Origin of the sequence: Zhenpiania hominis, assembly GCF_014333425.1 — a bacterium.
Classification (GTDB): Bacteria; Bacillota; Clostridia; order Peptostreptococcales; family Anaerovoracaceae; genus Hominibacterium; species Hominibacterium hominis.
In genome coordinates, this window is the sequence record NZ_JACRYT010000001.1 from 57672 (window position 1) to 288357 (window position 230686).

Below are 230686 nucleotides of genomic sequence, written 5' to 3' on the forward strand. Positions count from 1 at the left end.
CGCCAAACAAAAATGGAGAACTGACAGACAGCTCCGGAGAGTATCCACTTGAGCTGCTCCCCGGCACCTACATCCTGACGGAAACCTCGGTTCCGGATCGCTACAGGGAAAAATTAGTGCAACAGTTTACTGTTACCGGTGGACAGACCACGACGGGCGATCTGAAAAATATCACGAAAAAAGGAAATTTCAGCCTCATCAAAGTCTATGATAAGGACCTGGACGATGATTCTTCCTTAGTGTTCGACCGGGAGGAAGGGGTCGTGTTCCGCGTTTGGGACTACAGTTATTATGATAATCGTTGGGATTACGAAGATGTTCCTGATTTATTTAAAGACGAAATTACCACAAATGCCCAAGGGGAAGCGAAAACCAAAGAGCTTCCTATCGGCCATTATGTGGTCCAGCAGGTAACGAAAGATAAGAATCACTGGGCAGTGGATGACTTTGAAATTGATATTACGGATAAAGAAACCACCACTCAACCAATAGAAATTATCGGCAATGTAAAAACAGAAATTCCGGTTAAATTTGTCAAAGTGGATGCGGAAACCGGAGAGGTTGTGAAAGTAGCTGGAACTCAGTTCCAGGTCTATGATATGAAAGGAAATCTGATTGTCCAGCAGGACATCAAAGGAAACCGCGTAGATACCTTTACGACCGATGCAAAAGGGGAAGCCTGGATGGTGGGCACCTTACTTGCCGGAGACTATCAGGTGGTAGAAGTGAAAGCTCCACAGGGTTATGCTCTTGCAAAAGAACCGGTGAAATTCAGTGTGACCTCGGACACCGAAAAAGGGGAAACCATTGAGGTCAAAGTAGCGGATAAACCACAGAAAGTAGAACTGGTGCTGCATAAGCAGGCGGAAGAATTTGTAACCGGCGATAAAAGTTATTCTTATGAAAAGGTTGCAATGCCTTTCGTGAAATTTGACTTGGTTGCGGCTGCCGATATCGTAACACCGGACGGAAGTACCCGCCTGAAAGCGGGAGAGACCGCTCAGGAGGGCATGCTGACGAATGAGCAGGGAACGGTGAAAAGCGATCCGCAGTATCCTGGTGACTATAACGTGGTAGAAAAAGGACTGTACAGCAAACTTCGTACCTATACACTGAAGGAAGGTGATGTGACCAACCTTCTGACTAACTGGCAGCTTGCTCTGCAGAACGCTGGCGAATCCCTTCCGGAACAGGATGTGCAGGATGCGTTCCGGGCCGCTCTGGAAGGAACCCTGACCAGTGAGTATCAGATTGATAAAAATGGCGATACTTCGTGGAGTAAACCGGAAAGTGATACCGAGTTTGCCTTTGATGAAACGCAGGCAGAAGTACTGGAAGCTTATCTGAAGGATCTGCCTGAAAATCAGGTGGAAGAAAGCTGGAAGGAGCTACCACTTGACCGATATCGGGTCCCGGAAGATGGAATCGTTGCGTCCGTTACTCTGAAGGCAGGGGATCCGAGCCAGGAAGTCATCCAGCAGGAGCTGACGATTGTGAATGAACTGAAAAAAGGCGAGCTGGAGTTGACCAAGACGGATATCAGTAATGGGGAGCCGCTTCCGGATACCGGAATGCGGATTTATCTCGCAGATAAAGAAACGGTGATTTTCGAGGGTCGGACCGATTCGGATGGAAAAATCATGCTGAAGGATCTGGTGGAAGGCTCCTATTATTATCAGGAATTCGATGCGCTAGAAGGCTATCTGATCGATGATGGTTTGTATCCATTTGAAATCAAAGATGGCGAAATCACGAAATGCGAGATGACGAATAAATTGCAGATGGGAATCATCGAGCTGCAAAAAGGCGGTGAAACCTACAAAATTAAGAATAAGAAAAAGTATGTTTACACCAAAACCAATGCTCTTGCGAACGCCGCCTTTGAAGTAGTAGCTGCGGAGGATATTAAAAGCCCAACCGGAAAAATCTATGCGCGGAAAGATGTGACCATCGCTACCATCACCACCGATGAAACCGGAAAAGCGGTGACACCGGAGATCCATCTGGGGAGCTATATCCTAAGAGAAACAAAAGCGCCGGAAGGTTATGTGACCTGTAAGGATATTCCGGTTACGTTAACGGCGGATGGAACAACCGAAGTGGTGAAGGTAAACGTGAAAGCGGAAAATCGCCTGGCGAAGGGCACGGTGGAAATCACCAAGACGGATATCAGTAATGGGGAGCCGCTTCTGGATACCGGCATTCAGATTTATGACAAGGATAAGAACGTCATTCTGAAAGGCCGAACCGATAAAGATGGAAAGCTGACTTTCAAGAAACTGCCGGTTGGCATTTATTATTTCCAGGAATTCGACGCGCCGGAAGGATATAAAATCAAGGAAGATCTCTACCAGTTCGAGATCAAAAACGATGGAGACATTGTGAAATGTAAGATGACGAACAAAGCAAAAGACGGCACAATCGAGATTACGACGACCGATAAAAACGGCAATGTGGTGCAGACGGGGGATGAATTCCCGTTGCTTGCACTGCTTTGCCTGATGGCAGGAGCCGGAATTTTATTCTTTGTAGTGTATCGTATGAGAAAACGGGAAGGCTCAGACGAAGCGTAGGGTTTTCGAAATAAAAGAGATGGGAAGGGGCTGCTTTGGTGGCCTCTTTCCTGTCTAAAAAAGAGTTTCCCGATTAGAACCGCTACAAATGAGGTGGCTGTTTTTTTTTGGTAATTTGCGACGAGAAAGGAGGCGCGATGTTTCAAAAGCGACAAGAGAAAAAGAAGATCAAACAGGAATTCTGGGAAAGCAGAAAAATGGAAAAGGAAATTTACAAGGAAGAGAAAAGCGGAAGTCCGGCTGGGAACCGATCCTGCGAAAGAATCGCTGATCTACCGGAATCAACGGAAAGTCGAAAAGATCCTATTGGTTTTGCTGACAGGAATGTTCCTATTTTTGGCAAAACGAAAGGAGAGAAATCGTGATGTCCGATCAAACCGATAATTTGCTCTATCGCCTGGTTTACGAAATCCCAGGCTGTGAGCAAATCTGTGAACTACGGCTGCTGTATGCGAAAAAAGCTCTGCAGCTGCTGAAACGAAAAAACGATCGATATTGCACCCTATATGGAGCGGACGCGATTCAGGACGTCGCCGCCTATATAAAAGAACCACCAGACAGCCATCTGGCTGTATCTTGTGAAAAAGGAGAATCATGCAGAAAATGAAACAAATCCGAATCCTGCTCGCTGTGTGTCTGCTTGTCGTAACCACGACAACGACCGTATCCGCAGCAGAGCAGCCCCTTCAAAAAGAATATACCTTTACGTCGGAGACCGCAAATTTTTCCTATCCGGCAAAGAAGAAGCTGAAAGAAGAGGGGGAGAGCTATACCCTGAAGGGAATCCAGTATGAAATTCTGGAAGAAACGGAAGTTTATCAATCCCGAAAAGAAACCTATTCGGGACTGTCCGAGAAACAGGTTCCTTTGAAACGGAACTATCGGATCGATGGAAGAGAGGTAATCCTGCGCGCAGATGCGGAGGATGTGACCTATTCCGAGAACACCGAAACCTGGACTCAGACGCTGACTGGAAGAACAAGCCGCCCACAGTTTGCACAGACAAGAGCGGTAAGCATAGATGGAAAGACATATGAAGCAACTTTGATGGGAACCAGTCAGGAAGATGCCCCGAAACCATATACAGCAACCGTGCGGTTCTCCGGCAGCCCGGATGCGGACTTTTATCTGGACTGGGGAAAGAAACGGAAAAAACTGACCTTGAAGCAGAAACAGCAAGAGATCGGTCCTGCCTGGAATGGTTACCAGGAAGATATTGCTTCCTATCTGGATTTACCGGAAGGAAGCACCGTTGGGAGCGGCAGATGGAGCAGCGGCTGGCAGGAGGAGAACGGGAGGAGCGTACGCTATGCGACCTTTACCGGAACACGGCCTGCGGCCAATTATACGGCGATTTATCAATACACCACATATGATGCGGCCGTTACCTACCATAATGACGCAGAGCCAGGGGATCGTCTCTATCAGGTAAAAGCGATCTGCTCCTATGAAAAAGAAACCAGCTTGCTGGATACCCTGCTTCACATTGGAGCCGGCGTTCTGGTTCTGGCCCTGCTGGTTAGCGGAATTTTATTGCTTTTACGGAAAAAGCGAAGGGAAACACAAGAAGGATAAAGAGTGATGGCAGGAGCCATCGTTTGGATTAGAAGAATTGAGAGGAGAACGGAAAACATGCAGCAGTTTATGACATCATTATATAACCTGATTACCGCCTGGCAGCCATTTATTTGGATTATTGCGGTGATTGTGTTGGTTGGGGATGGGATTATGATTATGCTTCCCTTTCAGGACGTGAAAGATAAGGGAAAGCGAGCCCTACCGGGCGTCGTTATTGGGGTAGGAATTGCTCTGGGCGCCGTTGTGATTGCAAAAGAAATCAGCGGCGCGTTCGCGTTCTGATCGGAGAAAGGAGCCTTATATGAAGCAAAAGGAACAAGAGAATAAAGTCTTTATCGCAATGAACAAAGCCTTTGTAAAGGTTCATCTTCCGTCAAAGAACGGGGAGCGGACCTATAACCGGGCGATCCTGCCAAATGGAACAACCATTGACGGAACCGATCGGGGAGGGTTTGTCTTTTATCCCCTGTATGTGAATGAAGCGGCCAGTAATCCCAATCTGTACCGGATGCCATTTCTGAAAGATCGTATGGTGCAGCTGCATCGGGGCGATCAAATGGTGGAGGTCACACCGGAGGCGCTGCGGGATGCCTTAAACGCGCGGCACCAGCAATATTTAAGAGAACGTACCCAACAACAGGAAGGGAGAGAATCGGTTAAAAAAGAAGAACCAACGTTTGATTGGGAGAACAAATCTTTTTCGGAATATGTCCGGGAATTCACAATCGAAAAACTGGAAACGCTTGAGTCGGGGTCGGAAATTATGTGTTTTAATGACGAGCTTACGGAGAAGCTGATCGAATATGATCGAGCCCTGGGAAGCATCAGTTCGAATCCGGAAGAGTCCATGCAATTCATTGCGCGGCATTTTATGGAAGCGAAAAAGACCCATGACTGGCTCAAAGAGAGAGAAGAACTCCCGGTGCCGGATATCAACCCCTTTGATGATCCGGAACAATTCCACCTTGCGATGGTGGAAAAAGGCATGGAGGAACTGTTACAGGAAAGTGAATTTATGCAGTCGCATGGGGAGGAGCGGATGTGTCTGGATAAGGCGACACTGAAACGGTTAAAACAGGATCTGGAACCAAAAGGGAAGGGCCGATCGTTTGAAAAAAGAAAAGAAACGGAACAGGAGATGGAGCTGCCATGAAAGAACAACCGATACAAACGGTAGTCGTCAATGCTTTTGGAGGACCCGGGGCCGGAAAGACGACCAGCTGCTGGGAAATCGCCAGTGAATTGAAAAAAGCCGGTTACTGTGTGGAATATGTTTCCGAATACGCGAAAGAATTGGTCTGGGAGGGACAGATGGAGCTGCTGGACGGAAGTCTCGCCCACCAGCAGCAACTGTTTTGCGAACAGCAGAACCGGCAGGAGCGCCTGATGGGCAAGGTGGATCTCATTGTGACCGACGCACCCCTTCCACAGAATCTGCTTTATTGCAGAGAGCATCCACCTGCTTTTTATCAGGATATGGTGCTGAATGCTTTTCAGGCACATACCAATTTTAACTATCTGATGGAACGGGATCTTTCCCAGCCTTTTGAAGAACGGGGCCGCATCCATACGCTGGCGGAGAGCCAGCAAAAGGATACGCAGATCAAGCAGTTTTTACAGGAATCCGGGATCTATTATGGCACCTATTCCCATCAAACGGTAACCACCCTGGTACAGAATATTCAGGCCATGTTTGAGCGGGTCAATCAGATGGAATATGACTGGGAGCATCAGGATTTTGATACCTATCTCAAAACCTATGTCAAGGAGAATCTGGAGCAGCTGGAGGGTCAGACCATGAAGGCGCTGGATGTGTTTGGAAGCATCCTGCAGGAGGAACTGCGTCTGCCCAGTGTCAGCTGTAACCCGGAAGAATCCCGGCGTTTTATCCGTAAGTTTTCCAAAGAAGCGGAAGCGACGATTGCCTGGAGCAAAGAACTGTTTGAAAACCCATGGAAGGGCTGTGATCCGGAGAAACAACCGGAGCTCCTGCATTCTTTGATGCTGCAAAGAGGGGTCGATGAATTGCTAGATCAAAGCAAGACCCTTTGTGATCATTACTTTGATACCATTACCCTGGACAAACCCATGCTGCAGACCCTGCAGCGGGAAATGGGAATTACCGCACCGAACTCCATGGAGAAGGTACGGAGACGGGAACGAGATTGGGATTTGGAGGTGTAAGAAATGCGATGTGAGAATCAGAATGAAACCATGCCGCTGAACCGGTTTCTCGCAAAGGGCTGGGTGATACCGGCTCTTTTGCTTAGTCTGGATCTGGGGATTCTGCTTGGATGCAACTATATCATCAATAGCCTATACCAACTGAAAGCCTATTCCCAGGATACGGAGCATCCTTTCACTTACTTTGGGCCGCAGAACCTGTGGTTTCATCTGGATCAGGGGCAGGGGGTGCTGCCGTATCTGTATCTGGTTATATTAGGGATGCTGCTCGTTCTCGATGCCTGTCTTGCTTATCAGATTCGTGTTTCCTTTTCGGAAAAGACGATTAACCATGGACAGAAAGGAACCCGGCGCTGGACTACGATTCCGGAAATCCGGCAGCAGTATAAGGAAATTCCCATGAAAGATACGTTCTATCCGGGGAAGCCAGGGCTGCTGGTTTCCCGGTACAAGAATTTCTTATATATCGATGACATTCCCAGCAACAACCTGTATTTGGGTGTCACACGAAGCGGGAAAGGAGAAATGTACGTCATCTCTGCCATTGACATTTGCTCCCGCGCGAAACGGATCGAGGATCGTCCTTCGCTTATCATCAACGATCCGAAGCTGGAGTTATTTAAAATGAGTAAACGGACGTTAGAGAAGCGGGGCTATCTCGTTCATCTTCTCAACCTGGATGATCCCCTGCACTCTATGGGATATAACCCGATGTTTTTGGTGATTGCGCATTATAAGGCGGGGAGAAAAGAGAACGCGAAACAGGCGGCTCGTTCCTTTGCCTTTTCGGTCTTTCATACGGAGGAAAGTACAGGTGGACAAGATCCGGTCTGGAGAGACACCGCAACGGATCTGTTTACGGCCCTGATGGTAGCCGTCGCATCGGACTGCATCGAAGACGATCAGAAGCTGGATGTGGAGCGCAGAAGGGTCTTTGCGCAGAAAGTCCAGGCATATCAGAACCTTTCCAAAGAGGAGCAGGAAGTCGCGATCCGGTTCTATCAGGAGCGGAAACGGCAGTGGAAAAAACGCGTAAATCGAGATGAACTGGATCTGGAAGTAGAACCGGTACTGGACGCACAGGTTCACTGGATTCCGGATACCGAAGATTATGAACCGCTGGCCTTTTATGAGCGCCAGGCAAACTGCTATTCCTGCCTGAATTTTTTCCGGGAGCTGTGTGACCGGGCGAAAAGCAAAGCCGGTGAAAACGAAGAAGCCTTTGAAAAGGAAGCAAAGACGGCTCTGGACGAGTATTTCAATTCCCGTGGAAAGCTGGATTACGCGGCGGCGCTGTACAGTACCATTAAAAACACCGGAGATCGAACAAAAGGGAGCGTATTTATGTCCATGCAGTCGGCTCTGGGAATTTTTTCTCTGGATTCCATCGCGCAGCTTACCGCAGAAAATACGATTGATTTTCGGGAGATTGGCTATGGAGAAAAGCCAGTTGCAATCTTCATGGGAAGTGCTGCAGAAGATCGAAGCAATCACTTCCTGATTTCCACCTTTATCAGTCAGATGAATCAGTATCTGAGCCAGCTTACCAAAGAACCTGGAGCAACCGGCAGGTTGAAACGAAACGTACGGTTTCTAATTGATGAAGCCGGACAGCTTCCGAAGATCGAAAATCTGTCTGGATTTGTAACAGCCAGTCTGGGGCTGGGATTATCGTTTGATTTTTGGATTCAGAGTTATGAACAGTTCCGAGCCAAATACCAGGAAGAGGCAAAGACGATTGAGAAAAACTGTATGAACCAGATCTACATTAAAACTATGAATGATGGCAGCGCGGAAGAATACTCGGAAATGCTGGGAAAGCAAACGGTGATTGAACTGCAGCGAACCGGTGGAAAATTTGATTTAAAGAAAAGCTATATGGAAACGCCGACGGAAAAGCCGCTGATGTTTCCGGAAGAGCTGGCAATGTTAAAAGAAGGTGAAAGCGTCCTGCTCCGTGGGATTAAGCGAACCGATAACATCGGATGTTCGATTGAGGGGTATCCGATTATCAATGAGTATGCGGATCCGCCTGGAATGTTACGAAAAACCGGGTTTTTCTTTTTTGTCTTATATAAACGCCTTTTCTTGCGAGACAAATACTGGCTGCAAAAAGAAGAACGCTATGTGCGTTTCTCCGAGGAGCTTCGTCTGCAGCTGGACTGGAACCGGAGAAAGCGCGGAACGGCGCTGATGTATCGGAATCAGTATTTAAAAGATACCTTCCCAGATCCGGATACCATCCACCTGCAGGATGTGAATGACGAAAGCAGAGAACATATCCACTTTGAACGCAGGGTTTATGATCCGGAGCGGGTACTGCAGCAGCTGAAACAGTCGAAAGGAACGGTCGTTTCACAAATGCAGCAATCCCAGTATTACGCGAAAATTCATCGGATTTTGCAGCAGGAAGCCGGTATGGACTACGAGCGGCGGTACGCGCTTTCCGGAACGCAGGCGCCGGAACAGTTCCTGCGACAGGTGAAAACCATTCCGGTACTATCACCACGGGGAAGAAAAGAAATTGAACAAAAAATCACAAAAGAATTAAGGAGGAGCCAATGACCGATACACAGCTGGAAACCTTTTTTTTAAACAACAGCGATTATTTCATTTCCAACTCCATTATGGGGAATGTCGTTCGCTGGATCGGCTGGTTGATTTTAAAAGGACTGGTATGGATCGCGGATCAATGCCAGTCCTTATATGATATTTCGTTTGGACTGGTGGATTTCACATCCTGGGGAACGTTGAACTCCTATATCCGCCAGTTTCAGCCGTTGTTTGTCGTGCTGATGGTGGTGTCGCTGTTTGCGTTAGGGATTCTTCTCATCACGACCCATGAGAAAAAGCCGAAGTTTCTGATCAATCTTTGCATCGCCTGTTTATGCGTGACCAGCTCTACGGTGATCTTTCAGCAGATGAACACGATTGTGCAGGATATTAAAACCGGCATTGAATCGGTGAAAGTCAGCGGACAGCCCTTTGACGGCGTATACGATATTGTCAGCAATAACCTGATTGATTTGCTCTATATGGATCAGAAGGTGGGAATGAAAAACCTGAATTTTTCCGATCCGGATCAAAAAATCTATCATCCGCAAATTTCGGAAAAAAACTTCTGGATGATCGATTATACCGAAGTGATGAATTACAAGTCGGATTACGAGTTTCATAAAGACGGAGAAGCGAAGACCATTTTACAGAAAAAACTGGTGCCGCTCTCGGAGGAAACCGGACTGGATCAGTATCAAATCCGGAACGTGTACAACGGGTTCGGCTGGAACAGTGACGGAGATGCAGATGCCTTTAATGAGTTCTATTTCCGTTACAAGTTCGATTTCTTTCTCTCCTATTTAGAACTAGCTGCGATTATCATTTTGTACGTCGCTATGAGTTATAAATGTGTACGGGTGGTCTGGGAGCTTGCAGTTTCCCGGCTGCTTGCCACCTTATATTCCGCGGAGCTTTCCGGTGGTGAAAAGATTGGAAAAATCCTGACCTTTATTCGGGACAGTTATATTTTGCTTTTAATGACAACCCTTTGTATCCGTTTTTTCTATCTGTTCGCGGCTTTCATACAATCCAAAACGGAAAGCGCCTTTGTACAGGGCGTTTTAATTTTGTTTGTTGCCTTTTGCGTCATTGACGGGCCGAACCTGGTGGAAAAACTGCTGGGTATGGATGCAGGTCTGAAAAGTTCGACTGCTCGTATGATGGCAGCCTATACGATGGCAAAAGGTGCCGTTCATACCGCAACCGCTCCGGCTCGTATGGCAGGAAATGTTCTGATGCAGGAGCATCGCGCGTCCCGCTGGGCCCAGGCTGCACAGCAGCGTGCCCAGTCCATGGAAGAATCGCCCGATGGGGCCGGTGAATCCGTGCATCCCGGTGCGGAAGGAATGGGGGATGCGACATCCGAAGAGCGGCAGGAACACGGTATGGACGATCCGGCACAGCAGTCGGAAGGTGGAAACCTGGGCGCGGAATCCGGACAGGGGCAGCACCCGGATCCCCAATCCGATCCAGACGCGTATTCCTTTATGCAGGAAGATCGGAGTGCATCGGAAGGAGATTTGAGTTCCACGCAAACAGTGGGGGAACATCCGGCAGAAACGGCAGGAAGTTTTTCCGCAGATCCGCAGGGAGAAGAAACCGGAAGTGGGCATCCGATGCAGAATTCGACGGTTCAGACGGACCTGGAAGGCTCGCGTCCGGATCGGACAAGAACGGGAACAAGTCCAAGTCTTACTGAGAGTAAGGTTAATCACCAGGAGCTGATCCGAGATTTAAAGAACGGGGAGGATACGAATGAATGAGAAACCAAGCCGCGTGGTCAAAGAGCTGGAATCGAAGCCAACGGTGACAGGAAAACTCTGGGTGACAGACGTCTTCTTTGTCATCTTTTATATGGCCCTTGCCTTTGCGCTGATGGGTGCGGTCCATAGCATGTTAAAGCCGTTTTATCTGCTGTTTTCTCTTGGCATGTCTATTTTTTTGACTGCAAGAAGCACCGTCAATCGAAGGCGTAGGAACTATGAAAGTCTGTTCTTATTGATTAAGCGCGATACGGCCGTCTATCACAGTCTCTGCATTGAAGAAGAAAGGAGGAAGCTGCAGGAAGATGAAGCATATTTGGAAGAATAACGGAGAAAGGCAAAGGAAGAAAAAGCGACAGGAGGTCCGAAAAAACGTGCTGAATGTATTTCCGATTCGGCGCTATGATTCCGATCTGGATTGTTACGTTTTATCGGATGGAAGCTACCTGGATCTGATTGCGATTCAGAGTAAAGATCTCGTCAACGCGCCGGAGGACGACATTCAATTCGACTGTGGACAGCTGACACGGTTCCTGAATCTGTATGCGGATGATTTGAAGCTGATTTCTATGAATTTTCCGGTCAATACTTCGGTCAATCAGGCGTTTTTAAAGGCAAAAATGGAGCAGACCAATCACCCGCGGGAGCGGGCCTGGCTGCAGCTTTCCATTTCCGAATTACAGAAGCTTGACCGCCATACCAGTAAAAAAGAATTTTTTCTGATGTATTTTGCAGATTCTGCAGATACGCTGGACAACCATCGGAATACGATTATCGCAGCACTTCAGACCGGACGGGATGGACTGGTTCAGTTTCTTTCTGCAGAAAAGAAGCACCAGATTTTGTTTAAAATGAACAATATGAATACGCCGATTCGGGGGCGAAAGAACCTTTCCGAGGCGCCATCACGAAAATGGGGAAGGGGAGAGCTGCAGGCGGAAGAACAGGATCTGCAGCTGCTTTCCCGGATTCAGCCCCAGGGCGGCATCACGTTTTCCGAACTTGGTGTGATCAAGACCGGAGACGGGTATGTAAAAATCCTGCACATCTACGAGCTGCCGGATTCTCTGGGGCGATTCTGGCTGCGAAAGCTTTGTAATATAGAGGGAGCCATTACCACGATTGATATTCATACCGAGGATACCGCGGAAATGAAGCAGACCATCAACAAGTCTCTGAGCGAGCAGCTCAGCAGGCAGCGGAATTCCAAAAACTTTGCAGAAGCTTACGACGCCAGTAAACGGAGAGAAGAACTGGCCCAGCTGTACCAGGAGCTGGACAGCATGGGGGATACCATGAAACGAGTGCATTTTCGGATTATCCTATCCGATCCGGTTCTGGTTCACCTGGAGGAGCGGTATGCGAAGCTGGAAAAAGAACTGTATGCGGATTCTTACGCCGCAACCGTGATGCTCAATGAGGAAAAACGAGAGTGGCAGTCGCTATACCAGCCCTACCGGGTGCAGCATCAGCAGCCTTTTTATGTCGATGCGCACCCGTTGAATGCCTCTCTGATTGCAAAAGGCAATCCCTTTCATTTTTCCGATTTACAGGATGAGTTTGGCACGTTCCTGGGATGGACGCCCTGCAACGGGAATGTAATTTTTGATGAATTCGCTAAGAGTAACACTCGAAAACACTATAATTCCGTGGCCATTGGAGATATGTCTGCCGGAAAATCCACTTTGTTAAAGAAGCGGCTGGTCGCGCGCGCGGCGCGAAAAGATTTTGTCCGGACCTTTGATGTCAGCGGAGAATTTTCGATGATTACCGAAGATTTTGGCGGAAAGGTGATCCGATGCGATGGGAAGGAAGGGATGCTGAATCCCCTGGAGATTCTACAGGCCGGAGAGGATGAACGGATCAGTTTCACCCGGCACATTGCCAAGCTTACCACCTTTTACCGCTGTCACGTTCCAGACGCGTCGGACTCCGAATTGATTGATCTGCAGAATCTGCTGCGCCGGTTCTATCGGTCCCTCGGACTGGTGCCGGAACTGCGGGAGCGGATTACCGGACTTTCCGCCAGGGAGTATCCGATTTTTTCGGATCTGCGACGCTTTATCGAGACGGAAATCCGGGAAACGGTCGTGGAAGAATCGGAAGGGCTGAAGCAGGTTATGCTGGAAACGGAACTGAAGAGCCTGATGAAAATCCAGAAGACCATTACCAATATTACCGACAATTACGGCCATATATTCAATGGCCATACCTCGATTGACAATATCATCGACCAGCGAGTTGTGACATTTGATATCTCTACGATTAAAGATCTGGGCAGTGCCGTGTTTGACTCGCAGCTCTTTAACATGTTGTCGCTCTGTTGGGATAACTGTGTGGCAAATGGAAGCATTATGAAAGAAAAAGAAGAAACCGGAGCCATTTCCTTTGAGGATGTCGTCCGGTTTTTAATTTTGATTGATGAAAGCCATCGATGGATCAATACGAAAAAACCGCATTTGCTGGATTTAATTACCGTTTACATGCGAGAAGCGCGAAAATACTTCGGTGGAATTATGCTGGCGTCGCAATCCATCCGAGACTATGTACCGGAGGGGAAAGAATCCGAGCATATTGACAAGCTGAAAACCGTCTTTGAACTGACCCAATATAAGTTTCTGATGCATCAGAGCAGCAATGCGCTGCCTCTTTTAGACAGCGCCTTTAACAATGTGCTGACTTATTATCAGCGGGCGGAAATCCCGAAACTTGGAATGGGCGATGTCATTTTAGCCATTGAAGGAGAACGGAATTTGAAGCTGCATGTCTATCTGGACGAAGTGAATGAAAAGCCCAAATTTAAAGGGGGCGTATAATGAAAGCGCAAGTCGTAAAGGTGGCAGGCAGCCTTTTTCTTACCGCCCTCCTGGCGCTTTCTATCATTGGAGCGGTGGTTGCCTCTCTCGCGGCGGCTGCTTCCGGAAGCGGGGATTCGGTGTCGCTTGATGAGTCTCTTCTGAAAGGGCTGCCAAAACCCCTGACAAAGGAAATGGTGATCGGCGCAATCCAGTCGCAGGATCAATATGGGGTTCCCGTAGCCCTGACGCTTGCGCAAATTATTCTGGAGAGCAGCGGGAATAAACCGGGCGGCCTGTCTTCGCTTGCTTATGAGTGTAATAATCTTTTTGGAATGAAAGGAGAAGGGCCCGCCGGTTCGAAGACCTATTATACGGGTGAGCAGCACGCGGATGGCAGCTCCTATGTTGTGGCCGCGAAATTCCGGGTCTACCACAATGTGCAGGAAAGTATTGAGGATCATGCGAAACTTCTGATTACGCCCCGCTATAAAGCACATACCGCCGGAAAAACAACCAGCGATGAATGGGCGGTTGCGATCTGGAAAGCCGGATACGCAACGGATACCCAGTACCCAGAAAAACTGAAAGCGCTGATGAAGCGTTACGATCTCTATCGATTTGATCAGATGACCCTGGAAGAAGCAGAACATTTCGGAGAAGGAGACGGAAACGCAACCGGAACCCTGCAGTGGCCACTGGCCATAAAAGGGACCATTACAAGCTATTTTGGGCCGCGAAGTGCGCCAGTTCCAGGCGCCAGTACCTTTCATCAGGGGATTGACATTGCCGCTCCATCCGGAACGGCCGTGTTAGCGGCGGATGGTGGAACGGTCATTTCCGCCGAATTCAACCGCGCAATGGGAAATAACATCTATATCGATCATCACAATGGAACCAAAACCCGTTATTGTCATCTGCGACCCGGAGACGGAATGCTGGTGAAAGCAGGACAGAAAGTCAGCAAGGGGCAAAAAATCGGGAAAGTGGGAACGACTGGAACCTCAAGCGGAAATCATCTGGATTTTAAGGTGCAGTCCAAGGGAACGTACGTCGATCCCCTGAACTATGTGAAGCAACCGAAATAGAAAAGGAGCGGACATGAAAAAACAAACATGGAAGAAACAGCAGTGGCTGGGAATCAGCCTTCTGCTTGCGGCTGTCCTGGTAATCGGGATGGCCATTTATACCGGGAAGGGGCAGCAAGCCCCTTCTCAGACCGAAGGTACCACGACGGAAACCGAGCTGCCTCTTGCCAATGACGCAAGTGACGTGGATCCGAAACAGGCGGCCAAAAAAATGAACCTTCAAATTCAAATGGAGCCGGAAACCAAAAAGCGTGTCCCGGATCTGCAGGAACTGAAAGAGGAGTTAACAGACTATCTGATTCAGGAGGATTTTTATACGGATGTTACAAGAGCCATCAGTACAAATGTCGTCACGGATGACTACAACCAGCAGATTCGGATTTTCAGCTTTACTCTGAACAATCCGGATCAGACGCCGCTGGATGCGGTGTATGATCGGCAAACCGGCACCTATACCTTTACCTATTATTGAGTGAGGAAGGAGAAATCGAATGTGGAAAAATCGAAAGATGAAAGAAGTTCTGTTGCTGCAAAATAAACAAAAGCTGGAGCAGTACCAGGCCCGATTTCTGCATGTGTGCCTGTTTGTTTTAGTAGGCGGTTATTTGTTTTTCTTTTCTTCTCCATTCTGGATGCCCCCGGATTATTCGGGAGTGACGGCAAGCAGAATCGGGGAAGAACAGCAGGCGGAAAATCGGACGATCCGGCTGATGAAATGGGATTATTGTGAAACACAACAGAACATGGAGGTGATTCTGGAAATTGACAGTCAGGCGATTGATGGAATCGAACATTATACCTACCGCGTGATGGAGCGGAATCAGGGGATGGTGACCGCAACCCCTGTAATTGAGCGAGCGGATCTGGTTGTTCTGCACCTGGAAAACCTTCCGCGTAAATGGGCGGAACTATCTCTGCAGATGAGGTTGCCGGAGTCCAAGGCATCCGCGATGAATGAATCCGGAGAACTGGGGAGATTTTATACGACCAGAAAAGCTGTCCATAGAGTGAAAAAAATAGAAGAGCAGGCGCCGCGGCAATATGAACGAGAAGTGATTGAACAAACGATTCAAATTCATGTGCAGGAAATCCAAAGCTGTGAACAAAGGATTGCAGCGGAGAAACAGACGATTTCGGAAGCGGAAGAGACCATTCGGGATCTGCGAAGTGAATTAAAATTTGAAACAGAAACCGAACAACTTGAAACGCAGGAACAGATTCACAGCGTAGAAGCGGAAGAGCAGGCCGCGCGGGAACGGATCCAGGAGCAGGAACAAACGATCCGGGAGCTGCAGGAACAAAACCGACTGCTAAAAGAGAAAGAAAAGACCATTTAAAAGGGAGAAAACCGATGCAACAAATCATATTTATTGGAGAGAAAACATCCGGCTGGTTCGCGGAGGAAGTCGCAAGAGAACGGGGATACGCGTTTACTTATATCCCTGCCAGAGGAGATATCCGGGGACAGGTCAATGAAATTTTGTTTGCCGCGAAAGGAAATAAATGCGAATTTCTGATTTTTGACCTGGAACAGTACACGAATTCTGCAGAAGAAATCGCGGATGAAATGCGCAGCCTGCAGGCTGCGACCAATGCCGAAGTATTGGCTTATGTTCCGGCATTTCTTCCGGAAAGTCATATGTGCCGAACCCTGTTTGACCGGGATCTGAAAAAGTTTATTGTCGCCGGAAATCCAACGGAAATGAAGGACCAGCTGGAAAAAAACATGAACGGCTATTATGAAGGCAACCAGCGAAAGGAGGTAAAGAACCTGCTGCAGCTGCAGGAAGAAGAACAGATTCAGCTGCAGCATTTTCAAACCATAGGCGTCTGCGGTGCTTGTCACCGCATCGGAACGACCACCCAGGCTCTGCAGATTGTGCAGTATTTGAATTTGAAAGGGTATAAGGCGTGCTATATGCAGATGAACAGTATCTGCTATCCGCAGCAGGGCCAGGGTGGAAATCGCAGTGGCTATGTAGAAAAGGTTGCTTACTGGATGGATACGATCGATCGGAAGAATGAAGACCTTGGAATGATTTCCTATATGTCCGTCGACTTGTTCTATCGGCAAGATAAAATTACGGAAGTACTGAAGCAAGGATACGATTATTATGTTTACGATTATGGAGTATATACGGATCCGGATTTTAATAAAACGGCATTTGTTAAAGAGGATGTCAAATTTTTTGTTTGCGGCGCGGCGCCCACGGAACTGGATGACATGGAAGAAATCGCGAAGAATCCATTTTATGAAGATGCCCGTCTGATTTTTTCTTTTGTTCCGGAAGAAGATCAGGAAGACCTTTTGGGACTGATGGAGCAAATTCAAATCAGTGGAAGTGAGAAAGAAAACGCAAAGCGCTGTTTTTTCGCAGAGTGGACGCCAGAACCCTTTGTGTTTTCCGCGCTGAAACGATACGAAAAAATACTTCCGCTGGAGGAAAAAAAGGAACCCGACACCGGAAGGGAAAAAGCGTCCCGGAGACGTTTGTTTGGAAGAAAGAAAGGGGAAAAACGTCATGGGAAAATATGAAAAAGCCGCGAGGACCATTCGGGAAAAACAGGATTTTCAGAAAGAGCAGCAGCGGCTGCACGCAAAATATGAGGACGAATCCGCACAGGTTGTCATTAAAGAAACCAGTAATATGGCCAAATTTACGGTGAAAACCCTGTCGTCTCTGCTCCGGATTCTGACCGGTGTGCTGCTTCTTTGCCTTTCTGCCATCGGAATTTTATCTCTGGTCTATCCACAGACCAGGGAGCCACTTCTGGTGACGCTGCATGGCATTTTCCAGGAGATTTTCGGGATGCTTGAATAACTGCAGGTGGTTCTGTTCCTTTGCTCGGACAGGATACCGAACTGCGCCGCGTCATGGAAGGTTGTATCCGATCTTTTTCAGAACCTGAAAAAGGTCGAATCTCCACCTTCCATTCTGCGTCCCATTTCGGTGTTGCTCCGCTATCAAAGAAACGCACAGGCGTGTTCACAGAAAGGAGCAGAATTATGATAACCGAGTGTAAAAAGTATACGTTAATGCTGGAGGAAGAGAGGAAGATTCTTACCGAGACACCTTATTCAATTCACAATCCGAATGATCTATATCACTTTGCGGTCAAAGAGTGCAGAATGGACCGTTATCCCAATGAACATTTCCTTGTAATCGCAGTCAATACCAAAGGAGAGGTCATTGGATATCAGGTTACTTCCATCGGAAGTCTTTCCGAAGCTCCGGTATCCCCACGCAATGTATTCCAATTTGCGCTTTTATGTAATGCGGCGGGAATCTGTCTGATTCACAATCATCCAAGTGGCGATCCAACACCCAGTATCGGAGATATCAATGCCACTCTAAGACTGCGGGATGCGGGTGCTTTGCTGGACATTCCGGTTTGTGATCATGTGATCATTGGAGAAGGCACCTACAGCAGCTTGCGAGCGATCGGGGAGCTTTAATGAAGGAAAAACGCAGTCGTCTGCGTTTTTTTCTTATGAAATTCCATTTTATATGGATCGTCTTAAATAGTTAAGCGAACCTGATTTTTTGGAGATTTGTAGCAAGTTAGAAGATGCCTGCTGATGAATCAGCAGGCATCGAACAAGCAGAGAGATGTGTCGCTATCTCTCATATAAAGTATAACGGAGAAAGAAAAGAATAAAAATGAAATACTAGTAAAAAGAACAGAACCCGAAGAAATCGAAAGTAAGACTTTGACAAAATAAAAAAGCTATTGCGTGAAATGCGGATAGCTTTTTTATTTTGTCAAAATGGGAATAAAGGATCCGGGGGAGTGGTTGTAACAGGTAGCTTCAAAGACAGAGTTTTTCCATATCAGGAAAAACAAGGAGGCTTTTGCAGCGTGCAAAAGCGACCGATTTAAACAGGTGGGAAATAATGGAAAACGATAGGCGTTTTCATTCCTGAAAAATAAAATATGGTTTTTGAACTTTTTTTCTTTCTATCATTTGCAAAAGAATTAGAATCAGGAGGAAAGCAATCAGGAACGGATGGATGTCGGTAGATGTTCCATAAAAAACAGATTTCTGCTCCAGTTTTTTTTGAGGTCTGGGTTTTAGGATTGTGTTTTATTGACGCGTTCCAGCCGCCAGGAACTGATTTCGGAGGGTCCGTCAAGAGGCCCGGAGAAATCTAAAGAGAGCCTGGCGGCGGAACGTGTCCCAGGAGCCGCAGGTGAGCGGGACTGGTTCCGATTTTTGGTTCTCCTTTTTAAGGATTGCGTTACGGTTCCCACTATCCTGACGCGTTCTGGCCGTCAGGAACTGATTTCGGAGGGTCCGTCAAGAGGCCCGGAGAAATCTAAAGAGGGCCTGGCGACCGAACGCGTCCCAGGAGCCGCAGAAGGGCGGGACTGGAAGACCAGCGATGCACGTTTGAAAACGTGCATCGCTGGCGGCACAAAAAAGAGCTATTCCAAAAAGGAAGCGGAAAGAAATCATCCAAAGAAAATAAGAGAGAGCGGGGAGATAAAAAGGAGACAAAGAAGAAGCTTCATAGTTCACTTGCTATCGCATGGTACAGGGTTCAGAGCCTTCCGGGAAGGTAGTACCGGAACTTTTTGCAAAAAAGCGATCGAAAAAGTTCCGGTCTCCACCTTCCCCTACAGCTCCGCCCCCTGTCCTGCGCTGCTATCAAGTGAACAAACACTTGATACTCACAAAACCAGTAGAGCGGTAGAAACCGCAGAGAGGAGAAGAACAATGAAGTATGAAGAGTTTAAAAGTAAGGTGAAAGAGGAACTGAGGAAACAGTATCCGGATTGGATGATTCAGGAAAAGATCGTCTATAAAGTCAACATGAAAAAAGAAACCCTGATGGTTCGACCTGAAAAAGCAGAGAATCTGGCGATCCCCAATATCTATCTGGAAGATTTTTATGAAATTTTCCAACAGGATCAGGATTTTCAGAAGGCAATGCAAGCAATTTTATATCTGCTCCAGAGATACACCAGAAAAATTGTGGATCCATTCTCACAGAGCCTGAAAAAGGAGAACATCATAATAGAATTGATTTCTCAGAAGCAAAATCAGGAACTGCTTCGAAACATTCCTTATACTCCTTTTCAGGATTTAGCCTGTGTTTATCGGTATATCTTGAGACAAGATGAAAGTGGAATGGGAACCATGTTGCTGACAGACGATCTGGTGAAAGTTTTCTCTCTTGCTTCAGAAGAACTCCATGACCTTGCAATGAAGAATACAAAAGAAAAATTTTCTTTTGAGGTCATGCGGCTAAGCGAAATGCTCTATGCTGTAACAAGCGCGACAAGAGAGTGGGGAGCAACCGCTCTGATTTTTCCGGAAACGCTGGCATTTCTTGGAGAGAAAATAAAGGAAAATTTCTATATCCTTCCGACATCGATTCATGAATTTATGGCTGTTCCACAAAAGGACTGTCAAGTGGAGGAATTACTTGGAATGTTAAAAGAAGGGAATCAGACCCTGATTACGAAAAACGAATTTCTTTCAAGCAGTATTTATCATTACGATATCCGTACGAAACAATTAAAGATTGTCGCAAATTATGATGTATAATCGGTGAAGGCCCCATACCCACAAGTATGTGGGCCTTTTCTTTGCCGATACCAGGAAAAGGACCGGTTTGCGTCCGCAAACCCGCGATTGAAGTTTGAGAAACGAAGTATAAAAAGCAGCCGGCTGCAGTCCGCTCACCTGCGGCCTGCAGGAACCAGTTGGCAGCCAGGCGCTCACTAGATTCTTCCGGGCCTCTTGACGGACCCTCCAGAATCAGCGCCTGGCTACCGAACTGACTTCTGTTTCTGAAACCTTCTGGAACAAAGAGCGTCTAACCAGAGAAAAAAGGAAGCGTTTGCAGATGCAAACGTTCATAAAAAAGCAGTACAGAGTTTGGGGGCACCAAACTCTGTCAGATTCTTTGCCCGTTCACCTGAACCGGCATTGTATGTTTTCCAGTCTCTCATTTCCAGGTAGTACGAATTTTTTTTCGAAAAGAGCACTCGAAAAAAGAATTCGTCTCCACCTGGAAATGGGTTCCTTTCAAATATCCTGCGCCGCTATCAGGTAAACGAGCCGCAGGGCTCACCAAAAAGGAGGAATGGAATATGGCAAACGGAATATTTTTTAAAGGAATTGGAACGTTGGAAGATTTAAAACGGCAATACCGGACACTGGCATTGCAGAACCACCCGGACAGGGGCGGCGATGTGGAAGTCATGAAAGCAATTAATAACGAATATGACAAACTTTTCGCACAGGTTAAGGATACGCACAAGAACAAAGAAGGGGAAACCTACACGAAAGAAAATCCGGAAACAGCGGAAGAATTTAAGGACATCATCGACAAGCTGATTAAAATGCAGGGAGTCGAAATAGAAGTTATAGGCTGTTTCATTTGGCTAAGCGGCAACACAAAGGAACATAAAGAAGCCATCAAGGCTCTAGGGTTCCGGTGGCATAGCAAAAAAAAGATGTGGTACAAAGCCCCTGAAGGCTATAAGAGATGGGGCAAAAAAGAGTACAGTATGAATGAAATCCGTGGAATGTACGGGACAAGCGGGAAATTCCACGGAGAAGAAGATAAAACTTTAAAATTGGGGGCATAAAGCCCCCGGAAGGGAGAAAAGAAATGTTCCAATTAGAAGAAACTGCGTTGCTTGAAAAATTAAAGGAAGCATACGAATCCACAACGCAAAAAGACAATTATTTTTTTGAGGCAATCAAAGAACTTCAGTGGGATGAAATTTTTAAAGCGGATGGAGAAATCTGTTTCTGCAAAGGCCAATTTTCCTTAATTGTGGAGAATCTCAACCCGTTTGAGGAAGCATATCCGCCATCTGTAACCTTTCAAAATGAAGTCATATACTTCCGTCCGCCGGAGCGGTAAATCCGGCAGAAAGGAAAATACTATGAAATATAAATTAACTTGGAAAGAAAAAGGAAAGAAAAAGGGAGAGCGTTTTTCGATTTTTGTCAAGGCGCAAAATATGGAGAAGGCCATCGGAAAGGGATTCAAGGAACTCTTTCCATATGAAAGAGAAACCTATTCACTCATAAAATGTGAAACAATAGAAAAGGAAAAAAAGAAAAAAACAATAGAGGAACGGTTGTTTTATGCGGCCGTAAAAGAACGAGAGCAGTTTCTTAAATGAAAATGGCGGGAACCTATGAAAATCAGGCCATACAAGAACAAAAACAGCGTTCCTGGGTACTATATGAGGTAATCCAAAAGGCAGATTTAATCTGCGAATATCATGAATATCAAATCGAACATTTAAAACGGCTTTAAGCCGTTTTTTCGTCGAAAAAAAGGATTGGTTTGCACATGCAAACCTTCAATGGGTATTTCGCAAAGCGGGAGCTATGCCGGCGAAATGACTACTAGCTGCAGTCCGCTCACCTGCGGCCTGCAGGAACCAGTTGGCATCCAGACGCTCAATAGATTCTTTCGGGCCTCTTGACGGACCCTGCAGAATCAGCGCCTGGATACCGAACTGGTTGTTCTATTTGAAACCTGCCTGAAAAAGAAAGAGTAAGCAGGAAAACAAGAAAAAGGTAGCGTTTGCAATCGCAAACGTTCCTGTATAAATATAGGTTCGGTTTCTTTCGGAAACCGTCCATTATAAACAGGATAAGGGTTTTTATGACAACACAGGGGGCGGACTTACCATTAGCGGAGGCGAGCTCCTTATGCAGGCGGAAGCCGCGGAACGGCTCATCGACGAAGCGGGCCGCCGCGGAATAAGCGTGTGCCTGGATACATCGGGATACGGCGATTCCCAGGCGCTCATGACAATGGCGCGCAAAGAGAATGTGGCTTACATCCTTTATGATATGAAAGCTATAGATGATGAAGTACATAAAGCCTATACGGGCGTAAGCAATAAACGAATCCTGGAAAATCTTGAAATGCTGGCAACGGACAGCCGCGCGAGTGGAAAGCTGATTCTGCGGATGCCTTTGATAAAAGGCGTAAACGACAGCGAGGAGATGATCCGGCGGACTGGGGAATTTTACAGGAAACTGGGGATTCGGCGGGTGAATCTGCTGCCTTATCACAACTTTGGCATAAGCAAGAAAAGAAATGTGGGCGGCGAGCAGGAAGCCTTTGAGCAGCCGGCAAAAGAGCGCCTGACAGAAATCGAAATTTATTTTCAAAATGAGATAAATTTAAGTGTGGAAGTATTGGGAGACAAATAGGGAAAATCACAACTAGGAGAGGAAAATCAATGGATGGAACAAATTTGGGAATTCTTACACTGATACCGGCGCTGAGCTTTCTGGTGTTCGCGCTGGTGACCAAGAAATGTATCCTGAGCATTATGCTGTCGGGTATGCTGGGATATATCTTCTACTACAAGGCATCTTTTTTCATGCCTATGATGGACGCGCTGTTGGAAGCAACCTGCGACGGAGATAACAATTATATTGTTATTATCTGCCTGCTCTTCGGATGCTTTGTGCAGCTTTTGCGTCAGTCAAAAGGCGCGCTGGCCGTTGTCGATTTGGCGCGGAAATATATCAAAACGGAAAAACAGGTGCTGCTGCTGACCTGGATTTGCGGTATCATTATCTTTATCGACGACTATCTGAGTATCTTGGTTACCGCGAACTGCGTGATTAGCCTCGCGGACGAACACAAAACGCCGAGAGAAATGCTGTGCTATATTATTAACACTACATCAGCGCCGGTATGCTTAATCATTCCGATCTCCGCATGGGTCGTATTCTTTTCGGGCGTATTTGAACAGCAGAAAGAAGCGGCTGTAGTAGGAAGCAGCGCCATGGATATTTATTATCACATCATGCCTTATTTCTTCTACCCCTTCCTATGCGTTATCTTCGTACTGCTGGTAATCTTGGGAATCGTGCCGAAACTGGGAGGTATCAAAAAGGCTTACAAGAGAGTGGAAGAGACAGGTCAGCTGTGGCCGCCGTCCAGTAATATGCAGAACCAGGGCGATGAGCTGGGCGAAGTCATGGGGGCTATCACAGATGACAGTCAGAAAGAAGAAAAGGAGATCAAGCCACACCTGTGGGCGTTCGCAGTGCCGATGATTGTGGTTATTGCTGTAACTTTATGGCTGGATGACATTCTTTACGGCGTGGCTTGCGGTATCTTTGCCTGCTTTGTACTGTTTGTTCCCACAAGAATCATGAGTATCGGAAAATTCTGCGACGCATGCTATAAGGGACTTGAGGATATGTTGTTTATAGCGGTAGTGCTGGTTACCTCGCTGTTCTACAGAGATTCCATTGATCTGATCGGCCTGCCGGATTATTTGATCGATGTGGCGGGGCCGTACATGAGCGCGGCATGGCTGCCCGCGATTGCCTTTATCCTCATCGGACTGGTATGCTTTGCGACAGGAAATATCTGGAGCGTTCCAGCGGTTTGTACGCCAATTATCCTGCCCATGGCGGTTGCTTGCGGTGCGAGCATTCCCCTCACGCTGGGCGCCATTATTTCAGCCGCCTGCTTTGGCGCGCAGGCCTGCTTCTATTCCGACGTAACGCTACTGTCGGCTTCGGCCTGTAGAATCAACAACGTCGATTACGCGGTGGCGCAGCTTCCTTATATTGGGATTGTTACCGCAATTACTTTCGTCGGATATGTCGTCGCGGGTTTCGCGATGTCATAGACCGATAAACTGGGAAATGAATAAAAAACTTCAGGCTGTAGATGATACGCTATGCTATGATCCGGGTCTGAAGTTTTTTTATTGTGGATAACAGAACTAATGTTATTTTAGTGCCTAATCTAATTCGCGGATCTGCGTTTGTTCAATTTCATGATAGATTCGATATTCCTGATATTCATTCCTTCGAATCTGTACCTTGCAAAAAGTTGTTTTGACAACATCAAGGGGCGGAGGTAAAATAATTATGGATATAATTTTACAATCGAAACCGATAAATCCAATACAGCGGTGGACTATAACAGAATCTTGGAAGGGCAGGACAGTGAAGCGGATATTCCTTTTGGTATTAATATTTCCGGAAGCGGCTGGCAGAATATCAATACTTCAGGAGATGGAGAAGCCAATCTGAAAGCCATTCTGGATAAAGTTTCCGTACAGGATGAGAGCGGAAACAAGCTTGTTTCCGGAACAGATCTAATTGATACAAGTAAGGCTTTAACTGAAGAATATGTGCAGGCTGTGATAGCTGAAAATTCTGCAAGTGCGATTCGTTTTGGACCGGGAGAATGGTATATTGTTTACAATAATATTAAAAAAGGTGGCTATGCCACAGGTGTAAGTAACTCGGGAAAAGGGATTACACGGGGAGTGGATATGAATCTTAAGGTTCCCGCCGGAACACTGGAAGCAGGGAAAACATATAAGATTGTTTTTGAATCAGGAATCGAGAGCGGGGTCGGATCTTCTGCGGCAAACGCAAGTACGAAAACCGTAGTATTTGAATTTAAAACAAAATCTGTCAATGTACCAGTTACGTCTGTTACAGTAACGCCTTCCGGGAAAACGCTAACAGTAGGTAAAACTGTGACTTTGTCCGTTGTGGTAGCTCCACAGAATGCCACAAATAAGGAAGTAAGCTGGACATCTTCAAACAGCAGTATTGCCTCCGTAGACGAAAACGGCACTGTAACTGCCATTTCTCCGGGGACAGCTGTAATAACAGCTACTGCTGGTGGTGAAAACGAGGTGAACGGACGAGCCATTATTACAGTCGAGAAAAAAGAGATTTTAGAAGGAACGGAGCCGTTAAATCAAGCACCAGTGCTTATGGCTAAATCGGTATATCGTACAAAAACTTCAAATACAATCACCTGGACAAAAGTGAAAGGTGCATCTGGTTATTATATTTACAATGCCAGATGCAACCACAGCGGCAAAGTCTGCAAGTTAAAAAGAGTAAAAACGATCAAAAATAATAAAACGCGGAAGTGTGTTGTTCGTAATCTGAAAAAAGGTAAGAACTATAAATTCAAAGTAGCAGCCTATGCGGTTGTGAACGGGAAGAAAAAAGTAATAGCAACAAGTTATATTGGGCACTATATTGCGAATAAGAGTAGCGCGAGGGCAACCAATCCTAAGAAAATTACCGCAGTCTCTAAAAAAATAACACTGAAAACAGGAAAAACAAAAAAAGCAACTGTTAAGATTAAAAAGACAGCTGCTTCGAAATCATTATTGAGTCCGTCTCATGTAAAAAGGGTAAGATATAAAACCAGCGACAGTACAGTGGCAGTTGTAAACAAGAACGGAAAAATTACGGCAAAAAAAGCGGGAACTTGTAATGTTTACGCAGTTGCCGCAAACGGGCGCTGGGCTGATACAGGTAACCGTAAAATAACCAATGAACCGAAAAGGAGCGATAGATATGAACGTACAAAACAAAAAACACATTGCACTGCAGTGTCTGATACTGCTTGGCGCGCTGTTTTGCATCTTGCTGCTGTCGCCGGAAATTGTCCGGGCGGAGGATGACCCGGTTTCCGCCAAAAGCATTGAGGTCTACAGTGGTCCACGGCAGATTGGTGTAATAGAAGGTGAGACCTATGTTCCCTATGGCGTGAGTGTCAATGTGACCACCGGAAATGATGCTTCCGGGTATACCAAAAGAATGGGCGTGCAGGTGTTCAAAAACGGGGAGATCCAGGAAGGTTTCTCTTATTCCCAGAGCGATGTGAAGAATGGAAAAATGACGGAAACGATTTCCTATACAGAGGGAGACAAAACAGTATCAGATTCCTTTGAGGTTGATGTGATTGCCAGAGATTTTCTTCCAGATCTGGGGAGCGACGGCTTTTACGAGATCGGAACGCCTGATGAACTGACAGCTTTTTCTCTGATGGTAGGGGCTGCGGGCAAAACGGATATCAATGGCAGGCTCACTGCGGATATCGATCTGACGGGGACAGATTACCAGCCGATAGGACAGTATTACACGGAGGCCCGTCCATCTGCCAATACGACGAGCAACTGCATTGGCGGATCCTATTTTCTGGATTATTCGGGAACTTTTGACGGAAACGGCAAGACCGTGACAATGGATTTGGAAAGCAACCGGTGTGCGGCGCTGATTGGTACAGCGGAAGGCGCGACTGTTAAAAATGTTACCGTCGATGGTAGCATTCAGGCGCGTTCCACCGGATATACGGCAGTGGGAGCTGGGATTGTCGCCCTCGCGTCTTCTTCTGATGACGAGGTTACGACGATTGAAAATTGTGTAAACCGGGCGGAGATAAACTCCCAGTTTACTGCCGGTGGAATTGCCGCTTCTGGAGGGAGTGCGGTAAAGATAATCAACTGCACAAATTACGGAGACGTTTATGCGAGCGGCGGAAACTCCGGCGGAATTGTCGGACATGGAAATGCGAAAGAATGTGCCAATTACGGGGATGTATCCGGCAAACTGTCGCATATTGGAGGCATTGTCGGAACAGGCAGCGCGACTAGCTGCCTGAATATGGGCAGCATTGAACAGGAAGCCAGCAAATATACGAATGTGGGTGGGATCATCGGAACGGTATCCAGCTCTGTCTACAAGCTGGAAAATTGTGTAAATGCGGGAAATGTCACAGGACCTTACTCCGTCGGTGGAATTGCCGGCATGATCGATTCTGGCACCAAAACGGTTTCCAACTGTTATAATTATGGGACAATTTCCTGCAATTATGAAAACAATCCTTCCAGATACGGCGGTGTCGCGGGGGTCGTGGGAATTCAGTCCACGACCCTTCTACAGCTGGATATCACCGGGTGCTACAATTTGGGTTCCATTGTTCATGGGAAAGGGCAAACCGGCGCTATTTTAGGGTATACTGGAAACCTTCCGTCAAGCTACCCAAACCGGGATACGGTGGAATGTCTATACACCGTGTCAGACTGTTACTACATAGACGGAACTGCGAAATCCGTCATTGGATTTGTCGGATCCGAAAAGAACATAACGGATCAGTCGACTGCGCTTTCCATCGGAGAGATGATTGCGGCAATTCAGTCGAAAGCGGAGGACAGTGCGCTGCCATACAGCGACACACAGCTGCAGGTTTTAAATCAATTTTTGGATCAGGAAAATCAGAATGCGGCAGATGCCGTGATTTCCCGCATTGACGCGCTGGGCACAATTACGCTGAACAGTGAAAGTGCTGTCAGCGCGGCGCGGAATCTGTATGACGCACTGACCCGGGAGCAGAAGGAACTGGTTACCAATTACAGCAAACTGACTGCTGCGGAAACAACGCTGCAGACCTTGAAGGAGAGGCAGACAAGAGCAGAAGCAAAAAGAGTGTTATTCCGTACTGCGAAACTGTCGCTTTCCGCGACAACATATACTTACACCGGAAAGGCCAGGACACCGGAAGTAACCGGTCTGGAAGGCTTAGTGAAAAATATCGATTATACTGTCGGTTATCGGAATCATGTGAAGACCGGAAAAGCGACCGTCATAATTACTGGAAAAGGCGATTGTGCAGGTCTAAGCAGAAGCATTTCTTTCCGCATTGTTCCGCAAAAAGCCGCGATCCAAAAGTTGAAAAAAGGTAAAAAGTCCATGCAGGTGCGAATTGCCAGTCAGAAAAAGGCCGGTGTGACCGGCTATCAGATCTCCTACAGATATGGGAAAAAAGGAGCCTTCAAAACAATAGTCACAACAAAAACTGTAAAGAAAATCCGAAAACTTAAAAATAAAAAATATTATTATGTGAAAGTACGTGCCTATAAAAAAATTGATGGGAAGAAATATTACGGCAGATACAGCAAGGCGAAGAAAATAAAAGTACAGTAGAGTTATAATACGTATAGAGGGTGCCTCAAAGCCATGAATTTCAGCTTTGGGGCACTCTTTTTCACAGCGGCAGTAGAAATATAATCTCAAAAAAATAGTTTGGATTGTTTATATATAGCATAAAACTGCCGATATTTATAGAAAGGATACTTGTAAAGCAGGTTTTGTAGAATCACGAAGAAGCTTTGATATGATCGGCAATACGCTTATCATCCATTCGGATATGTGTAATCAGAACTCCGATGATTTCATTTAGTTTTCCAAGGGTTGCGATAGTAGCTCCAGTATTGATGATTTGGTTTTCAACCTGAGTAAGTTTCTGTTTGTACTGCTCGTGGAACTGTCTGTGGGCAGAATAGCCAGGATATTTGCTTTGTATCTGGAGTTGTTCCTCATCGCGAAAATGTTTGGCCACATAATCGTTTAGAAAACGAACTGTTTTTTCGATTAAATCGCGTCCCTTTCCTTGGGAACAGGCATCCATTAGTTTATTTACTGCATCGAAAAGTTGTCTATGTTCATTATCGATCAGTGCGTTTCCGGTTTCTAAGTCTTTCGTTAATGTGTATTTCATAACGATTCCTCCTTAATAATTAGTATTTGTTAAGAACTATTATTAATATAGCTTGAAAAAGAGGAAAATGCAAGTACTGTACCTAAAGTTTTTAAAAAAGTTTACAAAATCTAGTAATAGCAATGGTAATAGTAAAGAAAGGGGTAGTACAAAAGATTTAAAATGAGACAGAAGCTGATGATTTTAGATCACAATAGAGAGACAAATAATATGTTAAAATTCTTATTGGAAGATGAATTCACGGTATTTCAGGCTTTTTGCCAAGAAGAAGCGAGAGCTGTTTTAAAAGGAATAGGAAAACGGTTAAATGCTGTTTTGATGGAAAATATTTACTGGGAAGATGATGGAGAGTTATCTGTAAATCTGATACGGGAGCAGGTTTTAAAATTAAGGATACCTGCGCTAAGTCTGATGGAACAGTACGATTCGTATCTGGCGGCAAAGGCGATCGAAAACGGAGCGGACGAAATCCTCGTCAAGGCATGTAAGAAACAAATTATAAAAAAACGGGTGGAGAATCTGATTTTAAAAGGGGAATTGACCGCAGCAAGAGAATATGATTCACTAACAGGTATTTACAACAAAGAAGCTTTTTTTAGCAAAGTGGAAGAATTGTTGAAAAATAATGCACAGACTCGATATTGGCTTTTATGTTTGGATATTGAACATTTTAAGGTGATTAATGATCTTTATGGAACAGAGGAAGGCGACAGGTTGCTTCGTTTTGTGGGTGAACGTCTAAAAATACTTTCTATGCAGATTGGCGGTATTGCCGGGCGTTTTGCATCGGATATTTTTGCAGGGTGCTATCCGGATGGCGAGGAAAGATGTGAAGAGATTTCAAGAGAAATTATGGCGCAGCTTCATGGATATCCACTTCAGATGGAAGTGATTGCGGACTTGGGATTTTATTATATTAAAGATACTTCAATTCCGGTCAGCACCATGTGTGATCGGGCTCTGATTGCGTTGAAATCAATAAGGGGAAATTACCTGGATGATTATGCCATTTACCATGATTCTATGCGGGATGAACTTCTTTTGGAGCAGGAATTGATCAATGATATGGAGCTTGCATTGGAAAATAGAGAATTTAAACTCTATCTACAGCCCCAATGCAATTTGGCTACTTCCAAAATTGTCGGGGCAGAAGCTCTGGTGCGGTGGCAGCATCCGGAAAAGGGACTGATTCTCCCAGGGAAATTTATTCCGCTCTTTGAAGAAAATCATTTTATTTTAAAGCTGGACAATTACATATGGGAGGAATGCTGTAAATTTCTTAGAGACTGGGTAAATGGCGGGAATGTGCCGGTTCCCATTTCTGTAAATTTATCTCGAATTCATCTGTGTGACAGTGGCCTTTACGACCGTCTGATTTTTCTAATAGAAAAATATGATATTTCTCCAGCATGGATTGATTTGGAGATTATGGAGTCAGCCTATGCGGATGACACCGGTTATCTGAATCAGATTGTGGACAGACTAAGAAATTACGGTTTTACGATTCTATTGGATGACTTTGGGAGAGGCTATTCATCTCTCAGTACGTTGAAAGATATAAATGCGGATGCATTAAAGCTGGATATGCGATTTTTGACAGAAGCGTCAAATAACAAAGATAAAGGTCGAGATATTCTGGAATGTGTGGTTTATATGGCTAAGCGGTTACATATGCCAGTCTTAGTTGAAGGTGTGGAAACGAAAGAACAGGTGGATTTTTTGAGAAAGATTAATTGCTGTTATGCTCAGGGATTTTATTACTATAGACCAATGGCAGCACAAGCATTTCAGCAACTATTGAAAAATAAGGACCTCGTGGAATATGATTCATATATTTCTAAAAAACTTGATAGAACTATGTAAGTAGAGAAAGGAGGAAAAAGACATGTGGTTAAACGGAATTCATTCATATGGCACACGAAGTATGAGCTATTATAGTTATCAGGCTGCCATGAACAATATTCGATTAACACAGGCACTGTCCGGCAACCCCAAGATTCAGGCGGCAGTACCGCAGATCTCACCGACAGATACGCCGCTGAAAGACAGCTATGATTTCATAAAGGAATATAGCTCCAGTATGTCTTCTTTGATGAAGGCGGCATCGGAACTGAAAGGCACAAATGCATCAGGAGCAATGAACGACTTGTTTGTCAGCAGTTCCGATTTGGATGTGGCTACAGTTTCAGAAAATCTGACAATACGAAAGCCGAATGATTTTAATCTGAGTGTGTCGCAACTTGCTCAGTCACAACAAAACATCAGTAATGTAGTGAAAGTTTCAGATCCTGCTACAGGGAATATGGATTTCACTATCAGTAGAGGGAGAGACTCTGTTCATGTGCAAGTCAATGCGGTTGGCGAAGATGGAGTAAGTTTGACAAACGGGCAGATGCTTCGGGAAGCTGCGCGACAGATTAATTGCAGTTCCGTTGGCATTCGAGCGACGATGGTTCGGTATGATGGAGAAGTTGCGTTAAAATTGGAAGGGCTTGATACAGGGACAGCAAACCGATTTAAAGTAGACGGCGATTTGGGTGCAGCGGCAGGAATGGATCATGTACAGACAGATGCGGTCAATGCCAGATATTCTGTGACCGCAGACGGTATAACGAAGAACTATACATCTTCTGATAACCGTATTACGCTGGATGGAAGCCGTATTTCCGTGGAACTGAAGACGGAAGGTGAAACTAAAATTCAAACTGGATTGGATACAGAACGGATTTCGTCGGCAGTTGAAAATCTGACAGAGTGTTACAACGATGTGCTGACAGTCCTTCATGATAACTATGACAGAGGCACTGGAATCCATCGTCAGCTTCAGAATCTTGTGAGAGGGCTTGGAGCGGAGAAATCCTTGGAAATGCTGGGAATTACAGTAAATGAAGACGCTACCTTGAGTTTTGATAAAACAGTATTAAAGGAAAACATAGAAAAAAATTCTTCTCTCGTGCGGGATCTGATTTCCGGTACAGGTGGAATTGCCGATATAGCTTTTAATAAAGCAGTAGGCGGCATGAATATGAATTCCAGTTCTTTGATTAACAAGGATATTTCCTACTTGCATAACAATTATTATGCAGTAGGGCTCATGATGGATTATTTTATATAGCAGTGAGATAGGGCGGCGATGCAAAATACTGTCTGTACATTCCAGCACAAATAAAGAGATCGGCCGATAGCGGCGCAGATCTCTTTTTATAATGTAAGAAATATCGTTTCATCAATATTTTTTCTTTTTTCAGTGAAAACTATAGACGGTTCAGGTACTGGATCAGAACATCAGGAATTGCCGAACAGGCGGCCTGAATGCAGACTCCGCCGATATCATAGGCAGCCATTGGCATTCCATAAACAACACAGGACGCTTTATCCTGTCCAATCGTATAGGCTCCGGCCTTTTTCATTTTGAGAAGACCATCGGCTCCATCATGTCCCATCCCCGTAAGAATGATCCCAACCGCATTCTGTTTTGCGGTATTTGCAACTGACTGAAAGAGAACATCAACAGAAGGCCGGTGTCCGCTTACCTTTTCACCAGCATAGCAACGGATTCGATAATCACTGCCGCTGGGAACAATCTTCATTTGAAGATCTCCCCCTGGAGCGATAAAGGCATGGCCACGGCGGATCAGATCTCCATCTTCAGCTTCTTTGACATTCATTTGGCAGAGTCGGTTCAGACGTTCCGCGTACATCTTTGTAAAACCTTTGGGCATGTGCTGCGTAATTACGATACCAGGTATATCCGCCGGAAGCTGCCGGAGAATCTGGAGCGTGGCTTCAGTACCGCCAGTGGAGGCTCCAATGGCGATAATCGTACGATTAAGTCGGAACGAAGAGCTAGGCTTCAATTTTAAAATCTTAGCAGACGAAACGCCACTGCTGGAAGCAGAAGACTGTGAGGCGGCCATCTGAGTACGAGAAGCAAGGGCTGGCGAAGAAGCAGAAGGCTTTGTCACTTTGGCGTGGGATGCAATCAGAATTTTGCTGGCAAGATTCTGAATAAATACCGAAGACGGGTTATCACCACTCATATCAGGCTTTCTTACAAAATCAACGGCACCGTAAGCAAGGGCATCAAAGACACTGACATTCAAAGAAGATACAAGAATTACAGGAAGCGGATATTTTGGCAGAAGTTGTTTCAGAAAATCAATTCCGTTTAACTGCGGCATCTCTACATCGAGTGTCAGCACATCTGGTTTCAGTTTCGGAATCTTCCGCATTGCGTCAAAGGCATTTACCGCGTATCCAACGACTTCAATTCGAGACTGTACTTTTGGCAAGTTTTCGGAAAGAAATCGATCGAACACAAGAGAATCATCCACGATCAGAACTTTTATTTTAGATTCAACGAGCATAATAACTATTTCCTTTCCCTAATGAACAGGATTTTTATAGATGTCGGCGATAGGTTGCCGGCATGATATATTGATAGGGTGTCACCGCCTTATTCAAGCTCTCCGAATGTCCGATGAGAAGGTAACCTCCGGGGCTCGTGGCCTGAAAAAAACGTTCTACAAGAGCATCTTTTGTTGGCTGATCAAAATAGATCATCACATTCCTGCAGAAAATCACATCAAATTTCAGACGAAAGCGGATAGGATCCATCAGATTGAATGTCCGGAAGATTACATTAGACTTTATCTCCGGAGCCACCGTGTAAATTCCCGATTCTTTTGTCTTACGGAAATATCGGTTCTTCCAACCCTTGGGGAGTTTGGACAGGGATTCTTCTTCGTATAGGGCATTCTGAGCGGTACGAAGGACATTTTGTGAGATGTCTGTTGCCAGAACACGGGTATCCCATGAAGAAGCCTGAGTGCCAAAATATTCTTTTAAAATCATGGAAATCGTGTAGGGTTCCTGTCCGCTGGAACAACCAGCGCTCCAGATACTCAGGACGTGATTCTTCTTTGTCTTTTTCAACCATGGCAGAATGGTATGCTGAAAAAATTCAAAATGCGTTTCTTCCCTCATAAAATAAGTATAATTTGTAGTCAGCTTATTAATGAGTATCTCAATATCCTGTGGGTTTTTCTTTGAGAGGATACAGTCCACATACTGGCGGAATGAAGTAAACCCCATGGAAACAACCGTACCGGACAAACGACCGGTAATGAGCTGCCGCTTTTTTGAAAGATCAATGCCATAATTGGATTTCATAAATGAAACGAGGCGGTTAAAGTCCTCTGTTGAAATGCTGAGCATATGAAAACTCCTATAACGCTGTATTAATAACTGCTTCACATTCAAGAAGCAGAACGACTTTGCCATCGCCGATAGAAATCATAGAATTCGTCAACTCTTGCCGGTTTTCAATCGGGATGGGCGAGGTTTTGCTGAGATCAATATCAAGAACCTGAGCCACTGAATCTACAGCAATCCCCACAATATTTGACTCAATTTCCAGAATAATAATACAGGTCTTTGCTGTGTACTCCAAAAAAGGTTTTCCCATTCTAAGACGCATATCAATGATTGGAAGGATCTGTCCTCGCAGATTGATAATTCCGCGTACATAATCAGGCACCATTGGAAGCGGGCGGATCGAATGATCATTGATAATTTCAATAACCTGATCCGTATTCACCCCGAAAGTGAGACCATCCGAGACAAAAGTCAGAAAACGGGTCATGGCAGGAGTGGAAGTGGATTCCTCTTCAGCCTGAATATTTTTAGTAGTTTGCGAATTTTTTTCGTTTGATACTGTTTCCGTCATCGTATTACCTCCCATCCTGTTTTAAAACATGCTCTGCGCAGCATAATAAACATTTGCTACATCTAAAATGATACTGATATCGCCGTTTCCAAGAATCGTACATCCGCTGATTCCTGAATTTTTGATGTTAAAATTGTTGAGATAACTTGGAAGCGGTTTTACCACAACCTGTTGTTCGCCAAGAAGATCATCCACAAACATACAGTATGATTTGTCGCTGGCCTCCACCCAGATTAAGATACCGTCTTCAATACTGGTGCAGGCTGTTTCCATTCCATACAGTTCATGAAGTCGGATGATTGGATAAAAATCATCCATGCAGCGAATCATTTCATGGCCAGCGGCATCCAGAATTACTGATGATTCCTGTGCTTTGAAAGACTGACGGATATTAGCAATCGGTATGGTAAAAATGGAGCCTCCCGCTGAGATTTCCATTCCATCAACAATGGCCAAGGTGAGAGGAATCTTCAATGTAAAGCAACTTCCCTGACCCTTCTCGCTTGCAATAGAAACAACTCCGCCGATATTCTCTACATTCTTTTTTACAACATCCATTCCGACACCACGTCCAGAATATTCTGTAACCTCCCGATTGGTGGAAAATCCTGGCATCATGAGCAGTGAAAGAATTTCCTTTTTTGAGTACTCTTCCGCGGGTTTTGTAAGAATACCATTATTAGCGGCTTTGGTGAGGATTACATCTGGATCCACGCCCTGTCCGTCATCTGTAATCGAAATAATGACTTCGCTTCCAGTATGTCTGGCTTCCAAAATAATTTCACCCTGAGGAGGTTTACCGGCCTGAATTCGCTCTTCTTTCGTTTTTTCAATTCCATGATCCATGGCGTTGCGGACGATATGCATAATCGGATCGCCGATACTGTCTACAATTGTTTTATCAACCTCGGTGTTTTCCCCAATAATCGTGAGTTTTACATCTTTCCCCAGTGTTTTTGACATATCTCGGACGATTCGATGCATTTTCTGGAACACATTGGATACCGATACCATACGCAGCGACATAGCGATATCTTGCAGATCATCGGTTAGCTTGCGTAACTGGCGCGCAGACTTTAAAAAGCTGTCCAGCTTCAAATTCTGAAGTTCCGGAGAAGACGTCACCATGGATTCGGTAATGACGATTTCTCCAACAATTGCCATAAGCTGATCCAGTTTAGAAAGATTAACACTAATCAGACTCTGCTTGGAAGAAGTATGAGAGTGTGTTGACGTATTTCCTTTGCTCTTTTCCTCTTTTGCTACAGGTGCTGCTGTTTCTTGCGGCACTGTCGGAGCTTCTGGGGAAGATGTGTTTTCTCGCACCGTGCGCTGCAGTGTTTCCGATTGATCCTCTCTGTGTAGAATTTCATAAGATCGGACACTGCCAGTTTCTGAAACAAAGGAAGTCCCGCTTTGGGCATCCTCTTCGCTTTGAAAACCGAGAAAAAAACCATTTTCGGCAATAAATTCCGCAGTTTCGCTGTTGGTTTCAACATCTGCGGGATAGAAGGTAAAGATAAGATTTGTTTCTTGCAAGGCAGTAACAATCATAAATGCCCGCAGATTCTCCATTCCACACCCTTCATCAAAGAAAACCTGAATCTGATATGGATCATCTAACCTCTCTATTGGTTCTCCATAGGTGTCTGCGCCTGAAGACCCCTCTTCGGATTGTGTAAGCTCTTCTGGATTACTGCTAATTTTGTTCAGAAAACTATTTATATTTTCAATGAAGCTGTCGATATTAGTATCGAGTGGCTCGTTATTTTCGACCTTCTCAACTTCTTCGCGAAGCTTGTCTGTAGATGAGAACATCAGATTAAACAATTCGCTCTTCTGATCTGGACTGAGCGCATCCATACCGTTCTCACGGATATAAAAAAACAGATCTTCAATATGGTGTGCGATTTCCATTAAGGAATCAAACTCCAGCATAGCCGAAGAACCTTTGATCGTATGCATGCTGCGGAAAATCTCATTAACGTCGTCCTCCGTGAAGTCGCCGTTTTGTTCAGCATTAATCAGGAGTTCCTCTAGTTGTTCCAAAAGTGTATTCGTTTCAAAGAGATAAGTCTCAAGTAAGCTGTCTGTTCCATTATCCATCAGTCAAGCACCGCCTTTATACGTAAATTTATGGCTATATACCACTAAGTATTTATCGGCAGAAGCAAAAGAAAAGATAACAACAGCAGGAGAAAAAAATGTCAAATATTTTAAAAATCACGACTCCGGTATCGGGATATGATAACACCGGAGGCGTAAAAATAAATCAGTCGAATCTCCCGCAGAACAATAATATTCAAGGGCAGGTGATTCCTGATAAAGTTGTAAAGCCGGATGCAAGAAGCGATTCGGCCTCCCAACAGACCGAAGCGCAGCTTAAATTTCGATATGAGACAAATTTTGACAATTTTATTCAGCAGATGCAGAAAAGCGCTTCTATGACTGAGAGCTTTTCTGTGGAGTTTCTTGCAAAGCTGGGCGTACTGGCTCAGTCTGGATTGAAAAAAGACTTTGCGCAGGAAATTTCAAAGTTTCTGTCTATGATCCGTATGTCTCCGGAAGAACTGTCCGCTTTTCTGAAAGTACAGGGAGAGTCATCGGTGCGTTTTTCTGGAACGCTGTTCAATGTACTGCGGCAGCTCATGCAGCAAACATCTTCTGTAGAACTGCGAACCGGAATTCTCGATTTTTTGAAGAGATATACAGATATGGCGGAAGGCAACCATCTTTTGGAAAATATACGGCAGGTAATGCAGCAGATCCAGCAAAGAATGTTTGCGGGTCCGCGGCAGCAAGTAGAGCAGATGGCGGAAACTCTGAATTATCATGCTGCCCAGAATGGCAATGTAAAGGATAATGCTGCTGTTTTGAAAAACGAGATTCTCCCCTTTCTAAATGAATACATTACCGCGATGCACGATCGGGGAGGACTGCGAGATAATACTGCTTTGTTGGCTGCTCTGACAGCACGCTATGAAAATGGGGATGTTATGAGGGTGCAGGAAGCGTTCCTTAAACTTTTGGAATTTCCCGAATTTTCAAATTTCTTTCAAGGTCTAGATCCTGCTAAATTGCTGCAAATCCTTTCTAATACGGCATTTGAACAGGCATCGGCACACAACACCGCAATGGATAAGCTGGCCGAATTGATAAAAAGGGGGCTTCAAGGGGAAGCGGGCATTGAAAACAAGGCCGTGTTCCGAGAATTGCTGCAGGCATTTCTGTTGAACGAAAGTGTTTATATGCCGGTACTGCATCTTACCCTACCCTTGGATCTTGACGGAAATTTGATTTTTTCTGAACTCTGGATCGATCCGGATGAGCGCAGACAAAAGGAAGACGGGACAGGGGAGGAGCGAATGATACGGGGACTGATTAAGTTTGACATTCAAGATGTTGGATTCTTTGATCTGTTTTTCCTTTATGGTGTTGAGAGCGGAAAGGTCCGTATGCAGCTTAATTATCCTCAAGAACTTCCCGTACGAGAGCGGGAGCTCCGGAATGTGCTGGAGCAAATTTTAACCCAAAATGGGATGCAGCCAGAAGAAATGATTCTGGGAACGGAGGGAGGATCCATTCCATTATCCGAAGCGTTTCCACATCTTTATGAAAGGAAGAATTCAGTCAATGTCACAGTTTAACGACACTCTAAATAAAAAAGCAGTAGCTCTGTCCTATGATGATGAAAAAGCAGGGGCGCCAGTAATTGTTGCTTCTGGAATGGGGTATATGGCAGAAAAAATTGTGGAAACAGCCAGAGAAAACGGAGTTCCAGTTTATGAGGATAACTCTCTGGCAACCCTTTTGACTCAACTGGAACTGGGAAGTGAAATTCCAGAAGAGTTGTATAAGGCGATTGTAGATATCTATATCTATTTTCTGAAATTCGCGGATCAAAAAAAGAATCTGGAAAAAAGCTCCGTACCAACACAAAGGGAAGCGGACGAGTCCAAATAGCAATAAACACAGAAACCGGTGTTGCGCCTATTTTTGGTATCGATTGCGCAGAAGATCCAGCTTGAAGATATAAGCCCGCAGAGCAGATTCACAGGCAGGAGATAAATCTATAAAACGGCATCCATACCCGTACAGACCTTCTTCCGTCAGTGTCGGGTTATAAGTATTGGGAGCTTGTTGGCGCAAGATTTCCGCAGTAAGAGAAAAATTGTCCGCCCAAAAAGGGAAAATAAAAATTTGACCAGGTGCCCAGTATTGCTTACTGATACAGAACAGTCCGCCAGCACTGAGATCGAGAATTCGGATATTTGTTGTTTTCTGTGTTGACTTCAGATCCTGAAAATGGGCCCGTACCGTAATATCCACAGAGACTTTTAGATCGTTGCGGCGTTCCAGCGTTTCGGTTTCTTTACTGATTTCACAGCGGACCGTGCAGATAACAGTGCCATCTTCTTTAAAAGATTCTTGGTAGTCGGAGAGGCGGCAGAAACAGGTAATAAGTCCACGTTGGCTATCCAAAAAGGTAACCAGCGCTTCTGTACGGAGTATATTTCCAATCGCGTTTTCCATTGTCAGCGTTGCAGTGTTATCGTTGAGATCCGAAACAACGGCTTCACAAAGCAGCACCTTATCTGTACTATAAATGTTAGCTTTTCTGCAATGGTGAAATTTCATAAAGTCCTCCTTACTGATGAATATACCTGAATTGTCGGTATACTATATTTCGGCAATTCTGGAGAGAAATTAAGAGCTCTTAGAAGAAAAAGGTTGACAGAAAAAACGGAGTATGATTTGATAAAAGAGGACATAATTACGAAGAGGGGAACAAAAGATGAGTTATAACATAGCAAACGGTTATAATATAGCGTGGATGGCATCTGCGCTGTCTTCGATAAATCAAATAAATCGATTAGGGACAACCGCGCTAGGAAAAGCAGGAGTTTCTGGAGAATTCAGAAGTGTGATACAGGCGGCGCAACAGAAAGAGCAGGGTTCTTCCGTATCGGGAATATCTGCAGGGGATTCGATGGATCGCATTTTTGAAGAAGCGTCACAGAAGTATAATGTGGATGTGAACCTACTCAAGGCAATTGGGAAGGCAGAATCCGGCTTCAATGCGTCGGCCGTTTCTTCGGCAGGTGCGGTTGGAGTCATGCAATTGATGCCTGCTACTGCAAAATCGTTAGGAGTTTCAAATTCCTATGACGCAAGGCAGAATATTATGGGAGGCGCAAAGTATATTTCGCAGCTTCTTGACAAGTACAACGGAAATGTGGAACTAGCGCTTGCAGCTTACAACGCAGGGAGCGGCAATGTGGACAAGTATGGTGGAATTCCGCCTTTTGAAGAGACGCAAAACTATGTAAAGCGTGTAATGGAATACGCGGGGAATACAATTTCAACGGGAAAAAATGTAAGTGAAACGGTATTGCCTGCTGGGGCTGTACAGAATGGAGGAGCTGAGGCGATTCAGACGAGGACAGGCGATGATTCTTATTTTTCCATTAATACCGAATTATTTCTATCGCTTCTCAATATTATGAGGGGAGAGATGGAATTAAAAATGGCATCCATGCTAATGGATGATAGTACATCAGAGAAGGAAAACGGCAGTATTTGGATTTAAACCAGATACTGCCGTTTTTATCAATCAACTGAACTATTTAGTATTTTTCATCAGAAAGACCCATATCCAGCGAATAATCGGAAGAGGAAAGTTCTAAATCAGAGGCTGAACTTGCAGCATGTGCAGGTGCAGAGGTACCTGTGCTATATTCATCTCTTCCACGGAATTTGAATGCTGAAATCAGTTCTTTCAGCAGATGAGCCTGACCGGACAATTCTTCACTTGCGGCGGCGCTTTCCTGTGCTGTAGCGGAGTTGGTCTGCACTACACTGGAAATCTGATCCACGCCTTGTGTCACCTGCGTGATGGATTCCGCCTGTTCTTTGGAGGCGTCAGAAATTGAATTAATCAGATTTACGACTTCTTCGCTGCTAGTAACAACATTTGCCATCGCCTGAGCCGTAACATCAGCGATGCCTGTTCCCTTTTTGACTGCGGCGATAGCATTTTCAATTAAGGATGTTGTATTCTGTGCGGCATCTTGGCTTTTGCCCGCCAGATTGCGGACTTCATCTGCGACAACTGCGAATCCCTTTCCTGCAGAGCCTGCCCGAGCGGCTTCTACAGCGGCATTCAATGCGAGAATGTTAGTTTGGAAAGCAATATCTTCAATGGTCTTAATAATTTTACCAATTTCATTGGAGGCGTTTCCGATTTCGGCCATGGCTTCGGTCATTTCGTCCATATGGCGGTTGCTTTCAGTCAATTCACTTCCAACTTGGTTAGCCAACTCCTGTACATGCCCGGCATTCTGAGCGTTTTCTGTAACATGATGAGAGATATCGTTAATTGTGGCAGCCAACTCTTCTACTGAGCTTGCCTGTTCTGTTGCCCCCTGCGACAAAGCTTGCGCTCCGCTGGAAACCTGATCCGCTCCGGCGTCCACCTGTGAAGAAGCTTCATCAATCTGAAGAAGCAGATCATTCAGTCTGTAGCAAATAGCTCGAATTGCGTCCAAAAGTGGTGCGAAGTCTGCAATATATAGCTCTTTGCATGTTGATTTGACTGTGAAGTCGCCTTCGCTCATCTGGCTCAGAAGTTGAATTTCATCATTAATAATTTTCTGAAGAGCGTCTACAATGATTTGAGTGCTTCTGACAATCTCTCCAATTTCATTTTGTGAATCATATTCCGGAACAGGCGTTCTCAAGTCTCCTTGGGACAGTTTTTTCAGACGCGCAGTGCAGGCGTCCAGAGGTTCCACAATCGTTTTCTTTTGTGAGATGGTAGAGATTACAACAATCACACACGCAATCACCATCAATAGAATCGCAATGATCAGTCCGGCTCGAAATGTAGTCTCTGCGGAGCTCTGCAATGCTAAGGCTGAAGAGGCTTTTTCATCTAAAATACTGGTAAGACTCGCCTGCGCATCTTGGGAAAGAGACTCCGTGTCTTGCAGCGCTTTTACCAGAATAGAACTTTTTTGAGCGCTGTCCGTGTCCGCATTTGAACCCTGATTTACATAAGAGGAGGCTGTATCCTTATACTCTTCAAACGCGCTCTGAAAGTCGGCATAGGCGTTTTGTTCTTTACGGGACTGAAGAGTCCCCTCGAATGATGCGGAATACTTGCTGACATCGTCGACTGCTTCATCAAAAGACGAGACCGCGTCACGGATTTCATCGGTATTTGTGGAAGCGATAGCGAAACTCATAGCGTTGTCTGCCTTTGATAAAGCTGCAGATGTCTTTCCAATGTCATCTTGGGAAGTACCTAGATTTTCTATGGCTGTGGAATAATCCGAATGGAGCTGCTGGGAAATTACAATTCCCACCACTCCGGAAAGCATAGCTACGACTGCGATGATAATGCATGTAAATGTTAGCCTGGCTTTAATTGACATATTCTTGATCAATGTTCTACACCGTCCTTACTATTAAAGTTTTTCAAAAAATATTACTTTTGTATATTTCGGTCCGCGTGAAAATAAAATAAGGAATTTGTTAAAAAAAGTAGAAAAAATTTTAAGGAAACTGGAAAAGGCGGCTCTAATTATTATATCTTTTTTCTTTTATAAAAGATGATGATGGTTCAAATCCCGTAATGTTGTAAAAATTGCGTAAAACAAGAAGTATGTAAAATGTATGTAAAATGTATGTAAAATGTTAGAAATGACAATGAAAGTCTTGACAAAAATGAATGGGGGGGGGGGGTACAATTAGCAGGGAAAGAAATGTCGAATTCAGTAGAAAGAAAGGAGTGGGTAGTTTATGAACCAGTTCTTTGGAAATGCGATATCCATGGCCGAGCGGTCATTGGATTTTTTGTGGGCAAAACAGCAGGTTGTCACAAATAACATCGCAAATGTAGATACACCCGGATATAAAACAAAATATGTAACGTTTGAGGAGACGTTTCGAAACCGCTTAAAAGCAGCAGCGGAAACCGGGGATAGAGAGCAGGTTCAGCAGGCTATCGAAACTTCTTCCTGGCAGGTTCACAATACACAGAATGAAACATCACGTCTTGATGGAAATAATGTGGATTCGGATGTAGAACTGATGGAACTGACACGAACCACATTACAGTACCAGTATTTGCTTCATTCGGTGAACAGTGATATTACAAGACTCCGAACGGCAATCAAAGGCCAGTGAGCATAAACTTTAGACAGATCTGGTTTCAGAGAGAATCCATGAATAAAGGAACTTAACATCTTTGAAAATATACAGGAGGAGATAGGGATGGAAACAGGATTTATTACACCGATTCAGATACCGGAATCCCTTTTTCAGACAGATTCTACCCAGACAGTTGGCAGTACCGATACGGAAAATCGAGGAATCTTTAAAGACATTTTTACCAATATGGTCAATAATGTAACAGAGACGGAAGAAACGCTGGAACAGCAAGAATATCTTCTGGCAACAGGACAGTTAGATGATGCCCATACTGTTACAATTGCCGCGTCTGAAGCGCAGATGGCAGTTGATCTGCTGGTTCAGATGAGAAACAAGGCATTGGACGCTTACAATGAATTAATGCGGATCAGCCTATAAAGCAGCCATGACAGGCGGAATGGGAAAACGGGTAATATGAATTTAGATAATATAAAAGCAAAGCTGAATGGGATTGGCGGCGGAAAATTCGGAGAGTTTTTGGGCAAACTCAGCAAAAAGACAAAGATACTGATTGCAGTAATTGCAGTGATTGTGATTGCTGGTGCAATTATTACCGCAGTTATTTTGAACCACAAAGAATATGTGGTTCTCTTTTCTGATGTTTCAGAAGAGGAAGCAACTCAGATTGTGGGACATCTGCAGGACTCGGGAGTCGATTATCAGTATGAAGGCGACGGCACCATCATGGTAGAGGAAAGTGTGGCGGATCAGACCAGAGCGGATTTGGTATATGAGGGATATCCCAAAAGTGGATTTACCTATGATATTTTTACTCAAAACGCAGGAGGCATGACAACCGACACGGAAAAACAGACCTATAAATTGTATGAACTGCAGGATCGTATTGGAGCTACAATTGGTCTCTTTGATGGCGTTAAAGATGCAAAGGTAACCATTGCTCTTGAAGAAGAACAGCGATATGCGCTGGAATCGGAGGAAGATAAAAAGAGTAAAGATGCCAGTGCATCGGTTGTAGTAACTATGGAAGACGGTGGTTCACCAACTGAGGAGCAGGCTGCGGCGATTCAACGCCTGGTGGCAAAAAGTGTGCCGGATATGGCACTGGAAAATGTAGCAGTATTTGATGGAAATGGAATAGAAGTATCTGTAGAAGATGGAGAAGGAACCAAAACTTCCGGAGATACCGGAGAAGAAATCGCTCAGATTATTGAAAATCAGATTACAAAGAAAGTAGCCAATGTACTAGGCCCGATTTACGGTGCGGAGAATATTCGTGTTTCCGCGAAAGGAACCGTGAATATGGAGCGTGTACTGCGGGAGTCTACCACTTATGAAACACCGGAAAAAATCAATGAAAGAGATAAAACTGGAATCATATCCAACGAAACAACATCCAGAGAGGAGAGCAACGGCGGAACTGGAACCGGTGGTGTAGCAGGATCGGAAACCAATGCTGATGTGTCCGAGTATACGACCATTACGAATGGAGGGGACGGAAGCTACACCAGTGAGACCGCCACCAGAGATTATCTGGTAAATCAGATCAAAGAACAGGGAGAATTGGATCCGGGTTCCTTGGAGGATCTGAGCGTGGCAGTTACGATTAATGGAACCACACTCGGAAGTCTGACAGAAGCGGAAGCTCGTTCGCTGATCGCCAATGCGACTGGAATCGCTCAGGCGGATCAGGACGAAAAAATTACGATCGTAGCTGCTCCGTTCTATACGGAAGGACAAATCAACCGAGAACAGAACGCAGCCAGCTTTATAGAAGATAATCTTCTGTATATTGCTATTGCGGCAGCATTACTTCTGGCGATCGCAGTGGCGTTGCTCCTGATTGTCCGGAGAAGACGGAGAAAAGCGGAAGAAGATTTGCTGGATGAAGAAGATCTTGTACCAGTGATGCCGGAAGAGGAGCCAGTAGAAAATCCGGAACTTTTGAATCTAAAGGGTGAGAAAACCAGGGAACTGCGAGAAACGGTGCGTGAATTCTCCGAACAGAATCCGGAAATCTCCGCACAGATGATACGTACATGGCTGAACGGAGGAGGTGATTCCGATGGCGGCAAGAGCAACGCCTAAACAAAGTCTCACTCCGGCACAGAAAGCCGCGACACTTGTCATTGCGCTAGGTGCGGAAAAGGCGTCCAAACTATACAAGTACTTGACCTCTGAAGATGTTGAGAAGCTGACTGTAGAAGTGGCAAAGCTGGGCCATGTGGAGGCTGAACAGACCGAAGAGGTGTTGGATGATTTTTATAAAACCTGTCTTACACAGAAAGTCGTTACAGACGGTGGGATGGAATATGCCCGTACTGTGTTGGAAAAAGCTTATGGCGAGGCAACTGCTAATGAACTCTTAGGAAAAGTAACGAAGTATCTGAAAAATCGTTCCTTTGAATTTATCCAGAAAACGGACAGTAAGAACCTCTATGCTGTTTTACAGTATGAACGGCCTCAGACGATTGCTCTGGTTCTTTCCTATGCGGATTCGGATTTGTCAGCGGCCGTAATTCGAGAACTTCCGGAAGATAAACGAATTAAAGTTGTAGAGGCGGTTGCTCAGATGGAGAGTGCTTCTCCGGAAGCTATAAAACTAGTAGAAAGTCAGCTCCGCAAGAAGTTTGATAATATCCTTACAACGGATTACACGACCATCGGGGGTGTGGATTACATTGCGGATGTAATGAACCATATGGATAGAAGCAATGAAAAATTTATTTTCGACGAGATGGGAAAGATCAATCCGGAACTTGCGGAAACCATCCGCAAAAAAATGTTTGTATTCGAGGATATCCTTGGCATGGACGATCGCTCTATCCAACGTTTTATCCGCGAGTGCGATATGAAGGATATTGTATATGCTCTCAAAAATGCAAGTCCCGAAATGTCATCGTTATTTTATCAGAATATGTCTACCCGTATGGCGGAAACGATCCAGTCCGATCTGGAAGTTACCGTCAATGTGCGCTTGCGTGATGTAGAAGAAGCGCAGCAACGGATCGTAAATTTGATTCGCAGGCTGGATGAAGCCGGTGAACTGATCATCAGCAAGGGCGGAAAGGATGATATCGTTGTATAGGATATTGAGGGCAGAAGATGCTCAGAAAAAGGCGCTTGCTTCTGATTGTATTCTGCCGGAACTGGAGATGGAAGCGCCGTTGCTGTCAGAAACAGAGCTTGAGCCAATACAGGAAAAGAGAGCACCACAGAGACTTCATGGTGAAATTCTGTTGGAGAACGCAGTGAAAAAGGCGGAAGCTCTGCTGGAACGGGCCAGGCTGGAAGCCGAGACCATCAAAAAAGACGCATTCGATCAAGGATATCAGGAAGGATTGAAAGCGGGTGAAAAGGATGGAAAAAAACAGGCGTATGAAGAACACCAGGAAATGTTGCGAACGGAAATACGCCAGCTGGAAGAAAAAATCGGCCAGTATGTAGAAGAAATGAGCCGCAAGAAGGAACAGGTGTTGGAAGAATATCTGGACGATTTGAAAAATATTTCACTGGTCATTGGCGAGAAGATTGTGCAGACAAGTCTGAAGTCTAGTAGTGAGGTTGTAAAAAGGATGATCCTTGCCGCAACGGAAAAACTGAAGAAGACTGCGTGGGCAAAGATTTATGTAGCCAAGACAAACGAAGAACTTGATGTTCAGGGAGATATGCAGCTCCTGAAAGAACTGGAAAAACTTTCTGATAATGTAAAGATTATCGTGATGGAAGATGTGGAACCCGGAGCCTGCATTATTGAACTTCCACAGGAGATTATTGATATCAGTGCAGGTACGCAGCTTGAAAATATCCGTGAGATCTTGAATAATGCAAGACTGTAGAAAACATGCAAGGAGGGAATGTGATGTTGAAATCCATACCAGGATTAATTTTACAGTCAGAAACGATAAACTATATCGGCAGAATTGATAATGTTGTAGGGATGTCCATGGAGGCCTCAGGGGGAGGGGCTAACATCGGGGATATTGTATTAATTTACAGTGAAGAACAAAAAAAACAGATTCAGGCGGAAGTTGTTGGATTTAAAGAAGACAAAGTACAGCTGATGGCCTATGAAAATATGAAGGGCATAGGGACAAACAGCTTTGTACGTAATACAAAAAAGCAATTAAAAATACCGGTAGGCGAATTTTTGAGGGGACGTATCATCGATGCCCTCGGACATCCGATGGATGACAAAGGAGAGTTTTCGTCCGCCCGGTATTATTACGTAGAAAATCCGAAAATCAATCCCATGCAGCGGCCTCCTATTCGTGAGCGGCTCTCCTTTGGCATTAAGGCGATCGATGGACTGAATACGATAGGAAAGGGTCAGAGAATTGGGATTTTTGCGGGAAGCGGTGTAGGGAAAAGCACACTCATGGGAATGATTGCCCGTAATGTAAAGACAGATATCAATGTGATTGCCCTCGTTGGAGAGCGCGGCAGAGAAGTGCGAGAATTCGTGGAGAAAGATCTGGGGCCAGAAGGTATGAAACGCTCAATTCTGGTTGTTGCCACTTCGGATCAGCCGGCTATGCTTCGTATGAAGTGTCCTCTGGTGGCCACGACTATTGCGGAGTACTTTAAAGATCAGGGGAAGGATGTCTTGCTGATGATGGATTCTCTTACCCGGTTTGCTATGGCCCAGAGGGAAATTGGTCTGGCTACAGGTGAGCCTCCTGTAGCCAGAGGTTATACGCCATCTATTTACGCGGAATTTCCAAAGCTCTTGGAGCGGAGTGGGAATTTTGAGACAGGATCTATAACAGGAGTATATACCGTGCTTGTAGAAGGCGACGACACCAATGAGCCCATTGCGGATACTGTAAGAGGTATTCTTGACGGACATATTGTTCTGAGTCGGAAACTTGCCAACGCCAACCATTTTCCGGCAATCGACATCAACGCTAGTATTTCCCGTCTGATGACAGATATTGTAACACCAGAGCGGAAGAAACTGGCTTCCAAACTACGGGATGTCCTCAGCCTCTATGAGCAGAATGAAGATCTGATTTCCATTGGCGCATATAAAGCGGGGACAAACCCAAAGCTGGATTACGCGATTTCTAAGAATGAAGGAATACAAAAGTTCCTAATGCAGGGAATCAATGAAAAATTTGATGAACAGGAAACCTGGAATGAAATGGAACGCGTTTTGAATTCGTAAAGAAACGGAGTGTTGTAAGAGTATGAAAAAGTTTTCCTTCTCGTTAAATAAGGTACTGGACTATAAGACGCAGATTGAAGATTCTTTGCGCAGCGAACATGCGGAAGCTGTAAAAGCGGTAAATGAGAAAGAAGAAAAGATTCAAAGCATGGAAGATTCTTATTATCGAAAGATACAGGAATTAAATGATACAAAGAAAAACAAATGCAGCATAAAGGAGCTTTGTATTTATGAAGATTATCTTAGTTATAGCAGCCAGCAAATTCGAAGAGAAAAAGACAGGCTAGTTACTCTTCAGAAAAAAGAACAGGAAAAACGAGAAGAGGTTATTGAAGCCAAAAAGGAACGTAGATCCATTGATCTTCTGAAAGACAAGAAAAAGAAAGAGTATGATGCTCTTGCTCAGAAGGAGGAAGAACGTTTTATTGAGGAATTTGTAGTAAATTCCCGATCCGCACAGAGTAATCCTGCGTAAGCAGATTACAACATAGATAGCAAGACAGATGGAAAGGAGGTGAATACGAATATGGAAATGCTCAATATTGCAGAATCGTTTCAAAGCAGTACAACTCCCGCTCACGGGTATAAGACTTCCGCAGAAGACGGAGGTGCGTCAGAATCTTTTTCGGATGCCATTCGCCAGGAAATTTTGGGAAGTGATACAAGTGTCCAGCAGGGATCAGGCAGAACAGAAGAACATTCGGAAACGGACTCAAAGGAAGAAGGCGACAAGGACACTGTCTTTGATGTCCAGGGGGCAATCCTGTGGACAGAACAGCTTCAGAGTCTGCAGATGATACCGGTGAACCAAAATCTGAATTCTGATACAGGAGAAAAAGCAATTCAAGGACTGCAGCAGACTGTAGCAGAAACAGGGGAACTTTCCCAAGTACATCAAGGACTACAGAAAGGCACAGAACGTACAGATCTTCCGAATCCCGATATGCGAAATCCTGTTTTGCATGAGAAGGTAGAAAATCCATTGAAGCTCGGAAGTATAGAGTTGGTAGATTCTGTTGTTCTAACAGCGGACAGGCAGGAGACCTCCAATCTTGCGGAGATGAAAGGCTTTGGGCATTTTGAAGCAAACGCGCAAGAACAGAAGAAGGGCGTCAATAATAATGTTCACAACTTGGAAAAGCAGGTTTCCCCAGCAGGCGCGGATCAAAATGCAGTACAAGGCCGGGTGAATCAGATACAAGAAGATACTCTTTCACAGGCTGTAGCTTCACAAAGCAGGCCGGAAGCCGGGTTTTATACTGGAATCCAGCAGGACCAACCAACGGCAAGGACTGGAAGGAGTACATTGACTTCTGACATTCAGAACCTGTCAGAAACCATGCTCAAGCAAATGACGCAGGGAAAGACAGACTTTGAGATTCTTCTCGAACCGGCAAATCTCGGCAAGCTTATTATCAAAGTAACATATGAGAGCGGGAAAGCTGCGGTATCGATTCTGTGTACCAATGATAAAACTTTAGAGATGCTATCCCAGAATGCCAAAAATATGGGTGCGATTATGGAACAACGTATGGGAACAGAGACAACAGTTGTCATAGAGCCACGCCATACAAATCCGGATTACCTGCAGCAGCAGGCGGATCAGGGCAGCCATTCTGGTTATGAGCGGGATGATCAGCAGCAAAATCAAAGCCGGGAAAAAGAAAATGAGTACATTAGTTTTGCAGAACAGCTTCGTCTGGGGCTGATGTAAACAGAAAGGAGGAAAAAAGATGGCAGTAGAAGCAATAACAGGAGGGCAGTCCCCTTACGCGAATATTAATGCCCCTACGACTGAGGCGAACGCGTCGTTGTCTCTGACGGATTTTTACACACTACTGGCAGCGCAGATGAAATATCAGGATGCTGACAATCCTATGGATACCAGCGAAATGATGGCGAGCATGGTTCAGACACAGATGATACAGGCGATTAGTGAAATGACTACTATGCAAATGACCACCTATGCGGCATCTATGATTGGAAAAGAAGTGACTGTGGCGGAGGTGGATGCCAACGGCCAGTATACGGGAGATAAGGTAGGAACTGTAACCAGTGTTCTCCTAGGAAGTTCGCCGGTCATCTTTATTGATGATAAGGCTTATTCCCTGAGCCAGATCATGTCGATTGGCAAGCTCCCGGAAACGGGAGACGCGGACGGCTCACAGGCGGCGAATGGAGCCGATAAGACCGATGGAATCGATACGCAAAAATAAGAAACAAGGTGATAGAAAGGAGGTGCGATATGAAGAAGATCCCGCAGCTTTCCGAACTTCAACGTCTTCAAATACAACATAATGTTGGGAGATCAGAACAGACAGAAAAGCATGGTGATTTTGCGGAGATATTAAAAGAGGGGATACGCAAAGAGGAAAACAGTGTTCAGTTTTCAAAGCATGCAGAGTCCAGGATCAGACAGAGAGGAATTGAGTTATCAGAGGATCTGATGAAGAATCTCAATCAGGCGGTTGAGAAAGCGAGGGAAAAGGGAGCTAAGGATACGGTGATTATTGGCGCGGAAGGCGCGTTTATTGTAAATGTTCCGAATAATATTGTAGTTACCACCATTACGGAACAGGAAATGAAAAATAACGTATTTACCAATATCGACAGCGCGGTTCTGATGTAGCTGGACCATATGATGGAGGCGAATCCGCTGATTCCGAATGAACGGCGGAACAGGCAGCGCAGGTTGATTTCAAAAGGAAAGAGAGGACAATCAATATGGTTAAATCAATGTTTGCGGCAATTTCCGGACTGAAATCCCATCAGTCCAAAATGGATGTAATCGGCAATAATATCGCAAACGTCAACACATGGGGATATAAAACAAGAAGCGCCAACTTTGCGGATGCGATGTATCAGAATACAATTAACGGCGGCGGTGGAAATGTAACCCAGGGAGGTCTGGGCGGAATGAATACGTCACAGCTTGGATTCGGCGTAAACGTAAGTTCGATTTCCACAAGCTTTGAAACTGGTAGCTGGAATCCTACCGGCGATGGCTGGAACTGCATGATTAACGGACCGTCTTTCTTTATTGTAGGACCCATGACTAGCGGCGGCATTAATGGTGACAATATTACATCTTCCGGACTGTCCCTGTCCAGAGTCGGACTGTTCGGCCTGGATAACAACGGCTATGTGGTAGATGATCAGGGTAATTATGTGTATGGATTCAGCTTGGTAGACGGAACTGGAATACCGGAAAAGCCAGCTCAGAAGGATACTGTATCTGCTAAGGGACTTCAGGTTACTGTGGCAGATGCCGGAGATGGAACCTACAATGTGACCATTGCGGGAATCACGATTAATACTTCTTCAGAAAGCCTTGAGGAACAAATACAAGCTTGGATCGCAGGAGCTCCTAAAGAGGCAGGATATGCAGATTATACGGACTACAATATCGGACTGAATAATTTTTCTGATGGGCAACCGCCTACTGTAAGTCTGACATTTACAGCAAAAAATGGAGGTGCGGTTGGAGCTGGGGGAACTGGACCAGCAAACAGCATTCGGAATTTTTTAACAAATGCCGGATTGGATCCTGCAAATATTGAAACTGTAACGGAAGGCAGCAACCGTGAAACGTGGCCGGCTGCAGAGTATCAGGAAGAACTGAGTCCATTGCGTCTGCCGGTGGATCCGGATACCGGACAGAGAGTCAAACTGGAATCCTACACCATCTCTACCGACGGTACGCTGGTTGGCGTGTCACAGGACGGAAGAGTGTGGACGATTGGACAGATTGCGGTTGCCAGTGTGGAGAACCCAAACGGCCTGGTGCAGGGACAGGGTTATCTGTATGGCTTTGGAAACAACGTGGGTGACATTACGATCAACCATGCGGGAACCGAAGCGGTGGGCACCATTCTCAGCGGCTATCTGGAAATGTCCAATGTAGATCTTGCCACAGAAATGGCAAATATGATTACAACGCAGAGAGGTTACCAGGCAAACTCCAAAATCATCACAGTTACTGATGAGATGCTGGAACAGCTGGTAAACATGAAGCGTTAAGTAAAATAAAAAGCGGAAGCCGTCTTTCCCGGCGGCTTCCATGAAAAAAGTAAAGGGGGGAACGATCTTGATAGAATTGACAAAGCTCAATGGTGAGCCGATTCTCATCAATGTTTATCAGATTGAGTACATTGAATTAATCCCGGAGGCTAAGATCATGATGATGAACGGGAAGTTCCATTTGGTAAAGGAAGACAAGGACGTAATCAAAGAACGTGTAGTTGAATTTTTGCGTTCAACACGGATAGAAAACGCGTGGGAGGATTAAACGGAAATGGATTTGACGAGTATCATAGGAATTGTAGCCGGTATCGCAATCGTGCTGCAGGGGATTTCCCAGAGCGGAAGTCTGATGAATTTCTTCGATTTACCGAGTATTGTCATTGTATTCGGCGGTGTTATCTGTTCTGTGATTGCCAGTTTTCCGTTCAGCACATTAAAAAATGTGGTGGGACATATGAAGGTTTTGGTAAAAGGCAAAACCTATAAGCCAGAACCCCTGATTGAATCTTTGGTGGAGTTCGCTCAGATTGCCAGAAAAAATGGTCTGCTGGCTCTGGAGGAAAAAGCCAATGAACTGGAAGACCCTTTTTACAAACGCAGTATCATGTTGGTAGTCGATGCTATGGAAGCGGAAAAAGTACGGGAAATGTTGGAAGCGGAAGTAGATAATATGGCAGCGCGGCATGAGGAGGAAGCCAGCGTCTATGAGAAAGCTTCTGCTTATGCCCCGGCTTTTGGAATGATCGGTACATTGGTGGGACTGATCAATATGCTGAAAGAACTGGATTTGAGCACCGGAGCCTCAGAGTCTCTGGGGGCCAATATGAGTGTAGCATTAGTTACTACCTTTTATGGATGTATGCTTGCTAACTTAGTATTCTTGCCAATTGCGAAAAAATTAAAAGTGCGCAATGAGGAAGAAATTCTGTATCGTCAGATTATCATCGAGGGCGTCTTGGGAATTCAGGCAGGTGATAACCCCAAGACGTTGCGTGAGAGGTTAGCGTCTTCACTGACATCGCGGCAGCAGATGAATATTCTAAACAGCGATGGCGGTGACAGTGGCGCTTCCCGAAAAGAGAAAAAAGTGAAAAAAAGTAAGAAAAAATAGCAGAAAGGAGGGGTGATCCTTTATGAAAAGAAAGCGAAATAAACAGGAAGAAGGCGGACGCTGGATGGATACATATGGGGATATGGTCACCCTGCTATTATGTTTTTTTGTTCTGCTTTACGCAATGTCATCGGTGGATCAGGTAAAATGGGAAAATTTAGTAAAAAGTTTAAACCCAAATGCAGAGAAGGTTTCCCAAGTTGTTACTGATACAGAACTGGCTGAGGGTACGGAGGAAGTGCCTGGAAATACAGATGCGGATCAGAGGTTTGAAGCTATCTACGATAATATAAAGAATGAGATGAAAAAGCTAGGAGTAGCATCGGATGTAGAGCTTGTAAAAGGGGACGACTATCAGTTTATTTCTTATAAGGATAAGGTGTTTTTTGACGGTGACAGCCCGGTTATAACAAAGGAAGGACAGCGTGTTCTGGATGGTTTGTGTAAGGCGCTGAAACCTTCAGCAGATACAATTAAGGAACTTCGGGTAATGGGGCACACGTCCCAGGAGACACCGGATCGTCCCAATAATGTGCAGACCGACCGGCAGCTGGCAGCTCTGCGTTCTGCCAATGTAGTCATCTATATTCAGAATAAAGGAGTGCTGGAACCGTCCAGATTGGTGGACTGCGGATATGGACAGTTCCATCCTATCGCAACATTTGCGACGGCAAAAGGACGGAGTAAAAACAGGCGTGCGGAAATTTTGATTACGAAAAAAGGCAGTCAGCAAAATGATTTGAGCGATTACTATAATGAGAATAAGCAGCAGGATAAAGGAGGGGCAGATTAAGCTATGGCAGAAGTATTATCGCAAAGTCAGATTGACGCACTGCTGAACTCCATGAAGGGATCTGACGGTGAACAAACAAAGGAAACATTTGAGAAAAAGCCGAATTACCGAAAATATGATTTTTACAGCCCAAAGAAATTTACAAAAGACCGACTGAAGATGGTTCGGGGAATTTACGAGAATTATGCGCGGCTCGTTTCTTCCCAAATGAATGGAATTTTGAGGGCGAGCAGTGATATCGAAGTAATGACGGTAGAAGAACAGCGTTATCATGAATTCAGTAATGCCTTGAGTGATAATGATATCATGATGATGCAGGAACTGCTTCTTCCGGATCGGTCGAAAAATCCACCAATTCTGATGCATATCAGCCAGATTTTGATGGTAAATATGATCGATCGGACGCTTGGAGGAATCGGTGATGACAGAGAGATTGACTCATCCTATAAATACACGGATATTGAGCTGACGCTTTATCGTAAGTTGATGGGTTACATTCTGGGAGCAACAAAGGATGCCTGGAGCAACTATATTAAAATGGAACTGGGGGAAGAACGTCTGGAGGAAAATCCCGGACTTTTTCAGGAAATCAGTATGGACGAGCCAGTGGCCATTGTCATGCTCAATGTTAAATTACAGGAAATTGAGGGAAGGATCACCGTTTGCATTCCAGGCAATTTGCTGACGAGAATCTTTTCTATTATTGACAGAAGAAAAAATGTTGAAGGCGCTTATGAACCGACAGGTGAAGAAGAGCGTGAGGCAATTTTTTCTCGGATTAAAGACTCGCCCCTTACTGTACGGGCACAGCTTGGGGACGCACAGCTCAGCCTGAGAGACATATGCAGCCTGAAAGTCGGAGATGTACTCGACCTGAACAAGCCGAAAGAGTCGGATATTTCCTTATATATCGATCAGGAACCATGGTTTGAAGGCAAACTGGGGGTACACAACAAAAACGTTGCGGTGAAAATCAATAAGCGGATCCATGAACAAAGTAGTGGAGAAGCAGCTGATAAATAAATTCATAAAAGAAAATTAAAAGTGAGGTTAAAAACATGGCGAAGATATTGGTAGTAGATGATGCGGCTTTTATGCGGATGATGGTAAAGGATACCCTGACAAAGGGCGGCTATACGGATCTTTACGAAGCGGTAGATGGGGCAGACGCAGTAGAGAAATTCAAAGAAATTTCTCCGGATCTGGTGATTCTGGATATTACGATGCCTAATGTGGACGGTTTGGAAGCGTTGAAACAGATTAAAGAACTGAATAAAGATGCGAATGTGATTATGTGCTCTGCGATGGGACAGGAAAGCATGGTAATTGAAGCGATAAAATTAGGAGCGAAAGACTTTATTGTAAAGCCTTTCAAGGCGGATAGAATTCTGAAGACAGTCAGCTCTATTGTAGGATAGCGGGAGGGATTTATATGTCTTTTTTAAGTTCACTGAATATCAGTGCGACCGGGATGACGGCACAGCGGTTCCGTCTGGATGTGGCTGCGGAAAATATCGCGAACATTGAGACAACCAGAACTGAAGAAGGAGGTCCTTACCGCAGGAAAATGGTTGTCCTGCAGGCAAAGGAAGATACTTTCCGTGATTATCTATATAAAGCGGCATATTCGGATAAGGGTGCCTCAGGAACGACCGCGGGTGTCCGGGCAACCGCGATTGTAGAAGATGAAACAGAATTAAAAGCCGTCTATAATCCGGATCATCCGGATGCCGATGAGGATGGATACGTGCGTATGCCGAATATTGATCTGGTAAAGGAAATGACAGACAGTATGGCAGCGACCAGAGCCTATGAGGCAAATATTACGGCCTTTAATGCAGTAAAGCTGATGGCACAGAGAGCTCTGGAAATAGGCCAGTAAGGAGTATATAAAGTATGGACAATAAAAGATTGACTTCCATGGAAATGGATGCAATAGGGGAGATCTTAAATATCAGCCTCGGAGCGTCAGCGACTGCAGTTTCTACAATGCTGGATGCAAGGGTGGATATCACAACCCCAACTGTGCAGGTGAAAAAGAAGGAGGAGTTTGAATTTTCCAGTCTGGAACCGGCAGTCGGTGTTGAAATTACATATATTGAGGGACTGACTGGCAGCAATATTATGCTGCTGAAGCGCAGTGACGTGAAAACCATTGTGGAAATGCTGATGGGTGTTGAAATTCCGGAAGATGAATTTGAACTGGATGAAATGAATATCAGCGCCATCTGTGAAGTGATGAACCAGATGATGGGGGCATCTTCAACTGCTCTGTCAGAATTGTTGTCAAAGACAGTCAATATTTCTACTCCGGTTTCTTTTGAAATTGAAGACGCAGAACAGTTTAAAGAAAAATATTTCCAGGATCAGGCGGCCATGGTGGTAATCGGATTTGACCTGAGTATTGCGGATCGGATGAAGAGTGAGTTTATCAACCTGATGCCGATTGAACTGGCAAAAGAATTGGTTGCAGGTTTCTTCCCAGATGGAGTACCGCAAACGGAGCAGGCGCCTGCAGAAGAAGAAACCGAAGAAAAGGAAATAGCCGATGAGAAGCCGGAGACTGCAGAAGATGCACATGAAATGATGCTTTCGCAGAACGCGGAGGAAGTATCTGTTGCGGAAGAAACAAAAGAAGAACAGGCTGTTGAATGTCCGGCGCAGTCAACTGTGTTCCAGCCAGAGGATGTGGCCCCTACTGTACAGGCATCTGACTCCGTTCCAATACCGGAGCCACAGGCGCAGCAGACTCAGCCAGTGATGCCGGCGATGACGATGGATGCAGGCATGATGCAGCAGATGATGGACATGATGCGCCAACAGCTGGAACTCCAGCAACAGCAGTTGGCACAGATGCAGAAAAACGCGTCCGGTCCAAAGCAAATCAAAGTAAGCGGTATGGCGCAGCCTAACATCCAGCCGGACAAGGGGGAAGTCGATCCGGAGGCAAATCTGGATCTGATTATGGGTGTGCCTTTGGATATTTCGGTAGAGATCGGAAGAACCAAACAGTTTGTAAAAGATATTCTCGAATTAAATAAGGGCTCTTTAGTGGTTCTTGATAAACTTGCAGGTGAGCAGGTAGATGTCTTTGTAAATGGGCAATGCATCGCAAAAGGAGATGTCGTTGTTGTGGAGGACAATTTCGGCGTTCGTATTACCGAGATCCTGCAGGATGAAATTGTTATTGAAAGTCAGGAGAAAGCCAGATGATAAAGGGGATTGCAACGGCACTTGTCACACTGCTGATCGTGATTCTGGTTCTGTATTTGACCTTTGTATGTACAAAATACATCGGAAGAGGAGTGGGCATAAAAACCAGATCTCGAAATATGAAGATGTTAGATCAGATCCCCCTTGGCAGGGATCGCAGCGCGGCGATTATAGAAGCCGGAAACCGTTTTTTTTTGGTGGGAATTACAGCTTCGCAAGTCTCCCTTATTTCAGAATTGAAGGAGGAAGAAATTGGTACACTGCTTTTGGAACCGCAGGAGCCGGAACGTCTTACTCCTGATTTCGGAGATATCTTTGAAAAGCTGAAAAACAGGAAGAAGAAAGATGGATAATGCATTGATCAATATAAATGGAAATGGCGTTCCTACCTTGGAAATTCTGGTAATGATGACGGTAGTTATGATGTTGCCATCCCTTGTTATTATGATGACGTCTTTCACAAGGACGATCATTATTCTTTCCTTTACCAGGAACGCTCTTGGGATTCAGCAGACGCCGCCGAATATGGTACTTGTAGGAATTGCTCTGTTTCTGACCCTGTTCATTATGAGACCGGTAATCAGCGATATCAATGAACAGGCATATCAGCCCTATGTAGACGGGCAAATTACACAGGAGCAGGCTCTGAATCGGGCAGAAGTCCCAATTAAGCGTTTTATGCTCCGGCAGACAGAAGTCAGCTCGGTCAATCTCTTTATGGAAATGGCGGATATCGAAGAGCCGGAAGAGATGGAGGATCTTCCTTTATCCGTAGTGATTCCATCCTTTATGACCAGTGAGCTGAAACGTGGATTTATGGCGGGATTTCTGATTTTCATTCCGTTTCTGCTGATTGACATTATTGTTTCCAGCGTTCTGATGTCCATGGGTATGATCATGCTGCCGCCGGCCACCATAGCGCTGCCCTTCAAGTTGCTTTTGTTTATTACTGTCAATGGCTGGGAATTGCTGTTTTCCGCCATTGTCAATGGATTTAATTACTAAAAATTGTGAGGTGAAGAACATATGATGACCACAGGAGAAATTACCGATCTGATGTATGACTTGTTTATCCTTGCGGTTCAGCTGGGAGGGCCGGTTCTGATTATCAGTATGATTGTGGGAATCGTTATTTCGATCCTGCAGGCAGCGACACAGATTCATGAACAGACGCTGACCTTTGTTCCAAAGCTGATAGTGATTGGAATCATACTGGTCATTATGGGAAGTATGATGCTGCAGACTCTTCAGGATTTTACAACCAGAATCTTCACACTGATGGCAGGATGAGGAACCGGTTATGCTGATTGCAGGAACACAGGAATTTATGCTGTTTTCCCTGATTCTTATGAGGATGTCCGGCTTTATCTTTTTGAATCCGGTTTTGGGACGGCGTAATATCCCATCCATTGCAAAGACAGGGATGGCTCTTGCCCTCACCATTCTGATTTATTTTGTGGCTGAGGGAACAGAACTCAATATCGGTTCTCCATTGGAATTCGGATTGTTGCTGCTAAAGGAATTTGTAATTGGTTATTTCCTGGGTTTTGTTATGGTACTTTTTGAATTCGCAGTTACTTATGCGGGATCGATTGCTGACTTTATGATGGGGCTTTCTATGTCCACAGTCTACGATGCTCAGAATGGCATACAGGTAGCTCTTACCGGAAATATTTTGCAGATTTATTTTATTCTGCTGTTTTTCGCAGTAGACGGGCATCTGGCGTTAATGAATATTCTGGTGACATCGGCCGATATCGTGCCCTATGGACAGATTGCGATCGGCTCAGAGGTGACGCAGGCTGTTATAGAAATATTCTGTAGATGTGTGGAGTTGGCGGTAAAATTAGTATTTCCGTTAATTGCCATTGAACTTCTGATGGACATTGGTACGGGAATTCTGATGAAAATTATTCCGCAGATCAACTTGTTTGTTTTGAGTATTCAAATGCGAGTAATTCTGGGAATTATCATGATGCTGTTGCTTATTTCGCCAATCGGAGATTTTCTTGGTGATCTCATCGGCGAAATGATGCGGGCTGTACAGCATATGTTGACGACTGTTTAGGGGAAGGGAGGAACAAAGGCTTGGCGGCAGATTCGAAGACCGAAAAAGCCACCCCAAAAAAACGACGTGATGAGCGCAAAGAGGGGCATATATTTTTCAGCAAGGATATTGTCAGTGTCGTATTCATTTTCGGCGCCTTTTATTCCTTAAAGCTGTTGCTTCCCGGAATGTATCAGTCTACAGGAAGCTTTATGGTTCACTTTGTGGAAATGTCGGGTACGCAGGAATCTCTGCCTTCCGGTATGTTGCAGAGTATTGCGGGGGAGTTCGCGAAGACATGTGTATCCTGCCTGCTGCCGATTCTGCTGATCTGTATGGGACTCAGCATTGTGGCCACAGGCGCGCAGACCAGATTCTTGTTTTCCAGGAAGAGTGTGGCGCCAAAGCTGAGCAGGCTTAATCCCATTAAAGGCATTAAGAATCTCTTCTCGCTGAGAAATCTAGTGGAACTCCTCAAGAGTATGCTGAAAATTGCCATTCTGCTGTATATTATGTATGGGATGCTGAAAGATGACTTTATTGCAGTCGTACGTACTATGGATATGGATATTCGTCTTTCGGCAGTATATATGCTTAATCTGATCATGGATATGATTATTGATATTTCACTGGTATTCGCAGTCATTGCTTTCTTTGACTATCTGTATCAGAGATGGGAATACGAGCGGAGCATTAAAATGTCCAAGCAGGAGCTCAAAGAAGAGTATAAACAATTAGAAGGAAATCCGGAGATTAAAGGGAAAATCAAGGATATACAGAGACAGCGGGCAAGATCCCGTATGATGCAGGCAGTGCCACAGGCTGATGTGATTATCAAAAATCCAACCCACTTCGCGGTAGCGCTCAAATATAAGATTGACCAGGATAACGCGCCTTTGGTCCTGGCAAAGGGGCAAGACCATCTGGCCTTGCGAATCATAGAAATTGGAGAGGCGCATGGAGTAACGGTAGTGGAAAATAAACCTCTGGCAAGGAGTCTTTATGCTTCCACAGAAATTAACCAGGAGATTCCGTCTGAGTATTACGGAGCGGTAGCCGAAATCCTGGTTTATGTATACAAGCTGAACAAGAAAGACGGAGCAAGTAATGAAAAGACTATTAAATAATGCGATCGCAGTTTTCGTAATTCTGATCGTTTTACTGTTGATTATTCCATTAAGTCCATTTCTGCTGGACGTAATGATTATTATAAATATATCACTCTCCATGATTATACTGCTGATCAGTATGAACATTAAAGAGCCGCTGGACTTTTCGATATTTCCATCGCTGCTGTTGATTACGACGCTCTTTCGGCTCGGAATCAATATCGCGTCCACTCGAAATATCCTGACAAACTCCGGATCGGCCGGCCAGGTGATTAAAGCTTTCGGTGAATTTGTGCTGCAGGGAAATGTTATTGTTGGATTTGTTATTTTCCTGATTATCATTTTTGTCCAATTCTTGGTTATTACAAAGGGCGCGGAACGTGTCGCCGAGGTAGCCGCAAGATTTACATTGGACGCTATGCCGGGAAAACAGATGGCTATTGACGCAGACTTAAGTTCAGGACTCATCGACGAACAGCAGGCAAAAGCGAGACGGGAGAAAATTCAGAGGGAAGCGGACTTTTATGGAGCGATGGATGGTGCTACGAAGTTCGTAAAAGGAGATGCCATTATGGCTCTGATTATTACTGCGGTAAACCTCATTGGAGGGGCCGCAATCGGGATGATTCAGGGTGGAATGGGAATTTCGGAAGTACTGTCTGTTTACTCTATCGCTACAGTCGGTGACGGACTGGTTTCCCAGCTTCCGGCGCTTTTGATCTCAACGGCAACGGGAATGATTGTAACTAGAGCAGTTTCAGAGGGAAGCCTGAATGAGGATGTAACAAAGCAGTTCCTGGCGCAGCCGCGGACTATGATGATCACTGGATTTTTCCTTCTGATACTGACCCTTGTTCCGGGAATGCCAATCCTGCAACTTGTGGTGATTGCTTTGGTTTTAATTTTTGGAGGCCTTTATCTGTCGCGAAAGATGCAGAAAGAGGCGGCTGCCTTCGCGGCGGGAATGGCTGCGGATGCTAAAAAGCAAGAAACACCTCAGACAGAAGAGGATTATTACAAGGATATTAATAATGTTTACTCCTTAATCGGTGTAGAACCAATTGAAATGGAGTTTGGATACAGCCTGATCCCCTTGGTGGATGAACCTAGCGGCGGAAAGATGCTGAACCGGATTGTAATTTTCAGAAGGCAGTATGCCCAGGAGATGGGGTTTGTGATACCGTCAGTACGTCTTAGGGACAGTTCCAGTCTTAATACGAATCAGTATCAGATTAAAATTAAGGGAGAAGAAGTGGCAAGAGGCGAGATCCTGGTAGATCATTATCTGGCTCTGGAACCAGCCTCTCCCACTGGGGAAATTGATGGTATTGAAACCATTGAACCAGCTTATGGAATCCCGAGTAAGTGGATTCTTCCGGAGAACAAAGAGATGGCGGAAATTTATGGATATACGGTTATTGATCCTTTGTCTGTGATGCTGACACATCTTTCTGAAACTATACGGCAGCATGCTTATGAGTTACTGACCCGACAGGAAGTCGTTCAACTTGTAGACAGCTTGAAAAAGACCTCCCCGGAACTTGTGGAAGAAACGGTACCGAATGTTGTAAATTATGGTAATTTCCAGAAAATACTTGTGGCCCTGCTCAAAGAAGGGATTCCAATCAAGGATTTGGAAACGATCTTGGAAACGGTCTCCGACTGTGCGGCATCTGGTATGGATATCAATTCGATTATTGAACAGGTACGTACTGCCTTAAAACGTACGATTACGAGGAAATTCTGCACTGGTGGTCAGATGTGTGTGCTAACACTGGACGCGGAGCTTGAAAAGAAAATGGTAGAGAGCATGACAAAGAATGAACAAGGCGTCTACCTGGCATTGAGTCCGGATATTATGCAGCATGTTGTAGAACAGATTGGAGAGGAACTGAAGAAATTTAATGAATTGTCGCAGGAACCGATTATTCTTACAAGTCAGGTAATTCGTATTTATGTATATCGGATGCTGGAACCGTTTTATCCGGGAGTTTATGTTCTTGCGTTTAATGAAATTTCCAGTAATATTCAGATTCAGGCCGTAGGGAACATTACAGCATCTTAACTGGAAGGAAAAGGTCAGGTCATTATTATGCAGAGACAGCAGGGCAGGCAGTTTGCCGGAAAAACAAGTGAAGAATTGCTTCGGGAATATAAAAAAAGCCAGTCCCTGGAAATCAAGCAGGAACTTGTGATACGCTATCTGGATGTCATCCGGGGGGCTGCGATCCGGATGCGTGATGTTTATGTCGGATTTACCCAGATGGATGATGTAATACACGAAGGTGTATTGGTGCTGATGAATGCCATTGACAAGTTTGAGCCGGAAAAGAATGTGAAATTTGAGACTTATATTTCTAAACGTATGCGGGGTATGATTATTGATTTGGCAAGAAAGCAGGATTGGGTTCCCCGAAGCGCCCGGCGTAACGCCAGGACGGTACAGCAGACGATTGAACACCTGACCGCTCAGATGGGAAGGAGTCCGAATGAAAAGGAAATTGCTGAGGCCATGGATATTTCTGTGGAAAAGCTGCGGGAGATTAACGCCAAAACAAACTTTTTTTCTGTCCTGTCCCTGGATATGATCCTCGATAAAGATGATGAAAATAAACCGGCGGCAGCAATTCCTTCAGGGGAAGTAAGCAGTCAGCCAGAAGAGGCTTATCTGGAGCAGGAATTCAAAGATATTTTGACAAAAGGAATTCAGAGACTGAAAGAAAAAGAACAGATGGTGATTTCGCTCTACTATGTGGAAGAGCTTAATATGAAACAGATTGCGGAAGTGATGCAGGTGAGTGAACCGAGGATTTCCCAGATCCATTCGGCTGCGATTCGTAAGCTGAAAGAGTATATCAGAAATGAAAAAATGTCAGGAAGTGACAGGAAAGGAAATTAGCAGTATGTTTCAAGGATTTTATAATTTAACATCCGGAGTATTGAGCCAGAACCGGAATCTAAATGTAATCAGCAACAACATGGCAAATATTTCGACACCGGGGTTTAAAAGCGACCAGTTTCTGGCATCTACCTTCAGGGAAGAACTGATTTCCAGGACAGGGAATAAAGACAAGGCACATCCGTACCCGCTGGGCACAACGTCCAAAATTAAAGCAGCAGACGAAACCATTACAGATTATACACAAGGAGGATATCAGCCTACCAGGAGCACGCTGGATTTTGCTTTAGGCTCATCAGGATTTTTCTGTATCCAGACGGAAAACGGAACCGTTTATACAAGGAATGGCTCTTTTACTCTGGACGATCAAGGCTACCTGTATTTGCCGACCGTTGGAAGAGTACTCGGCCAAAATGGACCGATTTATCTGGGAACAGATAAAATTACGGCAGACTCTACGGGGACGATTTACAGTGAGGATGGAAATACCCGTTACGGGCAGCTTTTAATCGTGGACTTCCAGAACTATGACACGCAGCTCGTTAAGACGACAGGCGATGTCTTTGTAGCAAACGGAGCTGCAGTTCCAACACAGGCTCAGGTTGTTTGGAAAGCGGTAGAAGGTTCCAATGTAGATGCTGTAGAACAGATGACGCAAATGATGAGCAGTCAGAGAGCACTGCAGAGTTCTGCTCAGGTGCTTAAAATGTACGACGAACTGATTGGAAAAATGGTTTCCCAGATCAGTCCGGTATAAAACCGAATGACTGGGAAATAGACAATATAAAGTAAAGGAGGATAAGAATCAATGGATACTTCTTTTTATACTGCAGCAAGGGGAGCCATGTCGCAGCAGGAGAGAATGAATGTGGTAGCCAATAATATTGCGAATCTTAATACGACCGGTTATAAAACGCAAAGCTCTGTATTTATGGATTTGATGTATTATAATATGCGTGCTCCGGAAGGGGAGTTAACCCGTCTGAAAGCGGGTACCGGTGTTATGCAGGAAAGAACAAATATTGACTTTTCTTCAGGGGGGCCGGGGGTAACCGGGCAGCCATATGACTACGCTCTGACAGGAGAAGGCTTTTTTATGGTCAGAGACCCGGCCAGTGGTGAGATTACGTATACAAGGGACGGACATTTTTCCATGTCTCTTAGAGCAGATGGGGGGATGTATCTGATTACCGATTCCGGAAAGCTGGTACTGGATGGCAACCGCAGACCAATACGTGTTACAGACGGGGAGGTTTCGGCTGAACCTGGAGTTTTTACCTTTGTAAATACAAATGGAATGCTGGCAGTAGGAAACAATGAATTCTCACCAGTTGCAAAAAATGGGGCACCGATTCGGATTGAAAATCCGGATCTGAAAAATGGCTATCTGGAAATGTCCAATGTAGATCTTGCGGAAGAGATGTCAAAAACGATTGAATCATCCAGAGCTTATGCTTATGCGCTGAAAATGGTTCAGACATCCGATGAGGTGGAGCAGACAATTAATAATCTGAGAGGCTGACAGGAGGCATAAGAAACAAAATGGGGATTAAACGTTATGAGGATATGGATAAAATGGCACTGGATGTGATACGGGAGATCGGCAGTATCGGGACAGGAAATGCTGCTACTGCTCTTTCCGGTATGCTCAGTGAACAGGTTCGAATGACCGTTCCGGAAATCGATATCAAAGGATTCAACGAAGCAATCGAACTTCTGGGAGAACCGGAAGATGTTGTAGCAGCTGTCATGGTTCGCATGAGCAGTGATGTGGAGGGTATGATGCTCTTCCTGCTGCGTTTGGAGTTCGTCAATGAAATTCTTGAGGGGATTTTGGGAAAACGCATTCAAGACTATTCCGAGCTGGATGAAATGGAGATATCTGCTCTTACAGAAGTGGGAAACATTATGATCTCCTCTTATACCAATGCGCTGTCTGGCCTTACGTCAATGAATATTTCTCTGTCTGTACCGGCAATTGCCGTTAATATGCTGGGAGGAATCCTGTCTGTACCTATGGCTGAGATGGGATATGAAACGGACAAATTGATGCTGATTAACGGTAAGCTGATCATACGGGACAAAAAACACGACAGTACAATTCTCATGCTGCCGGATATCGAGTCTCTCAATAAACTGATGGAAAAGCTGGTGGGCGGATATGACAGCTAAAGAAATAAAAATTGGAATCGCCGATATGAAGATTGCCAGACAGGATGGGATTCTGATTACTCATGCGCTTGGTTCCTGCGTAGGAATTACTCTCTATGATCCGCAGATCCGTCTGGGTGCCCTGATTCATATTATGCTTCCGGAAGCAGGAAATACGGCTGTCAGCAATCCGTATAAATTTGCGGATTCCGGAATACGGGAGACGCTAAGAAAACTTGCTGTTTTTGGTGCCTCGAAACATCGGTTTATCTGTAAGATTGCGGGAGGTGCGCAGATGTTTGCTATCAACGGCGGCGGCGGAATCGGAAACATTGGGCAGAGAAATATCGCCAGTGTCAAACGGATTCTTCAGGGGGAACGAATCCGGATCAGCGGCGAGGATGTAGGAAGCAATTACGCAAGAACCATGTTGCTGGATGTAAAGACAGGAATGGTCAAAGTGAGAACCATCGGGAAGAAAGAAGTTATTCTATAGAACCTAGACAAAGATACAGGAGGAAAGGTATTATGGCGGAAACAGAAATTTTACTGGAATCAGGGACCAATGAAATAGAAATAATGGAATTTACAATTTATGGCGAGCTGTATGGGATCAATGTCGCGAAAGTCAGGGAGATCATGATGTCCGATACGGTAAAGGCGATTCCGCACTCCCATCCGTCCGTAGAAGGAATTTTTAAACCGCGGGATGTGGTTCTGACCGTCGTAGATCTTCCTTTCTACCTGACAGGGAGGCCTACAGAAAAGCAGCCGAAGGATCTCTTTATTATTACAAATTTTAATAAGCTGCATATTGCGTTCCGAGTTCAGACTGTTGTGGGAATTCAGAGGATTTCCTGGGCAAATATTCAAAAACCAGATAAAACTCTGAATAATGGAGAAGAAGGAATCGCCACAGGGATCGCTCAGTGCGGAGATGATCTGGTGACGATCCTTGACTTTGAAAAAATAGTGGCGGAAATCGCGCCTGAAACAGGAATTCAGCTATCAGAGATCGATCAGCTGGGAGAGCGGCATGAAGATCCGCATGCCATTGTATTTGCGGAAGACTCTGTCTTACTTTCCAAAATGGTGGAGCAGTCCCTGACAAAAGCAGGTTATACCAACATCCATAAATTCAATAATGGACAGGAGGCATGGGACTATCTTTGCAGCATCCGTGATGACTCAGATCTGAAAGACAAAGCCAGTCTCATTATCACAGATATTGAAATGCCGGAAATGGATGGTCACCGCCTGACGAAGCTGGTAAAAACAGATGAAAAGCTTAAGCATATTCCACTGATTATTTTTTCCTCGCTGATTAACCATGAAATGGAAGTCAAGGGAAAACAACTGGGAGCGGATGAACAGTTGTCAAAGCCGGAAATTGGACATCTGGTAAGCGTAATTGATCATTTGCTGGAGAAGGGAGAAGAAATCCATGGATAAAGGTGTTGTACGACAGGCGATCAAGGAAGTCGAAAGTGATAAAATTATCGGATATGAACTGCTGTTTCAGGGAGGAAGCGACGATTTTTATGGAGAATCCGAAACAGCGGCAGCGGATACAATTTCGGAATTTCTGATGAACAATAGTCATAAGATTTTCAGGGATAAGCGTATCTTCATCACATTTACGCCTTCTCTTCTTTTTCGCAATCTGCCCAAAATTTTTGAAAGAAATAAAGTGATTATTCAGATAGAGGACAATCTGATTATTCATCCTTTGGCTATGCCAATTATACAGAAATACCATGCAGAAGGATACCAGTTCGCAATTAACGATTTTCAGTTTTCGCCTAAATATTTTAGTGTGTTGGAATACGCGGATTTTATCCGCATCCGAATAAAACCACAGATGGAGGAGCGAGAACGCCATTCAATGGAAAATATTATCCGTATGACCAAGGGATTCGGGAAAAAGTGTATTGCCACAGGGATCGACAGTCAGGAATCGTATGACAGCGCAATTGAACTGGGAGCCGATTACTTAGAAGGAAATCATATCGCAAAGACACTAACCACCAAGGCCAGCAAAGTGGAGTATATGCAAGGAAACTTTTTTCAATTGGTTGTGGCAGTAGCAAAAGAAGAACCGGATATGGCAGAAATCGAACAAATTGTCAGCCGTGACGCCGGGCTGACCTATGCGCTGCTCAAGCTGGTCAACTCCGCGTACTTTGCTTTGCGGCGCAGAACCGCATCCATCCGACAGGCGCTGATGACTCTGGGGATCGCACAGCTCCGTCAGTGGGTGTATATGCTGAGTTTTCATGTGGATGAAGATTTGCGACAGGAAGACGGTATCGAAGAACTTCTCAAAATTTCGTTCCTGAGAGCCAGATTTGCGGAAGAATTGGCTCCAAGAATTCCGGGCTTTCCGCTTGCAAAGTCAGAAGCTTATATGATGGAAATGTTTTCTACGCTGGAATTAATGGTTGATGCTTCATTGGAGGAAATTTTGGCAGAGATTCCGCTTCGGGAGGAAATCCGCGATGCCCTGCTCAGACAAGAGGGGATTGCAGGAAAACTGCATCAGTTGATTCTGGCCTACGAGCAGGCAGATTGGAAGCAGAGCAAAAATCTTGCGGACGAATTAGAACTGAAGATTTCCGTTATGTCACAGATTTATATCAACTGTGTGGAAGATGTCAATACGATTTGGGACGAGCTGACTGCGGACTACGCGCGGCCGGGAGAAGAAAAGGTGTTCAAAACCCCCGCAGACAGCAGAGAGCACATTGAGGATGTACTTAAGTAGAACAGAGAAGCGATAGGAGGAAGAAAACGTTGGCGACCATTATTGTTCTTACAAACCAAAAAGGGGGAGTTGGGAAAACCACTACAACAGGGGCGCTGGCAGCAGGACTGGGAATAAAGGGCAATAAAGTGCTGGCAGTCGATTTAGATCCGCAGGGGAATCTGGGGTTTAGTCTTGGTATTGATATTGAAGAAGGGCATACGATTTATGAAGTTTTTCAGAAAAAAGCGTCGATGCGAGAGGCAATTAAACAGGCAGAGCACTGCGATGTGATTCCATCGAATATCCTGCTGAGTGAAGGAGAAATTGTTTTTCAGGGTCAGGAACGCCAGCTTCTTTTAAAAAATGCGTTAAAAGAAGTAGAAGATATATATGACTTTATTGTTATTGATACACCGCCAGCTCTCAATCTTCTAACCTTGAACGGATACGCGGCTGCGGATTATTTGATTATCCCCATGGCATCGGAGATTCTGAGTCTAGTTGGACTGGTTCAGTTGCAGGATACAGTAGAAGGCATAAAGAACTCGATGAATCCGGAATTGGATGTTCTGGGAATCCTGCTTACAAAGTACAACAAGCGGACAAATCTGGCGAAAGATGTTTTGGATCTGGCATGGGAAGTGGCCCAACAGGCAGGATGTATTGTATTTGACAGCAAGATTCGTAACGGTGTCGCAGCTGCGGAAGCTCCCGCTCACGGTCTTTGTATATTTGATTATTCCCCTCGATCCAATCCGGCGAAGGACTATCAAGCCTTTGTTGATGAAGTCTATGAGAGAATAAAAGCTTAGGAAGTGAAGATATGGCAAAACGTACGAATAAAACCGATCATGTATTGAATCTGCTCTCCGGGAATAAAAAGGAAGTAGTGCAGAACGAAGAGGCTAGACAGGAACCTCCTGTAGATCCAAAGAAAAAGGAGAGTGTCCATGTGTCTGTTGTGAACCATTCTGCTGATGACGAAAGTCCTATCGCTGAATCGGTAAAAAATTCTCTGGAAGAAGAGATGGAACGTTATGTGGAGAGCAAGAAGGTATCTGAGTTACCGCAGGAACAGGAGAAGTCTGTGGAAACAGAAGCTCATCTGGAAGAACCAGAGTCAACAGAGGAACCAGAACCTCCGGAGGAAATGCCTTCCCAGGAGATAGCGACACAGGAATCTCTGTCAGAAGCAGAACCAGAGGAGGTTTTTACTGCAGTGAATGTGATGGAGCGACTGGTGCGGGATAAAGCAGAGGGCTATATGAAACAGTTTGGAAACTGTACTTGTTCTCGATGTGTGGAAGATACTGTGGCTTTGGCGCTGACGAACCTTCCCTCCAAATATGTAGTGGTAAACAGAGACGCTGTTTCACCGCTGCTCAATTTCTACGAAAAGCAGTATGCGGGACAGATCACAGTGGAAATTACAAAAGCGTGTATCAAAGTAAAAGAAAATCCGAGACATTAAAACGTATGAAACAGGGGGAGCGAAAAAATCTTACGCTTCTCTTGTTATTTTTTTGGGAGGAAGGACGATATATTAGATAGAGTATACAAAAGATAAATAGACAGCGCATTCAGATAAAAGAAAAGGAGTGAATATTATGGCATCAATCGGCGGACTTACCAGTGCGACCAGTACTTCCTCCATCAGAGGATACGGCGGCCTTGCCAGCGGTCTTGACCGCGACACCCTGATCGAACAGCTTACCTATGGGACAAGGAGCAAGATCGCAAAGCAACAGCAGAACAAGCAGTCCTTGCAGTGGGAGCAGGAGGCGATCCGAGCAATTACCGATAAAATCTATGACTTTACAGATAAATACACATCTTACGCATCTCCTTCCACAAATCTGACTGGATCCGGACTGTTTTCCAGAAATCAGATTACGGCGCAAGGAACCAACAGCAAATATATCAGCGTATCAGGAACTTCCTCTTCCGCAGATATGCTTTCCGTTGTGGGAATCAAACAGCTTGCTGAAGATGCGAAGATCATGGGATCCGCAGCTTCAACAGGTGAGTTGACAACAAATGCAATCAGCAATGATTTGGTGACAGGTACCTATAAGGAAAATCTTCTGGAAGGACAATATCTGTATATCAAATATGGCAATGATCGTTATTCCGTAAAACTGGGAAGCGGCGATGGATATGATTATGACAACCTTGCAGATGTCCTTAATAAATCTTTTGCAGAAATAGAACTGAATAACAGTACAGATGGAAAAAAACTGAGTGATGTACTGGAAGCATCAACAGACAGCGACGGAAAGCTGGTTCTAACAAGCAAAGACACTGCGGGGAATAACGTAGAGATTACCGGAGGAACCGGTGATGTTTTAAAAAATCTGGGATTCCTCGGTGAAGGCGAGACCATTGAAAGCGTTTTTGGTGAAGATGGATTTGTACTTTCAACGGGAAAATCGCAAACAGCAGCGCATGAAGCAAGTGCATTTGAGTCTACTGCTTTGACTGACTATTTGGCAGGGAAAACATTAACGTTTAATTATAACGGAGTCAGCAAGACCATTGAGATTGGATCCGGCCTTACAACAATGGAAGCTCTACAGGAAGATCTGCAGAAAAAACTGGACGATGCTTTTGGCACAGGACGGGTGAATGTAGGGCTCAATCAGACCGGTGACTCTTCGGAGTTGGTCTTTACCACAACTATTCCTGGCGGGGGAGAGGATCGCAGTTCGATGCTGACTATTACCGGAGGATCTGTGGGCCTCCTTGGAAAAGAAAATGGTCTTCTGGGGATTAACGCAGGCGCTACGACCAGGATCAATACCAGTGATACGCTGGCGGAAGTCTGGGCTTCTAAAAATAATGGAGCATCTTTAAGCGGAACAGAGGAGCTTGTTATCAACGGCGTTAAGATCGAGATCGCGGCAGACGATACCATCGAAGATATTATGGAAAAGATCAATTCCAACGAAGCGGCAAAGGTAACGATTTCCTATCAGAAGAACAGTGATCGTTTTATGATTACTTCCACGGAAAAAGGCGCCAGCGGGTCTATAAAACTGGAAGGCGAAATTGCGGATATGCTTTTTGGTGCAGATGCGGTCGGGAAGGAAGTAACCGGACAGGATGCGATTGTCGCAGTAAAATACGCGGGAGATCCGGATGTGACAGAGATCCGCAGAGACTCCAATTCTTTTACCGTAGACGGTCTGAATCTGAGCCTGAAAGGAACCTTTGGATATACGGAGGCCGGGGTTGTTGATACAACGGCCGAAGCGATTACCTTTGACGCCCAGGTGGATGTGGAAAATACAACCAATGTCGTAAAAGAAATGATCGAGGCATTTAACGATATCCTGAAGCTGGTCAGTGATGAAGTCAATCAAAAGCCGGATCGGGACTATCAGCCGCTGACGGATGAGCAGAAAGAAGAAATGTCTGACGATCAGATTGAAAGATGGGAAGAAAAGGCAAAAGAGGGTCTTCTCTTTAATGATACGGATGTAAGAGGACTGGCAGACGCGCTGCGTTTTATGATTCCAACGAATATGCAGTCCGCATTTGCGGAAATCGGAATTTCTGTTTCCACAGACTATGCGGATAACGGAAAGCTGGTCTTTGATGAAACGAAGTTTAAAGCAGCTTTGGAATCCGATCCGGAAAAAGTAAAAGAACTGTTTACCCGGAAGGCTTCCGAAGATGAAAACGGCAACCGTATACAGGCAGGTCTGATGGAAAATATGTCGTCTGTTATGAAAACTTACGCAGGAACAACAGGCGCGACGAAAGGAATTCTGGTTGTACGGGCAGGCTCGGTTCACGCTCCTACTTCCGTTCTTCAGAACAGCCTGCAGAAACAGATGGATGAGATCGATGACTTGATTGAATCTCTGCAGGATCAGCTGCAGACGGAGCAGGATCGATATATTTCTCAGTTTACGACACTGGAAACATTGATTGCGCAGATGAACAGCCAGAGCAGTTATTTGGCGCAGCTGAGCGGCGGATATTAATAAAGAGTGAGGAATGATATGAGTCTGAATGGATACCAGCAGTACAAAGAACAATCGGTAATGACGATGACTTCAGGGGAAATGCTTTTGCTGCTGTATGACGAGTTGCTGAAACGGCTGACAAGAGCAGAGCTTGCTCTTGAAAAGGAGGATTACCCTCTCTTTGAGCAGTCTGTTAAACGGAGTCAGGAAATTGTAAAGTATCTAATGGATACCTTAAATTTCAAATACAGTATTAGCCAGGAACTGCGGAGAATGTATGACTTCTTCCTATATGAGCTGAGCCGGATACAGGCTGGGCGTAAGAAAGAAATCATTGCGGAATTAAAACCTCTGGTCCGGGAACTGAGAGAAGCCTTTGAGGAAGCGGGGAAACAACAGAATGGGTGAGAAAATAAGCGAGCAAACCCGGGCTGAATGGATGGAGGAAGTCCTGAAACTGACATATGGGAGAATGAAGCATTTAAATGAGATTTTTCGTTTGACCCGGGAGATGGCTTCGGCGTTGGATCGAAATGATCGCGTTTCGGCACAGATGTTGATCGAAATGAGAGGCGAAGAAATGGAAGCGGTTGCTTCCGGTCTGCGGAAGATGCATATTCTGGAAGAACAGATGCCCTCAGAACTAAGAGATGAGATACGCAGACTGCTTTCTGGCATCCTCGATGAACAGGAAGATCAAGATGCGGTTCGGCTTGCGGAAATTGCGAGAAATTGCAAATCTGTTCTGGATCAGACGATTGCGATCGATCAGGGAATGAACAAAAAGGTTGCAGGTTCAGATTCCTATTATGCGACTTAAAGGAAACGAGGGGATGAGGATGACTCATCTCCTTTTTTGGAGGGATAATGGCAAAGGAAATCATATTCGATCATGTAAATAAATGGTATGGGGAGGACTGTATCGCGCTTGAAAATGTGAGCTTTTCCATTGAAAAGGGAGAATTTGTTTTTGTGATTGGAAAAAGTGGGGCAGGAAAAAGTACACTGTTAAAAATGTTGAGCAGGCAGATTTCCCCAGATAGCGGAAAAATATGGATTCAGGGAGAAGAAATTTCTTCTATGCCCAAGAGCAGAATCCCGGCATTGCGGAGAAAAATCGGACAGATGCAACCAGAGTACGGACTTCTGGCTCATAAAAATATTTACGAAAATATTGAATTGACTATGTGCGCGACAGAACAGCCCAGAAGATTATTTGAACGTCGAATTCGGCAGACTCTGCGTACCGTAGGAGTAGAACACAGAATGTGGGCATTCCCTGATGAGATTTCAGAAGGGGAGGCGGCTCGGGTACTGCTGGCCAGGGCACTTGTCGTAAATCCGAAAATCCTTGTTGCCGATGAACCTACCGCAAATCTTGATTCGGATTCCGCGTATGATCTCATGCGGCTTTTGGAGGAATTAAATCGGATGGGCGTAACAATTATGGTTGGAAGCCATGACAGGGAACTGGTGTCGATTATGAGAAAGAGAGTTATGACTCTTTCCGCGGGGCGGTTAGTTGCAGATGAGAGGCATGCTGTCTACAATTCGATGGCAGCCGACTGGATGGAAGAAAGGCGCATAAAAAATGAGCGTGCAAAAAAGCAGAGAATATGAAACAGAATGCCTTCTGGACTTAATTACAATTCTTCTAAATAAAGATCTCCTGCCAGAGTGGCGGCGGGAGCCAGACTGGGCAAAAGTTTATAAACTTGCGGATTATCATCACGTATCCAATACGATCTACAGTATTCTTCTCGGGATGGATGGAAAGCGCCTGACAGACTGGAAAGGACGTTTTCAGGAGCGCTTTCGTTATGCTGTCCTAACGCAGGAACGATATCAAATAGAAGGAAAACGAGTTTTAAAAGAGATGCAACGATACCAGATTCATGTTCTGGAAGCAAGAGAGCGGCTAATTACCCATTTTTATGAGAGAAAGGAATTGCGGTATCCGCAACCTCTTCGTTTTCTTGTGGAAAAGGGAAAACTAGAAACGATTCATAAAATAATGCAGAATCTTCATTATGAAAAGAAGCAAAAAAAGGGTACGCATATTGATGAGGGGGAAATTTGGTATTATCACGCAGGCGGCGTTTATATTGTTTTTTCGGAAAAGTGTCATTTTACAGAGAAAAAAATGAATCGCTATTTTACAGTAACACCTCAAAAGTTTCCTAAAAAAGGCTCTTTCTATTACCTTCATGAGCCAGAGTTGGAAGATCTGTATTTGTACCAAATTGCTTATATGGCGGAAGCTTTTGCCAAAGGTGAACTGGAAATCAGGGACCTGATAGACCTCTGGGTATATTATCTTTTCTGCTATGAAAAATTAGATTGGAAATTTGTAAACAAAGAATTGAAATATTTGGATTTGAACTATTTTGGCGATCTGATTATCCGCCTGGCGGCTGTCTGGTTCGGACAAATTGGAGAATATATGGAAGAATTTCCACAACTTGCGGACATGGAACGCTATATTCTTTCGAAAGGGACAGAAGCCCGGGAAGAAAACGAGGAGATCCTGCCGTTAATAAAAAATGTGGCAGACGTATACGAACGGGACCTCAAAAGAGAACGCAGGCGCGAAAAAAGACAATTGTGGCTTCCGCCGCGAGACTACATGCTGACAATTTACCCTTGCTTGTCAGAGAGTATTCTTCCACTTCCTTTCTGTTGGGTCCATCGAATTGTCAATAGTCAGTACCGAAAACTGCGAGGCCGGATTGGGCGCAGCATTTTGAAGCTTCGTGATAAATTAAAAAAACAAAAACAGCAATGGAAAGAAAAACGACAAGAGAAGTCTTAACAAATAGGCGATTCGGACGATAATTAAAATATAAGTACAAAAACAGAGAACGTTTTTTTAGGAGGTACAGATACTATGAAGATTTCAATCGATCCTGTAGTAGCAAATTATATAAACGCAGCACATGCGGATAAATTAAACCAGAAATCTGTGCCGTTTGATGAAGCAAGCAAAAACTTTGACCAGATTATGATTCATGCCAATTCCAGAGAACTGGCGGAGAGTCAGATTATAGAAAAGGCGCAGAAGGATGTTAAGGCAGCTGTTTACCAGCAGATTCCTGAAGAAAAAATCGCGGCTTTAAAAGAGCAGATTTCTCAGGGAATGTACAAGGTAGACGCTGAAGCGGTTGCGTCCAGAATCCTTCTACTAAAAGGAGAAGAATTTTAAATATGAATGACTTTGAGAACATTATTCGCGAACTCATTGTTTTTTTTCAGCAGAATCAAGAACTGGAAGAGAAAAAACTCAAAGCGGCAGAGGAAAAACAAACAGCAGTAATTGAGGACTGCATGACAAAAGAGCAAGCCATTGTTTTAAAACTGCGTGGGCTTGATAAAAAGCGGGAAGAAATTCAGAAAAAGCTGGGATGGGAAGGAAAGACCTTCCGACAGATTTTAGAAATCGTTCCAGAGGAGGAGCGCGTGAAATACAGTCAACTTTTCGATGAACTAACACACAGTGTACGCATGTTCCAATCTGCCAATGAGAGCGCGCTGGAGATTATCAGTTTGAACTTGCGGCAGGTGCAGACTGCAGTGAAACAAAAGGAAAACAAAGGTATCTATAATCAGGATGGAGGCTCTGTGGAAACAGAACCTCAACATTTGACCAACAGGAAAGTTTAGGGAATAAGGAGGAGAGAGAGTAATGCTTCGTTCTACGTTTGCCGGCTTTATGACTGCACAGCAGGCATTGACTGCAAGTCAGAGGTCGTTGGATGTTACCGGTCAGAATATATCAAATATTAATACCACCGGATATACCAGGCAGCGCCTGGATTTGGCAAGTATCAGCACAACCGGAGCCAGCTACAGCAATATGGCAAATAACAGTAAGGTTGGACAGGGCGTTCAGATGACAGGAGTCACCCAAATCCGGGATCCGTTCTTGGATATTCAGTATCGGGATCATCTAGCACAAGTGGGTACAATTGATGCCCAGAACACGATACTATCCGATATCGGACAGATTTTTGATGAAGTGGATATGGAAGGCTTCCGAAATGCGCTCAATGATGTTGTTACGCAGCTTCAGAATATGCAGTCTCAGGATAATGTCAATCAAGGGGCATCGGACACGCTGGTGCGTTCTTCCATGGAGGTTTTACTGACAATTCTTCGTGAAAAATCGGTGGAAGTGGATCGGGTACGAAGTGATCTGATTACAAAGTTAGAAAGCACTGATATTGGAAACATCAACGGTTATCTTCAGTCGATTGCGGAACTCAACAAATCGATCCGTAACAGCCAGGTGCTGGGAAGCCCGGCTCTGGAACTGATGGATCAGCGGAATCAGCTCATTGATGAGTTGGCTACTTATCTGCCAATTGACGTTACTTACTATGATGTGAATCTGGGGGGCGATTATAAGGTAGATGCACTTAAAATTACTTTTACAGATACAGATGGTAATACCTACACGTTGATCGATGATGATCAGGCGGGAGAGGTAAGACTGAATGCGGATAATCCCAGTCAGGTGACATTTGGTATCCGTGATGTGAACGGAAAAGAAACTAATGATCTCACTGATGTGCTGGGAGAGGGTGTGCTGAAGGGCGCGCTGGATATGCTGAATAAATCCGGTGATTTTGACAACCCTGTTACAGATGTCAGGGGAATCGGATATTACAAACAGACGCTGGACAATTTGGTGGATGTGTTTGCTAAAAAATTCAATGAACTGAATCGTCAGCCAAAACTTGATGCGAATGGCCAAATTGAGACAGATCCGATAACCGGAGAAATTGTATATCAGGATCCTCCCACACCGCTGTTTGAAACCTCAGACGGTTCCGGTACCTTTACCGCGGAAAACATTCGTATTGCGGAAGGCTGGCTCAACGGTGATTATGGAATTGTTACAACGGTTGTGCCGGGACCAAATGGAGAGTATTCCAGCACTGCCAATGACAATGTGCTGAATATGATCAACGCTATGGAGGAGGATCAGAAATTCGCACACTTTACAGGTTCATTCTTTGAGGCTTATGATAATATTCAGAATACGCAGGCTGTAGATCAGAAATCCAGCAACTCGATTCTTAGCAACCGGGTAGCGGTTATGAATCAGATCGCGGATTCGAAAGATTCGGTTGCGGGTGTGTATCTGGATGAAGAAGTTATGAATCTGATGAAATATCAGCAATCCTACAATGCGGCGGCTCGTCTGATGACAACGCTGGATGAGGCTTTGGACACGCTGATTAATAATACCGGAGTAGTTGGAAGATAAGAGAGGAGATTTTGAGGCTATGGCAGTTAATATGCGGATTACGACGAATATGGTCATGCGAAATTATAATAATAATCTGTCAGCCACCTTGGGAGGGCTGGAAAGCAGCAGGAAACAGGTAGAAACAAACAGACGATTTAGTTCGTCCTACGAAGATCCGGCGTCCTCTGCGAAGGCCGCGATCTTGGAACGGCGCTACGCCCGTAATGCGGATTATCTCAACAATGTGGAAAATGTACAGAAGTGGCAGGATACGCAGGAAGATATCGCCACACAGCTGAGTAATATCGCCAAAGAGATTGATAAACGGTATTCCGTGGAGGCACTCAATGATACAAATGCGGATTTGGATACCAGAAAGGTTTACGCGCAGACACTGCGGGGGCTGCAGGAACAGATGGTGCAGACTCTTAACACCAGGTACGGGGAAACCTTTGCGGTGGCAGGAGCAGGCGGTAAAGAGCAGCCTTTTGAACTAACGGCGGATGGTGTTCTTACTTACCGGGGTGTTGATGTTAATTCTGATGATCCAAATGATCAGAAGATCTTGGAAGAACTGTCACAGGAAGCGACTTATATTGATTTGGGTCTTGGTTTGGGGGAAGACGGCGCGGAGGTATCCTCTTCTACCGCATTTAACAGTGCGCTTCCCGGAATCAATCTGGTAGGCTACGGCAAGGATGAACAGGGCGTTTCCAAAAATCTGGTGGTTCTAGTGGGTCAGATGGCAGACGCCTTGGAAGAAGAAACGTTTGACCGGGATGCTTATGAGGCCATGTGGGAAAACTTCAGTGAGGGAAGCTCACAGCTGCGGGATGAGATTGCGACTCTGGGAACAAAGACTCAGATGCTGACGCAGATGAAGACCAGACTGGAAAGTGAAAAACTGGCCATTACCGAACAATATGATAACGCAGTAAATATTGATCCGGCAGAGGCGATTATGAATTACTCCTGGTCGATGTATGCCTATAATACGGCGTTAAAAGTAGGAACAAGCATAATTACGCCATCTTTGTTGGATTTCCTTAACTAGTAAAAAATGAGCCCAAAAAAGAGAGGTGAATGATGTGGAACAACTGCTGAAGATTACGACCGTTCCAATCAGCTACAAGCTGGTTGTTAACAATGCAAGACTGGAGCGGCATAATGGAAGCGCGCAGCTGGAGATGAACAGGGAACGTGGAGGTCTTCGTATGGAGAGCCGGCAGGTGAAAGTAAAGCTGGATACTTATGATGCCAGAAACTCCGTAGTCCCTACTACGAAAACTGCCATTTATCAAGCCGCTCAAAGGGGAAAGACTGCTGCTTATGAGGCGTCTGCCGAGTATGCGCAGGAAGGGAGATTGATGCTGAACACCCAAATTGGTGAAGGTTCGCAGACGATCGATCAGATTCTGGCATCGCGTACTGCGATGCCGACCGGTCAGTTTGAACTGGCATTTATCCCAACTACAGGACCCGATATCCAATGGCAGGGTCCGTCGTTATCGATGGAATACCAGATGGATAAACTGAATTTCGATTTAAGAATGGATCGGGGTTCGGTTCAATATGTACCGGGAAGCATAGAAATTCAGATTGAACAATACCCGGAAATTAATATTGAGTATGTTGGGGAACCGATGTATGTTCCGCCTAGCGTAGCAGCGCGGTTTGGCGGAGAATATGTAGACGTTACGGCATAAAGACAGGGAAATTGCAGGAGGAGTGCTATGGAACAAAAACTGAAGTCCGGCTTCTCTTTCAACGAAGATGACTTAATTACCTTTCAGGAAGGACTTTTTGGCTTTGAGGAGTTCAAAAGATTCCTTCCTGTTTCTGTTGAAGAGAACAGCGATGCAGTATTGAGTCTGCAAAGCGTGGAAGATGAAAATTTGTCGTTTATTATTATGAACCCTTTTCTCTTGAAAGAGGACTATATACCGCAGCTTTCGGAAGCGGACAAGAAGGCCCTTGGGGTGGAGGATGATGAAGAACTGGCCTATTATGTCTTGTGTGTGGCGAGAACGCCTAGCGAAGAAAGTACCGTAAACTTGAAATGTCCGGTTGTTGTAAATCCAAATACACGACAGGCACGGCAGGTGATTTTGGAAAAAGGAGCCTATGGATTTCGTCATACATTGAAAGAATTATCGGAAGAGTACATGGATAAGGAGGGAGCGTCGTGCTGATTCTTTATCGAAAAAAAGGAGATTCGATTGTGATAAATGAGAATATTACGATTTCTATTGTGGAAACCGGGCCGGACGGCGCGCGTATTGCGATTGATGCCCCCCGGGATGTATCGATTCTCCGCAAAGAGTTGATTGATGCGGCGGAAGCTGCTAATCGAGAAGCTGCATCGGCAGATACGAGGTCTCTTCTTAAGATGAAAGAAATTCTGGAGAAGAAAACGCGTTCGGAAAGAACGTGAAATTTCAAGAATATCAGTAGTAAATATATTGTAGATAGAAAGGATTATAAAGAAATGAAGTACACTTTAACAAATGATTTGGAAACAGGAAACGCATTAATTGACAGTGAGCATAAACAGCTTTTTGATGCGGTAAACAAACTGATGGATGCATGTTCACAAGGGAAAGGTCGTGATAACATTGAGAGCACAGTCCAGTTCCTGCTGAACTATGTTTCAAAACACTTCTCCGATGAAGAACAGCTGCAGACAAAGTACAAATATCCAGGATATGCCGCGCACAAGCAATTCCATGAAGGATACAAACGGACACTGGCACAGACCACCGATCAGATTCGCACATCCGGCGCTAATATTGCCGCTTTGGGAAAACTGAATGAAACAATCGGAGTACTGATTGCCCATATTCGCACAGAGGATAAGAGGGTGGCCGCACACGTTAAATCGGCTTCCTGATAGAAAGTTTTGTTTTGATTCCTGCTATCTTTCGGGGAAGGTTTTCCGAATACTAACAAAGGGCAGGGAATGTAGGCGGGGGATGAGATGGAAAAGAAAGTTCTGCTTCAGCGACTGGAAGATGCGGATGTGGATGTATCCGACGCAGTAAAACGTTTTATGGGAAATGAAGAATTATATCTCAAATTTATAAGAAAGCTCCCTGAATCATTAAATTTGGACAAACTGGAAGCCAGCCTTCAGTCGGAAAAGGAAAGTGATTTTTATCACTATATGCATGATTTGAAGGGGCTTGCGGGCAATTTGGGTCTTTTGCAGATCTATGATCCTGCGAATGCCGCTCTGGTAGAATATCGTTCTTCCGGATTGCGGAATTTGAAAAAGATGTATGGATTGTTGTCTGAGATTCGTGATTACAGCCAGAAAGTGATGGCTATCCTTGAAGAAGATTTCGAAAACGATGAAACGGGGAGCGAACTATGAAACGAAATATACTACTCATCATTGATGATTCAGAATTGGATCGGGCGATTCTCAATGAGATTTTTAAAAAAGAATATCATGTTGTGTTGTTCTCCGATCCCAGTTCTGCCTTGGAGTTTATCGGACAGCATAACAAAGAAATCGCTGCGGCGATTGTGGATGTAAACCTCGCAAAGAATGATAGCGGGATTATTCTCCTAAAGAAGATCCATGGCATTGAAAACGCGGATTCGATTCCAGTGATTCTGATTACTTCGGATGCCCATGAAAATGTGGTTGTGGAAGGAATGGAATGCGGCGCTATTGATTTCCTCGTAAAACCGGTGAATCCCATGCTGGTGCAGGCACGTGTACGTAATATTGTGGCATCTGCCTGGCCAGTTGCCCGGCAGGAGGGGAACAAGGAAGCATCCGCTGTATCATCTTTTTGCGGCTCTTCTATCTCCCTTGATGAGGCAGTGCAGGTTGCCCGCCGCTGGCAGGCAAAAATGACACGGATGTGTCAGTATCGAAACTTTGCCTTTATTCAATCGATTGAACATATTCGGATGCTCACGCAATCTCTTATATCGGCTTATCGAAAGGTGTGCCCGGACTGCGGTCTGGATTATTATAACGCGACTTTAATCGAGTTTGCCTGTGCTTTTGCAGATATCGGTCAGTTGTCGCTGCCGGATTATATTGCACTGGCCGGTTTGGATCAAGAGGAGCCGGGCCGCAGTATTTTTCGCCGGCATACCGTGATGGGAGGAGATCTGTTCGAGCATGTGCCGTCTCAATGGGAGCCTCTGGCAACTTACTGCCGGGAAATTGCGCTTTATCATCATGAAGAATATGATGGAAGCGGATTCCCTGCTCATTTATCAGGAGACGCCATTCCTTTGAGCGCCCAGATTGTTCACGCGGCAATGCTTTTGGATATACTGTTTCGGCAGTTTGCACTGAATCAGGATGCGGTGGAGTGCATTTTTTTAAAGCTCGAACAAGAGGAGAAGCATCGAATTTCTCCAGCCATGCACAAAGCGATTCGCGCTGCGGAAGAGCAACTGGAAACCATCCGTATTCTCTACCGCAATGCAAGGTTTTAGTTGTTGATGATAAGTGAGGTGAGGATTTATGGGTATTGATGGAATCGCGGCTGCAAGTATTTCCTTAAGTACTGCCAGTCTTTTAAATCAGACTTCCCTGTCTGTGGTCAAAAAGGCTATGGATTCCCAGGAACAGCAGGCTGCTCAGTTGATTCAGCAGCTGGAACAGGCTGTACCTGCTCCGCCTTCAAATCATATTATTGATATTTTAGCTTAACAGAAAAACTCCCAAAAGCGGGAGTTTTTTTCGTGGGGTCATGATTATACCGTTCGATCCTTGTTCTTCTTTGTAAGAATCAGTTCCATGGAATCGATATACCGGTTGCTGATGGTATATCGTTCAATATGAAATCCGATTTTTTCCAGAAGGGCAGTCAGTCCTGCTCTGGAAAAGTAGGTGATGTGAAAAGGTTCACACCACATGACATCCGATACTTTGGCCATTTTGGCGTAGCCACTCTCATAGTTGGGAGTGGATAACCATAGAACACCATCCTCACGAAGCAGGCGCCATGCTTTTTTGAGACCCTCTGTCGGATCTTGCAGATGTTCCAGAACATCACCCATCGTGATGACGGAATAAGTCTGATCTTCCGAAAGGTGGAGAAAATCCCCGCAAAGAACCGGGCAGTTCAGCAGATTCGCAGTTTCCTGAGCACAATCCGCAAGCAGCTCCACTGCAGTGACGGAATAACCCATTTCCTGCGCAGCGGCAATCAGATATCCTTCGCCGACACCGATTTCCAGCAGATCCGTTCCCTGAGTATAATGACGGATCTGATTGAGAATTTCTCCCCAAGTATGGAGTTTTTCCTGTTGGGGTGCGCGAAGGACTATGACTTCCGGCTTCGGCAGTACCTGTACCATCGTTTTTCCCATCTGTAAGAATTCAGAAGGGAAATAGCGAGTGTAAAGATTACCGCAGTCCGGACATTTCATCCATAGCTTTGCAGGGAGAAACATGGGCTCAAAGGTTTGAATGCGGCAGGAATAGGCTGTAAAAAAGGGGGTTCCTGCTCCACCACAGATTGGGCAGCAGGTCAATTCGGTCTGGGGATGCAAATCGGGCTGATAGCGGTAATCCGGAGCCAGATTCTGTGCCAGATCAGGTGTTTGGGAAAACGCCGCTAACATCCGGTCAAAGGCAAGCCGGGGCTCGGAAGCACCGCAGCGCAGCGCTGTTTCCAGCATCATACGGCTTTTTCCGGCAGGATCCAAAGGAAGGACCTCATCAATTAAAGTAAAGAGCCGGCGAGACAACTCTTCGGTGAGCTGAATTTCCTCACGAAGTTGTTGGGAAAAAGCAGTGAATACGCAATTCCCATAGGTGACAAACCATTCTTCGGTACAGATTTTGATTTTTCCGGGTTCCCGGGTTCGCAGCTTTTTGAGAAAGGTCTTTTGTGCCTGTTCCAGTATTTGATTCTGATCGGGCCAGCAGCGGATGGCTGTTTTTGTAGCGCTGGCAACACCGTCTCGCAGGATTTCATTCATAGAAGAAGCGGAACCGGAAACGGCGGCATGATTGCCTGCCTCGAGAATAGTCTGACATAGTTCATAAATCTGAGTTACGGTAGTAATGCGTTCATTCCAGAGGGATTCCTGTTGTTGCTGCATAAGTGTATACCTCCCTTTTCTGAATTTAAAGAGCAAAGAAGATCAGTTCGGTAGGAAAAAGATTGCCCCCGTTATAACGGAGAAAGAACTGATAGTCGGAACGGAACCGTTCAATCATACGGGGAATTTTCCAGAGATCCTGATTGCCGTGATAAACGGAAATGGCTAACTGGCAGCGATCCTCTCGGATATGGCGCTCACAGCCGGCAAGGGCCTCCTGTTCCCCGCCTTCAATATCCATCTTGATGAGACTGAGAGGCTCAGGGATATCCGAATCCAGCGTGACCGCCTCAATGGGAACGGAACCCTGAGAGGAAGTACGGCTGGCAGAAGCATCGGAGGAATTGACATTGAGGTAGATGGTACCATTGGCGGCAGAGACCGCCTTCTGGCGAAGCTCGGCAAAGGGAATCGTTTGCAGTGTTTTGCGAGCCTTCTCGCAATTTGCGGGATCCACTTCATAGCAGTACAGTTTTTTGCAGGAACCATACACTTTCTGAAAGGCAAGAGCGGTATCTCCAGTAAAGGCGCCTACATCCGCGATGACTGCCTGGGGATCGCCCAGAAGAGGGAGATCCAGATCAAAATAATCCTCAAAAATGGTTTCTTTCGCCTTTCCCAGAAGAAGGGAATCATAAAACAGCCACTGGTTCAGGACGGCGAGCAGAGAAAAGCGGCTACGGTAATCGGCGAGGCGGTCATACAGCCAGAGGAAATCCTCCCGGTGCTCCTTAAGGCACTGCGCCCGTTCCGTAACCATGGAGCCAGTACCGGAATCCAGCCGGAGATCGCCCCAGAAAGGAAACCGATGGACATAATCCACCAGAATGGAGCGAATCTCCGGTTTCAGGGAAAGAAAGGCCCGAGACATTTGCTGCTCCAAAGCGGCAGAGGACTGCCGTTTCACCTGTTCCATCAGGTTGACAAACAGATGGTCCAGATAAACAGAGGAGTGGGAAGCCGGAGGGAGGGGCGTTTGCTGCAGGGCAAAGGCCCGGGCATATCCGATCCATTGGGAGAGATCCAGAAGATACGGCAGGTTGGTATCCGGTTCCGGAGACGGAATGCCCAGCCGGGCACCCAAGCGGGCGGCCAGCGTATGCAGGGTATCATAAAGCTCCGGCTGCGCATCCGGGGTGGTAATCAGAAAACAGATGGACTCTTCCATGGTGTGGATTGCGGTTTCGATGTTTTGGGAACACATGGGTGTATCTCTCCTTCTTTCACAAAATCAGGCTTAACGGTCACATTGGGCATATAATACATAATCGGTGGGAACCAGATTGCCACCGTAATGCCGCAGATAAAAACGGTAATCCGGACAGATTTCCAGAACCGTATCCATCAGATCCGGTAACTGATCATATCGGTAAAAGGCCGCCAGGGCCAGCAGAGGTCGATCCTTCCGGATATGATTGGCCGCGCCTTTCAAGACCTCCTCTTCCATACCGCAGACATTGATCTTGAGAATGGAAACGGGTTCGGCAATCTCTTCATCCAGTGGAACGACAGAAACCAGTTCCGATGTCTCGAAAGAAGACTCGGAATCCGGATCCGGCAGCCATAAGGCAGAAAGCAGGTCATTGTCTTCGGAAAGAAGAAATTCTCCCTCACTGCGCCGGGATCCGACAGCCGAGGTGCTGATCACGATCCGATCCAGAGACTGCAGGGCTTCCTGCAGCGGCTCCAGCAGATTGGGATTGCATTCATAGCAATAAATGCTGCGGTAGCGTTCCCCGAACAGCTTCACAAAGTTCTGTACCGTCTCTCCCTTATGCGCGCCCACATCCACCAACACGGCATCTTCTCCATGAGACATCCGATCCAGATCAAAATAGGGACAGCCGTAATCCCGAACCTGAGCAGGCAGCCGATAATCCAGATTGATCCAGTTTTCCAGCAAAGCTAACAACGTCTGACGGGAAGCATGATCGGCCAGACGGGTATACAGACCAATCCAGTCCTCCAGTCTGCTTTGCAGTGCCGCGGCTCTCCGCTGCAGCACATTCCAGTTCTCCGTGTCCGGATCCAGAGTCCCCCAGAAAGGAATCTGATGGAAGGAAGCGCAATAGTTAACGTAGTTCTGTTCGTTTTCTTCCCGGAGCTGCCGTAGACGCAACTGCAGGTAGGCTAAAAGTTCCTCCGGCGTCTGACGGCGCAGGAAGGCGGCCAGTCTGGCAAGGTGGGCATCCTGACTGTTGCGGACCGGAAGCTGTGGAAAGAGGGTTTCATAAGTACGCCAGCTTTCCGCGGAAGTAGCAGGAAGCAGATCCTGCCGGGTCTTTTCGTCCAGCCGTTCCAGAAGCCGATCCTCCAGGGAGCGGAAAGCGGCCAGTCTGGCGCATTTCAGGACAAAGAGGGTTTCCCGTGGGTCTTGAAAGTCATAAAGCTTTGTGAGAAAGCCGAAGACCCCGTCGGGGGATTCGCCGTGTTTCTGAAAGATCCGGAGTAGCGCGGTGAGCAGGGGTTCCTGCCGGGACTGCATATTGAGGGATACCGAGGCGAAGCGGACGGCTCCGGCCGGATCTCCGGAAGCTTCGCAGGCCCGGACCAGATCCTGATAGATCTCTGGCACCTTACCGGCTGCATAACACATGCTGGAAATCTTTTTTTCTTCCAGTAAATCCAGAGTTTTGGAAAGATGTGCAACAGCTTCTCTCCAGCACTGTTTGCGCATGCAGTAACATCCCATCCAGTATTCGATATCTTCAATATCTTTCTCATATTGCGAAAACGTCTGGTAGAGAGTGAGCAGTTCCTGTTCCTTAAGATCTGTCTGCATATAAAAACGCATCAGATTACTAGCAGCACTGATTCTGGCAATCCGCAGTTCCGGAGAATCAGGAGATCCTGCACAGATTTCCCATGCATTCAGTGCTTCCTGTATTTTTCCTTCCAACAAATAAGAATCCCCTAGATATCTCCAATTCATGTAGTTTTTCGGATCCTGCTCTAGTTCCCGTTCCAGAAGTTCAATGTTTCGCTGGGCTTTCTGCGTTCTGGCGTAGGCTTCTTTGGCATAGCCGGTATGGTAAATAGCCATGTCCATTCCCGTCAAATAGGCCCGTAATTCCTGATTAGGCGAGGAGCAGAACAGTTGTTCATGGATTCGGTTTTGATAGCGGATCCCATTGTTTTCAAAAAAACGATCTTGCGCAGAAGAGGCAAACATTTTCCCATGATCGTCTAACTGAATCCAGGGCTGACGGATAAGATTTGGGGCTTTTGTTTTGTCTGGCTCTGCTTCAATGCGTTCCAGAAGCTGCAGGAGTTTTCGAGCTGCCTCCGGTTCCATGTATTCATCGGCATCCAGAAAGGCAATCCAGCTGCCTTTTGCCTGCTCAATGGCATAGTTTTTGGCAGCGGAAAAATCATCGATCCATTCAAAGTGATAGATCTTCGCCCCCATTTCCTCCGCAATTTCCACCGTCCGGTCTGTGGAACCGGTGTCCACCACAATCTGCTCAAAGGCGATGTCCTTTGCCCAGGACAGAGCCTTTCGGATATTGGTTTCTTCATTTTTCACGATCATACATTGGGAAAGCTTGACAGTCATCAGTTGGTTCCTCCTGTGGATACAAACAGACGGCCGGATTCGGAAGGAATCCAGCCGCCCGTCACAGCTAAATAGTATTGTCCGTTGTATCATCCCCTAGGGGTATGGCTGTTACTGAAGCAACTGCAGAACACCCTGCGGGATCTGATTGGCCTGCGCCAGCATAGCCTGAGAAGCCTGAACCAGAATGTTGTTCTTGGTGTAAGCCATCATTTCTTCCGCCATGTCTACGTCACGGATTCTGCTTTCCGCAGCGGTCATGTTTTCGGTGGTTACGCTCAGGTTGTTGATGGTATGTTCCAGACGGTTCTGGAGCGCGCCCAAGTCACCTCTTGTGGAGGATACCGTATTAATGGCAGCCTTGATCTTGTCTACGGCAGCCTGCGCGCCAGCCTGTGTGCTGATATCAATACCGCTGATACCCAGAGCTGCAGTATGCATATCGCCGACCGATACGGTCATCTGGTTAAAGTCATCGGATGTATCACCGATCTGTAATGTCAGACCACCGCCTGCCTTTCCAACAGTGTTGGATCTCAATCCAATTGTTGTATTCGCTCCAGGAGTCCATACACCAGCAGTATTTGTACCGGTTTCCACTTTCAGTCCGGTCTCCATGCTGATCTTCTCTGCCATGGCCGCAACATCATTATTCCCTATTGTTCCACCTGCAAGTTCAACATAGTGTTCTACACCTGCAGCTTTCATAGCAGCCAGTGTATCGGCATCCACTTTATTTTGTGCAACAAATACAAATTTCTGACCGTTGATTTCAAAAGTAGCTTTATCCAGATTTGTTCCATCATAGATAGTTGCTTTGCTGAGATCGATGGTATCAAAAGCATCCTCAGCTTTAGCAGAGACTGTCATTGAATTATCTACAGAGCTAGGAGCCCCACCATTAGCAGCAGCTACTGTAGACGAAATAGCAACTCCAGTAATAGATGGTGCCAGCGTGCCAGCCTCTTTTGCTTCAAAATGAATTTTCTGAGAAGCATCTGTTACTGTAAAGTTATCTTTAATTGCGGAATTTTTAGACAATTCCGTTACCAATGCAGCTGAAATTTCGGTAGCTGCAGCAGTACCTGCTGTTCCTAATTCATAAATAGATCCATCCTCTGTTACAAGAGCTTTATTTGCAGTACCAGCTGCACTATTTGCCACTGTAAAAGTAACCGTCACGTTCTGCGTAGCGCCGTTGCTGTCTGTAATGGTAAACGTATAATCCAGAGTGTCTCCATTTGCTAACTGAGTGACTTGAGCCAATGCTGTATTCATTTCATATTCGCCTTTGACTGCATCTACTGTAGCAACTGCACCAGCCAGATTACCAGTCAAATTGGAAAGATCTACATTCGCTTTGCTAGAAGTACCAGTTGCGGAAAGTGATCCATCCAGCAAGTTGATACCATTAAAGTTGGTGGCATCAGCGATCCGGTTGATTTCGTCCTTCAGAGCATCCATTTCGGCCTGCAGGTTTTCACGGTCAACATCATCCTGATAGGTACCGTTTGCGGACTGGTCCGCCAGTTCTACCATACGGTTGAGCATAGAATGTACTTCAGTCAGAGCACCTTCTGCAGTCTGTACCAGAGAAATACCGTCGTTGGCATTCTTCTGAGCCGTTTCCAGACCCGTGATCTGGGCTCTCATTTTTTCGGAAATCGCCAGACCAGCCGCGTCATCACCAGCACGGTTGATACGGTAACCGGAAGACAGTTTTTCCAGATTCTTGCTTACTGCGCTGTTGTTGTTGGTTAAGTTGCGATAAGAGTTTAAAGCTGCAATATTGTGTTGGATTCTCATGATTAATTTCCCTCCTTAGAATTCATGAATCGGGGATTCCTTTCCCCGTGAAATTGATTTTCATTCCCTGCCTTTTTTATCATTGGAAAGGAATGATTGAAACGAAGGGAAATGGTCTTCAAGATTCTCATTTCCACATGCTGATCGCAAGAGTCAGCGAGTTAGGGTGCTTTCTTACCTTTTTGTCTCAAGAACACCAGTGATTTGCTGACAAAACGGACAGCGAAGCAGACAAAGTCTGCATAGACTGAAATTACGGAAATCCGATCCAGTAGAGATGGGCGAGCGACCAAACCGCCAGTTCTCCGACGAATGGCCTCTCGATAATGTTATCAAGCGGCCATGGCAGTAAAAAAGCACCTTATCCTCTTAAAGTGCAAATTTATTCTTCTTTATATATGCTAATCGTGTTACAATAAGTTTATAAACCAAAGGAGGTGGGAGTATGAGCATTGATGGAATTGCTGGAGCAAGTATTGCTTACAGCACAGCAAACGTTTTAAGTCAGGCATCTTTATCCGTCACAAAGAAAGCGATGGATTCACAAGAGCAGCAGGCGGCACAGTTGATTGAGCAGCTAAAAGCATCGGTGCCTGAACCTCCGTCAAATCACAAAATTGATATTCTGGTTTAACAAAAACTGTGCGGAAGACATATAGATAATGAAGTCACTGTTTTTGCGCAAACGCAATGAGGGTATCGCTCAGTCACCAAAATACAGATAATTGAGCGATACCCTCATTCGATCAGCAGGTCCCGGGCACAAATCCGCGAATTGCAGGCTTGCACCCGGGCGCTTTGCTATAGGAGAAACAGACAGCAAGATACGCGTTTCCACAAAGTATCGGCGTCTCCTTACACTTTGCGTATGCATCACTTTACGCGATTCGGGCTTTTAACACAATACAGATCGTGCAGGTCCTCGGCCAGCTTCTTCTGCTTGTTTGGATACAGATGACTATATGTATTTAGGGTTGTCTCGATATTTTCATGTCCAAGCCGCTCCGCGATCAACAGAGGACTGCACCCCATTTCGATTAGAAGGCTGGCATGACTGTGCCGCAGATCATGAATTCGGATGCTCTTCACGCCCGTAACTACGCAGGCTTCTTTCATAAATTTTGCAATAAAATACTTTGAATAAGAAAAAATCCGCTCTGCGGAACCCGGCTTTCGCTGCCGCAGATAGCGGCAAACCGCTTCCCCGAGGAACTGTGGAAGAGCAATCACCCTTTCGCTTTTGAACGTTTTAGGAGGCGTAACCATATCTTTTTTGTGGATTCGATAATAGGACTTATTAATCGACACCAGCGATCCATTTAGCGAAAAGTCTTCCTCTGTCAGAGCCAGCAGTTCTCCAATTCGGATCCCCGTATAGTAAAGCATTGAAAAGATCAGATGAGCCTGAGACCCTTCCTCAAAATAGCTTAAAAAAGTCAGAAATTCTGTAAAATTCCAGAACGTTTTCCGCGGCGCAGCCTTTTTGCCCATTGCCCCAGCCTTGTGACATGGGTTAGATGGCAGGCGGTAATAACGAACTGCATAATTTAAAATCGCGGACAGCTGATTGTTCATAACCCGCAGATACGTCTGCGAATACCCTTTTCGGTTCTTCATGCGAAAAGCTCCCATTTCATTTTGCCACCTCCGGATTATAGGCGCTTCAATCTGGCTGATGGGAAGATCTCCAAAATAGGGAAGAATCTTTGTCCGGATTAAATGCTCCTTTGTAATCATTGTCGAATGTCTCAGCCGGTGGCGCATATCTTCTGCGTAGATTTCATAAAGATCCGAAAAGGTCATATCCGGACTCCCTTCATATTTACGAATGAAGGAACGCTCCCATTCTTGGGCGTCCCTTTGCAGTCGAAATCCTCCTTTTTTCTTCTGACAGCTACGTCCACGGTAGTCGCGGTAATAAAATTTACAGTACCAAGTTTGGCTCTTTTCATTAAAATAAGTTGGCATAATTTCCCTCCTTAGTAAATCATATTTTCTTCTACATAGTAAAATGGTTTTATGGAAGTGCACCAATGATTTTACAAAAGTACTGTACAGGTACTTTCAGTAAAGCGAAAACCCCTGTGTACCCTTACAACTACACACTCTCAGAAATACAGAACAGTACTGTATAGGTACTAAAAAAATACCTGTTCAAACGTTGAAATTTCAACATTCTTGTTAAAATTAAAACTTTTTTTGTTTTTTTGCTTATATTTTTCTTCCGAAGAGACGATAAAATAAATGAACATGATAAATAAGAACATTTACTGAAAAGTGCCTATTTATCCGTGTTTGACGCGTCAAGAAATGATGGTGACGACATTTCTGCCGACACCATTCCTGCGAAAGCAGGAGAACATTTTATCATTCCTTTCCAATGATAAAAAAGGCAGGGAGTGAAAATCAATTTCAAGGGGAAAGGAATCCCCGATTCATGAATTCTAAGGAGGGAAATTAATCATGAGAATCCAACACAATATTGCAGCTTTAAATTCTTATCGTAACTTAACCAACAACAACAGCGCAGTAAGCAAGAATTTGGAAAAGTTGTCTTCCGGTTACCGTATCAACCGTGCTGGTGATGACGCGGCCGGTCTGGCGATTTCCGAAAAAATGAGAGCCCAGATCACGGGTCTGGAAACAGCGCAGAAGAACGCCAACGACGGTATTTCTCTGGTACAGACTGCGGAAGGCGCGCTGACCGAAGTGCATTCCATGCTGAACCGTATGGTGGAACTGGCTGACCAGTCCGCAAACGGTACCTATCAGAATGAAGTAGACCGTGAAAATCTGCAGGCGGAAATGGATGCTCTGAAGGATGAAATCAACCGGATCGCCGATGCGACCAACTTCAATGGAATTAATTTGCTAGATGGTTCATTAAGCGGTGGTGGTAATATTTCAGATGGGATTGCAGTAACAAATTCAAAGGTAGTTACCGCTTCTACAACTTCTGCAGATTTTGCGGATGGAACTGGAAAAATAGCGAAAGGTGATAAGATTTCCTATACTGTAGCTTGGACCGATGTGAATGGAGACTCCAAATCAGCAACAGTTGAACTAACTGCGATTGACGCAACTACATTCCAATCAGCAGATGGAAGCAAATACAAAGTAACCGATTCAGCTGCTAAAAAAGGTGAAGTTCAGCAGATGATCCTTGACGAACTAAAGAAGAATAGTAGTCTGACAAGTTCCTTTGATATCAGCAAAGATACGGATGCTCTGAAATTCACAAGTATTGAAGCTGGAAGTAATGGTGCCAAGATTACCGCTTTGAATATGACATCCTCAAAGGCTGGTGTTGTTGATACAGCAGCGGGCGCAATTGACGGGGTTGTCGAAGGCCAGGATTCGTACCAGATTTTGGATTTTAGTAAAGTAACAGTTGTAGATGGAACAGGAACTACAGTTCCAACTGCAGAAGATATCAATGATGCTGTATTTGAAATTGATGGCAAGAAATTTATTTTTGCTGAGTCGGGCTCATCAGATGCAAATCTTAAGAATGTTGCATCTGATGTGACAGTTATTAAACTTGATGCTGCTACTTATACAGCTGCTAATGACGCAGCAAATGTTGCTGCGTCAATCAGCCGAGTTACGGGTATGGAATTTGAAGTGGCCGCGGCTGATAATGCGAATGCGGGTATTGATCAACATGATATCTTGTATAAAGGCGATATAGTTTTATCCTCTGGCGGAACTGGCCTAACTTTGCAGATCGGAGATACAGCAGACGATTTTAACCAGATGACTGTATCTGTAGGAGATATGCACACTGCAGCTTTAGGCATTGCCAATATTGATATCAGCACTCAAGAAGGAGCAAAAGCTGCGGTTGATTTAATCAAAGATGCCATTAATACGGTATCCTCCACAAGAGGCGATCTGGGTGCGCTTCAGAACCGTCTGGAACACACCATCAACAACTTGAGCGTAACCACCGAAAACATGACGGCTGCGGAAAGCAGAATCCGTGACGTGGACATGGCAGAGGAAATGATGGCTTACACCAAGAACAACATTCTGGTTCAGGCTTCTCAGGCCATGCTGGCTCAGGCAAATCAGATCCCGCAAGGCGTTCTGCAACTGCTCCAGTAAACTGAACTGAAAAACAGATTTTTATGGATTCAAAACGATCGGGGAACGTTCCTCGATCGTTTTCTTTTCTGGTTCCAAAATTTATTGCAGCAGCCAATTAATTCAGTACAGCGACTTAATCCTTTCTCAGAACTGAAAAACTAAAATCCGTACAGGATATAAAAGATGTAAAGGAAGAAATCATAAAATATGAAAAAGTAGTAGGCGTTTAGTACACTAAAATCAGAAAAAATGGTGTAGTAAAGGTGTAGTAGCATAGAAAAACAGGATTATAAGGATTTTAGAAATGTGCAAACCCTTGATTTTACAATGGTTGAAAAAATTCAGAAAAATTAGCACTCACCTCTTGACAGTGCTAACAAAAGTGCTATAATAAAGATGTGGAAAGGGAAAGGGATCGAAAGGAGATTCCGATGACCACATAAAAACGTAAAAAATAGATTGTAATAGATGAGGGGAGAGATGAAGTATGACACCGAGTATTTTTGGAAAAGATTTATTTGATGACTTTTGGGGTTTTCCGTTTTACGATGATAAGGATTGGAAACGGATGGAGAAAAAGCTGTACGGACACAGGGGGAAGAATCTGATGAAAACGGATATCAGGGAATCCGATGAAGGCTACAAGGTTGAAATTGATCTGCCGGGATTCAAAAAGGATGAAATTCAGGTTTCTCTGGAAAACGGATATCTGACCGTCAGCGCGGAAAAAGGGATTGAAAAAGATGAGAAAGAGGATAAGAAAGAATCTTATATCCATAGAGAACGGTATTCCGGCGCCTGCAGCAGAAGCTTTTATGTAGGGGATATTGTGACAGAAGAGGATATCAAGGGAGAGTTTAAGCACGGAGTTTTGGAACTCTTTATTCCGAAGAAGGAGGCAAAACCGAAAGAAGAGACTAAGAAACTGATTCAGATTGAAGGGTAAGAAGTTGCCCATGCAGATGAATAAAATGGGATTAGGATAGAGCGGTCGCTGCGGCGGCCGCTTTTTTTCTGAAAATTTATAACCGAACTGATACAGGAAACATAGAAATTCAGGCATTAGACACTTATAAAAAAGAAAACGATCCTGCGGAACAAGACGCTTCCCGATGATCGTTTTCTTTTATTTTGCCTTTTCCAGAGTATTATCCACACATTTCAGCAACGCCACCCGGTTGTTCAGCTTCATTTTCTGATAGATATGATTGACGTGCTTTTTAAAAGTGGACTTGGAAATAAACAGCTTCTGGCAAATTTCCGCGTCGGAAAATCCCTGATAGAAGTAATAAACCACTTCAATTTCTTTTTTGGATAAGTCGTAGGGCTGAAACAAGGTTTCCCATACCGGCAGTACTGTTTCCGTTTCGGCGGAAGGCTTCTGAGAAAGAAGTTTGGAAAGCTGCAGGGAGATATGAGCGTGAAGTTCTTCCAGTACGCACATGTCTCTGCGGATGAATTCACTTTCCCGGTTTTCCCGGAGCAGGATCAGATAGCCGAGAACATCCTCTTTATACTGCAGGATCATGGTCAGCGCGTGCTGCACGCTGTCAGGAAAGAATCCGATCCCCGCAATATTTTTGTGATTCAGCTCAGTCAGGGAAGGACCCCGTGAAACCTTCGCGGAAAAATCGAAATACAGGCTCTGCAGAAAAAAATTACTGTTTAACTCCTGTTCGGTAATTTCCTCTAATTCCTTTTCCGGAAAATGGAAACCACAGAGGCGACTCGCGGCAGTCGTGTCCTCTTTTTTCTGAAGAAGATTAAAAATCCCTCGTGAAAAAGGAACCATAGGTTTTAAAAGTCGCAGCACCTCACCGGGATAGTCCTCAATCGCATCAATACAGTTGATGCGGTAGATCAGTCTTGTGACCATCATCCAGTCGGAAGTTGTCAGTGATAAGCTCAAAATGCACCTCCAGCTATGAAAAAGTTCTATTGATAGAACTCGCGATGTATGAAAATGGATACGCGCGCCCATTTCTTAAAAAAAGGCGGTATGGTATAACAGATATAACAACAGCGGCCGACAAGGCAGCGCTGAAGAAAACGAATTCCCTTCAGCGCTGAAAGCCGCAAAATGCTATTTGTTATAAGTATATTGGCACGTTTAACACGACTTGTCAAGCGGAGAATTTATCAATTAAGGAGTGTGTGAAAAATGACAATCGAACGTAAAAAGTATTGTGTGAACGGTGAGTGGCTGGAATCCAGGACTTCCAAATATATGCCCGTTACAGATTCAAGTACCGGTGAGGTAATCGCGGAAGTTCCGTGCTGTACAAAGGATGAAGTGGAGTCGGCAATCGCGGCTGCGCAGGCTGCGTTTCCGGAATGGTCGCAAAAATCCCTGAGCGCCCGTACACAGATGATGTTCAAGTGGAGGAACGTTCTGCTGGAACACTTGGAAGAACTGACGGTTCTGTGTTCCAAAGAGCTGGGTAAGAATCTGGATGAGGCCAGAGGCGATATTCTGAAAGCCATCGAGCCGACGGAGTTTTCCTGCGCGCTCCCTTCCATTATCCAGGGGGAAGCGGCTCTGCAGGTAACGACAGGGTTTGACACGGCAAGCTATCGGATGCCCCTTGGCGTGGTGGCGGGAATTGTACCCTTTAACTTCCCGGCTATGATCCCGTGGGGCTGGATGGTGCCGCTGGCGATTGCCACCGGAAACACCGTTGTCCTCAAAGCCGCCAGTCTGACGCCCCTTACTTCCATGCGGATCCTGGAGCTGTTCTACGAAGAAGCGGGATTCCCGAAGGGAGTTGTGAACCTGGTAACCTGCAGCAGAGTCGAATCGGAGATCTTCCTGAATGACCCGAGAGTAAAGGCGGTCACCTTTGTCGGCACTACCGGGGTAGGAAAGCATATCTATTCCGTCGCTTCCGCCAACGGCAAGCGGGTGCAGGCACAGTGTGAGGCGAAAAATCACGCGCTGGTTCTGGAAGACGCGGATCTGGAAAGCGCGACAAACGCGATTATCAATTCTACATACGGCTGCGCCGGCATGCGCTGCATGGCTCTTCCGGTCATTGTCGTGCAGGAAAGTATTGCTGATAAGTTTGTAGCCATGCTGAAAGAAAAAGCAGAGGCTCTGAAGGTGGGATGCGCTTATGATCCGGAAACAAAGCTGGGACCGGTTGTTTCCGCGGCTCACAAGGAAAAAGTATGCGACTGGATTCAGAAAGGCGTGGACGAAGGCGCTGAGCTGGTTCTGGACGGACGGGATATTGTCGTGCCGGGATATGAAAAAGGATTCTTTGTAGGACCGACCATTCTGGATCACGTAAAACCGGGAATGTCAGTGGGCGACCGCGAAATCTTCGGGCCGGTTACGCTGATCAAGAGAGTTAAGGACTTTGACGAAGGGCTGGAAATCATGAACGCCAATCCATTTGCCAACGGCTCGGTGATCTTTACCCAAAGCGGATATTACGCCCGCAAGTTCGAGTTCCTGACAGATGGCGGCATGGTTGGCATCAATGTGGGAATTCCGGTACCGACCGCCTACTTCCCCTTCTCAGGAAATAAAGATTCTTTCTTCGGCGATCTGCATGTTCTGGGCAAGGACGGCGTGCGTTTCTATACCCGGGCGAAGACCGTGACCAAACACTGGTATGATGAAAGCTCAAAAGCGAAGACCGTCAGCACTTGGGAAGGAACGGTAGAGCGGGTTTAATTGTAAAAAATTCATAATAGAAAGCTGAAAAAGGACTGTCGCTTTAGGGCGGCGTCCTTTTTCCGATTCCGCTCGATTCTGTCATAAACAGATTGAAAACTGGGAATTTGGTACGAAACTTGTGGGCTGGAGGGATCGAGAAACGGGAATGCGGGAGGATTCAGATGAGTTGTCGGATTTCAGGGGGCATAAACGGGAAAATTTCGTCCCAAATCTTGAAAATCAGTCTGGCTTGGGACAGGGGTGCGGAGGGAACAGAAGGGAAAACGGAATTTGGGCAGTATTTTCGCCAGCGCCAGTACCCCCCCCTTGCGGAGCTTCAGCGAGACATGGTAAAATAAAGAAAAAATTGAAAGCGGGAATTCAAATATGAATAAAGAAGTAAAAGAATATGCCATCGAAAAGACAAAAGAACTGATCGGCGCGCCGACCCGCGGCGGGAACGGACGCGGAGAAAGAGGAAACGAAACAATATATAGCGGAACTGGATACCCTGAATTCATGAAGACAGCTTTACTCATTATTCTTGGAGCAGGAGCGGGAACTGCCTTATTTCTGCTGGGAGATGCGGATGACTCACCGGGCTTAAGCTTTATTGGCTTTACTCTGGCGGTTCTTCTGATTATGCGGGGAATTGTTTATACAGGCCGAATCCGGCAGGGATTCTGCGGTTGAGAAATATTCGAAAAGGCAGGGACAAGAAATTAAAAGAAAGGAAACAATTTCGATGAAAATTCTGGTAATCGGAAATCCGCAGCGATATGAGAAATTCAGTCCGGGAGAAGAAATTATCGGCAGATATGATGTGGTTTACTGCCCAGTAGGCTCTGAGGATGAAGAGCTTCTGCGGGCGGGAGGAGATGCGGACGTGATTCTGGCGGACGCCATCAGCGGAGTATCGGCCTATGTGATCGATCGCATGCCAAATCTGAAAATGATTCATTCGGAAGGGGTGGCCTACAACAAGATCGATGTCAGAGCGGCTTCTGAAAAAAAGATCTATGTATGCAATAATAAAGGCGGAAACGCGGCAGCTGTGGCGGAACAGGCCGTCTTGCTGATGCTGGGGCTTCTACGGACTGTAGTGCCCGGACATGAGGCGGTTTTGGCCGGAAGGCAGATTGAACGGAAAGAGCATCTCATGGTCAAAGGAATTACCGACCTTGCGGACTGCGCGGTGGGACTTTTGGGGATGGGAGATATTGCAAAAGCCACTGCCGCCCGTCTTCACGCATTCGGGTGCCAGTGTTTTTACTATACAAAGCACCGGAAAGAGGCATCACTTGAACAGGAGCTTCATCTTACTTACAAACCTCTGGACGAGCTTCTGCCAATGTGCGATATTGTGAGTCTTCATATGGCGGTAAATGATGAAACGGTGGGCTTTATGAACGCGACCCGGTTTTCACAGATGAAACGGGGCGCGTATATTGTGAACACCGGACGGGGAGAACTGATCGACAATGACGCGCTATGTAAAGCGCTGGAAGTGGGAACTCTGGCAGGGGCCGGTCTGGATACGGTCTTTCCTGAGCCTGTGCAAAAGGAAAATCCGGTAGTAAAATTCGCGGAGGACAATCCGGGGAAGATACTGTTTTCCCCCCATATCGGCGGCGTGACAACCGGGAGCTTTAAGCGGATGCACCACCACATGTGGGAAAACGTAAGACGGATTGAATTTGGAGAAAAACCGGATTGTGTGGTGAATGATATCGTATGAGACAGTATGTGGTAGACGCGTTTACAGACAGGGTCTTTGGCGGGAATCCGGCGGCTGTCTGCGTGATGGAAAAGTGGCCGGATGAGAAGCGGATGCAGGATATCGCAAGGGAAAACAGCTTGTCCGAAACCGCTTTCGCAGTGAAAGAAAATAACAGCGGCAGCTATAAGCTGCGCTGGTTTACTCCGGAAGGGGAAATTGATTTGTGCGGACATGCTACATTGGGGACAGCATCGGTAATTTTGAATTTTACGGAGCCTGAGCTGGATGTGGTTGTGTTTGATACCATGAGCGGGCAGTTGACCGTAAGACAAAAGGAAGATCTTTATGAAATGGAGTTTCCGTCTTATCAGTTGCGCTCTGTAGAAATAACAGACTCCATAATTGAGGCCCTGGGCGCGGAGCCGTCGGCAGCCTTTCTGGGAAGAGATCTACTGTGTGTGTTCGAGGAGGAACAGACCGTGAGAGAGCTGAATCCCAATCCGGAAAAAATCAGGGGGCAGGAAGGGCTGCTGCTGCATGTGACCGCGCCGGGAACAGAATACGACTGTGTGTCCAGAAGCTTTGCGCCAAAGCTGGGAATTGCCGAAGATCCGGTCTGCGGTTCCGGGCACTGCCACATTGCTCCTTACTGGATGGAACTGCTGAAAAAAGATATGCTGACCGCCTATCAGGCATCCCCGCGGGGAGGTGTTCTCTATTGCCGAAGAGAGGGAGAAAAGCTTTTTCTCAGTGGAAAAACCGCGCTGTATTCCATTGCGGAGTTATATCTTCCCGAGTAAAGGGAGGACTGAAAGAAACGTGAAAACGACAGAATCAGGGAAATAGGCCGCGGGAGAGATCCTGGAGCTGTTTTCGCGATTTCTGTCTTTTTTTCTGGGACAAAGTTTTGAAAATCTGTCACAAAACCGGGGCAAGATTGTTTAGTATATAGAAGTGTGTGTGAGGGAGGAAGGTTCGTTGAAACCGAAAAAAGGACAGAATCAGGAGAAAAATCGGATTGAGACGATGTATCAAGAATATTTTACATCTTTAATGGTGATCGCCTGTTCCTATACCCATGACAGAACGGAAGCGGAAGATCTGGTGCAGGATGTCTTTGTAAAGGCGTTGCTGTCCTATCGGGCAGGAGGCAGCTTTCTTTACTGGGCAAATCGGGTGCTTCGCAATGACTTTTACAATCTCGTGAAGAAAAAACGCCGGATTGCGGAGGAACCCTTCGATCTTCTGCGTCTGCAGTCTCAGGATGACCTTCTTTCCGACTACATTCAAAATGAAGAGCGGGCCCGGCTGGCGGCGATGATTTCCATGCTGCCGATGAAATACCGCCAGGTGATGATCGACAGTGTGTATCTGCAGCTTGAAAATCGGGAAATCGCCGCGGCATACAGTATCTCAGAGGAAAACGTGCGTCAGATAAAATCCAGGGCCAGAAAAATGCTGATAAAGATGAAGGAGGAAGAGGATGAAAGAGATGGAAAAAGAAAGGAAACTTGAACAGGAGCTGCAGGCCATGGGAATGGATCAGGACGCGGATTTTGACAGGCAGATTGAGCAGATGATCAATAAAAAAATCAGGAAGATCGCGCTGAAATCCGCCATTTCCGTAGTGCTGGCGGCGGTGGTGATCTTTCTTGGAGTCAGTCCCCTGCTGAACCTGTGTAATATGAATCCTCAAAAGCTGAATGAAGGTAACCCCAGCAGGCTGCTTTCCGTGATGCGGGCTTACTATGAAACCATGTATCCTTACCGGGAGGTTTACGGAATAGAGGTGGAAAAGGAAGGGTTCGGATGCTATACGCTGAACATGAACCTGCTGGACCACACGGAAGAGGATCTGGTCATTGGTCCGACTAATGTGACGATGGAAATGAAATGGGGAAAGCTTTCTGTCGCAAATGACAGCGGCGGGCGGGCGCGGATTCTTCTGGGAGCCTTTTACACAGAGGACCAGGAGGAGAAACTGACCAGGAAAGAATTTGCCTCCCTGCTTTCGGAGATTGAAAAGCTTCCGCAGTCCTCTTATCTGTACCTGTCCCTTTCGGATCAGAAGACGAGGAAGGTGGAAGACCTGATAAAACAAAACAGCGATGATTTTCAGATTGAATGGCTGCAGGTTTATGAGCCACAATGTGATTTTCAGGCAGGGCTGAGCCTGAATCTTTCCGCGGCCACGAAAGAATCGGACAAACGAGGAGAAATGAGCGCGGGGGAATTAAGGCAGGTTTATCTGGAAAATCTGGAGTTGTTGGAAGAAAATATAGAAATCTGGGAAGATCTGGATATGCCATCCAATGACAGCGTCTGGCGTTCGGATAAAACTCTGCTTGAGGAACTGGAAGAAGCGGGAAACTCTTCCGATACCTTTGAAACAAAGCATTACTGCGTTTCCGGCAGCAGAGACGCGGTGCTTTCCTATCTGCGGTCCGGAAGCTTTGAGCGAATTCTGGTAGATAACGTGCGGTTCAGCAGATTGTAAATCCATGAAGATTTTAGAAACATTTTGCGTTTTGCTCCGTTTGTTGATATATTTGATGATCGCGATCCGGGACCGCGGATAATCTTCATTCGGGGAAAGCGAATTTATGATATAATCGCTGTAACAGAGCGCGGGATAAACCTGCGGAATCAAAAGGAGAACACCAAGATGGCATATGACTTAAATGAAAATAAAGAACTGGAAAACGCCATCCAAAAGGCGTGCGAAGAACAGTCAGAGGACTCGGTCATCGGAGTGATGCGGGCCCTGCAGAAAAGCATGGAAAATGGCGGAATGCTGCTGGTTGCTATGGGAGAACGGGAAGAAGCTTCCTGTTTTGAAATGCGAAAGCTGAAAACCACCGGCGGAGGCGAGACGCTGGCTGTCTTTACCAGTCTTTCAGAAGCGGGAAAGGGTAAGACAGTGCCTATGATGTTTCAGTTTACGAAAGCCCTGTTTGCGGACGCGCAGCAGCTGCAGTGGTGCGTAGGCATCCTCTTCAACCCATGGGGTGAATCCTTTTTTCTGCCAAAAGATTTAATCCCCTTGATTCCGGGAGTCTAAGCAAGGGGGATTTGACGGCAGGAGACCCGGGGGGTGAACACTTTAGGACGAGAAAACAGAGGAAATCGGGAATCCGTAAGATGTCGGTTTGTAGCCAGCTTAGGTTAAATTGGCCTTTTGGATACAAAACTTTCCCGTTCGCGGGATTTGTCTTTGAGAAATTCTCGGATTTTGTCGGATTTTCCTAAATTCATCCTCTCAAACCCACAACTTTTGTATCCATCAGGCCCCTTTCGGCCTCTTAGGCTACAATCCCAGCTCCGAAGCGAGCCAGCTAGCTTCTCTCAGAGGAATCGGGACCGTAAAGATACAGCCGGCAAATCCACCGCATTATTTCCGCACAGCGGCAAACTGTTTCATGATATGCGGAATCTCAATTTTCTGCGGACAGTGTTTCAGGCACAGGCCGCATTGGAGACAGGATTCCGGTCCATGTTTGATTCTGGAAAGCCCGGCGATTCGCCAGGTTTCCCCACTGACCCGGTGCTCGTTATATCCTTTTATGAGAAGGGGAATATCCAGTCCGGCAGGACAGACAGAGCAGCAGTATCTGCAGCCGGTACACGGAACGCTCCGATCCTCGAGAAAGGCGTCCGCTGCCTTCTCCAGAATTTTTATTTCCTGACTGCTTAACGGATCGGGCTTGTCAAATATGGTCAGGTTGTCTTTTATTTGTGCAATGGAACTCATTCCGCTGAGTATCGTGCGTACATTCGGCAGCCCCATGAGAAAACGGAAGCCCCAGGACGCGAGCGAGCGGTTCGGCGCGGCATCCTTCAGAATCTTCGCGGCTTTGGGATTGAGGGAAGAAAGGATACCTCCTTTCATAGGTTCCATCACCCAGATGGGGATGTTGTGGGCGGTTACAATCTCGTATTGCCTTTTGGCGTTAAGCAGCTTCCAGTCAATGTAATTCAGCTGAAGAAGCGCCATATCAAATCCGTCGTACCATTCTAAAAAGCGGCTCAGAGTTTCCGGCGCGGCATGGGAGGAAAAGCCCAGATAGCGGATACGCCCCAGTCTTTTCTGTTCCTGAAGAAATCCGATATAGTCCCGGCTTTCATCGGTAAAGGCGTCAAAGGAATTTTCATCCATCCCGTGGAGCAGATAAAAGTCCAGATAATCCGTCTGCAAACGCCGGAGCTGTTCCTCGAAGAGCGCGCGGATATCCGGATTCGCGGACACATAATATTTGGAAGACAGATAATAGCTACTCCGATTGTGTTTTTTCAGCGATTCTCCCAGAAAGCGTTCCGAATCTCCTTCATGGTAGGTATAAGCGGTATCAACAAAGTTGATGCCATGCCCCAGCGCGTAATCGATACCTTCTGCGCTTTTTCCCGATCAATGCAGTTGGGATCTTCGGGCCTGGCCGGCAGGCGCAGAGAACCGATGCCCAAGGCGGAAACGGATAAATCGTGGAATGGATAATAATACATGAAAATGCTCCTTGTTCTTTTCGTTTCTTTATATTATAAAGGGATACTGATGTTGGGGCAAATGCGTATGACGTATAAGATGAAATGCCCGGAAGGTATGGCATTGGGAACCGGGCTTGACAAAACCGTGTGGCCAGTTCCCCGAAAAGATTTTCCGGGCACATTTTCTCTCTTTTTTTATGGCCAGTCGGCGCGATCAGATGATACGGACACAAAAAAATGATAATTTGCAGGAAAAATGCGGAAACGGATCGCGAGTTATTTCCGCCGCGCAGATAATTCCGACATAATTCGATGTAATTTAACAAATTTCGCCAAAGAACTGAGTTAGTCTCAGAAAACTTTTTGTTCCCGGTCAGAATAAAAACGGAATTGGCCGCAAAATTGCTCACCGCATTACATCCCATCCCCTCGCCCCTGTACTTCCTCACCAAAATATGGTAAACTGAAACCGACAAAAACTTGGTTTTTTCATGAAACGTGTTATAATGGGAAACATTGGGGTATAAAATTAGGAAGCGATCAAAAGGAGGGCGAGGAGTTTAAAAATGAGATGTACATCATGCAGTAAAGAATCCTGCTATGTCAGAAATAATCCTCAAAGGGGATGCTCGGAGGAAAGTACTTATCCGGAACTGGAGACCCTGCAGTTTCAGAAGCTGACGATGGCGGAGGAGGAAGCGCTGGAGCCGTATTTTTCCATGCGTCCCAACCAGATCTGTGACAGCAGCTTTCTGGATATTTTTCTGTGGAGCAGATCCAATAAACTGGAGTACTGTCTGATTGAGGGGAAAGCGATTTTATGGAAAATGGAGATGGACGGGGAACCGTATACCGTGATGCCGTCCTGCAGGGAAGAAGATCTGCCTTATTATTTCAAGCTGACCCAGGACTATTTCAATAAGGTTCTGAAACGGCCGGTAAAGATTTTCCTGGCGGATGTGGAAGCGGTGGAATACCTGAAGCTGCAGGAGAATCCATACTATCAGATCAGCAAGCAGGACGACCTGAAGGATTATTTGTACGACGCGGAAAAGCTGCGTACCCTTTCCGGAAGGGCTTATCACAAAAAGAAAAATCTGGTCAATAAATTCAAAAAAATGTACGATGGGCGATGGGAGTACCGCAGTCTTACCGGAGAGGATGCGGAAGAAATCCGGGCGTTTCTCGAACACTGGTACGCCACAGCCAAATCCGAGGAAGAGGGGCTGGATAAGGAAAAAGACGGAATCTGGGAAGTGCTCCGTTATCCGGTGGCGCCGGGCATCCGCATGGGTTCCATTTTCGTAGACGGTAAGATGGAAGCGTTTACCATGGGAAATTATAACGAACTGGAAGAAATGGCCTTTATCTGTGTGGAAAAAGCCAACTCCCAGATCCCGGGACTGTACCAGACCATCAACCAGCAGTTCATTGTGCAGGAATTTCCGGATTCCCGAATCGTAAACCGGGAAGACGACGTGGGCCTTGAAGGGCTGCGGAAAGCGAAGCTCAGTTACAATCCCATCGGATACGCGGAAAAATATACCGTGATACAAAGTCTATATTAGTAGGTGTGAAAAGAGCCTTATGCCGCTGTGCAGGGCTCTTTTTTGATCCCGACATTCCCATAAGGCATAGATAAGCATGCGATAGAAGTATTTGCGAGGAACCGTTTCCAGCCGTATACTGATAAATAGAGAAGAGAGGGAGGGAAGAATGGCGACTATGGAATACAGAAAACTTCCCCACGGCGATGAGCGGATCAGCGTCATCGGCCTGGGTATGGGATATATTCACGAGGGGAGTGAAGAGGAAATCGAAAAAACGCTGCGGCTCGCGCGGAGCAGCGGCATCAACTTTTTTGATATGGCGGCAGCGGAGGTGAAGCCCTATTCCTGTTATTCCCGCGTCTTTGAAGGGCAGCGGGAGCAGGTTTATCTGCAGATGCACTTTGGAGCCGTCTATGACAGCGGAAAGTACGGGTGGTCCAGAGACCCGGAAGAAATCAGGAGAAACTTTGAGGACCTCCTGAAAACCATGGGTACCGATTATACAGATTTCGGTTTTGTCCACTGCATCGATGAAACCGATGACTTTCATCAAATTATGGAAGGCGGAATCTGGGATTACATGAAACATCTGAAGCAGGACGGCATAATCCGGCACCTGGGCGTTTCCACCCACAACCCGGAGATTCTGCGGCGGTTTCTGGATACGGGGAAAATCGATCTTGCCATGTTCAGCATTAACCCGGCCTACGATTACTCTACAGGCACTTACGGCATCGGAGCTGCCGACGAACGCGGCCGACTGTATCAGGAATGTGAAAAAAACGGAGTGGGAATCTCGGTAATGAAGCCTTTCGGCGGTGGACAGCTGTTGGACGCGAAAACATCGCCCTTTCAGACGGCGCTGACCAAAACACAGTGTATCCAGTACGCTCTGGATCGGCCGGCGGTTATGACCGTGCTCCCGGGAGTAAGAAACAGCGAGGATCTGCGACAGGTGCTGGAATATCTGGACGCTGATGAAGAGGAACGGGATTATTCGGTGATCGGCCGCTTTACCCCGGCCAGCGCGGAAGGTGTCTGCGTGTACTGCAACCACTGCCAGCCATGCCCGAAGGGTCTGGATGTGGGAATGATCAATAAATATTACGATCTGGCTCTTGCCGGAGACGAGATGGCAAAGGGCCATTATGAGAAACTGTCTGTAAAAGCGGGCGCGTGTATTCAGTGCGGACACTGTGAAAGGCGCTGTCCGTTCCATGTAAAGCAGGAAAAGAGGATGCAGGAAATCGCGGCATATTTTGGCGCGTAACCATAAATATATTGTAGTAGGAGGGAACAAAATGAGCAAGAGATTAGTGGCGTATTTTTCAGCAAGCGGAGTAACGGCGAAAACAGCAAAGGCGCTGGCGGAGGCGGCGGAAGCGGATCTTTATGAGATTCAGCCGCAGCTCCCCTACACGCAGGCGGATCTGAACTGGATGGATAAAAAAAGCCGCAGTACCGTGGAAATGAATGACCCGGATTCCCGTCCGGCAATTTCCGGAAGCGTACCTGGTATGGATCAGTATGATGTGATTTTTCTGGGCTTTCCCATCTGGTGGTACACAGCGCCGACCATTATTAAAACATTTCTGGAAAGCTACGATATGGCTGGTAAAAAGATTGTGTTATTTGCCACTTCCGGAGGAAGCGGTCTGGGCGATACGGCTAGGACCCTTCAGAAAGTCTGCCCAAAGGCGGAATTTAAAGGCGGAAAGCTGCTGAACGGACGTCAGAGCAGGGAAAGCCTGACTTCCTGGATCGAAAGTCTGGACATCTAAGCTGGACTTCCCGCGGCGCTTTCCGCGTCTAAATCCCTCCCGGCCCGCATATAGTGAGCCGAGGGGGGATTTTTTTGCTTGATGTGAAAAAACTTGTGCAGGAAATACGGCAGCGTCCGGGGGATTCAACCGGCGGTCAGGTTGTATTTTTTCTGGTTTGTCTCGCGATCTTTGCTCTGTATTTTTTTCTGCTTCTGAGGTGGAGAGCCCGGCGCCGCTGAATGAAATGGCGGAAAACGGGAAACCTTTGTCTTTTCCGAAGACAGGGAAAAACTCAAAAGGCAAGCAGAGGCGGCGCGGCGGCTGGGAGCAGCTGCGGAGTTTGTAAACACGGTTCCCCTGCCTTTCGCCGCGGGAGGCGCAGTGAAGGTGAAAGGACAGGCTCAGTTTCATCCATTAAAGTTTCTGAAGGGGCTGATAGCAGAACTGATTATATATGAACGAACCCCGGTTCTTTCTGTGGAAGGGCATACAGCCCGGACCGGACAGGGGAACGTGCGGGCGGAAAAAATTGTCTTCGCCTGCCATTATCCTTTTATAAACTTTCCTGGTCTGTATTTTTCAAGAATGCACCAGGAGCGCTCTTACGTTCTGGCGCTGGAAAACACCCGGCAGGAGGAAGGCATGTATATCGGCGCGGGTTCGATGCCCTATTCTTTCCGCTTCCCTTTATCGGGCGTTACGCGGCGGGCAAACCGGACTGGTATGTCATCTCCGGATTTCAGAAATGGGGCATGACTTCCTCCATGGCGGCGGCTCTGCTGCTGACAGCGGAGATTACCGGCGAGAGGATGCCCGTATCAGAGCTTGTGTCTCCTCAGCGATTTTCCCCGCGGGAGCTGGCAAAGACGGCGGCCATGGGAGCCAAAGCGGTAAAATACATTGGAAAACGTCTGTTTCAGATACCCAAAAGCACTGTCCGGGATCTAAAACCGGGGCACGGAGCCGTCGTGCGTACCGCTGCCGGAAAAATGGGCGTTTATCGAGATGAAGAAGGGAAGTTCCACGCCGTGTCCCCTCCGCTGTCCCCATCTTGGCTGTCAGCTTTCCTGGAATCCGGGCGAGAAAAGCTGGGACTGCCCGTGCCACGGCTCCCGGTTTGATTATGACGGAAATCTGCTGTCCGGTCCCGCCCAGATTCCCGCTAGCGGTTCTTCTGCAGATACCATAGACGGGTGATAAAAGTGAAAACAGTCCCCCATCCAGGCCCGCGCGAACAAATACCCATGTTTTGGGTCTGAGTGGCGTAAAACGCGAACAAATGTATAAAAGGCAAAAGAAAAATTGCCTTTTTTCGCTTTAACCCTTAAAAATCTCTCTTAATTTGGCGTCTTTTGCGCGAAATCCGCACTTCTCAGATTGAAGGTGCGAAAATGTTCGCGTCGCACCGTAGCATCTGTACAGCATTCCTCGATTGGAGTACAATACAATAGCAGGAGGAAATATACTATGAAACCAAAGTTAAACTTTCGTTACGCGAAGGAATCGGATACAGAAAAAATTTTGTATTTTATAAAGGAACTGGCAGCCTATGAAAAAATGCTGGATGAAGTAGTGGCGACAGAGGAGTTGCTGAAAGAATGGATTTTCGAGAAAAAGAAGGCGGAGGTGATTTTTGCCATGGAAGGAGAAACGGAAGTCGGTTTTGCTCTCTTCTTCCACAATTTTTCTACTTTCCTGGGACGCGCGGGGATTTATCTGGAGGATTTGTTTGTCCTTCCGGAGCACAGAGGGAAGGGCTATGGAAAAGGCCTGCTGAAGCAGCTTGCGAAAATCGCGGTGGAGCGGGGCTGCGGACGGCTGGAGTGGTGGTGCCTGGATTGGAACAAACCCAGCATTGATTTTTATTTATCCCTGGGCGCGGAGCCCATGGAGGATTGGACGGTGTACCGAATTGCCGGTGACACGCTGATCCATATGGCGGAATAAGCCGGATCGACCCCCATATGCTTATAACGCTTCCGTAATGACGAAGGGCTGAACAAAAACTGACCCCTTGTTCTTTCAGATTCTGTGGCATATAATTAGAACCATACGAGGCCGGGCGGCTGAACAGAAACAATATGCTTTTATTGCTGATATATGAGCAGGAAAGGAAGAAAGTAACATGGAGTTAACAAAACGACCGAGAAGACTGAGAATGGACGGACGGGTCAGAGACATGATTCGGGAAACCAGAATTTCCAAAAAATCTCTGATCTATCCTATTTTTGTAGAGGAAGGCGAAAAGGTCATTCGGGAAATCGAGACCATGCCGGGACAAAAACGCTACAGTCCGGACACACTGCCATACGCATTGGAGGAAGCGGCAAAGGCGGGAATCCAGAATATTATGTTCTTTGGAATTCCAAAGCATAAAGATGAATGCGGCAGTCAGGCCTACCATGATCACGGGATCATCCAGGAGGCTATGCGGGCTGCGAAAAAGGCGGTTCCAGAGCTTCTTTACATCGGGGATGTGTGTATGTGCGAATACACCAGCCACGGACACTGCGGAATCATCAAAGGCGACAGCGTGGACAACGATAAAACCCTGCCTCTGCTGGCAAAGACGGCAGTATCTCAGGTCGCGGCAGGCGCGGATATGGTAGCGCCTTCCGATATGATGGACGGAAGGGTGGCAGCCATCCGGAAAGCTCTGGATGAAGCAGGATATATCGATACCCCGATTATGTCCTACGCGGCCAAATACGCTTCCGCTTTCTACGGACCTTTCCGGGACGCGGCGGGATCGGATAATTTTAAAGGAAACCGCAAAACCTACCAAATGGACTGGCACAACCGAAGAGAAGCGCTCAAAGAAGTCGATACGGATTTGGAAGAAGGCGCGGACATTATTATGGTAAAGCCAGCTCTTTCTTATATGGACATTATCCGGGAAACAAGAGACCGGGTCAATGTGCCGGTAGCGGCTTACAGCGTAAGCGGCGAGTACGCCATGATTAAGGCGGCGGGAGCTCAGGGAATGATCGATGAGAAAGCGATTATCGCGGAGACTACCACCAGCATTTACCGCGCGGGCGCGGAAATCTTAATTACCTATTTTGCAAAAGAAATTGCGGAAATGATCGATGAAGGGAGAATCGGATAATGGCAAATACAGCAAAATCAGCAGCGCTTTTCACGGAAGCGCAGAAGTACATACCAGGCGGCGTTAACAGCCCGGCGAGAGCCTTTCAGGCGGTAGGAGACACACCTCGCTTTATAAAAAAAGCCGAGGCCCAGTATCTGTATGATGAAGATGACAATAAAATGATCGACTACATCGGATCCTGGGGTCCGATGATTCTGGGAAACAATCATCCGGCAGTTCTGAAAGCGGTGGAAGAAGTCATTCAGGACGGATTAAGCTTTGGCGCGGCTACAGCAAGAGAAGTGGATATGGCAAAGCTGGTATGCGAAATTCTGCCATCTGTTGAAATGGTCCGCATGGTAAATTCCGGTACGGAGGCGACTATGAGCGCCCTGCGGACAGCCAGAGGCTATACGGGCAGGAACCGGATCATCAAATTTGAAGGCTGTTACCACGGCCACAGCGACGGACTTCTCGTAAAAGCGGGTTCCGGACTGATCGCGGAAGGCGGAACTCCGGACAGCGCCGGTGTAACGCCGGGATGCGCCCAGGATACTCTGACTGCCCAGTACAACAATTTCGAAAGCGTGGAGAAGCTGTTCTCAGCTTACAAAGGGGAAATCGCGGCTGTGATTTTGGAACCGGTTGCCGCTAATATGGGCGTTGTTCCTCCGGAAAAAGATTTCCTGGAAAAAATCCGCAAGATCTGTACCGAGGAAGGGACGGTTCTCATTTTCGATGAAGTTATCACCGGATTCCGCCTGGCCCTGGGAGGCGCCCAGGAACTCCTTGGAATCAAGCCGGATCTGTCTACATTCGGTAAGATTATCGGAGGCGGTATGCCGGTTGGCGCGTACGGTGGAAAGAAAGAGATTATGGAAGTGGTCGCGCCTTTGGGTCCGGTTTACCAGGCGGGAACCCTCAGCGGAAACCCAGTGGCCATGGCGGCTGGAATTACGCAGCTTACTTATTTGAAAGAACATCCGGATGTATATACGAAGATTAACGCTCTCGGTGAGCGTCTGTACGGAGGCCTTGAAGAAATCGTTAAAAAGGCAGGCGCTCCATGCAAGGTCAATCATGTCGGATCCATCGGAACCCTGTACTTCACCGATCAGAATGTCAGGGACTTTGCAAGCGCGAAGACAGCCGATCTCAAAGGATACGCCGATTATTTCAAATTCATGATGGATAAGGGAAGCTACTTTGCGCCGGCACAGTTTGAAGCTATGTTCCTGTCATACGCCCATACGGAAGCGGATATTGATCGGACTCTGGCTGCGGCAGCCGAATACTTTGGAGTATAAATATGAAAAAAGTCTACATTATCGGTATCGGGATGGGAAATCCCGATACTCTGACCTTTGGCGCTTTTCAGACGATTAAGGAGAGCCAGGCGGTGGTAGGTGCCCGCAGAATGATTGAAAGTGTCGGAATCCGAAGTGACAGAACCCATAATGCGGTTGCTCCGTCGGAAATTTTAAAATGGCTCAGACAGCAGGAGGATTTGGAAACCGCGGCAGTTCTTATGTCAGGGGATACCGGATTTTACAGCGGCGCGAAAAAGTTGATTTCCCTGATAGAGGAAGAGACGGACTGGGAGATTGAAGTGATTCCGGGAATCAGTTCTCTTCAGTATTTCTGCGCGAAGATACGAACCTCATGGGATGATGTCAAGGTTCTCAGCCTTCATGGACGGGAGGCCAATTTTCTGGGAGCAGTGCGAAGCTGTGAAAAAGTTTTTTTCCTGACCGATAAACAGCACACGCCTTCCTTCATATGCGAGGCTCTGACAGAGGCGGGAATGGGAGAAGCGGATGTTTTCGTAGGGGAGAGGCTTTCCTATTCGGAGGAAACGATTACCTCCGGCCCAGCCTATGTTCTGGCGGAACAGGACTTCGATCCGCTGAGCGTGGTGCTGGTGGAAAACCATGACTACCGGAAGGAACCGATTGTGACGCACGGTATTCCCGATGGGCAGTTCCTGCGGGGGGATGTGCCAATGACAAAAGAAGAAGTACGAAGCGTGACTATCTCCAAACTGGGAGTTCGGAAAAACGACATTATTTACGATATCGGCGCGGGAACCGGATCGGTAGCGGTGGAGCTGGCTCTGCAGGCACAGGAAGGGAAAGTCTACGCGATCGAGACAAAAGAGGAAGCCGCTGATTTGATCGAGGAAAATAAAGTTCGCTTTGGCGCCGATAACCTGCATATCATACGGGGGATGGCGCCGGAAGCTCTTGAAGAGCTTCCGCCTGCAGATACCGCTTTTATCGGCGGTTCAAAGGGAAACATGAAAGCAATTATGGCAGCGCTGATAGAGAAAAATCCCGATATCCGGATCGGAGTGAATGTGATCGCTTTGGAATCTCTGGCAGAGGCTTTGCAGGCGTTCCAGGAGCAGGGATTTGAAAATCCGGACATTGTCCAGATTTCCGCTGCCAGAACCAAAACAGCGGGTAGTTACCATATGATGACAGGCCAGAATCCGGTGTTTATTCTGACCGCTCAGAAAATGAAACAAGACGGAGAAGATGATGAATAAGGTAAGACTTCCCCGGCTTCTTATCGGCGCTTCGGGAAGCGGATGCGGAAAGACAACGTTTACCTGCGGTCTTCTGCGGGCGCTGGGAGATGCGGGAGAAAAGCCGGTTTCCTTTAAATGCGGGCCGGACTATATTGATCCTATGTTCCATACAGAAGTTCTGAATGTTCCTTCACGAAACCTGGATCTTTTCTTCGCGGAGGAGAATACAGTCCGATATCTGATGGCAAAACACGGAGCGCAGGGCAGCCTTGCGGTTGTGGAAGGCGTCATGGGATATTATGACGGACTGGCGGGAATTTCCGCGGAGGCAAGCTCCTGGGATCTGGCTGGAGCTACAGGCACTCCTGCGGTTTTGCTGCTGGACGGGAGGGGAAAATCGGTTTCTCTTCTGGCAGAAATCAAGGGATTTTTAGAACTGGAGAAAAAAAGCCATATTCAGGGAGTGATCCTCAATCGGATTTCCGGTATGCTTTATCCGGAACTGAAAACCATGATCGAGACGAAGCTGCCTGTCCGGGTGTACGGATATCTTCCTAAAATGGAAGACTGCTCTCTGGAAAGCCGTCACCTGGGGCTGGTAACCGCGAAGGAAGTTCGAGACTTGCAGGCGATCATCGGCAGACTGGCTAACCAGATAAAAAAGACTGTGGATCTGGCGGGCCTTATGGAACTGGCAGGGAGCGCGGAAGATCTTTCCTTTCAGAATCTGGAACTTCCGGCGCCTCTGAAAGAGTCGGTACAGATCGGCGTCGCAAAGGACAAAGCCTTCTGCTTTTACTATCAGGACAATCTGGATCTGCTGGAAGAGCTGGGAGCGGAGATCGTGCCTTTCAGTCCCCTTGAAGATACTCGTCTGCCGGAAGGAATTTGCGGATTCATGTTTGGAGGCGGTTACCCGGAGCTGTATCTTGCGCAGCTTTCTGAAAATACAACAATGAGAGCGGATATACGCCGGGCAGTAGAAAGAGGCATGCCCTGTTTTGCGGAGTGCGGCGGCTTTATGTATCTGCATGAAACGCTGAAAGGCAGAGATGGAAAAGCTTGGCCCATGGCAGGTGTTATTGGCGGAGAAAGCTATCCCACCGATAAACTGGGCAGATTCGGCTATATTACTTTGACCTCTCAAAAGGAAACGCTTTTGGGCCCGCAAGGACAGGGCCTGAAGGGTCATGAATTTCACTATTGGGACAGCACCTGCCCGGGTAACGCGTTTCACGCGCAGAAGCCTCTGCGAAAGCGCGGATGGGAATGTGTTGTCGCGGAAAAGAATTTATTTGCCGGATATCCGCATCTTTATTTTTATTCCAACCTTCAGGCAGCGAAAAATTTCGCCCAGGCCTGTTTGGATTATAAAAAACAGCAGTCTTGTGGAAAATTGTAGAAAAATACAGAAAAGTACAGAAATTGTTTATATGAACGAATTCTGTACTTTTTTCAATATGAACACAATTTTGCGGAGGACGCCTTGAAATGAAGTTGTGAGAATGATAAAATAAATCTGAACTTAATAATCTCCCAGGTGTCCGGTGATTCCCCGCCGGAAGAATAGGGAAGTCGGGTGCGAATCCCGCGCGGTCACGCCGCTGTATTGGACGAGCAGAGTCTGTTTTACATCACTGTGAAAATGGGAAGATGAGATTCTGTGAGGAAGCCTGAGCCAGAAGACCTGCCTGAGAGTATGGGAGCATTTTCTTACGGACGATGAGGAAGTGCAGGAGGGAAGAGTTATCTTCTTCACTTGTTGCGCTATTCTGAATTTCCAGAATAGTTATTTTTTTAGGAGGGAATGATTTATGACAAACGTAACAAGAAGCAAAACAGAACGTGTCCTGTTTATTGCGGGAACCGTGGCAGCCCTGTTGTTTGGAATGACGGTGGCTTCCAGTGCCATGCATATCATGGAGGGGTATCTGCCTCTCAATTACTGCATCATCTGGGGAGCAATCTGCGTTCCATTTTTTATTACCGGGCTGTTTTCCATTAAAAGAACCGTGACGCAGCACAGGAAGACGCTGCTTCTGCTGGTCATGATGGGCGCTTATGTATTCGTGCTTTCGGCACTGAAAATCCCGTCTGTCACCGGCAGCAGCTCACATCCTACGGGAACCGGTCTGGGAGCGATTTTATTCGGTCCGACCGCCATGTGCGTAATCGGTGTAATCGTGCTGCTTTTCCAGGCGCTGCTTCTGGCTCACGGCGGACTGACGACCCTGGGGGCAAATACCTTCTCCATGGCAATCGCGGGACCGTTCTTGGCCTTTGGGGTGTTCCTGATCTGTAAAAAGCTGCATGCGCCAAAATCCCTGGGGGTTTTTCTCGCGGCATGTCTGGGTGATCTGTTTACATACTGCATTACATCTGTCCAGCTGGCGCTGGCACATCCTTCCCAGGTAGGCGGATTCGCCGCGTCTTTAGCGGAATTCATGGGAATTTTCGCTGTGACGCAGATTCCGCTGGCTGTGATTGAAGGTCTGATCGCCGTTGTTGTAATGAAAGCTCTGGAAAGTTACGCGAAGCCGGAGCTGACCGAACTGGGATATCTGGGGGTGTAAACGATGACAAAAAATACGAAAATCGTAATTATCTGCCTGGCGCTGGCCGTTATTATCGCGGTTGTACCGCTGCTGGTTCTGAACGGAACAGAGTTTGGAGGCGCTGACGGCGCGGCGGAAGAAGCAATTACAAAAATAAATCCGGACTATGAAGCCTGGGCGGCTCCGGTTATCGAACCGCCGGGAGGAGAAACCGAGTCTCTGCTGTTCTGCGTACAGGCAGCTCTGGGAGGCGGTGTGTTCGGATTCGGACTTGGATATTTGATCTGCAGAAAGAAATTTACGAAGAAAGAAGAATAATGCGATGATGATGATTGACAAGCTGGCTTATTCGTCCCCATGGCGATATAAAAGCGTGTATCTGAAAAGTATTTTTGCAGTCGGTACCCTTTTTATATGCGTGGCAGTCCGCTCCTTTCTGATTTCATGTATCATTTTGATTCTGATGGGATGCCTGACGGTGCGATACAGCCGGGCGTCCCTTTCTCGTTATACGCGGATGATGATGTGGCCTTTCGCGTTTCTGATTTTTGGAACCATCGCCATTCTGCTGGATATCTCAAGGGAGCCTGCGGGGATCTGCAGTCTTCCGGTAGGAAATCATTTTATCATTATCACCGTGTACTCGCTGACCTACGCCCTGCGGCTGATTCTAGTTTCGCTGGCATCGGTGTCCTGCCTTTACTTTCTGGTTCTGACGACGCCAGTTCTGGATCTGATGACGCTTTTAAAGAAGGCGCGCTGCCCGTGGATCCTAATCGAACTGATGACGTTGATCTACCGCTTTATTTTCGTCCTGCTGGATTCGGCGCTTTCTATCACAAACGCCCAGAACTGCAGGCTGGGAAATAAAGATTTAAAGACTTCGATTAAGAGTATGGGAAATATGCTGGCGGCGCTGCTGGTACAGGCCCTGCGAAAGTCATCGGTTCTCTACGACGCGATGGAAGCCAGGTGCTATGACGGGAGAATCCGGGTGCTTTATGAAAGCGGCAGGGCAGAGAAAAAAGAAATCGTGGCAGTCGTCCTTTATCTGGCGGCGCTGCTGGTTCTTGCGGTCATCTGCTGGCAGAAGGGAGGTCTGTGATGGAGTCGATTGTGATTGCGGAAGATCTGCACTATACCTATGAGGATGGGACAGAGGCTCTGCGAGGCATTGATTTAAAAATAAAATTCGGAGAAAAAGTAGCGGTCATGGGAGCCAACGGATCTGGAAAATCCACCTTTTTTCTTCACCTTAACGGGCTTTTGAAGCCGCAGAAGGGAAGAGTGCTGATTGACGAGGAGGCAATTGACTACTCGAGAAAGGGGCTCCTGAATGTAAGAAAAAAAGTGGGATTTGTATTTCAAAATCCCGATGATCAGCTCTTTTCCGCAAGTGTAAAACAGGAGATTTCCTTCGGCGTGCTGAATCTGGGAATGTCTGAGAAAGAGGCGGAGCGCAGAGTAGAGGATATCATGCGGGAACTGAATATTACGCCCTTCGCGGACAAGCCGACGCATTTCCTGAGCGGGGGACAGAAAAAAAGGGTCGCTATCGCGGATATTGTAGTCATGGCTCCCAGTCTGATGATCCTTGACGAGCCGGCGGCGGCTCTGGATCCCAGGCACTCCCGCATGATTAATGAGATTATTGATAAACTGAGCGATAAGGGAATTACCGTTCTTCTGTCTACCCACGACGCGGAACGGGCGCTGATATGGGCAGACAGGGTTATCGTGTTTCACGAAGGGAAAATCGCGGGTGAAGGTCCGCCGGACGCCATCTTTATGGATGACGCGCTTCTGGAAAAAACCAACCTGGAAAAACCGGCGGTGCTGCGGATTTTCGATACTCTGGAAAAAGAAGGCGTTTTAAGGCCTGGCCTGAAACGGCCCCGCAGCATGGAAGAACTGGAGCATTACATAAGAGAAAGGAAAGGATAACATGTCCAAAAAACAGGCGATTTTGGCAGTCAGTTTTGGGACCAGCCATAAAGAGACAAGAGAAAAGACGATTGAGGCCATTGAACAGCGGATTCGAGAGCAGTTTCCCATCTGTGAAATTCGCAGGGCCTTTACCAGCGGGATGATTCTAAAGGTCCTGCGGGAAAGGGATGGCATGCATGTGGATAATGTGACGGAAGCTATGGAAAAGCTGGCGCGGGACGGCTTTACCAGTGTAACCCTGCAGCCGACCCATATTATCAATGGAGATGAATACGATAAAATGGTAGAGCAGGCCATGAAATTCCGTAAATTTTTCCATACTCTGAAAATAGGGAGGCCTCTCTTGACGGAAAGCGCGGACTATGAAGCGGTTTGTCGGGCAATTCTGAAACAGTTCCCCAAGCTGAAAAAGGAGGAAGCGCTGGTGCTGATGGGTCATGGGACCGGTCATTTCGCCGATTCGGCCTACGCGGCTTTAGACTACCGCTTTAAAGCTCTGGGAGCGGACAACGTGTTTGTGGGAACCGTAGAGGGTTATCCGGAGATTGAGGATGTCCGCAGGCAGCTTCGGGCATATGGACCCCGCAAAGTGATCCTTCTGCCGCTGATGGTAGTGGCCGGAGATCATGCGGTCAATGACATGGCGGGAGAAGAAGAGGATTCCTGGAAGTCCCTTTTAAAGCAGGATGGATTTGAGACGGAATGTATCTTGAAAGGGCTGGGTGAATTTCCGGAAATTCAGGATATGTATGTTCAGCATATCTTCAAAGCGGTGGCAAAGTGAGAAGGGGCTACACCACCGGGTCATGCGCGGCGGCGGCGGCCTGCGGAGCGGCTCAAGCCCTCTTGTCCGGGGGGGAAAAGCAGCCGGAAGAAATCCGCCTGATGACGCCAAAGGGCATTGAAGTACGGATTCCGGTAGAAAATGTGGAAATAAACCCGGAGGAAAACCGCGCGGTCTGCAGTGTCCGCAAAGACAGCGGCGATGATCCGGATGTGACCAACCGGGCCATCGTCTGCGCGGAAGTTTTCCTCCGAAAGGAAGCAGAGCCGCCTGTGCGAATTGATGGAGGAGAAGGCGTAGGGCGGGTAACAAAACCGGGCCTTGCCTGCAAGGTAGGAGAAGCTGCCATCAATCCGGTTCCGAGAAAGATGATTCAGCAGGAGGTACGGAAAGTGATGAAGGCTTTCGACTGCCGGGGCGGCCTGGATGTGATCATATCTATTCCGGACGGCAAGCGGCTGGCGGAGAAAACCTTCAACCCCAGGCTTGGTATCGTAGGTGGAATTTCCGTACTGGGAACGACGGGAATCGTAGAGCCCATGAGCCAGCAGGCCCTGATCGATACCATTAAAGTGGAAATTAATGTAGCGAAAGCTACAGGCGTTTCTTACCTGGTACTGACGCCGGGAAACTATGGAGAAACCTTTCTGAAAGAAAGCAGATATATGGACGCGCTCACCTATGTGAAATGCAGCAATTTCATCGGGGAAGCGCTGGACGCTGTCCGGGAAAAGGAATTTGCCGGCGTGCTGCTGGTAGGGCATATCGGAAAGCTGATTAAAGTCGCGGCAGGAATGATGAACACCCATTCCAGATACGGGGATCGGCGGATGGAAACCCTGTCCGCCGCGGCGGAATCGGTGGGCGGCAGCCGGGACCTGACAGGGCGCCTGATGAAGTGCGTGACCACAGAAGACGCCATCGGTGTCATAAAAGGTCTGGGCCCGGAGTTTGAAGCCCGTCTGTGGGAAAAAGTGACGGCAGACATTCAGAGCCAGATGAGAGGGCGAACCGGAGATGCCTTATGGACAGAGACCATGATTTACTCCAATCAGTACGGGTATCTCGGGGAATCCGTGGGAACGGAAGAATTCCTCCGCCGGGCGAAAAAAGAGAAGGGAGAATGAGTATGGCAAAACTATATGGACTGGGAGTCGGGCCGGGTGATCCGGAACTGATGACCCTGAAGGCAGTAAGACTGATAAAAGAGTGTGCGATCATCGCGGTCCCGGCATCCGGACAGGACGTAAACGCCGCCTTGACCATCGCGGTCGGCGCGGTGCCGGAACTTTCCCAGCGGGAGATTACAGAGATTCCCATGCCCATGATCCGGGATAAAGAAAAGCTGAGGGAAAGCCATGACGCGGCAGCGCGGCAGGTGATCGAGTTTCTGCAAGAGGGAAAGGACGTGGCGTTTCTGACGCTGGGTGATCCGTCCATCTATTCGACCTATATCTATATTCATAAACGAGTGCTGGCGGCGGGGTTTGAAGCGCAGCTGGTTCCGGGGATTCCGTCCTTCTGCGCGGCGGCGGCAAGATTGAATGAAGGGCTTACGGAAACATCTCAGGCTCTGCATGTGATTCCCGCTTCCTATAAAGGTCTTGCGGAAGCCATGGAGCTTCCGGGAACAAAAGTCCTGATGAAGAGCGGAAAGTCCATCGGAAAAATCCGCGATTTAATCCAGCAGCAGCCAGAGCGATGGGAAGCCAAGATGGTAGAGAGATGCGGCATGGAAGGTGAGCGGGTATTCTTATCCGCGGAGGAAATCGATCCTCAGGCAAGTTATTTTTCAATTGTAGTAGTAAAGGATAGATAAAGGAGCAGAGGGCTATGGTACATTTTGTAGGAGCGGGACCGGGAGCGACGGACCTGATTACGGTCAGAGGACAGAATCTTTTAAAAGAAGCGGATGTCATTATTTACGCCGGGTCCCTTGTCAATAAAGAACATCTGAATCTGGCTAAGGAAGGATGCGGTATTTACAACAGCGCTTCCATGACGCTGGAAGAGGTCATAGATGTCATAAAAAAGGCGGAGCAGGAAGGAAAAATGACCGTACGGCTTCATACGGGAGACCCCAGCATCTATGGCGCGATCCGGGAGCAGATGGATCTTTTGAATGAGCTTCATATCGCCTATGATGTGGTTCCGGGGGTCAGCTCCTTTTGCGGAGCGGCGGCAGCCCTGAAGGCGGAATATACGCTGCCGGATGTTTCCCAGACTGTGATTATCACCAGAATGGCGGGCAGAACGCCGGTTCCGGAAAAAGAGGAAATTTCTCTTCTGGCGGCTCATCAGGCGACGATGGCGATTTTTTTAAGCACAGGACTTTTAAAACCCCTTCGGGAGCGGCTGCTGATTGGAGGATACCGGGAGGACACGCCGGCAGCCATTGTTTACAAAGCCACCTGGCCGGAGGAACAGGTCTTTTACGGTACAGTAGGGACCCTTCCGGAAATCGCGGAAAAGAACAATATTACAAAGACCGCGCTGATTCTAGTAGGGGATTTTCTGGGAGACGCTTACGAGCGTTCCAAGCTCTATGATCCGTCCTTTGCCCATGAGTTCCGGGAGGCTTCAAAATGATGGAGATCCGGATGGCAGGAATCGATCATCAAAACGCTTCGATCCAGCAGAGAGAGGCGTTTGCCTTTACAAAAGCTCAGGCCAGGCGGGCCATGGAGCGATGGAAACAAATCGGCAAACTGGAAGGCTGCCTGCTTTTATCCACCTGCAACCGGACGGAACTGTGGATCAGCGCCGGCGGACAGGATATCGATCCCTTTTCCTTCTTGTGTGAAGAAAAGGGAATGGATCCGGAACGTTTCCGCTCTCTGGCGGTGAACCGGCAGGGAAGAGAGGCGGTGACCCATCTTCTGCAGCTAAGCTGCGGCCTGAAATCCCGAATCTATGGAGAAAACCAGATTCTTTCTCAGATTCGGGAAGCTCTGGAACTTTCCCGGGAGTGCGGCTGTGACGACATGGTGATTGAAAAACTGTTTCAAACTGCGATTTCAGCGGGAAAGCGGGTTAAAACCCAGGTAAAAATCGAAACAGCGGATCCGTCGGCGGCGAGAAACGCGAAAGTCCTTTTAAAAGAAAAATTGGGCAGTCTGGAAAATCTGCCCTGCCTGATTATCGGCAACGGACAGATGGGCCGGCTGGTGGCAAATACGCTGACGGAAGCGGGGGCGCAGGTTACCATGACGCTGCGAAAACGAATTCACGGAACACAAATTCAGGACTCCATCGTTCCCGATGGATGCCGCATGATCGATTATGAAGACCGATTGGAGCACCTGGAATCCTATAAGGTGGTCATCAGCGCTACCTTAAGTCCTCATTTTACCATTACCGCTGAGAACGCCGCGGGAAAACATTTTGATTCCGCTGTGTGGATCGATATGGCGGTACCGCGAGACATTGACGAAAAGGCGGGAGAAATTCCCGGAGTCTCTCTTTACAATATGGACGACCTGGGGAACGCGTCTTTGGAAGCGAGAAATGAGAAATCCCTGCGGGAATCCATGGAAATTCTGGAGGACTATCGGGAAGAGCTGGAGCGTTGGTTCGCCTTCCGGGAGCATATCGATCTGGTGAAGAATATTTCCCAGGTAACGACGGAAGACGCCTGCAAACGGATGGAAAAGTCCGTAAGCCAGGTTCTGGGAGAAGAACTGCAGAGGGCGGAGATTTATCCGGCCATTGAGACGGCAGTTGATAAAGCGGTGGAAAAGCTTTTGTTCGGACTGCGGGACACGCTGCCTCAGCAGGAATGGAAAGCATGCCTTTGTGCTCTGGAAGAATCCGCCAAACGAGATACGTTAAAGACAGGAAAAGCAAAATAGAGAGGAAGCACATGAAGTTATATGTAGTCGGCCTGGGACCGGGAGAATTGTCACAGGCAACAGGAAGAGCCCTGCAGGCTCTGGAAGAATGCGATGTGATCGCGGGATACACCGTTTATATTGATCTGATAAAGGAACGGTTTGGCCATAAAAAACTGCTGTCTACGCCTATGAAAAAAGAGGTGGAGCGGTGCAGACTGGCAGTGGAGGAAACCCTGAAAGGGCAGAAGGTTGCCATGGTATGCAGCGGGGATGCCGGGGTTTACGGCATGGCGGGACTGATTTACGAGGTCGCGCAGGATTATGATCCCATTGAAATCGAAATTATTCCCGGAATTACCGCGGCCTGCAGCGGAGCCGCTGTCCTGGGAGCTCCGCTGATTCATGATTTCGCGGTGATCAGCTTAAGCGATCTTCTCACGCCCTGGGAGCAGATCGAAAAAAGGCTGGAATGTGCGGCTATGGCCGATTTCGTCATGTGTCTCTACAATCCTTCCAGTAAAAAGAGACATGACTATCTGCAGAAGGCCTGTGATTTGGTTTTAAAATACAAGAACGGGGAGACGGTCTGCGGGATTGTAAAAAACATCGGCAGGGAAGGGGAGGAAGCGACTGTGCTGACTCTTTCTCAATTGAGAGAAACGCAGGTGGATATGTTTTCCACGGTATATATCGGAAACTCCACCACCAGAGAGATCCGGGGAAGCATGGTAACGTCCAGAGGCTACCGATTGGGAGCGAACAATGGATAAGATTCTGATTTTCGCCGGGACAACAGAAGGGAGAATTCTCACAGAAGCCATCTGCCGGGATGACAGCGAAAAAAGGCGCGTTATCACTTGTGTGGCCACGGAATACGGAAAACATCTGCTGCCGGAAGAAAGTGAAAATCTTACGGTACTGGCGGGACGTATGGAACCGGAAGAAATGCGGGCGCTGATGGAAAAAGAGGCAGTCTGCCAGGTAATTGACGCGACCCATCCTTACGCCCGGCAGGCCTCGGCCAACATCCGCGAAGCGGCGGAAGAGTCGGGAGTCCCTTATCTTCGTCTTCTGCGGGAACAGGGACAGGAAGCGGAGGATGCGGTGGTTGTACCGGACGCAAAAGGGGCCGCGGAGTATTTGAAAAAGACGGAGGGCAATGTCCTGCTGACCATTGGAAGCAAGGAGCTGGCAGCTTTTACAGGCCTTGCGAATTTTTCACAGCGGCTTTATCCGCGGATTCTTCCTACTCCGGAAATGGTAAAACGGGCCTTTGATCTGGGATTTGACGCGGGCCATATCATTGCCATGCAGGGCCCCTTCTCCCATGAAACCAATCTTGCCATGCTAAGGCAGACGAAAGCGGCCTTTCTGGTAACAAAGGAATCGGGTCAGGTCGGCGGCTTTGCGGACAAGCTAACGGCAGCAAAAGAAGCGGGGGCTAAGGTGATCCTCATTGGCAGGCCAAAGGAAGAAGGAAAATCCCTTGCGGAAGTTCTGCGGATACTGGGGCTTCCACCGCTTCCGCGGCAGGCTTTGGATAAAAAGGAGGAGCCTTTAGCCAGATGGTTTCCCTTTTTCGTTGATGTAAAGGGAAAGAAGGTCTTAGTCGCAGGAGCGGGAAAGATCGCTTCCCGCAGAATACGAACTTTGAGCCAGTTTGATGTGGAGATTACGGTGGTCGCGCCGGAGCTTTCCAAGGAAGTGATCGGGCTGGCAGAGTCGGGGAGAGTTCATGTACAAAAACGCGAGTTTTCGGCTGCGGATCTGGAAGGCGCGGATCTGGTGCTTGCCGCCGCGGGGAGCCGGGAAGTAAACCGGGAAATCGGGATTTTGTGCCGGACGCGAGGAATTTTCGTAAATGTAGCGGACCGCAAAGAAGAATGTGACTTTTACTTTCCGGCAGTCGTCCGCAAGGGAAATCTTATCGCGGGACTGACAGCCGGCGGGCAAGATCACCGTCTGGCTGCCGAGGGAAGCAGGAAAGTTCGTCAGGCCCTGGAAAACAGGAGGGCAGAAACAGGAGAAGGCTATGAGTAAAAAGAAAATTATCGTAGGCAGCAGAGAAAGCAAACTGGCTGTGATCCAGTCGGAACTGGTGATGGAACAGATTAAAGCCCATCATCCGGAGCTGGAGCTGGAACTGGTAACGATGAAAACCACAGGAGATAAAATCCTGGATAAAACTCTGGATAAAATCGGAGGCAAAGGCCTCTTTGTGAAAGAACTGGATCGGGCCCTGAGGGAAGGGGAAATCGATATTTCCGTACATAGCCTCAAAGACATGCCCATGGAAGTTTCGGAGGATCTGCCGCTTCTGGCATTCCCTAAGAGGGAGCGTCCTACGGACGTACTGGTGCTGCCCAAGGGGAGGAAAGAGATGGAGAAAGGAAAGCCCATTGGAAGCTCCAGTCCCCGGAGAAATGTTCAGCTGGCGGCTCTGTATCCGGATATGGAACAGAAAAGCGTCCGCGGCAACGTGCAGACCCGTTTAAGCAAGCTGGATTCCGGTGAGTACAGCGCCTTGGTGCTGGCCTACGCGGGATTGAAACGGCTGGATCTGGATGATCGCGTCAGCCGGGAATTTACACCGGATGAAATGATCCCCGCGGCAGGGCAGGGAATTATGGTCGTTCAGGGGCGTCTGGGAGAAGATTACAGCTGGCTTTCCTGTATCGATGATCCGCGGGCCAGAGAAGAGGCAGCGGCGGAGAGAGCCTTTGTGACCTATCTGGACGGCGGCTGCAGCGCGCCTATCGGAGCCTTCGCGGAAATCGAAGGGGATGAAATCCGAATTCGGGGACTTTACTGTGACGAGGGGACCGGCATATGTGAAAGAGGACAGATTCAGGGAAAACGAGGCGACGCGGCAGAACTTGCCATTACTCTGGCAAAGCAGTTGAAGGGAGAAGCATAAATGAGCAAGCAGAATAAAGGAAAAGTCTGGCTGGTAGGGGCAGGCCCTTCGGACGCGGGGCTGTTTACCTTAAAGGGAAAAGCCGTTCTGGAAAAGGCCGATGTGGTCGTTTACGACAAGCTGGTGGGACAGGGCGTTATGGCGATGATCCCGGGCCATGTGCGGAAAATTTCCGTGGGGAAAACAGCGGGACACCATCCCATTCCCCAGCATGAGATTAACCGGATTCTTCTGGAAGAAGCCCTTGCGGGAAACCGGGTTGTGCGCCTGAAAGGCGGCGATCCTTTTGTATTTGGCCGGGGCGGAGAAGAACTGGAGCTTCTCTGCGAGCATCAGATCCCCTTTGAGATCGTGCCGGGAATTACTTCGGCTGTATCGGTACCTGCCTATAATGGAATTCCGGTTACCCACAGAGACTGCTGTTCCTCTCTTCATATTATTACCGGACATACCAAAAAGTCCGAAGAAGCGGAAGTCGATTACGAAGCTCTGGTCAAAGTGGGAGGAACGATGGTCTTTCTTATGGGCGTGACCGCCATGCCTAAGATTTGCAAGGGCCTTTTGGATGCCGGGATGCGGGCCGATATGCCGGCTGCCCTTTTAGAGCGGGGAACCACCGCCCATCAGAGACGGGTGGTGTCCACTCTGGCGAGTCTCCCTGAAGACGCGAAAGCGGCGGGACTGAAGCCACCGGCTATTATCGTTGTGGGCGAAGTCTGCGCCTTGTCGGAAGAGTTCCACTGGGCGGAGGATCGCCCGCTGGGAACTATGAAAATCGCGGTGACAAGACCGAAAGACCGCAGTTCCGCGCTAGCGGAAAAGCTGGCTGAGCTGGGGGCTGAGGTGGCGCTGATGCCCGCCATTGAGACAGCGCCTATTGAAGAAAACACGCGGCTTGAGGAAGCCCTTGACCGTATTGGCGAATACAGCTGGATCGTGTTTACCAGTGTGGCTGGCGTCCAGACCTTTTACAGCGCTATGAAAGCGCGGCGGATGGATGTCCGGAGCCTGGCGGGGATTCGTTTTGCGGTGATCGGAACGGGAACTGCCAAAGCGGTAGAAAAACAGGGAATTTTTGTAGATCTCATGCCGGAGGTATACAGCGGAAAAGCCTTGGGCGAACTTCTGGCCCGGACCGTGAAGCGGCAAGAGCGGATTTTAATTCCACGAGCGAAAATCGGCACGGAAGATGTAATCCGCCCTCTGAAGGAAGCGGGGCTTTCCTTTGTTGACATTGCGGTTTACGATACCAGGGAGATAAAGCAGACCGGCATTTATGATGACAGTGTGGATCTGGTGGCGTTTACCAGCGCTTCCACGGTTCGGGGATTTGTAAAACAAAACCCTGACGCGGATTTTTCCGGGGTAAAGGCGATCTGCATCGGAGAGCAGACCGCCGCCGCGGCGAAGGAATGGGGAATGCAGGTCGCGGTTTCGGAAAAAGCCACCATTGACAGTATGGTGGAAAAGATACAGGAGCTGGCGAGATGAGCCTGCTGCTTTATCTGACTCCTTTGGCGCTGGCGTTTGTTCTGGATCTTCTCATCGGCGATCCCTATTTTCTGCCCCACCCTATCCGCCTCATCGGAAAGGGGATTGAGAAGGGAGAAGGATTCCTAAGAAAAGCCTTTCCGGATACACAGAGAGGGCAGCTGGCGGCAGGTACTGTGCTGGGAATCGGAATTCCAATCCTTTCTTTTGCGATATCTTTTCTGATTCTGTTTTTTGCCTATCGCCTGAACCTGTGGCTGGGCATTGGACTGGAGACGGTGATGTGCTATCAGATTCTGGCGGTGAAGTCTCTGAAAACGGAGAGTATGAAGGTTTACGAGGAACTGAAACAAGGGAGTCTTGCGGGGGCGCGGCAGAAGGTTTCTATGATTGTAGGCCGGGATACCGAACATCTCAGCGAGGAACAGGTGGCCAAGGCAGCCATCGAAACAGTAGCGGAAAATACATCCGACGGTACGGTGGCGCCCCTTCTATTTATGGCGGTCGGCGGCGCGCCTCTCGGTTTTTTATACAAGGGAATCAATACACTGGATTCCATGGTAGGATATAAGAATGAGGTGTATCTGTTCTTCGGGCGCTTTTCCGCGAAACTGGATGACGCCGCCAATTTTATTCCGGCGCGGGTTTCGGCATTTCTTATGATTGGAGCCAGCGCTCTTTTGGGAATGGACTTCCGGAATGCCTGGCGGATCTTCCGCAGGGATCGGTTCAACCACGCCAGCCCTAACAGTGCCCAGACGGAGGCGGTCTGCGCGGGAGCTCTGGATATCCAGCTTGCGGGAGATGCCTACTACTTTGGAAAATTGTATCCGAAAAAGACCATCGGCGACCGGCTGAGGGCGATCCGCTATGAGGATATCGCTTCCGCCAACCGGCTGCTTTACGGGACAGCAGCGCTGTGCCTGCTTGTCTCTCTGACTCTGAGAGCGGCAATCTATCTGATGATTGGAGTATACATATGACAAAACTGGTACACGGCGGTGACATCTATACGGCCATGGAAAAGGGTACCGCAAAAGAAGAAATCCTTGATTATTCGGCGAATATCAATCCTCTGGGGATGCCGGAAGGAGTAAAGCGGGCCATTGGCAAAGTCCTCGATGACTGCGATCATTATCCGGACCCTCTGTGCAGGAGACTGGCGCGGGCAGTCGCGGAGAAAGAGGGCGTGCCGGAAGAACGACTGATTTTCGGAAACGGAGCGGCAGATCTGATTTTCCGCCTGACCGCGGCAATAAAGCCGGAAAATGCCCTGATTCCCGCGCCGACCTTCGCCGAATATGAGCAGGCGCTGCGATCAGCCGGATGCGGCGTGGGAATCCATGCCCTTTGTGAGGAAAACGGATTTGCCTTGGGCGAAGGGTTTCTTTCCGAGCTTACAGATGATCTGGATCTGATCTTTTTATGTAATCCCAACAACCCTACAGGGCAGTTGATTGAGCGGGATTTTCTGAGAAAGGTGCTGGATATCTGTGAGAAAAAGAACATCTTCGCGGTGGTGGATGAATGTTTTATTGATTTTGTAACCGATCCGCAGGCAGTTACGGTGAAAGACTGGATCGCGGAGTATACGCGTCTTTTTATCCTGCGGGCCTTTACGAAGAATTACGCGATGCCGGGGCTTAGGCTGGGGTATGGAATCTGTGGAAATCGAAAGCTGTTAGATCGGCTAACCGCGGCGGGACAGCCCTGGAGCGTTTCTCTTTTAGCCCAGGAAGCGGGAGTAGCGGCGCTGAAGGAAGACGCTTATCTTGAGGAAGCCAGACAGCTTATTTTCCGGGAGAGAAAGCGGCTGGTACAGGGACTTTCGGAGCTGGGCTATCAGGTTTTTCCGCCGGCGGCCAATTATATCTTCTTCCGCCTGCCGGATAAAAACGATCCGGCCTACGCGGCCCGGTTTACAGAAGATCTGGCGGAAGAGGGAATTCTGATTCGAAGCTGCGCCAATTACCGCGGGCTTAAAACCGGTTATTTCCGGATCGCGGTGCGCGGAAAAGAAGAAAATGAGCGGTTATTACGCGCGCTTAACAGGAGGGAACGATTATGGCAAAAGCAATTATGATTCAGGGAACCATGTCCAATGCGGGGAAAAGCCTTGTGGCAGCCGGATTGTGCAGGATTTTCAAGCAGGACGGTTACAAAGTGGCGCCTTTTAAAGCGCAGAATATGGCGCTCAATTCCTTTATCACAAGAGAAGGTCTGGAAATGGGACGAGCTCAGGTCACCCAGGCGGAAGCCGCCGGAGTGGAGCCTTCCGTTCTGATGAACCCGATTCTCTTAAAGCCTACCAACGACACCAGCTCGCAGGTAATTGTAAACGGCGAGGTTATGGATAATCTGAGCGCCGCCGATTATTATAAGCGGAAGCGGGATTTGGTAGCGGCAGTAAAGGATTCCTACGACAAGCTGGCGGCGGAGCATGATATTATCGTTCTGGAAGGAGCGGGAAGCCCGGCGGAAATCAATCTTAAGGAAAATGATATTGTGAACATGTATATGGCAAAGTTGGCGAAGGCGCCGGTTCTGCTGGTGGGCGACATTGACCGGGGCGGCGTGTTTGCTTCCATTGTGGGAACGATGCAGCTCTTTGAGCCGGAAGAGCGGGAACTGGTAAAGGGCATTCTGATCAACAAATTCCGGGGTGACCGTTCCATTTTGCAGCTGGGCCTCGATCAACTTTCGGAAATCATTCAAAAGCCGATTGCCGGCGTGATTCCCTATATGCATCTGGATATTGATGACGAGGACAGCCTGACCGAACGGTTTACCCGCAAAGGGGAGGCGGGGCTTGTGGATCTGGCCGTCATCCGGGTTCCGAGAATTTCCAATTTTACGGATTTCAATGTGCTGGAATCCATGCCGGGAGTAACGGTGCGGTATGTGGATTCCGCGGCGGCCTTAGGGGATCCGGATTTGATCCTGCTGCCGGGTACGAAAAACACCATGGCCGATCTGTTATGGATGCGGCAGAATGGCCTGGAAAGTTGTATTCATAAACACGCGGCAGCCGGAAAGCCGGTATTTGGCATCTGCGGCGGTTATCAGATGCTGGGAAGAGTACTGAAGGATCCTCACGGCGTGGAACATGGCGGTGAGATGGCAGGCATTGGACTGCTGCCCTCTGTAACGGTCTTTGAAGAGGAAAAGACAAGAACCAGGGTCACTGGAACCTTCCGCGGAGTGGAGGGGATTTTCTCCGGCCTGTCGGGAATTGATTTCGAAGGATATGAGATTCACATGGGCACATCCAGCCTGGAGGAAGGGAATGTGCTGGCGGATATCGCGGAGGACGGAGCGCCTGCCAAGGCGGACGGCTTGAACAGCGGCAATGTTTATGGTTCCTATGTTCACGGGATCTTTGACCGGGAAGAGGTTGCGAAGTCAATTATCTCAGCGCTGCTGCGGGCAAAGGGCCTTAGCGATGAAGATGTGGTTTCTACGGATATGGCGGCTTACAAAGAGCAACAGTACGATCTTCTGGCCGATGGAATCCGTAGGAATATGGATATGGATCTGCTGTACCGGATCGTAGAGCAGGGTGCATAAGGATAAAGGAGAAGCAGGAATGGAAGGAAAAGTAAAGCTGCAGGAAGTGCTGCCTGCGGATATTGAAAAGCGGAGTTTTGAAATCATTTCTCGGGAAATGGGAGATGTGAAGCTGGATCCTCTGGAAGAGCCGATTGTGAAAAGGGTCATTCATACCAGCGCGGATTTTGACTATCTGGAAAACCTGGTGTTTTCGCCGGGCGCGGTGGAGACTGCCATGGAAGCGATCCTGCAGGGCGTAACCATTGTGACGGACACCAATATGGCCTGGTCCGGGATCAATAAACGGGCGCTGGAACGGTTTGGCGGAAAGGCCTGCTGCTTTATGGCGGACGAGGATGTGAGGGAAGCGGCAGGGAAAGATGGAACCACGAGAGCCGCGGCCAGTATGAAAAAAGCGGCCTCCCTTCCGGGACCGCTGATCTTTGCCATTGGAAACGCGCCGACAGCGTTGGTGACCCTCTACGAGCTGATTCAGGAGGGCAGACTGTGCCCGGCGCTGATCATCGGCGTACCGGTGGGATTTGTCAATGTGGTGGAGTCCAAAGAGCTGATTCTCAAGACCGATGTGCCTTATATCGTAGCCAGAGGACGAAAGGGCGGCAGCAATATTGCCGCTGCCATCTGTAACGCGCTGCTCTATCAGTGCGGCGGCAGAGACTAAAGGTCCTGTCTGGACAGAATATGAAAGATAAAGTTTCTCAGATTTGAGACTTACCTTGCTCCTTTAAAAAGTGGTAAAATAGAAGGGGAAATCCCGGAAATGGATTTCAGAGGAGGAAATCCACGCGATGCCGGATGAGAATCCGAACTGGATCGCGGATGAGGACGACAGAGTGAGAGCCTACAAGGAGATCCTGCTGACCGGAAATCACAGGGAAATCATCAAGTTGATGAAGGCGCTGTACCGCCACAGAGAAAAGCAGGATATGAGAGATATCCTGCTTTTTCAATCTTCATCCGCCTGCGGCGGTTCGGAATCCGTTCCCATGGAAGCCGGAACTGCGGTATTTCCGAAATTGTAGTAAACATACATGCTTTTGATCCCGTACGCGTCGATTACCTGGATGTTTCCGGTCGGCATTTCCTGAAGGAGGATATAGTTAATGCCGACTCCGATCAGATAACCTTCCTTGTTCTCGATCGTATTAGAGCCCATTAATTGTTCAACACGGACATAGTGGCCGATTTGAGTCCGAAAAAATCCATTGACATACTGCAGGGAGTTATAATCCAGGACTTCCCGGTAGCCTTCCGGAAGCAGCGGGTTTGCCGGCACTGTGAAAGTCGGCGCGTTGGGAATAATTTCCGGAATCATATTAGGACCGGAACCTCCGGGATTTGTTACTGTCATATCATCAGAGCCGCTGGCATCGTCAGGCGTAACAACCGGTGTCATATCCTGAACAGGCAGCAGGTCGGCATTCTGAGATCCGGAACCGGGATTGGATACCGGCATCTGGTTATAAGGTGATGATCCGGGGTTTACAATCTGGTTTTTTTTGATTTTCTCAATTCGTATCATTGGCGTTTCGCAACAAGCCATAATCGTTACCTCTCTTTTTAAGTATTCGCGTAATGCACCGTAGGAATATAAAAACAATGATCGCCGATTCTGTTGTGTATGACCCCTACGTTGGTCGGAAAATAAGGCGGGCAGGAGCTACTGTAAGGATTAAAGAAAAAGAGGGAATGGTCAATCCCCGGCAGCCGCCCGCCGGCCATGGCCCAATCTACAATGTCATAATGGACGTCAGTTGGAGTCATATTGTAGACGTTTTGGGGATTGTAGCGGCCTCCCACCGTTTCCCGCATACAAACAAACTGGCCAGGCTGTTCAATAACCTTCCGGATATCGCCGCCCTGGTTGACGCGGGCAAACTCGCCATAGTCAATGGTCGCCCGGTTCATAATGACGGTCGCGACTGCCCGCATGCCATCATCCCCCTCGCCTCCTGCCTCACATTGAATGAGCCGCGCAAACAGCTCACGGGTATCTAGTGACATAAGCTTCACCTCTGCTTTTGATAGCTATGGTAGTATATGCGCGGGAAATTTTTCTGTGACAGTCCGGACATGGTGTCTGTCGCCTTTTTGTGTTATACTATCCATAGTTCGTGTTATGTGTGAAAGGGAAGGAGCTTATCACAATGCTTAAAAAAAATCAATTTTGTGTCATATATTGCGTTCTGGCTATGATTGTTCTGTTGTTCACCGGATGCGTACAGGGCGGTGCGAAGCGGAACGTGACGGATTCCGTCTGGCTTCGCGAGGCGATGGAAGCGAAAGGTGAGGCGATAATGGAACTGCAGGCGAAAATTGACGCTCAGAAAATCAAACTGCGGGAGCAGACCGGTGAAGACAGTCTGTACCCGACATTTTTTGCGGGTGTGGCAATGGAACGCGTGCGGAAAACCGCAAAGCCGGAAGCGGTAAAAGTCGCAAAGGCCTGGATGGTCAGACGGGCGGCGCTGGAGTGGTACGCAAAGAAAAGGGGAATTGTACTGACAAAAGAAGACGCGGAGAAAAGGCTAGAAACGTATCTAGCGGATATAAAAGGCGCGGATAATATAGCGCAGGTTGAAGCGTATTACGAAAAAGAAGGAATCTCTTTAGAAGCATCGATGTGGGCTGATTTGAATCTATGTAGACAGAATTTTATAATTGAGGATTTAGCGGGGGAAATACAGGAATTCTATATGCGAGGCGCGTTGACCGATGAAGAGATCCTTAACTGGGATCGATATTGGCAGCGATTTCAGAAGAAGGTAATAAAAGCGTATCGAGACACAGAAGAGTATGACCGGCTTATGAATGCGTTGAGAGCCTGTGAACAGCTGTATCCGGCCAGAAGCGCGGGTTTGGAGGGACAGGAGGAAAAAATTGCGGCAACTGTTTTTTAGCGGGGGCGTTATTATGGAAGCGTGGAATATTGAAATTTCGGAACTTGCGATAGAAGGATATAAGGATTCCTGTTAGCCGTACATCATTAAAAAAACGGTCTGTCTGACAAACGAAGACAGGCCGTTTTTTTGAGTCCTAATTCTTTTCGGAGGAATCTTTCTTTTTTTTGCTGTGCCTCATAGCAATGGAAATGGAGAAAGCGCAGCCTCCCCACAGACCGATACAGCCGATGCACATCATTACTATAGCGCTGGTTGCCATATTAGTTTACCTCCTTATAGGAAATTTTATCAAGATCGCGATATCCGTCTTTCCCTTTCATGGTTGTTAAAACATCCGCGAAAACGACAACAAAGAGAATGGTGCCCCAGCCGAATACATTAATATCCGCGCTGGCGTAACCGCCATACCCGTTGGCAAGATATTCCCGCGTATTCAGAACAATCATCATGCCGAGAACGACCGTCGTTACAATCCGCAGTGTATAGATCCACCATCTCCCGATGCTGAAATTGGAAAATTCGTTTGCTTCCCGGCGAAGTTTCTCCGCGTCGAAAAACCTTGTAATCAGGATCAGTTCGATGACGCCGGCGCTGACAATGCCGATGTTGTTGATAAAGGCGTCAACAATATCAAGAATATTCATTCCCGCGCCTGTGATAAAGAGAAAACTTAATACAAAGGACGGTACCATAACAATCGTAACCGCTTTTTTATGGCTGACCTCGAATTTATCATGGAATCCTGTGACTACCGTCTGTAATATGGAGACAAGGGATGTGATGCCGGCGATAAAGAGGGCGCCAAAGAAGCAGACCCCAAAAATAGCGTTTAATGCGGGAAGAGCGCTGATAGCAGTCGGGAAGGTCATAAACGCGAGACCGATACCGGACGCGGCAACCTCTTCCACACTCACACCCTGCTGCAGAGCCATATACCCCATGATGCTGAAGACTCCAATTCCGGCAAAGATTTCATATCCATGATTTGCGGTAGCCGTAATGAAGGCGCTGTTTACAACGTCTGTCTCTTTCGGAAGATAACTGGAATAGGAAAGCATAATGCCAAAACCAATGGAAAGACTGAAGAAGATCTGTCCGTAAGCGGCGACCCATACACCGGGATCTTTTAACGCGTTCCAGTCCGGCTTAAAGAGATAATTCAACCCATCTACAGCGCCGGGCAGCGTAATGCCGCGAATGACCAGGATTAAAGTCATCAGGAATAAAATCGGCAGACAGATTTTACATACGGTTTCGATGCCTTTGCTGACGCCCTTGTACATAATGAACGCCGATACCGCCCAGATAAGTAAAAAGGGAAGAAGCAGACTTGTATTGATTCCACCGAGATTTAAGGCGCTGTCTGTCAATCCCAGAAAGTCTTCTGTGAAAAAGCGGGTAGGGTCATTTCCCCAGGCTTGTGTGAAGGAAAAACCGATGTAACTCAGGCACCAGACAATAATCGCGAAGTAGTAAATGGCGATGACAAATGAGATCATAACCTGAAACCATCCAAGCCATTCAAAGCGTCGGTTAATTCTTGCAAAGGTAACAGGCGCGCCGGCTCTGTAAGTCTTTCCCATTGTATATTCCAGGATTAGAATCGGAATGCCTGCGGTGATAATTGCGAAAAAGTATGGAAGAAGAAACGCTCCACCTCCATTTGTTGCGGCAACGTATGGAAACCTCCAAATATTGCCGAGTCCTACTGCGGAGCCGATGGCTGCCAGCAGAAATCCTAGTTTTGAATTCCACTGATCTCTCAAAATAGAATACCTCCTCAAAATATAAAGTAACGTATTAAGTGTAGCAAAAAAGCGTTGAAAAATCAATAAAAAAGCAGAAATGCCGGAATCATAAAAAAACAGGATGAAATCCGAAAACAAAAGGATTTCATCCTGTTGAACGCAAACCTTAACAGGATTGTACGATTTTATTTTTTCTGGAAGTTGGCGTCTCTTTTTTCCAGGAACGCGCTCATTCCTTCAATTTTGTCTTCTGAACTGAACGGACCGGTAAAGGCTTCGATTTCCAGCGCGCTGGCCGTTTTCATATCCAGATTGTATCCGTTATTGATGACGGTTTTCGCGGTGGCGATGGCAAGCGGCGCTTTAGACATGATTTTTTCCGCCAGAGCTTTGCAGGTGTCCATCAGCTCTTCCGGAGCGACTACCTTTTCAACAAGTCCGATTCTGGCTGCTTCCTGGGCGTCAATCATGTCAGCAGTCATAATCAGATATTTCCCCATACCTTTTCCTACAAGTCTCGGCAGGCGCTGTGTTCCGCCGAATCCCGGGATGATACCCAGGTTTACTTCCGGCTGTCCGAATTTGGCCTTTTCCGACGCGATTCGGAAATCGCAGGCCATAGCCAGCTCGCAGCCGCCGCCCAGAGCAAAACCGTTTACCGCGGCGATAATAGGCTTTTCAATGGATTCCATCAGGTTCATAACATTGTGTCCCTTTGTCATCATGGCTCTGCCTTCTACAGCAGTCAGCTCTTTCATCTGCGCGATGTCCGCGCCAGCTACAAATGCTTTACCTTCCCCGGTAACGATGACCGCCTTTACGTTGTCGTCTGATTCGATTTCTGTAAATACGGTATGGAGCTCATCCAGAACCTGTGTGTTCAGCGCGTTCATGGCTTTCGGGCGATTAATCGTCACATACCCGATATTATTTTCTACTTCATATTTAATCGTTTCGTACATCTTTTTGTTCCTTTCTTTTCCATATAGAAATATTCCTATAGTATTATAATACCATTTTGCGGAGGGGATTTCTACCCTTTCCACTTTTAAAGTTTTGCGTGGGAATGGGGGAGGGGATATGAATAGTCTGTAAGGGAAATCATAAAAAAGAGACGCCCGCGTAAAGCGAAGCGTCTCTGAATAGTAATCTGTTTATGTAAGCGATAAGCTTATTTTTAGCAGATGCCCTGAGCCATCATAGCGTCAGCAACTTTCAGGAATCCAGCGATGTTCGCGCCAGCAACCAGGTTGTAGCCGAAGCCATATTTTTCAGCAGCGTCTTTACAAGCGTCATGGATACCAACCATGATGTCTTTCAGCTGAGCATGTACCTGTTCCGGAGTGAATACAGTCTTGCCAGCATTCTGTCCCATTTCGATGCAGGAGCAAGCTACGCCGCCAGCGTTAGCAGCCTTAGACGGTCCAACGATGATTCCGCCGTCCTGCATGATTTTGATCGCTTCGTTTGTGGAGGACATGTTGGAACCTTCGCAAACGAATTTAACTCCTCTTTCTACGAAAGATTTCGCATCTTCTTCTCTGATTTCATTCTGAGTAGCGCACGGGATGTACAGATCAGCGTCAACTTCCCAAGGCTTCTTGCCAGCATAGAATGTAGCGTTCGGATATTTTTCTGCGTACGGGGAGCAGATGTTCTTTCCGGAAGCTCTCAGTTCAAGCATGTAATCAACTTTTTCACCGGAAACGCCATCTGGATCGTAGATGTATCCGTCCGGACCGGAGATTGTGATAACTTTAGCACCCAGTTCGTTCAGCTTCAGTGCAGTACCCCAGGATACATTACCGAATCCGGAGATTGCAACTTTCTTGCCTTCCAGTTTTTCGCCGTTTGCTTCCAGCATGCACTGAGCATAGTAAACGATACCATATCCAGTAGCTTCTGTTCTGCCGTTCAGGCCGCCCCAGGACAGACCTTTACCAGTCAGAGTTCCTTCGAATCTGTTTACGATTTTCTTGTACTGTCCATACATGTAACCGATTTCTCTTCCGCCAACACCCAGGTCTCCAGCAGGAACGTCAGTGGAAGGTCCGATGTGTCTATATAATTCAGTAATGAAAGCCTGGCAGAAACGCATAACTTCAGCGTCGGATTTGCCAGTCGGGTCGAAGTTCGCACCACCTTTACCGCCGCCGATTGGCAGGCCAGTCAGGCTGTTCTTGAAGATCTGCTCGAATCCCAGGAACTTGATGATTCCAGGATATACGTTTGGAGCGAATCTCAGACCACCTTTGTAAGGTCCGATTGCACTGTTGAACTGGTATCTGTAACCTTTGTTAACCTGTACTTTACCAGCATCGTCAACCCAAGTTACCTTGAAAGTGATTCCTCTTTCAGGCTCAACCAGTCTTTCCAGAATCGCAGCTTCCTGATATTCAGGGTGCTTTTCAATTACTGGTTCCAGGGAACGAAGAACTTCTTCTACAGTCTGATGAAATTCTACTTCGCCAGGGTTGTTCTTTTTGCAATTTTCAATTACTGTTTCGATGTAATTTGACATTTGATCTTCTCCTCTTTTTCTTTTATATTTTCGCAATAAATATAAAGCCTTTAACACTTTCAAATATAGCACTTTGTCAAATTGTAGTCAATATAATTCAGAAACTAGAGTGAAAGTTTTAATTTTCTGAAAAGTGAACAATGCAATTCAAAAGTGAGAAAAGCATCCAGATAATGAGAGGGGTATTGAAAAAACAGGGACTTATTGCAGGAAAAGGCTTCTAACTAACTTTTTGCCTTCAGTGTAATAAAGCCTTGTAAAAAGAGTAAAAAAATAGGATAATAGAAGAAACAACAGAAAAGAGTGAATAATCTGGGAGGTGGAGCGCTTGACGAAAAAAGCGTCTGTAAAATTATATAAAAAGCTGGAAAGACGGCTGACAGAAAAGGGATTCTTAAAACGGATCAAGCTGTCGAAAAAAGCGATGCTTGCCCTTCTTATCCAGAATAATTGGAAGGAGAAGGCGCAGAATCTGGAAACACAGAGAGCGGATTGCAGGGAGATCCTGGCACAGGCGGAAGATACGATGCGCCAGATATCTCCTGTGCCGGAGGGCGGATGGCTTTCTTATATTTATAAAGAGACAATCACGGAGATGTTTCCTGACAATTTTTTGCGGGATGAACGATCCGGGATGTTTTCCGCGGGGAAACTATTTTATCTGGAGACCCTGCGGACAATATTTGCGGATCAAGAGGAGAAGAACGGCTTCTCTCCTCTGCTTAGCATGCAGTTCCTGGCGCCGGAAGAAATTGAAGAGGAGCCGAGCAGGGAGGAATATCTGCATTTTGTCGAATACTGCAAAAGTCATTATCTGATTGAATTTATGCGGATTGGAAAGGAGATTACGCCGTACAACACAGTGGGTCATATCTGCGGCGTGCATTTTGTGGCGATGCATATTGCCAGACAGCTGTCACGGGCCGGCGTTCCTGTGGATCTGGCGCTGGTATCCGGCTCTGCGGCCGGTCATGATCTCGGAAAATACGGCTGCAAAGGCGCGGAAGCAAAAAGGATTCCATATCTGCATTATTACTATACGGATCAGTTCCTGAAAAACAATGGAATGCCTATGATTGCCCATATTGCCAGTAATCATTCTACCTGGGATCTGGAGCTGGAAAATCTTTCTGTGGAATCGCTGATTCTGATTTATGCGGATTTTCGCGTGAAGAGCAGCAGAAACGGCAATGGTGAGGAAATTGTGCATTTTTATACACTGGCGGAAGCGTTTGACGTAATTTTAGGCAAATTGGATAATGTGGATGAGGCGAAAACCCATCGTTATCGGAAAGTATACGCGAAACTGAAGGATTTTGAAGATTATTTGCTCAGTCTGGGAATCCATACGGAGTTGGACAGCGATGCCATGAGAACGCCGGAGGAAAAAGATTACGCGCTTCTGAAGCCGCAGGAGGTCGTGGAACGCTTGAAATATCTGGCTATTGAACATAATATCTATTTGATGAACAAGTTTAATAATGAGGCAGCCTTCGGAAATTTGATTGAAGCGGCCAGAAGCGAAAAGCAGTGGAAGAACGTACGAGCCTATATTAACATTCTGGATGAATACTGTACCTACATGACACAGAAGCAGAAAGGAATGACTCTTTATTTTCTTTATGAGCTGCTGGCTCACAAAGAAGGCGACATTCGGCGCCAGGCGGCGACACTCATGGGAAAGATTATCGTAAATTATGATGAAGAATACCGTAAAGAGCTGCCGGAAGGGGTCAGCCGGACACGGGAGGAAGTGGACAGCCCGGGCCTGTGGAAACGGTACCTGGAAAAGATCATTTTTCCGGATCATAAAGTGACGGATCAGCATAAACGCTGGATCGGCTACACTCTGAAAATTGTTCTGGGATCCGTGCTGGAAAATTGCGGAAAGACAGAGAAAAAGCAGTATCTGGAAGTCTACCTCTCCTTTTTCAAGAATGTATATGTGGATGACTGCGCGGCTTTTATCCTTCTGGATTCTGCCCTAAGTATCCCTCTTGAACTCTGTCTGCGGGAAGAACAGGAGATGTTGATGGAATTCGCGTATCAGACCTCGTTCCGGGAGGATTTGGAAATCAAAGTCGGGGCGCTGCGGCTGACAAAATACATGGCGCGGCAGGAAGGCGGAACGTGGCTGAAAGAACTGGCGGAAAGTCTGATGAACAACATCCCTGGGGAGGAGTTCGGCGTAAGCGCGATTTTCCTGAAATATAAAATCAAGTCAGCCCTGAACACGTTGGATGAACCGGATATAAAAGAAAAATACGAAACGCTTTTGTATCGCGATGAGGAGACCGATTCCGATATTTTCCTGGAAAATCTGAAAGTAGATACTCCCTGGGTGATCAAAGCGGTCAATATTGAGTTCCTTTTGGATAAAATTAAGCGAGGAAATGTGGAAGAAGTTTTGCATGTAGCTACCCATTTTTCCAATCTGATTAAAGTCAGCGAGAGAGTTACGGTAAGACATGAGGCAGGGCGCGGACTTTTAGAAGTTATTCGGCTGCTCCCTCTGGATCAGAGAAATGAGCTGGTAATTGAATTGACAAAAGGACTGGAAATCGGGGAATATCAGTTTTCCAAATATATACCGGAATACCTGGGTATTCTCGCTCTATACCTTCATCCCAACGAACTGGATGAACTTCTGGGAGACTTCCGCAAACTGTTGGAAAATACAAATGATAAGGTGGCTTCAGTCACCCTGGATACGGTAGGAGAAGTGATTAAACATTTTCCGGAATATCAAGAGCGTTTTCCCCAGACCGATGAGGACTACGACCGCCGCAAGCAGCAGCTTCTGGGGATGCTGCTGAGGGGGCTGGCTAATTATAATGAAACAGTCAGCCAGGAGGCGTTTATGGTAATCGGGCAGCATATTTTCGGCAGTCCGCTTTTGAGCCTGGAGCGGAAATATAACATTTTTCAGCGGATTTATAAAAAGATGCTGACCTTGATTTCCAACCAGAAGGAAAAGGAACTGACCTTTTTTACAAACGCGGCTGCCCTCAACCATATCTATCGGTTTATTTCCGAATATAACCTGGAAATCGGAGGATTCTGTCTGCCGGAGCGGGAACGGGTGGCATTTTTCCCGGGGACCTTTGATCCGTTTTCTCTAAGCCACAAGGGAATCGTTACTTCTATACGGGATCTGGGGTTTGAAGTTTATCTGGCGCTGGACGAATTTTCCTGGTCCAAGAAGACGCAGCCGAGACTGATCCGGCAGAAAATCATCACCATGTCTGTGGCGGATGAGGGAAACGTCTATCTGTTTCCGGACGATGAGCCGATTAATATCGCGAATCCTGCTGACCTGGAAAAACTATACCGCCTGCTGCCAGACAAGGAGCTGTATATTGTGGTGGGAAGCGACGTTATTATCAATGCCTCTTCCTACAAGGCGCCGCCGTCAAAGAACTCGATTCATACCTTCAATCATATTGTGTTCCGGCGGGAAAGCGCGGCGGTAGGGGAGGAAAAAAAGGACGATCTGACCGAAGCCTACAAGAATATTTCCGGACGGGTCGTAGAACTGACACTGCCGGTTCATCTGGAGGATATCAGTTCTACCAGAATTCGTGAAAACATCGACTATAACAGGGACATTTCCAATTTGATCGATACGGTAGCGCAGAACTATATTTATGACAACAGCCTCTACCTCAGAGAACCGCAGTACAAGCATATCATGCAGACGAAAATGCTCCGCTTTGAGCCTCTGATGCACAGAGGCAGCGGAATCCTGGGAGATTTGGAGCATGAAATCCGAAAGCAGGGGCATAATTTTTACCGGATAAAAGAATATATCAACCAGCCGGAAGTGCGGACCACCGCCATCTGTGACGGAAGCAGAGAGGATCGGATCTGCGCGCTGGCGGCAGTAAAAGAGATTAATTCCATGGAGCTTTACGGCGAGTTTCAGAACGCGGATCTGGCGGCTTATCTGAGAGAAAAAGCGACCGGAAGAATTACAATCATCGGTTGTCTTTATGTTGACTCGGAGACGGCAATCCGGGACGCGGCTCAGCTCATTCTGACGGAAACCCTTTCCCAGGTGATTGAAGAAGACGCGACCTACGCGATTTACCATTCCGCGGAAGAAAGCGCGGGAAATGAGGAAATTTTGTCTGTACTGAAAAGGCAGGGGTTCCGGGAAATTCAGATAAGCGGAAAAGGCACCGGGATCTATGAAGTGGATATGAGAAATCCGCTGACCGTGTTCCAGAACATGGATACAGTACTGAAAGATCCCTTTAACAAAAACGAGAAGATCCTGGAAACGATGGACAAGGCGTACCGGAAGCTGCAGCTGGCGCTGACGGAGCTGTACCCGGGCAATCTGGTGCTGTCTTTCAATTCAGGTGTGATGCACCATAAGATCATCAACATGGTAACCAGGGATAACGGCGTTCCCAGTGAGCCGACAAAAGTAAGAAATCTGGGGCCGTACATGTGCGTTCCCTTCGGAAAGATCCTGCGGGGTATGGCGGTTCCCAATACGGTTACAAAGACGATCCATACGGAAAAACGATTTAATCCGGATCTGCGAGGTTTTCGTATCGAAGAGTATCCGTATTATTCACCCATAGAGAATCAGATCCGGACGATCAAATCTTTCGCGCGTCCGGTCATTTTGGTGGACGATCTGCTGCACAAAGGATATCGGATGAAGGAGCTGGATCCGATTCTCAAGAAAAACCAGGTGAATGTCAGCAAACTGGTCGTGGGTCTCTTGTCAGGGAGAGGAAAAGATCTGATGACCATTCAGGGAAGGGAAGTGGACAGCGCTTATTTTGTGCCGAACCTGCGCAGCTGGTTTGTAGAGTCCAGCCTGTATCCGTTTATCGGCGGAGACGGAGTAAAGAGGGAGCAGGATACCGAATCCAGCCTGCAGGCATCCATCAATCTGATTCTGCCGTACGCGGCGCCGTCCTTTCTGGAGGATGCGCCGCGGAGCGCGGTCTATGAGTTCTCGAAGGTATGTCTTGAAAACGCCAGAGATATTTTCCTGGCGCTGGAAGAAGAATATCAGAATCTGTTCCGGAGAAAACTGACCTTAAGCAGACTGTCCGAAGCCGTTATTTCACCAAGAGTCCCGGATCTGGGGAGCTATATGAACTATGATTTGAATCTGGCTCCCTCCGGATACCTGCTCAACGGGATTGAACGATTAACTCGATTGGAGAATATCATTATATGAAAAACAACAGGAAACGATTAAGTAACTTATTTGAGTCTCCGGAATGTATGAACCGGAAGGCTGACAGCTTTTTTATCCGGCCGCAGCGGGAAAATCCCTTTTCCCTGAGAAAAAAGAAGAGGGTTAACCTGCTGGCGCTGGGAGACGTAGGGGGGATGCTTCTGATCGGACTGCGTCTTTTGGGAACGGAGGCAGTGTCTTCCATCGGAATCTGCGATCTGAATGAAAAGTCCATTCTGCGCTTTGAAATGGAAGCGGGTCAGATTCAGGCGCCTTTCGCGCGGGAGAGGATGCCGCGCGTGGAAATCATTTCTCCCGAGCGCCTGTTTGACTGCGATATCTTTGTGTTTTGCGCTTCAAAAGGCGTGCCTCCGGTGGGAAGCCGGGTGGAGGATGTGCGTATGGCCCAGCTGAAGGCCAATTCTCAGCTGGTGGAAGTTTTTGCGGAGAAGGCGGTATCCAGGGATTTTCGGGGACTGTTTGCCGTGGTTTCCGACCCGGTAGATCCGCTGTGTAAGGCAGCGCTTTTATGTGGATTAAAGCGGGAGCAAGTGCAAGGGTACGGGCTGGGAGTTATGAACAGCAGGGGAATTTACTTCGCGGAAAAAAACGAACGTTTCCGGCAGTATTTGAGTGAAGGCAGGGCCTTTGGCCCCCACGGGGAGGATCTGGTTCTTGCCAACAGTCTGGAAAACTACGATGACGAATTGTCCAGGGAACTGACCAAACTGGCGGTGCAGTCGAACCTGAAAACACGGGAACTTGGGTTTAAGCCATATATCGCGCCGGCGCTTTCTTCCGGAGCCCTCTCCATACTCGCGACCGCGTCAGGTCAGTGGCATTACAGTTCCGTTTATTTTGGAAAGGGCGACTGCGGGGCGTTTCTTGGGGTGAAAAACCGCAGGACACCTTATGGTATCGAAGTGGAAGATCTGCCGCTTCCGCAAAAATTGTATGAAAGGATTGAGTCCGCGTACGGCCATCTGAGGGCGCTGCGCTGACAGAGGAGAACAGTAGGAGGTTTTTTATGGGAGATTTTGTTTTAATCAACCCGCTCTGCAGTGAAACCAGAAAGACAGAGCGCTTGCAGGCGATTCTGGACGCCAGCCTGAAAGGATATTCCTATGAGGAGATTGTGACGGCCGAAGAGTTTGAAAAAACGGATCTGCGAGGCAAAAAACTTCTGTTTTCGATTTCGCTGGGAGAATCAGGAATCAATCTTGAGTATTACAGCATGCTGAAGCTGATACGGCTCAGAAGGGATTGTTTTGAAGGAAGCGTAGGCGGCGTCATCATCGATGGAAACAGTGAGCTGTTTACCAAATCGGTTTCCAGAGAGCTGGTATTCAGCGCCAACCGTTCCGGCTGTACATTTCCGGGGAGGCCGCTTGTAGAGGGAACCCGTTCCCTGAAAAATTTCAATATCCGGGCACAGAACTTCCAGGTGGATAATCTGGGGGCCTATATGATCGCGGGAAGGCAGCTGGTATATAACATGCTCCAGTTCAAGCCGCTGGCGAAGAAACAGCCGAAGATTCTGATGCTGCATGCCAGCGAATATAAGACTTCCAACAGCTTGTCTCTTTGGGAAATGGTCCGGGAGCATCTGGGGGAGTGCGACATCCGGGAAATTTCCATCCGCAATGGGAAAGTGATGGACTGCCGGGGATGCCCTTATGAGACCTGCAGGCACTTCGCGGAAGAGGAAAAGTGTTTTTATGGAGGACCGATTGTAGAAGATGTCTACCCGGCCGTACTGGATTGTGACGCGCTGGTCATGGTCTGCCCAAATTACAATGACGCGCTGGGAGCGAATCTGGCCGCCTTTATCAACCGGCTGACCGCGCTGGTGATGACACATAAATTTTACGATAAGTGCTTGTTCGGAATCGTTGTTTCCGGCTACAGCGGCGGGGATCTGGTGGCACAGCAGCTGATTAGCGCGCTGAATATGAATAAAACATTCCGCCTTCCGGGGCATTTTTCACTGTTGGAAACCGCCAACAATCCCAAGGAAATTCTGGAAATCGAGGGGATTGAAAAACGGGCGGAATCCTTCGCGCGTACGATTTTGAAAAACCTGAAAAATGAAGGTTGCGGCAGTTTGTAAAAATACGATATAATGAACGCGGCGGAAAGTGACGCAGGATTTTGAGAGGGGAGGCGGAGCAGTGGAAAATGAAACCGTGAAGAGTTTTGACGAGATCATGCAGGAAATTCTCGTCATGGTGGAAGAGAAAGAATATGTAAAAGCAAGAGATTTGCTTTTAAAAAACAATGAAGTTGATATCGCGGAGATCCTGGAGGAAATTTTGGAAGAACTGGATGTGGATGCCGCGATTATTATGTTCCGCATGCTGCCGAAGGATGTTTCCGTGGAGGTGTTTTCTTATCTTCCGTCCGAAGATCAGGTGGATATTATTTCGGGCATTACGGAGCGGGAAATCAGCTACATTATAGAGGAACTGGATTTTGACGATAAAATCGACGTTTTGGAAGAACTGCCGGCCAATGTAGTGGACAAAATCCTGGAAAAGACGACAAAGGAGGAACGGCGTCTGATTAACACGTTCCTCAATTATCCGGAAAACAGCGCGGGTAGTCTGATGACGCCGGACTATATCAGCCTCCGGGACAACATGACCGTGGGAGAGGCTCTTGCCCATATTAAAAAAGAAGGCATGGACAGCGAGACCGTTTATACCTGTTATGTGAAAGAAGAAGGAAGAAAGCTGGAAGGCATTGTATCCCTCCGTTCTCTGGTTATACATGATGACAATATGAAGGTTTCGGAACTGATGAGCACAGATTATGTATATGTCAATGTGTACGACGATCAGGAAGAAGTTTCCGAAGCGTTTAAAAAATATGGATTTCTCGCGATTCCTGTTGTGGACAGCGAGCATCGGCTGGTAGGGATCATTACCGTCGATGATATTCTGGACGTTATTGAAGAGGAGACAACCGAAGATATTGAGCGTATGGCGGGCGTTATGGATGGATCGGATACGGAGTACCTGGACATGGGAGTGTTCCGCCACGCGAAAAACCGTCTGCCATGGCTGATTTTGCTGTCGGTTTCCCTGATGATTACCGGCTCCATTATTGAACAGTTTGAAGCAACTCTGCAGCAGGTGGTGGCATTGACCTTCTACCTTCCGCTTCTGATGGGAACCGGGGGAAATACGGGAACACAGGCTGCGACCCTGATTATCCGCGGCCTTTCTCTGGGGGATATTGAGCTGAAAGATACGCTGAAAGTTTTTTGGAAGGAATTCCGAGTCAGCATTATTCTGGGAATTGTTCTCAGCGCTTTTAATTTTGCCAAAATCATGCTGATTGATCGGGAAAGTGTGCAGATCGCTATTACTGTGTGCGCTTCCATGATGGCAGTTGTCATATTCGCCAAGCTGATTGGCGGAATGCTGCCAATGCTGGCAAAACGGCTGGGGATCGATCCGGCGCTTATGGCGACGCCGATGATTTCGTCTCTGACCGATATGGTTTCTTCTTTTGTCTATCTGCTGATGGCAACCGCGGTGCTGGGAATTTCCTTGTAGCGGCTCTTGGAATCGTCGCGCTGGTCATCGGGGAAGAGCGGTGACAGGGCATATGCAAAATCGGAATCAGAAAGAAAGCGCCGACAGCACTTCGCTGTGAAAACGGCGCTTTTTCTGTGGGCGCGAAATAAGCCTGGAAAATCTCCCGTATGTCCCTTGCGTCATACAGCAGGAATAAGGTATAATAATCCCGCACAGAAAGAAAAGTTTTGCGAAAGAGGAAAACTTTATGAAAAAACCAGGTTTAATCACACGGGAATATGTAAATACTGTAATTAAGGAACGTCCCAGGGACATACATAAAGGCGACTGTGGAAAAGTTCTTGTAATCGCGGGCTCTGTCGGCATGGCGGGCGCGGCCGTGCTGTGCGCGCGGGGAGCGCTGCGGGCAGGAGCGGGACTGGTACGGATTTCCGCTCCTGAGGAGCTTTACTCCATTCTGCAGGTGGGGGTACCGGAAGCCACATGTGTTCCCAGGGAGCGTTCTCTACCGGAACTGGCAGCCTGTGATGCTGCCGCTGTCGGACCGGGGTTAGGAGATGATGAAACAAACGCCGGGCTTATTCGCGGCATTTTGGAAAACTATGATAAAACCATTGTGCTGGATGCCGACGGAATTAACGCCATCAGTCGTTTTGACCTGGGAAAGAGCCTTAAAGCTACAAAGGCGCAAGTGATCCTGACGCCTCATCCCGGAGAAGCGGCGCGCTTTCTGCGTTACTGTGGAGAGGACATCAGCGGAGCGGACAGGCTCCGCGTGGCGGAATTGCTGGTGAGGCATTCGGGAGCCATATGCGTGCTGAAGGGAAGCAAAACCCTGGTGGCAACGCGGGACGGTAATTCATATATTAATACTACAGGAAACCCGGGAATGGCAACCGGCGGCAGCGGCGATGTGCTGACCGGCATTATCGCGGCCCTCGCGGGTCAGGGCCACAGCCCGGAAACCTGCGCGAAAGCGGGAGTCTTCCTCCATGGGATGGCCGGCGATCTGTGCGCCGAGTCCTTGGGGGAAACCGGGATGACTTCGTTGGATCTGGCAAATATGACGGCTCTTGCTTTTAAGAACATCATTGGAAAGTAAAACAAAGACAGATAAGGAGTGAAGGACTTGCTGGTAAAGAAAGGTGATCTTTATTTTGCAGATTTAAGTCCGGTAGTCGGCTCCGAACAGGGCGGGGTAAGACCTGTCCTGGTGGTTCAGAATAATGTAGGAAATAAATACAGCCCGACCATCATCGTGGCTGCAGTTACCTCGCAGAAAAATAAAGCCAATCTGCCGACCCATGTGGAAATCGCAGCGGACGGCAATGGTCTCAGTAAAAATTCAGTAGTATTGCTCGAACAACTCAGAACAATTGACAAGAAACGGTTAAAAGAACGGATTGGCACAATCAACCAGGACCGTTTACCGGATGTAGATGAGGCATTAGGCGTAAGTTTGGGAATTACAAACTCATTTGAGTAAATACGCCGATACTACGTTCAAACAGTTTTTCAGCAGAAGGCAGGAGGGCCGGCGGCTTTCCTGCCGACTGCCTGACAGATAGAATACACAGGAGGGTAAATATGGATTACACACAGTTTGAAAGGACGGCGGCCAATATCCGTACCGGAATTATCAAAGCAGTACATAACGCAGGCTCCGGCCACCCGGGCGGCTCTCTTTCCGCGGCCGATCTGGTAACCGCGCTTTATTTCAAGGAGATGAATATTGATCCCAAAAACCCGAAGATGGAGGGAAGGGACAAGTTTATTTTATCAAAGGGGCACGCGGCCCCGGCCCAGTACGCGGCTCTTGCCGAACGGGGATATTTCCCGAAGGAGGACATTTTACAGTTGAGAAAACTGGGAAGTCCGTTTCAGGGACATCCGAATATGAAAAAGGTTCCCGGCATTGAAATGTCCACCGGTTCTCTGGGACAAGGCTTTTCCGTGGCGGGCGGCATGGCGATGGCTAATAAACTGGATCAGAACCCGGGGAGGATTTATGTCCTGCTGGGAGACGGGGAACTGCAGGAAGGACTCGTATGGGAAGCGGCAATGTCGGCGGCTCACTACAATTTGGACAATCTTACCGCTATTGTGGACTGGAACGGTCTGCAGATTGACGGAAAAAACGAGGATGTCATGACCGTTACTCCTGTTGACGAAAAGTTCCGCGCCTTTGGATGGAATGTGATCTCCATTGACGGCCATGACTTCGCGCAGATCTTCGATGCCTTTGATCAGGCCAGAGCATGTAAGGGAAAACCGACGGTGATCCTGGCGAAAACCCATAAAGGAAAAGGCGTATCCTTTATGGAAGATCAGGCAGGCTGGCACGGTAAGGCTCCGGATGAGGAACAGACAAGACAGGCAGTGGAAGAACTGGGAGGTGAATGGTAATGGCGGAAAAAATGGCGACAAGACAGGCTTACGGAGAAAAACTGAAAGAGCTTGGCGGAAAATATGACAATCTGGTGGTAATGGACGCGGATCTTTCCGGTTCCACAAAGACGGCGGAATTTAAAAAGGTTTATCCGGAGCGTTTCTTTAATATGGGAATCGCGGAGCAGAATCTGTACGGAGCGGCCACAGGCCTGGCGCTGTCGGGTAAAATTGTGTGCGCCAGCACCTTCGCTATGTTCGCGGCAGGACGGGCTTTTGAAATTATCCGCAATTCCATCGGCTATACCCACGCCAATGTGAAAATCTGCGCGACCCACGCGGGGATTACCGTAGGAGAAGACGGAGCCAGCCATCAGACCTTTGAGGACATTGCCCTGATGCGTACGATTCCGGGAATGACTGTGATTAATCCGTCAGACGGCGTATCGGCGGGAATTCTGCTGGAACAGGCAGTGGCTATGGACGGACCGTGCTACATAAGACTGGGGCGGGCGGCGGTTCCGGTATTTTACGAGGAAAACGCCGACATTACGCTGGGGAAAGGAAACTGTGTGCGCGAGGGAAGCGATTTGACGATTATTGCCACAGGAATTATGGTGAACGAAGCGGTGCTGGCGGCGGAAACTCTCGCGGGAGAAGGCATTGACGCCCGCGTAATCGATATCCATACCATCAAACCGATTGATCAAGAGATTATCATAAAAGCGGCCCGGGAAACGGGAAAAATCGTGACAGCGGAGGAACATTCCATAATCGGAGGCCTGGGAAGCGCGGTCGCGGAAGTTGTCTGCGCGAAAGCTCCCGCAAAGTTAGCGTTTGTCGGGCAGCAGGATACTTTTGGGGAATCCGGAAAGCCGGAAGAATTGAAGGCAAAGTATAATATGACCGCGTCAGATATTGTTTCCGCGGCTAAAAGTCTGTAGTAGGAAAAGAAGGAGAATATCGTATGAAACGATCGTTTTTATATCTACTTCTGGCCATTGTTCTGAGTCTGACGCTTACGGCTTGTCAGACTTCTCGGAGCGATAAGCCGGAAGAACGGTCCGCGAAGGAGACGACAGAGTCGGCGGCACAAGAAAAAGTCTTCAAAAGCAGTGATGAGCTGTTTCAGCTCACAGCGGACGATACCTGGAAAAACGCGTCAAAAATATTGGATATTGAAGACGCTTCCATAGCGATTGGCAAGGATGACGAAGCCTATATTGCGCTGATCAGTGAATATCGGTACAATTTTGCGGATGAGCTGTCCGGGTATCATGAGCTGGTAGTAAAAAACATGCAGGATCATATTGATAAAGACGAAACGGGAGAGACCGAAGAACTTCGCCTGGGGGATCACGATGCTTTCAAAACAGAAATTACCGGCAAGGTGGACGGGGAGGAAAGCGCGTATGTGATCTACTGCGTGGAAATTGAGGATTACTATGTGCAGGTTATCTGCTGGAGTGGAACCAGCGATCAGGAAAAATTCGCCGCGGAGTTTGATAAAATCGCGCGGAGCCTGATGTCCCGGTCTGAAGCGCAGGAAAATTCAGAAGAATCCGGTAATACGAGTGATGAGTCCTCAGAATTTTCTTGGGATCGTACAGAGGAATAGAAAACAGGAATAACAGGCTCCCTTTCTGAATAGTTTTAATTAAAGACTAGAGGGAAGGGAGTTTTTATTTTGGGAGAGAAAGAAAAAAAGAAAGAGAAAAAGCTGAAGAAGCCCGGGAAAAAAAGGATAATCCTCGTCGCAGTGATCGTGGCGGTCATTGCTGCCGCGGCATTGTTTGCCGCAACTCTGTTCAAAGGTGATAAAACAGTGGAATTTAAAATATTGAGTGAAAATCAGATACCTCAGGATATTTCAAGCCAGGTGATTCCGGAATACAGAACTCTGGAGCGCGCTCTGGCCTGCGTTGTGGAAGATAAAGTCTATGTCGTCGTAACCAGAGGGGAAAAGCCGACCTCCGGATTTGAAGTGGATATTGATAAGATGAAGTTGGAAGAACAGGACGGGAAGACAAATCTGGTGGTGTATGCGGATTTCAAGGATCCGGAGAAAGGAAAAGCGCTGGCTCAAGTACTGACCTACCCGCTGAAAGTAGCAGAAACAAAACTCACGCAGCTTCCGGATGAAATCGAATTGAGGATCCAATACGAGGAATAGAGGCGATCCAGAGAAATGGTGAGGTATATAGAGAGAGGCTAAAAAAGAAGTCGGTGAAGGCTTCTTTTTTTTTGTAAAATGATTGACAAAAAATGTAAAATGATTTACAATAAGAATGTCAAAAAAAGGAAAATGAAAACGAAGAACTGGCACAGCTTCACATAATTTTCACGTGAAAATGATAATATTGTAACACTTTGGAGAATAATGCCGAGAAATATTTGAAAAATAAACAGATTTATAGTAAACTTAAAAAAGTTATACTTGGCAGACTGAAAGGGGCTTGGGCAACGGAATGATTGTTTTCGATCATGTGACAAAGCATTATAAAACAAATATAGGGCTTGACGATGTAAGCATTCGAATAGACAGGGGCGAATTTGTCTTTCTGGTAGGCCCCAGCGGAGCGGGGAAGACGACATTTGTCCGGCTGATGCTGAAGGAAATTGATGCGGATAAAGGGACGATTAAGGTCAGAGGCGAGGATGTGACCCGCTTTTCCAATCGGCAGATTCCGAAGCTGAGAAGAGACGTTGGGATTGTCTTTCAGGATTTCCGGCTTCTGCCGAAAAAGACGGTCTTTGAAAATGTAGCGTTCGCGATGGAGATTGTCCATCAGAAACGAAAAATCATCAAGCGGCAGGTTCCTCAGCTTCTGGAATTGGTGGGAATCGGAACCAAGGCGAAAAAATACCCCAGCGAGCTTTCTGCAGGCGAACAGCAGAGAGTAGCAATCGCGCGGGCTATGGCAAACAATCCGAAAATATTAATTGCTGATGAGCCGACTGGAAATCTGGATCCGGAGACTGCCTGGGAAATCATGCAGATTCTAGAGCTGATTAATCAGCGGGGCACGACAATTTTGATGGTAACTCACGCGAAAGACATTGTGGATAAAATGAACAAACGGGTGATTGCCATTGAAAAGGGCAGGATCATAAGAGATGATATCGGAACATATGGATTTGAGGAAGCACTGGCGAATATGGAGGTAACAATGGACACGCTTCAGCATAGACGGCAGCTCAGCAGTGGAAAACGGGGGACAGCGAGCAATGATTAGACGTTTTTTTTACACCCTGAAACAGGCTTTTGTACAGCTGGTTCGAAATCGGGCTATGACTATGGCGTCTGTTTTCGCGATTACTGCCATGCTGTTGATTCTCGGACTGTTTTTCGTGATTGTTATCAATATCAATACCGCGGCAGCGATGATCCGCCAGGATTATGATTCGATCGAAGTATTTCTGCTAGATACGACGACAAAGGAGCAGGCGGATACTATGATTGCGTCTCTGCAGCAGGAGCCTGGAGTGGAATCCGTAACCTACCGAACAAAGGATGAAGCTTTGAGTGAGTTAAAGGCGCGATGGGGTGAGAGCGGGTATCTGCTGGATTCTCTGGTAGAAAATCCTCTGCCGAACTCAATTATTATAAAAATCAACAGTCTTGAAGCTGCTGATGATGTGGCAAAAACCGCATCCTCCCTGTCGGGAATAGAAGATGTCAAGTACTATAAAGAAACCGTGGACAAGCTGATGAGCGCTACCAGGTTTGTCCAATTGGCGGCAATTGTTATTATGGTATTTTTAATTATTGTATCGGTGGTTGTAGTTTCCAATACCATTAAACTTACCGTTTTTAATAGGGCCAGGGAGATCAGCATCATGAAATATGTAGGCGCGACGAACTGGTTCATACGAGGACCGTTTCTGGCGGAGGGAATTATGATCGGGCTGATTTCCGCTGGTATATCGGTGGCAATTGCCGGGCTTGTATATAAAGAAATTGTGGATTTGATTGGGCAGGAGGTTTTTGTAATGCTGTCCACACCAATGGTCCCGGTTGAATTCTTGATTCGAAATCTGATTTGGATCTTTGCTGCTCTGGGAGTCAGCATCGGGTCCTGCGGAAGTATTATTTCCATGAGAAAATTCCTGGATGCATAAAGGAGGCGAACTATGAAGAAGAAAAAAATTACGTTGCTGACCGCTTTTTTGTTGATTTTTACATTGGTCTGCAGTACAGGTTCTGTCTATGCCAAGAGCCTGACGGAAATCAGTGATGAGATCAAGCAAAATGAAGCGGCCTTGGAGGAAGGGCAGGATGAAGAACAGGAACTTTCCAAGGAAATCGAAAATCTGGAAGTAGCTATAGGAGCGGCAGAAAACGAACTCGCTTCTATAAATGAGGATATTGCGGAAACTCAGACTAAGGTTACAGAGGCAGAGGCAGAGCTGGAAGAAGCACAGGAAAATGTCGATGATCAAAATGATAATCTTAATTCTCGACTGCGGACTATGTATAAAAATGGGAGCATTGGGTTCCTGGACGTACTTCTTGGATCCGGTAGCATTTCAGAATTCCTCAGCAACGTAGATATGCTGAAAAAAGTTTATGTCAGCGACCAGGATGTTCTTACGGATCTAGAAGATGATTATAAGTTAATTGAAGAAAAGAAAGAAACTTTGGAAGAGCTGAATTCTCAGCTTGAAACTCAAAAAAAGCAGCAGGCGGACAAGCAGGCAGAGTTGACGGCAAGTAAGAATGAAGTTTCCGAGAAAAAAGCAAATGTGGTAGCCAGCAATGAGGCATTGGAAGATAATATTGCGGATTTGAATGCGGAAGCAGATCGAATAGAAGCGATTATTGCGGCGGAAGAAGCAAAGGAAAAGCGGGAACAGGCCAAGAAGGAAAAACAGGAAGCGAAAAATGAAAATTCCGGTTCCGAAGAGTCGAATTCCTCTGGAAACAATAAGAAGGATAAAGATAGCGATAAAGACAGCAGTAATTCAAGCTCAAGCGCCCGTTTCACCTGGCCGGTACCGGGATATACATACATTTCCAGCGACTATGGATGGAGAAACTGTCCGTTCCATGGCAGAGAGCTGCATTCCGGGATTGATATGGCCGCGCCCTATGGAACATCCGTACTAGCGGCAGATGATGGCAAGGTTATTTATTCCGGCTGGCTGGGAAGTTACGGAAACGCGGTTATTATTAGCCATGGAAATAGCCTGTATACTCTTTACGGACATAACAGCAGTCTTGTAGTAAGCTATGGAGCCAGAGTTTCCAAAGGACAAAAGATCGCCAGAGTTGGAAGTACGGGAAGCTCTACCGGAAATCACTGTCATTTTGAAGTGAGAAAGGGCGGGAACAGCCATGGAAACAATACTAGCCCATGGCCATACTTAAAATAGGAGCTGCAGATGAACCAAATAAACCCGATTATCGTTGAATTGCTTGCGAAACGGGGGATCCGCGGTGAAGCGGAAATAAACGAATTTTTATCGGATAAACCACAGAAGACATACGATCCATTCCTGCTTCCTGATATGGAGGCAGGGGTGGATTTACTATTACGGGCAATTCACGGAGGAAAAAAAATTTGTATATATGGGGATTATGATGCTGACGGGATTACTTCTGTCAGCATTCTCATGGAGTTTTTGGGAGCTTTAACTCAGAAGATCGAATATTATATCCCTTCTCGATTTGACGAAGGGTATGGGTTGAATTCCGGGGCGATTCGGAACATTTTTGAAAACGGCGCGGAGGTCCTGTTGACTGTGGACTGCGGAAGTGTATCCTACGAGGAAGTTGAGTTGGCAAAAAAACTGGGGATGGAGGTCTTGGTTACCGATCATCACAGCATCACGGATGTACAGGCTGACTGTTTGCTGATCAATCCAAAACGGCAGGACTGCAGATATCCGTTTCGTGAACTGGCAGGTTGCGGAGTCGCGTTCAAACTGGTCCAGGCCATTCAGAGGCGGGCAGATTTGCCGAGAGCGGCAATCAACCGGGTGCTGGATCTGGTGGCGGCAGGGACGATCGCAGATGTGGTTCCTTTGCTGGATGAGAACCGGACTCTGGTGAAACATGGGCTTCACATTATTGCCAGCGGAGTACGTCCGGGCCTTAACGGGCTGATCGAGGGAATTTCTCTGCATAGAGAGACGATACGGGCGGATCAGATCGCTTTCGGCATCGCGCCTCATCTTAACGCGGCAGGGCGTATTGAAGATGCGAAAGTAGCGGTACGTCTGCTGCTGGAAAAGGAACCGAAGCGGATTCGGCGGCATGTGGAACAGCTCGTTTCCTATAATCACCGGCGAAAAAGTCTGCAGGAAGAGGCTTTTAAGAAGTGTTGCCAAATCATCGACTGTCATCTGCAGGATAGAAAGTTCCTGGTTGTATACACGGAGGATGTTCATGAAGGCGTAGCTGGTATTGTAGCTGGAAAGCTGAAGGAGCGATATGAAAGACCGGCGATTCTTGTGACACCATCAGGAGAAGAATTGAAAGGAACCGGGCGGAGTATAAAGGGCGTTCATCTTTATGAAGTTCTGAAGTCTCATGAAGAATTGTTTTCACGGTTCGGGGGACATGAGGGCGCCTGTGGGTTCTCAATGCCGAAAGAAAATCTTCCCCAATTGGAAGCCGTGTTAGAAGAGGATATGGAAAGGATGCTGGACGAGAATCCCCAGCTTTTCTCCCAGGGGATTGAAGCGGATATGAAGTTGGAAGGTTCCCACATAACCCTGGAGCTTGCGGAAGCGCTGGATCGAATGGGGCCTTTCGGAAGTAAAAATCCAAAACCCCGCTTTCTTTTGGAAAAAACGCGGATTAGCGGGCAGCGGCCAATGGGAGATGGAAGGCACATCCGATTTTTTGCGGACTGCAGGGATGGAGCGCAGGTTGAATGCGTGCTCTTTAACCGCGCGGAGGAACTGCGGACGGTTCTTTACGGAGAGGAACCGGTAGATTTGACGGGTACCGTCGATTTTCAGGAATGGAAGGGAAATAAAAAAGTACAATTTACAGTAGAAGCTGTGATATAATACATATTTATAATAAGCGCAAAAAACGCTTAGCAGCGGTTGGGAGGAACGAACATGCATGGGGAAAAGGGAAATGGGATCGTGACGATCCGCAAAAAAAGTTTTGTTTTGGTTTTGGCGATCGCCTTTTTTGTTGGGATGTCAGCGACCATGGGAGGAATACTGCTGATTGAAAACGGAATTGTCGGCGGTACAGTGAAATTATCGAAAAAGGAATATTCTTACTACCAGCAGCTTGATCAGCGTTACTCAAAACTGAATCAGCTGTATAATGAAGTTACGGATAATTTCTATAAAAAGCCGAATGAAGAAGACCTGGAGACCGGTATGTACAAAGGACTGATTGCGGGACTGGGGGATCCTTATTCTGCCTATATGACAAAAGAAGAGTATCAGTCCTGGACAGATGCGACGCTGGGTGAATTTGACGGAATCGGAATTACCTTCTCCACAAATGATAATGGTGAATTTGTAATTGTCAGCACGATTGACGGCACGCCAGCGGACAAGGCCGGACTGAAAGCGGGAGATCTCATTTTAGCTGTAAATGGTAAGACTTATGACAATATGGACGCGGTTAGCGCCGCGGTAAAGGGAAAGGCGGGCACGAAAGTAACAGTAACCTATGAGAGAGACGGAAAACAGAAAACGGCAACAATGACCAGAGAGACGATCATCAACGATACCGTGAAGAGCAAGATGTTGGAAGATAATATCGGGTACATTGAAATTTCTTCTTTCGAAGAACATACGGCGGAAGAGTTTTCTGAAGAATTGAAGAAGATGGAAGAGAAAAAGGTAAAGGGATTTGTAATTGATCTCCGTGAAAACGGCGGGGGAATCGTAGACGCGGGAGTTGATATTGCTGACGAACTTCTGGGGAAGGGTACTATTACGTATTTGCAGGATCAGAAAGGTGAGAAACAGTATATTACCTCAGATAAAAACGCGACCGAGCTTCCATATGTACTGTTGGTAAATGAGAATACGGCCAGTACATCGGAGATTCTGGCCGCGGCGGTTAAGGACGATGGGGAGAACCCTCTGGTGGGAACGACGACCTTTGGGAAAGGAATCGTTCAGACTACAGGGGAATTGACAGACGGAAGCGCGCTGAAAATTACGACGATGCAGTACTTCTCGCCAAAAGGAAACCAAATTAACGGGAAGGGTGTAAAGCCTGATTATACTGTGAAAAACAGCGAAAACGGCAAGACAGATAAGCAGCTCGAAAAGGCGAAAGAATTGTTAAAGAAAAAATAATTGCGCGCGGAAGCTCTGCGATAGCGCTTTAGGGTGTGAAAGCAAATCCGGTTGACGCTGTGTGGCGCCGATGATATAATATTTAGTACAATGTGCTTTCGTATAACAGGAAAGGAGCTGTTTTATGGCCTATGAATCAAAGTTCAAGCGCGCCGACATTGACGAGCTGTTTGAAGCAATTCTGCTGCTGAAAGATGAAGAAGACTGTTACCGTTTTTTTGAAGATATCTGCACAATTAATGAGATCCATGCCATTGCACAGAGGCTTCAGGTCGCGAAACTGCTCTCGGAAAAAAAGACTTATACGGAAATTGAGGATCTGACAAATGCGTCGACTGCAACCATCAGCCGAATTAACAAATGTTTGGTTTATGGAGCGGATGGTTATCAGAGAATTTTGAAAAGAATGGCGGATTCAAAACGATAAAACGCCTGAGCAGAAACAGAAAAAGCGGAACTGTCAGGTTCCGCTATTTTTTGGAGTAAAAGAAAATGTATCTGTATATATATGATCAATATCAGGGAGGACCGGAAGGTCGCAAACGTACAGAAGCCCTTGTTCGGCGCTGCGCAGAATGGTATATTCGGGAAGAACGCATGAATATAGGCACGGTCTCTCCGATTATCTTGAGGACAGAGCGAGGAAAGCCTTACTTTAAAGAAGTTCCGGTTGAATTCTCAGTCAGCCACACGGGGCGGCTGTGGGTCTGCTTGATAGACCGGGATCCAGTAGGGGTCGATATTCAGTATATGCGCAAATGCCGGAGAGAACAGATTGCCGGACGGTATTTCACCCCGGACGAACAGGAATATGCGACAGCTATGGGAGAAGCAGGATTTTTTCAGATTTGGACGAGGAAAGAAGCCTATGTCAAGTTTACAGGGGAAGGGATTAATGAAAAAATGAAGGACGTCTCCACTCTCCGAAGTAATGAGGTGGAATTTGTGGATTTTGACATTCAGAAAGGAGTGAAAGGCTCCTGCTGTATGAAAGAGAAGAGAGAGTTATGGATAAGAAGACTAACATAAAAGCTTATAGCGCGGCTATCTTTTTTTCCGTTTTAGTGGGATTCTCCTTTCTGGGGATCAAGACCTGCGTGCCTTTGGCAAACAGTTTGCAGATTTTAGTTCATCGCTATAATTTCGCTTTTTTGGCGCTGCTTCTTTTACTTGCGCTGCGGATTGCCCGGCTGGATCTCAGAGGCAAGCCGAAAAAAAATCTGATTCTTACCGCCGGATTTTATGTGGGCTTTATGGTACTGCAGGTAATCGGACTGTACTTTTCTTCATCGATTGAGGGCTCGATCATTTTCGCCATTGTTCCGATTATCGCGCAGATTATCGCCTCTGTTTTTTTGGGAGAAAAAGCGACTGTCTGGCAGAACGTTTTTGTCTGCCTCAGTGTTGTCTCTCTAATCATCATGATCATTCTGGGCAGTTCCAGTGTAGAGTTCCACATCAGCGGAATTATCCTTCTGATTTTGTCCAGTATATCCATGGCTGTCAGCAATGTGTTTATGCGTTATGTAAGGGACCAGTACAAACCGATTGAAATTTCCGCGGCCATTATTATCGGCGGCTGTGCGGTTTTCAATTTTGCTTTTTTCGTATATGCGATTTTCAGCGGTAATCTGCATACTTATTTTGAACCGTTTCAGCACACGGAGTTTATTATCGCTACGGCCTATCTGGGCGTAGGGTGCATCCTTCTGTCCGCCCAGCTGATGAGTTATCTTCTCAGCAAGATGGCGGCGGTAAAAGCCACAATTTTTGGGAATGTATCGACTGCGATTTCGATTGTAGCCGGTGTGCTGGTTTTGGGAGAGCCGCTGCGAGCCTATCATATTATCTGTACGGTTTTAATCATTGCAGGCGTAATTGGACTTAGCTTTTCCGGAAATAAAAAATCCGCGGACGAAAAAAAGGAGGAAGAGGATGCGATTTCGATTTCTGATGGAAAATAAAACAGATGGACCCGGCTGTATTGCGGAACATGGGCTGTCTATTTATATTGAGACACAGGGAAGGAGGCTCCTTTTCGATACAGGCGCTTCCGGACTTTTTGTTCAAAACGCGGAAAAACTGGGCGTGGATTTGGGCCGTGTGGATGACGTGGTTATCAGCCATGGGCATTATGATCATACGGGAGGAGTCCCTGCTTTCTGTGACTGTAACAAGACCGCGCCGATCTACATTCATAAAAATGCATTCCATGAAACTTACGGACTGGAGCAAAATGGGGAGTGGGAAAAGGAGCCGTGCAGTATCCGATGGACGCAGGAACAGCGCCAGGCGATGGAACCGCGAATTGTAAGAACCGACGGTGTGACGCAAATCTCCGATACGATTGTTATTTCGGGTACGATTCCTAAAATGGAAGGATATGAGCCGACGGAGACCTTTTTCAGAAAGCTTGAGGATGGCAGGTATGAGGCAGATCCCATGGATCATGAGCAGATTCTGATCATTCGGGAGGAAGAAGGTTTGTACGTTTTTTCCGGCTGCAGCCACCGGGGAGTTGTCCCGGCGATTCGGTATGCCAGGGAACTGTTTGGTGGAGAGCGAATCGCGGTGTTGGTTGCGGGAATGCACCTGTACAACGCGGAAAAGGCGCTGCGGAAAAAAGTAATCGGGCAGATTCTTTCGGAGGATATGGATCTGGTAATGCCGGTACACTGTACAGGCATCGAAGGAATCTGTGAGCTGAAAGCCGCGCTGGGAGAAAAATGTGTCGCGGCTGCAGCGGGGAGCGGATATGGATATTAAAGATACAGCACTCAGATATCTGGCGTCAAGGCCCAGAACTTGCGGAGAAATGAAGAATTTTCTCAGGCAAAAGGGATTTGAAGAACCGGAAATCGACGATATCATCGATCACCTGCGGAATTTACGGTATCTGGATGATCTTGAATACTGCAGGCAGTATTTCGATTATGCCTTTGGAAAGGGAAAGGGAATGTTCCGGGTCAAACGGGAGCTCGAGGAAAAGGGCGTTGAGAACAGTACGATTCAGATCGCCTTTGAGGACTATGAAGCGGAGGAAACGGAGTTTGAACGGGCAAAAAAGCAGGCGGAAAAAATTGCGGCAGGAAAGCCGGCGGATCAAAAACTGGCCGGCCGTATCGGGAGAAGGCTTTCTTCTCTTGGTTACAGCAGCGAGCTGATTTACCGGATTGTAGGCATGTATATGGGAGAACGGAATGAGTGATCGCTTTTCAAGAACAGAATTAATCCTCGGCAGAGAAAACCTGGAAAAACTCTGGAACAGCAGAGTGGCGGTTTTCGGCATCGGCGGCGTGGGAAGCTATACGGCGGAAGCGCTGGCAAGAGCGGGAATCGGAGCCCTGGATCTAATCGACCGGGATGTGGTTGATGTTACGAACATCAACCGACAGCTGATCGCTTCCCAAAGCACCATCGGCAGGGCCAAAGTGGAAGTTATGAAAGAGCGGATTCTGGATATGGATCCTGCAGTGAGGGTAACAGCCCATAAATGTTTTTTTCTTCCGGATACAGAGTTTAGCCTGACTCATTACGATTACATTGTGGATGCCATTGATACCGTAAGCGCCAAGATTGAACTGATTGTACGGGCAGAGCGGGAAGGGATCCCGGTGATCTCATCCATGGGAACGGGAAACAAGCTGGATCCGACGGCCTTTGAAGTGGAGCGGATTGAAAAGACTTCTGTTTGCCCTCTGGCGAAGGTAATGCGCAGAGAACTGAAAAAACGGGGAATCAGCGGGGTAAAGGTTGTGTATTCCAAGGAGGAGCCGGTCCGTCAGATTGAGAGAGGTGTTCCGGCCAGTGTGTCTTTTGTGCCTCCGGTAGCGGGAATGATTTTAGCCGGCGAGGTAATAAAAGATCTGATAAAAACGAATTCCGGACCTGCGGGATGACGGGCGGTCCGAAAGAAGGTATAATGAAAAAAACACCAAAAAGGCATTTTCCAGAAAGGAGGGAGACAGATGAGTTTGAGAGTAGTGAAAGGGGATATTACGAAACTCAAAGTGGACGCAATTGTAAATGCGGCAAATAACACTCTGCTCGGAGGAGGGGGCGTTGACGGAGCTATTCACAGAGCCGCGGGAGCGGAGCTGCTCGAGGAATGCAGGACCCTTGGCGGGTGTGAAACCGGAGAAGCAAAACTGACAAAGGGCTATCAGCTGCCAGCCAAATACGTGATTCACACGGTAGGTCCGGTGTGGCATGGAGGAAACAACGGAGAAGCGGAGCTGCTTCGCAGGGCCTATCGAAACAGCCTGGAAATTGCCAGGGAAAAGGGATTAAAATCCATTGCTTTTCCAGCTATTTCCACGGGCGTATATGGATACCCAAAAGACGCGGCGGCGGAAATCGCGGTAAAAACAGCGCTGGACTTTTTGAAGGACTACGAGATGGATATTATTTTGGTCGCGTTTAGCGATGGAGACAACCTCCGTTATCAAAAACAGATTGAAGGGAATTGCGGAAACTGAGAAAGGCAGAAGCAGTATGACGGATTATAAATCACTGATCCAAAAAATTGAATACTTTTATATTGATATTGTAGAAGAATTCCGGGAAACGGAGCAGCAGATTATGAATGACTCTCAATTTCGCAGTATTTTTCGAAAAAAGGATTACGAGGGCAACGCAGCGCACTTGAAGCAGTGCAGGAATGCGGCCCAGAATATCAGTATAAATGGAATTGCAATTGATGACGGCGATGAGTCGGCTGAGGAAGTGGCACGGCGGTTTATTCAGGCAGTAACAAGCTTTCGAAATCTTTGCGACGCTCATATCCAGTTGCAGATGCTGCTGAAACGAAAGGCACAGAAAGAGAAGATCGGTTTCCTTGAATACAAGGAGTCTTTTGATAAAATGAATCGAGTCCGTCAGGAAACGAACAGGGCCCTGCGGGATCTGGATATTGTTTATACGGATTATACGGAAGAGCACGATTATTACGGCAAAGGCGCCGGAGAATAGAGAACGGCACGAAGGAAGACTTATGGAATATGCAATTTTAATCATAACACTGGCAATTCTAATCGTAATGGTAATCCTTCTGTTCCAGATCCGCTCTCTGAAAAAGAGCGGCGGACAGGGGACTTATCTGAAAGAATCTCACCGGCAGCTTCAGCAGGCAATTAGTGCTTCCCGCCAGGAAACACTACAGCTTGTTCAAAGCAGCATGAAGAATCTTGGGCAGATGCTGGGAGCAAACCAGCGCCAGACTGCTGAGCTGCAGGACAAACGTCTGGCAGACCTTTCGCGGCAGTTTTCCGCCATGACGATGCAGAACGAACAGAAGCTTGAACAGATGCGTCAGACCATAGAAAAGCGACTGGAATATCTGCGGGAGGATAATAATCGTCAGCTTGAACAAATGAGGGACACGGTGGATGAAAAGCTCCAGAAAACTCTGGAATCCAGGATCAGTCAGTCGTTCCGCCTGGTAAGCGAACGGTTGGAGCAGGTTTATAAAGGCTTGGGTGAGATGCAAAACCTTGCTTCTGGAGTCGGCGATCTGAAAAAAGTGCTTTCCAATGTGAAAACAAGGGGAATTTTGGGCGAAATCCAGCTGGGATCCATTTTGGAACAGATCCTTGCGCCGGATCAGTATGAGGAAAATGTCCGAACAAAATCTTCCGGTACGGAACGGGTAGAATTTGCGATCCGGCTTCCGGGAGATGGCGATGGCATTGTTTATCTCCCTATAGACGCCAAGTTTCCGGCAGACGCCTACGTAAGCCTTCTGGACGCCTATGACGCCGGCGACTCGGCGGGAATTCAGGAAGCGGCAAAGCAGCTGGAACGGGCAGTAAAAAAATCAGCGAAGGATATTCACGATAAGTATGTAGAACCGCCTGCGACGACCGATTTCGCGATTCTGTTCCTGCCCTTTGAAGGGCTTTACGCGGAGGTAGTACGCAGGGGTCTTGTAGAAACCTTGCAGAGAGACTACAAGATTAATATTGCAGGACCAACAACTATGGCCGCGTTGCTTAACAGTCTGCAAATGGGATTCAAGACCTTGTCCATTCAGAAGCATTCCAGCGAGGTTTGGGATATCCTGGGGGCAGTCAAGACGGAATTTGATAAATTCGGCGATGTGTTGACGGCTACACAAAATCGAATCAGCCAGGCGGGCGCGGAGCTGGATAAGCTCATTGGTACCCGGACAAGAGGAATCCAGAGGCGGCTCCGCAGTGTCTCACGCATGGATGAGGAAGAAAGCCGGAGGCTGCTTCAGTTTACTGACGACACAGATGAAAGGAACAAGTTTACATGAGCATTTATGCGATTGGCGATCTGCATCTGTCCTTTGCGCCGGGCGTTGAGAAGCCTATGGACATTTACGGAAGCGCGTGGAATGGACATGCGCAGAGGCTGAAGGAAAACTGGGTGGAACTTATCCGGCCGGAGGATACCGTGATTCTGGCAGGGGATATTTCCTGGGGACTGAAGCTTTCAGAGGCTGTCTATGATCTGGAGTGGATCGACAGGCTTCCCGGGAAAAAAGTGATTTTTAAAGGAAACCATGATCTGTGGTGGAGCGGAATTGGGAAACTGAACCGGCTTTATGACTCGATTCATTTCGTCCAGAATACGGCCTGGGAAGCGGAAGGGTGGTTCCTATGCGGCAGCAGAGGCTGGCTCTGTCCGGGAAGCGAGGATTTTACCGTCCAGGATGAGAAAATTTATAAACGAGAGCTTTTGCGTCTGCAAATGTCGCTGGAGGACGCGAAACGGCAGGGAGCGGAGCATCTGATCGGCGTGCTTCATTATCCGCCGTCTTCCGCAAACGGGAGAGGATCTGAGTTTACAAGAGCTTTTGAGGAAGCTGGAGTCAGTCAGGTAGTCTACGGACATCTTCACGGCGCGGACGCGTATCGGAAGGGGATGAAGGGTAAGTATAACGGGATTGAATACAGACTGGTCTCTCTGGATTATCTGAAATGCCGACCTGTATGTATAAAGGAGTGATGTCATGGTAAAAAAAGTGGTTTTAATGGTTTTGGACAGTCTGGGTGTTGGAGAGCTTCCAGACGCGGAAAGCTATGGGGACAAGGGCGCGGATACTTTGGGTCATATTGCGTCAGAGTATCCTAGGCTTCATATTCCAAATCTGCGGCAAATCGGATTCGGAAATGTACCGGGAGCGGCAGGAGGAAAATTCGCGGTAGAGCATCCTGTGGGATGCTTTGGGAAGCTGAAAGAAATGTCCAAGGGCAAAGATACGATTACCGGACACTGGGAGATTGCAGGACTTTATACACAGCAGCCCTTTAAAACCTATCCGGATGGATTCCCCCAGGCGTTTATTGAAAAATTTGAAGCGGCAATCGGCAGGAAGGTACTGGGGAATTACGCGGCTTCCGGAACGGTCATTATCGACGAGTTGGGGCCGGAACATGAAGCGACGGGAATGCCGATTGTTTATACTTCCGCGGACAGCGTTTTCCAGATTGCGGCGGATACCTCTGTAATTCCGTTGGAAGCTCTTTATCATATTTGCGAGATTGCCCGGGAAATGCTGACTGGGGAATGGTCCTGCGGGAGAGTGATTGCCCGGCCGTATATCCGAAAGGATGGAAAAAGGGTGCGGACATCGGATCGAAGGGACTACGCGGTATCCCCTTCTGGCGTTACGATGCTGGATCATATCTCAGCGACTGGAAGAGAAGTGTACGCGGTGGGAAAAATACGGGATATTTTTAACGGACAGGGTATTACCCAAGCCGTACATACGGAAAACAATATGGATGGGGTGGATAAAACCATTCAGGCCGTAAAGCAGGATTTTGATGGATTGATTTTTACGAACCTGGTAGATTTTGATTCCAAGTACGGGCATAGAAGAGATCCGGAAGGCTATGGTAAGGCAATCGAAGAATTTGACAGACGGCTGCCGGAGCTTATAGCAGCTATGGGCAGCGAGGATATTCTTATTTTGTGCGCCGACCATGGAAACGATCCAACGCACAGCGGTTGGGATCATACCAGGGAACATGTCCCTGTGGTGGCTTTTGGCGCACCGATAAAAGAAGGGGAAAATTTGAGAATAAGAGACACTTTCGCGGACATCGGCGCAACAGTATGTGAACTGTTCGATGCTGAACAGACCGCAATTGGACGTAGTTTTTGGAAGGAAATTAAGAGGTAGGAAAAATGGATGCACGGGTCTGTGAAACAATGAAATTCATGCAGCAGTTTCGGTTTCGCGAAGGCCGCAGAGGCAGTGTGTTTATCGGTCAGGTTGTTTCTATGCCGATTCATATGCACGATGGTATGGAACTGTTGTATGTTCTGAAAGGAAAAGTGGAGATTCGAATCAGCTTTCATCGCTATCAGTTAAAAGCAGGAGATTTTTTTCTTGTAAATTCCTATGAGGCGCACAGCATCAAGGAAAGAGATGCGGCAGAAATTCTTTTTCTTCAACTGGATCAGGACTTGTTTACAGGGAAAAAATTTGCCTATGACCCGCGTTGTTATGGAAGCTGCAAAGAAAAAGCAGTAAAAGAGATGAAAGAAAATATGGTAAAAATCTATCTGCTGTCCGGAGCGAAGTTGCAGACGCAGGAAACCGAAGAGCTGATGCAAAATGTCGCAGAACTCTGCGATCATTTTCTCCAGACCAGGCAGAAGGCGGAAGACGCCCAGATCCAACAGGCGGAACTCCTTCTTCTGGGGACGGAATTGACCGTACAGCAGGTTGGCAGAGAGGCTGGGTTCCCAACCCATGCTTACTTTGTAAAGTCCTTTAAAGAATGTTTTAAGATGGCGCCTTCTGCTTTCAGACAGAAATATCGGGATCAGATTTATCCTAAAAAGGAAAGAATCTGTAGAAAAATAATTTATTCTCCGGATGAATTGACCGAAAGGGTTTGCATGCTGGAACGGGAGACTCAGAAGCGATATCTCACCGGTTTGGGAGAAGCGTTGGAACAAGCTGCTTTTTTGTGCGAACTTCTTCCTGAGGGGCAAGTAGAGAATGAAAGGCTGTGGTTCCACAGAACGGAAAATCGGACAGAGGTACGGTTAAAAGATAAAACGGCTGCGCTTCTCACAGAGAATGTAAAAGAAGCTTAACTGGAGACGGCCGGGAAATGGGGATAAAGAGATGAATATGAATGATCTGATTATCAAAAAAAGAGACGGAGGGATTCTTGACGAAGAAGAGATCCGTTATTTTGTGGCAGGCTATACACAGGGAAAGATACCGGATTATCAGATGTCGGCGATGCTGATGGCGATCTATTTTAAGGGCATGAACAAGGAGGAAACCTGCAGCCTTACAGTTGCCATGAGGGATTCCGGCGACATTGCGGATTTATCTTCAATAGAAGGTGTTAAGGTGGATAAGCATAGTACCGGAGGCGTGGGAGACAAGATGACGCTGATTGCCGGGCCTATTGCGGCGGCCTGCGGTGTTCCGGTTGCCAAAATGAGCGGAAGAGGCCTGGGGTTCACCGGAGGGACTGTGGATAAACTGGAGTCTGTTCCGGGTTTTCAGACGACGATTACGGAAGAGCGTTTTGTGGAACTGGTCAATAAACATGGAATTGCTGTTATTGGACAGACCGGGGAAATCGCTCCGGCGGATAAAAAGATTTACGCGTTGCGTGATGTGACGGGAACCGTTGAAAATATCAGCCTGATTACCTCCAGCATCATGAGCAAAAAACTGGCGTCCGGCAGTGACGGAATTGTACTGGATGTAAAGTTCGGGGACGGCGCCTTTATGCAGACGCAGGAGGAGGCAGAAGAACTGGGGAACCTGATGATCGAAATCGGAAACGCGGCCGGCAAAAAGACCGTCGGTCTGATTTCCTCAATGAATCAGCCTCTCGGCAGGGCAGTCGGTAACAGTATGGAGGTTATCGAAGCCATTGATACGCTGAAGGGGAAAGGACAGGGCGAGAAGGATCTCATCGATCTTGGCCTGAATCTGGCGGGACTCATGCTGTATGCCGGAGACAGAGCAAGCTCTTTGCGGGAGGGATTTGATATGGCGGCGGAGGCGCTGCGAAACGGGTCCGCTCTTGAAAAAATGAGGCAGCTGATAGAGGGGCAGGGCGGCGATCCCAGGGTGATCGAAGACCGCAGCCTGTTTCCGCGGCCTGCCTGCAAGATGGAAGTACGGGCTCCGCGAACCGGTGTGGTAACAAAACTGCGCGCGAAAACTGTGGGAATCGCGTCCCAGCACGCCGGAGCGGGAAGGATGACCAAGGAAGAATCCATCGACCCGACGGCGGGAATTTATCTCGTATGCAAAGAAAATTGTCCGGTGGCGCGGGGAGACGTACTGGCTGAAGTTCATGGAAAGGATGAGGCAAAGGTGCAGGCCGCGGCGAAGATTCTGGAGACCGCCTATGAGATTGGCGAGCAGGGCGGCCCGGAAGAACCGGTCGTGAAAACGTTGATCGGCGTGTAAAAAGGTTTCCGCAGTGAAGCAAGGTGGAAGGAGGAAACTGCATCTGAAATGAAACCTTCAAAATACATTTGCGCAGGCATCCTGGCCCATGTGTGAGCTAAAAGACGGTCACAACTGCTAAATAAAACTGAATAATGCAATAAAGCCGCTTATTTTTTGAAATAGGCGGCTTTTTAACTTACTAAGGCCATTCAAGGAAACTTGAGTGGCTTTTTCTGTTTTAAGGAGGAATTGATCTTTGAATACTCAAATCATCGCCGTTGCCAACCAGAAGGGCGGCGTCGGCAAGACAACGACCTGTGCCAACTTAGGCATCGGGCTGGCCCAGGCCGGGAAGAAAGTTCTGCTGGTGGATGCTGACCCGCAGGCCAGCCTGACCATCAGCCTGGGTAACCCGCAGCCGGACAAGCTGCCCTTCACCCTCTCGGACGCGATGGGCCGCATCCTGATGGATGAGCCGATCAAACCCGGCGAGGGCATTCTCCGCCACCCGGAGGGCGTGGACCTCATGCCCGCTGACATCCAGCTGTCCGGCATGGAGGTGTCGCTGGTGAACGCTATGAGCCGCGAGACCATTCTGCGGCAGTATCTGGACACGGTGAAGGGACAGTATTCCCATATTCTCATTGACTGCCAGCCCTCCCTGGGGATGCTCACAGTCAACGCGCTGGCCGCCGCCAACCGGATCATAGTCCCCGTCCAGGCGGAGTATCTGCCCGCCAAGGGTCTGGAGCAGCTGCTGTCTACCATCAACAAGGTCAAGCGACAGCTGAACCCGAAGCTCCAGATTGACGGCATCCTGCTGACGATGGTGGACAACCGCACCAATTTCGCCAGGGAAATCGCCACCCTGTTGCGGGAGACCTATGGCAGCAAAATCAAGGTGTTCGGAACCGAGATACCCCACTCGGTCCGGGCCAAGGAGACCAGCGCCGAGGGCAAGAGCATTTATGCTCACGACCCCGGCGGCAAGGTGGCCGAGGGGTACAAAAATCTGACGAAGGAGGTGTTGAAACTTGAAAAGCAGCGCGAAAAAAGTAGAGCTGGCATCGGTCGATGATCTGTTTTCCACCGAGGAAGGCCGGGCCGACGCCCAGCGTGAAAAGGTTATGGAGATACCGCTGTCTGAATTGCACCCTTTCAAGGACCATCCCTTCAAAGTCAAGGATGACGATGCCATGATGGAGACCGCCGACAGCATCCGGCAGTACGGCGTTCTGGTTCCTGCCATTGCACGGCCAGACCCTAACGGAGGCTATGAACTGGTAGCCGGACACCGGCGGCACCGGGCCAGCGAACTGGCGGGCAAAGAGACCATGCCGGTCATTGTTCGGGACCTGGACGACGACCAGGCCACCATCATTATGGTAGACAGCAATCTTCAGAGAGAAAGCCTTCTCCCCAGTGAGAGGGCTTTTGCTTATAAGATGAAGCTGGAGGCCATTAAACATCAGGGAGCCAGAACAGATTTAACTTCGGCCCAAGTTGGGCCGAAGTTGACCGCAGCAGAGAAAATCGCAGAGAACAGCCCTGACAGTAAATCTCAAATCAAAAGATTTATCCGCCTGACCGAGCTGATTCCCGAACTACTGGACATGGTGGATGAGAAAAAAATCGCTTTCAATCCAGCCTATGAATTATCGTTCCTCAAACCGGAGGAACAGCAGATGCTATTAGATACGATGGACTATGAGCAGACCACCCCTTCTCTCTCCCAGGCCCAGCGGATGAAGAAATTCAGCCAGGAAAGGAAACTCTCGGAGGATGTGATGCTCGCCATCATGTCAGAGGAAAAGAAGGGCGATCTGGACAAGGTTACGCTGACTGGCGACACCCTTCGCAAATATTTTCCTAAAAGCTACACGCCTCAGCGGATGCAGGAGACCATCATCAAACTGCTGGAACAGTGGCAGCGCCGACGCCAGCAGCAGCACGACCGCTGAGAAAGGAGTTGCCTATGAGGGATATTTCAGCCAGGGAGCTGAAAGGACATAACATTCTCGCCGTAGAGCGTTTTCGGGATGAGACCCGCTGGATGATTGAGTTCTCCGTCCGTTCTCCCCGCGCCGCCTATGGCAGCCCCGGCGATGAGATGCGCCTGTTTTTGACTGAGGATGGCTATCAGGCCGCTCTTTTGAGCCAGCAGCGCCGGGAAATCAAGATTAAGCGGTACGCCCACATTATCGAGGGGCATATCCTCGGCTTCAAACCGAAAAAACACCGCCGTCACTCGTAAACAAGCACCCAGGAAAGAAAGGAATGAATATGTGTACAATAAAAAGCATCCAGGATGCCATCCGGGAGTGCTGCCAGTCCCAGCACGATATGGAGCCTATTGAAATTGACCAGATTGTTGATAACCTTCCGTTTTTCAAGGAAAAAAGCCTGTTCGACACGCCGCCACTGCCCAAGCCGCCTTATGGCCGGAGAAAGCGGCCCCACAGCAACTGACCGCCGCAATTCATTTTGGATTGCGGCTTTTTTCATGCCCTGAGAACAGGAAGGAGTGAAGCAAATGGCCGTATTTCGCATTGAACGGACCAGAGATTATACCGTAATGAGCAACCATCATCTTCGTAACGTGGCGCTGTCTCTGAAGGCCAAGGGGCTTTTATCCATGATGCTGTCCCTGCCGGATGACTGGAACTATACCACCCGTGGCCTTGCGAAAATCTGCAAGGAGGGCGTGGACGCCATCGGTGGGGCGCTGCGGGAGCTGGAACGGGAGGGCTACATTGTCCGCCATCAGCTGAGGGACGCCCAGGGGCGGATCAGCGACACCGAGTATGTGATCTATGAACAGCCCCAGCCCAAAGTGCCGGATATTCCTTCACCGGATACGGCTGCGCCAGATACGGATTCACCAGATACGGAAAAGCCCGCAGAATTAAATATAGAGCAATTAAATATTCAAAAACCAAATACTCAGGGATCAAGTATCGATTCCATTCCCTTCCGGGAAACAGCGGCGGGAAACCCGCCGGAACGGAAAGGAAGGGATGCGATGTCGATGGAGGAAATGCAGAATTATCGAGAATTGATTCTGGAGAACATCGAGTACGACCACCTGCGCAGGCAGTTTGCCACTTACCGGGAGGACCTGGATGAGATCGTGGAGCTAATTGTGGAAACGGTCTGCGCCAGACGGAAAACTACCCGGATCGCCGGTGCGGACTTCCCCCATGAGGTGGTACGCTCCCGCTTTTTGAAGCTGGACAGCGGACACATTGAGTTTGTCATGGAGTGTATGCACAAGAACACCACCGAGGTCCGCAACATGAAACAATACCTGCTGACAGTGCTGTTCAACGCGCCCACTACCATGAGCAATCACTACACGGCACAGGTCAACCACGATATGTACGGCGGCGGCTGGTAAACAGCCGCTTTTCTATTGCGCCAGAAGGAGGCAAGACATGAACCAGATGGAAATTTTCAAGAACCCGGAGTTCGGCAGCATCCGTGTGGTCGAGGAAAACGGCAGGTATCTGTTCTGCGGAACGGATGTGGCCGCTGCTCTGGGGTATAGCAATCCCCGCGATGCGCTGCGTCGGCACTGCAAGGGAGTCGTGAAACGCGACACCCTTACGGACGGTGGACCTCAACAGCTTTCATTTATTCCCGAAGGAGACGTTTACCGCCTTATCGTCCATAGCCGTCTGCCCTCGGCGGAGCGGTTTGAGCGGTGGGTATTCGATGAGGTACTGCCCTCCATCCGAAGACAGGGGGCGTACATTACGCCGGAAATGCTCTGGAAGGCAGCCACCACGCCGGAGGCCCTGATGAAGCTCTGCTCCGACCTGCTGGCCGAACGCGAGAAAAACGCCGTCCTGCTGGAAACCAATGCCAAGCTGCAAGGCAAGGCGTTCTACTTCGACGCCTTTATCAAGGCGGGCCGCTGTACCAACCTGCGGATCACCGCCAAGGAGCTGGATGTGCCGGAACGCCGGTTCGTCCGGTTCCTGCTGAATGAGCGGTTCGTCTACCGATCCCCGTCCGGCTGTGTGCTGCCATACGCCAAGCCGGAGAACGAGGGGCTGTTCTGTGTGAAGGACTTTTACAGCAACGGCTATCTGGGGGCATATACCCTGGTCACGCCGGAGGGCAAGCGGCTGTTCGCTACCCTGCGGGACCAGATTCTGATGACGGTGTAAGCCGGGAAAGGAGGATTCCCAATGGGAAAAACGATAGGAGAACTGATGGAAGAAATGCGGATCAAGGCCGGTGCGCAGAACTATCACGGCCATGAATACATGGACCTTCAGCGGTTTGCAGAGGACACTCGGCACATGATTATCTTCGATGTGCTGACTGACGATTCCCCTGTGGGCTGGAAGGGAGAACGGACCCGCCTGTTTCTGACAGAGGCGGGTTACCAGAAAAGCCTGGAGAACCAGGAGAAGGGCCATATCAAGATTCTCAGCCATGCGAAGGTGCGCCAGGGGCATCTGTACTACGACCGCCCCGAACAGCTGCGCTGACGGAGGATGTGATATGCGGCTGTATTACCTGCGGCGGCTGGTGGTCCCGCCTTAGTATTCAAACGCCACCCCTGCAATTCTGCCAGAAAGGAGGCGATGACCCATGCAGGAAGAAGTGGAAAACAGGACTTTGACGCTGGTGGTCAGCGGCACAAAGTTCACCGGGCGGCTGCTGAAAGCCGCCATCTCCAAGTATTTGGCCCACCGGAAAGCGAAAAAGCTGGAAAAGCAGCGCAGCCGGGACGCTCCCGTAATTCCGCACGGCAAGCAGACCGTCAAGCAGCTGGGCGGCCAGAACCAGGGGGTCTCCAATATCGAGATCACCGACCCGTCCATCAAGGACTTTGAGCGGATTGCCCGGAAATACGGCGTGGACTATGCGGTGAAGAAAGAACGCAGCAGCTCCCCGCCTAAGTATCTGGTCTTTTTCAAGGCCCGTGACGCGGACGCCCTCACCTCGGCCTTTACCGAGTACACCAACCGGAAGGTCAAAAAGGCACAGCGCCCGTCGGTGCTGGAAAAGCTCAGCAAATTCAAAGAACTGGTGCAGCACGCCGTTGTGGACCGGGTGAAGCGGAAGGAGCTGGAACGATGAAGAAGCAGATCAACATCAAAAAGCTCATCCTGCTGAACCTGCCCTACATCCTGGTCGGGCTGTTTGCCACCAACTTCGGAGAGGCATGGCGGCTGGCCCAGGGCGGGAACGCTTCGGAAAAGATGCTGGGGCTGTTCGCCGTCCTGCCTAATGCGCTGGGGAGCTTCTGGCCCAGCCTCCACCCGCTGGATTTGCTGGTGGGCATCTGCTGCGGGGCTGCCCTGCGGTTGGCAGTCTACCTGAAAAGCAAGAACGCCAAAAAGTACCGGCACAATGTAGAGTATGGTTCGGCCCGCTGGAGTGCATAATTTTAAGTGTAAAGGAACTCTACATGGACGCACAGGAGGTTATGCACATGACTGATTATAGCAAAATCACAGCCCTTTACTCCCGCCTTTCCGTAGGCGACGAGGACAGGGACGGCGGCGAGAGCAACAGCATACAGAACCAGAAAATCTTTTTGGAGAACTATGCCAGACAGCTAAAATTGACGAATATCCGGCACTACATCGACGATGACGAAAGCGGCAGATTTTTTGACCGTTCTGCCTACTCCCGCATGATGGAGGACGTGGAAAACGGGAAAATCGGCGTTTGCATTATGAAAGACCTTACCCGCTGGGGGCGCGACTATCTCCAAGTCGGCAACGCTATGGAGATATTCAGACGGAACAACGTGCGCTTTATTGCGGTCAACAACGGCATTGACAGCGAGAAGCCCGACACATTGGAGTTTGCGCCCTTTATCAACATCATGTCGGAGTGGTACGCAAAGGACATCAGCAAGAAAGTGAAAACGGGCATTAAGACCAAAGGCATGAGCGGAAAGCCGATTGCCACCGAAGCCCCCTACGGCTATATGAAAGACCCGGACAACAAGGATTTTTGGATAATCGACGAGGAAGCCGCCGAGGTTGTGCGTCTTATTTTCCGTCTGTTTATCGGCGGGAAGAACCGCAACCAAATCGCCGTGTATCTGAAAAACGAGCAAATCCCTACCCCCACTTTCTACATGAAAGACCGGGGACGGGGGACGTGCAAAAACAAGGCGCTCAATGAGGATAACCGCTGCAAGTGGAACAAAGCCACTTTGACCCATATCCTTACGCGGCAGGAGTATTGCGGCGATGTAGTCAATTTCAAGACCACAAAGCATTTCCGGGACAAGCGGAACCACTATGTAGACCGGAGCCAATGGCAGATAACCGAAAATGTGCATGAGCCGATTATTGACCGCACCGACTTTGAAACCGCACAGCGGATTTTGGAAAACGCGCCCGTCAAACGACCCAACGGGGACGGGGAAATCCACCCTTTGTCGGGCTTGCTTTTCTGTAAGGATTGCGGGGCAAAAATGCACATCCGCATAGATTACAGAAACGGCGGCAAGCGGCACGTTGCCTATTGCAGCGAGTACCACAAGGGGAAAGCCAAAAACCCCAAGTGCCATTCCCCGCACATCATTGACGCTGACTTGCTCATGCAGACCGTCGCGGAAGTGCTGAAGAAAATCGAGGACTACTCTATCAGCAACCGGGCGGAGTTTGAAGCCTTAGTGAAAAAGAACCTTGCCATGCAGCAGACCGACCAGACCAAGAAGCAGCAGAAACGTATCCCGCAAATCACGACACGCCTTGAACAGATTGACAAGGTGCTGAATAAGCTCTATGAGGACAACGCCCTCGGCACTATCCCGCAAGACCGCTACGAACAAATGTCGCAGAAGTATTCAGAAGAATACTACACACTGAAAACGGAGCTTGCGGGGCTGCAAGAGCAGCTATCCGCTTATGAGAACGCGGGAGGACGGGCGCAGAAGTTTTTGAAGCTGACGGAACGCCATGCCGCCTTTACCGACCTTACCCCCGCCATTCTCAACGAGTTTATCAGCCGGATTGAAGTGCATGAGCGCGACCAGAAAAGGGCGAGATACGCAATCCAGCACATCAGCATATATTTCAACTATATCGGCAGGTTTGAGAACGAAGTGACGCAACTTGCAGAGCCGACCGAGCAGGAAATCCGGCAAATGCGGGAGGAAATCGAAGAAGCCAAAAAGGAAAAGAGCCGCGCCTACCACCGGCAGTATTCAAGGGAGTACCGGGCGCGAAACCTTGAAAAGCAGCGGGAATATGACCGTATCAAGGCGCGGGAATACCGGGCAAGGAGAAAGGCGCAGACCGCCGCCGCACAGCTCACACAGTAAAACAGAATAACCGACAATCAAGAGGGATTTTCCGGCTACGGGAAGTCCCTCTTTTGCGCCCGGAGAAAGGAGCCGCCTATGGCAGAACAGACCCCCGACAGTATCATCACGACCCAGAGAAACGGGCAGACCATTGTTGCGGAGCTATTTTTCAATCACAGCAGCACAGAAACATTCCGCGACAAGCTGCTCAAACTGATACTTGCCGACAGTTCGCGTTTATCCGCGTCTGACGGTCAAGAGCCGGAAAAAACAGAAATCTTGCGATAACAGCCGCCCCGACGAACCATTCCCCGTCCGGGCGGTTTTTATCGTCAAAAACGCTGTTTTCCCCAAGTCAAGAGCCGGAGAAAACACCCGAAAAATGCCCCTATTGCGTAACAGGGGCTCAGGAAGGAGCTTGCATGAGAACAGGGCTTACCAAGCAGGAAAAGACCACTGATATTTGGTTTGACGAGAAAGACCCCCTTATCCATATCCGCACCCACAACACCGCCTTGAAAAAGCGTCTGCTTGCATACAGCCGCCGTTATCCGGCGATCTGCCAGCAGACCGACGCAGACCCGGAAACAGGCTGCATGGAGTTCGATATTGAGAAAGGCCGTTTCTCTTTCCGTCTGACCGCCCCATACAGTGAAGAACGCCGCCGAGCCGCCAGCGAAGCGGCGAAAGCTGCCGCGAGCAATCTCACGCGAAGTGTGGTATAATTTTTTTGAAAAAGTTTTGGATTTGATGTAGTATTCGCCGCTAAAACCGTAGTATATAGGTGAAGCCGGAAAGGAGGCGGTGAGATGATAGACGATGAAAAAATCATAGAAATGCTCTTTGAACGGTCAGAGCAAGCCATACGGGAGCTGGACATTAAATACGGAAAAATCTGCCACAACCTCTCGTACAACATCGTGAACAACAGGCAGGACGCGGAGGAATGCGTCAACGACGCTTACTTAGGCGCATGGAACGCCATTCCCCCGGTACGCCCTAACCCCTTGTTGTCCTACATTGTGAAAATCGTTCGGAACATATCGCTCAAAATCTATTGGAGAAAGGAAGCAGCAAAACGAAGCGGACACTATAAGATTGCCTTAGAGGAAATCGAGGGCTATATCGCAGACCAGAAAACTGTGGAAGATGAAATCGAAGCCAGAGAGTTAGCCCGTATCATTGGAGAGTTTTTGGACACGCTGACCCTCGAAAACCGCGTCATTTTCATGCGCCGCTATTGGTTTGCCGATAGCTACAAGGACATAGCCGAGTTTATGGGGCTTTCGGAGAAAAACATCTCCGTCCGGCTGACCCGTATCCGCGAGAAGATGAAGCAATACTTGATTGAAAGAGAGGTATTTGTATGAACGCGAAAAAGTTTTCCGACGCTATGAGTGAGCTTGATACAAAATATGTTGATGAAGCCCTTAACTACAAGAAGAAAGCAAAGAAGCCCGGTTGGATTAAGTGGGGAACTATGGCGGCTTGCTTTGCGGTGATTGCTGTTTTGGGCGTAGGCGTATTTCAAAGTGGATTGTTCGGGAACAAAACTGACATTGCCACTTTGGAAAACGGGACGGAGATTGTTTTTGTAAAATCAGAAATGACTGCCTCAAGTATCGATATCGATGGAACGGTAACGACAAGACAGCTTACAGAGGACGAAATTGCAACGCTGTTTCCCAATTTGCCCGTTACGGCTCATGCAATTTTCAAGACCAGCGATATGGACGCAGGCAATTCTCCGGAATTGATTGGTTTTGAGGGGAATATTGGAAACGCCAAAATGGTAATCTCCACAACGAATATTTCACTACTTGATACAGAGATTAGTGGAAACGAAGAAATCTCCACAGTCAATGGAACAAGCGTAACTGCGGGATATTTTGTAACCGACCCGAACAGCAACGGGGAACAGAACGCTATTTACTATGCGACTTTTAAGTTGGGAGATAGTACTATATATGTTGAAAATGATGGTGCAAAAACGGAAAGCGAAACTATAAAGAACGATTTGGCTACCATTATTCAAGAACTAATAAATAATGGTGCGCTTGACCTAAGTGCCATCAATGGATAACCCTCTGAAAACTTAATATCACTTATCAGGGCAGCCGAGAAATCGACTGCCCTTTTTCCATGCCTACGGGCAGAAAGGAGCGACCATCTATGACGAAGCCAAGAGAGAAAACCCGCGAGGAATTGACCGCCGAGATTGAGGACGGGAAGAAGAAAATCCGGCAGTTTGAGAACCGGGAGAAAATCATCAAGCAGAAGTTATCCGTTGAGGAACGCAAGGCGAGGAACCACAGGCTTTGCAAGCGCGGCGGCTTCATGGAGAGCCTTGTGCCGGAGCTGATTGCCATGCCGGACGAGGACGCGAAAGCCTTTTTACGGCTTGCCTTGACGAGCGAGCCAGCACAGGAGTTTTAAAAAAAAACGAGCCGAGAACGGGAACGCGGAATAATCCCTTTGGAACAAAGGGCGCACTTATACACTCTTGCGGGCGTGTGCGCTCTGCCGAGGGCTTATCTCCGCACAGGGAACTTTCCCCGCGCTCCGATATGGCGGCTTTGCCGCAACAAGGGGCTGCACCCCTTGCGCCGCTTTGCGGCTATCCCTGCACACCCACAAAAACAGTACACCCGCCTTTGGCGTCTGTACCATTTTTGCGGGTTTTGTTATCCTATCCGGGAGGTGATACCCATAGCCATTTACCATTGTAACATCGGCATAGTCAGCCGAGGAAAAGGCAAGTCAGCCGTTGCCGCAGCCGCCTACCGAAGCGGCGAGAAAATCACAAACGAATGGGACGGAATGACCCATGACTACACCCGCAAGCGCGGCGTTGTCCATACGGAAATCCTACTGCCGCCCCATGCCCCGCCCTCTTTCTCTGACCGCGCTGCCCTATGGAACAGTGTGGAGCTTTACGAGAAAGCCGGGAACGCCCAGCTTGCCAGAGAGATTGACGCAGCACTCCCCATAGAATTATCCAGAGAGGAACAGATCCGGTTTGTCCGGGAATACTGTTCCTCTCAATTTGTTTCAAGAGGAATGTGCGTTGATTTTGCCATTCACGACACCGACAGCGGCAACCCCCATTGTCATATCATGCTTACCATGCGACCCCTTGACGAGCGCGGCGCATGGGCGGCGAAGTCCAAAAAGGAATATGACCTTGACGAGAACGGCGAGCGTATCCGCTTGCCAAGCGGCAGATACAAGACGCACAAAGTTGACCTCACAGGCTGGAACGACAAGGGCAACGCCCTCTTGTGGCGCAAGGCATGGGCGGATATTTCAAACGCCTACCTTGAACGCGCCGGAAGCCGGTCGCGTATCGACCACCGCAGCAACGCCGAGCGCGGCATTGACGAGCTGCCTACCGTCCACATGGGCGTGGCGGCTTGTCAAATGGAGAAGAAAGGCATAGCCACCGAGAAAGGCGAGCTGAACCGGAATATCCAAAAGGCGAACCGCCTTATCCGGGAAATCCGGGCGCAGATTGGAAAACTCAAAGAATGGATTGGCGAGCTGTTCAAGGCGCGGGAAACCGCCCCGGAGCAGCCCCCGCAATCCCCCGGCCTTGCAAATCTGCTGATGAAGTATTTAAGCGTTCAGAGAGAAAAGAGCCGGAAGTATTCGCAGTATTGGCAGCAACAGCACGCCGCCGATGAACTGAAAACCGTTGCAAAGGTGGTCAGCTATCTTTCCGAGCATGGCATTTCTACTCTTGACGAGCTGGACGCTGCCCTTTCCTCTGTCAGCGACCAAGCCGACGCTATCCGGGAGGGCATGAAAGCCGCCGAGAAGCGCATAAAAGAACTGCAAAAGCTGATTGAATACGGGAGGAACTACACAGAGTACAAGCCCATTCACGACGAGCTGAAAAAGCTGAAAAATGGCTGGACGAGCAAGCGCGACAAGTACGAGGAAGCCCACCGCGCCGAGCTTACCCTATGGAATGCAGCGAGCCGCTATCTCCATGCAAGTCTGCCGAAAGGGACAAAGCCCCCCTTGCCTATTTCTGAATGGGAAAAAGAGTATGCCACCCTTAGCGGGCAGAGAACAGCGGAATATACCAAGCTGAAAGAAACCCGCGCCAAGGTTGCCGAACTGCACAATATCCGCAAGTGCGTGGATATTGCGCTGAAAGCCGACCAGCCGGAGCAGACCCGCGCCAAGCGGCACGAACAGGAGCGATAAGGAAAAGGACGGGCAAGCTGCCCGGCTTGTCCGTCCTAAATGCTTTCCGATAAACTGGGATTTATACTTCTCTTTCAAAAATAATTTGATAGCATACAGGGGTATTAACCCCCGATTTCTCATTGATTGGTGTAACAATTTGTTTTAATCGCCAGCCTTGTTCTGCTTCTAAATTTATTACTTTTTTACATTCTTCAAATGTAATGCCTGCTAATCCTGCTTGTTTCTTTACTTCAACAAATTTGTATTCATACTTTTTCATAATCATACGCCTCCACCACTTCCAATTTGTTGATTTCATTATACTTAGAAACTATGAACAATTCAACCACAGAAAGCGAGGTATCAGTCATGTACTACACCCAAGAACAGATAGACCGGGCGAACCAAGCCGACCTTGTTTCTTTCCTGCAATCACAAGGCGAGCAGCTTACCCGCGCTGGGAATGAGTACCGCTGGAAACGGCACGACAGCTTGACCGTCCGGGGAAACAAATGGTACAGGCACAGCCAGAGCAAGGGCGGCGGCCCCGTTGATTTTGTTATGGAGTTTTTCGGCAAGAGCTTCACCGAAGCCGTGGAACTTCTCACAGGAGAAAAGGGAGCCGCACCGCCGCCGGACAGACCTTGCCCCGCGCCCCTTTCCGACTTCCGGCTACCGTCCCCAAACAGCGACAACCGAACAGCGAGGAACTACCTCACAGCAGCCCGCCGCATTGATGAAGATGTGACGGGCTTTTTCTTTGCCCGCGGCGATATTTACGAGGACGCAGCCCACCACAACGCCGTATTTGTGGGGCGGGACGAGGACGGAATACCGCGCTACGCCCACAGCAAGGGAACGGCGGGAAACTTCCGGCTTGATGTGAAAGGCAGCGACAAAGCCTTTAATTTCTGCTACCGGGGCGAGGGAGACAGGCTTTTTGTCTTTGAAGCCCCCGTTGACCTGCTCTCTTTCCTCTGCCTGTTCAAAAAGGCATGGCAGAAGCAGAGCTATTTGTCATTGGGCGGCGTGGGAGAAAAAGCCCTGTTGCGTTTCCTCTCTGACCGCCCGAACATCAAGACCGTTTACCTCTGCCTTGACAGCGACCAAGCAGGAAACGACGCTTGCAGCCGCCTTGCGGAGCTTGTGCCGGAGGGATATACCGTCCACCGCTTTGCGCCGCTGTTTAAGGACTGGAACGAGGTATTGCAGCACCGGGCGGAAATCACAGACGGGAAGTATATCCGGGAAGCGGTTTACGGCTTGAAAGAGCCGCCGCAGGAAGAAACCGTTGAGATTATCCGTATGAGCGAGGTTGACACACAGACCGTTGAATGGCTATGGGAGCCGTATATCCCTTTCGGGAAAGTAACCATTGTGCAAGGCAACCCAGGCGAGGGCAAGACCACCTTTGCCCTACGCCTTGCCGCCGCCTGCACCACCGGGGGAACGCTGCCGGGAATGAAGCCCTTGCCGCCATTCCAAGTGATTTACCAGACCGCCGAGGACGGGCTGGGCGATACCGTCAAGCCCCGCTTGATAGAAGCCGAAGCCGACCTTGACCGCGTGCTTGTGATTGATGAAGCCAAGCGGGAGCTTACCCTTTCCGACGAGCGCATAGAAAAGGCAATCACGCAGAACGGGGCGCGGCTGATTATCCTTGACCCCATACAGGCGTACATGGGCGAAAAGACCGACATGAACAGGGCAAACGAAGTGCGCCCCATGTTCCGCCGCCTTGCCGATGTTGCCGAGCGTACCGGGTGCGCCGTTATCCTTATCGGACACCTCAACAAAGCCGCCGGAGGGCAGAGTGCATACCGGGGATTAGGTTCTATCGACTTCCGCGCCGCAGCAAGGAGCGTCCTGCTGATCGGGCGCGTAAAGCGGGAGCCAAATGTGCGTGTTATCGTCCATGACAAATCTTCCCTTGCGCCGGAGGGCAAGCCCGTTGCCTTTTGCCTTGACCCGGAAACAGGCTTTTCATGGATAGGCGAATACGACATAACCGCCGACGAGCTGCTGTCCGGCGCGGGCGGGAACACCGCCACCAAGACCGAACAGGCGGAACGGCTGATATTGGACTTGCTTGCAGACGGGAAAGAGCTTGCCAGCGAGGACATTGTAAAGGCCGCAGCCGAAGCCGGAATATCCGAGAGGACAGTACAGAACGCCAAGCGCAACATGGGCGGTATTTTAGGCGCAAGGCGTGTCGGCGGTCAATGGTATAACTTCCTCAAAAAGAAGCAGCCGCCCGAACCCGCAAGCTGAAAGTGCAAAACGCAGACCCTTTGCACTTTGCACTTTCGCACTTTCACGATAATTTGCGTCAATAACTCAAAAAAGCACTTGACAAAACGCTTCATGGGGTACGGCGGAGGACATCGCACCCTATATTGACCCGGTGTTCCAGAACAACGTCATTTTGACACAAACAGAACGTCTGACCATGAACAGCCGTCCCAAGAACCCGAAAACCGCAAGGAACAAAAATGTGCTGGTCATCGGCGGAAGCGGAAGTGGTAAACCTTCTATGCCTTTGATTTGCAGATGGGCATAGAAAATTGCCGTCCTGACCGGAGCCGGAAAGAGACGGTCAGGATTATCAGTGCGGAAGAAACCGGAGAGGGTTTTGCAATCCTGATCCGAGTGGAAATGCCGGGACAATATCCGACACACACGCAACGCATAGGGCTTGAAACCGGATTTGCGATCATTCGGAATATAACAGCCCCACGAGGCCGCACTGTCACTCCGGCGCACGGCGCAAAGCTGTGGGACAAAGAGATATGCTATGCCGGGTATGAATTGACATACCGCTGAAAATGGGCGAAAGCCCCGGAGAGGCAGATAAAAAGCTGCCTGATAATCACAAACTGAAGACCCGCTTCTGGTTGAAGCCAAACCTGATGCAAATGCACAGTTCCTATGTAATCACCGATCCAAAAGGGTTAATCTATTAAGGACAGAGAAAATAAAGCCGCAGAAAGTGAGGTGCAGAGCATGAGGACAGCCACAGAAGCCAAGAAAATCACAGCTTTATACGAGCGTTTGAGCCGAGATGATGAATTACAAGGCGAGAGCAACAGTATCAAAAACCAGAAACAGCTTCTTGAAAGCTACGCCCACAAGAACGGCTACTCCCCTATCCGGCACTTCACAGATGACGGAGTAAGCGGAACGACTTTTGAGCGTGAGGGCTTTCAAGCCATGATTGCCGAGGTAGAAGCCGGAAATGTGGGCGCAGTTATCGTAAAGGACATGAGCCGCTTTGGGCGTGACTATCTGAAAGTCGGTTTTTACACCGAAGTCATGTTCAAGGAAAAGGGCGTGCGGTTTATCGCTATCAACAACGGCATAGACAGCGCAAACCAACAGGACAGCGATTTTACCCCGTTCCTAAACATTATGAACGAGTGGTACGCAAGGGACGCAAGCCGCAAGATACAGGCGGTTTTCAAATCCCGTATGCAGGACGGCAAGCGTGTTTCCCCAAGCGTTCCCTACGGCTATTTGAGAAGCCCCGAAGATAAACAGAAGCTAATCATTGATGAAGAGCCTGCCGCCGTTGTGCGCCGGATTTATCAAATGGTAATCGAGGGGAAAGGCGTTACCGCCATAGCGGATATTTTGACCGCTGAAAAGGTGCTGATACCGTCAGCCTACGCAAAAATCCATTGCCCCGAAAACGACCACAGCAAAGGCTTTACAAATCCCTATCTCTGGTCTGCCACTGCCGTTTCCTATATCCTTGAAAAGCAGGAATACATGGGGCATACGGTACTGGGAAAGACAGTCAGCGTCAGCTACAAGACCAAGAAGCGGCGTAAGGCAGAGCCGGACGAACTGATGATTTTCAAGAACACCCACCCCGCCATTGTGGACGAGGAAACGTGGCATTTAGCGCAGAAACTACGGAAAACCGTCAGAAAGCCAAGCTATGACAGACCGCCCCACCCCTTGACAGGGCTTGTCTATTGCGCCGATTGCGGCAGTAAAATGACGCACCGGCAGCCAAGCCCCACCAAGAAAAAGAAGTATGACGCAGACGACGCTTATATCTGCGGCAGTTACCGACAGCGCACAAGGGATTGCACTATGCACTTTATCAAGACTTCCGTTTTATGGGAACTGATTTTAACGGCAATACGGGAAGTCAGCGACTATGTACGGCAGGACGAAAAGGCGTTTATCGACAAGGTACAGCAGACCTCTACCGTCCAAATGGCGGAAACACAGAGGGAGCAGAAACGGCGGCTTGCAGAAGCCACCGAGCGCAACGGGGAACTCAATACCCTAATCAAGAAGCTGTACGAGGGCAACGCCACAGGCAAGATACCCGACAAGCATTTTGAACGGCTGTTATCCGAGTATGACAGCGAGCAGACCGCACTGGAAACCGAGATAGAGGACTTGAAAGCGCAGATTGACAGCTTCAACGAGGACAGCGCAAAAGCCGATAAATTCATAGCCGTTGTGCGGCGATATACGGATTTTACGGAACTTACCACCCCCATGCTGAATGAGTTTATCGAAAAGGTGGTAGTCCATGAAGCCACAGGCGGCAGGACGGACAGGAAACAGAAAATTGATGTGTATTTTAACTTTGTCGGGCAGGTGGAACTACCGCCGCCGGATAAGGCATGACAGGCAGGAAAGGCACTTCTTCGGGAGTGTCTTTTCTCTTGCCGGAAAGGAGCAGATATGAGATTGAGCCGTTATGAGAAAGAAACCATTATCCTTTTGAACGCCGCCGAGGACACCGCCAGTATCTACACCGCAGACCCCGTATGGAAACGGAAACTTGATAAACTGGTGGAGAAAAATCCACAGTGTTATCAATGTGTCAAGGCTGATGAAGTCAGCAAGACCTATACCATGCCGAAGCGGTTTATCAGTCTGCGGTCAAAGGAAAAGACCGTCACGCTCACAGAGGAACAGAAAGAACGGGCAAAACAGAGATTGCCGAGGACGGACAGATGAGGGCGTTTTGGGCGTGTTCTATGCTTCACAAGCCCTATTCCAATAGGATTTTGAGAAGCCGGAAACCTCACAAGGTATTAGGATATGCCTGCCCCCTGTTTGTTCCGTCTGCGCTGTTTGAGGTGGGAAAGGAGGATTGAGCGAATGGGTTTTCCATACTTCTATGGCAGAGCCGCCGAACAGTACGCATTTTACCGCATACCGAAGCTGTTGTTTTCTGATGAACGCTTTGAAGCCCTCTCCACAGACGCAAAACTGCTGTATGGTATGCTGATAGACCGCATGGAGCTTTCCATGAAGAACGGTTGGACGGATAAGGACGGGCGTGTGTTTATCTACTTCACACTGGAGGACGCAAGGGAACGGCTGAAATGCGGCACTGAAAAGATTGTGAAGCTGTTTGCCGAACTGGACAGCGAGAAAGGTATCGGGCTGATTGAGTGCGTCCGGCAAGGCTTAGGCAAGCCGAACATTATCTATGTCAAGAACTTCATGGACGATACTTCCCTCTATGACTGGTAGGCGTGGGAGGGAAAGGGTTTGGGAAAGGAAAGGATAGGATTGATAGATAAGTCTGTTATACTTGTATTGATATAATCAGCTTTATACACTTCGATAACCGAAATTCAAGAACTACGAAAATCGAAACTCTTGAACTTCGATAATCGAAATTCAGGAACTACGGAAACCGAAAGTCAGAGGTATTGACTTCCATTTTTGTTTGTGGTATATTTATAACATAAAGATATAAATACACCACAATCAGAACGGAGGATATTCTATGAAGAAGATGAATTATTTAGGGCTTTTATCGTTACTTTCTCTCATTGCAATATTAGGGTGGCAAACTGGAAATACCGGATTGTATGGATTTTTTGGCTTTGCCTATTACATTCGTTACTTTTGGGTTATTCCAGATGAACTATTTCAAGAAAATGTCCGAAAATCCGCTACTTTTGCTTTTTTTGCAGAAATGATTTCCCTTGTTCCGCTTATGTTTATTTGTGCAACGCTTTATGATATTTCTTCTGCTATTCCTATGGCTTTTGGATTAAGTTTTGCTATTGCTATTCTTATGTTTACAGTTGTTTTAATGATACAGGAATGGAAAGAGCGAAAAGGGGCGCAGGAATGATAAAAAACAGGATTAAGGAGTACAGAGCCAAATATGATATGAAACAGGACGATTTAGCCAAGTTAGTTGGAGTACGCCGTGAAACGATAGGCAACCTTGAAAAAGGCAGGTACAATCCCTCTTTGGTATTAGCGTGGAATATCGCTAAAGTGTTTGATGTGACAATCGAAGAAATCTTTACAGTGGAGTAACCGAAAGAAGCGTTTTTTGATATGCAGTATCAAGAACGCTTCTTTTTGTTTTCAAGAATATCGGTGCCGTTCTCCACCTCTCCCGTCTGCTTTGCGCAACTATCACACAAGCAGACAGGAGGAAAATCGAATGAGCGAAAACATAGAAATCTTGCAACGCCAGTTTGACGCATACTGTACAAAAGTCTTGAAATATGCCGCCATTACCTACTATCACGCCAACCGCCGCCGAAAGGCGCATGAAGTGTCCTTTTCTTCCCTACTGGAAAAGGATTTAGCCGAGGTCAGTACCACAGACCGCTACCCTTGTATGCTTTACTATTTCCAAGTGAGGGAATGGCTTGTTGAGGTGCAGAGTGAGCCGTTGGGGAACGCCATAGGACGGCTTACCCCGTACAGACGGGAAATCATCTTGCTGTCCTATTTCTTAGGCTTCAAGAACAAAGAGATTGCCGCCCTCTACGGCTGTAACCCTAAAAATATCAGCTACCACAAAATGAGGGCTGTCCGGCAGATACGGGCAGAAATGGAGGTGCGCCGCCATGAGTAGGAAATACAAAGACCGCTATCTGCCCGTTGAGGTAATCATAGCCGCCACACAGGGAGAAGCCGCCGCCATTCAGACGGTATTGAAAACTTATGAAAGCTATATCCGCAACAAATGTATCAAGACAGTTTATGATGAAAGGGGGCTTGTGCATTACGGGATAGACACCGATAAAAAAGACTTCATGGAACGCCGCTTAATTCATGCTGTCGTGGAGAATTTCAAGATAAACAGATAAGGCGGCAGGACAGACAGGGGCAGTCAGAAAAAAGCTGATTGCCCTTGTTGAATAGGGATAGAAAACACAGGCGAGGTGTGGTAAGATAAGGACATCAAAACGGAGTTTATAAGGAGGTCTTTTGAAAGTGGAAGAATTAAAAATGATTATGGAAAAGTTTGTGGCTTCTGGTTGGGATTTAATTGCAAATCCGGCACAAGCATGGTTAGACGGTAAAGGTAATACCGAAGCCCTCATAACAGCAATAAAACAAGCTGATAAAGAGTGCGGCAGTTGTGGTTGCGACCTTGACCCCTTGTATAAAAAAGCGTTGGAGATATTAAACGCATAATAATTAAATAACCGCTACCCTCACAGTAGCACCACCGAGCAGGAAATCCCGAAACGGACTTCCTGCTTTTCTTATGCCCGAAATCAGAAAGGAGATTGTAACCATGACAGACATTGAAGAAAAGATTGCAAAAGCCGAGGAAGAAATCCGGCAGTTGCAGAACAGAAAGCGGAAACTTCTCAATCAGAAAAAGGACGCAGAACGCAAGGCAAGGACACACCGCCTTATTGAGCGTGGGGCGATACTGGAAAGCCTGTTGGAGAAGCCGGAACAGTACAGCAACGACCAGATAAAGGGCTTGTTAGAGGTTGCTTTTCAGACCGCACAGGCACAGGAACATTTACGGAAAATCGGGGAAGAAAACGGGGAGAATTAAATCTCCCTTGCTTGACAAGGGCGCACTTATACACCTTTACAGGTGTGTGCGCTCTGCCGAGGGCTTTTATCAGCGTTCCGCTGATACAGGGGAGCTACACTCCCCTGCGGGAATTTCATTCCCTACCCCTTGTGTACTTCACGCCAGACGATACCCTGCTTTGCAGTCTATCGTCTGCCATGAAGTCTGAATATGCCGCCCGAAAGGAGGTTGACAGCGTGGCGATATATCATTGCAGTATTAAGATAATCAGCAGAGGGAAAGGCAAGTCAGCCGTTGCCGCCGCCGCTTACCGAAGCGGGGAAACCCTCACAAACCACTATGACGGCGTTACGCATGACTTTACAAGGAAAGGCGGTATCGTGCATACGGAAATCCTCTTGCCGCCCCATGCGCCGCCGGATTTTGCAGACCGTTCTATCCTTTGGAACAGCGTGGAGAAAATCGAAAAAGCCAAGAACTCACAGCTTGCAAGGGAGATTGAAATTGCCTTGCCCGTAGAACTGGACAGGGAACAGCAGATACAGCTTATACGGGAATATGTGAAAGAAAATTTTGTGTCCGTTGGAATGTGCGCCGACTTTGCCATTCACGATAAACAGGACGGAAACCCTCACGCCCATATCATGCTTACCATGCGCCCGTTGGAGCAGTCCGGCGAGTGGGGAGCGAAGTCAAAAAAGGAATATCTTTTAGACAAGGACGGTCAGCGTATCAAGCTGAAAAACGGCACATTCAAGAGCCGCAAGGTTGATACGGTTGACTGGAACAGCCAGGAGAAAGCCGAGGTATGGCGGCAGGCGTGGGCGGATATTGCAAACCGCTATCTTGCGGCGCAGGACAGACCAGAGCGCATAGACCACCGTTCCTATAAGCGGCAAGGCATAGAGCAGATACCTACCGTCCACATGGGCGTTGCCGCCACCCAAATGGAGCGCAGAGGGATTGTGACGGAGAAAGGCGAGCATAACAGAGAGATACGGGAGCAAAACCGACTGTTAAAGGAAGTCAAACGCCGGATTGCCGCCCTCACAGCATGGATAAAAGAAAAGGCTTCACAGGCAAAGGAAAATCAATCGGTCAATCCTTTCCCTTCCGCTCCTATCCCTTCCGAGCGTTCCGAACAGCCGCCTACCCTTTTAGAATTGCTTAACCGAGCCTATACAGAAGCCGCCAAGCCGCAGAGCCGGTACGGAAAAATCCAAGACTTGAAGCTGTACGCAAAGGCGTTTCAATTCTTGCAGAGCAGGAATATCACTACCCTTGTGCAGTTGCAGGAGGTTGTGTCGGATATGAAAAAGCGGTACTGGAATACCAACGGGGAAATCAAGCAGACGGAAAAGCTACTCCATGAGCGCAAGGAACTGATAAGCCAAGCCGAGAAATATCTGGAACACCGCCCCACCTACAAGGCGTATATGCAGACCAAGCCCAAGAAGCAGGAGGATTTTTTTGAAAGCAACCGAGCCGCATTGATTTTGTATCAGAGTGCCGAGCGTTATCTCAAAGAGCATTTAGGGAAAGACAACGTGCTGAAGCCGAAAGCATGGAAAGCCGAGGTTGCCGACCTTACCCAAAAGAAAAGCCGCTTGTACGGCAGTTTGCAGACCTTGAAAGCGGAGGTGCAGGAAGCCGAAGCAGTCAAGAAATGCGTGGAACAGGCGGTACAGCCGGAGCAGACCAGAGCCAAGACGCAGAACAAACGGCGTGATATGGAATTGTGATTGCGCCGGATAAGTGGTATAATGGCGGTATTGAAAGGCAACAAAAATAGAATTGAGGTAAAATAAAAATGGTTGAATTACATGGAAAAGCACCATATAAGACCGTTTTAATTCATGGAGGTCCTGGGGCAATAGGTTCTTTAAAAACCTGTTCAGAAGAATTGAGCAGATTGACGGAAAGGGGAGTTGTTGAAGCATTGCAATCCCAATATTCTATAGCTGAATTGATTGAAGAATTATATTTGCAGATTATAGAATATTGCCAAGAAAAACCGACTTTAATCGGTCACTCATGGGGAGCATGGTTAGCTGTTTTATTTGCAGAAAAATATCCAAAGCTATGTAAAAATATTATCTTAGTTGGTTGCCCGCCACTTGCAGATAAATATGTTAAAGAAATATCTTTGCGAAGATTGCGAAATCTTTCGGGCGAAGAAAGTAAAATCTTTCAGAGAATGATAGATAATGTGGCTACTGATGAAGATATAAAAAAGATACCCAGTATTTTAGAAAAATCGGATAATTATTACCTTGAAAGCAGCGAAAAACTCATAGTAGATAAAGCAGATAATGAAATGTATAACAGAATTTGGAACGAGGCTACTAAGTTAAGGACGAATGGAGCATTATTGACAGCGTTTAAGAATATTCAGAGCAAACTATTTTTAATACAGGGAGTATGCGACCCTCACCCGATAGAAGGAGTAATTAAACCGTTAGAAGAAAACGGTATTTCATGCAAAACTTATATTTTAGAAAAATGCGGTCACAATCCATTCATGGAGAAATATGCAAAAGAAAAATTTTATGATATTCTTCAAGCTATTATATAACTCCCTGTTTGTCACTTTGAAAATGCCTTGTATTGTTACGCATTAGGCGGCTTCAAACGCCTATTCTACAAGGCTTTTTAAGCGTCAAAATCGCAAAGACGATATTTTATACCTTTACCCTCAAAAATGGGCTTCTATTGCGTAACGCAGCCACTAAAAAACTGAATAACTGCTACCCTCACAGTAGCACCACCGAGCAGGAAATCTTGAAAAAAAGGACTTCCTGCTTTTTCTTTTGCCAAAATCAGAAAGGAGAGCCTATGCAGGAAAACACACAAACAGCCATTAAGACCACTGCCGCCCCGAAGCCGCATACCGTCAAGCGGAAAATCGGCAAGACCACCTATGAATTATCGCTTCATTTCAGCCAGACAAGCACAGAGCGCATGAGCGATAAAGTCATGCGGCTACTGGAAAATGACCTGTCCGCAAAGAAATGAGGAAAACTTTTCTCTATGTCCTTGACAAACAGACCGAAAGGGGACTATCCTTGTGGAGTGCGGCAAGATGCTCCAGCGGGGTGCGCCCAAGCTGGGCAAGGACGGCAAGCCCGTGAAGGACAAAAACGGTAAGGTCATTTACGAGCCGTACCGGATCAAAGTCCTGAACACCATCAACTTCAAAAAGTCGATGCACTATAACCCTTTCGCCTACATCCACTCGGAGAAGGACATCTTGAAGCTGGTCACGACCCTGATTGCAAATACCAAGGGCGAGGGCAAGGCCGGGGACGATTTCTGGGTGAAGGCTGAGACCCTGCTGTACTGCGCTCTCATCGGGTACATCCACTACGAGGCTCCGGTAGAGGAACAGAACTTTTCCACCCTGATCGAGATGATTAACAGCATGGAAGTCAGAGAAGATGATGAGGAATATAAAAATGCCGTTGACCTGATGTTCGACGAGCTGGAATCCCGCAAGCCCAACCACTTTGCGGTGCGGCAATACAAGAAATATAAGCTGGCGGCGGGAGATGTATGCTCTAAGTGACTTCTTAATCATGGTTTTTGTCATGGTTAGTGAAGCAGTCACTTAGAGCATTTTCATCTCAGGAGGTACAGCCATGAGAAACGAGAAAATCACCCCACTGTATGAGCGTTTGAGCCGCGATGATGAGTTACAGGGCGAGAGCAATTCAATCTCCAACCAGAAAAAGATGTTAGAGGAGTTTGCCCGCCGGAATGGGCTGCCGAACCCCACCCACTTCACCGATGACGGCGTATCGGGAACCCGTTTTGACCGCCCCGGCTTTCTGGCGATGATGGAGGAAGTCGAGGCCGGACGGGTGGAGGCCATCGTCATAAAGGACATGAGCCGCCTGGGGCGCGACTATCTGAAAGTCAGTCAGGTCATGGAGATTTTGCGGCAGCGTGGTGTCCGGCTGATCGCCATCAATGACGGTGTGGACAGTCTGAAAGGTGACGACGATTTTACTCCGTTCCGCAACATCATGAACGAGTTTTACGCCCGTGACACCAGCCGGAAAATCCGCTCCGTGTTCAAGTCAAAGGGCATGAGCGGCAAGCACCTGACCGGCACCGTCATTTATGGCTACCTGTGGGACGAAAAGCGGGAACACTGGCTTGTTGACGAAGAAGCCGCCGAAGTAGTGCGACATATTTTCGCGCTTGCGATGGAGGGCTACGGCCCCTATCAGATTGCAACCAAGCTGTCAGAAGAAAAAATCGAAATACCCGCCGTTCACCTTGCCCACTATGGCGAGGGAGTGAACAAAAATAAGACCTTTGCGGATATTTACCGTTGGAGTGCCTCTACCGTTGTTGAAATCCTAAAAAAGCGTGAGTATTTAGGTCATACGGTCAATTTTAAGACCCGCAAGCACTTTAAGGACAAGAAAAGCCACTATGTTGACGAAAGCGAATGGACGATTTTCGAGAATACCCATGAGGCCATCATCGACCAGGAAACCTTTGACAATGTGCAGCATATCCGGGGAAACGCCAGACGCTACCCGGACGGCTTTGGGGAGGCCCATCCCTTGACCGGCCTGATGTACTGCGCCGACTGCGGCGGCAAGATGTATGTTCACCGTACCTACAACGGCAAGCGCGTCCCGCAGTACACTTGCGGCCAGTATGGGAAGTACCCTATCGGCTCCCTTTGCCCTACACAGCACCGTATCAAGGCCGAAGCTGTTCTGACCCTGATTGCCGATATGCTCCGGGCCATCGCGGAGTATTCTAAAAATGACCGGGCTGAGTTCATCCGCACCGTCCAGGAAACGCAGGCCGCCCAGCAGACCGCCGATATATCCAAGAAACGGAAACGGCTGGCCGCCGCTCAAAAGCGGGCCGGAGAACTGGAACGGCTGATTTGCAAAATCTATGAGGACAACGCCCTGGGTAAGCTGCCGGACGCCCGGTATGAGGCCCTGGACGCACAGTACGCCAAAGAGCAGGACGCCCTTAATGCGGAAATCGCGGAACTGGAAAAGGCCGTTACCGGCTATGAGCAGAGCCGGAAATCTGCGGAGAAGTTTATCGCCCTGATTGACAAGTATGAGAATTTCGACACGCTGACAAATACCATGCTCAACGAGTTTGTAGAGAAAATCCTTGTCCATGAACGCGCCCGCAAAGGCAGCCAGGACACCACGCAGGAGGTTGAAATCTATTTCAATTTTGTGGGCCGGTATATCCCGCCCGCCTTGCAGCCGGTTCCCCTGACCCCGGAGGAACAGGAAGAACTGCGGAAGAAGGAGGAACGCAAGGACAGGCTTCACCAGAACTACTTGCGCCGCAAGGCAAGCGGCAAGCAGAAGGAATGGGAAGAACGCTATAACGCCAAGCGCAAGGCAAAAATGGAGGCGGCAAAGGCCGCAATCCGGGCCGAGGACATGGAGAAGGGCATTTTTACCACCGTCAGCCAGTTACCCAGGCAGGAGCCACGCAAGGCAACCGTATCGGCCAGTGCCGCAGTTTAACCATCACAGTGCAAAGGAGGACGAACATGAACAAATTGACTTACACCCGCTGCGGGGATTACTACATCCCCGACCTGAAACTTTCCGAGCAGCCGGAGGTCCCCATTGGCAAGTATGGCCGTATGCGGCAACGCTACCTGAAGGAACACTGGCCCGGCCTTTACAGCAGCTTGATTTTGAGCGAAAAGCTGTACCCGCACCTGTTGGAGATTGACCGGGCGGCGCGTGAACGGATGGATGCCATGCTGCCACGCATGATGGAGGCGGCGGGCGTTACCGAGGAACTGAAAGCCCGTGACCCCATGCGCTGGGTGGAGCTGATGAACACGCTGAAAGCGCAGGCGGAGGAAATAATCTATTACGAACTAATTTTAGAAAGTTGAATAACTAAAAATGCGAAAAAATTGACGTAACCAATGAAATTATAGTCTGTTTGGTTACGTCAATTTTTTATCGAAACACGAAATCTATGTGGCCCTCTTGACAACTTTGATTTCTTTGATATAATTAAAACAGCGTTTTTAATACAATGTTTTTGAAACGATGTTTTAAAAGAAAGGTAGGCAATCAATGGCAAGCAGAATCGAAGAATTTGATGAGAAGATTCTTGCCTGCGCGAAAGAAGAATTTTTAGAAAAAGGCTATACAGATGCCTCGATCCGGACGATTGCTCAAAACGCCGGTGTCAGTACCAGCACAATATATACGCGGTATTCGGATAAAGAGGGATTATTCCGATTTCTTGTTGAACCAGCAGCTAACGGCCTGAAAGAGCTGCTAAGGCAATCATTAAGCAGCTTTTCTTCTTTGACGGAGCGCGAGCAAAACGAAAAATTTATGGAGTATTCAGACCGTGGCTTTGAACTTGTGATTGCATATATCTATGAATATTTTTCTGAATTTAAGTTGCTGATTACCGGAGCGCCGGGGAATTATTATCAGGAATTTTTGGAAGGTTTAGTGGAACTGGATACGGATTGTACAAAGAAATTTTTGATTCGGGTTGGAAGTAAAGCTATGTCGGAAGGGCGAATTACAGATGGATTCTTACACGTTGTTTCCAGTGCTTTTTACTCTGGCATATTTGAAGTGGTAATTCACGACATGCCGATGGAAGAAGCAAAGAAGTATATCAATGAGCTACGCGCTTTTTATGGGAATGGCTGGAAAGAATATTATCGAAAATAGGAAAGAAGGTGCGAAGGAAATGCAGAAAACAGAAGGTTTTTGTGTGGACGAAAGTGGATGGATACACTGCCCTTTTTGTAAATGCAGAACACGGACAAAGATACGGGCAGATACTTCATTGAGGAACTTTCCAATATTTTGTCCCAAATGCAAGCAGGAATGTTTGATAGATGTTGACAATATGAAAATACGATTATCAGTAGTGCCAGACGCTAAGACGCAGAGCCGATAATTTGTTTGTGTAAATCACATGACAGATTATCGGCTTATTCTTTTAAATTAGAGTTAGCTCTTTCTAACCAAAGGAGGGATTTATATGAATCAGTCGCAGGGCGGAAATCCATTTGGCAGGCTTGTAGAGTTTGCCAGACCGCATAAGACTGGCTACATCGTTTCTGTTGTTCTTGCTGTATTGGGAGTTGCCTTTGGTATCGTTCCCTATTTTGCAACAGCCAGAATGACGATTGAGTTACTCTCCGGAAATCGGGATTTATCATTTTACATGGTATGGTGTTTGATTTCCGGCGGCTGCTTTGTCTTAAAAGCAATATTAATGGGAATATCCACGAGGGCATCCCATGAAGCAACCTTTGAAGTGCTGTCGGAGGCAAGGCGGAAAATTGCTTCAAAACTTACTAGAGTGCCTATGGGCTATATTCTCAATACTCCGTCCGGGCAGCTAAAAAATGGCATGGTGGAACGCATTGAACAGTTAGAGGTTCCCCTTGCTCATGTAATCCCGGAAATGACTTCCAATCTTCTTGTACCAATCGCAATCATCATTTACCTGTTCATTCTGGACTGGAGAATGGCGTTAGTATCGCTGATTACGATTCCGGTTGGAATGATGTGCTACATGGGAATGATGAAAGAATATCCCAAGAAGTATGGGGAAGTTGTAAAAGCCGGAAATCACATGAGCGCAACAACGGTAGAATATATCAACGGTATTGAAGTCATTAAAGCATTTAACCAAGCAGATAATTCCTATCAGAAATTTACAGATGCCGTCCATGCAAATGCAGACCTAATCTTAGACTGGATGAAAGATACACAAAAGTATTCAGCGGTTATGATGAGTGTATGGCCTGCGGCACTGATTAGTGTACTTCCCGTTGGATGTCTGTTTTACATGAATGGTTCCCTGTCAGCCGCAACCTTTATTACGGTAACTGTCCTGTCATTGGGAATTGCAGGCCCGCTTGTAGCCGCAATGTTCTTTACCGATGATATTGCAAAAATAGGCACTGTAATGGGTGAGATTGACGGTATATTAAACCAGCCGGAGCTTATCCGGCCAGAGGAAAAATGCGATTTGCAAAATCTTGATATTTCTCTGGAAAATGTCCATTTTGCATACGAGGAAAAAGAGGTATTGAAAGGAATTGATCTGACAATTCCACAGGGAAAAATCACAGCTTTTGTAGGGCCGTCCGGCAGCGGAAAATCAACGATTGCAAAATTGATTGCGTCTTTTTGGGATGTGACCGGTGGCCTGATTACAATTGGTGATAGAAGCATAAAAGAAATTTCTACCGACCAACTGAACGATTTGATTTCCTATGTATCGCAGGACAATTATCTGTTTAACGATACGGTGCGTAACAATATCCGTATGGGCAAGCCGGAGGCAAGCGATTCCGAAGTGGAACAGATTGCAAAGGCTTCCGGCTGCCATGAGTTTATTATGAATCTTGAACATGGATATGAAACCGTGGTTGGCGGTGCCGGAGGGCATTTGTCAGGGGGAGAACGCCAGAGAATTGCGATTGCCAGAGCTATGCTGAAAAACGCCCCGATTGTAATTCTTGATGAAGCAACTTCCTATACTGACCCGGAAAATGAAGCGGTAATACAGGAAGCCATCAGCCGACTAACAAAGGGCAAAACATTGATTGTAATTGCTCACCGCCTGTCAACAATAACGGACTCAGACCAGATTGTTGTTGTGAAGGATGGAATGATTCAGGCAAAGGGAACGCATGAGGAATTGTTAAAAGAGTGCAGTCTTTATCATACGATGTGGACGACTCACATGGACGCAAAGGAGGTGAAAACAGCATGATACGTTCTTTTCGTAAATTTTTTGAATTTGCAGGTCGTCAGAGCCGGAATTGGTATTTGGGTCTCTTTTATGAAATCATACGCTGCATTTTAGAAGCTCTGCAATTTGCCGCTCTTCTGGTAGTTTTGGATGGATTGGTTCGTGACAATATTACAGCACAGACCGCGCTTCTTGCCTTTGGCATTATGTTAGTCAGTGTGATCGGCACCATTATTTTCTGGTATCTGGCGCATGGCAAAGAAGGCGAAGGCAGCTACCGGATGTGTGAGGACAAGAGGATTCAAATTGGCAACCGCATGAAATATATGCCAATGGGTTATTTCAACAGCCATAGTCTTGGCAACCTCACATCCGTTTCAACAGCGACCATGAGTGACCTTGAAAGTATGTCCTTTGCTATCATCGTGCGGACTTTGGTTGGTGTAATCCACGCCAGTATCTTTTCTATTGCCATGTGCTACTTTAGCTGGAAGATTAGTTTGATCTTTTTGGCTGGCGTTATTTTGTTCATGGTAATTAACACAATGCTCCTGCGCTGCTCCAAAAGATTATCTCCAAAACGGTTAGAGGCACAAACAGAATTTATGGACGCCGTATTGGAATATATACAGGGAATGGGCGTTGTGCGGGCGTTCCACATGGCAAAGCAGTCCAACACTACGCTGGAAAAATCCATTGATGAAACACAGAAGAAGAACCAGCTTATTGAAAGGCAGAGGATTCCCTATATAGCTGCCGAGCAGGTTGTCCTTCGGATTGCCAGTGCCGCCGCTGCTTTCTGCTCTATCGCTCTTTTTATAAACGGCACGCTGGAATTAACATATTGTCTGATAATCTTAGTATCGGCGTTCATGGTATATAGCCAGTTGGAAAGCGCGGGAGAAATGTTCTTTATGCTTTCAATGATCGACGCTTCTATTGATCGTGTGGAGGAAATCAACCAAAGTCCTCAGATTGACATTGACGGCAAAGAGCAGACCCCAGACCGACTGGATATTGAAATGCAGGATGTGAGTTTTTCCTACGGGGATAAAAAAGTGATCGACCATGTATCGCTTACCATCCCACAAGGAACCACAACGGCGATAGTCGGTCCGTCGGGTTCCGGAAAAACAACACTGGTAAATCTAATCGCACGCTTTTGGGATGTTGATAGCGGAAGTGTCCGTATCGGTGGCATTGATGTCAAAGATTACAAGCTGGACAGCCTAATGAAAAATATCAGCATGGTATTCCAGAATGTGTATCTGTTCCCGGACACGATTGAGAACAATATCAAATTCGGTTCCCCTAACGCCACCCATGAAGATGTCGTGAAGGCAGCAAAAGCAGCAAGGTGCCATGACTTCATCTCAGCATTGCCGGAGGGGTACCAGACGGTGATCGGGGAAAGTGGCGCAACTATTTCCGGCGGCGAAAAGCAGAGGATTTCTATTGCAAGAGCAATTATGAAAGACGCTCCTATCATTATTCTGGACGAAGCCACGGCAAATGTCGATCCTGAAAATGAGGCGGAGCTTCAGAGAGCGATTGAAGCATTGACACGGGGAAAGACAATCATTATGATTGCCCATCGTTTAAAAACCGTAAAGAATGCGGATCAAATCATTGTTATCGACCATGGTAAAATCTCTCAGCAAGGTACGCATGATGAGCTTATCAAACAAGCAGGCATTTATGCGGATTTTGTTGGCATGAGAGAAAAAGCTATCGGTTGGAAAATCAAGGCGAACAGCCTTGCATAAAAGAAAGGAGTCCCTACAATGGACAAGAAAAAATTGAATGCGAAAGACTTTATCAACATCGGTATTTTTACTGTCATCTACTTTGTGATGTTCTTTATCACGGGTATGCTGGGTTACATCCCTATCTTTGCAGTTATTATTCCATTAGTACTGGGAATACTGGGCGGCATCCCGTTCATGCTGTTTCTGACAAAGACTGGGAAATTCGGTGCGGCAACCATTATGGGTACGCTGGTCAGCGTCCTCTGTTTTCTGATGGGACAAAGCTGGATTTCGATTCCGTTTGGAATCGTATTCGGTTTCCTGGCTGATTTGATCTTTAAGGCTGGCGAATATAAAAGTTGGAAATATACTGTACTGGGATATTGCGTGTTTACCGAATGGGTGATCGGCTCCATGCTGCCTATGTGGATTATGAGAGATACTTTCTTTGAGGCGTACAGAAGCAGCGGAGGAACAGATGAATACATTAGTACCTTGATGAGTCTTACTGCAAATTGGATGCTTCCAGTAGTCATTGTTTTAGGCATCGTTGGCGGAGTGATCGGCGCTTATTTAGGCAAGGCAATTTTGAAGAAGCATTTTGTAAAGGCGGGCATTGTCTAATGAAACCAGAATTACTACTGTCAGTCGATTCGGAGCGACGTTTCTGGCTTGACCCAAGAACAAAGCTATATATGCTGGTAATATTCAGTATTGTAATGATTGACGGAAAAACGGACGGTATTAGTTTCTGGCTAAAGCCGGTTCTGGCATTAGTACCCTTTTTTCTCCTGCTTTCGGGCAGGAGGAAAAAGGCTGCCATTATTTATCTGATTGTTTTTATTGTTTCATGGACGGTAAACATATTTCTTGTTCCGTATATGGGACTGATAGGGACAATTATTATATCGCTGCTGGCTCAATTTGGAACAAGATGGTTTCCCAGCGCCATGATGGGCTACTATCTTCTTTCTACCACAAAGGTTAGTGAATTTGTCCTTGCCATGCAACGTATGCATATACCAGAAGCACTTATTATTCCATTTTCTGTTATGTTCCGGTTCTTCCCTACAATTTCCGAAGAAGCGGAATCTATTGGAAACGCTATGCGTATGAGAGGAATTACGGGGAAAAATTTTTTTAAGAATCCACAAGCAGTATTAGAATATCGAATTGTCCCCCTTATGATGTCCGTAGTAACAATAGGAAATGACTTGTCTGCGGCAGCTTTGACAAGGGGATTAGGAAACGGCAAAAAGCGTACAAGCATTTGCAGGATTGGTTTCCGTTGGAAAGATTTTGCGCTTATGCTCATTGTTACTGCCGCCCTGTTGGTGTTCCTGCTTTTTTCAGGAGGGCTGAAATGATAGAGTTTAAGGATGTGTCCTTTCAATATGAGCAAGGCAGTTCCAAAGGAAAAATCGAAAATATAAATTTGACAATCCATGACGGCGAGGTTGTTTTGATCTGCGGAGAATCCGGCTGCGGAAAGACAACACTTACCCGTTTAATAAATGGGCTTATCCCGCATTATTACGAGGGGACGCTTACCGGTCAGACGATTGTGGAAGGGATAGATGTAAAAAATGTATCTCTGTATGCATTGTCCGGCGTTGTTGGCTCCGTCTTTCAGAATCCAAGAACACAGTTTTTTACGGTGGATACCACCAGCGAAATTGCGTTTGGATGCGAGAATTTGGCAATCAGTGCAGATGAAATCAATTTGCGGATAGAAAAAACGGCAGGCGCATTAAAAATTGAAGATTTATTGAATCGGAGCCTGTTTGCACTATCCGGCGGCGAAAAACAGAAAATTGCCTGTGCGTCCGTTTCCGCAATGGAGCCCGATATATTTGTACTGGACGAGCCATCTTCCAATTTAGATATTAAATCAATCAGAGAATTAAAAAATGTATTGCGGGAATGGAAAACACAAGGGAAAACGATTGTGATTGCGGAACACCGCCTGTATTACCTGATGGATATTGCAGACCGCGTTTTGTATATGCAGGACGGACAAATAAAAGAAAACCTTTCCATCTCTGACTTCAAAAAGAAATCTACGGATGAATTGCACACGCTGGGTCTTAGAGCTTTACAATCCGAAGATTTTAGCAAAATGCAAAGCGTAGTGTGTGCGACAAAGCAACTATATATCAGGGACTTTGAAGCCTCTTATAAAAATGCTTCCGATGGGAGAAAGAAAAAGCGAAAGGTGCTGGATATATCAGAGTTGATGATACCGCAAGGTGCGGTGGTTGGTGTAATCGGAAACAATGGAGCCGGGAAAACTACTTTTGCTTACAATCTATGCGGATTGCTCCGAACCGCAAAAGGCTACATGAGCATGAATGGAAAAACTTATATGCAAAACCAAAGACTCAAGACCTGTTATATGGTTATGCAGGATGTAAACCACCAGCTTTTTACGGAAAGCGTAATGGATGAAATTTTGCTTGGTCTGGATAATTCGGATGTGGGAAAAGCGACATCTGAGGCAGAATGTATTATGGAAAGCCTACATATTTCAGAATTTAGAAATGCCCATCCAATGTCATTGTCTGGAGGTCAGAAGCAACGGGTAGCTATTGCCAGCGCGATTGCGTCCAATAAGCAGGTTATTATCTTTGACGAGCCTACAAGCGGGTTGGATTATCGGCACATGAAAAAAGTAGCAGGAAATTTGAGGGAATTAAGTTCACTGGGGAAAACACTGTTTATCGTTACTCATGACCCTGAACTGATCGCGGAGTGCTGCAATTACTTTATCTTTATTGAGAACGGAAAAGTGTTATGGAGTGACGGCTGGAACAGAATAAGCCGAGAACGGTTGCAAAGGTTCTTTGCCTTTGAAGGTGATTAAAATGAAACTTCATGCGTCCGGGGAGGACTACCTGGAAACCATCCTTGTTCTCCAAAAGGAACTCGGTATGGTGCGCTCCGTAGATGTGGCCCGGCACATGGAGGTGTCAAAGCCCAGCGTGTGCCATGCAGTGGCTACCTTGCGGGACGGCGGCTTTCTCACAATGGACGAAGATCACTTTCTCCATCTGACCGATGTGGGCCGCGAGGTTGCCGAAAAAATCTATGAGCGCCATTGTTTCTTTACCGAGCAGCTTATCGCCGCAGGCGTTGACCCCAAAATTGCGGAGGCCGACGCCTGCCGGATTGAACACATTATCAGCGATGAGAGCTTTTCGCGGCTGAAAGAGGCAGCCGCACAAGAGCAAGAATAAACCGAATAAGACAAGCTATCCTGCCCCGCTAAACGGGGAAAGAAAAAAACCGTTGCAGGGCAGGTAGCTTCGTGCGCCCATAATGGATTTTCAGGGTACTGCGGCGGTTTTGAGTAACATCAAGGCCGCCGTTCCTTATGCCCTCGACAAAGGAGTGACGCCTATACGCTGACACGGCGGCTTTAGGAGAGAGCCGCCATGAAGCACACTGACCGCCGACAAATTCAGACGATATTTGCACTATCGTCAAAAAAAGCCCGGCCACCAAACAGGCCCCGTCTGGCAGCCAGTGCGAAAATTGTCACAATGTAACTGAATACCGTATTTTTTGCGCTCGAATAGCTTTCTGCTGTCCGGGCGTTTTTTCATACCTGTGGGGCCGGAACATCGGGCCAACATGGCCCGAACCCTGTCCCCGGTGCCGTTCCCCGCCGCCCCGTTCAGATTTTCCCGCAAAAATCTGAACGGAGGAAAGGCCGATGGAAGTCACCATCAATTATAACGGACAAGCTGTGCTGCAAGACTTTATCCGGGAGTAGTTTGTGGCCGATGGAATGTGCGCCGACGCAGCCATCCACGACACCGACGGTCACAACCCTCATGCCCACATTCTCTTGACGGTGCGCCCGTTGGACGAACAAGGCAAGTGGCAGTACAAGACCGAGAAGGAATATCTCTGCATGAAAAACGGCGAGGAACGCGGTTTTACTGCCGCTGAGTTCCGGACGGCGCAGGCTGATGGCTGGGAGAAGCAATATCCCTACAAGGTCGGCAGAAAGAAGGTGTACATGACACCATCTGCTGCTGAGACGCAGGGGCTTGTCCGGGCTGACAAGCATCCCAAAAGCACCCGCTATGGCAGGCAGAACCCCATCTCCGAACGCTGGAACAGTGAGGAGCAGCTTGTGGCATGGCGGGCGGCGTGGGCTGACGTGTCTAACCGCTATCTGGAACGTGCGGGACGGGAGGAACGCATTGACCACCGAAGCAACGCCGCGCGGGGTATTGATGAGATTCCCACCATCCATGAGGGCGTGGCGGCGCAGGCGTTGGAGCGCAAGGGAATCATTTCTGACCGCTGCGAGATCAACCGGCAGATCAAGGCAGACAATGCGATGCTGCGGGAATTAAAAGCTGAAATTAAGAAACTGGCCGCATTAGTTGCCCGCACCGTTCCTGCCATAGCAGAAGGGCTGGAGAAGCTGCGCAGCCGTGTGCTGATCTACTGTTATCAGCTCTCTCACATTTGCAGTGGCAAATCTCATATTCAAAAATCTCTTGCCGTATGGAAGCCAGAACTGGAGCGTTACACCGGTCTGGTGCAGCAAATCAAGGCAAAAAGCAAAGAGCGCAAAACACTGGTTGCCGAGAAAAAGGAATTGCCAATATACCATGTAAAACGCCACAAGGCGCTGGCTGTCCGCATTGCCGAGCTGAAAGCGCAGGCTGCGGATTTTGACCCGGTAGAGCTGTACAAAGCACGGCAGGTCATCCGTCCTGCGCAGGAAAAGGCGGCAGAACAGCAGTTAGAGGATGCCATGCACGAGAAGCCTTCTCTTATTATGCTGCTCAGCGCCAAGCAGGAAACATCCCACCTGCTTGGCGCGGATGCAGAAGAACGGCAGGCGCGACAACTCATTATGCACAGAAATCAAGAGCAGTATCGAAATTCTCTCAGTAAACGAAAAAGAAATGACCCTGAGCGGTAATCATGTATAAAGACGGTGGCTCATACGAGTCGCCGTCTCTATACATGGGGCATGTCGTTGAGCGTTGTGCAGATCGTTCCATAGGAAGATTATTGCAGATATTATATGTCGTTCATGTTGTGTTAATTCCTGCTTTTTTCTTGTAATCAATCCATCCGTGCAATATGAAACAAAATGGGTATCAGAACGCAGCGTTTGGATGCTTCGCTCTGATGCCCTTTTACGATATAGTTTCTTTTACCGCGGCGACAACGATTACCGGAATTCCAGCGTCTCTTTCTGCAACGCTGCACCCCTTTTGATTAGTGATTTTTTCTCCGCACCTCTTGCAAAACAGAAAAAAGCGCGGTATAATATGACCAGAAGAACCGAAACGGTCATATTTCAAGGAGGGTGCGACCTTGGCTTTTACCGATTACGAGACTGAGCAGCTCCGCAAGGCGTTGCTGAAGGAAACGAGACATTGTGCTGTCACGCTGGGGATGAAGAAAACCTCCGTAGAGCAGCTGACGAAGGCGGTCGGCATTGCAAAGGGCTCGTTCTATAAATTCTACGAATCCAAAGAAATGCTTTTTTTCGCGGTTTTGGAGAACGTTCACTCCGAGCTTTACGGAGTGGCTGACCATGCACTGAGCGAAGCAAACGGCTTGCCGCCGTCGGAGCGTGCGGCAAAGGCGGTTCTTGCCGTCTGCCGGCGGCTGTCCGATACCGGCGACATGGTTTTCATTGAACATGACGCCAAGTTGCTTTTACAGAGATTGCCGGAGGGCGTCAAAAAGGAACATTACCACGATGACGAAACGCATATTCGTCAGCTCTTGGAAAAATATGATTTGATGCCAAAGCGCGGCGCCTCTTTGGCTGCCGCGACGGTGCGGGGACTGATCCTCACAGTTTCCCATAAGGAGCAGATTGGGGAGTTGTATCCGCAGGTGCTGGAAGCACTGGTGTACGGCGCTTGCAGGGAGTTATTTAAATAAGCGGAAGGCCGCAGAGATGCGGCTTTTCCAAGGTGTAATGGTTAGCGCAATCTAACCGCTCGGATGCACGCATCGGTTAGGTTAATCTAACATCGAAAGGAATGATAGCGATGCAGGAACACAAGGACTTCTGGGACAAAAATGCCGGTCGGTACGACCGCTTTATGCGAAAGGATCGGGCGGCGTATGACGAGATGTATGAGTTGATCCGGTCAATTGTGCGGCATAAAACGGTGCTGGAGCTGGCGACCGGCACGGGATTGATTGCAAAACACATCGTGAACGCGGCGGCACACATCGAGGCGACGGACGCCTCTGCGGAGATGATCGCCGAGGCGAAGCGGGATAACCGCTCTGCCAAGCTGCACTTCTCCGTGCAGGATATGTTCCGCCTGCCCTATGCGAACCAGTCCTTTGATGTAGTGATCGTGTCCAACGCGCTGCATATCGTGCCGCAGCCGGAAAAAGCCCTGCAAGAGATAAAACGGGTACTGAAAGACGACGGCACGCTCATCGCGCCGACCTTCACCCACGCGGGAAACTCGTTTTCCGGCAAGGTCAAAGCCTTTTTCATGAAACTGGCAGGCTTTCCTCTCCACAGCAGATGGACGAGCGCGGAATACCTGCGCTTTCTAAGTCAGAATGGCTGGACGGTGCGGAAAAGCGCTGTTCTAAAGGCGTCCTTCCCGCTGACCTATGCGGAATGTGTGAAATCGGAGGTGTGATAAGATGTCATTTTTTGAGAACACCAGAAAGCCTGTGGGGCTTGGCGGGAAAATCATGGTCGCCATGATGAACCTGGGGCACAGTCCTGTGGCACGGTGGGGACTTCGCTTTTTGGAGCTTACTCTGGACGCCAAGGTGCTGGACTGCGGCTGCGGCGGAGGAGCGAACATCAAGAGACTTCTGAAAAAATGCCCGGAGGGTATCGTGAAGGGCATCGACTATTCGCTCGTCAGCGTGGAGAAATCCAAAAAGGTCAACGAGGCCGCCATAGCGGAGGGCCGCTGCACCGTTCTGCAAGGCAGCGTGGCGAATATGATCTTTGCAGGCGACTGGTTCGATGCGGTAACGGCCTTTGAAACCGTCTATTTCTGGCCCGATCTGCCGCAGTGCTTCCGGGAGGTTTACCGGGTGCTGAAGCCCGGCGGGACATTTCTCATCTGCAACGAGAGCAGCGGTGATACGGACAAGGACAAGAAGTGGACGGCGATCATCGGCGGCATGATCATCTATAAGGACGTTGAATTAAAGGCGTATCTGGAGCAGGCAGGCTTTCACGATGTGCAGATACACAAAAAGAAAAGCTGGCTCTGCATTACGGCGCGGAAATGAGGGGGCTGAATCATGAGTATCTTTGCATCTATCTTACGCAGCGTATACAAGCTCTCTGGCGCGAAAAAGGCGTTCGCCTTGCCGGAGGATGCACTGCGAAAGGAAATTGAAAAGCAGAACCGGCATCGTGGCGTTTTTACGCCCACCGACCGCAAGGCATATTATGAAACGATCGCGGTAAACGGCTTTCCCTGCCTGATCGTGCGAGAGCATCCGAAGCCGTCCGAGCGCGCGATTCTCTATTTCTTTGGCGGCGGCATGGTGATCGGCCCCGATAAGGGCGACCTGCCTGTGATGCGCAAGCTCTGCCGCGAGACCGGCTGTGATGTGTGGTTTCCGTTTTACCCGCTCTGCATGGAACACTGCATTACTGAAACCTACGCGATGGTGTACGAATGTTATCGAAAAATGATTACGCTGTACGGCGGCGGAAATGTCAGTACCTGCGGCTTTTCCTCCGGCGGTGCGTTGGCGCTTGGCATTGCGGCGCATAACAACGCCCAGCCAGAGCCACTGCCGCAACCGAGGCACATTGTCGCCGTATCCCCCGGCGAGGTGCCGTGGAACGATGCGGAAAGGGCGCGGATGCAGGCACTCAATAAACGGGACGTTTCCATCGACTATGCCTTTATGGTGACGGTGGAAAAGTTCATGCGGCATGGCTGCGAGAATGTGCCGGACTATATGCTCTCCGGCTCACGGGGAGATTTTACCGGCGTAGGCGATATTCACTTCTTCTATTCTGCCGACGAGGTGCTCTACGGCGCATTGCCGGACTTTGAGGAAGCCTGCAAACGGGCAAATGTCCCCTATACGGTGTCCGCCCGCCCGAAGATGGTGCATTGCTACTGTATGCTGCCGATCTTTCAGGAAGCGAAGGAGGACTTCGCAAAGATCGTGGATTTTTTGAAGAGATGAGACTGGAAACGGGCGCGTGATGATTGAAACACGGAGGGAAGGCCATGGAACGAAAAGAAGCCATTCGCGGTGCGTACCGAATGACGGGCGGAAACAGTTTTTATGACGGCATGATCACCTGCTCCACCCTGAGCGGGAAAGCGGTGTGCCGCTTGGTGTGGGCAATGAACAAGGCGGAAAACGACGCCTATCTGGAAAAGGCAATGTCCGGTATTCCGGAGCATTTCTCCGGCAAGCTGCTGGAAGTGCCGGTGGGAAAAGGGATTCTGACCATGCCGGTTTATCAGACTATGCCGGAGGCGGACATTACCTGTCTCGATTATTCGCCCGATATGATGAGGCAGGCACGGGAAAAGGCTGACCGCCTGCACCTGAAAAATGTAACCTTCCGGCAGGGAGATGTGGGAGCACTCTCCTAACCCTATGGCATACAACGAGTTGTTCGCCCTTGCCTTCGTTGCGCCCTATGTGGCAAGCGAAAAGAAAATTCCACCAACGGCCGTGCAGGAAATGATGCGCCGCTCACTCTATCATATCAAGTGGTATTTTGCAAAGACCGACTTGAATACCGACAAGGGCAAGGCGGAGAACAAAAAGAGCGTTGTCAAATACGCCAAATGGTACACGCCCGAAAAGGAAGCGAAATACCCGACCTCCTTCAAGGTGGATTTTGTCGGGCAGCCGTATGAGGGTGCCTGTTACTACCGCATTACCCGCTGCCCGATTTGCATTTACGCGGAGAAACTCGGTGTTTCCGAACTCATGCCGTTGTTCTGCGAACTTGATGAAGTGATGATCACGCTTCAGCACGGCGTGCTGCACAGAAAACAGACGCTGGCGAATGGCGGAGAGTATTGCGACTACTTTATTACCGGAAACAGAGAATAAACGGAGAAGCTCGTATCGGTCAATAGCTGATACGAGCTTCTTTTCATATTTTTTAGATTGTGTTTCTTCAGACCTTCCACCCGGCGGCCTGCTGCCGCTCCACCACGAAGCGGCGGTAGAGCCCGTCAACAGCAACCAGCTCGTCATGGGTGCCCTGCTGAACGATCTCGCCGTGATCGACCACAAAAATTTGGTCGGCATGGCGCACGGTTTTCAGCCGGTGGGCGATCATGATGACCGTCTTATCATGGGTCAATTCCGCAACGGCCTCCATCAGCTCCTTTTCATTTTCGGGGTCGACATTGGCGGTGGCTTCGTCCAGAATGATGATGGGTGCGTCCTTCATGATGGCGCGCGCAATGGAAATTCGCTGACGTTCGCCGCCCGAAAGCGTAGCACCGCCTTCGCCGATGACGGTGTCAAAGCCGTTCGGCAATGCCATGATAAAGTCGTAGCAGCGGGCTTTTTTCGCGGCGGCCTGCACCTCCTCCATGGAGGCGTCGGGCTTGCCAAAGCGGATATTGTTGGCGATGGTGTCGGAGAACAGATAGACCCGCTGAAACACAAAGGAGAAATTGCGGATGAGGCTGTCGTAGCTGTACTCCCGCACATCCCGTCCGCCGAGGCGCACGCTGCCGCCCTGCACGTCCCAGAACCGCGCCATGAGATTGCACAGCGTGGTCTTGCCACTTCCGGACGGACCGACGATGGCCACGGTGGTTTTCTCCGGGATGGTCAGGGACACATCGTGCAGGATGGGCTTGCTGTCATAGGAGAAATCCACATGGGACAGGGTGATGTCCTCCCGTTCCGGCGAAAGCTCCTCCCCGTCAATGTCCATGGGTTCTACGCGCAGAATTGCGCTTGCCTTATCTACGCCGATGTCGATGGAGCGGAACAAAGCCGAAAAGCTTCCGGCGCTGTCCAGCTGCTCAAAGAGGATGAACGAGCAGATCAGCATCAAAAGGCAGTTTGTCAGCTCCATGGTGCCGCTGAAGTAAAAGACGATAGCGGCCGCGCAGACGGCAACGCCGGTGAGCTTGTTGACAACAAACTGCGCCAGCATATAAAGCACCGACGGGATCTCCATAGCAAAGGACGCCCTGCGGGATTCCTCCACAGCGCCGTGTACCTGCGTGGCAGAGTCGTGGGTCAGGTCGAAATTCTTGACCTCGGCGATGCCCTGCACATATTCCAGCACCTTGGACACAAGGCGCTCATCGGCATTGAACTTCCGCTGGGAAAGGGCCTGCTCCGCCCGCTGCATGGCGGCGTTGACGGCAAAGAACAGCACCAGTCCCGTCAGTGTGATCAGCCCCATGCGCCAGTCAAAGAGGAACATCATCGCTGCGATGATGCCGGAGGTCAGAAAGCCGCGGGTCGTGACCATGACGACGCGGGTAGCCACATTCGCCATGTTTTCCATGGTGTTGGTGGTGACGGACGTGACCTCGCCGAGGCTGTTGTCATTGAACCAGCCCATAGGCAGGTAGCGCAGGTGCTCGGCGATCTCGATGCGTTTGTTGGCGCAGGCGCGGTAGCCCGCACGGGTCTGGAGCATGGTAGCCTTCATGTTGATGGCAATCGTAATGATCAATGAGATCACGATAATGCCGAGGCTCGTCCATAAAGTTGCCATAGTGACGTTCCTTTCCAGCAGCGCCTGAATGACGATGGCGGCTGCCGGAATACGCATGGCAGAGCAAATGGCGCTGACCACGCCCAGCCAGATAGATGTTATAAACAGCCTGCGGTTGTCCACCCCGCAGAAGGCAAAAAATTTTTTCAGTGTCTTGAGCATTACGCCACCTCCCCGTCGTCTTTGACGCTGATGTGGGCCTCCCACATGGTTTGATAAAGGGGGCAGGACGCAAGAAGCTCCGCCTGCGTGCCGGTCGCTTCGATCTTGCCTTGATTGACAACAATGATCTGATCGGCGTCCGCAATGGTGGACAGCCGGTGGGCAATGACCAGCAGCGTCTTGCCCCGCACCAGCCTTCCCAGTGCCGACTGGATGACCGCCTCGTTTTCCGGGTCTGTATAGGACGTTGCCTCGTCGAGAATGACGATCGGCGCGTCCTTCAGCATGGCACGGGCAATGGAGATGCGCTGCCGCTCACCGCCGGACAGGTGACCGCCGGATGCACCGCATACGGTCTGATAGCCGTTCTCCAGCCCCATTATGAACTCGTGGCAGCCGCATTTCTTCGCGGCGTCAATGACCTCCGCATCGGTCGCACCCTTTCTGCCCATGCGGATATTGTCCATGACAGAAAGGTCAAAGAGGTAGTTGTCCTGCGACACATAGGCGATGTGCTTCGTGCACTCCGCCAGCGGCAGCGTGCGAATGTCCACGCCGCCCAGGTCGATTTCTCCGTCCTTCACATCCCACAGGGAGGCGATGAGCCGGGCGATGGTGGATTTTCCACTGCCGGAAGGCCCGACCAATGCGTTGACCGTCCCCGGGGCAATGTGCAGATCGATTCCGTGCAGTACCTCCTTGTCGTGATAGGCAAAGCGGACATCTTTCAGCTCGACGGCGTTGTCCGCAGGCAGCTTTTCCGCACGTTCCGGACGCTGCATATCCTTGCCGGACAGCACCTCCGCCACCTCACCCACGATGGTCGTCACCTGCGCGATGTCATCGGTGTAGGAAAAAGCGGTGATCAGCGGCTGCATAACGCCGAAGGACAGAACAATGACCGCGAGAAACGTCTCCGCCGACAGTGTGCCGTGCATATAGAGAAGGCAGCCCACCGGCAAGATGCCGAGAAGTGTCGAAGGGAGTATCGCCATTCCGGCCACCTGTCCGAACAAACTCCCGCGCATCCAGTCGATGAAGCAGTCCGCGCCCTCTTTTGCGGCGGAGACGAACTTTGCATAGCTGGTCCTGGACTGACCAAACGCCTTGATGACCTCAATGCCGCTGATGTATTCCACAGCCGTGTCGTTCAGTGTCTTTGTCGCGGTGACCGTGCGCTGAAACTTCTCGTTATAGCCGCTGAACATGGACATAAAGCAGAGAATGCCCAGCGGCAGGACGATGAACATGGAAAGGCCCATGCGCCAGTCCTCGATGAACAGCAGCACCAGTACCGCCAGCGCCCCCACGATGTTGGTGGTCATCTCCGGCAGCAGGTGGGCAAGGGTGGTTTCGATGGAATCGACCCGCTCGACGATGATGTTCTTATACGAGCCGGAGGAACGATCCAGCACCGTACCCAGCGGCAGCGTCGCTAGCTTGTCCAGCAGCCGGACGCGGGTATTGGCCAGCACATGGAACGTCGCATGGTGGGAGAGAGAGGTGGACACGCTGTGCAGCACATAGCGCAGCACCCAGCAGCCCGCCATCCATGCGCAGAGCGTCAGGCAGCGGGGAAGCTCCGCCGTGCCGTTTACCAGTGCGGTGATAAGCCGGATGATGATGAAATACGGAATAAGCGAGCAGGCAACGCCCAGCAGCGCCGTAAGGACGCTCAAAGCGTACTCGCCGTATCGCCCTTTTGCCAGCTCTGCCAGCCACGAGGCGGCGGAGCGCTTTTGCTTCGTGTTCTGATTCATGGGTAATTCCTCCAAGGCAGATCAGGCAGCCAGATGCTTCTTCACGATGCCCTTGCCGATAGCTGCTCCGATGAATGCGGCCACGATCACACCGGCCACCAGTGCCACGGACACCCAGGACTGCAGCATCTGGGATGCGGCAAGGATGGCGTCCTGACGGCCATCGGTGACCATCTGATCCGCCATAGCCTTGGCTGCGATGGCGTAGGGAATGATGGTGCTGCCGAATGCAGCCAGCACCTGATTGATGACATAACTGACGGTCAGCGCCTTCGCGTTGCCGTAGCCCATCTTCCACAGCAGCAGCTCGGCAATGGCACCGGAGAGAATAAAGAGGATGATGTACGGCAGGTATCCGCCCATAATGGCGCGGACAATGCTGTAAATGAGGATCGCACCGGGCTTTTTCACCTTCGTGCCGATGATGAAGTAGACGATGCCCTCCAGCAGGGCGAAAAACACCGGCATCAGAATGATGGTAATGGGCGTTGCGTACAGGACGGAGCTGGCGAAGAAAATGACCACATTGATCAGAGCCAGCAGGACAACGGTGATGATGTCCTTGATTTTCAGTTTATTGGGGTTTGCAGTACTCATGGTTAAAGACTCCTTTTTGAATGGAATATGGTTGAACGTCGCAGAGACGGCGATCATAGGATAAGGCCGGCGGCGATCGATGCCGCCAGCAGGACGCAGAACACAGCATCCCACGCAGAAAACCGAAGCGACAGATAGTTGCTTTTGCGGCGGGTTAAGTCGATGCCCCGTGTTTCGGCGGAGGCGGACAGCGTTTCGGCGATGCGGATAACGCGCAAAGCCATCGGCACGGTCAGTATTTCGATATAGGATGGCAGCGCACGCAACTTTTGCCATGGCGTCACAAACGCGCCCCGGGTGCGGATGGATTGCCGCAGCAACTTCATGTCTCCCGACAGAACGGGGAAGAAGCGGAAAATCACCGCCACGATCATGATCAGCCGCTCCGGTAGGCGCAGATTGCGCAGCGCTGCCAGGGTACGGCTGGCTTCATTCCGCCCAATCAGCGTCCGCATGGAAATGCCAACGGCAATGATCCGCGGGAACAGCACCAGCATAAAGGAAAACACCGTGCCCGGCAGCAGAGCGTTTGCCGCCCACAGCAGCCCAAAGCTCACCCCGCCTGCCAGCGCCGTTCCGAGCCAGCCGTCCGCTGCGGTCAGCAGGATCAGTGCCGTATATACGGCATAAACTAAGTGGTTGTTGGATGTGGAGATCACGACCAGCAGGGCCAGCCAGTAAAGCAGCTTCGTTGCCGGGTGGAATCGTTCTTTATGCTGTTTTTTCGCAGGAGCATTGGAAAGATGGAAGCGCTCCATATATTGCCGTACCGCTTGCAAATCTCGTTCCGAATGAACGGGAAATTCTATTTCTGCATGCCCATCCGACAGCCCAATGCAGCGGTCACACGCACCTGCAATTAGCTCAGGGTCGTGGGTGATGATGAGAACAGTCTTTTCTTTCCGCATCTCCCGGATCAGCGCTGCGCACCGCTCCAGACTTTCCGCGTCCTGTCCTGCTGTCGGCTCGTCCAGTATGACGATCGGCTTGTCGGATAGATACGCCATCATCAGCGTCAGACGCTGCATCTGCCCACCGGAGAGGGAAAAGGGATGCCGGTTGCGGCAGTCCCACATATCCATACTTTTCAGCAGCGCTTCCGTTTTTGCTTCAAACTCCGGTGTCACCGCATGGCCGTATTGCAGTTCGTGCAGGACGGAGCCTGTGAAGAACTGGAACTCCGCCTCCTGAAGGATGAACAGCACTTGCTTTTGCAGCTGCTTTGGATTTTGCGACTTTCCGAAAAGCATTATCCTGCCGCCGGAGGGGCGGTAAAGCCCTGCAATCAGCTTGCCGATGGTCGTTTTGCCGCAGCCGTTTGCGCCCACAAGGCCGACGATCTCATGCTCACGGACGGAAAAGCTGACACCAGAGAGGGTATCTCCGGCCTTCCTGCCGTATGTATAGCAGACATCTGAGACGGCAAGCGCCGTCGGCGCGGTTTTAGGCAGCGGCTCTTTCTCCGGCACGGTGATCTCCGCAAGGTCGAGCGTGCGCAGAGAAAGTGTTTGTCTCCGCTCCACTGAGAACGCCTTTGCCTCTGCGGCAGTATATTTTCCTTTGATCTCGCCGTCTGCCATGACCAAAAATTCGTCGGCAATGTCGGCAAGATAGTAGAGTCGGTGCTCGCTGAGCAGCAGCGTTTTGCCCTGCTTTTTCAGGGCAAGCAGAATCTCTTTTAACTGCTGCGTGGCTGCAAAGTCCAGATTGGCCGTGGGCTCATCCAGCAGAAAAATATCTGTGTCCATTGCCCACGCGGACAAGATGGAGATGAGCTGTCGCTCGCCGCTGGACAACTCGTAGACATTGCGATCCTTCAGCCGCTCCAGATGAAAGATCCGGAAGGCCTCATCTACCCGCCGTCGGATTTTATCTTGCGGCAGACCGTGATTTTCAAGACCGAAGGCCACTTCATTGGAGCTGTTCACGGTGAAAAACTGGCTGCGAGGATCCTGAAAGACCGAGGCGGCCAACTCGCCGATCTCGCCGATACGTATTCCGGCGGTGTCCTGCCCATTCAGGCGGCAAAAGCCTTTTAGCTCTCCCTCGTAAAACTGGGGGATTAATCCGTTGATGCACCGTAGCAGTGTGGACTTTCCGCAGCCGCTGCCGCCGCAGAGCACCACACAGCGTCCGGCTGGGATGCTGCCGCCGACTTTTTGCAAGGTGGGCTGCTTTTCTTCTGCATATTGAAATTCAAATTCAAAATCTATCATCGCAAACTCTTTTCTTATTAGTTAGCCGTCTCTAACCAGCGGCCGTAAGAAACGGACGGATGGACCGTCCGAATTAACTTTTCGGATTTATTGCAAGGTATCGCATAGCTGCCGCCAGCCAGCGTTGGTGAAATCAAGGACTGCCTGTAAGCAGGTAAGCATTCTGCCTTCCTCCATATGCTGATCCAGCAGCTGGCGGAAGTACCAGAACTGTGAGCCCATCAAAAGACGGATCGCATCGGCATTTGGCGCTTTCCCATAGATATGCGAAAAGAATTCCACCGTTTGTTCCGCTTTTTGATCCATTAGTTTATGCAGCACGGTTTCCATGGAGCTGCCATCGCTGCGGCAGAAAAATAAAGTGCAGTCATTGCAGTGCTCGGTCAGCAGTTGAAAATATACCTGTTCTTCGGCGTTTATGGCGCGGAGGATACCATCCGGCTGCGCGCTGCACTTTGCTTTTTCGTATTCTTCCGCGATGGGAGCAAAGAGAACCTGCATCGTCTCCAAAAAATCCTGAAGCAGACTGGCAAACAACGCGTCTTTATTCTTGTATCTTGTGTAGATTGCCCCCGTAGTAACACCGGCTTTTTCGGCGATCTTGTGCAGAGAGGCTTTCTGAAAGCCGTAAGCAAGAAATTCCGAATAAGCAGCCTGAATGATCCCATCATCCAGGGAATGATCCCTATTGGCCATGTCTTCACTCCTCTGCGCCTAAATAATAACATCATTATCGATAACGACATTATTATAGTGTTCTTTTTGCTGCTTGTCAATGCGAATTGCACACTGCTTTGCAAAAACACTCCTTGACAAATTTCGTCTCAAAAACGGATACTCGAAACCTTTGCAAAAAAAAATGGCTTTACCAACCTGCGCTGGTACACCGACGACGGTTATTCCGGCGCGAACTTTCAAAGACCCGGTTTTCAAGCCATGCTTGCAGACATTGAAGCCGGGAAAGTGGGTACGGTCATCGTCAAGGACATGAGCCGGTTAGGGCGAAACTACTTGCAGGTGGGATTTTACACGGAAATGCTGTTCCCTCAAAAGGGTGTGCGTTTTATCGCTGTCAACGACAATGTGGACAGCGCAAACGGCGGCATGGACAACGATTTTACCCCTCTGCGAAATCTGTTCAACGAATGGCTGGTGAGAGATACGAGCAAGAAAATCAAGGCAGTAAAACGAGCAAAAGAAGTGTATGCTGCACTGATGCAGCTGCCCTCCATCCAGGCCAGGCGGATTTATGCCCGCTTTTACTTGAATATGACGGTGGCAGAGATCGCCAAGGTCGAGGGTGTTGACCGCCGCCGCGTGTGGGCAAGTATCCGGCGTGGTTTGAAGAAGCTGGCGTACCTGTTGGATGCCAACAAGTAATATGACTGTCACTTAACGGCAAAAAATAAGCCGGTGGAGGAAACAGTACTTCCTCCATCGGTTTATTTATCTTCCGAATCTGTATCCACAAATGCTTGTTGATTCTTTCTTGATTATGTGCGTCCCTGAATAAATTCAGTCACCAGGTCGGCATACTGTTCCAACCGCACCATCAATGCCAAGTGCCCGCCGGTCAGGTCGGTGACCACCGTGGGACTTTTGGAACGCCATTCGCACAATCTGCAGCTTCAGCGGCCCATCTGCAGCCCTGGCCAGAAGGCGGTGGATGGAGCGAACCCCCGGCCCCCGCAAATCCTGGTAGCCCAGCATATAGCCCCGGCTGGATACAGAGATGCGATCCGACCAGGCAGGCAATTCTTTTTCCGCATCCCGGACGGAGAAGTACGCCCCCACATCCCGGATGCCCGCCTGTTTGACCCAGGTTTTCAGCATCAGTTTTACTGCCGTCGGTCCGGCGGCGTCAAATACCAGCCGTCCACCTGGAAATCGCTCCGCCATAGCCGCGCAGAGGGCTTGCACCTGTTCTGTTCGGAAGTAATAGAACACCCCGGCGGCAAAGAACACAGCTCCATCTTCAAGGGGAGTGTCAATGGCATCGAACCAGGAGAGGTCATTTAGGTCGGCGGTCAGGTTTTTCTCCCGTTCCCCGGCAGGGAGCAACGCTTCCCGCACCGCCATTACGTCGGGCAGGTCGATGTTATAGAGGCGACATTGCCCGTTGTCACAGGAGCGGCCTGTCTGATCCAGTCCGCAGCCCAGGTTCACCACAGCCGCCTGGGGATGATCAGCCAGGTAGTCTCGCACCTCCCAGGCCAGATCACTCTGGCGCATAGCCGCCTCCATAGCTCCGAAGGTCTGCGTCAGACTGCCGGACGTCCGTTCCAAGGCGGAGAAATCGTAGTCCAGCTGCTCCAACAGTTCCACTGACAGCGGATCGGAAAACAGATGGGGAAAACGCCGGGTACACAGCGCCCGAGCGTACAAGGGGATCACCAGCGTCTCTTGTATCGTGTTCTTCTCAATGTGGTATTTCATTGGCACCCTCCTATGCTAAGTTCATTACTACTAACCGAAGTACAGCATCTGCATACAGGCCAGCCAACAGTACACAAAAAGGGGTGCGTTTTGTTTGTGTCATAGAAAGCCTATACACCGGCCTTATTTCCTCCCCACCAGCATCCGGGAGTCGCCCAGCATCATCATGGCCGCCCGCCGGCGGGAGCCGAAGGCCTCCTGGGCCGTGTCGATGATGTGTACGTCCTCATACCCCATGTCCCGTAGCTCCTGGGCGAAGGTCTCCATGTCCCCGTACATGCGGGGCTTCATCTCATCGTTGAGGGCGAACACGCCGCCCTTTTTCAGCACCCGCAGGGTTTCCAGCAGCAGTGTCCGCTTGTCTGAACCCATGATATTATGATAGACATAGTTGCTCACCACCGCGTCGAAACTCTCATCCGGGAAGTCCAGCCTGTTTGCGTCCCCATGCTGGAACCGGCACCGGGCGGCTACACCTTCGCTTGCGGCGTTTTTCTCGCACATAGCCTGGTTGTAGCCGAAGTCTACGCCCCAATAGTCAATGCCCACCACCTGGGCCGACGGCCAGGTGAGAGCCGCCCGGATGGATAATGGCCCGGAGCCGCAGCCCACTTCCAGCAGCTGCCCCTGCCCGTCAAAATCCAGATGGGAGAGGATGACCAGGTGGGTCCGCTCCATCATACCGCCACCCCCAAAGGCATATTGACGCCGTATCCAAGCGCACCACAGGAGCAGCGCCAGCAGGATCACTGCGGCAATCACGAACACCACACCCAGCGCCGTGATATGGAACACCGTAAATGACAGCACCGCCAGTACCACAGACAGCGCCAAAAGGGCGCCTACCACATAGAAAACAGGGTTTGACATCCAGCTCCCGTAATCCTCTCCATGCGTCCCAAGGCGGATCTCTTTTTGCTGGACTTGATTTTGCTTCATTTGAACCATCTCCTTAATTATCATATTTTTTGTAACAACAGACACAATCCCGCCTGGGCCGCCGCCATGAGTGGGCACAGCAAGAGCGGCCACTGAAGCAAATGCTCCGGCAGAGCGTATCCCTTCATCCAGGCTTTAAACTCATAGCCTGGTTGCCCTTCGGTTCCAGGGATGACAAAACGGCGTTTTGCTTTTTTCTGTATCAGCCAGAGGTCCAGAAAAATCAGGTCACAGACATTAACGATCATCCACTGGATATACCCCGTCAGGGCCAGACGCCAGAATCCTGTTGTGCCGCCCTCCACAGTGCTGACCGCACCATAAAGGAGGAGGGGCAGCCACTCCCCAAAGCAGATCCAAAGCCAGTAAAAACGGTTTTCGGCCTTTGTCGGTGGTTCTTCCGCCGCCTTGATGATGGCGGGTGGATAGCAGGGAAACATCAGCCGGGGCTTATACAGCGCCACCGCCGCGGCGAACAGGTTAAAATAGGCCGCCATTGCGAGCCCGTCCAAGATGGTGCGCGTCCAATTCATATACATCCCCTTTCACTTGTAAGCAAATCAACTGGTTAGCAATAACTAACTGATATGTATTCAGTATATCTTATCCCGCATGAAAAAGCAATATGAAAGCAAGAGGTTAGAACTAATGGATAGCTGAAAGCGCAGATAGAGGGCGTTATTTTTCAAGAATTGATTTACGCATGAAATTTTAAGCATAAGTAAGGCCGGGATTTTGCTGACAAGCGGCAAATCCCGGCCTTAGTCTTATCCGTTTTCCAAATTCTTTGAACGCCTGTATTCCAGTGGCGATAGTCCAAACTGTTTTTTGAAAACGGCTGCAAATTTCCCTTGATTGGAGTAGCCAACCTGCTCTGATATTTCAGCTACGGAGAGTTTTGTGGTAGCAAGTAATTCTGCTGCTTTCTTCATTCTGACTTCTCGCAGATAAATGGATATATTTTGCCCGAAAACACCGCGAAAGTAATTTTTTAAGCTGGTTTCACTGACAGAAAACTGTGCTGCCAATTCCCAGGCTGGATGATGTTGACGCAAATCGGAAGTAATAATTTTTTCTACTCTCTTTGCAATATCTACTTGTGTTTCTGTAAAGAAAGTACAGGCTTGCGATGGAGGAATGTCATTTTGATTTTGCAATAGAGAAAACAGTGCCAATGTGTATATTTTCATTTGTGAAATCGAGAATGGAATTGAAACATCAAATAGGCTCCAAAGTTTTGTTAATATTTCTTCGACTTCGGAGGTGGCAGGTGAAATGTAGGTAGCACCATCAGGGCAAAATCGATCAACAACTTTGTGAAAGTTAATATCAAATTCCCCTTGTACCCATACGCTTTGTGCCGTCAGTGTATCAATATCAATAAAAAATTCCATCCCTTCATAAATGCGGCGCGGATATACATATTGCTTTTGAGCAAAACGCTCGGTTAAAGAGATTTCTCCATCCTTCACATATACAAAGTTTTCATTGTTCAAGATGATTTCGCAACGGCCAGTTACACAGTAGTTTAAGAGCATAGGGCCTTTTTCTATGGAGCTATCCTCACGAAAATTTGGTGCTGTCCAAGTCGGAGAATTTACAAAGATATAGGCAATAGTAACTCCAGGAAAGAGAGGGAAAAAGGTCATTGAGCCTTTCCCTTCTTTTTCCTTTAAGAGCAGCTCTGTGCTAAAATCACTACGCTTTATTGAAATCCCAGGCATTTCAATGCATTTTCTTATAATATCATCAATCTTCATTTCTTGCTCCTGTCATTCGACTACCTGTTTTTTGCTTTGGATTTTAATTATATTATAGAATTGCAAACGAAGTCAGTCAATAAAAAAACTCGTTGCTGTTTGGAGCCAAAAAGATGATTGGTTGTAGAGAGCTGCTGCTAACTATGGTATCTTATAGAGAGGTTAGAAAACGCTAACCAGCAAATGAATGGAGGTATTCGTTATGAGTAACAAGTTACAAGCAAAAGACCTGATTAACCTCGGCCTGTTCACCGTTCTCTACTTTGTGATTGGCTGCTGTGTCGCCATTCCCATCGGCTTTGTACCTATCTTTTTGCCGATCCTCGGAGCATTGTGGTCTTTGATTACCGGCATCCCGTTCATGCTGTTCCTGACCAGAGTTAAAAAATTCGGCATGGTTACAATTATGGGAATTTTAAGCGGCCTGCTGATGGGGCTGACTGGCATGGGATTTTGGGGCGTACCGATGGGCGTAATCTTTGGCTTACTGGGTGATTTGATTTTGAAATCTGGCAGTTATAAAAGTGCCAAAAAGAGCCTGATTGGTTATGCGGTATTCAGCCTTTGGATGGTTGGTACATACATTCCCATGTATTTCATGGTAGAAGACTCCTGGGCCAGTTTTGCGGCCAGCTTCGGTGAGGAATACGCTGATCGGGTAATGGCTGTCATGCCCATGTGGAGCATTGTTCTGGTGATCGCCGGAATTTTTGTCTTTGCAATTTTGGGCGGTCTGTTGGGTAAGGCGCTTCTGAAAAAGCATTTTGCTAAAGCGGGAATTGTGTAATGAACGGGGTATCATTCTCTGCAACAACCGAAAATAGAAAAGGGATATTGCTTGACCCTCGCACAAAGCTCGTCCTATTGTTGACGATTACGACACTGATGTTCAGTACCAGCAACGAAGGAATTATGAATATTGTCAAGCCCTGTTTAAGCCTTGTGCCTTTTGTGTTGATTTTATCGGAGCGTCGTTTCAAAACGGCAGGAAAGTATTTGCTATTATATGTGGCTTGTTTTGTGTTAGAACGGATAGCCCTTACAACATTGAGCGGCCTGCTTTCTTTTATTGTGCTTGCGATTACATCTATCATGACACGGTTTGCACCTGGCATCATGACGGGAGCCTATTTGATTTCATCGACTTCGGTCAGTGAATTTATCGGCGCAATGGAGCGTATGCACATTACAGAAAAAATCGTCATTCCTATGTCTGTAATTTTCCGCTTTTTCCCTACAATCAGCGAAGAATATCAGGCAATCCGGGACGCAATGAAAATGCGGAACATCCGTTTTGGCGGAAAAAATCCTTTTCTGATGGTAGAATACAGGCTTGTTCCATTGATGGTATCCGTTGTGAAGATTGGCGATGAACTATCTGCTGCTGCGTTGACCCGGGGGCTGGGTGCCCCCGTTAGACGCACAAATGTATGTCAGATCGGTTTTCATTTTCAAGATGTGGTTGCAATCTTGTTCTGTATCATCTGTTTTGTTTTATTTTTATTGCAGCAGCAAATTGCTTTTTGAGGAGGTGAGCCTGTGATACGGATCGACCATGTGACCTTCTCTTATGGAGAAGAAAATGAGAGTGCCGGTGGGGTTCAGGATATAAACCTGAACATAGAAGATGGCCAATTTATCGTGCTTTGTGGCGAAAGTGGCTGCGGGAAAACGACAATTACCCGACTAATTAACGGCCTAATTCCGCACTACTATGAAGGAAAAATGAACGGAGAAGTGTGGGTGAACGGGGCAAAAGTTTCGGAGCAGCCCCTTTATGATACTGCGAAAACGGTTGGCAGCGTATTTCAAAATCCACGCTCTCAATTTTTTAATGTAGATACGACCAGTGAAATTACATTCGGATGTGAAAATCTCGGCCAGCCGGAGCAAAGTATTCGGGAACGATTAGAAAAAACCGTCCGGGATTTTCGTTTAGAGAAACTGATGGGGCGCAATATTTTCCATCTTTCCGGCGGAGAAAAACAGAAAATCGCCTGTGCCGGTGTATCAATTATGGAACCGGATGTACTTGTCATGGATGAACCATCATCCAATCTTGACGCTTCTTCTATTCTTGATTTGAGAGCCACGCTTGCCTTTTGGAAGTCGCAAGGGAAAACGGTTATCGTATCGGAACACCGACTCTACTATCTGCGCGGCCTTGCAGATCGTTTTATTTATATTACCGCCGGGAAAGTGGAAAAGGATTACTCCGCAGCAGAGTTTGAGCGCTTGACGGAGCAGCAGAGAGTCAATTTAGGGCTACGCACCTTTATTCTTGAAGATTTGCTGCCGCCTAAAGCATTGCCGCCGGCCAGAGAACAAATGGAACTTCACAACTTCCGCTTTGCATACAAAAATGAACCAGAAACACTTCACATTCGTGAATGTGAAATCCCTGCAAATCGTATCGTAGGTATTATCGGGAATAATGGAGCCGGGAAATCCACTTTCTCCCGATGTTTCTGCGGTTTGGAAAAGCGTTGTGGTGAAGTTATCTGGAACGGCAGAACTTATCGACCTAAAGATAGGTTAAATACTTGTTATATGGTAATGCAGGAAGTCAATCATCAGCTTTTTACGGAAACGGTATTGGATGAAGTTTTAATCAGTATGGAGGAGGAAAATCAAGAACAAGCAGAAGAAATCCTTGCCAAGTTAGATTTGATAGGCTTCAAGGACAGACACCCCATGTCCCTTTCCGGCGGCCAAAAACAGCGGGTAGCGATTGCCTCGGCAATCGCTTCTAAACGCTCTATCTTATTTTTTGATGAACCGACCAGCGGCCTTGATTATAAGCACATGAAGGAGGTTGCAAATGTCCTGCGACAAGTCAGGGACACGGGTATTACCGTGTATGTCATTACTCATGATCTTGAGTTAATATTAGACTGTTGTACGGATATTGTCCATTTTGAGAACGGTTCCATCATTGACCAATTCCAAATGGATGAGGCGGGTCTTGAAAAAATCAGAAACTATTTCATAAAGGGGGTATCTGTAAAATGAAAGAAGAAAAGAAAGAGTCACCCATAGGTGTCTTATGGGGATGGGGCAAACCCTATCACGGGAAATTCATCGGCAGCATTGCTCTTGCGGTATTAGGCGTAGCCTGCCAGATGGTGCCTTATTTTTGTGTGGCTCATATTGTTACGCTGATGTTGTCCGGAGATCAGAATTTTTCGCACTATACAGCAGCTTGTGTTATTGCGCTTTGCGGTTATTTGGGAAAAGTCATATTCTCAAATCTTTCCACAACAATTTCTCACACAGCGACCTATTACACGCTGCGAGATCTCCGGGAGAATATTACCGAAAAGCTGGCCCGCGTCCCGATGGGGACGATTTTAGATACTCCGTCCGGCCAGTACAAAACGACGATTGTTGACCGGGTAGAAGGGATGGAGCCAACCTTCGCGCACCTGATCCCGGAAATGACTGCAAATGTGCTGGTGCCTTTGGTGATTATCGTATATCTGTTCGTCATGGACTGGCGCATGGCTCTCCTGTCCCTTGTCACGCTGGTGGTGGGCCTTGCTGTTATGTCTGCTGGCATGAAGAACTATCCCGTCAAATGGGAGGGCGCGGTCAAAGCGGGAAAGCAGATGGCAAACGCCATTGTAGAGTACATTGGTGTTTGAGTTTCCGCAAATTGCAATAAGATAACCAGAAAGGGTTTTGTAGGAAGCCATCTGCGTTTTTTGAGAGGGAATAACTGGGAAATTCTGCAAAAACAGGCACAGGGAATAAGCCCCGCAAGGACCGGGCTTCGGAAGGAACTTTCCGGTTCGGATTCAGAAAGGAAGCTTCAGGCAAAGTTGTCGGCAGATCGGACGTTTCGTCCGGAACCATAGCCTGACACCTTGTTTTGCATAGGACAGTATACCGGAGATGCCTTTCGCCAGCCGGTAATAGTAAAAAAACACGTCTTTTCGGATTGGATCTGCTGTTTTTATGATTGACACCTTAAGGGCATTCGTCTCTGATGCCATAGAGATCATAGCCAGGAAGGCCATGCATACGGTGATGTAAAAATTAAGTGCGTTGATCGCCTTCAGCTTACGCACGCGAAAATTTTCAAACTGGAAAATCTGCTTTTACAACGGAAATATTCCTCGATCTTCCAGCGGGAAAAATAGATTCTTGCCACTTGGATGACCTCTTTCTTTGATCGGATGTCTTTGTTGGTTACCAGCATCATGGGATGTTCGGTAATGCCGTAAACCAACACCAGACAGACCTTTTTTCTGGAAGCCGTAATCTGGACGTTTACATGGGAAAGGTATGCTTCATGGTCTTTTCCTCTATAAAAGACGCTGGTTTTCACCTTGCCCTTCCGGCGGTTGCGAAGTTCCGTTGCCGGAGTCCACTTGTTATGATACAACAGCTTCCGGTTGGATTTGATGCGAATCACATAATCCTGTTTCAGTTCGTCTAATTTCAGGAACATCTTGTTGTCATCATAGCCCCGGTCCATGGCAAAGGTTGCTTTACCAAATAAGGCCGCTGCTTGTTCCATAGCAGAGAACGTGATCGTATTGACGGATTTGTATCCCTTTTCCGAAGACGAATGGAGCCTGGAAAAAATGCTGACAGGATGATTGTTGGTGGTAAGGACGCAAGCCTCTGTAACATGATAGCCTTTTTTGTAAACATTTTTTGTGGCGGTGCTTTGGGAACCATCGCGGACAATCCCAAGAGCCTCAAATTTATAACCGACAGGCTTTGTCACATCGCTGTCATCGATATGAATGACCGGTTCAGAAGGAACCATCTTCCTGACCTGCTGCAGATAAGCTGTAGCAGAGGGGCGCGGAATGCCTTTTTCGAGATGCCTTCCGAGGCGTTCCACAACATTTACTTTTTTGACAGGTTCATGGAGATAGTCCGCAATATCGGTGAGCAGGCAGCTTTGGGAAGCTAATATACCGTATGTCATATCTGCGGTGAACTTCCTGTCTGGTTTCGTAAGTTTATGGGAAATTTTATTTATGAAATTTAAGATTTTTCTTTTCAACTGGTAGGTATTTGATGTAAAATGAGCCATAAGGAATCCCCTTTCTTTTTGTTTAGTAAGGTTTTTGGTTGCCAGCTTAATTTTACATCAAAAAGGAGCAGGATTCCTTATATTTTATGTATTTTTCAAAAGTTGTGGATAACGAAACGTAGCAGATTTATCTCATACGGATAATTCTGCGGAAACTCAAGGAAATCTATATCTCGACGCTGCCCTCCTCTTGTGATATACTAATTTATAGTATGTCTTTACGAGAGGAGGATTTTTTATGGGCCGACAGGCCAACGAAACGAAGCCTATCAAACATATTTGTGCGGGTCTGTTGGCCCATGTGGATGCCGGAAAAACGACACTATCGGAAGCGCTGCTCTACACGGCGGGCGCGATCCGAAAGCTGGGAAGAGTGGATCATCAGGACGCTTTTCTTGATACGGACGCCCAGGAGCGGGCCCGCGGAATTACGATTTTTTCCAAGCAGGCGGAGCTGGAATTTGAAAATACGAAAATCATGCTCCTGGACACGCCGGGACATGTGGATTTCTCGGCGGAAATGGAACGGACGCTGAGCGTTCTGGACTATGCGGTTCTTGTTATCAGCGGGAAGGATGGCGTGCAGGGACATACCGGGACTCTGTGGAAACTGCTGAAACAGTACGAAGTGCCGGTCTTTCTCTTTATCAACAAGATGGATCTGGACGGAACGGATAAAGAGGCGATCCTGAATGAGCTGAAACGGGTTTTAGATGAACGGTGCGTGGATTTTACGGATCGGGAAACCAGAGAGGAACAGGTTGCCATGTGCAGCGAAGCGCTTCTGGAAGAGTTTCTCGAAAAAGGAAGCCTGTCGCAGCGGGCTCTGGGAAGAGAAATCCGGCAGAGAAATCTGTTTCCCTGCTACTTTGGTTCCGCTCTGAAGATGGAAGGGGTGGAACCATTTCTGAAAGGATTCTGCGCCCTTGCGGAAGCGCCGCGTTATCCGGAAACGTTTGCCGCCAGGGTCTATAAGATTACGAGAGACAGCCAGGGAAATCGGCTGACACATATGAAAATTACCGGAGGAACCCTTCACGTCAAACAGACGGTTGCGGGTCGCGGAGGCAATGACGAGAAAGAGGAAAAAGTAGATCAGATCCGGATTTATTCCGGTGAAAAATTCCGCGTCCGGGAACAGGTGGAAGCAGGTGAAATCTGCGCGGTCACCGGGCTTACAAAGACGCTTGCGGGAGAAGGACTGGGAGCGGAATCCTTTTCCAGAGAAGCTGTGCTGGAGCCGGTGCTGGTTTACCGTCTGATTCTTCCGGAAGGCAGCGATGTTCACGGTGCCTTTCTTAAGCTCAAACAGCTGGAAGAAGAAGATCCGCAGCTTCATATTACGTGGAGCAGCCAGCTCCAGGAAATTCAGATTCAGCTGATGGGGCAGGTGCAGCTTGAAATTCTGAAAACAAGGATCAAAGAACGCTTTGATCTGGACGCGGAGTTTGACACGGGGCGCATTTCCTACAAGGAGACCATTGCCGCGCCGGTCACGGGAGCCGGGCATTTCGAGCCTTTGCGGCACTACGCGGAGGTTCATCTTCTCCTGGAACCGGGAGAACGGGGCAGCGGACTTGTTCTTGACACGGCATGCAGCGAAGATGTGCTGGACAGGAACTGGCAGCGTTTGATTCTGACCCATCTCGGAGAAAAAGAACATACCGGGCCTCTGACCGGTTCTCCCATTACAGATATAAAGATCACGCTGCTGAACGGCAGAGCGCATGTAAAACATACAGAAGGAGGCGATTTCCGCCAGGCAACTTACCGGGCGCTGCAGCAGGGGCTGCGGAAAGCGGAAATGATTCTTCTGGAACCGTGGTATGACTTTCAGATGGAAGTGCCGTCCCAGATGGTAGGAAGGGCGATGTCCGATATTCAGCAGATGGGAGGGAGCTTTGAACCGCCGGAGGGAAGCGGGGAGATGACCCGGCTGAGAGGAAAGGCGCCTGTTTCCGAGATGAAAGAATACGCGGCGGAAGTAACCTCTTATACCAAGGGGCATGGCAGGCTGATCTGTACGGTCAGCGGCTATGAGGCATGCCACAACCAGGAACAGGTTGTTTCTGAAATCGGTTATGACGTGGAACGAGATTTGGAAAATACAGCGGACTCGGTATTCTGCCAGCATGGGGCAGGCGTTTCTATTAAGTGGGATCAGGCGGACGCCTATATGCATCTGGAAAGCGGATGGACTCCCGCCGGGGAGAATAAAGATTCGATCGTGGGCAAAGCAGCCGCTTCTTTTTCAGAAAGCCGGGGATATACCGGGACGCAGCAGGAAGATAAGGAACTGGAACGGATTTTTGAAAAAACTTACGGTACGCCAAAGGAAAAGACACGAATTCCCAAGAAAACCTTTGACGCGGCAGAAAGGAAGCCGCGAAAAAAAGGAGAGCGGACGGAGGAAGTCAGGGAAGAATATCTTCTGGTGGATGGATATAATATTATTTTCGCGTGGGACGAGCTGAAAGCGCTGGCGAAAGTCAATCTGGACGCGGCACGAGAGGCTCTTCTGGAGATTTTATCGAACTATCAGGGGTACCGGGGATGTAAGACAATCGCGGTATTCGACGCCTATAAAAGAAAGGGCGGGCAGCGCCGCCATGAGCAGTATCACAATATTGAGGTTGTATTTACCAAGGAAGCGGAAACCGCCGATTCGTATATCGAAAAGACCACGTACGAGATCGGAAAACGATATTATGTGCGGGTTGCCACTTCCGACAGCTTAGAACAGATGATTATTCTGGGAAATGGCGCTTTCAAGGTATCCGCGAAAGAATTTCGGGAAGAGATTCGCCAGGCGGACGCGGAAATATCGTCCATCCTGGAAGCTTATAACCGGAAAAGCAACTTGGAAAATCGAAGCCGGATTGAAATTCCGGATCCTGACGCTTCGGACAAACCCGGAACGTGATCCTATTTCCCGGCTTTGGAACTCCTGTCTTTTCGCGCGGTGTAGACGAACATCCAGACTGCCACGCCGGCAATGATGCAGTAGCCGATTATGCTCCAGAAATCGGGAATCTGGCTGAAGAAGATAAATCCGAGAGCCGCGGCAAAGACAATCTGCGTATAGTCATAGACCGAAACTTCCCGCGCGGGCGCGTGGGTATAAGCGGCTGTGATGGTGAACTGCCCGCCGGCCGCGGATAATCCGGCAAAAAGCAGCATAAGAATCTGCGTTCCGGTCATGGGATGATAGTCAAAGATCAGAAACGGCAGTGTGACAATGCACGAAAACGCGGAAAAAAACAACACAATAAAAGGCCCGCGCTCGCCTCTCTGTCCCAGGACGCGAACCAGAGTATAAGCAACTCCGGCAAACAGGCCGCCGGCAACGCCGATGAGGGAAGGCACGAGAACCCCTGCCATGGCAAAACCAGGCTTGACAACGAGCAGCGCGCCGCCGAAGGCGACTGCCACCGCTGTCCCCTGTATTGGAGTGATTTTCTCCTTTAAAATGAAATAGGAACTTAAAATCGCGAAGAAGGGGGAAAGCTTATTGAGGATCGAAGCGTCCGACAGGAGCAGATGATCCACAGAATAAAAATTACATAAAATCCCCAGCGTGCCGAATATGGATCTGCCGAAAAACGCCGGCAGATTTTTCTTTTGGAAAGAAAATCCCGCGCCGGAGCGCATTAATAGAAACAAAGCCATAAAAAAAGCGACAAAGTTCCGGAAAAAGCTTTTCTGAATCGCGGGCAGATCCCCCGCCATCTTTACAAACATGTTCATCAGCGCGAAGAAAAACGCGGAACAAACGATATAAAAGATTGCTTTTTGTTTTTCACTCATAGATGTCATAATCTCAAAACTCCTTCAAATCATTAGTATAGTCCTGTTTTCTCCTTTTTTCAAGGCGGATATAGGAAAAGAGAAGAAAAGTCAAATTCTGAAAAATAAAAACAGTGGATAACTTTTTTTGAGAACAAAGAAAGATGTTGAAATTTCAAAGAACACAAATTTGTATTTATCCACAGCAACCTTTGGATAAAATTGTATACGATTTAGAAAAAATTGTGGAAAATCAGGTGAACCCCTATAATTCCATGTTCCCGGCTGTTGAAAAGTTCAGTGTGTTTTTCTTTTTCTTGCCATGGGAAGTAGAGATGACAAAAATGTGGAATGATTTTAATGTATAAATTAATATTTTTGAGAATATGATTAAAAATATTAATTTAATTATTGACATTTTTAAAAGACAGGTTTATATTTATAATTACAGAAGGGAGGGGAAAGGATGAAAAAGATCATCAGCCGTTGTCCGGTCTGTGGAGGGGAGCTGGTTGTGACCAGACTGAAATGCAATTCCTGTGAAACCGTCATTGAAAATAATTTTCGGCTCAGCAGATTCGACTATCTGTCGGATGAGGAATTATATTTTACAGAGACCTTTATCCGCTGCAGGGGAAATATTAAAGAAGTGGAAAAAGAGCTAAAGATTTCCTACCCCACAGTCCGCGCGAAGCTGGACGGCGTGATTAAAAAAATGGGTTACGAGACACAGCCTGACGGGGAGGCTGAAAGGAGAGAGGAGATTTTAAAAGCGCTGGAAAAGGGAGAGCTTACAGTCGAAGAAGCAATCGAAAAATTGAAATGATTCAAAAGGAGTGGTTTTATGGATGAAAAAATGAGAATTCTAAAAATGGTGGAAGAAGGAAAAATCACAGCGGAAGAAGCCATGGATCTGATGAGCGCTCTGGGCGCGGAACCGGATTCCCGCATATCCATGCCGGCGCAAAACAGCTATGATAAAAAAATGTTCCGGATTATAGTGGACAGCACAGCGGGAGACAAGGTGAACGTACAGTTTCCGGTCGGAGGGATTAAAAAGATCCTGAAGGCGACGGGAAAGCTGCCTATTCCGGAAGAGAATTTGAAGGGGGTTGACCTCTCAGCTATGATGGACGCCATTTCGGAGTGTCTGGACGAGGAAATACAGGGGGACTTTGTGAATGTAACGGCCGCGGACGGCACGAAAGTGCGAGTCTTTGTGGATAACTAGGCATGGAAATATGAAAATAAAAGTAAGATCGGAGCGCACCCGCTTTTCGATTGCGGTTCCCACAAGTATGGCGGCCTGGGCAGTAAAACGGATTCCCGATTCGGTCTTTGAACGCGCGAGGAAAAAGGCAGGGGAACCTTTCGCCAGGCACATGACGAAAGAGAATCTGCGGCTGATTCTGGCGGAATGCGGCGATGTGCTGAAAGAAAATAAAGGGCTGGAAGTCGTTCATGTGGAAGCGGCAGACGGCACGTTTGTTTCGATTATTTTATAACAGGAAAAGGAGACTTCAAAACAGGAACTGAAAGATTTGCAGCGCTTTTTCAGTTCCTGTTTTTCGCGTCCTGAATTAAATTTCGTAAAGCCTTTTCCATAACCGGTTCAAGCCCCATAGAGGATGGATCCAACCGAAAAATATTTTTTCCTTTTAACGCGTCAAAGGTACCGATTTTTGCCGGCTTAAAAATAACGGCAGTGTAGAGTACACGTGCCTCCACAATCTCTCCGTCGTTGGAAGCCGCCGCAAAAATAATCCTTCTTGTCCGCATGAATCCCGCGTTTTTTCCACGGTAGAGACGATCTGCGAGAGGCCCGAGCTCGTGCAGGATTCGGTTTGTTTTTATCGTCTGCATATAAGAAAAATAGCCGCCGATAATCCATAAAACTCCCACGATAATTAATAAATTCGATAGTGTTGTAGTGCTCATGATATAGTATTGTCCTTTCTTCTGATATAAATAAAACACAGTGAGGGTTACAGCAAACGAAATTCGTCTATATTGATATTATATTTTTTAATGCGACGGTATAAAGTACGCCTTGGAATGCCAAGGCGTTCGGAGGCTTTGGAAACATTTCCATGCTCATCGGCAAGTACGGAAATCAGGCGTTTGTAACTCTGGCTTTCTGTCACATCCCCGGTCAGCTTCGGCATGGTTTCCTCGGAAAGGGAATCCTGGCTTTCCGTGGGTGTATTCGAAAGATATGTAATGGCAGGGGGAAGATCTTCTTTCGTTATGATATGTCCGGAAGCTAAATTCACAGCTCGCTCAATCACATTTTCTAATTCCCGGATGTTTCCGGGCCAGTTATAGTCGTAAAGCAGTTGCTCCGCGTCCGAAGTAATTCCGTCAATTCTTTTTTCAAGCATGCGGCTGATGGAGCTGATAAAATGGTTTGTCAGTAAAAGGATATCCGATTTCCGATCACGCAGGGGAGGCACCTCAATCGAGAGAACATTGATTCGGTAATAGAGGTCGCTGCGGAATTCTTTTTTCTGGACGGATTGAAGCAGATCGACATTTGTAGCAGCCATGATTCGGACATCGATTTTCTTTTTCTGTTTTCCGCCAATCCGTACAATTTCTTTTGTCTGTAGGACTCTTAACAGCGATGTCTGAAGCTCCAGCGGCATGTCCCCAATTTCATCGAGGAAAATTGTTCCTCCCTGGGCGAGTTCAAATTTACCCGGATATCCTTCCTTGTTCGCGCCGGTAAAAGCTCCGGGTTCGTATCCGAATAATTCACTCTCAATTAATCCTTTTGGAAGAGAGCCGCAGTTGATCGCGATAAAAGGTCCGTGCGCACGAGCGCTGGCATTATGGATGGATTGTGCCATAAGTTCTTTGCCTGTCCCGCTTTCGCCAAGGATTAAGACATTGGAATTACTTTTGGCGGCAGCCTCCGCGATTTTTTTGGCTTCAATAATGGATGGAGCTTTGCCGAGGATGGAGTCAAATGTATAAGTGGCTGTAAACCCGCTTAAACGGTTTACTAGTTTATGAATTTTTTTGGCTTCATTGATTACCAGAACGGTTCCTAATTGAGTTCCCTGTTCGCTTTTGATAATGGAAGAGGAAAGGGATAAAGGGATTCGTTCGTTTTTGTAAGTCGTAAAAGAAACCTCCCGGTTCTGAATATCATGAGTGATATTCAAAGGGTTCAAAGAAGAATCCTCTAAGTCAATAATGCTGCTAAGAGGCTTATCTTTTAGGCTGTCAAAGGACAAATGCAAAATCTGACAAGCCAGTTGGTTATACTGGGAAATGATGCCTTGGGTGTTAAACATGATAATTCCGCTGTCAATTGCCTGAAGGGTGGATGCCATCTGTTTGTTTACCATGGAAAGCCGATTATATGCTTCAAGCATTTTTAATTCTTTTTCAATTCCATCCGTCGAAGCGCTTACCATCGCCAGAGTGTGATTATGCGGAAGTTCAATCGGACCGATCACATCCAGGCAGCCGATGATCTGCTGCTGAGGATTTCGTATGGGCGCGGCGGAACAAACATATTCATGATGCGGCTTGATATAGTGTTCCGAAGCCCATATCTGAATCGGCCTTCCGACGAAAAGGCATGTGCCAATTCCGTTTGTACCGGCGTACTGCTCACTCCGGCAGCAGCCAATAGTGAGCCCGCTTTTCTTTGTGCGCGCTTGGATCATATTGTCATCGCCGATAATATCAAGAACATAGCCTTCCGCGTCAGTCAGGGCAAGGACGAAGTTCGTTCCTTTTACAAAAGAATACAGATGCTGAATATAGGAATGGGCGACCTGAATCAGCCTTTTGTTTGCGTTGAGCTTTTGTTTAAGCTCCTCTTCAGACAAACGTTTGTCCTTTACCTCGAAAGGCGGAATTCCATGCATTTTAGAGCGTTTCCATGAGTCGTAGACAAAACTGCGGATTTCTGGATCCGCGTCAGGCATTGGTTGACCCTTTACAATATATTTATCCCATTTTTCCTTTAACAAATGATTATATTCTCTTGTAAATTCCATTCCCCCCGGAAACCTCCTTTGCCTTACTTACAAAATATACAATAACAGATCCCCAGCTACATAACAATTAAAATGGCACGGAATGGCACGAAGTGACACAATAAGCTGGGAAGTGGAACAAAATGGCACACTTTTACAGCAGAAAAAGAAATGTCTATCAGAGCTTTAAAATAAAAAAAGAACGCTAGAAAAATAGTAAATAACGGGGAGAAAACGTTGTTTGAAAAAATTGCGGAAGTTTTCTAAATAATATGGCATGGCCTTTGCGTTATACCTTTAACAGAATTAGCAATGTGTCTCAACTGGCACAATCAATTCTGATTCATAAATATAGCTGAAATTACGTCAGAATGGCAAAAGAAAAGGAGTGATGAAGAATGCCACATGGAGGATATCAGGGAATCGATTGGGAATCGAATATCGATTACGGACGAATGAAACGGGAGCGGCTGGCGAGAGCGAAGGCCAGCATGAAGGAAAAAGGGCTGTCAGCTCTGATCTGTTATGACTTTGACAATATCCGCTATATCACAGGCACCCATATCGGGGAGTGGAACCGGGACAAGATGAACCGCTACTGCATTCTCATTGACGGAGTGGATCAGCCCTTCCTCTTTGATGGAGCGGCGCCGTCCAAACGGCTGCGGGTAGACTGGCTGGACAAGGACCACATCATGCCGGCGGTTGGCTCCATGCGGGGAGCGATTCCCAAGGAAGCGGGAATGGTGGATATCGTCATCAAAGACGTTGTGAAGTATCTGCGGGAATACGGAGCGGATAAAGGAAAAGTGGGAATGGACATCACGGATATTCCGCTGATCCGGGGATTTGAGGCAGAAGGCATCGAAATCGTAGACGGCCAGGAAGCCATGGTGGACGCCAGAATCATCAAGACCGAAGATGAAATTCAGCTGCTGAAGCAGAGCGCGGCCATGGTAGACGCGGTGTATTACGACATTGCCAAGGCCATCCGTCCGGGGGTACTGGAAAACGAGCTGGTAGCCCTCGCCAACTACAAGCTGTTTAACTGGGGAGCGGAGCGCGTGATGTTCGTCAACAGTATTTCGGGAGAGAGAGGAAATCCTCATTCCCATACCTTCTCGAACCGTATGGTAAGGCCGGGAGAAATCATTTACATGGACATCGGAAACTGCGTGAACGGATACATGACCTGTTACTATCGTTCCTTCGTATGCGGCGTGCCGAACGCGGCGCAGAGGAAAGCTTATGAAAAGGCGCACAAGTGGATTTACGACGCCATCGGACAGATCAAAGAAGGAAACACCTCGGCAGATGTAGCGAAGATGTTCCCGACCGCGCAGGAGCTGGGCTTCAACAACGAAGAGGAAGCATTCATGCTGCAGTTTGCCCACGGAATCGGACTGGGACTGTGGGAAAAGCCGGTGATTTCCAGACTGTTCTCGCTGGAGCATCCTTTCGAGCTGAAGGAAGGAATGACCTTTGCCATTGAGACCTGGTGTCCGTCGGAAGATGGTACCGGTTCTGCGAGAATCGAGGAAGAGATTGTAGTAAGAAAAGACGGTCCGGAGGTAATCACCAAATTCCCTGTGGATGAATTTACTTCCTGCGGGCTTCCGGGATGTCAGTTCCTGTAAACACAAGATTCGTTAATATTAAAATTTAGGAGGAATAGAGAATGTTAAAAGTAGGTTGGATTGGACTGGGTAATATGGGAAACCCGATGAGTCAGAATCTGGTAAAAGGTGGTTATGATGTAGTTGTTTGGAACAGAACAAAGTCTAAGGCTGATGAAGTAATCGCGGCAGGCGCGACCTGGGCAGACTCCCCAAAAGCGGTCGCAGAACAGGCTGACGTTGTGTTT

Annotated in this window: 241 protein-coding genes, 2 pseudogenes and 1 riboswitch (2 of these 244 only partly in view); of the genes and pseudogenes, 207 read left to right on the forward strand and 36 right to left on the reverse strand. The window is 47.8% G+C overall.

Features of this window, described 5'->3' with window-relative positions:
• The 26 genes from H9L42_RS00270 to H9L42_RS00395 form a co-directional block, all read left to right on the forward strand.
• Positions 1-2573 carry the 3' portion of a SpaA isopeptide-forming pilin-related protein gene (locus H9L42_RS00270; protein ID WP_187301466.1) on the forward strand. Its footprint begins 1189 nt before the window's first position, so 2573 of the gene's 3762 nt are visible here — the last part of the coding sequence; its start codon lies beyond the left edge, outside the window; the stop codon is at positions 2571-2573.
• Between the two features lie 197 nt (positions 2574-2770).
• Positions 2771-2938: a hypothetical protein gene (locus tag H9L42_RS00275; RefSeq protein WP_187301467.1), complete on the forward strand. Its 168-nt coding sequence runs from the start codon at positions 2771-2773 to the stop codon at positions 2936-2938.
• Entirely contained in the window at positions 2938-3180 is a 243-nt protein-coding gene (locus H9L42_RS00280) for a hypothetical protein (RefSeq protein WP_187301468.1), read from the forward strand. Before H9L42_RS00275 ends, H9L42_RS00280 begins: the two co-directional genes overlap by 1 nt.
• Positions 3177-4148, forward strand: a complete 972-nt coding sequence (locus H9L42_RS00285) for a hypothetical protein (RefSeq protein ID WP_187301469.1) — start codon at positions 3177-3179, stop codon at positions 4146-4148. The genes H9L42_RS00280 and H9L42_RS00285 overlap by 4 nt, the downstream gene beginning before the upstream one ends.
• Before the next feature lie 57 nt (positions 4149-4205).
• On the forward strand, positions 4206-4433 hold the full coding sequence (locus H9L42_RS00290) for a hypothetical protein (RefSeq protein WP_187301470.1): 228 nt from the start codon (positions 4206-4208) through the stop codon (positions 4431-4433).
• Between the two features lie 19 nt (positions 4434-4452).
• Positions 4453-5304, forward strand: coding sequence for a hypothetical protein (locus H9L42_RS00295; protein WP_187301471.1), 852 nt, complete (start codon positions 4453-4455; stop codon positions 5302-5304).
• On the forward strand, positions 5301-6335 hold the full coding sequence (locus H9L42_RS00300; RefSeq protein WP_187301472.1) for an AAA family ATPase: 1035 nt from the start codon (positions 5301-5303) through the stop codon (positions 6333-6335). Before H9L42_RS00295 ends, H9L42_RS00300 begins: the two co-directional genes overlap by 4 nt.
• Positions 6336-6338: 3 nt before the next feature.
• On the forward strand, positions 6339-8900 hold the full coding sequence (locus tag H9L42_RS00305; RefSeq protein WP_187301473.1) for a type IV secretory system conjugative DNA transfer family protein: 2562 nt from the start codon (positions 6339-6341) through the stop codon (positions 8898-8900).
• Complete coding sequence (locus H9L42_RS00310) at positions 8897-10654, forward strand: pLS20_p028 family conjugation system transmembrane protein (protein ID WP_187301474.1); 1758 nt, start codon at positions 8897-8899, stop codon at positions 10652-10654. The genes H9L42_RS00305 and H9L42_RS00310 overlap by 4 nt, the downstream gene beginning before the upstream one ends.
• A complete protein-coding gene (locus tag H9L42_RS00315; RefSeq protein WP_187301475.1) occupies positions 10647-10982 on the forward strand; it encodes a DUF5592 family protein in 336 nt (111 codons plus the stop codon). The genes H9L42_RS00310 and H9L42_RS00315 overlap by 8 nt, the downstream gene beginning before the upstream one ends.
• The gene (locus tag H9L42_RS00320) at positions 10960-13470 is read left to right on the forward strand and encodes a VirB4 family type IV secretion system protein (RefSeq protein WP_187301476.1); all 2511 of its coding nucleotides are present in this window, start codon (positions 10960-10962) and stop codon (positions 13468-13470) included. The genes H9L42_RS00315 and H9L42_RS00320 overlap by 23 nt, the downstream gene beginning before the upstream one ends.
• Positions 13470-14537, forward strand: a complete 1068-nt coding sequence (locus H9L42_RS00325) for a peptidoglycan DD-metalloendopeptidase family protein (protein WP_187301477.1) — start codon at positions 13470-13472, stop codon at positions 14535-14537. Before H9L42_RS00320 ends, H9L42_RS00325 begins: the two co-directional genes overlap by 1 nt.
• A 13-nt stretch (positions 14538-14550) precedes the next feature.
• Positions 14551-15009 carry a hypothetical protein gene (locus H9L42_RS00330; RefSeq protein WP_187301478.1) on the forward strand — a complete coding sequence of 153 codons (459 nt, stop codon included), beginning with the start codon at positions 14551-14553 and terminating at the stop codon, positions 15007-15009.
• A 19-nt stretch (positions 15010-15028) separates the two neighbouring features.
• Positions 15029-15874, forward strand: a complete 846-nt coding sequence (locus H9L42_RS00335; protein WP_187301479.1) for a hypothetical protein — start codon at positions 15029-15031, stop codon at positions 15872-15874.
• 14 nt (positions 15875-15888) lie between these two features.
• Positions 15889-17073, forward strand: a complete 1185-nt coding sequence (locus H9L42_RS00340; protein WP_187301480.1) for a hypothetical protein — start codon at positions 15889-15891, stop codon at positions 17071-17073.
• On the forward strand, positions 17060-17359 hold the full coding sequence (locus H9L42_RS00345; protein WP_187301481.1) for a hypothetical protein: 300 nt from the start codon (positions 17060-17062) through the stop codon (positions 17357-17359). Before H9L42_RS00340 ends, H9L42_RS00345 begins: the two co-directional genes overlap by 14 nt.
• 185 nt (positions 17360-17544) lie before the next feature.
• Positions 17545-17994, forward strand: a complete 450-nt coding sequence (locus H9L42_RS00350; RefSeq protein ID WP_187301482.1) for a JAB domain-containing protein — start codon at positions 17545-17547, stop codon at positions 17992-17994.
• 1263 nt (positions 17995-19257) lie between these two features.
• Positions 19258-20091 (forward strand): DUF5688 family protein, encoded by an 834-nt coding sequence (locus tag H9L42_RS00355; protein ID WP_187301483.1) that lies wholly within the window; start codon positions 19258-19260, stop codon positions 20089-20091.
• A gap of 548 nt (positions 20092-20639) precedes the next feature.
• Entirely contained in the window at positions 20640-21140 is a 501-nt protein-coding gene (locus H9L42_RS00360; RefSeq protein WP_187301484.1) for a molecular chaperone DnaJ, read from the forward strand.
• A 23-nt stretch (positions 21141-21163) separates the two neighbouring features.
• A complete protein-coding gene (locus H9L42_RS00365; RefSeq protein WP_187301485.1) occupies positions 21164-21421 on the forward strand; it encodes a hypothetical protein in 258 nt (85 codons plus the stop codon).
• 22 nt (positions 21422-21443) lie between these two features.
• Complete coding sequence (locus H9L42_RS00370; protein WP_187301486.1) at positions 21444-21686, forward strand: hypothetical protein; 243 nt, start codon at positions 21444-21446, stop codon at positions 21684-21686.
• On the forward strand, positions 21683-21823 hold the full coding sequence (locus H9L42_RS00375; RefSeq protein ID WP_187301487.1) for a hypothetical protein: 141 nt from the start codon (positions 21683-21685) through the stop codon (positions 21821-21823). The genes H9L42_RS00370 and H9L42_RS00375 overlap by 4 nt, the downstream gene beginning before the upstream one ends.
• A 380-nt stretch (positions 21824-22203) precedes the next feature.
• Positions 22204-22734, forward strand: coding sequence for a radical SAM protein (locus tag H9L42_RS00380; protein ID WP_187301902.1), 531 nt, complete (start codon positions 22204-22206; stop codon positions 22732-22734).
• 29 nt (positions 22735-22763) lie between these two features.
• A complete protein-coding gene (locus H9L42_RS00385; protein WP_187301488.1) occupies positions 22764-24176 on the forward strand; it encodes a Na+/H+ antiporter NhaC family protein in 1413 nt (470 codons plus the stop codon).
• A gap of 306 nt (positions 24177-24482) precedes the next feature.
• The gene (locus H9L42_RS00390) at positions 24483-25988 is read left to right on the forward strand and encodes an Ig-like domain-containing protein (RefSeq protein ID WP_187301489.1); all 1506 of its coding nucleotides are present in this window, start codon (positions 24483-24485) and stop codon (positions 25986-25988) included.
• Entirely contained in the window at positions 25882-28290 is a 2409-nt protein-coding gene (locus tag H9L42_RS00395; RefSeq protein ID WP_187301490.1) for a hypothetical protein, read from the forward strand. The genes H9L42_RS00390 and H9L42_RS00395 overlap by 107 nt, the downstream gene beginning before the upstream one ends.
• Positions 28291-28462: 172 nt before the next feature.
• Here H9L42_RS00395 and H9L42_RS00400 read toward each other — a convergent pair whose 3' ends face one another.
• Positions 28463-28864, reverse strand: a complete 402-nt coding sequence (locus tag H9L42_RS00400) for a bacteriohemerythrin (RefSeq protein WP_187301491.1) — start codon at positions 28862-28864, stop codon at positions 28463-28465.
• A gap of 210 nt (positions 28865-29074) precedes the next feature.
• On the opposite strand from H9L42_RS00400, the gene H9L42_RS00405 reads away from it, so the two are divergent.
• Together H9L42_RS00405 and H9L42_RS00410 are read left to right on the forward strand one after the other, a co-directional pair.
• Positions 29075-30727 carry a putative bifunctional diguanylate cyclase/phosphodiesterase gene (locus H9L42_RS00405; protein WP_187301492.1) on the forward strand — a complete coding sequence of 551 codons (1653 nt, stop codon included), beginning with the start codon at positions 29075-29077 and terminating at the stop codon, positions 30725-30727.
• 22 nt (positions 30728-30749) lie between these two features.
• Positions 30750-31979, forward strand: a complete 1230-nt coding sequence (locus tag H9L42_RS00410; RefSeq protein ID WP_187301493.1) for a flagellar filament capping protein FliD — start codon at positions 30750-30752, stop codon at positions 31977-31979.
• A gap of 139 nt (positions 31980-32118) precedes the next feature.
• On the opposite strand, the gene H9L42_RS00415 is transcribed toward H9L42_RS00410, so the two are convergent.
• The 4 genes from H9L42_RS00415 to H9L42_RS00430 are packed head-to-tail and all read right to left on the reverse strand — an operon-like array spanning position 32119 to position 36698.
• A complete protein-coding gene (locus tag H9L42_RS00415) occupies positions 32119-33231 on the reverse strand; it encodes a protein-glutamate methylesterase/protein-glutamine glutaminase (protein ID WP_187301494.1) in 1113 nt (370 codons plus the stop codon).
• A 34-nt stretch (positions 33232-33265) separates the two neighbouring features.
• Positions 33266-34081 carry a CheR family methyltransferase gene (locus H9L42_RS00420; RefSeq protein WP_187301495.1) on the reverse strand — a complete coding sequence of 272 codons (816 nt, stop codon included), beginning with the start codon at positions 34079-34081 and terminating at the stop codon, positions 33266-33268.
• A 10-nt stretch (positions 34082-34091) separates the two neighbouring features.
• Entirely contained in the window at positions 34092-34592 is a 501-nt protein-coding gene (locus H9L42_RS00425; protein WP_187301496.1) for a chemotaxis protein CheW, read from the reverse strand.
• 21 nt (positions 34593-34613) lie between these two features.
• The gene (locus H9L42_RS00430; RefSeq protein WP_187301497.1) at positions 34614-36698 is read right to left on the reverse strand and encodes a chemotaxis protein CheA; all 2085 of its coding nucleotides are present in this window, start codon (positions 36696-36698) and stop codon (positions 34614-34616) included.
• 98 nt (positions 36699-36796) lie between these two features.
• Between H9L42_RS00430 and H9L42_RS00435 the strand changes: the two genes are divergently transcribed.
• Both H9L42_RS00435 and H9L42_RS00440 read left to right on the forward strand, forming a co-directional pair.
• On the forward strand, positions 36797-38239 hold the full coding sequence (locus H9L42_RS00435; RefSeq protein WP_187301498.1) for a hypothetical protein: 1443 nt from the start codon (positions 36797-36799) through the stop codon (positions 38237-38239).
• Positions 38226-38555, forward strand: a complete 330-nt coding sequence (locus tag H9L42_RS00440) for an EscU/YscU/HrcU family type III secretion system export apparatus switch protein (protein ID WP_187301499.1) — start codon at positions 38226-38228, stop codon at positions 38553-38555. The genes H9L42_RS00435 and H9L42_RS00440 overlap by 14 nt, the downstream gene beginning before the upstream one ends.
• 27 nt (positions 38556-38582) lie before the next feature.
• On the opposite strand, the gene H9L42_RS00445 is transcribed toward H9L42_RS00440, so the two are convergent.
• The gene (locus tag H9L42_RS00445) at positions 38583-39230 is read right to left on the reverse strand and encodes a PilZ domain-containing protein (protein WP_187301500.1); all 648 of its coding nucleotides are present in this window, start codon (positions 39228-39230) and stop codon (positions 38583-38585) included.
• A 157-nt stretch (positions 39231-39387) separates the two neighbouring features.
• Between H9L42_RS00445 and H9L42_RS00450 the strand changes: the two genes are divergently transcribed.
• On the forward strand, positions 39388-40182 hold the full coding sequence (locus tag H9L42_RS00450; protein WP_243235583.1) for a lytic transglycosylase domain-containing protein: 795 nt from the start codon (positions 39388-39390) through the stop codon (positions 40180-40182).
• A gap of 37 nt (positions 40183-40219) precedes the next feature.
• On the opposite strand, the gene H9L42_RS00455 is transcribed toward H9L42_RS00450, so the two are convergent.
• Positions 40220-42040 (reverse strand): methyl-accepting chemotaxis protein, encoded by a 1821-nt coding sequence (locus H9L42_RS00455; RefSeq protein ID WP_187301501.1) that lies wholly within the window; start codon positions 42038-42040, stop codon positions 40220-40222.
• 355 nt (positions 42041-42395) lie between these two features.
• On the opposite strand from H9L42_RS00455, the gene flgB reads away from it, so the two are divergent.
• The 49 genes from flgB to H9L42_RS00700 all read left to right on the forward strand — a co-directional run bounded on the left by flgB (position 42396) and on the right by H9L42_RS00700 (position 81923).
• On the forward strand, positions 42396-42782 hold the full coding sequence (gene flgB, locus H9L42_RS00460; RefSeq protein WP_187301502.1) for a flagellar basal body rod protein FlgB: 387 nt from the start codon (positions 42396-42398) through the stop codon (positions 42780-42782).
• 87 nt (positions 42783-42869) lie between these two features.
• On the forward strand, positions 42870-43184 hold the full coding sequence (gene fliE / locus H9L42_RS00465; protein WP_187301503.1) for a flagellar hook-basal body complex protein FliE: 315 nt from the start codon (positions 42870-42872) through the stop codon (positions 43182-43184).
• Between the two features lie 36 nt (positions 43185-43220).
• Positions 43221-44852, forward strand: coding sequence for a flagellar basal-body MS-ring/collar protein FliF (gene fliF, locus H9L42_RS00470; protein WP_187301504.1), 1632 nt, complete (start codon positions 43221-43223; stop codon positions 44850-44852).
• Positions 44830-45852, forward strand: coding sequence for a flagellar motor switch protein FliG (fliG, locus tag H9L42_RS00475; protein WP_187301505.1), 1023 nt, complete (start codon positions 44830-44832; stop codon positions 45850-45852). Before fliF ends, fliG begins: the two co-directional genes overlap by 23 nt.
• Positions 45845-46603, forward strand: coding sequence for a FliH/SctL family protein (locus H9L42_RS00480; protein WP_346726249.1), 759 nt, complete (start codon positions 45845-45847; stop codon positions 46601-46603). Before fliG ends, H9L42_RS00480 begins: the two co-directional genes overlap by 8 nt.
• A 23-nt stretch (positions 46604-46626) precedes the next feature.
• Positions 46627-47931: a flagellar protein export ATPase FliI gene (fliI, locus tag H9L42_RS00485; RefSeq protein ID WP_187301507.1), complete on the forward strand. Its 1305-nt coding sequence runs from the start codon at positions 46627-46629 to the stop codon at positions 47929-47931.
• Positions 47932-47953: 22 nt separating this feature from the next.
• Complete coding sequence (fliJ, locus tag H9L42_RS00490) at positions 47954-48406, forward strand: flagellar export protein FliJ (RefSeq protein WP_187301508.1); 453 nt, start codon at positions 47954-47956, stop codon at positions 48404-48406.
• A 51-nt stretch (positions 48407-48457) separates the two neighbouring features.
• Entirely contained in the window at positions 48458-49645 is a 1188-nt protein-coding gene (locus H9L42_RS00495) for a flagellar hook-length control protein FliK (protein WP_187301509.1), read from the forward strand.
• Between the two features lie 19 nt (positions 49646-49664).
• Complete coding sequence (locus H9L42_RS00500) at positions 49665-50147, forward strand: flagellar hook capping FlgD N-terminal domain-containing protein (protein ID WP_187301510.1); 483 nt, start codon at positions 49665-49667, stop codon at positions 50145-50147.
• A 29-nt stretch (positions 50148-50176) separates the two neighbouring features.
• Entirely contained in the window at positions 50177-50560 is a 384-nt protein-coding gene (locus H9L42_RS00505) for a TIGR02530 family flagellar biosynthesis protein (protein ID WP_187301511.1), read from the forward strand.
• A 95-nt stretch (positions 50561-50655) separates the two neighbouring features.
• Positions 50656-51951 (forward strand): flagellar hook-basal body complex protein, encoded by a 1296-nt coding sequence (locus H9L42_RS00510; RefSeq protein ID WP_187301512.1) that lies wholly within the window; start codon positions 50656-50658, stop codon positions 51949-51951.
• A 40-nt stretch (positions 51952-51991) separates the two neighbouring features.
• Positions 51992-52219 (forward strand): flagellar FlbD family protein, encoded by a 228-nt coding sequence (locus tag H9L42_RS00515; protein ID WP_243235584.1) that lies wholly within the window; start codon positions 51992-51994, stop codon positions 52217-52219.
• A 6-nt stretch (positions 52220-52225) separates the two neighbouring features.
• Entirely contained in the window at positions 52226-53065 is an 840-nt protein-coding gene (locus tag H9L42_RS00520) for a motility protein A (protein ID WP_187301513.1), read from the forward strand.
• A 22-nt stretch (positions 53066-53087) separates the two neighbouring features.
• A complete protein-coding gene (locus H9L42_RS00525; protein WP_187301514.1) occupies positions 53088-53858 on the forward strand; it encodes an OmpA/MotB family protein in 771 nt (256 codons plus the stop codon).
• Between the two features lie 3 nt (positions 53859-53861).
• Positions 53862-54881: a flagellar motor switch protein FliM gene (locus H9L42_RS00530; protein ID WP_187301515.1), complete on the forward strand. Its 1020-nt coding sequence runs from the start codon at positions 53862-53864 to the stop codon at positions 54879-54881.
• 35 nt (positions 54882-54916) lie between these two features.
• Positions 54917-55276, forward strand: coding sequence for a response regulator (locus tag H9L42_RS00535; RefSeq protein ID WP_187301516.1), 360 nt, complete (start codon positions 54917-54919; stop codon positions 55274-55276).
• 14 nt (positions 55277-55290) lie between these two features.
• Positions 55291-55740 carry a flagellar basal body rod protein FlgC gene (gene flgC, locus H9L42_RS00540; protein ID WP_187301517.1) on the forward strand — a complete coding sequence of 150 codons (450 nt, stop codon included), beginning with the start codon at positions 55291-55293 and terminating at the stop codon, positions 55738-55740.
• 14 nt (positions 55741-55754) lie between these two features.
• Positions 55755-57071 (forward strand): flagellar motor switch protein FliN, encoded by a 1317-nt coding sequence (gene fliN, locus H9L42_RS00545; protein WP_187301518.1) that lies wholly within the window; start codon positions 55755-55757, stop codon positions 57069-57071.
• Entirely contained in the window at positions 57068-57424 is a 357-nt protein-coding gene (locus H9L42_RS00550; RefSeq protein WP_187301519.1) for a flagellar biosynthetic protein FliO, read from the forward strand. Before fliN ends, H9L42_RS00550 begins: the two co-directional genes overlap by 4 nt.
• Positions 57417-58076 carry a flagellar type III secretion system pore protein FliP gene (gene fliP, locus H9L42_RS00555; protein WP_187301520.1) on the forward strand — a complete coding sequence of 220 codons (660 nt, stop codon included), beginning with the start codon at positions 57417-57419 and terminating at the stop codon, positions 58074-58076. Before H9L42_RS00550 ends, fliP begins: the two co-directional genes overlap by 8 nt.
• A gap of 21 nt (positions 58077-58097) precedes the next feature.
• Positions 58098-58361 carry a flagellar biosynthesis protein FliQ gene (gene fliQ, locus H9L42_RS00560; protein WP_346726250.1) on the forward strand — a complete coding sequence of 88 codons (264 nt, stop codon included), beginning with the start codon at positions 58098-58100 and terminating at the stop codon, positions 58359-58361.
• 10 nt (positions 58362-58371) lie between these two features.
• A complete protein-coding gene (locus H9L42_RS00565) occupies positions 58372-59139 on the forward strand; it encodes a flagellar biosynthetic protein FliR (protein ID WP_187301521.1) in 768 nt (255 codons plus the stop codon).
• A gap of 20 nt (positions 59140-59159) precedes the next feature.
• On the forward strand, positions 59160-60245 hold the full coding sequence (flhB, locus tag H9L42_RS00570) for a flagellar biosynthesis protein FlhB (RefSeq protein ID WP_187301522.1): 1086 nt from the start codon (positions 59160-59162) through the stop codon (positions 60243-60245).
• Positions 60226-62292: a flagellar biosynthesis protein FlhA gene (flhA, locus tag H9L42_RS00575; RefSeq protein WP_187301523.1), complete on the forward strand. Its 2067-nt coding sequence runs from the start codon at positions 60226-60228 to the stop codon at positions 62290-62292. The genes flhB and flhA overlap by 20 nt, the downstream gene beginning before the upstream one ends.
• Positions 62293-62319: 27 nt before the next feature.
• Positions 62320-63126 (forward strand): sigma-70 family RNA polymerase sigma factor, encoded by an 807-nt coding sequence (locus H9L42_RS00580; protein ID WP_187301524.1) that lies wholly within the window; start codon positions 62320-62322, stop codon positions 63124-63126.
• Positions 63127-63130: 4 nt separating this feature from the next.
• On the forward strand, positions 63131-63883 hold the full coding sequence (locus H9L42_RS00585; RefSeq protein ID WP_187301525.1) for a flagellar hook-basal body protein: 753 nt from the start codon (positions 63131-63133) through the stop codon (positions 63881-63883).
• Between the two features lie 51 nt (positions 63884-63934).
• Entirely contained in the window at positions 63935-64648 is a 714-nt protein-coding gene (locus tag H9L42_RS00590) for a flagellar hook-basal body protein (RefSeq protein ID WP_187301526.1), read from the forward strand.
• 20 nt (positions 64649-64668) lie between these two features.
• On the forward strand, positions 64669-65298 hold the full coding sequence (locus H9L42_RS00595) for a chemotaxis protein CheC (protein ID WP_187301527.1): 630 nt from the start codon (positions 64669-64671) through the stop codon (positions 65296-65298).
• Positions 65288-65773, forward strand: coding sequence for a chemotaxis protein CheD (locus H9L42_RS00600; RefSeq protein WP_187301528.1), 486 nt, complete (start codon positions 65288-65290; stop codon positions 65771-65773). The genes H9L42_RS00595 and H9L42_RS00600 overlap by 11 nt, the downstream gene beginning before the upstream one ends.
• A 32-nt stretch (positions 65774-65805) precedes the next feature.
• A complete protein-coding gene (locus tag H9L42_RS00605; RefSeq protein WP_187301529.1) occupies positions 65806-66729 on the forward strand; it encodes a chemotaxis protein in 924 nt (307 codons plus the stop codon).
• Entirely contained in the window at positions 66722-68041 is a 1320-nt protein-coding gene (locus H9L42_RS00610) for an EAL and HDOD domain-containing protein (RefSeq protein ID WP_187301530.1), read from the forward strand. Before H9L42_RS00605 ends, H9L42_RS00610 begins: the two co-directional genes overlap by 8 nt.
• Positions 68042-68070: 29 nt before the next feature.
• Positions 68071-68835 carry a ParA family protein gene (locus tag H9L42_RS00615; RefSeq protein ID WP_187301531.1) on the forward strand — a complete coding sequence of 255 codons (765 nt, stop codon included), beginning with the start codon at positions 68071-68073 and terminating at the stop codon, positions 68833-68835.
• Between the two features lie 11 nt (positions 68836-68846).
• A complete protein-coding gene (locus H9L42_RS00620) occupies positions 68847-69494 on the forward strand; it encodes a late competence development ComFB family protein (protein WP_187301532.1) in 648 nt (215 codons plus the stop codon).
• A gap of 136 nt (positions 69495-69630) precedes the next feature.
• Positions 69631-72012, forward strand: a complete 2382-nt coding sequence (gene fliD, locus H9L42_RS00625) for a flagellar filament capping protein FliD (RefSeq protein ID WP_187301533.1) — start codon at positions 69631-69633, stop codon at positions 72010-72012.
• An 18-nt stretch (positions 72013-72030) separates the two neighbouring features.
• A complete protein-coding gene (gene fliS / locus H9L42_RS00630; protein ID WP_187301534.1) occupies positions 72031-72402 on the forward strand; it encodes a flagellar export chaperone FliS in 372 nt (123 codons plus the stop codon).
• Complete coding sequence (locus H9L42_RS00635; protein WP_187301535.1) at positions 72395-72814, forward strand: hypothetical protein; 420 nt, start codon at positions 72395-72397, stop codon at positions 72812-72814. The genes fliS and H9L42_RS00635 overlap by 8 nt, the downstream gene beginning before the upstream one ends.
• A 47-nt stretch (positions 72815-72861) precedes the next feature.
• Positions 72862-73614, forward strand: coding sequence for a cell division ATP-binding protein FtsE (locus tag H9L42_RS00640; protein ID WP_187301536.1), 753 nt, complete (start codon positions 72862-72864; stop codon positions 73612-73614).
• Positions 73586-74806 carry a nucleotidyltransferase family protein gene (locus H9L42_RS00645; RefSeq protein ID WP_187301537.1) on the forward strand — a complete coding sequence of 407 codons (1221 nt, stop codon included), beginning with the start codon at positions 73586-73588 and terminating at the stop codon, positions 74804-74806. The genes H9L42_RS00640 and H9L42_RS00645 overlap by 29 nt, the downstream gene beginning before the upstream one ends.
• Before the next feature lie 75 nt (positions 74807-74881).
• A complete protein-coding gene (locus tag H9L42_RS00650; RefSeq protein ID WP_187301538.1) occupies positions 74882-75196 on the forward strand; it encodes a flagellar biosynthesis anti-sigma factor FlgM in 315 nt (104 codons plus the stop codon).
• Between the two features lie 2 nt (positions 75197-75198).
• Positions 75199-75654, forward strand: coding sequence for a flagellar export chaperone FlgN (flgN, locus tag H9L42_RS00655; protein WP_187301539.1), 456 nt, complete (start codon positions 75199-75201; stop codon positions 75652-75654).
• Positions 75655-75676: 22 nt separating this feature from the next.
• Positions 75677-77263, forward strand: coding sequence for a flagellar hook-associated protein FlgK (gene flgK / locus H9L42_RS00660; RefSeq protein WP_187301540.1), 1587 nt, complete (start codon positions 75677-75679; stop codon positions 77261-77263).
• Between the two features lie 19 nt (positions 77264-77282).
• Complete coding sequence (locus tag H9L42_RS00665; protein ID WP_243235585.1) at positions 77283-78299, forward strand: flagellin N-terminal helical domain-containing protein; 1017 nt, start codon at positions 77283-77285, stop codon at positions 78297-78299.
• Positions 78300-78333: 34 nt separating this feature from the next.
• The gene (locus H9L42_RS00670; RefSeq protein ID WP_187301541.1) at positions 78334-78951 is read left to right on the forward strand and encodes a DUF6470 family protein; all 618 of its coding nucleotides are present in this window, start codon (positions 78334-78336) and stop codon (positions 78949-78951) included.
• Positions 78952-78978: 27 nt separating this feature from the next.
• The gene (fliW, locus tag H9L42_RS00675; protein ID WP_187301542.1) at positions 78979-79437 is read left to right on the forward strand and encodes a flagellar assembly protein FliW; all 459 of its coding nucleotides are present in this window, start codon (positions 78979-78981) and stop codon (positions 79435-79437) included.
• Positions 79431-79679, forward strand: a complete 249-nt coding sequence (locus tag H9L42_RS00680) for a carbon storage regulator (protein WP_187301543.1) — start codon at positions 79431-79433, stop codon at positions 79677-79679. Before fliW ends, H9L42_RS00680 begins: the two co-directional genes overlap by 7 nt.
• 54 nt (positions 79680-79733) lie before the next feature.
• Complete coding sequence (locus tag H9L42_RS00685; RefSeq protein ID WP_187301544.1) at positions 79734-80135, forward strand: bacteriohemerythrin; 402 nt, start codon at positions 79734-79736, stop codon at positions 80133-80135.
• A gap of 87 nt (positions 80136-80222) precedes the next feature.
• Positions 80223-80618, forward strand: coding sequence for a hypothetical protein (locus H9L42_RS00690; protein ID WP_187301545.1), 396 nt, complete (start codon positions 80223-80225; stop codon positions 80616-80618).
• Positions 80615-81706: a response regulator gene (locus H9L42_RS00695; protein ID WP_187301546.1), complete on the forward strand. Its 1092-nt coding sequence runs from the start codon at positions 80615-80617 to the stop codon at positions 81704-81706. Before H9L42_RS00690 ends, H9L42_RS00695 begins: the two co-directional genes overlap by 4 nt.
• A gap of 28 nt (positions 81707-81734) precedes the next feature.
• Positions 81735-81923, forward strand: a complete 189-nt coding sequence (locus tag H9L42_RS00700) for a YjfB family protein (RefSeq protein WP_187301547.1) — start codon at positions 81735-81737, stop codon at positions 81921-81923.
• 44 nt (positions 81924-81967) lie between these two features.
• Here the strand turns inward: H9L42_RS00700 and H9L42_RS00705 are convergent, their stop codons facing one another.
• From H9L42_RS00705 to H9L42_RS00720, 4 genes are all read right to left on the reverse strand, one after another.
• Positions 81968-83323 (reverse strand): class I SAM-dependent methyltransferase, encoded by a 1356-nt coding sequence (locus tag H9L42_RS00705; protein WP_187301548.1) that lies wholly within the window; start codon positions 83321-83323, stop codon positions 81968-81970.
• Positions 83324-83348: 25 nt separating this feature from the next.
• Positions 83349-84527, reverse strand: a complete 1179-nt coding sequence (locus H9L42_RS00710; RefSeq protein WP_187301549.1) for an FkbM family methyltransferase — start codon at positions 84525-84527, stop codon at positions 83349-83351.
• Positions 84528-84560: 33 nt separating this feature from the next.
• Positions 84561-86879 (reverse strand): FkbM family methyltransferase, encoded by a 2319-nt coding sequence (locus H9L42_RS00715; protein ID WP_187301550.1) that lies wholly within the window; start codon positions 86877-86879, stop codon positions 84561-84563.
• Positions 86880-86990: 111 nt separating this feature from the next.
• Positions 86991-88685 (reverse strand): flagellin N-terminal helical domain-containing protein, encoded by a 1695-nt coding sequence (locus H9L42_RS00720; RefSeq protein WP_187301551.1) that lies wholly within the window; start codon positions 88683-88685, stop codon positions 86991-86993.
• A gap of 445 nt (positions 88686-89130) precedes the next feature.
• Between H9L42_RS00720 and H9L42_RS00725 the strand changes: the two genes are divergently transcribed.
• Positions 89131-89319 (forward strand): YjfB family protein, encoded by a 189-nt coding sequence (locus tag H9L42_RS00725; RefSeq protein ID WP_187301552.1) that lies wholly within the window; start codon positions 89131-89133, stop codon positions 89317-89319.
• A 239-nt stretch (positions 89320-89558) separates the two neighbouring features.
• Here the strand turns inward: H9L42_RS00725 and H9L42_RS00730 are convergent, their stop codons facing one another.
• On the reverse strand, positions 89559-90653 hold the full coding sequence (locus tag H9L42_RS00730) for a site-specific integrase (protein ID WP_187301553.1): 1095 nt from the start codon (positions 90651-90653) through the stop codon (positions 89559-89561).
• 495 nt (positions 90654-91148) lie between these two features.
• Between H9L42_RS00730 and H9L42_RS00735 the strand changes: the two genes are divergently transcribed.
• Positions 91149-92792, forward strand: coding sequence for a flagellin N-terminal helical domain-containing protein (locus tag H9L42_RS00735; RefSeq protein ID WP_187301554.1), 1644 nt, complete (start codon positions 91149-91151; stop codon positions 92790-92792).
• Between the two features lie 469 nt (positions 92793-93261).
• Complete coding sequence (locus tag H9L42_RS00740; RefSeq protein ID WP_187301555.1) at positions 93262-93720, forward strand: Hsp20/alpha crystallin family protein; 459 nt, start codon at positions 93262-93264, stop codon at positions 93718-93720.
• 180 nt (positions 93721-93900) lie between these two features.
• On the opposite strand, the gene H9L42_RS00745 is transcribed toward H9L42_RS00740, so the two are convergent.
• Positions 93901-94683, reverse strand: coding sequence for a helix-turn-helix transcriptional regulator (locus tag H9L42_RS00745; RefSeq protein ID WP_187301556.1), 783 nt, complete (start codon positions 94681-94683; stop codon positions 93901-93903).
• Positions 94684-94935: 252 nt separating this feature from the next.
• On the opposite strand from H9L42_RS00745, the gene H9L42_RS00750 reads away from it, so the two are divergent.
• The 8 genes from H9L42_RS00750 (at position 94936) to H9L42_RS00785 (ending at position 101216) form a co-directional block, all read left to right on the forward strand.
• Positions 94936-96453 carry a CoA-acylating methylmalonate-semialdehyde dehydrogenase gene (locus tag H9L42_RS00750; protein ID WP_187301557.1) on the forward strand — a complete coding sequence of 506 codons (1518 nt, stop codon included), beginning with the start codon at positions 94936-94938 and terminating at the stop codon, positions 96451-96453.
• A 164-nt stretch (positions 96454-96617) separates the two neighbouring features.
• Positions 96618-96794: a hypothetical protein gene (locus H9L42_RS00755; RefSeq protein WP_187301558.1), complete on the forward strand. Its 177-nt coding sequence runs from the start codon at positions 96618-96620 to the stop codon at positions 96792-96794.
• A gap of 28 nt (positions 96795-96822) precedes the next feature.
• On the forward strand, positions 96823-97128 hold the full coding sequence (locus H9L42_RS00760; protein ID WP_187301559.1) for a hypothetical protein: 306 nt from the start codon (positions 96823-96825) through the stop codon (positions 97126-97128).
• A 52-nt stretch (positions 97129-97180) separates the two neighbouring features.
• The gene (locus H9L42_RS00765; protein ID WP_187301560.1) at positions 97181-98173 is read left to right on the forward strand and encodes an NAD(P)-dependent oxidoreductase; all 993 of its coding nucleotides are present in this window, start codon (positions 97181-97183) and stop codon (positions 98171-98173) included.
• The gene (locus H9L42_RS00770; protein WP_187301561.1) at positions 98170-98955 is read left to right on the forward strand and encodes a PhzF family phenazine biosynthesis protein; all 786 of its coding nucleotides are present in this window, start codon (positions 98170-98172) and stop codon (positions 98953-98955) included. Before H9L42_RS00765 ends, H9L42_RS00770 begins: the two co-directional genes overlap by 4 nt.
• 178 nt (positions 98956-99133) lie before the next feature.
• Positions 99134-99670, forward strand: coding sequence for an RNA polymerase sigma factor (locus H9L42_RS00775; RefSeq protein WP_187301562.1), 537 nt, complete (start codon positions 99134-99136; stop codon positions 99668-99670).
• Positions 99639-100652, forward strand: a complete 1014-nt coding sequence (locus H9L42_RS00780; protein ID WP_187301563.1) for a sigma factor regulator N-terminal domain-containing protein — start codon at positions 99639-99641, stop codon at positions 100650-100652. Before H9L42_RS00775 ends, H9L42_RS00780 begins: the two co-directional genes overlap by 32 nt.
• Before the next feature lie 168 nt (positions 100653-100820).
• Entirely contained in the window at positions 100821-101216 is a 396-nt protein-coding gene (locus tag H9L42_RS00785; RefSeq protein WP_187301564.1) for an SseB family protein, read from the forward strand.
• A gap of 330 nt (positions 101217-101546) precedes the next feature.
• On the opposite strand, the gene H9L42_RS00790 is transcribed toward H9L42_RS00785, so the two are convergent.
• Together H9L42_RS00790 and H9L42_RS00795 are read right to left on the reverse strand one after the other, a co-directional pair.
• The gene (locus H9L42_RS00790; RefSeq protein WP_346726277.1) at positions 101547-102539 is read right to left on the reverse strand and encodes an aldo/keto reductase; all 993 of its coding nucleotides are present in this window, start codon (positions 102537-102539) and stop codon (positions 101547-101549) included.
• Positions 102446-102655, reverse strand: coding sequence for a hypothetical protein (locus H9L42_RS00795; protein WP_187301566.1), 210 nt, complete (start codon positions 102653-102655; stop codon positions 102446-102448). Before H9L42_RS00795 ends, H9L42_RS00790 begins: the two co-directional genes overlap by 94 nt.
• 548 nt (positions 102656-103203) lie before the next feature.
• On the opposite strand from H9L42_RS00795, the gene H9L42_RS00800 reads away from it, so the two are divergent.
• The 28 genes and pseudogenes from H9L42_RS00800 to H9L42_RS00935 all read left to right on the forward strand — a co-directional run bounded on the left by H9L42_RS00800 (position 103204) and on the right by H9L42_RS00935 (position 129690).
• On the forward strand, positions 103204-104205 hold the full coding sequence (locus H9L42_RS00800; protein WP_187301567.1) for a DUF2156 domain-containing protein: 1002 nt from the start codon (positions 103204-103206) through the stop codon (positions 104203-104205).
• A 148-nt stretch (positions 104206-104353) separates the two neighbouring features.
• Entirely contained in the window at positions 104354-105457 is a 1104-nt protein-coding gene (locus tag H9L42_RS00805) for an aldo/keto reductase (protein WP_243235586.1), read from the forward strand.
• A gap of 31 nt (positions 105458-105488) precedes the next feature.
• Positions 105489-105968, forward strand: coding sequence for a flavodoxin (locus H9L42_RS00810; RefSeq protein ID WP_187301568.1), 480 nt, complete (start codon positions 105489-105491; stop codon positions 105966-105968).
• A gap of 267 nt (positions 105969-106235) precedes the next feature.
• Positions 106236-106706: pseudogene (locus H9L42_RS00815) on the forward strand (FAD-dependent oxidoreductase); the annotation flags it as partial.
• 249 nt (positions 106707-106955) lie between these two features.
• Complete coding sequence (locus H9L42_RS17230) at positions 106956-107147, forward strand: Rieske 2Fe-2S domain-containing protein (protein ID WP_187301570.1); 192 nt, start codon at positions 106956-106958, stop codon at positions 107145-107147.
• A 270-nt stretch (positions 107148-107417) separates the two neighbouring features.
• Positions 107418-107897: a GNAT family N-acetyltransferase gene (locus H9L42_RS00825; RefSeq protein WP_187301571.1), complete on the forward strand. Its 480-nt coding sequence runs from the start codon at positions 107418-107420 to the stop codon at positions 107895-107897.
• Positions 107898-108075: 178 nt separating this feature from the next.
• Entirely contained in the window at positions 108076-109059 is a 984-nt protein-coding gene (gene hemB / locus H9L42_RS00830; RefSeq protein ID WP_187301572.1) for a porphobilinogen synthase, read from the forward strand.
• Positions 109059-110348: a glutamate-1-semialdehyde 2,1-aminomutase gene (gene hemL / locus H9L42_RS00835; protein ID WP_187301573.1), complete on the forward strand. Its 1290-nt coding sequence runs from the start codon at positions 109059-109061 to the stop codon at positions 110346-110348. The genes hemB and hemL overlap by 1 nt, the downstream gene beginning before the upstream one ends.
• A 2-nt stretch (positions 110349-110350) precedes the next feature.
• Positions 110351-111589 carry a precorrin-6y C5,15-methyltransferase (decarboxylating) subunit CbiE gene (gene cbiE, locus H9L42_RS00840; protein WP_187301574.1) on the forward strand — a complete coding sequence of 413 codons (1239 nt, stop codon included), beginning with the start codon at positions 110351-110353 and terminating at the stop codon, positions 111587-111589.
• A complete protein-coding gene (locus H9L42_RS00845; RefSeq protein ID WP_187301575.1) occupies positions 111582-112973 on the forward strand; it encodes a cobyrinate a,c-diamide synthase in 1392 nt (463 codons plus the stop codon). The genes cbiE and H9L42_RS00845 overlap by 8 nt, the downstream gene beginning before the upstream one ends.
• Positions 112974-113092: 119 nt before the next feature.
• Positions 113093-113280: riboswitch (cobalamin riboswitch) on the forward strand.
• 105 nt (positions 113281-113385) lie between these two features.
• Positions 113386-114144: an energy-coupling factor ABC transporter permease gene (locus H9L42_RS00850; protein WP_187301576.1), complete on the forward strand. Its 759-nt coding sequence runs from the start codon at positions 113386-113388 to the stop codon at positions 114142-114144.
• A gap of 3 nt (positions 114145-114147) precedes the next feature.
• The gene (locus H9L42_RS00855; RefSeq protein ID WP_187301577.1) at positions 114148-114444 is read left to right on the forward strand and encodes an energy-coupling factor ABC transporter substrate-binding protein; all 297 of its coding nucleotides are present in this window, start codon (positions 114148-114150) and stop codon (positions 114442-114444) included.
• Between the two features lie 4 nt (positions 114445-114448).
• A complete protein-coding gene (cbiQ, locus tag H9L42_RS00860; RefSeq protein WP_187301578.1) occupies positions 114449-115231 on the forward strand; it encodes a cobalt ECF transporter T component CbiQ in 783 nt (260 codons plus the stop codon).
• Positions 115231-116070: an energy-coupling factor ABC transporter ATP-binding protein gene (locus H9L42_RS00865; RefSeq protein ID WP_187301579.1), complete on the forward strand. Its 840-nt coding sequence runs from the start codon at positions 115231-115233 to the stop codon at positions 116068-116070. The genes cbiQ and H9L42_RS00865 overlap by 1 nt, the downstream gene beginning before the upstream one ends.
• 1 nt (position 116071) lies before the next feature.
• Positions 116072-116857 carry a sirohydrochlorin cobaltochelatase gene (locus H9L42_RS00870; protein ID WP_187301580.1) on the forward strand — a complete coding sequence of 262 codons (786 nt, stop codon included), beginning with the start codon at positions 116072-116074 and terminating at the stop codon, positions 116855-116857.
• The gene (gene cbiD / locus H9L42_RS00875; RefSeq protein ID WP_187301581.1) at positions 116854-117984 is read left to right on the forward strand and encodes a cobalt-precorrin-5B (C(1))-methyltransferase CbiD; all 1131 of its coding nucleotides are present in this window, start codon (positions 116854-116856) and stop codon (positions 117982-117984) included. Before H9L42_RS00870 ends, cbiD begins: the two co-directional genes overlap by 4 nt.
• A gap of 2 nt (positions 117985-117986) precedes the next feature.
• On the forward strand, positions 117987-118676 hold the full coding sequence (gene cobI, locus H9L42_RS00880) for a precorrin-2 C(20)-methyltransferase (RefSeq protein WP_346726252.1): 690 nt from the start codon (positions 117987-117989) through the stop codon (positions 118674-118676).
• A gap of 14 nt (positions 118677-118690) precedes the next feature.
• Positions 118691-119446, forward strand: a complete 756-nt coding sequence (cobM, locus tag H9L42_RS00885) for a precorrin-4 C(11)-methyltransferase (protein WP_187301583.1) — start codon at positions 118691-118693, stop codon at positions 119444-119446.
• The gene (gene hemA / locus H9L42_RS00890) at positions 119443-120708 is read left to right on the forward strand and encodes a glutamyl-tRNA reductase (protein ID WP_187301584.1); all 1266 of its coding nucleotides are present in this window, start codon (positions 119443-119445) and stop codon (positions 120706-120708) included. The genes cobM and hemA overlap by 4 nt, the downstream gene beginning before the upstream one ends.
• A gap of 11 nt (positions 120709-120719) precedes the next feature.
• Positions 120720-121460 carry a precorrin-3B C(17)-methyltransferase gene (gene cobJ, locus H9L42_RS00895; RefSeq protein WP_187301585.1) on the forward strand — a complete coding sequence of 247 codons (741 nt, stop codon included), beginning with the start codon at positions 120720-120722 and terminating at the stop codon, positions 121458-121460.
• On the forward strand, positions 121453-122730 hold the full coding sequence (cobK, locus tag H9L42_RS00900; RefSeq protein ID WP_187301586.1) for a precorrin-6A reductase: 1278 nt from the start codon (positions 121453-121455) through the stop codon (positions 122728-122730). The genes cobJ and cobK overlap by 8 nt, the downstream gene beginning before the upstream one ends.
• On the forward strand, positions 122723-123607 hold the full coding sequence (gene hemC, locus H9L42_RS00905; protein WP_187301587.1) for a hydroxymethylbilane synthase: 885 nt from the start codon (positions 122723-122725) through the stop codon (positions 123605-123607). The genes cobK and hemC overlap by 8 nt, the downstream gene beginning before the upstream one ends.
• On the forward strand, positions 123608-125098 hold the full coding sequence (gene cobA / locus H9L42_RS00910; protein ID WP_187301588.1) for a uroporphyrinogen-III C-methyltransferase: 1491 nt from the start codon (positions 123608-123610) through the stop codon (positions 125096-125098).
• Positions 125095-126081 carry an adenosylcobinamide-phosphate synthase CbiB gene (cbiB, locus tag H9L42_RS00915; RefSeq protein WP_187301589.1) on the forward strand — a complete coding sequence of 329 codons (987 nt, stop codon included), beginning with the start codon at positions 125095-125097 and terminating at the stop codon, positions 126079-126081. The genes cobA and cbiB overlap by 4 nt, the downstream gene beginning before the upstream one ends.
• Entirely contained in the window at positions 126078-127181 is a 1104-nt protein-coding gene (gene cobD, locus H9L42_RS00920; RefSeq protein ID WP_187301590.1) for a threonine-phosphate decarboxylase CobD, read from the forward strand. The genes cbiB and cobD overlap by 4 nt, the downstream gene beginning before the upstream one ends.
• Positions 127163-128665, forward strand: coding sequence for a cobyric acid synthase (locus H9L42_RS00925; RefSeq protein ID WP_187301591.1), 1503 nt, complete (start codon positions 127163-127165; stop codon positions 128663-128665). Before cobD ends, H9L42_RS00925 begins: the two co-directional genes overlap by 19 nt.
• 19 nt (positions 128666-128684) lie before the next feature.
• Entirely contained in the window at positions 128685-129329 is a 645-nt protein-coding gene (locus H9L42_RS00930; protein ID WP_187301592.1) for a precorrin-8X methylmutase, read from the forward strand.
• A gap of 127 nt (positions 129330-129456) precedes the next feature.
• Positions 129457-129690, forward strand: a complete 234-nt coding sequence (locus tag H9L42_RS00935; RefSeq protein WP_187301593.1) for a hypothetical protein — start codon at positions 129457-129459, stop codon at positions 129688-129690.
• On the opposite strand, the gene H9L42_RS00940 is transcribed toward H9L42_RS00935, so the two are convergent.
• Both H9L42_RS00940 and H9L42_RS00945 read right to left on the reverse strand, forming a co-directional pair.
• Positions 129615-130211: a hypothetical protein gene (locus tag H9L42_RS00940; protein ID WP_187301594.1), complete on the reverse strand. Its 597-nt coding sequence runs from the start codon at positions 130209-130211 to the stop codon at positions 129615-129617. The two genes, H9L42_RS00935 and H9L42_RS00940, sit on opposite strands and share 76 nt — an antisense overlap.
• 17 nt (positions 130212-130228) lie before the next feature.
• Entirely contained in the window at positions 130229-130672 is a 444-nt protein-coding gene (locus H9L42_RS00945; protein WP_187301595.1) for a cell wall hydrolase, read from the reverse strand.
• Between the two features lie 143 nt (positions 130673-130815).
• On the opposite strand from H9L42_RS00945, the gene H9L42_RS00950 reads away from it, so the two are divergent.
• Positions 130816-131568 carry a hypothetical protein gene (locus H9L42_RS00950; RefSeq protein WP_187301596.1) on the forward strand — a complete coding sequence of 251 codons (753 nt, stop codon included), beginning with the start codon at positions 130816-130818 and terminating at the stop codon, positions 131566-131568.
• Between the two features lie 136 nt (positions 131569-131704).
• Here H9L42_RS00950 and H9L42_RS00955 read toward each other — a convergent pair whose 3' ends face one another.
• From H9L42_RS00955 to gdhA, 4 genes are all read right to left on the reverse strand, one after another.
• Positions 131705-131830, reverse strand: coding sequence for a MetS family NSS transporter small subunit (locus tag H9L42_RS00955; RefSeq protein WP_187301597.1), 126 nt, complete (start codon positions 131828-131830; stop codon positions 131705-131707).
• A 1-nt stretch (position 131831) separates the two neighbouring features.
• On the reverse strand, positions 131832-133337 hold the full coding sequence (locus H9L42_RS00960; protein WP_187301598.1) for a sodium-dependent transporter: 1506 nt from the start codon (positions 133335-133337) through the stop codon (positions 131832-131834).
• A 167-nt stretch (positions 133338-133504) separates the two neighbouring features.
• A complete protein-coding gene (locus tag H9L42_RS00965; RefSeq protein WP_187301599.1) occupies positions 133505-134281 on the reverse strand; it encodes an enoyl-CoA hydratase-related protein in 777 nt (258 codons plus the stop codon).
• A gap of 215 nt (positions 134282-134496) precedes the next feature.
• The gene (gene gdhA / locus H9L42_RS00970; protein WP_187301600.1) at positions 134497-135840 is read right to left on the reverse strand and encodes an NADP-specific glutamate dehydrogenase; all 1344 of its coding nucleotides are present in this window, start codon (positions 135838-135840) and stop codon (positions 134497-134499) included.
• Between the two features lie 328 nt (positions 135841-136168).
• On the opposite strand from gdhA, the gene H9L42_RS00975 reads away from it, so the two are divergent.
• From H9L42_RS00975 to mobQ (H9L42_RS01190), 44 genes are all read left to right on the forward strand, one after another.
• Positions 136169-141043: a nucleotidyl transferase family protein gene (locus tag H9L42_RS00975; RefSeq protein WP_243235589.1), complete on the forward strand. Its 4875-nt coding sequence runs from the start codon at positions 136169-136171 to the stop codon at positions 141041-141043.
• Entirely contained in the window at positions 141040-142044 is a 1005-nt protein-coding gene (locus tag H9L42_RS00980) for a Rossmann-fold NAD(P)-binding domain-containing protein (RefSeq protein ID WP_187301601.1), read from the forward strand. Before H9L42_RS00975 ends, H9L42_RS00980 begins: the two co-directional genes overlap by 4 nt.
• Positions 142045-142070: 26 nt before the next feature.
• Positions 142071-143153, forward strand: coding sequence for a flavodoxin family protein (locus tag H9L42_RS00985; RefSeq protein ID WP_187301602.1), 1083 nt, complete (start codon positions 142071-142073; stop codon positions 143151-143153).
• 61 nt (positions 143154-143214) lie between these two features.
• A complete protein-coding gene (gene mgtE / locus H9L42_RS00990) occupies positions 143215-144603 on the forward strand; it encodes a magnesium transporter (RefSeq protein ID WP_346726253.1) in 1389 nt (462 codons plus the stop codon).
• Positions 144604-144832: 229 nt separating this feature from the next.
• Positions 144833-145687, forward strand: a complete 855-nt coding sequence (locus tag H9L42_RS00995; RefSeq protein WP_187301603.1) for an NAD(P)H-hydrate dehydratase — start codon at positions 144833-144835, stop codon at positions 145685-145687.
• 27 nt (positions 145688-145714) lie between these two features.
• A complete protein-coding gene (locus tag H9L42_RS01000) occupies positions 145715-146071 on the forward strand; it encodes a type II toxin-antitoxin system PemK/MazF family toxin (protein WP_187301604.1) in 357 nt (118 codons plus the stop codon).
• Between the two features lie 101 nt (positions 146072-146172).
• Positions 146173-146991, forward strand: coding sequence for a transketolase (locus H9L42_RS01005; protein ID WP_187301605.1), 819 nt, complete (start codon positions 146173-146175; stop codon positions 146989-146991).
• A complete protein-coding gene (locus tag H9L42_RS01010) occupies positions 146991-147917 on the forward strand; it encodes a transketolase family protein (RefSeq protein ID WP_187301606.1) in 927 nt (308 codons plus the stop codon). The genes H9L42_RS01005 and H9L42_RS01010 overlap by 1 nt, the downstream gene beginning before the upstream one ends.
• 23 nt (positions 147918-147940) lie before the next feature.
• On the forward strand, positions 147941-148591 hold the full coding sequence (locus tag H9L42_RS01015; RefSeq protein WP_187301607.1) for a hypothetical protein: 651 nt from the start codon (positions 147941-147943) through the stop codon (positions 148589-148591).
• A 69-nt stretch (positions 148592-148660) separates the two neighbouring features.
• Complete coding sequence (locus H9L42_RS01020; protein ID WP_187301608.1) at positions 148661-149146, forward strand: protease complex subunit PrcB family protein; 486 nt, start codon at positions 148661-148663, stop codon at positions 149144-149146.
• A 295-nt stretch (positions 149147-149441) separates the two neighbouring features.
• Positions 149442-150209 (forward strand): cell division ATP-binding protein FtsE, encoded by a 768-nt coding sequence (gene ftsE, locus H9L42_RS01025; RefSeq protein ID WP_187301609.1) that lies wholly within the window; start codon positions 149442-149444, stop codon positions 150207-150209.
• Positions 150202-151095: a permease-like cell division protein FtsX gene (gene ftsX / locus H9L42_RS01030; protein ID WP_207734887.1), complete on the forward strand. Its 894-nt coding sequence runs from the start codon at positions 150202-150204 to the stop codon at positions 151093-151095. The genes ftsE and ftsX overlap by 8 nt, the downstream gene beginning before the upstream one ends.
• A gap of 12 nt (positions 151096-151107) precedes the next feature.
• Positions 151108-152349 carry a murein hydrolase activator EnvC family protein gene (locus tag H9L42_RS01035; protein ID WP_187301610.1) on the forward strand — a complete coding sequence of 414 codons (1242 nt, stop codon included), beginning with the start codon at positions 151108-151110 and terminating at the stop codon, positions 152347-152349.
• Between the two features lie 9 nt (positions 152350-152358).
• Complete coding sequence (recJ, locus tag H9L42_RS01040) at positions 152359-153993, forward strand: single-stranded-DNA-specific exonuclease RecJ (protein ID WP_187301611.1); 1635 nt, start codon at positions 152359-152361, stop codon at positions 153991-153993.
• Positions 153994-154047: 54 nt separating this feature from the next.
• On the forward strand, positions 154048-155256 hold the full coding sequence (locus tag H9L42_RS01045) for a S41 family peptidase (protein WP_187301612.1): 1209 nt from the start codon (positions 154048-154050) through the stop codon (positions 155254-155256).
• 124 nt (positions 155257-155380) lie between these two features.
• Positions 155381-155683, forward strand: coding sequence for a YerC/YecD family TrpR-related protein (locus H9L42_RS01050; RefSeq protein WP_187301613.1), 303 nt, complete (start codon positions 155381-155383; stop codon positions 155681-155683).
• Positions 155684-155748: 65 nt separating this feature from the next.
• On the forward strand, positions 155749-156285 hold the full coding sequence (locus tag H9L42_RS01055; protein WP_187301614.1) for a 4'-phosphopantetheinyl transferase family protein: 537 nt from the start codon (positions 155749-155751) through the stop codon (positions 156283-156285).
• Positions 156264-157220 (forward strand): DMT family transporter, encoded by a 957-nt coding sequence (locus H9L42_RS01060; protein ID WP_187301615.1) that lies wholly within the window; start codon positions 156264-156266, stop codon positions 157218-157220. Before H9L42_RS01055 ends, H9L42_RS01060 begins: the two co-directional genes overlap by 22 nt.
• Positions 157192-158022, forward strand: a complete 831-nt coding sequence (locus H9L42_RS01065; protein ID WP_187301616.1) for an MBL fold metallo-hydrolase — start codon at positions 157192-157194, stop codon at positions 158020-158022. The genes H9L42_RS01060 and H9L42_RS01065 overlap by 29 nt, the downstream gene beginning before the upstream one ends.
• The gene (locus tag H9L42_RS01070) at positions 158012-158464 is read left to right on the forward strand and encodes a regulatory protein RecX (protein WP_187301617.1); all 453 of its coding nucleotides are present in this window, start codon (positions 158012-158014) and stop codon (positions 158462-158464) included. Before H9L42_RS01065 ends, H9L42_RS01070 begins: the two co-directional genes overlap by 11 nt.
• Positions 158457-159155 (forward strand): tRNA threonylcarbamoyladenosine dehydratase, encoded by a 699-nt coding sequence (locus H9L42_RS01075; RefSeq protein ID WP_187301618.1) that lies wholly within the window; start codon positions 158457-158459, stop codon positions 159153-159155. Before H9L42_RS01070 ends, H9L42_RS01075 begins: the two co-directional genes overlap by 8 nt.
• Before the next feature lie 69 nt (positions 159156-159224).
• Positions 159225-159734 (forward strand): O-acetyl-ADP-ribose deacetylase, encoded by a 510-nt coding sequence (locus H9L42_RS01080; protein WP_187301619.1) that lies wholly within the window; start codon positions 159225-159227, stop codon positions 159732-159734.
• Between the two features lie 16 nt (positions 159735-159750).
• Positions 159751-160227 (forward strand): hypothetical protein, encoded by a 477-nt coding sequence (locus H9L42_RS01085; protein WP_187301620.1) that lies wholly within the window; start codon positions 159751-159753, stop codon positions 160225-160227.
• 22 nt (positions 160228-160249) lie between these two features.
• Positions 160250-161533 carry a DNA recombination protein RmuC gene (locus tag H9L42_RS01090; RefSeq protein WP_187301621.1) on the forward strand — a complete coding sequence of 428 codons (1284 nt, stop codon included), beginning with the start codon at positions 160250-160252 and terminating at the stop codon, positions 161531-161533.
• Positions 161530-162228 (forward strand): metallophosphoesterase, encoded by a 699-nt coding sequence (locus H9L42_RS01095; RefSeq protein WP_187301622.1) that lies wholly within the window; start codon positions 161530-161532, stop codon positions 162226-162228. Before H9L42_RS01090 ends, H9L42_RS01095 begins: the two co-directional genes overlap by 4 nt.
• A gap of 4 nt (positions 162229-162232) precedes the next feature.
• Positions 162233-163408 carry a phosphopentomutase gene (locus H9L42_RS01100; protein ID WP_187301623.1) on the forward strand — a complete coding sequence of 392 codons (1176 nt, stop codon included), beginning with the start codon at positions 162233-162235 and terminating at the stop codon, positions 163406-163408.
• Between the two features lie 5 nt (positions 163409-163413).
• Positions 163414-164334 carry an AraC family ligand binding domain-containing protein gene (locus tag H9L42_RS01105; protein ID WP_187301624.1) on the forward strand — a complete coding sequence of 307 codons (921 nt, stop codon included), beginning with the start codon at positions 163414-163416 and terminating at the stop codon, positions 164332-164334.
• A gap of 31 nt (positions 164335-164365) precedes the next feature.
• Complete coding sequence (locus H9L42_RS01110; protein ID WP_187301625.1) at positions 164366-165679, forward strand: thymidine phosphorylase; 1314 nt, start codon at positions 164366-164368, stop codon at positions 165677-165679.
• Between the two features lie 238 nt (positions 165680-165917).
• Entirely contained in the window at positions 165918-166739 is an 822-nt protein-coding gene (locus tag H9L42_RS01115) for a ParA family protein (RefSeq protein ID WP_187301626.1), read from the forward strand.
• The gene (locus H9L42_RS01120) at positions 166696-167622 is read left to right on the forward strand and encodes a ParB/RepB/Spo0J family partition protein (protein WP_187301627.1); all 927 of its coding nucleotides are present in this window, start codon (positions 166696-166698) and stop codon (positions 167620-167622) included. The genes H9L42_RS01115 and H9L42_RS01120 overlap by 44 nt, the downstream gene beginning before the upstream one ends.
• A 14-nt stretch (positions 167623-167636) precedes the next feature.
• Entirely contained in the window at positions 167637-167915 is a 279-nt protein-coding gene (locus H9L42_RS01125; protein ID WP_087283100.1) for a DUF5720 family protein, read from the forward strand.
• A gap of 23 nt (positions 167916-167938) precedes the next feature.
• The gene (locus H9L42_RS01130; protein WP_187301628.1) at positions 167939-168130 is read left to right on the forward strand and encodes a hypothetical protein; all 192 of its coding nucleotides are present in this window, start codon (positions 167939-167941) and stop codon (positions 168128-168130) included.
• Positions 168131-168194: 64 nt separating this feature from the next.
• The gene (locus tag H9L42_RS01135; RefSeq protein WP_187301629.1) at positions 168195-169058 is read left to right on the forward strand and encodes a DUF6017 domain-containing protein; all 864 of its coding nucleotides are present in this window, start codon (positions 168195-168197) and stop codon (positions 169056-169058) included.
• 37 nt (positions 169059-169095) lie between these two features.
• Positions 169096-169833: a BRO family protein gene (locus H9L42_RS01140; protein ID WP_187301630.1), complete on the forward strand. Its 738-nt coding sequence runs from the start codon at positions 169096-169098 to the stop codon at positions 169831-169833.
• 21 nt (positions 169834-169854) lie between these two features.
• Positions 169855-170160: a DUF5720 family protein gene (locus H9L42_RS01145; protein ID WP_187301631.1), complete on the forward strand. Its 306-nt coding sequence runs from the start codon at positions 169855-169857 to the stop codon at positions 170158-170160.
• A 103-nt stretch (positions 170161-170263) separates the two neighbouring features.
• Complete coding sequence (locus H9L42_RS01150; RefSeq protein WP_187301632.1) at positions 170264-170755, forward strand: PcfB family protein; 492 nt, start codon at positions 170264-170266, stop codon at positions 170753-170755.
• On the forward strand, positions 170752-171063 hold the full coding sequence (locus H9L42_RS01155; RefSeq protein ID WP_187301633.1) for a conjugal transfer protein TraG: 312 nt from the start codon (positions 170752-170754) through the stop codon (positions 171061-171063). The genes H9L42_RS01150 and H9L42_RS01155 overlap by 4 nt, the downstream gene beginning before the upstream one ends.
• Positions 171064-171110: 47 nt before the next feature.
• Positions 171111-172961, forward strand: coding sequence for a recombinase family protein (locus H9L42_RS01160; protein ID WP_330593136.1), 1851 nt, complete (start codon positions 171111-171113; stop codon positions 172959-172961).
• Positions 172962-173039: 78 nt separating this feature from the next.
• Positions 173040-173231 (forward strand): transposon-encoded TnpW family protein, encoded by a 192-nt coding sequence (locus H9L42_RS01165; RefSeq protein WP_173828629.1) that lies wholly within the window; start codon positions 173040-173042, stop codon positions 173229-173231.
• Between the two features lie 134 nt (positions 173232-173365).
• Positions 173366-173668 carry a hypothetical protein gene (locus H9L42_RS01170; RefSeq protein ID WP_173828630.1) on the forward strand — a complete coding sequence of 101 codons (303 nt, stop codon included), beginning with the start codon at positions 173366-173368 and terminating at the stop codon, positions 173666-173668.
• Positions 173669-173752: 84 nt separating this feature from the next.
• Positions 173753-174313: an RNA polymerase sigma factor gene (locus H9L42_RS01175; RefSeq protein WP_173828631.1), complete on the forward strand. Its 561-nt coding sequence runs from the start codon at positions 173753-173755 to the stop codon at positions 174311-174313.
• Positions 174310-175026 (forward strand): hypothetical protein, encoded by a 717-nt coding sequence (locus tag H9L42_RS01180; protein WP_173828632.1) that lies wholly within the window; start codon positions 174310-174312, stop codon positions 175024-175026. The genes H9L42_RS01175 and H9L42_RS01180 overlap by 4 nt, the downstream gene beginning before the upstream one ends.
• An 89-nt stretch (positions 175027-175115) precedes the next feature.
• Positions 175116-175379 (forward strand): DUF3847 domain-containing protein, encoded by a 264-nt coding sequence (locus H9L42_RS01185; protein ID WP_243235590.1) that lies wholly within the window; start codon positions 175116-175118, stop codon positions 175377-175379.
• 264 nt (positions 175380-175643) lie between these two features.
• Complete coding sequence (gene mobQ / locus H9L42_RS01190) at positions 175644-177155, forward strand: MobQ family relaxase (protein ID WP_187301634.1); 1512 nt, start codon at positions 175644-175646, stop codon at positions 177153-177155.
• Positions 177156-177216: 61 nt separating this feature from the next.
• Here mobQ (H9L42_RS01190) and H9L42_RS01195 read toward each other — a convergent pair whose 3' ends face one another.
• Positions 177217-177417, reverse strand: coding sequence for a DUF4177 domain-containing protein (locus H9L42_RS01195; protein WP_173828634.1), 201 nt, complete (start codon positions 177415-177417; stop codon positions 177217-177219).
• Positions 177418-177629: 212 nt separating this feature from the next.
• On the opposite strand from H9L42_RS01195, the gene H9L42_RS01200 reads away from it, so the two are divergent.
• The 32 genes and pseudogenes from H9L42_RS01200 to H9L42_RS01355 all read left to right on the forward strand — a co-directional run bounded on the left by H9L42_RS01200 (position 177630) and on the right by H9L42_RS01355 (position 204485).
• Positions 177630-179408: an AAA family ATPase gene (locus H9L42_RS01200; protein ID WP_465270630.1), complete on the forward strand. Its 1779-nt coding sequence runs from the start codon at positions 177630-177632 to the stop codon at positions 179406-179408.
• 154 nt (positions 179409-179562) lie between these two features.
• Positions 179563-179697 (forward strand): hypothetical protein, encoded by a 135-nt coding sequence (locus H9L42_RS17315; protein WP_417891346.1) that lies wholly within the window; start codon positions 179563-179565, stop codon positions 179695-179697.
• Positions 179698-180140: 443 nt separating this feature from the next.
• Positions 180141-181784 (forward strand): recombinase family protein, encoded by a 1644-nt coding sequence (locus H9L42_RS01210; protein ID WP_187301635.1) that lies wholly within the window; start codon positions 180141-180143, stop codon positions 181782-181784.
• Positions 181785-181847: 63 nt separating this feature from the next.
• Positions 181848-182120: a hypothetical protein gene (locus H9L42_RS01215; protein WP_417891347.1), complete on the forward strand. Its 273-nt coding sequence runs from the start codon at positions 181848-181850 to the stop codon at positions 182118-182120.
• A gap of 144 nt (positions 182121-182264) precedes the next feature.
• The gene (locus tag H9L42_RS01220; RefSeq protein WP_087226343.1) at positions 182265-182642 is read left to right on the forward strand and encodes a replication initiator protein A; all 378 of its coding nucleotides are present in this window, start codon (positions 182265-182267) and stop codon (positions 182640-182642) included.
• Between the two features lie 259 nt (positions 182643-182901).
• Complete coding sequence (locus tag H9L42_RS01225; RefSeq protein WP_187301637.1) at positions 182902-183255, forward strand: DUF3796 domain-containing protein; 354 nt, start codon at positions 182902-182904, stop codon at positions 183253-183255.
• Positions 183252-183446 (forward strand): helix-turn-helix transcriptional regulator, encoded by a 195-nt coding sequence (locus H9L42_RS01230; RefSeq protein ID WP_187301638.1) that lies wholly within the window; start codon positions 183252-183254, stop codon positions 183444-183446. The genes H9L42_RS01225 and H9L42_RS01230 overlap by 4 nt, the downstream gene beginning before the upstream one ends.
• Before the next feature lie 130 nt (positions 183447-183576).
• Positions 183577-183996: an RNA polymerase sigma factor gene (locus tag H9L42_RS01235; RefSeq protein ID WP_187301639.1), complete on the forward strand. Its 420-nt coding sequence runs from the start codon at positions 183577-183579 to the stop codon at positions 183994-183996.
• Positions 183989-184231 (forward strand): helix-turn-helix domain-containing protein, encoded by a 243-nt coding sequence (locus H9L42_RS01240; protein WP_187301640.1) that lies wholly within the window; start codon positions 183989-183991, stop codon positions 184229-184231. The genes H9L42_RS01235 and H9L42_RS01240 overlap by 8 nt, the downstream gene beginning before the upstream one ends.
• 121 nt (positions 184232-184352) lie before the next feature.
• Positions 184353-184562 (forward strand): hypothetical protein, encoded by a 210-nt coding sequence (locus H9L42_RS01245; RefSeq protein ID WP_243235591.1) that lies wholly within the window; start codon positions 184353-184355, stop codon positions 184560-184562.
• Between the two features lie 103 nt (positions 184563-184665).
• The gene (locus tag H9L42_RS01250) at positions 184666-184938 is read left to right on the forward strand and encodes a DUF3847 domain-containing protein (protein WP_243235592.1); all 273 of its coding nucleotides are present in this window, start codon (positions 184666-184668) and stop codon (positions 184936-184938) included.
• Positions 184939-185156: 218 nt separating this feature from the next.
• Entirely contained in the window at positions 185157-186662 is a 1506-nt protein-coding gene (mobQ, locus tag H9L42_RS01255) for a MobQ family relaxase (RefSeq protein WP_187301642.1), read from the forward strand.
• Between the two features lie 68 nt (positions 186663-186730).
• Positions 186731-187495: an alpha/beta hydrolase gene (locus H9L42_RS01260; protein WP_187301643.1), complete on the forward strand. Its 765-nt coding sequence runs from the start codon at positions 186731-186733 to the stop codon at positions 187493-187495.
• 260 nt (positions 187496-187755) lie between these two features.
• Complete coding sequence (locus H9L42_RS01265) at positions 187756-187935, forward strand: transposon-encoded TnpW family protein (protein ID WP_187301644.1); 180 nt, start codon at positions 187756-187758, stop codon at positions 187933-187935.
• A gap of 28 nt (positions 187936-187963) precedes the next feature.
• Positions 187964-188467, forward strand: a pseudogene (locus tag H9L42_RS01270) (type IV secretory system conjugative DNA transfer family protein); the annotation flags it as partial.
• 91 nt (positions 188468-188558) lie between these two features.
• A complete protein-coding gene (locus H9L42_RS01275; protein ID WP_187301645.1) occupies positions 188559-190439 on the forward strand; it encodes a recombinase family protein in 1881 nt (626 codons plus the stop codon).
• A 26-nt stretch (positions 190440-190465) separates the two neighbouring features.
• Positions 190466-190822, forward strand: a complete 357-nt coding sequence (locus H9L42_RS01280) for a TnpV protein (RefSeq protein ID WP_187301646.1) — start codon at positions 190466-190468, stop codon at positions 190820-190822.
• A gap of 187 nt (positions 190823-191009) precedes the next feature.
• On the forward strand, positions 191010-191627 hold the full coding sequence (locus H9L42_RS01285) for a TetR/AcrR family transcriptional regulator (RefSeq protein WP_187301647.1): 618 nt from the start codon (positions 191010-191012) through the stop codon (positions 191625-191627).
• Positions 191628-191646: 19 nt separating this feature from the next.
• The gene (locus H9L42_RS01290) at positions 191647-191859 is read left to right on the forward strand and encodes a cysteine-rich KTR domain-containing protein (RefSeq protein WP_178631701.1); all 213 of its coding nucleotides are present in this window, start codon (positions 191647-191649) and stop codon (positions 191857-191859) included.
• Between the two features lie 84 nt (positions 191860-191943).
• On the forward strand, positions 191944-193692 hold the full coding sequence (locus tag H9L42_RS01295) for an ABC transporter ATP-binding protein (RefSeq protein ID WP_187301648.1): 1749 nt from the start codon (positions 191944-191946) through the stop codon (positions 193690-193692).
• Positions 193689-195437, forward strand: coding sequence for an ABC transporter ATP-binding protein (locus H9L42_RS01300; RefSeq protein ID WP_187301649.1), 1749 nt, complete (start codon positions 193689-193691; stop codon positions 195435-195437). Before H9L42_RS01295 ends, H9L42_RS01300 begins: the two co-directional genes overlap by 4 nt.
• Positions 195438-195455: 18 nt before the next feature.
• Complete coding sequence (locus H9L42_RS01305) at positions 195456-196043, forward strand: MptD family putative ECF transporter S component (protein WP_187301650.1); 588 nt, start codon at positions 195456-195458, stop codon at positions 196041-196043.
• Positions 196043-196786: an energy-coupling factor transporter transmembrane component T gene (locus H9L42_RS01310; protein ID WP_187301651.1), complete on the forward strand. Its 744-nt coding sequence runs from the start codon at positions 196043-196045 to the stop codon at positions 196784-196786. Before H9L42_RS01305 ends, H9L42_RS01310 begins: the two co-directional genes overlap by 1 nt.
• On the forward strand, positions 196783-198282 hold the full coding sequence (locus tag H9L42_RS01315) for an ABC transporter ATP-binding protein (protein ID WP_187301652.1): 1500 nt from the start codon (positions 196783-196785) through the stop codon (positions 198280-198282). Before H9L42_RS01310 ends, H9L42_RS01315 begins: the two co-directional genes overlap by 4 nt.
• Position 198283: 1 nt before the next feature.
• The gene (locus H9L42_RS01320; RefSeq protein WP_070088004.1) at positions 198284-198655 is read left to right on the forward strand and encodes a metal-dependent transcriptional regulator; all 372 of its coding nucleotides are present in this window, start codon (positions 198284-198286) and stop codon (positions 198653-198655) included.
• 542 nt (positions 198656-199197) lie between these two features.
• A complete protein-coding gene (locus H9L42_RS01325) occupies positions 199198-200364 on the forward strand; it encodes a MobA/MobL family protein (protein WP_465270631.1) in 1167 nt (388 codons plus the stop codon).
• 401 nt (positions 200365-200765) lie between these two features.
• Positions 200766-201344, forward strand: coding sequence for a TetR/AcrR family transcriptional regulator (locus H9L42_RS01330; protein ID WP_187301653.1), 579 nt, complete (start codon positions 200766-200768; stop codon positions 201342-201344).
• 110 nt (positions 201345-201454) lie between these two features.
• Complete coding sequence (locus H9L42_RS01335; RefSeq protein ID WP_187301654.1) at positions 201455-202069, forward strand: class I SAM-dependent methyltransferase; 615 nt, start codon at positions 201455-201457, stop codon at positions 202067-202069.
• A 4-nt stretch (positions 202070-202073) separates the two neighbouring features.
• Entirely contained in the window at positions 202074-202679 is a 606-nt protein-coding gene (locus H9L42_RS01340; RefSeq protein WP_187301655.1) for a class I SAM-dependent methyltransferase, read from the forward strand.
• 12 nt (positions 202680-202691) lie between these two features.
• The gene (locus tag H9L42_RS01345; RefSeq protein ID WP_187301656.1) at positions 202692-203597 is read left to right on the forward strand and encodes an alpha/beta hydrolase; all 906 of its coding nucleotides are present in this window, start codon (positions 202692-202694) and stop codon (positions 203595-203597) included.
• 44 nt (positions 203598-203641) lie between these two features.
• Positions 203642-204016 (forward strand): class I SAM-dependent methyltransferase, encoded by a 375-nt coding sequence (locus H9L42_RS01350; RefSeq protein WP_243235593.1) that lies wholly within the window; start codon positions 203642-203644, stop codon positions 204014-204016.
• Positions 204017-204020: 4 nt separating this feature from the next.
• Positions 204021-204485: an L-2-amino-thiazoline-4-carboxylic acid hydrolase gene (locus H9L42_RS01355; protein WP_187301657.1), complete on the forward strand. Its 465-nt coding sequence runs from the start codon at positions 204021-204023 to the stop codon at positions 204483-204485.
• A 67-nt stretch (positions 204486-204552) separates the two neighbouring features.
• Here the strand turns inward: H9L42_RS01355 and H9L42_RS01360 are convergent, their stop codons facing one another.
• From H9L42_RS01360 to H9L42_RS01380, 5 genes are all read right to left on the reverse strand, one after another.
• Positions 204553-206286: an ABC transporter ATP-binding protein gene (locus tag H9L42_RS01360; protein WP_187301658.1), complete on the reverse strand. Its 1734-nt coding sequence runs from the start codon at positions 206284-206286 to the stop codon at positions 204553-204555.
• Positions 206286-208046 (reverse strand): ABC transporter ATP-binding protein, encoded by a 1761-nt coding sequence (locus H9L42_RS01365; protein WP_187301659.1) that lies wholly within the window; start codon positions 208044-208046, stop codon positions 206286-206288. The genes H9L42_RS01360 and H9L42_RS01365 overlap by 1 nt, the downstream gene beginning before the upstream one ends.
• A 21-nt stretch (positions 208047-208067) precedes the next feature.
• Entirely contained in the window at positions 208068-208643 is a 576-nt protein-coding gene (locus tag H9L42_RS01370; RefSeq protein WP_187301660.1) for an MptD family putative ECF transporter S component, read from the reverse strand.
• 53 nt (positions 208644-208696) lie between these two features.
• Positions 208697-210859 carry an ATP-binding cassette domain-containing protein gene (locus H9L42_RS01375; RefSeq protein WP_187301661.1) on the reverse strand — a complete coding sequence of 721 codons (2163 nt, stop codon included), beginning with the start codon at positions 210857-210859 and terminating at the stop codon, positions 208697-208699.
• Positions 210860-210946: 87 nt separating this feature from the next.
• A complete protein-coding gene (locus H9L42_RS01380; protein WP_187301662.1) occupies positions 210947-211555 on the reverse strand; it encodes a TetR/AcrR family transcriptional regulator in 609 nt (202 codons plus the stop codon).
• A 120-nt stretch (positions 211556-211675) separates the two neighbouring features.
• Between H9L42_RS01380 and H9L42_RS01385 the strand changes: the two genes are divergently transcribed.
• A complete protein-coding gene (locus H9L42_RS01385; protein WP_465270635.1) occupies positions 211676-212239 on the forward strand; it encodes a recombinase family protein in 564 nt (187 codons plus the stop codon).
• A 135-nt stretch (positions 212240-212374) separates the two neighbouring features.
• Here the strand turns inward: H9L42_RS01385 and H9L42_RS01390 are convergent, their stop codons facing one another.
• The 4 genes from H9L42_RS01390 to H9L42_RS01405 form a co-directional block, all read right to left on the reverse strand.
• Positions 212375-213295: a class I SAM-dependent methyltransferase gene (locus H9L42_RS01390; RefSeq protein WP_187301663.1), complete on the reverse strand. Its 921-nt coding sequence runs from the start codon at positions 213293-213295 to the stop codon at positions 212375-212377.
• A 123-nt stretch (positions 213296-213418) separates the two neighbouring features.
• A complete protein-coding gene (locus H9L42_RS01395; protein WP_346726254.1) occupies positions 213419-214279 on the reverse strand; it encodes a class I SAM-dependent methyltransferase in 861 nt (286 codons plus the stop codon).
• On the reverse strand, positions 214255-214767 hold the full coding sequence (locus H9L42_RS01400; RefSeq protein WP_087283954.1) for a hypothetical protein: 513 nt from the start codon (positions 214765-214767) through the stop codon (positions 214255-214257). The genes H9L42_RS01395 and H9L42_RS01400 overlap by 25 nt, the downstream gene beginning before the upstream one ends.
• 234 nt (positions 214768-215001) lie before the next feature.
• Complete coding sequence (locus H9L42_RS01405) at positions 215002-215994, reverse strand: AraC family transcriptional regulator (protein ID WP_187301664.1); 993 nt, start codon at positions 215992-215994, stop codon at positions 215002-215004.
• Positions 215995-216196: 202 nt separating this feature from the next.
• Between H9L42_RS01405 and H9L42_RS01410 the strand changes: the two genes are divergently transcribed.
• The 4 genes from H9L42_RS01410 to H9L42_RS01425 are packed head-to-tail and all read left to right on the forward strand — an operon-like array spanning position 216197 to position 219638.
• Positions 216197-216781 (forward strand): MptD family putative ECF transporter S component, encoded by a 585-nt coding sequence (locus H9L42_RS01410; RefSeq protein WP_177694218.1) that lies wholly within the window; start codon positions 216197-216199, stop codon positions 216779-216781.
• On the forward strand, positions 216781-217521 hold the full coding sequence (locus tag H9L42_RS01415; RefSeq protein ID WP_183771742.1) for an energy-coupling factor transporter transmembrane component T: 741 nt from the start codon (positions 216781-216783) through the stop codon (positions 217519-217521). Before H9L42_RS01410 ends, H9L42_RS01415 begins: the two co-directional genes overlap by 1 nt.
• A 12-nt stretch (positions 217522-217533) precedes the next feature.
• Positions 217534-219006, forward strand: a complete 1473-nt coding sequence (locus tag H9L42_RS01420; RefSeq protein WP_187301665.1) for an ATP-binding cassette domain-containing protein — start codon at positions 217534-217536, stop codon at positions 219004-219006.
• Entirely contained in the window at positions 219003-219638 is a 636-nt protein-coding gene (locus tag H9L42_RS01425) for an ABC transporter transmembrane domain-containing protein (protein WP_243235595.1), read from the forward strand. Before H9L42_RS01420 ends, H9L42_RS01425 begins: the two co-directional genes overlap by 4 nt.
• Before the next feature lie 153 nt (positions 219639-219791).
• On the opposite strand, the gene H9L42_RS16865 is transcribed toward H9L42_RS01425, so the two are convergent.
• Both H9L42_RS16865 and H9L42_RS01430 read right to left on the reverse strand, forming a co-directional pair.
• Positions 219792-220064, reverse strand: coding sequence for a hypothetical protein (locus tag H9L42_RS16865; RefSeq protein ID WP_243235597.1), 273 nt, complete (start codon positions 220062-220064; stop codon positions 219792-219794).
• Positions 220052-220936: a transposase gene (locus H9L42_RS01430; RefSeq protein ID WP_243235599.1), complete on the reverse strand. Its 885-nt coding sequence runs from the start codon at positions 220934-220936 to the stop codon at positions 220052-220054. The genes H9L42_RS16865 and H9L42_RS01430 overlap by 13 nt, the downstream gene beginning before the upstream one ends.
• Positions 220937-221282: 346 nt before the next feature.
• On the opposite strand from H9L42_RS01430, the gene H9L42_RS01435 reads away from it, so the two are divergent.
• On the forward strand, positions 221283-223967 hold the full coding sequence (locus H9L42_RS01435) for a translation factor GTPase family protein (protein WP_187301666.1): 2685 nt from the start codon (positions 221283-221285) through the stop codon (positions 223965-223967).
• A gap of 2 nt (positions 223968-223969) precedes the next feature.
• On the opposite strand, the gene H9L42_RS01440 is transcribed toward H9L42_RS01435, so the two are convergent.
• Positions 223970-224860: a DMT family transporter gene (locus tag H9L42_RS01440; protein ID WP_415929500.1), complete on the reverse strand. Its 891-nt coding sequence runs from the start codon at positions 224858-224860 to the stop codon at positions 223970-223972.
• 436 nt (positions 224861-225296) lie between these two features.
• Here H9L42_RS01440 and H9L42_RS01445 point away from each other — a divergent pair, with 436 nt between their 5' ends.
• Genes H9L42_RS01445 through H9L42_RS01455 form a run of 3 tightly spaced genes read left to right on the forward strand, consistent with a single transcriptional unit; the run spans position 225297 to position 226335 of the window.
• Positions 225297-225656, forward strand: coding sequence for a DUF2089 domain-containing protein (locus H9L42_RS01445; RefSeq protein WP_187301667.1), 360 nt, complete (start codon positions 225297-225299; stop codon positions 225654-225656).
• An 18-nt stretch (positions 225657-225674) separates the two neighbouring features.
• A complete protein-coding gene (locus H9L42_RS01450; RefSeq protein ID WP_187301668.1) occupies positions 225675-226061 on the forward strand; it encodes an SHOCT-like domain-containing protein in 387 nt (128 codons plus the stop codon).
• 10 nt (positions 226062-226071) lie between these two features.
• Entirely contained in the window at positions 226072-226335 is a 264-nt protein-coding gene (locus H9L42_RS01455; protein WP_187301669.1) for a hypothetical protein, read from the forward strand.
• 49 nt (positions 226336-226384) lie between these two features.
• On the opposite strand, the gene H9L42_RS01460 is transcribed toward H9L42_RS01455, so the two are convergent.
• The gene (locus H9L42_RS01460) at positions 226385-226768 is read right to left on the reverse strand and encodes a transcriptional regulator GutM (protein ID WP_187301670.1); all 384 of its coding nucleotides are present in this window, start codon (positions 226766-226768) and stop codon (positions 226385-226387) included.
• 47 nt (positions 226769-226815) lie between these two features.
• Entirely contained in the window at positions 226816-228843 is a 2028-nt protein-coding gene (locus H9L42_RS01465; protein ID WP_187301671.1) for a sigma-54-dependent Fis family transcriptional regulator, read from the reverse strand.
• Between the two features lie 377 nt (positions 228844-229220).
• Here H9L42_RS01465 and H9L42_RS01470 point away from each other — a divergent pair, with 377 nt between their 5' ends.
• Together H9L42_RS01470 and H9L42_RS01475 are read left to right on the forward strand one after the other, a co-directional pair.
• Positions 229221-230459, forward strand: coding sequence for a M24 family metallopeptidase (locus H9L42_RS01470; RefSeq protein WP_187301672.1), 1239 nt, complete (start codon positions 229221-229223; stop codon positions 230457-230459).
• A gap of 41 nt (positions 230460-230500) precedes the next feature.
• Positions 230501-230686: the 5' end (the start) of an NAD(P)-dependent oxidoreductase gene (locus H9L42_RS01475; protein WP_187301673.1), read on the forward strand. Its footprint extends 699 nt past the window's final position; 186 of the gene's 885 nt are visible here — the first part of the coding sequence; its start codon is at positions 230501-230503; the stop codon falls past the right edge of the window.

Excerpts from the sequence above, each read along its gene's own strand:
- H9L42_RS00275 (WP_187301467.1), top strand. The coding sequence starts at position 2,771 with ATGGAAAAGGAAATTTACAAGGAAGAGAAAAGCGGAAGTCCGGCTGGG.
- H9L42_RS00280 (WP_187301468.1), top strand. The coding sequence starts at position 2,938 with ATGTCCGATCAAACCGATAATTTGCTCTATCGCCTGGTTTACGAAATC.
- H9L42_RS00285 (WP_187301469.1), top strand. The coding sequence starts at position 3,177 with ATGAAACAAATCCGAATCCTGCTCGCTGTGTGTCTGCTTGTCGTAACC.
- H9L42_RS00290 (WP_187301470.1), top strand. The coding sequence starts at position 4,206 with ATGCAGCAGTTTATGACATCATTATATAACCTGATTACCGCCTGGCAG.
- H9L42_RS00295 (WP_187301471.1), top strand. The coding sequence starts at position 4,453 with ATGAAGCAAAAGGAACAAGAGAATAAAGTCTTTATCGCAATGAACAAA.
- H9L42_RS00300 (WP_187301472.1), top strand. The coding sequence starts at position 5,301 with ATGAAAGAACAACCGATACAAACGGTAGTCGTCAATGCTTTTGGAGGA.
- H9L42_RS00305 (WP_187301473.1), top strand. The coding sequence starts at position 6,339 with ATGCGATGTGAGAATCAGAATGAAACCATGCCGCTGAACCGGTTTCTC.
- H9L42_RS00310 (WP_187301474.1), top strand. The coding sequence starts at position 8,897 with ATGACCGATACACAGCTGGAAACCTTTTTTTTAAACAACAGCGATTAT.
- H9L42_RS00315 (WP_187301475.1), top strand. The coding sequence starts at position 10,647 with ATGAATGAGAAACCAAGCCGCGTGGTCAAAGAGCTGGAATCGAAGCCA.
- H9L42_RS00320 (WP_187301476.1), top strand. The coding sequence starts at position 10,960 with ATGAAGCATATTTGGAAGAATAACGGAGAAAGGCAAAGGAAGAAAAAG.
- H9L42_RS00325 (WP_187301477.1), top strand. The coding sequence starts at position 13,470 with ATGAAAGCGCAAGTCGTAAAGGTGGCAGGCAGCCTTTTTCTTACCGCC.
- H9L42_RS00330 (WP_187301478.1), top strand. The coding sequence starts at position 14,551 with ATGAAAAAACAAACATGGAAGAAACAGCAGTGGCTGGGAATCAGCCTT.
- H9L42_RS00335 (WP_187301479.1), top strand. The coding sequence starts at position 15,029 with ATGTGGAAAAATCGAAAGATGAAAGAAGTTCTGTTGCTGCAAAATAAA.
- H9L42_RS00340 (WP_187301480.1), top strand. The coding sequence starts at position 15,889 with ATGCAACAAATCATATTTATTGGAGAGAAAACATCCGGCTGGTTCGCG.
- H9L42_RS00345 (WP_187301481.1), top strand. The coding sequence starts at position 17,060 with ATGGGAAAATATGAAAAAGCCGCGAGGACCATTCGGGAAAAACAGGAT.
- H9L42_RS00350 (WP_187301482.1), top strand. The coding sequence starts at position 17,545 with ATGATAACCGAGTGTAAAAAGTATACGTTAATGCTGGAGGAAGAGAGG.
- H9L42_RS00355 (WP_187301483.1), top strand. The coding sequence starts at position 19,258 with ATGAAGTATGAAGAGTTTAAAAGTAAGGTGAAAGAGGAACTGAGGAAA.
- H9L42_RS00360 (WP_187301484.1), top strand. The coding sequence starts at position 20,640 with ATGGCAAACGGAATATTTTTTAAAGGAATTGGAACGTTGGAAGATTTA.
- H9L42_RS00365 (WP_187301485.1), top strand. The coding sequence starts at position 21,164 with ATGTTCCAATTAGAAGAAACTGCGTTGCTTGAAAAATTAAAGGAAGCA.
- H9L42_RS00370 (WP_187301486.1), top strand. The coding sequence starts at position 21,444 with ATGAAATATAAATTAACTTGGAAAGAAAAAGGAAAGAAAAAGGGAGAG.
- H9L42_RS00375 (WP_187301487.1), top strand. The coding sequence starts at position 21,683 with ATGAAAATGGCGGGAACCTATGAAAATCAGGCCATACAAGAACAAAAA.
- H9L42_RS00385 (WP_187301488.1), top strand. The coding sequence starts at position 22,764 with ATGGATGGAACAAATTTGGGAATTCTTACACTGATACCGGCGCTGAGC.
- H9L42_RS00395 (WP_187301490.1), top strand. The coding sequence starts at position 25,882 with ATGAACGTACAAAACAAAAAACACATTGCACTGCAGTGTCTGATACTG.
- H9L42_RS00400 (WP_187301491.1), bottom strand. The coding sequence starts at position 28,864 with ATGAAATACACATTAACGAAAGACTTAGAAACCGGAAACGCACTGATC.
- H9L42_RS00405 (WP_187301492.1), top strand. The coding sequence starts at position 29,075 with ATGTTAAAATTCTTATTGGAAGATGAATTCACGGTATTTCAGGCTTTT.
- H9L42_RS00410 (WP_187301493.1), top strand. The coding sequence starts at position 30,750 with ATGTGGTTAAACGGAATTCATTCATATGGCACACGAAGTATGAGCTAT.
- H9L42_RS00415 (WP_187301494.1), bottom strand. The coding sequence starts at position 33,231 with ATGCTCGTTGAATCTAAAATAAAAGTTCTGATCGTGGATGATTCTCTT.
- H9L42_RS00420 (WP_187301495.1), bottom strand. The coding sequence starts at position 34,081 with ATGCTCAGCATTTCAACAGAGGACTTTAACCGCCTCGTTTCATTTATG.
- H9L42_RS00425 (WP_187301496.1), bottom strand. The coding sequence starts at position 34,592 with ATGACGGAAACAGTATCAAACGAAAAAAATTCGCAAACTACTAAAAAT.
- H9L42_RS00430 (WP_187301497.1), bottom strand. The coding sequence starts at position 36,698 with ATGGATAATGGAACAGACAGCTTACTTGAGACTTATCTCTTTGAAACG.
- H9L42_RS00435 (WP_187301498.1), top strand. The coding sequence starts at position 36,797 with ATGTCAAATATTTTAAAAATCACGACTCCGGTATCGGGATATGATAAC.
- H9L42_RS00440 (WP_187301499.1), top strand. The coding sequence starts at position 38,226 with ATGTCACAGTTTAACGACACTCTAAATAAAAAAGCAGTAGCTCTGTCC.
- H9L42_RS00445 (WP_187301500.1), bottom strand. The coding sequence starts at position 39,230 with ATGAAATTTCACCATTGCAGAAAAGCTAACATTTATAGTACAGATAAG.
- H9L42_RS00450 (WP_243235583.1), top strand. The coding sequence starts at position 39,388 with ATGAGTTATAACATAGCAAACGGTTATAATATAGCGTGGATGGCATCT.
- flgB (WP_187301502.1), top strand. The coding sequence starts at position 42,396 with ATGAACCAGTTCTTTGGAAATGCGATATCCATGGCCGAGCGGTCATTG.
- fliE (WP_187301503.1), top strand. The coding sequence starts at position 42,870 with ATGGAAACAGGATTTATTACACCGATTCAGATACCGGAATCCCTTTTT.
- fliF (WP_187301504.1), top strand. The coding sequence starts at position 43,221 with ATGAATTTAGATAATATAAAAGCAAAGCTGAATGGGATTGGCGGCGGA.
- fliG (WP_187301505.1), top strand. The coding sequence starts at position 44,830 with ATGGCGGCAAGAGCAACGCCTAAACAAAGTCTCACTCCGGCACAGAAA.
- fliI (WP_187301507.1), top strand. The coding sequence starts at position 46,627 with ATGTTGAAATCCATACCAGGATTAATTTTACAGTCAGAAACGATAAAC.
- fliJ (WP_187301508.1), top strand. The coding sequence starts at position 47,954 with ATGAAAAAGTTTTCCTTCTCGTTAAATAAGGTACTGGACTATAAGACG.
- H9L42_RS00495 (WP_187301509.1), top strand. The coding sequence starts at position 48,458 with ATGGAAATGCTCAATATTGCAGAATCGTTTCAAAGCAGTACAACTCCC.
- H9L42_RS00500 (WP_187301510.1), top strand. The coding sequence starts at position 49,665 with ATGGCAGTAGAAGCAATAACAGGAGGGCAGTCCCCTTACGCGAATATT.
- H9L42_RS00505 (WP_187301511.1), top strand. The coding sequence starts at position 50,177 with ATGAAGAAGATCCCGCAGCTTTCCGAACTTCAACGTCTTCAAATACAA.
- H9L42_RS00510 (WP_187301512.1), top strand. The coding sequence starts at position 50,656 with ATGGTTAAATCAATGTTTGCGGCAATTTCCGGACTGAAATCCCATCAG.
- H9L42_RS00515 (WP_243235584.1), top strand. The coding sequence starts at position 51,992 with ATGAAAAAAGTAAAGGGGGGAACGATCTTGATAGAATTGACAAAGCTC.
- H9L42_RS00520 (WP_187301513.1), top strand. The coding sequence starts at position 52,226 with ATGGATTTGACGAGTATCATAGGAATTGTAGCCGGTATCGCAATCGTG.
- H9L42_RS00525 (WP_187301514.1), top strand. The coding sequence starts at position 53,088 with ATGAAAAGAAAGCGAAATAAACAGGAAGAAGGCGGACGCTGGATGGAT.
- H9L42_RS00530 (WP_187301515.1), top strand. The coding sequence starts at position 53,862 with ATGGCAGAAGTATTATCGCAAAGTCAGATTGACGCACTGCTGAACTCC.
- H9L42_RS00535 (WP_187301516.1), top strand. The coding sequence starts at position 54,917 with ATGGCGAAGATATTGGTAGTAGATGATGCGGCTTTTATGCGGATGATG.
- flgC (WP_187301517.1), top strand. The coding sequence starts at position 55,291 with ATGTCTTTTTTAAGTTCACTGAATATCAGTGCGACCGGGATGACGGCA.
- fliN (WP_187301518.1), top strand. The coding sequence starts at position 55,755 with ATGGACAATAAAAGATTGACTTCCATGGAAATGGATGCAATAGGGGAG.
- H9L42_RS00550 (WP_187301519.1), top strand. The coding sequence starts at position 57,068 with ATGATAAAGGGGATTGCAACGGCACTTGTCACACTGCTGATCGTGATT.
- fliP (WP_187301520.1), top strand. The coding sequence starts at position 57,417 with ATGGATAATGCATTGATCAATATAAATGGAAATGGCGTTCCTACCTTG.
- fliQ (WP_346726250.1), top strand. The coding sequence starts at position 58,098 with ATGATGACCACAGGAGAAATTACCGATCTGATGTATGACTTGTTTATC.
- H9L42_RS00565 (WP_187301521.1), top strand. The coding sequence starts at position 58,372 with ATGCTGATTGCAGGAACACAGGAATTTATGCTGTTTTCCCTGATTCTT.
- flhA (WP_187301523.1), top strand. The coding sequence starts at position 60,226 with ATGAAAAGACTATTAAATAATGCGATCGCAGTTTTCGTAATTCTGATC.
- H9L42_RS00580 (WP_187301524.1), top strand. The coding sequence starts at position 62,320 with ATGCAGAGACAGCAGGGCAGGCAGTTTGCCGGAAAAACAAGTGAAGAA.
- H9L42_RS00585 (WP_187301525.1), top strand. The coding sequence starts at position 63,131 with ATGTTTCAAGGATTTTATAATTTAACATCCGGAGTATTGAGCCAGAAC.
- H9L42_RS00590 (WP_187301526.1), top strand. The coding sequence starts at position 63,935 with ATGGATACTTCTTTTTATACTGCAGCAAGGGGAGCCATGTCGCAGCAG.
- H9L42_RS00595 (WP_187301527.1), top strand. The coding sequence starts at position 64,669 with ATGGGGATTAAACGTTATGAGGATATGGATAAAATGGCACTGGATGTG.
- H9L42_RS00600 (WP_187301528.1), top strand. The coding sequence starts at position 65,288 with ATGACAGCTAAAGAAATAAAAATTGGAATCGCCGATATGAAGATTGCC.
- H9L42_RS00605 (WP_187301529.1), top strand. The coding sequence starts at position 65,806 with ATGGCGGAAACAGAAATTTTACTGGAATCAGGGACCAATGAAATAGAA.
- H9L42_RS00610 (WP_187301530.1), top strand. The coding sequence starts at position 66,722 with ATGGATAAAGGTGTTGTACGACAGGCGATCAAGGAAGTCGAAAGTGAT.
- H9L42_RS00620 (WP_187301532.1), top strand. The coding sequence starts at position 68,847 with ATGGCAAAACGTACGAATAAAACCGATCATGTATTGAATCTGCTCTCC.
- fliD (WP_187301533.1), top strand. The coding sequence starts at position 69,631 with ATGGCATCAATCGGCGGACTTACCAGTGCGACCAGTACTTCCTCCATC.
- fliS (WP_187301534.1), top strand. The coding sequence starts at position 72,031 with ATGAGTCTGAATGGATACCAGCAGTACAAAGAACAATCGGTAATGACG.
- H9L42_RS00635 (WP_187301535.1), top strand. The coding sequence starts at position 72,395 with ATGGGTGAGAAAATAAGCGAGCAAACCCGGGCTGAATGGATGGAGGAA.
- H9L42_RS00640 (WP_187301536.1), top strand. The coding sequence starts at position 72,862 with ATGGCAAAGGAAATCATATTCGATCATGTAAATAAATGGTATGGGGAG.
- H9L42_RS00645 (WP_187301537.1), top strand. The coding sequence starts at position 73,586 with ATGAGCGTGCAAAAAAGCAGAGAATATGAAACAGAATGCCTTCTGGAC.
- H9L42_RS00650 (WP_187301538.1), top strand. The coding sequence starts at position 74,882 with ATGAAGATTTCAATCGATCCTGTAGTAGCAAATTATATAAACGCAGCA.
- flgN (WP_187301539.1), top strand. The coding sequence starts at position 75,199 with ATGAATGACTTTGAGAACATTATTCGCGAACTCATTGTTTTTTTTCAG.
- flgK (WP_187301540.1), top strand. The coding sequence starts at position 75,677 with ATGCTTCGTTCTACGTTTGCCGGCTTTATGACTGCACAGCAGGCATTG.
- H9L42_RS00665 (WP_243235585.1), top strand. The coding sequence starts at position 77,283 with ATGGCAGTTAATATGCGGATTACGACGAATATGGTCATGCGAAATTAT.
- fliW (WP_187301542.1), top strand. The coding sequence starts at position 78,979 with ATGGAACAAAAACTGAAGTCCGGCTTCTCTTTCAACGAAGATGACTTA.
- H9L42_RS00685 (WP_187301544.1), top strand. The coding sequence starts at position 79,734 with ATGAAGTACACTTTAACAAATGATTTGGAAACAGGAAACGCATTAATT.
- H9L42_RS00690 (WP_187301545.1), top strand. The coding sequence starts at position 80,223 with ATGGAAAAGAAAGTTCTGCTTCAGCGACTGGAAGATGCGGATGTGGAT.
- H9L42_RS00695 (WP_187301546.1), top strand. The coding sequence starts at position 80,615 with ATGAAACGAAATATACTACTCATCATTGATGATTCAGAATTGGATCGG.
- H9L42_RS00700 (WP_187301547.1), top strand. The coding sequence starts at position 81,735 with ATGGGTATTGATGGAATCGCGGCTGCAAGTATTTCCTTAAGTACTGCC.
- H9L42_RS00705 (WP_187301548.1), bottom strand. The coding sequence starts at position 83,323 with ATGCAGCAACAACAGGAATCCCTCTGGAATGAACGCATTACTACCGTA.
- H9L42_RS00710 (WP_187301549.1), bottom strand. The coding sequence starts at position 84,527 with ATGTGTTCCCAAAACATCGAAACCGCAATCCACACCATGGAAGAGTCC.
- H9L42_RS00715 (WP_187301550.1), bottom strand. The coding sequence starts at position 86,879 with ATGACTGTCAAGCTTTCCCAATGTATGATCGTGAAAAATGAAGAAACC.
- H9L42_RS00720 (WP_187301551.1), bottom strand. The coding sequence starts at position 88,685 with ATGAGAATCCAACACAATATTGCAGCTTTAAACTCTTATCGCAACTTA.
- H9L42_RS00725 (WP_187301552.1), top strand. The coding sequence starts at position 89,131 with ATGAGCATTGATGGAATTGCTGGAGCAAGTATTGCTTACAGCACAGCA.
- H9L42_RS00730 (WP_187301553.1), bottom strand. The coding sequence starts at position 90,653 with ATGCCAACTTATTTTAATGAAAAGAGCCAAACTTGGTACTGTAAATTT.
- H9L42_RS00735 (WP_187301554.1), top strand. The coding sequence starts at position 91,149 with ATGAGAATCCAACACAATATTGCAGCTTTAAATTCTTATCGTAACTTA.
- H9L42_RS00740 (WP_187301555.1), top strand. The coding sequence starts at position 93,262 with ATGACACCGAGTATTTTTGGAAAAGATTTATTTGATGACTTTTGGGGT.
- H9L42_RS00750 (WP_187301557.1), top strand. The coding sequence starts at position 94,936 with ATGACAATCGAACGTAAAAAGTATTGTGTGAACGGTGAGTGGCTGGAA.
- H9L42_RS00755 (WP_187301558.1), top strand. The coding sequence starts at position 96,618 with ATGAGTTGTCGGATTTCAGGGGGCATAAACGGGAAAATTTCGTCCCAA.
- H9L42_RS00760 (WP_187301559.1), top strand. The coding sequence starts at position 96,823 with ATGAATAAAGAAGTAAAAGAATATGCCATCGAAAAGACAAAAGAACTG.
- H9L42_RS00765 (WP_187301560.1), top strand. The coding sequence starts at position 97,181 with ATGAAAATTCTGGTAATCGGAAATCCGCAGCGATATGAGAAATTCAGT.
- H9L42_RS00770 (WP_187301561.1), top strand. The coding sequence starts at position 98,170 with ATGAGACAGTATGTGGTAGACGCGTTTACAGACAGGGTCTTTGGCGGG.
- H9L42_RS00780 (WP_187301563.1), top strand. The coding sequence starts at position 99,639 with ATGAAAGAGATGGAAAAAGAAAGGAAACTTGAACAGGAGCTGCAGGCC.
- H9L42_RS00785 (WP_187301564.1), top strand. The coding sequence starts at position 100,821 with ATGGCATATGACTTAAATGAAAATAAAGAACTGGAAAACGCCATCCAA.
- H9L42_RS00795 (WP_187301566.1), bottom strand. The coding sequence starts at position 102,655 with ATGTATTATTATCCATTCCACGATTTATCCGTTTCCGCCTTGGGCATC.
- H9L42_RS00800 (WP_187301567.1), top strand. The coding sequence starts at position 103,204 with ATGAGATGTACATCATGCAGTAAAGAATCCTGCTATGTCAGAAATAAT.
- H9L42_RS00805 (WP_243235586.1), top strand. The coding sequence starts at position 104,354 with ATGGCGACTATGGAATACAGAAAACTTCCCCACGGCGATGAGCGGATC.
- H9L42_RS00810 (WP_187301568.1), top strand. The coding sequence starts at position 105,489 with ATGAGCAAGAGATTAGTGGCGTATTTTTCAGCAAGCGGAGTAACGGCG.
- H9L42_RS17230 (WP_187301570.1), top strand. The coding sequence starts at position 106,956 with ATGAAGAAGGGAAGTTCCACGCCGTGTCCCCTCCGCTGTCCCCATCTT.
- H9L42_RS00825 (WP_187301571.1), top strand. The coding sequence starts at position 107,418 with ATGAAACCAAAGTTAAACTTTCGTTACGCGAAGGAATCGGATACAGAA.
- hemB (WP_187301572.1), top strand. The coding sequence starts at position 108,076 with ATGGAGTTAACAAAACGACCGAGAAGACTGAGAATGGACGGACGGGTC.
- hemL (WP_187301573.1), top strand. The coding sequence starts at position 109,059 with ATGGCAAATACAGCAAAATCAGCAGCGCTTTTCACGGAAGCGCAGAAG.
- cbiE (WP_187301574.1), top strand. The coding sequence starts at position 110,351 with ATGAAAAAAGTCTACATTATCGGTATCGGGATGGGAAATCCCGATACT.
- H9L42_RS00845 (WP_187301575.1), top strand. The coding sequence starts at position 111,582 with ATGAATAAGGTAAGACTTCCCCGGCTTCTTATCGGCGCTTCGGGAAGC.
- H9L42_RS00850 (WP_187301576.1), top strand. The coding sequence starts at position 113,386 with ATGACAAACGTAACAAGAAGCAAAACAGAACGTGTCCTGTTTATTGCG.
- H9L42_RS00855 (WP_187301577.1), top strand. The coding sequence starts at position 114,148 with ATGACAAAAAATACGAAAATCGTAATTATCTGCCTGGCGCTGGCCGTT.
- cbiQ (WP_187301578.1), top strand. The coding sequence starts at position 114,449 with ATGATGATGATTGACAAGCTGGCTTATTCGTCCCCATGGCGATATAAA.
- H9L42_RS00865 (WP_187301579.1), top strand. The coding sequence starts at position 115,231 with ATGGAGTCGATTGTGATTGCGGAAGATCTGCACTATACCTATGAGGAT.
- H9L42_RS00870 (WP_187301580.1), top strand. The coding sequence starts at position 116,072 with ATGTCCAAAAAACAGGCGATTTTGGCAGTCAGTTTTGGGACCAGCCAT.
- cobI (WP_346726252.1), top strand. The coding sequence starts at position 117,987 with ATGGCAAAACTATATGGACTGGGAGTCGGGCCGGGTGATCCGGAACTG.
- cobM (WP_187301583.1), top strand. The coding sequence starts at position 118,691 with ATGGTACATTTTGTAGGAGCGGGACCGGGAGCGACGGACCTGATTACG.
- hemA (WP_187301584.1), top strand. The coding sequence starts at position 119,443 with ATGATGGAGATCCGGATGGCAGGAATCGATCATCAAAACGCTTCGATC.
- cobJ (WP_187301585.1), top strand. The coding sequence starts at position 120,720 with ATGAAGTTATATGTAGTCGGCCTGGGACCGGGAGAATTGTCACAGGCA.
- cobK (WP_187301586.1), top strand. The coding sequence starts at position 121,453 with ATGGATAAGATTCTGATTTTCGCCGGGACAACAGAAGGGAGAATTCTC.
- hemC (WP_187301587.1), top strand. The coding sequence starts at position 122,723 with ATGAGTAAAAAGAAAATTATCGTAGGCAGCAGAGAAAGCAAACTGGCT.
- cobA (WP_187301588.1), top strand. The coding sequence starts at position 123,608 with ATGAGCAAGCAGAATAAAGGAAAAGTCTGGCTGGTAGGGGCAGGCCCT.
- cbiB (WP_187301589.1), top strand. The coding sequence starts at position 125,095 with ATGAGCCTGCTGCTTTATCTGACTCCTTTGGCGCTGGCGTTTGTTCTG.
- cobD (WP_187301590.1), top strand. The coding sequence starts at position 126,078 with ATGACAAAACTGGTACACGGCGGTGACATCTATACGGCCATGGAAAAG.
- H9L42_RS00925 (WP_187301591.1), top strand. The coding sequence starts at position 127,163 with ATGGCAAAAGCAATTATGATTCAGGGAACCATGTCCAATGCGGGGAAA.
- H9L42_RS00930 (WP_187301592.1), top strand. The coding sequence starts at position 128,685 with ATGGAAGGAAAAGTAAAGCTGCAGGAAGTGCTGCCTGCGGATATTGAA.
- H9L42_RS00935 (WP_187301593.1), top strand. The coding sequence starts at position 129,457 with ATGCCGGATGAGAATCCGAACTGGATCGCGGATGAGGACGACAGAGTG.
- H9L42_RS00940 (WP_187301594.1), bottom strand. The coding sequence starts at position 130,211 with ATGGCTTGTTGCGAAACGCCAATGATACGAATTGAGAAAATCAAAAAA.
- H9L42_RS00945 (WP_187301595.1), bottom strand. The coding sequence starts at position 130,672 with ATGTCACTAGATACCCGTGAGCTGTTTGCGCGGCTCATTCAATGTGAG.
- H9L42_RS00950 (WP_187301596.1), top strand. The coding sequence starts at position 130,816 with ATGCTTAAAAAAAATCAATTTTGTGTCATATATTGCGTTCTGGCTATG.
- H9L42_RS00955 (WP_187301597.1), bottom strand. The coding sequence starts at position 131,830 with ATGGCAACCAGCGCTATAGTAATGATGTGCATCGGCTGTATCGGTCTG.
- H9L42_RS00965 (WP_187301599.1), bottom strand. The coding sequence starts at position 134,281 with ATGTACGAAACGATTAAATATGAAGTAGAAAATAATATCGGGTATGTG.
- gdhA (WP_187301600.1), bottom strand. The coding sequence starts at position 135,840 with ATGTCAAATTACATCGAAACAGTAATTGAAAATTGCAAAAAGAACAAC.
- H9L42_RS00980 (WP_187301601.1), top strand. The coding sequence starts at position 141,040 with ATGAAAAACAACAGGAAACGATTAAGTAACTTATTTGAGTCTCCGGAA.
- H9L42_RS00985 (WP_187301602.1), top strand. The coding sequence starts at position 142,071 with ATGGGAGATTTTGTTTTAATCAACCCGCTCTGCAGTGAAACCAGAAAG.
- H9L42_RS00995 (WP_187301603.1), top strand. The coding sequence starts at position 144,833 with ATGAAAAAACCAGGTTTAATCACACGGGAATATGTAAATACTGTAATT.
- H9L42_RS01005 (WP_187301605.1), top strand. The coding sequence starts at position 146,173 with ATGGATTACACACAGTTTGAAAGGACGGCGGCCAATATCCGTACCGGA.
- H9L42_RS01010 (WP_187301606.1), top strand. The coding sequence starts at position 146,991 with ATGGCGGAAAAAATGGCGACAAGACAGGCTTACGGAGAAAAACTGAAA.
- H9L42_RS01015 (WP_187301607.1), top strand. The coding sequence starts at position 147,941 with ATGAAACGATCGTTTTTATATCTACTTCTGGCCATTGTTCTGAGTCTG.
- ftsE (WP_187301609.1), top strand. The coding sequence starts at position 149,442 with ATGATTGTTTTCGATCATGTGACAAAGCATTATAAAACAAATATAGGG.
- ftsX (WP_207734887.1), top strand. The coding sequence starts at position 150,202 with ATGATTAGACGTTTTTTTTACACCCTGAAACAGGCTTTTGTACAGCTG.
- H9L42_RS01035 (WP_187301610.1), top strand. The coding sequence starts at position 151,108 with ATGAAGAAGAAAAAAATTACGTTGCTGACCGCTTTTTTGTTGATTTTT.
- recJ (WP_187301611.1), top strand. The coding sequence starts at position 152,359 with ATGAACCAAATAAACCCGATTATCGTTGAATTGCTTGCGAAACGGGGG.
- H9L42_RS01045 (WP_187301612.1), top strand. The coding sequence starts at position 154,048 with ATGCATGGGGAAAAGGGAAATGGGATCGTGACGATCCGCAAAAAAAGT.
- H9L42_RS01050 (WP_187301613.1), top strand. The coding sequence starts at position 155,381 with ATGGCCTATGAATCAAAGTTCAAGCGCGCCGACATTGACGAGCTGTTT.
- H9L42_RS01055 (WP_187301614.1), top strand. The coding sequence starts at position 155,749 with ATGTATCTGTATATATATGATCAATATCAGGGAGGACCGGAAGGTCGC.
- H9L42_RS01060 (WP_187301615.1), top strand. The coding sequence starts at position 156,264 with ATGGATAAGAAGACTAACATAAAAGCTTATAGCGCGGCTATCTTTTTT.
- H9L42_RS01065 (WP_187301616.1), top strand. The coding sequence starts at position 157,192 with ATGCGATTTCGATTTCTGATGGAAAATAAAACAGATGGACCCGGCTGT.
- H9L42_RS01070 (WP_187301617.1), top strand. The coding sequence starts at position 158,012 with ATGGATATTAAAGATACAGCACTCAGATATCTGGCGTCAAGGCCCAGA.
- H9L42_RS01075 (WP_187301618.1), top strand. The coding sequence starts at position 158,457 with ATGAGTGATCGCTTTTCAAGAACAGAATTAATCCTCGGCAGAGAAAAC.
- H9L42_RS01080 (WP_187301619.1), top strand. The coding sequence starts at position 159,225 with ATGAGTTTGAGAGTAGTGAAAGGGGATATTACGAAACTCAAAGTGGAC.
- H9L42_RS01085 (WP_187301620.1), top strand. The coding sequence starts at position 159,751 with ATGACGGATTATAAATCACTGATCCAAAAAATTGAATACTTTTATATT.
- H9L42_RS01090 (WP_187301621.1), top strand. The coding sequence starts at position 160,250 with ATGGAATATGCAATTTTAATCATAACACTGGCAATTCTAATCGTAATG.
- H9L42_RS01095 (WP_187301622.1), top strand. The coding sequence starts at position 161,530 with ATGAGCATTTATGCGATTGGCGATCTGCATCTGTCCTTTGCGCCGGGC.
- H9L42_RS01100 (WP_187301623.1), top strand. The coding sequence starts at position 162,233 with ATGGTAAAAAAAGTGGTTTTAATGGTTTTGGACAGTCTGGGTGTTGGA.
- H9L42_RS01105 (WP_187301624.1), top strand. The coding sequence starts at position 163,414 with ATGGATGCACGGGTCTGTGAAACAATGAAATTCATGCAGCAGTTTCGG.
- H9L42_RS01110 (WP_187301625.1), top strand. The coding sequence starts at position 164,366 with ATGAATATGAATGATCTGATTATCAAAAAAAGAGACGGAGGGATTCTT.
- H9L42_RS01125 (WP_087283100.1), top strand. The coding sequence starts at position 167,637 with ATGAGGGATATTTCAGCCAGGGAGCTGAAAGGACATAACATTCTCGCC.
- H9L42_RS01130 (WP_187301628.1), top strand. The coding sequence starts at position 167,939 with ATGAATATGTGTACAATAAAAAGCATCCAGGATGCCATCCGGGAGTGC.
- H9L42_RS01135 (WP_187301629.1), top strand. The coding sequence starts at position 168,195 with ATGGCCGTATTTCGCATTGAACGGACCAGAGATTATACCGTAATGAGC.
- H9L42_RS01140 (WP_187301630.1), top strand. The coding sequence starts at position 169,096 with ATGAACCAGATGGAAATTTTCAAGAACCCGGAGTTCGGCAGCATCCGT.
- H9L42_RS01145 (WP_187301631.1), top strand. The coding sequence starts at position 169,855 with ATGGGAAAAACGATAGGAGAACTGATGGAAGAAATGCGGATCAAGGCC.
- H9L42_RS01150 (WP_187301632.1), top strand. The coding sequence starts at position 170,264 with ATGCAGGAAGAAGTGGAAAACAGGACTTTGACGCTGGTGGTCAGCGGC.
- H9L42_RS01155 (WP_187301633.1), top strand. The coding sequence starts at position 170,752 with ATGAAGAAGCAGATCAACATCAAAAAGCTCATCCTGCTGAACCTGCCC.
- H9L42_RS01160 (WP_330593136.1), top strand. The coding sequence starts at position 171,111 with ATGACTGATTATAGCAAAATCACAGCCCTTTACTCCCGCCTTTCCGTA.
- H9L42_RS01165 (WP_173828629.1), top strand. The coding sequence starts at position 173,040 with ATGGCAGAACAGACCCCCGACAGTATCATCACGACCCAGAGAAACGGG.
- H9L42_RS01170 (WP_173828630.1), top strand. The coding sequence starts at position 173,366 with ATGAGAACAGGGCTTACCAAGCAGGAAAAGACCACTGATATTTGGTTT.
- H9L42_RS01175 (WP_173828631.1), top strand. The coding sequence starts at position 173,753 with ATGATAGACGATGAAAAAATCATAGAAATGCTCTTTGAACGGTCAGAG.
- H9L42_RS01180 (WP_173828632.1), top strand. The coding sequence starts at position 174,310 with ATGAACGCGAAAAAGTTTTCCGACGCTATGAGTGAGCTTGATACAAAA.
- H9L42_RS01185 (WP_243235590.1), top strand. The coding sequence starts at position 175,116 with ATGACGAAGCCAAGAGAGAAAACCCGCGAGGAATTGACCGCCGAGATT.
- H9L42_RS01195 (WP_173828634.1), bottom strand. The coding sequence starts at position 177,417 with ATGAAAAAGTATGAATACAAATTTGTTGAAGTAAAGAAACAAGCAGGA.
- H9L42_RS01210 (WP_187301635.1), top strand. The coding sequence starts at position 180,141 with ATGAGGACAGCCACAGAAGCCAAGAAAATCACAGCTTTATACGAGCGT.
- H9L42_RS01220 (WP_087226343.1), top strand. The coding sequence starts at position 182,265 with ATGGGTTTTCCATACTTCTATGGCAGAGCCGCCGAACAGTACGCATTT.
- H9L42_RS01225 (WP_187301637.1), top strand. The coding sequence starts at position 182,902 with ATGAAGAAGATGAATTATTTAGGGCTTTTATCGTTACTTTCTCTCATT.
- H9L42_RS01230 (WP_187301638.1), top strand. The coding sequence starts at position 183,252 with ATGATAAAAAACAGGATTAAGGAGTACAGAGCCAAATATGATATGAAA.
- H9L42_RS01235 (WP_187301639.1), top strand. The coding sequence starts at position 183,577 with ATGAGCGAAAACATAGAAATCTTGCAACGCCAGTTTGACGCATACTGT.
- H9L42_RS01240 (WP_187301640.1), top strand. The coding sequence starts at position 183,989 with ATGAGTAGGAAATACAAAGACCGCTATCTGCCCGTTGAGGTAATCATA.
- H9L42_RS01250 (WP_243235592.1), top strand. The coding sequence starts at position 184,666 with ATGACAGACATTGAAGAAAAGATTGCAAAAGCCGAGGAAGAAATCCGG.
- H9L42_RS01260 (WP_187301643.1), top strand. The coding sequence starts at position 186,731 with ATGGTTGAATTACATGGAAAAGCACCATATAAGACCGTTTTAATTCAT.
- H9L42_RS01265 (WP_187301644.1), top strand. The coding sequence starts at position 187,756 with ATGCAGGAAAACACACAAACAGCCATTAAGACCACTGCCGCCCCGAAG.
- H9L42_RS01275 (WP_187301645.1), top strand. The coding sequence starts at position 188,559 with ATGAGAAACGAGAAAATCACCCCACTGTATGAGCGTTTGAGCCGCGAT.
- H9L42_RS01280 (WP_187301646.1), top strand. The coding sequence starts at position 190,466 with ATGAACAAATTGACTTACACCCGCTGCGGGGATTACTACATCCCCGAC.
- H9L42_RS01285 (WP_187301647.1), top strand. The coding sequence starts at position 191,010 with ATGGCAAGCAGAATCGAAGAATTTGATGAGAAGATTCTTGCCTGCGCG.
- H9L42_RS01290 (WP_178631701.1), top strand. The coding sequence starts at position 191,647 with ATGCAGAAAACAGAAGGTTTTTGTGTGGACGAAAGTGGATGGATACAC.
- H9L42_RS01295 (WP_187301648.1), top strand. The coding sequence starts at position 191,944 with ATGAATCAGTCGCAGGGCGGAAATCCATTTGGCAGGCTTGTAGAGTTT.
- H9L42_RS01300 (WP_187301649.1), top strand. The coding sequence starts at position 193,689 with ATGATACGTTCTTTTCGTAAATTTTTTGAATTTGCAGGTCGTCAGAGC.
- H9L42_RS01305 (WP_187301650.1), top strand. The coding sequence starts at position 195,456 with ATGGACAAGAAAAAATTGAATGCGAAAGACTTTATCAACATCGGTATT.
- H9L42_RS01310 (WP_187301651.1), top strand. The coding sequence starts at position 196,043 with ATGAAACCAGAATTACTACTGTCAGTCGATTCGGAGCGACGTTTCTGG.
- H9L42_RS01315 (WP_187301652.1), top strand. The coding sequence starts at position 196,783 with ATGATAGAGTTTAAGGATGTGTCCTTTCAATATGAGCAAGGCAGTTCC.
- H9L42_RS01320 (WP_070088004.1), top strand. The coding sequence starts at position 198,284 with ATGAAACTTCATGCGTCCGGGGAGGACTACCTGGAAACCATCCTTGTT.
- H9L42_RS01335 (WP_187301654.1), top strand. The coding sequence starts at position 201,455 with ATGCAGGAACACAAGGACTTCTGGGACAAAAATGCCGGTCGGTACGAC.
- H9L42_RS01340 (WP_187301655.1), top strand. The coding sequence starts at position 202,074 with ATGTCATTTTTTGAGAACACCAGAAAGCCTGTGGGGCTTGGCGGGAAA.
- H9L42_RS01345 (WP_187301656.1), top strand. The coding sequence starts at position 202,692 with ATGAGTATCTTTGCATCTATCTTACGCAGCGTATACAAGCTCTCTGGC.
- H9L42_RS01350 (WP_243235593.1), top strand. The coding sequence starts at position 203,642 with ATGGAACGAAAAGAAGCCATTCGCGGTGCGTACCGAATGACGGGCGGA.
- H9L42_RS01355 (WP_187301657.1), top strand. The coding sequence starts at position 204,021 with ATGGCATACAACGAGTTGTTCGCCCTTGCCTTCGTTGCGCCCTATGTG.
- H9L42_RS01360 (WP_187301658.1), bottom strand. The coding sequence starts at position 206,286 with ATGCTCAAGACACTGAAAAAATTTTTTGCCTTCTGCGGGGTGGACAAC.
- H9L42_RS01365 (WP_187301659.1), bottom strand. The coding sequence starts at position 208,046 with ATGAATCAGAACACGAAGCAAAAGCGCTCCGCCGCCTCGTGGCTGGCA.
- H9L42_RS01370 (WP_187301660.1), bottom strand. The coding sequence starts at position 208,643 with ATGAGTACTGCAAACCCCAATAAACTGAAAATCAAGGACATCATCACC.
- H9L42_RS01375 (WP_187301661.1), bottom strand. The coding sequence starts at position 210,859 with ATGATAGATTTTGAATTTGAATTTCAATATGCAGAAGAAAAGCAGCCC.
- H9L42_RS01380 (WP_187301662.1), bottom strand. The coding sequence starts at position 211,555 with ATGGCCAATAGGGATCATTCCCTGGATGATGGGATCATTCAGGCTGCT.
- H9L42_RS01390 (WP_187301663.1), bottom strand. The coding sequence starts at position 213,295 with ATGAAATACCACATTGAGAAGAACACGATACAAGAGACGCTGGTGATC.
- H9L42_RS01400 (WP_087283954.1), bottom strand. The coding sequence starts at position 214,767 with ATGAATTGGACGCGCACCATCTTGGACGGGCTCGCAATGGCGGCCTAT.
- H9L42_RS01405 (WP_187301664.1), bottom strand. The coding sequence starts at position 215,994 with ATGAAGATTGATGATATTATAAGAAAATGCATTGAAATGCCTGGGATT.
- H9L42_RS01410 (WP_177694218.1), top strand. The coding sequence starts at position 216,197 with ATGAGTAACAAGTTACAAGCAAAAGACCTGATTAACCTCGGCCTGTTC.
- H9L42_RS01415 (WP_183771742.1), top strand. The coding sequence starts at position 216,781 with ATGAACGGGGTATCATTCTCTGCAACAACCGAAAATAGAAAAGGGATA.
- H9L42_RS01425 (WP_243235595.1), top strand. The coding sequence starts at position 219,003 with ATGAAAGAAGAAAAGAAAGAGTCACCCATAGGTGTCTTATGGGGATGG.
- H9L42_RS01430 (WP_243235599.1), bottom strand. The coding sequence starts at position 220,936 with ATGACATACGGTATATTAGCTTCCCAAAGCTGCCTGCTCACCGATATT.
- H9L42_RS01435 (WP_187301666.1), top strand. The coding sequence starts at position 221,283 with ATGGGCCGACAGGCCAACGAAACGAAGCCTATCAAACATATTTGTGCG.
- H9L42_RS01440 (WP_415929500.1), bottom strand. The coding sequence starts at position 224,860 with ATGACATCTATGAGTGAAAAACAAAAAGCAATCTTTTATATCGTTTGT.
- H9L42_RS01445 (WP_187301667.1), top strand. The coding sequence starts at position 225,297 with ATGAAAAAGATCATCAGCCGTTGTCCGGTCTGTGGAGGGGAGCTGGTT.
- H9L42_RS01450 (WP_187301668.1), top strand. The coding sequence starts at position 225,675 with ATGGATGAAAAAATGAGAATTCTAAAAATGGTGGAAGAAGGAAAAATC.
- H9L42_RS01455 (WP_187301669.1), top strand. The coding sequence starts at position 226,072 with ATGAAAATAAAAGTAAGATCGGAGCGCACCCGCTTTTCGATTGCGGTT.
- H9L42_RS01460 (WP_187301670.1), bottom strand. The coding sequence starts at position 226,768 with ATGAGCACTACAACACTATCGAATTTATTAATTATCGTGGGAGTTTTA.
- H9L42_RS01465 (WP_187301671.1), bottom strand. The coding sequence starts at position 228,843 with ATGGAATTTACAAGAGAATATAATCATTTGTTAAAGGAAAAATGGGAT.
- H9L42_RS01470 (WP_187301672.1), top strand. The coding sequence starts at position 229,221 with ATGCCACATGGAGGATATCAGGGAATCGATTGGGAATCGAATATCGAT.